Raw genomic sequence first — 230,686 nt, 5'->3', positions numbered from 1 at the left:
CAGGGTAATACCAATCTTTGCTGGTGCTATGCGCCCATTACCGCATCGGAGATCTCCATTCACCGCAGCGGGATCGATCCCACGGTGAACAGCGATACCCTTCGCCTTTCTCCGGAGCTTTTGGGACGGGCCCGTCACAGCCGGGGGCCGGATCCGCTGGGGAATACTGCGGGAGAGGACACCGGGGTAGGCGACTACCTTCACGCCCCTGGCAATACCAGTTTGACACCTTCGCTGTTCTCCCAATGGTGCGCTCCCATCAAGGTGGCAGCGGGAAGCTCTGTGAATGCTTATGAGGCTTCCGCCTATCGGCTTTCCACCGCCGAGCAGATCTATACCTATGGCATGGAGCCCTCGGCCGCTATTCTGGAAACGAAGCGGGCCATTGCAAAATATGGAGCGGTAACAGCCTCTTACAATAATCTGCGGGAAACGAAATATTATAACCCCCGCAAAGAATCCGGCAGCGGCTCCAGCCCCCACGCCTGTACCATCATCGGCTGGGACGATACTATTCCGGCGGAGCTGTTCAGCCCTGGGGGCGCCTCGCAAAATGGCGGGTGGCTTGTCAAAAACAGCTACAGCTCTCTGTCATATTTCTGGCTTTCCTATGATAATGCCATCGATTCCAGCACCTGGGCTTTTTCCTATGAACCAAAGGAAAAATATGGATACAATTATTTCTATGATTCCTCGGCGGAGGACTTTGGCTTAGCAGCTTCCATGAACGTCGTCACCGGGGCCAATGTATTTCAGGCCAAAAAGGGAACAGAGGAACGGCCGGAATACCTGAAGGCCGTGCAGGCGGCTTTTCAAAACGGGACTCAGGCGGTTTTTGAAGTAAAGGTCTACACGGAGCTTACAGACCCAGCAGACCCGGAAAGCGGTACATTGGCCGGTGGAAAAGCGGTGATCTCCGAGGTTTTGGAGCGCCCAGGCTACTATACCGTAGAGCTTCCTCAGAAGGTAGAGCTGAAAAGCGGCAGCTATTTCGGCGTGGTGGTTACGGTACAGGGCAAGGGCTCTCCCGTGCTACGTCTCGCGCAGAACAGCTCGGCGGGAAGCTATCGTTATCGGGACGGCGCCTACAGTAAGCTCTTGCAGGCGATCCGTGTGAAGGCTTTTACAGCAGTGGGAGAAAAAGAAGAGCAGTCACCCACGCCAACACCAACCCTTACACCAGCTCCCACACCTATGCCCACACCCACACTTACGCCAACGCCATCTCCCGTACCGACTCCTACACCTACACCTACACCTACACCTACACCCACGCCTGTCCCCACACCGGAGCCAACGTCCGGGCCTACCCCACCGCAGGAGCCGTCCCCCTTGCCGGTTCCAGATCCCACGCCTGTTCCCTCTCCACAGTTTCAGGACGTGAAGGAGAGCGATTATTACTGCGAAGCCGTTTCCTGGGCGGCGGAACAGGGAATCGCGGCAGGCACGGGAAAAAATACCTTCAGTCCCAATGCGCCCTGCACCCGTGGACAAATGGCGGCGTTTCTGTGGCGGGCAGCAGGCAGCCCGGAGCCAAAGCTTACCGGCTGTAAATTTTCCGACCTGCGGGAAGAAGACTATTATTACAAGGCGGTTCTGTGGGCGGTAGAGCAGGGGATTACAGCCGGAACGAGCCAAAGCAGCTTTTCCCCGGAGGCCCCCTGTACCAGAGGCCAGATGGCCGCGTTCCTGCACCGGTGCTCCGGCTCGCCGAAGCCGTCAGGCTCCCTGCCGTTTTCCGATGTTCCAAGTGGCGCTTATTACTGCGAAGCCGTGAAGTGGGCGGTGCAAAATGGAATTACCAGCGGAACCTCCAAAACCACCTTCAGCCCGGATGCGCCCTGTACCAGAGGACAAATGGCGGCCTTCCTGTATCGGCTGCTGAAATAATAGAGTTAAGTACCGCAAAAAAGCCAGGCTGTCAAAAAGCTGACAGCCTGGCTTTTCCGTGTTTCATTTTGAAAATTCGGGATCCATAATATTGGCTAAGATCTGAAAGGAGAAGGTGACCTGTTCCGGCGTTTCCTTTGCGCGGTAATAGGAGCATACGAGATAGATTCTGTCCTCCGCTCCGTCCGTGCCGGGAAAGACAAATTTGAACTCCAATGGGCGGCCAATTACGGGCTCTTCGGAAAAAATGGTATCGAAGCCCTCCTGCTCGATTGCCGCTCCATTTTCGTCTTCCGTATAGGTCTCCCCAAAGACGGTATCCACATTGTTCCGGAGGAAAGCACAGGAATGAGGGGAACCCAGCTGCTCCTTAAACAGTTTCAGACATTCTTCCGCTAAAGCTCTGGTTTTCTCAGTATCGTCATATACCTTCTCGCCGGTCACGCAGTAGGCTTTTTCCTTCTTAAAGATGAATTCCGTATCCATTTTGATCCCGCACCAGGAAAGGGTTTTGTGGTAGAAATGGTTGCTCCCTTCCTCTTTCGCGGCGTCGCTAATTTCCAACAGATCCACAGCCTCTTCCTCCCGCAGCAGGAACGCCTGCAACACCTTATCGCTGACAGCCGGCCCTTTTTCCTGGGTACACCCGGAAAAAGGCAAAAGCAGAAGGATAGACAGAGCACAGCAAAGCACAGATTGTTTCATTCGTTTTCCCTCCTGTAGGAAGCGATTTTTTCACTGCACGCACGACTCTTTAAGATCAATAATAAACTTTTTCGGTGCCATAATATAATCTTCCACCCACAGTGATCTCCATATAAACCTCAAATCCTACATTGCCATAAGGGTCCGGTACGATTACACGGTTGGAAGCCAGAGCGTTATCCTTGCTGTAGATGGTATTAAAAGCCGGAGAATTCACCGTATAAGTATTGCTGTAAACGTAGTCGTTCTGTAAAAAGGTATAGGTGGAGCCGGATTTAGAATACAGCGTTCCTACTATATTGGTCTGGATCATCGTTTTTGACGGGTTTGCCGCACCGCCGTTATTTTTGTTTACGAAATACTCACCAAGGGGGCGGACATAGGTTTTGTTTCCCGAGGTATAAGATTCATAGGAAGTAGTCATTCTGGTTGTGATACTTGCATTGATGAATTCATGCACGGAACCGGCCCGGCTTTCTCTGAATAACTCATGAAAATCCAAATTTACAGGAGCATCTTCCGTATTATCGGAAAACGCTACCAAAATATCCTGCTGAACCTGGTTCCCTGTTTTTGTAACTACGCACAAGGAAGAGAGAGGAGTATCGCCTGTCCGGGAAATGTTATGGTCTGGTTCAGAAGAAACATAAATCAGGGAATCTTCCTGCATAGGGACATTATTATGCCTTAGAAATTCAAGAACGGCGCTTGGGGCTTCTGAAGCCTTCACAGAGAATTCGGCAGAGTCAATATCTTCAGCAAAGGAGTTCATGGAAAATGTGACCAGAAGAAGAAACGCAAGCAGGATAGAGTATGGTTTTTTAATTTTCATTCTGTAATGCCTCCTTGATAAAATCGTTTTCAAGTTTAGGTAATTGACTTTGCCATTGCAATGGAGAAAAGAGAAAAGCTAACATCAGAACATTCACACTTAATAAAATGTTTATGAGTCCTTTGTTTTCTGACTCTTTCCTTGATTAAATTATAATCTAAAAAATCAGTGATGTCAATACACAAGGCATAAAATATTTTTTTGCAATTTTACGATTTTGCTTAAGAAAAAATTTTTATGCCACAAATAAAAGCTTGAAAGCAGGCACTTAATAGCGTAAAGTGTTTCACTGCGCAAAAGAGCTCGCTTCCCGTTTGGGAAAGCGAGCTCTTTTCTAACGACTAACAACTAAGCACTAACAACTGCCTCAGCAAACTCCCTGAGCCAGCATGGCGTCGGCTACCTTGATGAATCCGGCGATGTTGGCGCCGGCCACATAGTTTTTCGGCATGCCGTATTTCTCCGCAGCCTCGTCAGCGCTCTTGAAAATGTTTTCCATAATGTTCTTGAGCTTCGCGTCTACCTCCTCGAAGGTCCAGGAAAGGCGCTGGCTGTTTTGGCTCATTTCCAGGGCGGAGGTGGCAACGCCACCGGCGTTGGCGGCCTTGCCGGGGGCAAAGAGCACATTTGCCTTTTGCAGCAGCTCGGTGGCCTCCAGGGTGGTGGGCATATTGGCGCCCTCCGCTACGGCCAGCACGCCGTTGGCGATCAGCATTTTAGCGTCCTCGGCGGTAAGCTCGTTCTGTGTGGCGCAGGGAAGAGCGATATCGCACTTTACGCTCCACACGCCCTTGCCCTCGTGATATTCGGAATCGGGGCGGTAGGCTTTGTAGGCGGTCAGGCGCTCCCGCTTTACCTCCTTGATCTCCTTGATGGCCGCAAGGTCGATCCCCTGGGCGTCGTAGATCCAGCCGGTGGAATCGGAAAGCGTAACGACCTTCGCGCCCAGCTCCGCGGCCTTTTGGGCGGCATAGATCGCCACATTGCCAGCGCCGGAAATGGCGATGGTCTTGCCGCTGATCTCAATGCCGTTTTTCTTCAGCATGGCGTTTGTGAAGTAAAGCAGTCCGTAGCCGGTGGCCTCGGTACGGGCCAGAGAGCCGCCGTAGGTCAGCCCCTTTCCGGTGAGCACGCCCTCGAAGGCGTTTTTCAGGCGCTTGTACTGGCCGAACATGTAGCCGATCTCCCTAGCGCCGGTGCCGATATCCCCGGCGGGTACGTCGGTGTCCGCGCCGATATGGCGGAACAGCTCGGTCATGAAGCTCTGGCAGAAGGCCATGATCTCCCGGTCGGATTTTCCCTTGGGGTCAAAATCGGAGCCCCCCTTGCCGCCGCCGATGGGCAGGCCGGTCAGGGAGTTCTTAAAGATCTGCTCGAAGCCAAGGAATTTGATAATGCCCAGGTTTACGGAAGGGTGGAGCCGCAGGCCGCCCTTATAGGGGCCGATAGCGGAATTGAACTGTACCCGGAAGCCCCGGTTTACCTGAACCTTTCCCTTATCGTCCACCCAGGGCACCCGGAACATGAGCTGGCGCTCCGGCTCGGTGATGCGCTCCAGAATGCCGTTTTCCTCATATTTAGGATTTGCCTGAATGACGGGCTCCAGAGAGGTGAGCACCTCGGTGGCAGCCTGAATGAATTCTGGTTCATTTTGGTTCTTCTGTTTCAAAAGTTCCAGCTGATTGGCAACATAAGACATAAATTTTCCCTCCAAATGCAAGTTTGAAACTTGAATCCTGCAAAATCACCTCCTTATCTTATCACAGAGACGGCTGTTTGACAAGAAAAAAATAAAAAACTTCCCATCTGCTGAAAAAATTGCTTTCAAAAGCCTCAGTTCTATGAAAACTGCGGAAAATCTGGCGGAAACGGGAATCTTTTTCCCGGGAAAACTTGACAGAAAGCGGCGGTTCAGGTACAATGATTCACTGTGGAAAGTGGCGGGAACCGTTCCTTTTTCGCCGCTTTTCCGGGAAAGAAAAGAAGCAGAGGCCTGCAAGTTTAGCGGACGGAGGTTTACTCAAATGCAGAAAATGGAAATGCTCTATGAGGGAAAGGCAAAAAAGGTATATGCAACGGACGACCCGGAAATTTGCATCGTTTCTTATAAGGACGATGCCACAGCCTTTAACGGCCTGAAGAAAGGTACCATTACCGGCAAGGGCGTTGTGAATAATCGCATGTCTAATTTCATGTTCCGTTTGCTGGAAAAGCAGGGGATCCCCACCCATTATGTAGAGGAACTCAGCGACCGGGAAACTGCGGTGAAAAAGGTAGTTATCGTGCCGTTGGAAGTCATTGTGCGCAATACCGCCGCCGGAAGCCTGTCAAAGCGTTTGGGTCTGCCTGAGGGTACTCCCATGAAGACCCCGGTACTGGAATACAGCTATAAAAACGATGAACTGGGCGACCCCATGGTAAACGATTATCACATTTTTGCCATGGAGCTGGCGACCAGGGAGGAACTGGCGCAGATCGCTTCCATGAGCTTCCGGATCAATGAGATCATGGTGGAGTTTTTTAAGAGCGTCGGCGTGGATCTGATCGATTTCAAGATCGAGTTCGGCAAAACCGGTGACGGCAAGATCCTTCTTGCCGATGAGATCTCTCCCGATACCTGCCGCTTCTGGGACGTGAACACCCATGAGAAGCTGGATAAGGACCGCTTCCGCCGGGATATGGGCGGCGTGGAAGATGCCTATGCCGAGATGATGCGGCGTATTGGGCTGGGGGAATAGTTGTTAGCTATTCGTTGTTAGAAAGGGAGTAAAGCGTTCTTTTTGTTAATTTTACAGAGAATTCGGAAGGGTTGATCCTGTGGCAAGAAATAGTTATGAATCCCCTTTGTCCGCTCGGTACGCCAGCAGGGAAATGAAATATCTCTTTTCGCCCGATATGAAGTTCCGCACCTGGAGAAAGCTTTGGATCGCGCTGGCGGAGACAGAGCTGGAGCTGGGCCTGCCCGTGACAAAAGAGCAGGTAGAGGAGCTGAAGGCCCATGCGGAGGATATCAATTACGAGGTGGCAGAGGCAAGGGAAAAGGTAGTGCGCCACGATGTGATGAGCCATGTGTACGCCTATGGGCAGCAATGCCCGAAGGCGGCAGGGATTATCCACCTGGGGGCCACCTCCTGCTATGTGGGAGATAATACCGATGTGATCGTGATGACCGAGGCCATGAAGCTGCTTCGGGATAAGCTCATTGGCGTGCTCCGGGTCCTTCGGAAATTTGCGGAGGACTATAAGAACCTTCCCACCCTGGCTTTTACCCATTTCCAGCCGGCCCAGCCCACCACGGTGGGAAAGCGGGCTACCCTGTGGATGCAGGACTTGCTGATGGATCTGGAGGACGTGGAGTATCAGCTTTCGAAGGCAAAGCTTTTGGGCTGTAAAGGCACTACCGGCACCCAGGCAAGCTTTTTGGAGCTGTTTGAGGGCGACCATGAAAAGTGCCGGGAGCTGGACCGGCGCATTGCGGAGAAAATGGGTTATGAGGCCTGTTTTCCCGTGTCCGGGCAAACCTATTCGCGAAAGCTTGACAGCCAAATGCTTTCCGTGCTTTCCGGCATTGCCCAGAGCGCGGCGAAATTCTCCAATGATATTCGGCTTTTGCAGCACCTGAAGGAGGTAGAAGAGCCCTTCGAGAAAAACCAGATCGGCTCCAGCGCCATGGCCTATAAGCGCAATCCCATGCGCAGCGAGCGCATCGCCTCCCTCAGCCGGTACGTCATAGCCGACGCGGTGAATCCCGCCATGACCGAGGCGGCCCAGTGGTTTGAAAGAACCCTGGACGATTCCGCCAACAAGCGGCTGAGCGTTCCGGAGGCCTTCCTGGCGGTGGACGGCATTTTGAACCTCTATGCCAATGTGGCGGACGGCCTGGTGGTGTACCCCAAGGTCATCGAGCAGCACATGCTCAGAGAGCTGCCCTTTATGGCCACGGAAAACATTATGATGGACGCGGCCAAGCGGGGCGCGGACCGTCAGGAGCTGCACGAGCGCATTCGGGTCCATTCCATGGCGGCGGCCAGGGTGGTAAAGGAAGAGGGCGGAGAAAACGACCTGCTCAAGAGAATCGCGGGTGACCCAATTTTCGGCGTGACCCTTTCCGAGCTTTCCGAGCTTGTAAAGCCGGAAAAATACGTGGGAAGAGCCCCCCGGCAGACGGAAGAATTTCTGGCGGAGGTCATAAAGCCGGTGCTGGAAAAATACAGCTTTGTGAAGGAAGAAACACCGGAGATCAAGGTGTAATAAGTTGTTAGCTATAGTTGTTAGTTGAGTTAGAAAGGGCTGTTCTTATGATAGAACTGTATGTTCCTGAGAAAACGGAGTTGTGGTTTCGTGAGGAACTGCTCAGTGACCCGGTGACCATGGCGTACAATAAGGGATATGATCTGGGATTCCCGGAATATCACAACGATACCGGCTGCATTGATTTTCCGAAGGAGAATTGGGACAGCTGGTACCGGAGATGGGTCAATGCCCAGCCGGAGCGGTTTTACGCGTATCTGCGCAGGAAATCGGACGGCGCTTTTCTGGGGGAAGTGAATCTCTACCGGAAAGGCCCGGAGGGCTGGTATGAAATGGGGGTCGTCCTGCACGGGAAATACCGGGGACAGGGCTATTCCGCGCAGGGGCTGAAGCTGCTGCTGCGGTATGGCTTTGAGGAAATGAATGCTGCCGGGATCAGCAACGAGTTTGAGCTGTCCCGAAAAGCGGCAAGCGAGCTTCACCGGGCTGTCGGGTTCCGGCAGATCAAAACAGAAAATGGTTTAACCTTTTGGACAATCAGTCGGGAAGACTATGAGAATCTGCACAAAATTTTATAACAGAGAGGCTTGAAGGTAATCATGGTAAAAGCTATAGTTGGCGCGTGTTGGGGCGATGAAGGCAAAGGGAAGATCACGGACGTGCTGGCGGAGGATTCCGATATTGTCGTGCGTTTTCAGGGCGGCTCCAACGCGGGGCACACCATTATAAACGACTATGGAAAGTTTGCCCTGCACCAGCTTCCTTCCGGTGTGTTCCGGCAGAATATTGTGAATATTATCGGCAACGGCGTGGCGCTTTCGGTGGAAAATTTCCTCAGTGAGCTTCAGTCCGTGGTGGAGCGGGGCGTGCCCGCCCCCCAGCTGTTGGTTTCCGACCGCTGCCAGGTGGTAATGCCCTATCACAAGGAGCTGGACGGCCTGGAGGAGGCAAGGCTCGCGGCAAAATCCTTCGGTTCTACCAAATCCGGCATTGCGCCCTTCTATTCCGACAAATACGCGAAGATTGGTTTCCAGATCAGCGATCTGTTTGATGAAAGGGACGCTCTTTATGAGCGTATCGACCATGTGCTGGGCCTGAAAAATGTGCTGTATACTGAGCTGTATCACCAGAAGCCGCTGGACCGGGACGAGGTTTACGCGAAGCTCATGGAGTATAAAGAGGCCCTTGCCCCTTATGTGGCGGATACCACTACCCTGCTGTACCGTGCGGTAAAGGAAGGCAAGACGATCCTGTTGGAGGGCCAGCTGGGCTCTCTGAAGGACCCGGACCTGGGCATTTATCCCATGGTGACCTCCTCCTCTCCGTTGGCGGGCTTTGGCGCGGTAGGCGCGGGCGGCATTCCGCCCTATGCCATTCAGCAGATCGTCACGGTGGTGAAGGCCTATTCCAGCGCGGTAGGCGCGGGGGAATTTGTTTCTGAGATCTTCGGGGAAGAGGCCGAGGAGCTGCGCAGGCGCGGCGGAGACGGCGGCGAATACGGCGCTACTACCGGGCGCCCCAGGAGAATGGGCTGGCTGGATCTGGTGGCCGCCCGGTACGGCTGCATGGTGCAGGGGGCCACAGACATTGCCTTTACCGTGCTGGACGCTTTGGGCTATCTGGACGAGATCCCCGTGTGTGTGGCTTATGAGCTTGACGGAAAAAGGATCGACTATTTCCCGCCCACCGCTCAGCTGAAGCGCTGCAAGCCTGTTTTGGAGGTTTTGCCCGGCTGGAAATGCGATATCAGCGGGATCAAGCGGTATGAGGAGCTGCCGGAGAACGCCAGGCGCTATGTGGAATTTGCGGAGCGCCACATCGGCGTGCCGATCACCATGGTTTCCAACGGCCCGGCCCGGGAAGATATTATGAGACGATAGCTTCGTTTGACCTTGTCAAGCGAAGTGCGGTGCTGGAAAGTACAAGTGCTTTACAGGACGTTAAAATCTTGATTTTAGCGTCCTTTTTCTTCTTTTTGAAAAGCGTAATGTAAAAAATAAAAAGCATCAAGGAGGCGCATGGATATGTGCGGGATCGTAGGCTATATCGGCGGGGAGCAGGCCGCTCCCTTTCTGCTGAACGGGTTGACAAAGCTGGAATACCGGGGGTACGATTCGGCAGGCGTGGCCGTTTATCACGACGGCGGCCTGCGGGTGGTAAAATCCAAGGGGCGCTTAAGCGTACTGGACGGTATTTTGCAGGGCGGGAAAAATCTACCCGGCACGGTGGGCATCGGCCATACCAGGTGGGCCACCCACGGCGCGCCCTCCGATGTGAATTCCCATCCCCAGGAAAGCGCCGGCGGAAAATTCGCCGTGGTACACAACGGGATCATTGAAAATTATCTGGAGCTGAAAAACCACCTGATCCGCCGGGGTGTGGAGTTCGTTTCCGACACGGACACCGAGGTGGTGGCCCAGCTTTTAGAGTATTATTATCGGGGCGATGTGCTGGACGCTGTGCAGAAGGTGATCGGCCGGGTAGAGGGCAGCTATGCCCTGGGCATCATCTGCGCCGACTGCCCGGAAAAAATCTTTGCCGTGCGCAAGGACAGCCCGCTGATCATCGGCGTGGGGCAGGGGGAAAACTTCATTGCCTCCGATATTCCTGCCATTCTTTCCAAAACCCGGGATATCTATCGCCTGCAGGATAAAGAGATCGCCGTGCTGGAGCGGGAAAGCATTTCCTTCTATAATGCGGAGAAGGAGCCTCTCACCAAGGAGATCGAGCGGATCGAATGGGACGTTGCCGCCGCGGAAAAGGGCGGCTATGAGCATTTCATGATGAAGGAGATCTGCGAGCAGCCCGAGGCCCTGCGCAAAACCATTTTCCCCCGCCTGCGGGACGGCAGGGTGGTTTTGGACGAGATCAAGCTGACCGCCGAGGAGATCCGAAACATCAATAAGGTTTTTATCGTGGCCTGCGGTACCTCTTACCATGTGGGCGTTGTGGCAAAATATGCCTTTGAAAAGCTTCTGAAGCTTCCCATGGAGGTGGACGTGGCCTCGGAATTCCGTTACCGTGACCCCATTCTGGACGAGAAAACGCTGGTCATCATTATCAGCCAGTCCGGGGAAACGGCAGATACACTGGCCGCGCTGCGCATGGCGAAGCGCAGCGGCGCCAGGGTGCTTTCCATTGTAAACGTGGTGGGCAGCACCATCGCCAATGAGTCCGACGACGTGCTGTATACCTGGGCCGGGCCGGAAATCGCCGTGGCGTCCACCAAGGCCTACAGCACCCAGCTGGCGGTGATCTATCTCATTGTGCTGTATCTGGCCCAGGAGTTGGGCGTTTTGCCGGAGGAGGAGAGGAAGGAGTATCTGGCGGATCTTCAGCGCCTGCCCGACCTGGCGGCGGCCTGCCTTGCGGACAAAGAGACGATCCAGTATTTCGCCTCCCAGTATTTCAATGCCCGGGATATGTATTTTATCGGCAGAAACGTGGACTATGCCGCCTCTCTGGAGGCTTCCCTGAAATTAAAGGAGATCTCCTATATCCATTCCGAGGCCTACACCGGCGGTGAATTGAAGCATGGCCCCATTTCCCTCATCGAGGATGGCACCCTGGTGATCTCCATCTGCACCTATGACCGCCTGTTTGAAAAAATGATGAGCAATGTCAAGGAGGTCAAGGCCAGAGGCGCGGTGGTGCTGGGTATCACCACCCGGGACAGGGAAAAGGCCTTGCGCCAGGAAACGGACTACCAGTTCTGTATTCCGAAAATTACCGATTTTATGCTGCCCTCTTTGTCGATCATTCCCCTGCAGCTGTTTGCCTATTACGTGGCCTCCATGAAGGGCTGTGATATCGATAAGCCCCGGAACCTGGCAAAATCCGTTACGGTGGAGTAAAAGAGGCTGTCGATTTTCTGGAGAGGCTTCGAGGCGTCTCCCGGTAAAAAGGAATTTTCAATCGGAAAAAAGGCGGTTTTGTTTTGCAGAACCGCCTTTTCAATTTTCTTGAAAAACCCACTCGAATGTGGTAGAATAAAAGCATCGGGCAGCCGCTTTGAGCCGCATTGTCCGGCAAGCTAAGAAAAAGGATGGGGATCCCAATGGAAAACGCCCGGCGCCAGCTTGTGCTGGTTTTGGATTTCGGCGGACAGTATAATCAGCTCATTGCCCGGCGGGTCAGGGAATGTCATGTGTACTGCGAAGTGAAGCCCTATACCACTTCTGTGGAAGAGATCAAGGCCATGGAGCCCATCGGCATCATCTTTACCGGCGGGCCCAATTCCGTTTACCTGCCGGATTCCCCCAAGGCGGATCCGGCGCTTTTTAAGCTGGGAATCCCCATTTTGGGAATTTGCTATGGCTGTCAGCTTTTGGCCCATCATTTAGGCGGAAGGGTCACCGACGCCCAGGAGGACCCCGAAGGCGCGTCCGCCAGGGAATACGGAAAAACAAAGACCTTTTACGATACCTCCTGCAAGCTGTTTTCCGGCTTGCCGGAGGAGGGTGTTTCCTGGATGAGCCATGGCGATTATATGGCAAAGGTGCCGGAGGGCTTTTCCTTGACGGCCCATTCCGCCGCCTGCCCCAATGTGGCTATTGCCGATGAGGGCCGGGGTTTTTACGGAGTGCAGTTTCACCCGGAGGTCAACCATACGGAGAATGGCACGAAAATGCTGCACAATTTCCTGTATCAGGTCTGCGGCGCCAAAGGCGATTGGACCATGGAGGACTACTGCAAAACAGCCGTTCGGGAGCTCAGAGAGAAGATCGGCGGAGGCAGGGTGCTGCTGGCCCTTTCCGGCGGTGTGGATTCCTCTGTGGCGGCGGCGCTGCTGGCGGAGGCGGTGGGAGACCAGTTGACCTGTGTATTTGTGGATCACGGCCTTATGCGGAAAAACGAAGGCGACGAGGTGGAGGCCGCCTTTGCCAAATGGAAGCTGAATTTTGTCCGGGTAGACGCGGAGCGGCGGTTTTTAGAGAAGCTGGCCGGCGTTGTGGAGCCGGAGGATAAGCGGAAAATCATCGGCGAGGAATTTATCCGCGTGTTTGAGGAGGAATCCCGGAAAATCGGCGCGGTGGAATACCTTGCCCAGGGCACCATTTACCCAGACGTGATCGAATCCGGCCTGGGAGACGCCGCCGTGATCAAAAGCCACCACAATGTGGGCGGCTTGCCGGACTATGTGGAATTCAAGGAGATCTTAGAGCCCCTGCGCCTGCTCTTTAAGGACGAGGTGCGTGAGCTGGGCCGGGAGCTGGGCCTCCCCGAATATCTCGTGATGCGTCAGCCCTTTCCCGGGCCAGGCCTCGCCATTCGCATCATCGGCGAGATCACTAAGGAAAAAGCGGATACCCTGCGGGACGCCGACGCCATCTTCCGGGAGGGGATCGCCGCCGCCGGGCTGGATAAAGCCATAAACCAGTATTTCGCCGTGCTCACCAATACCCGCTCCGTAGGCGTCATGGGCGACAGCAGAACCTACGACTATACCCTGGCCCTCCGCGCCGTGACCACCACCGATTTCATGACAGCCGACTGGGCCCGGATCCCTTACGAAACCCTGGATCAAATCTCCACCCGCCTCGTAAACGAGGTCAAAGGCGTCAACCGCGTGGTCTACGACATCACCAGCAAGCCCCCGGCGACGATTGAGTTCGAGTGATGAAAAATTTTACATAGATTATTTTATATGCTAGATACTATTTGGTTAGTTTATTTTTGTTACATTATTTACTCCATATGTAATGTAAGAAAAATTCTTGCCAAATTAACAGAATAAGAATTACTATATTTGAAGAAGAGGGAAAATATGGACAAAGTATGTTTTATGATAACGCCTATTGGTAAAGATGGAACGGAAGTGCGTAAAAACGCAGATGAGGTAATGGAGTATATTATTAGTCCAGTGTGTAAAGATTTTGGGTACTCTGTTGTGAGAGCTGATAAAATGGCAAATAGTGGATTGATTACAAAAGCTATTATTGAACAAATTATTTCTGCAGATTTAGTTATTGCTGATTTAACAGGAAATAATCCTAATGTATTTTATGAATTGGCGATTAGACATTCCTATCGTAAACCAGCTATTCAAATTATAAAAGGGGGTATTGAAATACCGTTTGACGTATCTAACATGAGAACTATTTCGTATGATACGACTTTGAGTGGTGCAAATTTGGCAAAAAAAGAAATAGAAGCTATGCTGAAGGCTATTGAGAATGGAGAAATTGTTCATAATCCGGTTAGTGAGGTAAGCACTTTATTAAATCTCTCTGAAAATAGTACAGAAGAAAATGCGGAAATTTTATCAACATTATTGTTGGAAGTGCAACAAATTCCTGATAATTTGAAAGCATTAGAAAATAATATTGAAACAAGATTTTCGCAGATGCTTTCTGCCTTTATAGAAACTATAAAGAATGAACAGGTTGGAAGTTCGATTAAGCCAGAGGACAGAGTGTTAGAAATTTTTATGAATAATTTGATTGAGAATCCTCAAAAAGGAATGCAAAGTTTTGATGCCTTGATGAAATTGCAAGAAAAAATGGATAAATCCTCTAATAAACAAAAGTAGTGTTAGATATGGTTGACAACATTTTGGCAATAGAAAATCAGCAAGTCATAAGGAATTATGTAATTGATGTAGAAATGGGCGCGTATTTGCATAAACTTAAACAAATAAAGTTAAAAACAGCAAAGATCACGCCGAGTGGGAATAATGAAATGGAATTTGAAAGGACGGAAACAGAAGCTTGAAAAGTCGTTGGAACGATAAGAAATGTGGGGCGTGGCGGTTGCTATGCCCTGTATTTTATAGTGGCAGATACAGAGAGAAAGTGCTATAATCGAAAGCATGATTTAAGATATGGGAGATGAAACGGCATGGAAATAAATATTGAAGGTAATTTTTCGCTATTATTTGATAAGAATAATAATACGGCATACAAAGCATTACAGATGTTGCAAAAAGAATGTGAGAAATCAGACAAGGTATATTGCTATATGGATAAGTTAGCCGATATGATTGACAATGATAATTCTTACATTCGGACAAGAGGGCTTACGCTGATTGCCTATAATGCTAAATGGGATAAAGATAATAAAATTGATGAAATTATAGACGAATATTTGAAGCATATAGAAGATGTTAAGCCGATAACAGCAAGACAATGTATAAAATTGCTACCTATGATAGCAAAAAATAAGCCGGAATTAAAAGAAGATATTGTTACGGCATTACAAAAAGCGGATATATCTATTTATGCAGAAAGTATGCAGTCATTGGTCTATAAGGATATTCAAAATTCTTTGGCAGAGATAGAAAAACTATAAATTCATTAGGATTTTAAGGAGCGTGGAGTAATGGATAACTGGTTTACAATAGATAAAATTGATGCAAATACATATATTATCAGTGAATACCGCCATTGGGAGGAAACGCATTGCTATCTGTTGAATGGAAATACCCGAAGTCTGCTTATTGATACGGGGCTTGGCGTTTCCAATATCTATGAGGAAGTGCTGAAGCTTACCGATAAGCCAATTACGGCAGTAGCCACGCACATTCACTGGGATCATATTGGTGGGCATAAGTATTTCCCGGATTTTTATGCTCACCCTGATGAATTGGATTGGCTGAATGGTAAATTCCCTTTATCAATCGAAACGATAAGAGAGATGGTCATAGATTGCTGTGATTTGCCCGAAGGGTTTTGCGTGAGTGATTATAAATTGTTTCAGGGCATGCCAACAAAAGTGCTGACAGACCATGACATCATTGATATTGGCAGCAGGGAAATTGAGGTGCTGCATACTCCCGGACACTCTCCGGGGCATTTGTGCTTTTGGGAAAAAAGCAGGGGATATTTATTTACTGGCGATTTGGTTTATAAAGATATTTTGTTTGCTTATTATCCGTCTACTGACCCGGAGGCATACCTCGATTCTTTGGAAAAAGTTGCGGCATTGCCTGTAAAGAAAGTATTTCCGGCGCACCATTCACTGGATATAGAACCGGAAATCTTAATCCGTATGCGGGAAGCCTTTAGAAATCTCAAGGCGGACGGAAAACTTCATCATGGCAGTGGAACATTTGATTATGGAGATTGGGGAGTATGGTTATAGGAAATAGGCTGTGACAAAGGAAATGCTCCTTTTGTTGATGATTGCTACATGGTGCTAGCACCATGTAAGTCAGAGTAGACAAGGGAAATGATAATATGGCAGTTTGCAGTTATAGGCGGATTGCCATATTTTTGTGGAAAAATGGGCGTTTATGTGGTAATATATAGGGGCAAAGATAAAATACACAACGCAAGACAATCTTGCAGAACTGGTAGGTAGTCCAGTCGCACCATTTGGGTGTAAGTAGCCCTCCCTCCTTAGGGTCGTCCGTTCTTTGTTCATTACAATTATTTTAAGGAGGAATTGTCATGGACAAAGTTTCGGGAAAGCTGACAGTGTTTTTTGAAGAACCCTTTTGGGTGGGAGTGTTTGAACGTGTATCAGAGGGAAAGTTATCCGTGTGTAAGGTTACGTTTGGGGCAGAACCAAAAGACTATGAAATATATGATTTCGTTCTGAAAAATTACTATCGGCTGCGATTTAGTTCAGCTGTGTCAACTGATGTAAAAGAAGTTGGTCACAATCCTAAACGGGTACAGCGTGAAGTACGGAAGCAGATACAAAATACCGGAATAGGTACAAAATCGCAACAGGTTTTGAAATTACAGCAGGAGCAATTGAAAACTGAACGTAAGGCGGTGAATCGGGAGCAACGAGAAGCGGAGAAACAGCGGCAGTTTGAACTGAAACAGCGGAAAAGGAAAGAGAAGCACAGGGGTAGATAGTGCATATTGTGGAGGAACTAACAGATGATTAATGTATTTATAAGCCATAACTATAAGGATAAGCCTATGGCAAGAAAAATTGCTAAAGAATTGGATAAATATGGAATAAAAGTATGGATTGATGAGTCAGAAATAAGATTGGGTGATTCACTAATTGAAAAAATAAGAGATGGTTTAGATCACATGGATTTTTTGATAGCATTGATTTCAGAAAATTCAGTGCATTCAGAATGGGTAAAAAAGGAACTGGATATTGCAATGAACAAGGAAATAGATGGTAAGAAAGTTATAGCAATTCCTATTCTTGTTGGGAAATGCGAATTGCCTGGATTTTTAAAAGGCAAATTGTATGCTGATATGTCTACTTCTAGGAAATATAATGAAAATATACCAGCTTTGATTAGACGTTTTGACATTAATGAAATAGTAGATGATAAGAATGAATTTACAGAATATAAGTTGAGTGCTGCGCAGGTAATAGAAAAGATAGAAAAGATAGAAAATATAAAAAATGAAAATGAAACTATTGAATTTATCGAAAGCTTTGGATATTCTGAGAGAACCTTGTTTTATAGAGATACATTTATTCAAGCAATTAATAAATTATTAGAAGATGAAAAAGTATCTACAGATTTATTGGCTTCTTTAATAGAAATGTGTAGATATTGCCCTAATGATGCAGTAATCAAGCTAAGTTTAACCCAATTATTGAATAGGTCGGATGAGCAGATACTTCAAAGTACGATTAATGTTTTAAGAGAAACGAAAAGTTTAAAAATACAACAGAAGAAAATATTGAAAATATTGAAAGAGTGTGAGGATAATGACTTAGAAAGTTGTATTTGGGATTATTTTATATCTGTTCAGTTAGATTTTGATGTGGCAAAAAAATTATGGGAATTTATACAAGAGAATTTAAAGGATAACCATAGTAATAAAATTATTATGTGTATGTGTAAATTATCCAATCAATTAGGTGATGATAGTATTTTTGAAGAATGGTATACTCTTTGGTTAGGGGGAGATGACAAGGAAAAAAGAGATATTGTGAATTGTATGTGCCGATATGGGTTTGAGTCAGAGGGAATATATTTGGTAAGTCCAAAACTTAGGGATAATGTTAGAGATGTTTTATTTGGCTCATTTGGTGAAAATGATGCAGATAATGCTAATTTAATGATTGCGCTTTTAACTGGTGCAGGAAATTTGGTTGAGAGCAATGGCGAAATATGGGATAAACTGAAAGGATTAGATGAATATTCCATATTGCTTACATTAGAAATTTTAAGAGATGAATATAACATTGCATATATTTTCAACTCTATTGAAGACATAGAAGCATTGAAGGATTTTGTGAAATCACCCAATAGAAATATCAAAAAAGTAGCTTTAGAAGTTATCGCAGAAATCAGTTTAAAAGAATCGTTAGAGGTTATTAAAGCAGAAAGTGATTTTAGTATTCAACATTATAATGCCGGGTCGCTTTTGTATACATTATTAAAAGAGTCAAGTGTAAAGGAATATAAAGAATTATTTGAAAAGGTAAAAGAAAAAATAGAAAATGGGTATTATAGTCAAGTAGATAGAAATTTAATCTGTTATGGTGATTATTTATTGGGTAATATAGATTTAGATAATATGCTTGTGAACCTACAGATAAAAGAAGAAAGTATAGGACGACAATATGATATAGAAAGGAAAAGCAAACTGTTAATTGAAAAATTAGAAGATTTACTGGAACAGGGTGATGCAACTACAAAAAAGAAGATTTGCGAATTAATAAAAGTAGCAAAAGCGTAAGTTTAGTGCATTGATTTTGATATAATTGATTGAGTATATGTGGCTCTATTTTGGCTCTAAAAATTTTGACTGGCACAAAAACGAGAGCAATTTTTGAATAATACGGATAATAAATGCTTGAAAAATGAGGAAAAAACAGTCAGTTCAAGCTATCCGCCGAGGAGTGGGAGTAATAAGAACTATAGGGCCCAGCGGTTGCTGTGTCCTATAGTTTGTGGAAAATTGGAAATGAAAGTGGTATAGTCGGGCATATTGTTGCAGGGCTTCAGATGATGATTGAGAGGAATACGGATGTCAAAACAAAAATTGATTATTATAGCAGGCTCTCCCTGTGTGGGGAAAACGACGGTGACGCAGAAGCTTTTTACCTCTTATGAAAACAGCGCTTATTTCGATGGGGATTGGGCATGGTGTGTCAATCCGTTTTCGGTTGAGGATCCGAGATTGAGAAATGGTGATAAAACAATGTCCTTTGCGTTGTCTACCTATCTGAACTCCGGTTTTGATTATGTCTTTTTTTCATCGGTGGTTGTTGTGGATAAAGCAATTCGTAAAGCGATATTAAAAGATATCACAGCAAAAGACTATTCTGTGATTGGCATTACCTTGACCTGTTCCGAGGAAACTTTACGGGAACGTCATAAAAAGCGTGGAGATGAAACTGAATGCTCTTTTTTCTGGCTGCATTTAAAGCCATACGAAGGTGATTATGTGATCAATACAGATAACAAAAGCGTTCAGCAAATAGCTGATGAAATAAAGGCGATTGTAGATAGCGGGGCAAATGAATAGTGGAAATCAGAACAACTGATTTAATATTGCGCACTGTGACTGAAAACGACATTCAGGAGATCGCAAGAATGTGGGAGTATCCACAGGAAACAACGATAGAGAAGGCATACGAAGCATTAAAGTACATGGAAGATACCCCCATAGCAGGAATCGCAAGAAAGCAATCTGTCATTTATGTTTAGGCGTTTTTTAAAAGCAGGAACCCAATATGATAATAAGCTGGTGCGGACTGGACGGAGAAGCCGGGCCGGGGAACACAGTTCTTTTTTACATGATTGATGAGAAATACCGCAATCGAGGTTATGCTGCGCAATGCGCTGTGGAATTAATAAATTACGCATTTGAGAAGATGGAATATGACATCATTTATGGAGGGTGCGTAAAGGACAATATAGAATCATATAAAGTAATGCAAAAAGCTGGAATGACTCAAAATTCCTTTTATGAAAATGGGGATTACATTTTTTCGATGGATAAAGAAACATTTTGCGTAAAAAAGTTAAACGGGCAGCAAATTCTAAAATGCAGTCTGTCTCCTATTTCTTTAAGCGATAGGAAATGCAATGGTGTTAGCACCATGTAACCAACGGCAATAAGGAGAAAATATGTGTTAGATTTGTTACGAATCAGCATTTTAGAATATCTCATTTTACAAGGCAATTTATCCTCGTTATGAAGTGGAAAAATCACCATCTGAGCGTAGTATGATTTCCCGGGTGAGCGCCAGTCAAGTATATCACTTTTGCAAGTAGCTTTCAGCTATCCATACTTGCGCCGGGGACTTCTTTGGTGTTATAATACGGTCAAAATTCGGATGAAAAAAGAGGAGAACAAAACTATGGAAAACAACAAGCGCCCTGAAAGCATGAAACGAATCGAGACGCCGGAGCTGGCACAGGCGTTTATAGAAGAGCAGGTGGCCGCGCTGCGCGCTCAGATCGGGGGCAAAAAGGTGCTGCTGGCCCTTTCCGGCGGGGTGGACAGTTCTGTTGTGGCGGCGCTGCTTATCAAGGCCATTGGCAAGCAGCTTGTGTGCGTACACGTCAATCACGGGCTGCTGCGCAAGGGAGAGCCGGAGCAGGTGGTCAAGGTGTTCCGGGACGAAATGGACGCAAACCTTGTCTATGTGGACGCGGTAGACCGGTTCCTGGACAAGCTGGCGGGAGTGGTCGAGCCGGAGAAGAAGCGGAAGATCATCGGCGCGGAATTCATTCGTGTGTTTGAAGAAGAGGCCCGCAAGCAGGAGGGCATTGAATTTCTGGCCCAGGGCACCATTTACCCGGATATCATTGAAAGCGACGGCGTAAAGGCCCACCACAATGTAGGCGGTCTGCCGGAGGATATGAAATTTGAGCTGGTGGAGCCGCTGAAGTTCTTGTATAAAGACGAGGTGCGCGTAGTAGGCAAGGCGCTGGGCTTGCCGGACGGCATGGTGTTCCGCCAGCCGTTCCCCGGCCCCGGCCTCGGCGTGCGCTGCCTGGGGGCCATCACCCGGGACCGGCTGGAGGCCGTGCGTGAGTCGGACGCTATTCTGCGGGAGGAATTCGCGAAAAACGGTTTAGAAGGCAAGGTGTGGCAGTATTTTACCGCGATCCCCGATTTCCGTTCCGTGGGCGTGGAAAACGGCGCGCGCACCTTCGCTTACCCGGTGATCATTCGCGCGGTGAACACCACAGATGCCATGACCGCAACGGTGGAGGACGTGCCCTTTGCCCTGTTGCAGCACATCACAGACCGGATCACCAAGGAGGTAAAGGGCGTCAACCGTGTGCTCTACGACCTGACGCCGAAGCCCAGCGGCACCATCGAATGGGAGTAAAGAGTTAGATAATCCAAAACTTCCCCGCTGAACAAAGTTCAGCGGGGAAGTTTTGGATTCAGAAGAAGAACAGAAGAAAGCGGCAAAAACAGGGGCAAAGCGCTGCGGGTGGAGAAAGGAAAAATCGGGAGGGCGCTCTATGGAACGCCCTCCTGATTTATACTTTTTAGCAGATGTTTTTACTGTAATGATTTTCCCTTCTGTCCTGTGTTTTTTGCGGTTTGAAACAGCCTGTCAGGAAGAAAAGAACCGAGTGGATCACACATTTTTTACCTTGTGGATCCATTTGTTTCCCTGCATACGGAAGGACATCCAAACCGCCTTGATCACATAGTCGATCCGCAGGGCGAGCATGACCCAGAAGGGGGGCAGCTGCAGCACAAGGCCAGCCAGATACCCCAGAGGAATGGAAGCGCACCACTGGAAGATCACATCGGCAAACATCAGGAACTTTGTATCCCCGCCGCCTCGCAGCACGCCCTTTGTGGTGGTGGTGGCGGTGGACTGGAACAGAACGATCAAGGCGCTGGCCTGCATCATGGAAACAGTGATGGCGTAGGTCGATTCGGTGATCTCATACAGGCTGATGGACCAGGTGCCGATCAGCAGAACAAGGGCCGCGCTGATCATACCCATGACAATGCTCAGAACAAGGAAGGATTTCCCTTCCTTGTGAGCTCGCTCGAAGTCGCCTTTTCCCACAGTTTGGCCCACCATAACGCCCGCGGCGCTGGCAACGCCCATGGTGGCCACGGTGCAGGTCCTGTCCACTACCATGACAATGGCGTAAGAGCTTACGATCTCCTTACCCATATGGCCCAGAATAATGGAAAGAATACTGCTGGAGAAGCCCAGCAGCGTATCGCTGATCACCGCCGGAAGGCCCAGCCGCTGGAACTCTTTTATCAGACTTTTCTGAGGAAGCCGTAAGAGACCTCCAAAACGGTATTTCAGAGCTTTCTCAATTTTCAGCATATAAACGACACATACCACAAATTCCACCACACGGGCGCACAGGGTCCCTACAGCCGCGCCGGTCACACCCATGGCGGGAGCTCCCAGCTTGCCGAAAATGAAAATGTAGTTGCACCCGATATTGACCAGGAAAGAGATGCTGGAAACGATTAGCCCCAGCTTTGTATTTCCGATAGATCGCACTAAGTTGGCGATGATCAGGCCCAATCCGTGGGGCAGATAGACAAAGGCGGTCACCCTGAGATATCCGGCGCCTTCCCGAATCACGTCCGCGTCATTGGTATAAACGGACATGATCTGCGTGGGGAAGAGAAAAGAAACTACCGCAAATACGGCGCCCAGCACGAAAACCAGCTGCAGCACCAGGTCGCATACCCGCTTTACCGTGTCCTTTTTTCCCGCGCCCCAGTACTGAGAGGCCAGCACCAGGCCTGCCGCGCTGAATCCCATACAGAGAAACGAATAGATCTGATAAAACTGGTTGGCCAGCGATGAGGCGGAGATCGAAACTTCTCCCAGCTTTCCCACCATAATGGTGTCCATCATGTTGACGCCCTGGTTTATGATGCTCTGCAAAACCACAGGAAGTGTAAGGACCAGCATTTGCTTATAAAAGCTTTTGTCCGTCACTATGTATTTGCTGAGCCACCCTTTCTTTTGTTGTTCCATACCCTCTTTTCTCCTTTGCTTAATTTTTATTGATTTTTGCATTTTTCACCGGTTGGAAGGGAAAACAGGAATCGGAAATACCGTGGATCTCCGATTTTTGCTTTGTACAGCTTTTATTATAGATCAGAAATGCTTCGTTCGGTATGGGGAGAAGGGAACACCTCAGAAAAGCGTCATTACAAGTCAGGTTTTCTGAATCCCGCCTTCCGCCTTTCCTGCTATACTGAAACCAGAGCGTAACTTCCGCAAACAGCGGCATGCGGCTTTTGGCAAGGCCTTGCGGGGAGCCTGCATTTCCCTGCCTGCGGGAATACGCCATTGTAAAAATTCGGGACAGCATCGCCGGACAGACGGCAGTCGTCCCAGCAAACAGGAGGTTTTGTATGAGCGAAATGAAAACGAACAACTTTACCGTTACCGATTTCGAGCACGCAAAGGTAAAGGTGAAGCAGGGCTGGATCCAGGGCTATACGGAGGAAGCGCCCAACGGTACGCTGAAGATCTACAAGGGGATCCCTTACGCCGCGCCTCCGGTGGGAGACCTGCGGTTCAGGCACCCTCAGGATCCCGGCTGCTGGAGAGGCATTCGCCGGGTGACCCAGTACAGCGCCGCCGCCGTACAGCAGGTGCAGGAGCTGGGAGACGCGAAAGCCAATGTTCACGGCGTCCCGCAGATGCTGGCTCCCTCTCAATATGAGGAAGACTGCCTGTACCTGAACGTGTGGACGCCGGCGAAGACTCAGGAGGACAAGCTGCCGGTATTTATTTGGGTACATGGCGGCGGCATGGTGGCCGGGTCCGGTGTGGAAGTGGTTTGTGCCGGGGAAGGTCTGGCAGGGCGGAAGGATATGATCGTTGTCACCATCAACTACCGCCTGGGCCTGTTTGGATTTTTTGCGCACCCGGAGCTTACGAAGGAAGGGAACGGTACTTCCGGAAACTATGGCCTATATGACGTGAGAAAGGCCTGCCAGTGGGTCAAGGAAAACATTGCGGTGTTTGGCGGCGACCCCAATAACATCACAGTGGCCGGTCAGTCCGGAGGCGCGAGAGCCACCTGCTCTCTGCTGGTTTCTCCGCTGATGAACGGGCTTGTGCAGCATATCTCCGTGGAAAGCGGCTTCATGGTATTCGGCTCCGGCGGTCCCTGCCCCCGGGAAGAGGTGGAAAAGGCCTCTCAGGAGTTTATGGATTCCATCGGTGTGTCTACCATAGAAGAGCTGCGCCAAAAGGACGCCTGGGAGCTGTTTGACGCCTACCAGGAATATACCAGGGGACAGCCCTTCTCCGGCGGCATTCGGTTCTGTGTGGACGGCGAGTTCCTGCCAGGAAATTATTATGAGCTGCTCACAGCCGGAAAGATCAATGATTTCGATGTGATGATCGGCAGCTGTGCTCAGGAATCTCCGGTACGGGCGTGCAAGGGCCTGCCGGTAGAAGAATTTGACCAGCACCTGAAAAAAGAATTTGCCGCGGATTATGAGCAGATGAAGGCCTGGTATCCAGCCGCCAATGAGGTGGAAGCGGAAAAGGCGTGTACCACTCTGGCCTCCCGTATTATGGCAGTCAATGGTTTTTATGTGGCGAAAATGTGCCACAAGTATGGAAAAAGAGCGTTCCTTTGGGTGATGAATAAAGAGAACGAGACGAAGAGAGGCCATGAGCTGGGCTGCCCCCACTGCGCGGAGATGCCCTATGTGTTCGGCAGAGTGGATACCGGCGAGCGGGATCCCTTCTTCCCCTACCACTGGGTGGGCGCGGACTATGACTTTATGGAGCTGATCCAGGATTACTGGTATCACTTCGCCAAAAAAGGAGACCCCAACAGCGAAGGTCGCCCCGTATGGAAAAAGTATGAGAATGATTTTGACGCCTGCGTTCTCGGCAATGAGACCCATATGCTGCCAGAAGAAGAACAGCCCCCTTACCGCTATGTCTTTGACAAGGTAGTAGCAAAGGGAAAGGATTCGCTTTCCGTGGGAACCTACGGTATGCCCCACATCGATTAAGCGCAAGGGCAATTAGTAATTAAGAATGCGGCAGAGTTCGATAAATTGGAGTTTGGCTGCCCTTTGCCTCCCCTTATTTATAGAGGGGAAACAGACTGCTTCGCAGTCTGCGGGGACCACCGTAAGGTGGTGGAGGGGATAGTCACACGCAGAAAGTGGGATAAAACCGCTAGTTCTAATCCCCTCAGTCACGGCTTCGCCGTGACAGCTTTCTACGCTTCGCTCCGGTTGCTGTGCCCCACCGGGGCACAGCAACCCTTGCTCGCGCAAGGGGAGCCTAAGGACGTTAAACTTATAATTTAGCAGTTATCTGCCTGCCTTTCTCCTGTCATTCTGAACGAAGTGAAGAATCTCGTCCCTTGACCTTTTTAGGAAATTCAAGGGCGAGATTCTTCGCCCGCGGCTCAGAATGACAGAAAGGGGGAGCTACCCTCCATTGCTCATTCCTCATTTTATATACGCCCTTCTTTCAGGCGCTGCTGCGCAGCGCCACCACCGTCTAGCGTCTAGAATCCAGAATCTAAAAAAGAGACTGCCGCGAAAGGAACATTTCGCGGCAGTCTCTTTTTAATAAAATCCGTGAGCTCGTCAGGAGATGGAGCGCAGGAAGGAAACCAGTTCGTCCGCCATTTTTCGGTGAGTCTTGGCGGAGGGGTGGTCACAGGCCCCAAAGCCGTCGAAAAACAGCATTTGGCGGAATTTCATGCAGTAAACCTCTGTGTCGCCGGTTTCTTTTTTGTATTCCTCCACAATGCGGAGAATGTCATCGTAAAAATAGTAGCTCATGCTTCCCAGACAGCAGATGATTTTTGTTTGGGATCCGTTTAAGCTCCGCAAGGTTTTCAGGAAGCGCAGATATCCTTCATGGAACAGCCTGTCAGGATCCTTGTGGCCGCCGTAGGTAACGGCGTGAGAATCGTTGGTGCCCAGGTTCACCACAACATAATCCTTCGGGTGGCGGGAAAAGTCCCATTCCTCGATCTCGGAGCAGCCCAGCTTGTCGCTGAGTACGCGGTCTGTATAGGGATACAGCTCGTCCATGGCATAGGAGACCAGTTCTCCGCCGTATTTTGTGGTGGCAATGCCGGAGAAACAAATGGCGCTGTAGTCCATTTCCAGTTCTTTTGCCGCCAGCATTCCATAGGTTTTCAGGGCGTCTTCCGTATAGGAAAAGAAGCCTTGGGAACGGTCGTCTGAAAGATTGCCGAAGCCGCAGGTAATGGAATCGCCGATGAATTCGATCTCCGGGCGCTTCTGTCCGTCCGGTTCTAAAAGCTTTCCCTCGAAGGAAAGGGCATGAAGGGCGGTATAGGATTTGAAATTTTCTGTCAGCTTAATGATGCGGATTGTATGGGCCGTTGCATCGCTGCCGTGATACAGGATGATACGGTTTTCCTGCTCGGTAAGCTCATATTTCTTTACTTTTTCTTCATTGCCATCGATTACCACACCCACCACGGGCCAGGTCTGCCGTGTGGCAGGCTCTTTGTTCCACATGCTGAATACGGGTTCTTCGCCGTTTAGAGCGCTGAGATCCGCCATGAGAAGGGTGCCGCAAAATTTGAGCTCAATGGAGGCCCCGGTCCAGTTAAAATACAGCCGTTCATGTTTGGCGTCATCATAACAGCGGCCGCAGGTTTTCAGCAGAGAGTTCATTTCCTGGGCATACAGAGTTTTCATCATAGACCACTTTCCTTTCTTTTTCCGGCGAAAGGCATTTTGTCCTGAAAAGGATCGCTTTGCTTTCCTGCCGTGGTTTTTCAGGGATTTCCTTCATTATATCCGGAGGTGGTAAGCGCGGGATATCAAAAAGCAGAGCAGAAATGTGGGAAATATGATTTTTTTCGAAAAAAATTTGAGCTTACCGCTCAAAGATCCACGTCAAGGAATGAATAATTATGGTCAGAGTAACGATAGAAGAGAGGAAAAGAAGGAATTATACTGGAAACAGCAACAGGGCAGCGCCGCACAATTCTAAACGGTGTTGCCATAGATTTTGATTGATGAGGAGGAATCAGATGAACAGGAAATGGACCCTTCGGGCAGGCACGCCGGACGATGACAACCGCAGTTATCTTCCTTTTTCCATTATCGGCTCGGATATTGTGGTAAATGAGAACGGCAACAATTCTCAGCCTTACCCGGCACGCTTACAGAAATTTCAGGAGGTCATTGCGGACGGGAAGGAGAATATCTGGTATGAATACGTACCGGCCTCCTATGACCCGGAAAAGAAAGCTCCGCTGATCGTAAGCCTGCACGGCGGTTTAATGACAGGCTGGGGCCAGTGTGTTTACAGCAGCTGGTCCATGCTGGCGGAGCGGGAAGGACTTCTCTGCGTGTTTCCCGACGCCAGTGAAATGATGTTCTGGTGCACGGAGGGAATTTACGAATCCGGCGGTCCCACCGAGCTTGACGGAAAAACAGTGGCCCGCGCGCCGGCGGATTACCGGGAAAACCACGATCTGAACTTTGTGCGGGGGCTCATTGAGCGCATGAAGCAAAAATACAATGTGGACGAGTCACGAATCTTTATGCAGGGCATGTCCATGGGGAATATGATGACCCATCAGTTTGCCCGCTATTATGGCGATCTTTTGGCAGGCGCCGCGGGAGCGGGAGGCTCTACCTTCCCTTACTGCCTGTTTGACCAAAGCGGAAAGATCAAAAATATTGCCGGGCCGGTTCCCGTGTGGCAGTCTCGGCCGGAGCACAATTCTCACGGCTCAGATTATCGGGAGGCGGCCAGGAAAAACGACTATAACCGGTATTACTGGTTGAAGCTCAATGAATGCGATCCCCTGCCGGAGATCCGGATCCATGGAGAAAACAACTTTGCGTTCTATCGGGGAAAAAAGGCAGATCTGGTCTACCTGGATATCAAAAACAGGGATCACGGTCAATCTCTGGACGAAGCGTATTTGTACTGGGATTATTTCTTTTCCGGTCTTCGCCGGGAAGCGGATGGAAGTATCACCATGGGAGAAACCAATCTGCCCAGAAAGGGAGATGAACACGCGGCGGCCTTTGCCCCCGGCGTTTCCAGGGTATGGTGGCACAACCGGGTGGTGGAGCTGAAAGCGGCGCCGGTGCGCTGGCAGAAGCTGAAATACCATGGCCTGAACGGCGGCCAGCTGGTGAGAGGGGAATACACCTGTGTTCCCGTAAGCTTCCTGGCGGAAATGACGGGAGGAACGCTTTCTGTTTCCGAGGATACGCTGACGGCGGCATTGACCCTGCCCGACGGAAGAGAGCTGCAATTTGCCCGGGGCAGCATTGGGTGTATGATAGACGACAAGCTGCGCAGCATGTACTGCGAGGCCCTGCACCGGGAAGGGGAGCTTCTGATCAGTGTGGAGTGGTTCGCAAGATACATTCTGGGCTGGACGGCCACGGAATGCGACGGCGTCACTTACGTCACAGATCATTTTGCCGAGCTTTCCTACTATATGGCCGGTGTGATTCGGGACATTCTGGAAGGAAACCATACCTTTGAAAGCTACGAAAAAATCATGCGGGAAGCGATCCCGTTTTTAAGAACATCAGAAAGGAATACGGAGGGGAACTGATATGAGCAGAAAAATACAGCTTCGCGCAGGTATGCCGGATGATGATAACCGCGATTATTTACCGGAGCGGATCAAGGGCTCGGATATCGTGGTGAACGAGAACGGCAACAACTCCCAGCCCTATCCGAAGCGGCTGAAGGAGTTCCACGCCATTCTGGACGAGGAAGGGAGGATCGTGGAGAAGCCGGAGGACGGTATCGAAGGGGTGTGGTATGAATATGTGCCGGAAAGCTATGACCCATCGAAAAAGAATCCCCTGGTGCTGAGCATGCACGGAGGTCTGATGACGGGGTGGGGCCAGTGTATTTACAGCAGCTGGTCCATACTGGCAGAGCGGGAGGGTTTCCTCTGTGTGTTTCCCAACGGGCATACCAACCGTTTTTGGCAGATGCAGATGTTCCCGCACAAAAAATTTAAGCTGAAGGCCATAGACGGCATGGAATTTCCGGAGCCGGCGCGTACCATAGAGGAAAACATCGACTGCAATTTTGTGCTGCGGCTCATCAAGCACATTCAGGCAAAATACCCGGTAGATGAAAAGCGGATCTACATGCAGGGCATGTCCAATGGCTGCGGCATGACACAGCAGTTTTCCCGGCGTTACGGCTACCTTCTGGCCGGCGCCGCCTGCTCCGCCGGTCCCGGGCGGATCCATGGGCTGATCGATGAAAACCACCGGCTGAAAAACCAGGGAGGTCCGCTGGCCATATGGGAATCTCACCCGGAAAATAACGGCCATGGGAATGCCGATATGGAAGCGGAAGCTCGCTCAGTGAGAGAAAGCAGGTATTACTGGCTTACGATCAATCAATGCGACCCCATACCCAAAATCAGTATTATGGGGGAAGACAATATGGCATTCTATACCGGACAAAAAGCGCCGTATGTCTTTAACGATATCAAGATCCGGGATCACGGACAGGCGTTGGACGAGGCCTTTTTGTATTGGGATTACCTGCTGGCCGGGACCCGCAGGGGAGAAAACGGGGAGATCGTGCAAAGCGAAACGCCCCTTTCCACAGCGGGAGATGAACGCGCGGCGGCCTTTGCCCCCGGCGTTTCCAGGGTATGGTGGCACAACCGGGTGGTGGAGCTGAAAACGGCGCCGGTGCGCTGGCAGAAGCTGAAATACCATGGCCTGAACGGCGGCCAGCTGGTGAGAGGGGAATACACCTGTGTTCCCGTAAGCTTCCTGGCGGAAATGACGGGAGGAACGCTTTCTGTTTCCGAGGATACGCTGACGGCGGCATTGACCCTGCCCGACGGAAGAGAGCTGCAATTTGCCCGGGGCAGCATTGGGTGTATGATAGACGACAAGCTGCGCAGCATGTACTGCGAGGCCCTGCACCGGGAAGGGGAGCTTCTGATCAGTGTGGAGTGGTTCGCAAGATACATTCTGGGCTGGACGGCCACGGAATGCAACGGTGTCACTTACATCACAGATCATTTTGCCGAGCTTTCCTATTTCATGGCGGATCTGATCCACGATCTTCTCACAGGCCGTGCCCTTCCCGCCGACTTTATCGAAGAGGCTCTGAAGGACTAAGAACTTGTACCAAATAGAATAAAGCGTACAGCTTTCCGGCAGAGTTTGCCGGAAACAGCGTTTTGTTCCCGGTAAACTCCGCTTGGAGATCTGCACTGGTATCCTGTCGGTACAAGCTTACAAAAATCAGTTTTCTGGATTCTCCTTTTTCGTGACCCTCAGCCTGTATTCGCTGGGGGTCATATTTTCTATCTTTTTGAAAATCTGGGTAAAGTGGGAGAAATTGGTGTATCCCACCTCCAGCGCCACCATGCTCACCGGAAGGTTGCTGGTGGCGAGCAGATCCTTTGCCAAGGTCATTTTGCAGTCTACAATGTAATTTTTGATGTTTTTTCCGGTTTCCTTTTTGAACAGCCGGGTGAAATATTCCGGGTTCAGATGAACGTGCTCGGCAACCTCCTTTACGGAAAGCAGCTGACTGTAATTTTCACTGATATAGGCCTTTGCCTTTTCCACGTAGTCCAGCTCCTGGGGAACGGAGGAAGCGGTGGTCACCGCGTTTAAGAGAAAATCCACCGTGCGCTTTACCTCCTCTACGCTGGAAAAGCTGTCCATGCAGTCCCGGTAAGTGAAATCCTCCGTAAACAGGGAATTGATATCCACGCCGTTTTCATAAAAGTACTTGAAAAACAACTGGATCAGCTGCTGGTGCACATCGCAGAGGCTTTGAAACCGGTTTGGCATGGTGGCGATTTTTTCGTCCAGGCAAAAATCGATATCCTTTTTCAAAAGGCTTTTCTGCCCGGAATATAAAAGCCTGCTCCAATGATTTTGGTAATCGGGCAGGGAAATGTTCAAATTATCCAGAAGGGCTCCCGGAATGATATGGGAAAGCACAGGCTCCTTTGCCACGTTGTTTTTGATATGCTCGTTGGCCACCTTGATGGCAAGCTGAATATCGGAAAAGGGAAAGCTGTCTCCATAGTAGCAGGCCATGGGGCGGCCGGGAAGCGCCTCGCGCAGGGCCTTGAAAAACTGAGATACGGGCTCTTCGCCTGCCGGAAGGCGTTCGGCCTCCTCGCTGATCAAAAGAACGGAAAACTGGCGGTAGGGATTTAAGGAAACCAGCAGGTCCAGCCCGTCAAAAAACGGGACGCTTTTCAGGGCGCTGCTGATGGCGTTCAGGATCTGGTGCTGGGAAGGATACCCCGGCTCACGGTGCGTATAGGAAAAGATATCCGCGAAGATCAGCTGAGCGGTGCTTTTGGGTGTAACAGGATGGCCGGATTGATTCAAAAGGCGAATACAGCCGCTGACGTCCTCAGGGTCATTGGAATACAGCTTCTGGATAATGGAATTCAAAAACTCACTTTCGTGGTTTTTGAATAGATGGCCGTACCGGGTAATGCGCCGGTTGTTATAATTTACGTTGACCGCGTCGATGGCCCTTTTCAGAGCGGCTTCAATATCCTCAAAGGGCGCGGGCTGCACGATATAGTCGAAGCAGCCCAGCTTGATGCTGGTTTGAGCATAGGAAAACACCGCGTGAGAGGTAAGCACGATCCGCAGCACGTCGGGATACTTTTCTTTGACAATAGAATTCAGCTCCAGTCCGTTTCTCCCCGGCATCTCCACATCGGTCAGCAAAATGTGAATAGGCTTTTTTTCCAGAATTTTCAAAGCCTCGCCGGTGCTCATGGCGGTGTCTACAGAGGTAAAGCCCAGCTCCTGAAAATGAATGCCGTTCAGCAGCCCCTTCAGCACGCTGATCTGATCGTCCACAATGAGAATATTCATAGCGGCTCCTTTCCTGTTATGATGGGCACGAAAATGACGGAGCAGGCCCCGCCTGTGGGAAGATTGTAAAAAGCGGTGTGAAAATTATTTTTGTACACGATGGACATGCGGCGCCGAAGGTTATTGATACCCACGTTATACTGGTCAAAGGTGCCGCTCAGCTCTCCGTTGAGTTTTTCCAGGACCTCCGGGCTGTAGCCGCAGCCGTTATCGGAGCAGTGGATCTGAAGGTATTCTCTGTCATTGTAATGGACACGGCTTACTTGGATATGAAAGGAAAGAGGAGCGCCGGTTTTATCGTTGTATTTGTAGGTGTTTTCCAGAAAAGTTTGAATAATAAGAGGCGGTACCGTATAGGAAAGCAGGTCTGTAGGCACCTCCTGACGCAGCAGAAGGATCCGGGAGGAATCCATCAGGATCAGCCGATGGTAGTCGTTTACCTCCTTCAGCTCAGATTCCAGCGTAACTACGGTCATCGTGTCGTGAAAGATATAACGGAGGTGGTTGGAAAAGCCCAAAATCATATTTTTCATACGTCCGTATTCTCCGTTTTCCAGCATGCTGTACAGGCTTTTCAGACAGTTCAAAAAGAAATGAGAGCGGGTCTGTAATTGGAAATATTGTAAATGGGCATGTTCCTTTTCCGACTCTTTTTCCCGTTTTTCAAGCTCCAGAGCCACAATGTTGTCCCGCAGGTCTGTCAGCGCGTTTTTGATATCGGTAAATTCCTGATAGTGTCTGCCGGGGAGAGCGCTGCTTCCCTCTGTGTCCTCTTCGTTTTCCAGCTGCTGCGACATGATGGCGATCTCCTGCAGGGGGAGCACCAAAACCCGCCTTAAAACACGGTATACCGCGATGATGATCGCGGTCACCAGCAGAATGATAAGAAACAAAAAAGCGATTTGGGGAAGTACGTGGGAAAGCAGTGCGGAAACAGGGGTGATCACACAGATGCCCACTGAATATTCTTCCAGAAAAACCGTGTGAAAGAAATAGCCGGACCGCAAAACATCTCCGGTGCGCTGAGAGGATCCCATCAGCATGGAAAGCCCGATCCCGTGTTCCTCTGTAAACTCTTTTCCAATCAGGACTTCCTCCTCAGCAAAGATCACGATGGTGCTCTCTTCGGAATAATCGGGTACCGGGTTGCGCTCAAGATAGGCGCGGATATTGAAACAGGAAAACAGCGTGGAGCGGCGATGGTTGTTTGCAATGATCAGATAGGGGTCATAGTCATCGGAGGAGATAAACCAGGTATTGTAGTCGGAAAAGCCGTATTCCTCCGGCTCCTGCCCCAGCATGTGCAGAAAATGGTATAGATCGGGGGAACGTTTTTGATCCACAAGAATGCGGTTTCCATGCACAAAATACGCGGCATTCTGAATACTGTCGTAAAGCATGGTGACGCCATAGGAGGGTGTATGGGACAGCATGACCTGGCGAAGATTATACTGTTCCACCACCCGCTTGGAATCCGCGTAGCTGTTTAGGGAAAGCAGCTGAAAGCTGGGATTGGAGTAGACCAGGGTGCGGTTAAAATCCCGCAGCGTGTCCAGATCTTCAGAAAAAGTTTTGGTATATTTTTCCAGGGAGGAGGCATTATGGCCCAAAATCTGCCGGGCATAGGTTTGTACGGAATACACGCCATAGGCAAAGGTGGCTACAAGGAGCAGCAGTATCGTGATCCAAAAGGACAGCTTAAACAGCTTTTTCACGGAAGGTTGTTTTTCCATAAGGCACCTCCTGCTGAAATTTTGCCTTCATTCTATCATTGGCCCTGAGGAAAAGCAAGAGCGTGAACCCCCGGTTCCGGCAACCATCTCAGAAAAATAGTAATGCTAGACAGATTTTTGGTAGTTCTACCAAGAGACTCCTTGGTATAATGACGATACTGAACGATAGGGAGGGGCTTACCATGACAGAAAAAGCAGTTCGAAGGAAAAAGCCTTTTTGGGCAAAGCTGAAACAATATTGGCCGCTTTACGCGATGCTGATCCCCGGTCTTATCTATTTGATCATCAATAACTACCTTCCCATGGCGGGACTGACCATCGCGTTTAAGAAAGTCAATTACGCGGTAGGGATTTTCAACAGCCCCTGGACAGGCCTTGATAATTTCACCTTTATTTTCGCCACAAAAGACGCGTTTATCATGTTCCGCAATACAATCCTTTACAACCTGGCATTCATTGTGCTGGGAAATGTGTTCGGGCTGCTGGTGGCGATCGCTCTGGATACGGTGAAGAACCGCTTTTTCAAAAATATGTCCCAGGTGATCATCCTGGTGCCCTACCTTCTTTCCATTGTGATCGTAACCTATATCGTATTTGCCTTTCTGAGTCCCAGCAATGGCTTTATCAACAACTCCATTCTGGCTCCGCTGGGAATGGGAAAGGTGGAATGGTATAACGACCCGAAGCCATGGCCCATTATTCTGACCATTGTGTACATCTGGATGTCCTTCGGATATACCTCGATCCTGTACTATTCCACCCTGATCGGGATCGATAAAACCATGTACGAGGCCGCCGTGATCGATGGGGCCGGTATTTGGAAGCAGATCCTGTACGTCACGCTTCCCTGCATGAAAAAGACCATTATTATTCTGATGATCCTGGCCATTGGGCGGATCTGCTACTCAGATTTCGGCCTGTTTTACCAGGTGCCCATGCACAGCGGTATGCTCTACAGCACCACCCAGACCATTGATACCTTCGTGTACCGGGCCCTTCTGGAGCAAAACAGCATCGGCAGAAGCGCGGCGGCGGGATTCTTCCAGTCGGTCCTGGGCTTTGTGCTGGTGATGACCGCCAACGGGATCGTCAGTAAGCTGGATAAAGAAAGCGCGCTCATTTAAGAAAGGGGGAGCCCGGCATGATCGTAAAAAATAAAGCCTTCAGCGCGGCCGCCTATCTTTTTATCGGTGTGCTGATCCTGATGTGCATCATTCCCTTTTGGCTGCTCATCGTCAGCTCGCTGACGCCGGAATCAGAGCTTTTGCTTCACGGTTATTCTCTGGTTCCCAGGGAATTTACGCTGGATACCTATCGCTATCTGTGGTCCTCCAAGGACGGGGTATTGCACGCTTACCTGATGAGCGTGATCATCGCGGTGATCGGCGTCAGCACTAATGTGATACTGACCACGCTGTTTGCCTATCCTCTTTCCCGCAGGGACCTGCCCGGGCGGCAGATCATTTCGGTCGTTCTGTTTATCACTATGCTGTTTAACGGCGGCCTGGTTCCCACGTATCTGATCTATACGCAGCTTTTCCATTTGAAGGATACGCTGGCGGGTATGATCGTTCCCGGGCTTTTGATGAACGCGTTCCATATTATCATGATGAGGACCTATATCAATTCCAACATTTCCGATGAGATCCTGGAAGCGGCAAAGATCGACGGCGCCAGCGAATTCCGGTGCCTGTGGTCTGTTGTTCTTCCGCTGAGTAAGCCGATCTTGGGAACACTGGCGCTGATGACCTTTATCGCCTATTGGAACAACTGGACCAACGGCATTTATTATGTGCAGCAGCGGATCGACCTGCACGGTATTCAAAATTACCTGAAGCGGGTCATGGACAGCGCCACCGTCATGCAGCAGCAGATCGCCCGGGGAATGAATGTGGACGCCAGCCAGGTGCCTACCACCGGTATTCGTATGGCGCTGGCGGTAGTGGCGGTGATCCCGGTGATTTTGGTTTATCCCTTCTTCCAGAAATCCTTTGTAAAGGGGATCACGCTGGGTTCCGTGAAGGGATAAACATGGAGTTGTCCGCCAGCTTGCGGCGGAGGGAATGAAAGGGGCTTTAATGATACAAACTCTGTATCATTGAAATATTACAAAGCAACAGGAGGAAATAAAGCTATGAAAAAGGTACTTGCAATGCTGTTGGTGCTGGCTCTGGTCCTGGCCTGCGCGGGCTGCGGCGGCGATAAGCCCGGCACAGGCTCCAGCAAAGTGGAGAGCACGCCCAAAAGCAGCGCTCCCGAAAGCAGCAAAACATCTGTAGAGGACGAGGAGTACCCCGTGCTGCGCTTCAATATGAACAGCATGAACGGTGATCCCCGCTCCAAGGAAAAGGAAGTCATGGACGCGATCAACGCTATCCTTCGGGAAAAAGCTCATGCGGAGATCGAACCGGTTTGGGTCACCTTCGGCACCATGCAGGAGCAGTTGAACCTGCTGCTGACAGGCGGCGATGATTCCCTGGATTTCTTCTCTTCTTTCTGGTATCAGCCTCTGGGCAATCTGGTCACAAACGGCCAGGTAGCTCCCCTGGATGATCTGCTGGAGGAGTACGGCCAGGAGACCAAGGCTCTTTTCGGCGACGGAAATGAAGCGATCCTGGACTGCGGCAGAGTAGGCAGCCAGCTCTATGGTATTCCCACCATCACAGCATGGACGGCTCCCAATATCTATTTCTGCCAGAAAGCCGATTCCGACGCCGCCAATATTGATTGGAGCACTGTGACAGATCTGGATTCTCTGACCACAGCCATGATCGCCATGAAGAAGGCGAACCCGGATCACTACTATATCCCCGGTTCCACAGAGCCCTACTGGATCCCCAAGGGGATCGACTACCTGGGAGACCAGAACTATCTGGGCGTTCTGACCGATCCGGAGAACAGCTCCACGGTAGAGAACTACTATGAATCCGAGTATTTCCTGAATATCATGGAGAATGTAAAGCTCTGGCAGCAGAACGACATCATTTCTCCCGATCCCATGAGCAACTCCAGCGCTACACTGCAGAGCATGCAGACTGGTCTGACTTCCGGCACCACCGGCTACAACTGGAGCGCCGCGGAATTCCTGTATGAGGCCAATGTGGCTCAGACCTACGGCGGCGAAGTGGTCGGTACGGAAATCAGCCCCAGCTATATCACTACCGGAAACGTGACCACCTATCTGTGGCACATCACTCCCTTCTGCAAAAATCCCGACGCCGCCATGCGCGTTCTCAATTTGCTGTATACCGATCCCGAGGTAGCCGCTTTGTTCCAATATGGCGTGGAGGGCGTTACCTATCAGCTGAACGACGGCGTAGCCTCCTATTTGGACGGAGAGAACGGCGCCACCGCCGGTTGGACCGGTGAAAAGAGCTATGTGGTCCCCAACGGCACCATCGTTCCCGTGTGGGATAACCAGTCTGTAGACGTAAACGAGCAGGTGGCGGAGAGCAACAAGAACGCCGCGAAATCCATCGCCCTTGGCTTTACCTGCAACATGGAGCCCGTGGCAGATCAGGTTGCAGCCTGCGCCAATGTGATCGCACAGTATTACACTCCCCTAATGAACGGCGTGGTGGATATCGACGAAGTGCTGCCTGTGTTCCAGCAGGCGCTGCACGACGCGGGCATCGATGACATCATCAAGTGCAAGCAGGAGCAGCTGGACGAGTGGCTCCAGAACAAAAACGGTTGAGTTCGTATCAAATTTTGCCATATCAGAGTTAGGGACAAAGCCCGGGAGCGAAAGCCCCCGGGCTTTGCCTCAAAAAAGGGAAAAAGCCGGCGCGAAAGTTGACACTCCCGGGCCGGAAAGCTATACTGAAAGCAATGCCATGCCGGATCAAAAAGCAGGGCGGCTTTTCAGGAACACATTGTATCAAAGGAGGAGCTTCTATGGTCACTACAGCAGTTGAGGCGATCGAAGCGGCTGAAAAAAGCTGGCAGCCGCCGGAGGTGCCTGAGGATATCCCTCAGGGCGATATGCCCGGAGATAAGGTGTGGATCGGGCCGCAGTCTATGGAAAAGGCAAAGGTGGCCTTCCGGGCGCTGCTGCCGCTTTTGAAGGAGATCATGCTTCCCAGAGAGTGCCAAAGGGCGGTGATCGCGGTGAGCGGGGGCAGCGGCGTGGGGAAAACCTGTGTGTCCGCGTTACTTACCTATTATTTCAACCAGATCGGTGTAAAGTCATATACCTTGTCAGGAGATAATTACCCCTGCAGGATCCCGGAGCAGAACGACGCGGAGCGGCTGCGCATTTTTCGGGAAGCCGGGGTGCGGGGCATGCTGGAGGCGCGGGCGTATTCTCCTGAAACAGCGGCGCTTTTGAAAAAGCTGCAGGAAGAGGGGTTGGATCCCGATCCCGATCAGGCGGAGCGTTATCCCTTTTTGAAAAGCTATCAGGCTGCCGGGAGAAAGGCGCTTTCCGGATATCTCGGAACGGAGCTGGAGCAGGAGTATGGGCAGCTGGAGTCAGTGCTTACCGCGTTTCAAAACGGCGCCGGCCGCCTTTGGCTTCGCCGCCTGGGCCGGGACGATACCGCCCTGTGGTACGAGGAAAAGGATATGAGCGATACCTCCGTGCTTATTTTGGAATGGACGCACGGCAACAGTGGAAAATTTCAGGGGGTGGATATTCCGGTGCTGCTGAACAGCACGCCGGCGGAAACCAGGGAATACAGGCTTTCCCGGGGACGGGATGCCAACGCTGACACGCCCTTTATCACCATGGTGCTGGAGCTGGAGCAGGAAAAGCTGGAGAAGAGAGCGGGTTTTGCAAAACTGATCCTTTCCAAATCCTGCGAGATATTGAGCTATGAGCAGTTCAAAGCACAGATGGACGGGAACAGGTGAGGTGGCTGAAATGAAAAACAAAGTGAATTGGGGGCCGATGCTGAACGCCTACCCGGACAGCCTGGGCGGCACTCTCAGCGGTTCGGCGGATTTTTTGCGACGGCCTGAGGTGCGGGGCGCTTTTTCCACCTTCTATATTTTGCCCAGCCTGTTCCACACCGACCTGGATCGGGGTTTTTCCGTGATCGATTACGGGATAAACGGCGTGATCGCCAGGGAAGAAGACCTGGAAGCACTGCGGGCCATGGGGATCAGCTTGAAGCTGGACTTCATTTTGAATCACCTTTCCGTGCAGTCGCCGCAGTTTCAGGACCTTTTGCGGTACGGGGAACGCTCCCGGTACCGGGATTTTTTCCTTGACTGGAACGCCTTTTGGCAAGGGCACGGAACCATGACGGAGGAGGGCTATCTTCAGCCGGACGGCAAGCTTCTGGAAAACATGTTTTTCCGCAAGCCCGGTCTGCCCATTCTGATGGTGGAATTCGCGGACGGCGTGAAAAAGCCCTATTGGAATACCTTTTACCAGCAGGTCGATGTGGATGAAGCGGGGAAAAAGCATTACCTGGGGCAAATGGACCTGAATATCAAATCCCCCTTAGTGCGGGACTTTTACAGGCAGACCTTGAAAACGCTGGCCTCCTACGGCGCCGATATTGTCCGGCTGGACGCTTTTGCCTATGCACCGAAGGAGGTTGGCTCCCGGAATTTTCTGAACGACCCCGGAACCTGGGAGCTTCTGGAGGAGATCACAAAGATGGCGGAACCTCATGGGGTGTCTCTGCTGCCGGAGATCCACGCGAGCTATGAAGAGGGGATCTACCGCACCATCGCCCAAAAGGGCTATCTGGTGTACGATTTCTTTCTGCCGGGGCTGGTTCTGGACGCCTTTGAGGAGAAATCCGCTGAAATGCTGGTGAAATGGGCCTGTGAAGTGATCGACAGCGGAATGCGTACCGTAAATATGCTGGGCTGTCACGATGGCATTCCGCTTTTGGATCTGAAGGGGCTTCTGCCGGAGGAGCGGATCCAGGCATTGATCCAAACACTGGTGGCAAGAGGCGGCTTTGTGAAGGATCTCCATGGGGCGAAAAATGTGTATTACCAGGTGAACGCCACCTATTACAGCGCCCTGGGTGAGGAGGATCGGAAGCTGGCGCTTGCAAGGGCGATCCAGCTCTTTATGCCCGGGAAGCCTCAGGTATGGTATCTGGACCTGTTTGCGGGGAAAAACGACTGTGAAGCTATGAAACGCGCTGGAGCCGGCGGGCATAAGGAAATCAACCGTACCAATCTGACAGAGCGGGACGTGCGGGAGGGCCTTCAAAAGCCGGTGGTGCAAAAGCAGCTTCAGCTCCTGCGGCTGCGGGCAAATTGCCCGGCTTTCCACCCGGAAGCGGAAATTTCAGCAAAAGCGGCGGGAAGCGGCCTTACCCTTTGCTGGCGTTACGCCGGACAGGAGGCGCTGCTGGAGGCCGATTTGGAAAGCTGCTCTTTCCGTGCGGTCACACGGAATTCCGCGGGACAAGAGGAGCTCTGCGTTGTCAGCGAATGTTAGCAGTCAGCTAGCAGTTAGTTGTTAGTTACTAGTTGTTAGAGAAGGGAAAATCTCCTTCTCTATCATTCTTATACCCTTTCTAACAACTAATATCTAACAACTCTAAAGCGTGAACCCGTCACGCTTTGCGGCAGCTTTGCCGCCTGGCCGCAAAATCGACTATCTCTTTCGTGGCGAGGCAGGATTTTTTGTTGTTTTGACGAAATGCGTATTTTCCCCTTGCGCGACCTTCTCAAATAAGTTATGATAAGCTATTGAGAAGAAAAGAGATCCTTTGATGGAAAAAGGAGTGAAAGCGCATGGCGAAAACAGGCTATCTTGTACTGGAAAACGGAAAGGTATTCCGTGGAGAACGCTTCGGCGCGCCGGGAGAGGTGACTGCTGAGGTGGTTTTCACCACCGGCATGACAGGGTATTTGGAAACGCTGACGGATCCCAGCTATTGGGGACAGATGGTGGTGCAGACGTTTCCGCTCATCGGCAATTACGGGGTCATTCCCGCCGATTTTGAAAGCGGCAGCATCGGCCCCAGGGCCTATATTGTAAAGCATTGGTGCCAAGAGCCTTCCAATTTCCGTTCGGAGGGCGATCTTGACACCTTTTTTCTGGAAAAAAACGTGACGGGTCTTTCCGGCATCGACACCCGTTCCCTGACAAAGATCCTGCGGGAGCGGGGCGTGATGAACGGTGTGATCACAGATCACCCGGAGCAGGTGGATCTGGAAGCCCTGAAGGCCTACCGCGTCACCGGTGCAGTGCGGGCGGCTTCCACCGGGGAGCGGTACGTGGAAATGCCGGAGGGCCAGGTGAAAAAGCGGATCGCCCTGCTGGACTTCGGCCTGAAAAAGAATATCTGGCGGGAGCTTGTAAAACGGGGAGCGGAGGTGACCGTTTGCCCCTGCGATACCACGGCGGCGGAGCTGAAGGAGCTGAGGTTGGACGGGATTATGTTAAGTAATGGACCCGGCGACCCCGCTGAAAATAAAGAAATTATAGAAAACTTAAAAGAAATATGTAAACTTAAGATCCCCATTTTCGGTATCTGCCTGGGTCATCAGCTTCTGGCGTTGGCCCACGGCTTTCAAACGGAAAAGCTGAAATACGGCCATCGGGGGGCGAATCAGCCGGTCAAAAATCTGGAAAAGGACCGTGTCTACATCACCAGCCAAAACCACGGCTACGCAGTGATTTCCGAAAGCATTGATCCGGCGGTGGCCCGGGAACTCTTTGTGAACGTCAACGACAACACCTGCGAGGGGATCCGTTATTTGGACTGCCCCGCCTTTACCACCCAGTTCCACCCGGAGGCCTGCGCGGGCCCCCTGGATACCGCTCTGTTGTTCGATGAGTTTTTCGCCATGATGGAAGCAGGAAAAGGAGAATAAAGTATGCCGCTGAATAAGGACATCAAAAAAGTATTGGTGATCGGCTCCGGGCCTATTGTGATCGGCCAGGCCGCTGAGTTTGACTATGCGGGTACCCAGGCCTGCCGGGCGCTTAGGGACGACGGCATCGAGATCGTGCTGGTGAATTCCAACCCAGCCACCATTATGACGGACAAGGCCATGGCGGACAAGATCTATATTGAGCCTCTGACCCTCACCACCGTCAAGCGGATCATAGAAAAGGAGCGCCCCGACAGCATTCTTTCCGGCTTTGGCGGGCAGACCGGCCTTACCCTTTCCATGCAGCTGGCAAAGGAAGGCTTTCTCGCAAGGCACGGCGTGCGTCTGCTGGGAGCTTCTCCGGAAACCATCGATAAGGCGGAGGACCGCCAGATCTTTAAGGACACCATGGAAAAGATCGGGCAGCCCTGCATTCCCTCCAAGGTGGTCACCACTGTGGAGGACGCCGCGAGCTTTGCCCTTGAGATCGGCTATCCCGTCATTATTCGCCCGGCCTTTACTCTGGGCGGCTCCGGCGGCGGCATTGTCAATGATCTCACGGAGCTTCGGGAGGTGGCGGCCAACGGTCTGGCGCTGTCTCCCATCACCCAGATTTTGGTGGAAAAGAGCATTGCCGGCTGGAAGGAGATCGAGTTTGAGGTGATGCGGGACAGAAAGGGCAACACCATTACGGTCTGCTCTATGGAAAACCTGGACCCCGTAGGCGTGCACACCGGAGATTCCATCGTCATCGCTCCCACCGTGACCCTTTCCGATAAGGAATACCAGATGCTCCGCTCCGCCGCTCTGAAGATCATCGATGAGTTGGGGGTAGAGGGGGGCTGTAACTGCCAGTTTGCCCTGCACCCCACCTCCTTTGAATACGCCGTGATCGAGGTGAACCCCAGGGTTTCCCGTTCCTCGGCCCTGGCCTCCAAGGCCACGGGTTATCCCATTGCCAAGGTGGCGACGAAGATCGCCATCGGCTATACCCTGGACGAGATCAAAAACGCCGTGACCGGGAAAACCTATGCCGCCTTTGAGCCAGCTCTCGATTATGTGGCGGTAAAGTTCCCCAAATGGCCCTTTGATAAATTTGTGTACGCCAAGCGGGAGTTGGGGACCCAGATGAAGGCCACCGGCGAGGTGATGAGCATTGCCGATACCTTTGAAATGGCCCTGATGAAAGCGGTGCGGGGCGCTGAGATCGGGCTGGATACGCTGAACCTGCCTAAATTTGAAGGAGAATCGGAGGAAGCCCTGTGGCAGATCGCGGCCCATGCCACAGACGAGCGGATCTTTGCCGTATACGCCCTTTTGAAGCGAGGCGTTTCCATGGAGGAGATGCACGAAAGAACCATGATCGACTGCTGGTTCCTTTCCAAGCTCATTCATTTGATCTCCTATGAAAAGGAGCTTGCCGCGGGTGTGCTGACGGAAGATCTTTACACCAAGGGAAAGCAGCTGGGCTATCCGGATTCTACCATCGCGAGGCTTTCCGGCTGTAAGGTGACCTTCCGGCGGAAGCCCACCTTCAAAATGGTGGATACCTGCGCCGGAGAATTTGCCGCTCACACGCCCTATTTCTATGCCGCCTACAATACCGCAGAATCCGGCGGCGAGGACGAGGCCCTGGAATTTATTCGGGACAAGGGAGAAAAGCCCACTGTGGTAGTGCTGGGCTCCGGCCCCATCCGGATCGGCCAGGGAATTGAATTCGACTATGCCAGCGTTCACTGCGTCATGTCCTTGCAGCAGCTGGGCTATCAGGTGGTCATTATCAACAATAACCCCGAAACGGTCTCCACCGATTTCGATACCGGAGACAGGCTGTACTTTGAGCCCCTTTCCCCGGAGGACGTGATGGATATCATCGAAATCGAAAAGCCAATCGGCGTGGTGGTGGCCTTCGGCGGGCAGACCGCCATTAAGCTCACCAAGACCCTGGCGAAGAATCATATCCCCATTCTGGGCTCCTCCGCCGACACCATTGATATGGCCGAGGACAGAGAGCGGTTTGACGACCTGCTGGAGCGCTCCGGCATCAAGCGCCCCAGGGGTTTTACGGTAATGACCGCCGGGGAGGCGCTGGAAGCCGCCGGGAAGCTGGGCTATCCCGTGCTGATGCGCCCCTCCTATGTGCTGGGCGGCCAGAACATGATCATTGCCTACTGTGATGAGGATATTGAAGAGTACATGGGGATCATTCTTTCCCACAAGCAGGATAATCCCGTGCTGATCGATAAGTACCTTTCCGGTATGGAGATCGAGGTGGACGCCATCTGCGACGGGGAAAATATTCTGATCCCCGGCATCATGGAGCATGTGGAGCGCACGGGCATTCACTCCGGCGACAGCATCGCCGTATACCCCGCCTCCGATATCGACGACGATATGAGCGCGAAGATCGTTTCCACCACGGAAACCCTCTGCCGGGAGCTCCACGGCATTGGGCTGATCAATCTTCAGTATATCATCATGGACGGGGAGATTTATGTGATCGAGGTAAATCCCCGGGCCAGCCGTACCGTGCCCTATATCAGCAAGGTGACAGGCGTTCCCATGTGCGATTTGGCCACCCGGGCAAGCCTGGGCGAAAAGCTGCGGGACATGGGCTACGGCACGGGGTTGTATAAGCCTTCTCCCTATGTGGCGGTAAAGGTGCCGGTATTCTCCTTTGAAAAGCTCACCGACGTGGATACCCACCTGGGGCCGGAAATGAAATCCACCGGCGAGGTGCTGGGGATCGGCAACAACCTGGAGGAGGCTCTTTATAAGGGCCTGATCGCCTCCGGCCACAACATGAAGCGAAGCGGCGGCGTGTTTATTACCGTGCGGGATCAGGACAAGCCCGAGATTGGGGAGATCGCCAAGAAATTTGCCAGAATGGGCTTCGAGCTGTACGCCACCACCGGCACCGCCATGGTGCTTGCCAAGGTGGGGCTTTCTGTGAAGATCGTGGATAAGATCCACGAAAGCTCCGTCAATACCATTACCCTTTTGGAAAGCAAAAAGGTAAATTACGTCATTTCCACCTCCGCCAAGGGCAGAAACCCCGCCCGGGACAGCGTGAAGATCCGCCGGAAGGCAAGCCTTTTGGGCATTCCCTGCCTGACGGCCCTGGATACCGCCAACGCTCTGGCGGATTCCCTGATGAGCCGCTATACGCCGGAAAACACGGAGATCATCGATATCAATAACCTGAAAGAGCAGAAGCAGAAAATGTGCTTCACCAAAATGTCCGCCTGCCGGAACGACTATATTTATATCAACTGCTTCGAGCCGGAAAACATGGTGGCTTCTCCCGAATTTCTTTCTATCTACCTGTCCGACCGGCACAACGGCGTGGGCGGCGACGGCGTGATCCTCATCTGTCCCTCGGACAAGGCGGACGCCCAGATGCGCATGTTCAACCTGGACGGCAGCGAAGGTCTGATGTGCGGCAACGGCATTCGCTGTGTGGCAAAATACCTGTTTGATAACGGGATCCGCAAAGGAGAGAGGATCGGAGAAGGCAGATATGTTCTGCATATCGATACGAAAAGCGGCGTAAAGGAATGTACGGTCACCACCAAAAACGGCCTTGTTTCCAAGGTGGCTGTGGATATGGGCAGAGTAGAGCTTGCCCCGGAAAAGATCCCGGTGCGCCTGGAGGGGGAAAGCGTGATCAATAAGCCCGTTTCCATTGACGGCGAGGTGTACCGCGTTACCTGCTGCTCCATGGGAAATCCCCACTGCACGGTGTTCGTCCCCTCTGTGGATAAGCTGGATCTGGAGCAGCTGGGGCCGAAATTTGAAAACGACCCCATGTTCCCCGACCGGGTCAACGCGGAGTTTGTGGAGGTCATCGACGAGCATACCCTGAAGGCCAGAATTTGGGAACGGGGCAGCGGCGAGACCATGGCCTGCGGCACCGGCACCTGCGCCGCCGTGGTGGCGGCCACCTTAAACGGCTATTGCGAAAAGGGCCGGGATATCCGCGTGATCTTAAAGGGCGGAGAGCTCACCGTAAACTACACCGACGCCCGGGTGATCATGACCGGCAAAGCGGAAAAGGTGTACGATGGAGTCGTGGAGGTTTAAGGGAATTAGGAATGGGCAATGCACGGTGAAAGGCGATTCTCCTTTGTCATTCTGAGCCGTAGGCGAAGAATCAAAGGACGAGATTCTTCACTTCGTTCAGAATGACAAGAGGAAGCTATCCGATAAGTCATCATTCATTGCTTCTTTCCCATGTAGTAACTGCGCCGCCGTCCGGCATCAAAGGTTCTTTTCTTCATAAGTCTGAGTGAATTCAGCGGGAGCGTTGTATAAAGGGTATATCCCGGCTTTGCCGAGTAAAGCCGATAGAGGGGAAATACCATGAAAAAGAATTTGTTTTTATGCCTTGCCGCCGCGCTTCTGCTGACTGCCGCCGGATGCGGTGATGATGAGCCTTTTAGCGCTGGCCCAGCCGCTTCCGGATCGAAGCTCAGCGCGGGCGTTTCAGAAGTCTCTGCCGCGCCCAGCGAACCGCCTGTTGCTCATGAAGCGGAGCCCGTGCCGGACCCCACGCCCCGGCCTGAGGCGGTGGCCGGAGACGGGGGAGAGCTCGATCTGCTGTCCTCCAGTCCCTACTATTCCGGGCAAGAGGCGCTGCTGCGGGATATTTGCCATGTGTCTACCCGCAAGCCTCCGGAAAGCTTTTACTGGCTGAATGAGGAAGCTGTCCGCGCGGCCTGGGGGATCGACGGCTATATTTCCGCATGCTGTCAGGATTTTGTGGCCGGCTTTGATTTTGACCGCCCGGGTGAAAACGGACAGCAGGAACGCTTTTTTGTGTTTATCGCCATGTTCCCCGAAGTGGAGATCCCGGAAACCGACCGTGACGGCAGAGTCTGTTATACCCCAGCTGAAGAATGGGCCGCCGTAGAGGGCCGCCCGGGCTTTGAAGCAAGGAAAGTGGAAGCGGCCCTGCTGCCGCCTTCTCAGAAGGATCCCCAAGCGGAGTGGTTGACCGCTGCGGAAACAGCGTCTTCCGGCTCCTCCCCGTTGGAACCCGCTCCGGCGCCGCTGCCTGCGGTGGTTCGGGTGCGGTTTCAGCTCGATGACTTTTGGGTAATGCTTCAGCTGCCGGAAAGCGCCCTGGAAGGCTTTTGGGAAAACACGGGATCGCTTTTTCAGCAGGTGGACGCTCAAAATATAGAGAAGCCAATTTATATGAGCTCCAATGCCGCCGCCTTTGCGGCCTCTTCCGAAGGGGAGTAAAAAACAAATGGGAGGAACCTCTTATGAAGCTTTTGTTTAAGCAAAGATTCTTTTCCTGGTTTGACAGCTATGATATTTACGATGAGGCCGGCAACACGGTTTATACGGTCAAGGGCCAGCTTTCCTGGGGCCATTGCCTGAAAATCTTTGACGCTTACGGCAATGAGATGGGAACTGTAAAGGAAAAGGTCTTTACATTTATGCCCAAGTTTGAGCTGTATCTGGGGGAGCGGTACATAGGCTGTATCTCCAAGGAATTTACCTTTTTTAAACCCCGGTACCATATCGACTGCAACGGCTGGCAGATCGAGGGGAACTGGCTGGAATGGGACTATACCATTCAGGGACCCTCGGGCGCTCCGGTGGCGGTGATCGCCAAGGAGGTCTGGAACTGGACAGATACCTATGTGATCGATGTGGCGGAGCCCCGGGACGCCCTGTGCGCCCTGATGTTCGTGCTGGCCATCGACGCGGAGAAATGCTCCAGAAGCTGAGAAGCTCATTACGGGGAAGCAATTCCCCTGAATGAAATAAGAGCCTGTATGCGTAACCGATGAATGCCATCTGGCTGTGAATACGGGTTCAAAAATCGGGCAAACGCCTGAGAAGGGGGGCCGTTTTTTATGAGCGGCGGAATGCTTACGTTTACAAAAATGCACGGCTGCGGCAACGACTATATTTATTTTAACTGCTTTGAAGATCCCGTAGAGGCCCCCGAACAGCTGGCTGTGCGCCTTTCCGACCGGCACAAGGGCGTTGGCGGCGACGGCGTGATCCTCATTTGCCCCTCGGAAATTGCCGACGCGAAAATGCGCATGTTCAATCTGGACGGCAGCGAGGGGAAAATGTGCGGCAACGGCATTCGCTGTGTGGCAAAATACGTGTTTGACCACGGTATCGTCCGAAAGAAAGAGCTGAAAATCGAAACCCTCAGCGGCATAAAAACCTGTACGGTACACGAGAGGAACGGCAAGGCTGAAGCCATTACGGTGGATATGGGAAAAGCCATTCTCACACCGGGGAAGATCCCCGTGAACCTGACAGGAGAGGCCGTGATTGGCCGAAAGGTTCTTCTGGCAGGGGAAGAGCGGGAGATTACCTGCGTTTCCATGGGGAACCCCCATTGCGTGATCTTCGGCGGCGACCCGGATCAGCTGGAGCTGGAAAGGATCGGCCCCGGCTTTGAGCGTGACCCGCTGTTCCCGGAGCAGGTGAACACGGAATTCATTCAGGTGCTGGACGATCATACCCTGAAAATGCGGGTATGGGAGCGGGGCAGCGGCGAAACCATGGCCTGCGGCACCGGCGCCTGTGCCTCCGCCGTGGCGGCGGTTCTAAACGGGTATTGCCCCAAGGGGGAGGATATTCTGGTCCATCTCCGGGGCGGAGACCTTACCATCAATTACACCGAGGAACGGGTCCTTATGACCGGCGAGGCGGTAGAGGTGTTTACAGGGCAAATTCTGGACGCTGGCTGCTAGATGCTGGATAAGAGCGGGAGATTGGAAGCGGCGAGCCGCCGCTGGCACTCGTGAAGCTGCTCGGTGCAGGGAAATGGTTTCTGACCCGACCGCAGCTAAGCAGATAAATTGGAATTTAGAGGTTACTCGCTCGCTTCCCTCTGTCATCCTGAGCGAAGCGAAGGATCTCGTCCTTTGCCCTTTTACTCAGGAAGTAAGGACGAGATGCTTCGTCGCTATGCTCCTCAGAATGACAGGAGAGAACTAGTCGCCAAATTGGAATTTAGCGAGTTAACCAATAGCAGAAACTCTTGCCTCCCCTGAAAGGGGAGAGGGCGCGGCGAAGCCGTGACGGAGGGGTTTCAGCTTAGTGAAAGCCCATATAGGACCTGCGTTTTACCAACTTCCCGACAGGAACCCCTCAGTCATGCCAGCGCATGACAGCTCCCCTTTCAGGGGTGAGCGCGTCCCGGTGGGACGCTGGCGCGAACCGACCGAGCCGACAGGCGAGAAAGCCAAGGGTGTGTACATCTATCCTTTATCTTACACAAAATCCCTCCTGCGGCACTTGAATCAAGAAAGAAGGAAAAGAAAATGGCAAAATATATTTTTGTAACAGGCGGCGTGGTGTCCGGCCTGGGAAAGGGGATCACCGCCGCTTCGTTAGGCCGCCTGTTAAAGGCCAGGGGCCTGAAGGTGGCGGCCCAGAAGCTGGACCCCTATATCAATGTGGACCCCGGCACCATGAGCCCCTATCAGCACGGCGAGGTGTACGTTACCGAGGACGGCCTGGAAACAGACCTGGACTTGGGCCACTACGAGCGGTTTATCGACGAGGATCTGAACAAGTTCTCCAACCTGACCACCGGCAAGGTGTACTGGAATGTGCTCAATAAGGAGCGCAGGGGAGAATACCTGGGCGAGACCGTGCAGGCCATTCCGCACATTACCAGCGAGATCAAGAGCTTTATCTACAACGTGGGCAGCCATTCCAACGCGGACGTGGTCATCACCGAGATCGGCGGCACGGTGGGCGATATCGAGAGCCAGCCGTTTTTGGAGGCGATCCGCCAGGTGGGCCAGGAGGTGGGCCAGGAGAATTCCCTGTTTCTTCATGTGACCCTGGTGCCTTACCTGAAGGGCTCCGGCGAGCACAAGTCAAAGCCCACCCAGCATTCCGTCAAGGAGCTGCAATCCATGGGCATCAAGCCCGACATCATCGTGCTGCGAACGGACGAGCCCATTGCAGATAAGAGCATTTTCAAAAAAATCGCCCTGTTCTGCAACGTGTGGCCGGATTGCGTCATTGAGAACCTGACGATCCCCGTGCTGTACGAGGCTCCCATTATGCTGGAAAAGAGCCATCTTTCCGATATCGTCTGCCGGAAGCTGAAGCTGGCCTCGCCCGACCCGGATCTCAGCGAGTGGATCGCTATGGTGGAGAAGATCAGAAACCGGAAAAAGACGGTTCGGATCGCCCTGGTGGGAAAATATGTGAAGCTTCACGATGCCTATCTTTCCGTGATGGAGGCCCTGCGCCACGCGGGCTACGACCACAGCGCCAAGGTGGAGATCGACTGGGTGGATTCCGAAACGCTCACCGAAGAAAATATCGCGTCCCGCTTGGGAGACTGCCACGGCATTCTCATTCCCGGAGGCTTCGGCAGCCGGGGCATTGAGGGTATGGTGCTGGCCGCGAAATTCGCCAGAGAAAATAAGATCCCCTATTTGGGCATTTGCCTGGGCATGCAGATCGCCGTGATCGAGTTCTGCCGGAATGTCTGTGGCATCGCGGACGCCAATTCCGGCGAGTTTGATGAATTCGGCCTCCATAAGGTGATCGATTTCATGCCCGATCAGAATAACGAGATCAATAAGGGCGGCACCCTGCGGCTGGGTAGCTATCCCTGCCGGATCAAGCCCGGCACCAAAATGATGGAATGCTACGGAAAAGAGCTGATCCACGAGCGCCACCGCCACCGGTATGAATTCAACAATGATTACCGGGAGACCGTGGAGCAGGCCGGCATGGTGATTTCCGGCGCCTCCCCGGACGGGCACATTGTGGAAACCGTGGAGCTTCCCGGCCACCCCTTCTTTGTGGCGGGCCAGTTTCACCCGGAATTCAAATCCCGCCCCAACCGCTCTCACCCGCTGTTTAAGGGCTTCATCGGCGCTGCGGTGAACTATATGGAAAAGAGTGAAGCGAAAAAATAGAAATCCCCCCTTGACACTTTGGAAACTGCCTGCTATACTTGTCCGATTTAGCAAATCGTTTTCAAGGAGGGTTCGTATATGACAGGACTGAAACGGGGAACGGTGCACCTGAGCGCCCATGACCCTGCATGGGCGGACCAGGCCCGAGAGACCATTCGCATTCTGTGGGAGGTTTTTGGGGACCTGGCCAAGGACATTCAACACATTGGCAGCACGGCGATTCCGGGAATCGAGGCGAAGCCCATCATAGACATTGCCGTGGGCGTTGGCAGCTTTGAAGGGCTGCCGCTGAAAGCGCTGGAGGCGGCGGGTTTTCAGGAGCGGCACAACCGTTTTTCCAGCAACCTTCTCTATGTGCTGGAGACGGAGGACCGGGTGCGCACCCACCAGGTGCATATTCTCCTCTTTGACAGTCTGCAATGGCACAACTACGTGGATTTCCGGGATTACATGAACGTGTTTCCTGAAAAAGCCGCGGAATATGAAGCCCTGAAGCGGAGGCTGGTTTCAGAATGCGGCAATGTACAGATGGCTTATACAGACGGCAAGCACGATTATATGGAAAAAACGCTGGCGGAAGCTCGAGCATATGCCTCTCAAAAGAGCAAACAAAACTATGTGATTCACCCTTGAAAGGAAGATATCTATGAAGCTAAACGGTAATTTTCAGAATTTGGGGCAAAGTTATCTCTTTGTCACCATTGCGAAAAAGGTGGCGGCCTATACAGAGGCCCACCCCGATCACAAGATCATTCGCATGGGCATCGGCGATGTGACCCTGCCCCTGGCTCCCGTGGTAGTGGAGGCTATGCACAAGGCCTCAGAGGAAATGGGAAAGAAGGAAACCTTCCGGGGCTATTCTCCGGACAGCAACGGCTATCCGTTTTTGCGGGAGGCCATTGCCGGGTACTACAAAAGCTTCGGCGTAGAGCTGAACGCCTCCGAGGTATTTGTAGGGGACGGTGCGAAAAGCGATGTGGGCAATATTGTGGATCTTTTCGATGTGGATAATACCGTGCTGGTCCCCGACCCGGTCTACCCGGTCTATGTGGATACCAACACCATTTCCGGGCGCAGGATCGTCTATCTGGACGGCACGGAGGAGAACGGCTTTTTGCCCATGCCGAAGGAGGATCACCCCCCTGTGGACCTTATCTATCTCTGCTCCCCCAACAATCCCACCGGGGCGGTATACACCAGGGAACAGCTGAAGGTGTGGGTGGACTATGCCTTAAAGTGTAAAGCTATTATCCTTTACGATGCTGCCTATGAAAGCTTTGTCACAGAGCCGGGCCTGCCCCGCAGCATTTTTGAGATCCCCGGCGCGGAGCGATGCGCTATCGAATTCTGTTCCCTTTCCAAAACAGCCGGTTTTACCGGAATGCGCTGCGGCTATACCGTGATCCGCAAGGAGCTTGTGGTGGACGGCGTACAGGTTTCAAAGCTTTGGGAGCGCAGGCAGGGCTGTAAATTCAACGGCGTAAGCTATATCACCCAGCGGGCGGCGGAGGCCGTGTTTACCCCGGAGGGTCAAAAGCAGATCACGGAAAGCCTGGAATATTACCGGAATAACGCCAAGGTCATGGCCCAGGCGCTGGAAGCCATGGGGATCAAATTCACCGGCGGGAAAAACTCCCCCTATCTGTGGTTCAAATGCCCGGAGGGCATGGGCAGCTGGGACTATTTCGACCATCTCTTAAACGACCTGGAGATCGTAGGCACCCCCGGCGAAGGCTTCGGCAAAAACGGCGAAGGCTGGTTCCGCCTTACCGCCTTTGGCGACGCGGAAAAAACCAAGGAAGCCATGGAAAGAATGCGGAAGGGTAATTAGTTGTTAGTTGTGAGTAGTTAGTTGTTAGAAAGGGCGGCGAGCCGCCGCAGCACTCGTGAAGCTAGCCGGTGTGTAAAGGCAGTTCCCAGCCCGAACATAAGTAATTGGAATTTGGCGTGCTAACGAACCGCAATAACTCTTGCCTCCCCTTGCTTGCAAGGGGAGGGGGACCACCGTCAGGTGGTGGAGAGGTTCCAGCTCGCTGGAAATCCGTATAAAACCAGTACTTTTCTGCGAACCCCTCAGTCAGCCTATCGGCTGACAGCTTTCTCCGCTTCGCTCCGGTTGCTGTGCCCCAGTGGGGCACGACTAGCAATGTCTGAGCCGACAGGCGAGTTCGGTGCTGGACGTGCCCCACCGGGGCACAGCACCCCTTTCAGGGGTGAGCGCGTCCCGGTGGGGGGAAGGTCTCCAGTGGAGAACTCGGCTGTCGCTTCAGACATTGCTGAACGTGCCCCACTGGCACACAGCAACCGAGCCGGCAGGCGAGACCGCTGGTGCGAACCGTTCTCAGCTGTCGCTTCGGGTGCAAAGCGCAGAAAGCCATGGCTTTCTTGGCGCATTGTTCTGCACCGACCGAACCGACAGGTGAGACCGTTGCTGGGCGTGCCCCACCGGGGCACAGCAACCGAGCCGACAGGCGAGAAAGCCAAGAGGTGTGTGCTTAAATGCCCTTAGCCTCCCCTTGCTTGCAAGGGAAGGGGGACCGCCGATAGGCGGTGGAAGGGATAGTCACACGCAGAAAGTGAGATAAAGCTGCTAGTTTCAATCCCCTCAGTCACGGCGAAGCCGTGACAGCTCCCCTTGCCGCAAGGGGAGCCTTAGGGCATTGCACCACCATTTTACTTTACAGCCGGAAGGAAACGCATATGCTGGAACAATTAAAGGAACAGGTCTATAAAGCCAATTTGCTGCTGCCGAGTTATCAGCTTGTCACCTTTACCTGGGGGAATGTAAGCGGGTATGATCGGGAAAGCGGTTTAATGGCCATCAAGCCCAGCGGGGTGGAGTATGAAAGGCTTACCCCGGAGGATATGGTGCTGGTAGACGTAAAAACTGGAAAAAAGGTGGAGGGAAGGTGGAACCCCTCTTCCGATACCGCCACCCACTGCGAGCTGTACCGCAGCTTTGAGGGGATCGGCGGTATCGTGCACACCCACAGCCGGTGGGCCACCACCTTCAGCCAGGCGGGCCGGAGCGTGCCGCCTCTGGGTACCACTCACGGAGACTATTTTTACGGAGAGATCCCCTGTACCCGGAAGATGACGCCGGAGGAGATCGCCGGAGAATACGAGCTGGAAACCGGACGGGTCATTGTGGAGACCTTCCGGGGCAAAAACCCGCTGGAGATCCCGGCGGCGCTGGTGCACAGCCATGGTCCCTTTGCCTGGGGCACAGACGCGGAAAACGCCGTTCACAACGCCGTGGTGCTGGAGGAGCTTTGCTTTATGGCCTGGCACGCTATGCTGCTGGAGCCGGGTCTTCCTCCCATGCAGCAGGAGCTTCTGGACAGGCACTATCTGCGCAAGCACGGGGAAAACGCTTACTATGGGCAGTAAAAGCCCGGTGTGCTGTATCAGCAAACATTACTTATCAGGGCAACACCGCATAATCTTTGTGCGGTGCTGCCTTAGGAAAAACGAGGTTGTTACAATGCAAAGCGATAAAAAAAGAAATTGGCTGGCCCTTTTTCTGGCCGCCGCCGTGCTGGGCGCGGCTTTTACAGGCTGCTCCAAAAAGGAGGAAAAGCCGTCCTCAGCTGTTTCTTCTCAAACGGGAAGCAGCGGCGCCGCTTCTTCCCAAACAAATATCAGTGACAGCTCCTACAGCGCCGGGCTTACGGCGGAGGGCTATTTTGAGGGCGTAACCGCTCTCAGCTACGTGACCCTGCCGGATTATAAAACCATGGCGGTTCCGGAAGAGATCTCCACGGTGGCCCCGGTAGATGTGGAAAGCCAGCTGAACGGCATGCTGGAAAAATACGGCACGATAGAGCAGATCACAGACCGGGCGGTAGAAAGCAACGATACCGTGAATATCGACTATGTGGGCACTATTGACGGCGTGGAATTCCAGGGCGGTAACACCATGGGAAACGGCGCCACCGTCACCATCGGCGTGACGAATTATATCGATGATTTTCTGGAGCAGCTGGTGGGCCATATGCCCGGCGAAACCTTTGATGTAAATGTGACCTTCCCGGAGGATTACGGCGAGGAGAACGTGAACGGCAAAGACGCGGTGTTCTCCACCACCATCAATTATATCCAGGTCACAAAAACGCCGGAACTTACCGATGCTTTTGTGGCGGAGAACTGGAAGGAAAGCGACGGCTGGTCCACTGTGGCGGAAGCGAAGCAGGGCGTGGAAGAGGATTTGCGTGTGGAGGCGGTTTCCGAGTATCTCTGGCAGGAGATCCAGGCCCAGGCGAAGATCAGTGAGGTTCCGGCGGCCATTCAGAATTTTTACACGGAATATATGAAATCGTACTATGCGGAACAGGCCGCGCAGTACGGCGTGGATCTGGACACGCTTTTAAGCCAGTATCTTCAGGTGGAAAGCATGGACGAGCTGCTGGAAAAGAACCAAAGCCAGCTGGAAGCTAACGCCAGGGGAAGCCTGGTTCTTCAGGCCTTGTCCGAGGATATGGACGTAAGGCCCACAGATGCGGATCTGACGGAATATTTTGGGGAAAGCGGCTATGCGGAGATCGAGGCGCATTTCGGCAAGCCCTATCTTTGCCTGATCGTCAGAGAAGCGCTTACCAAGGAAATTCTGGGAAAATGATCGGCCCTGTGCCGTTTCGGAAAGGAGGTGGTACAAATGGTTCTGGAAAAACAGGGTAGATTCTATTTCAGAGTCGGTTCCGATGTGCTCCGTACAAACCTGATGGATGCGGATTAAATTTGCAGGCTGATCCATTGTACGGAGCGATTTTCGGATCGCCTACTCCTATTCCGCATGGTCAGGTTTATGAAAACAGGTTATTTTTCATAAACGAAAGGAGCAAAGACCATGATAGAAATAGGAATGAATCGAATCGTTAAAAATTTCGGATTTAAGAAAATACTGAACGGAGCCTGTCTGGAGGTGCTGACCGGGGAGCGGGCCGCTATTGTAGGGCGCAACGGCACGGGGAAATCCACGATCCTGAAGCTGATTTCCGGCGAGGAGGTTCCCGATTCCGGCGAGGTCAGTATCCGCCGGGGCGCCCGAGTGGGCTTTTTAGAGCAGATCCCCCGGCTTCGGGAGCCCGGAAAAACCGTGGGGGAGGTATTGCTGGAGCCTTTTTCTGAGGCACTGGAAATGGAAAAAGAGCTTCGGGCGCTGGAAGCCCGCATGGCCTCTCCCGCTGAGGAGTACGAGGCTCTTTTGGAGCGGTACGCCAAGGTGCAGGAGCGGTATACCGCCCTGGGCGGCTATGAGATCGAGGAACGCACCGCGAAGATCATTCAGGGCTTTCGTTTGCAGGAATTGCTCGGCCGGGAGTACAATGTGCTCAGCGGCGGGCAGAAAACGGTGGTAAATCTGGCGGCCGCCGTGCTGCCGGAGCCCGATATCCTGCTGCTGGACGAGCCCACCAATCACCTGGACGTGAAAACGCTGGAATGGTTCGAGGGCTTTCTCGCGAAATACCGGGGCACGGTGCTCATGGTTTCTCACGACCGCTGGTTTCTGGACCGGGTGGCTACCCGCACCTTTATTTTGGAAGCGGGACAGTGCACGAGCTTTGCCGGAAACTATTCCTTCAGCGTGAAGGAGCAGGAGCGGCTGATGCTGCTGGAATTTGAGCAGTATAAGAACCAGCAGAAAAAGATAGAGGCCATGAAAGCGGCTATCAAGCGTTTTCATGAGTGGGGCGTTCGAAGCGATAACCCAAAATTCTTCCGCAAACAGCATGAGCTGGAAAAGCGGCTGGAAAAAATGGAGGTGCTGGAGCGTCCCCAGCTTACGAAGCCCAAGGTGCCCATCAGCTTCGGCGGAGAGCGCACCGGCTCAGAGGTGCTGCGGCTGGAGGATCTTTCTCTGAGCTTCGGGCAGGACACGGTTCTGCTGGAGCACGCCTCTCTGCTGCTGCGGGAAAAGGAAAAGGTATGTCTCATGGGAGATAACGGCACGGGAAAAACCTCCTTGATCCGCGCCGTGCTGGGGGAGCTTTCCGGCTTTTCCGGAGAGATTTTTCTGAACCCCAGCGTGCAGCTGGGCTATATCCCCCAGGAGATCCGTTTTCCGGTGGAAACAGATACCGTGCTGGAGGCCTTTCGCCGGGAATGCGTTTCCGGAGAGGGCCAGGCCAGAAGCCTTCTGGCAAGGTATTTCTTTGTGGGGGAAAACGTGTTCAAACGGGTGACCGCCCTTTCCGGCGGGGAAAAGGTGCTTTTGAAGCTGGCGATCCTTTTGCAGCGGCAGGTGAACCTTCTCATTCTGGACGAACCCACCAACCACATTGATATCGAAACCAGAGAAATGCTGGAGGAAGCTCTGCTGGATTACACCGGCACCCTGCTGTTTATCTCCCACGACAGATATTTTGTGGAGAAAACCGCTTCCCGGGTCGTCGCGCTGCAAAACCGGCGGTTGGAAAGCTTTCCCGGCGGCTACGAGGCCTACCGCGCCTCCCGGCAGTCTAAAGAGCTCACGTAAAAGAAAACAATATTTCGCCCGGCAAAGCCAAATTCTCTTGTGCTTTGCCGGGCGCTCTGCTATACTGAAGAAAATACAGCGTTACAGTCTTTTGAGGGCTGTCATGCAAAGGAGTTTATGGTATGAATCTCATTCCAAAATGCAACGGGCCTGTTTCTGTCACGAAGGATTTCTGTAAGGTAGTGCTGCCGCTGGCTTACAGCGGGGAATGCGCCTGTGCGGGGCTCTTTCCTCTGAAGGCGGAGGAGCCCGCCCTGCTGCGCTTTGAGAAGGAAACTTCCCTTCCCGCCGAGGGCTATGCTCTCCGCGTGGAGCCGGAAGAGATCGTGCTTTCCCACGCCGATGAGCACGGCGCTTTTTACGGCCTGCAAACCCTGTTCCAGCTTTTAGAGGAGGGGGAGAACACCCTGCCCTGCGGTACGTATCAGGACGCGCCCCGCTATGGCTACCGGGGCTTTATGCTGGACGTGTGCCGCCATTTCTTCCCGGTGGAGGAGCTGAAAAAGGTGTTGGACCAAATGGCCCGGCTGAAGCTCAATACCTTCCATTGGCATTTGAGCGAGGACCAGGGCTTCCGCTTTGAAAGCAAAAAGTTCCCGAAGCTCAATGAGGTGGGCTCCTGGAGAATGGAAAACGGCAAACAGTACGGCGGTTATTATACCCAGGAGGAGATCCGGGAGATCGTCAGCTATGCCGGCGAACGCCAGATCCAGGTGATCCCGGAGATCGATCTGCCCGGCCACACCACGGCCATCATTGCGGCGTATCCCGAATTGAGCTGCTCCGGGGAGCCTGCCGAGGTGGTATGTACCGCCGGGATCTTCCCCCAGATCCTCTGCGGGGGAAACGAAAAGGTCTATGAATTTCTCTATGAGCTGTTGGACGAGGTGTGCGCCTTGTTCCCCGCCCCGTATTTCCATATTGGCGGCGACGAGGCCCCCAAGAGCGAATGGGAAAAGTGCCCCCGCTGCCAGGCGGAAATGAAACAGCACGGCCTGCAAAACGAAGAAGAGCTTCAGGCGCTGTTTACCGTAAGACTGGCGGATCATCTTGCCAAAAGGGGCAAGGCCGTGATCGGCTGGAATGAAATTTTGAATTCCGGCACCATGCGTTCCGACGCTATTGCTCAGTTCTGGACGCCCCAGGGTGCGGAGGCCTCCGCCAGGGAGGTGCCGAAAGGGAGGAAATTCATTTTCTCCAACGTGAGCTCCTTCTATTTTGATTACGATCCCGCCCTGGTGACCCTGCGCGCTACCTATGGCTATGAGCCCTCCATCGTTCCCGGGCAGGAGATCCCGGCGGCACAGGTGCTGGGGCTGGAGGCCCCCCTGTGGACGGAATACGTGGAAACGCCCCAGCGCCTGGAGGAAATGATCTTCCCCCGCATGGCGGCCCTGGCGGAAAACGCCTGGACGAGGGAAAAGGACTTTGAGAATTTCAAGGCCCGCCTTCATGCCTGGGAGCCTTACTGGAAATCTCAGGGCATCAACGCCATGCCGCCGGAAGAGGCGGACTGCCACAGCGGAGACGGTGCCCGGCGTGTGGCCGACGCGGTGGAAGCCCAGCTGAAGCGCTGGGGAACAGATCTGTCCGGTGATACCGGCGCGCTTTTGGAAGGAAAAGATCCCAAAGAGCTGCTTCGCGGCTTTGTGATGGGAATGGTGTCCGATACCTACACCGCGGAGGAAAAGGAGAAGGTGGTAGAACTGTTGGCGGGGCGGCTGCAATGAAGCGGATTTTGCTGATCGCCACCGGCGGCACCATCGCCTCCCGCAATACGGAAAGCGGCCTGGCGCCCGGCCTTTCTCCGGAAGAGCTGCTGCGCCATGTGCCGGACGCCGCCTCCTTCTGCCGGGTGGAAACCACGCAGCCCTTGAATCTGGACAGCACCAACATCGCCCCGGAGCACTGGCTGCTGCTGACAGGGATCATTGAGAAAAATTATGCGGGATACGACGGCTTTGTGATCTGCCACGGCACAGATACCCTGGCCTATACCGCTGCGGCCCTTTCCTATTTGATCCGCCATACCAGAAAGCCCATTGTGCTCACCGGAGCCCAGAAGCCCATTGACCGGGAGGATACCGATGCCCGGCAGAATCTTTTAGACAGCCTGCGGGTGGCCTGTGACCGGGACAGCGGCGTGTGCATCGTGTTTGGCGGCCATGTGATCGCGGGAACCAGGGCAAGAAAGACCCGCACCAAAAGCTACAACGCCTTTTCCAGCATCAATTTTCCTGATCTGGCAGAGGTCCGGGATCAGCGGGTGGTCAGGTTCATTCCCTGTGAGGAAGAGGGAAAGCCGGTGTTTACCCACAGCCTCAATACCAATGTGGTGCTCTTAAAGCTGATTCCCGGCCTGCCTTCAGGCGTTCTTTCCGCCGCGGGAAAACTCTGTGACGGGCTGATCATTGAAAGCTACGGCGTTGGCGGAATTCCAGATTGCTATCTCGCGGAGCTGGATTCTCTGGTGCAAACCGGAAAAACCGTGGTCATGGCCACCCAGGTGCCCCAGGAGGGCAGCGACCTTTCCGTGTACCAGGTAGGCCACCGCTTAAAAGAGCGCTACCGCCTGCTGGAAACCTACGATATGACTCTGGAATCCACCGTCACAAAGCTGATGTGGGTTTTGGGACAGACCGGGGAGCCTCGGGAAATTCAGCGTCTGTTTTATACGCCTGTCAATTACGATCTGCTGTTTTAGTTGTTAGCTGTTAGTAGTTAGTCGTTAGAAAAGACCAAGCCTCCACCTTTTTGTCATTCTGAGAAATGAAGTGACGAAGAATCTTGCCCTTAATTCCAGGGGAAAGGGGCAAAAGACGAGATTCTTCACCGAGAAAGCAAGGTTTCCTTTCTTTCTGTTCAGTAATGACAGACGGAAAGTGAGCGGATAACCGCTAAATGATAGTTTAGCAGTTACTCTTGGCTCCCCTTATTTATAAGGGGAGCTGTCAGCCGAAGGCTGACTGAGGGGATCGGAAGCCAGCGATTTGATGCCGCTTTCCGCGCAAGCCCGATCCCTTCCGTCATGCTTACGCATGCCACCTCCCCTTGCTTGCAAGGGGAGGCAAAGGGCTGCTAAATTCCAATTTAGCAGATAGCCCCTATCTGTCATTACTGAGGAAAAGAAGCTTCGCTTCTTTACGAAGAATCTCGCCCTGAAAGCCTTTCAAAAAGGCCCATAGGACATTTATTGAGAAAAGAAAACGCTCTCCGTGAACGTGCGGAGAGCGTTTTCAGTGTCGCTTCTGTTCGGAAAGGCCTGTAAGATAATCTAGAGAAACGTGATAAAACTGTGCAAGCTTTATCAGAATCTCTATGGGAACCGTGATCTTCCCAGTCTCATAGTCGGAATAAGTGGCTTGCCCCACATGGAGGTAAGCAGCCAGATCGACCTGTTTCAGATCGTGATCTTCTCTTAAATCCCGAATTCTTGGAAACTGCACAAAATCACCTCAGGGCGATTATAAAATATCGGCGATTCCGATATTGACATATATCGGTAATACCGATATAGTAAAATAGAAAATGCCAAACATAAGGAATTTTTTTGAAAAGCGGTGGCAATATGAAACGAAAAACAGTAACAGATCCCGCGCTTCCCTGCTGCAAAAAATGCAAATTCTTTCAGCAGCATTATGTGCGAATGGGGCCCGCAATATACCAACCATGCGCCTGGGGCCATTGCCTGCTTCATCATTACCGGCAAGCGCTGCGAACCTACTGGGAGCCCTGCACAGAGTTCCAGGCAGGCTCCCTTCCCAAACGATTTCGCATAAAGCGTGATCCGTTTTAGCAGCAAAAACCCTCTGCCGGGTATCCGGCAGAGGGTTTGCTCCTTTAGATGTTAGTTGTTAGTCGTTAGAGAAGAACAAGCCCTCTCCTTTGTCATTCTGAGTAACACAGAAAGCTATAGCTTTCTTGACGAAGAATCTCGCCCTGAAAGCCTTTCAAAAAGAGCCGAAGAACGAGATCTTTCACCGAGAAAGCAAGGCTCTCCTTGATTTTTGCTCAGTAATGACAGAAGGAAAGCAGGTGGGTAACCGCTAAATTATAGTTTAGCAGCTAGTTCTCTCTTGTCATTCTGAGGAGCATAGCGACGAAGAATCTCGTCCTTACTTCCTGAGTAAAAGGGCAAAGGACGAGATCCTTCGCTTCGCTCAGGATGACAGAGGGAAGCGAGCGAGCAACCTCTAAATTCCAATTTATCTGCTTACTTTTGGTCGGGGCGAAAACTTCCCTCCCGCACCAAGCAGCTTCACGAGTGCCATCGGTGCAACCGCCTTCAAAAAAGTATTGACAAAAGGAAAAACCAGGCATATAATGTTCGTGACCTAACAGTACGGTTATGAACAGTACGTGAACAAACAGTACAAAGGCGAACATTTTGAGGGAAAGGAGAAATAAGGCATGAGCCAAACGGAAGAGATCGGTTTTCAGATCCGCACTTTGTCAAAGCTGATCAAGCGGCAGACGGACCGGTTGGCGTTCCAGGGGGCGGAAAGCCCGGAAAACGGAGAAAAGCCGGGAAGCGGCTTTCACGGCTGGATCATCGGCTATTTGTACCACCATCGGGAGCAGGATATTTTTCAAAGGGATCTGCAAGAGGCGTTTTCCATTCGCCGTTCCACGGTAACGGGGCTGCTGCAGCTGATGGAGAAGAAGGGGCTGGTGACCCGCAGCTCGGTGGAAAGCGATGCCCGGCTGAAAAAAATTACCCTGACTCCCAAAGCCGTTGCCCTGCACGAAAGCATTATGAACGGAATTCAGAAAACGGAAGAAAGCATTTCCAGGGGTCTTTCTGAAGAAGAGAAACGAACCTTTCTGGAGATCTGTGGGAAGATTAGGGCTAATTTAGAATCTGAGCTTCCGGAAAAGCTGGGAAAAGGAGGATCCTGCGATGATTAAAAAACTGGCCGGAGCGATCCGGCAATACAAGAAAGATGCCATTCTATCACCGCTTTTTGTCACACTGGAGGTGGTGATGGAGGTGGTGATCCCGCTGCTGATGGCGAATTTGATCGATCTGGGCATCGAGGCGGGGGACATGGGCTATATCGTAAAAATGGGCGCGGCCCTGGCCCTTTGCGCCGTGATCTCCCTTGCCTTCGGCGTGCTTTCCGGGCGAAGCGCTGCAAAGGCCTCTGCCGGGTATGCCTCTAATCTGCGGAAGGATATGTACTATAATGTACAGCGCTTTTCCTTTTCCAATATCGATAAATTTTCCACCGGCAGCATCGTTACCCGCTTGACAACAGACGTGACCAATGTGCAGAACGCCTTTCAAATGGTGATCCGCATTGCGGTGCGGGCCCCTATGATGCTGGTGTTCGCCCTGGTGATGGCGTTCAGCCTGAACCCCACTCTTTCCTGGATCTTCCTTGCCGCGATTCCCATTCTGGGCGGCGGTATGCTGCTGTTTTCCAGCAAGGCCTATCCGGTATTTGAAAGAATGTTCAAGCGCTATGATAAGCTCAATACCGTGGTGCAGGAAAATCTGCGGGGCATTCGGGTGGTGAAGGCCTTTGTCCGGGAGGAGCACGAGAAGGAAAAGTTCTGTACCGCTTCTGAGGATATCCGGAAGGATTCCACCCTGGCGGAAAAGATTCTGGCCTTTACCTCTCCTTTGATGCAGTTCTGTATGTACGGCTGTATTCTGCTGATCTCCTGGTTCGGCGCGAAGCTGATCGTGGGGAACAGCATGACCACCGGCCAACTGATGAGCATGATCTCCTACGCCTCTCAGATCCTGATGAGCCTGATGATGCTTTCCATGATCTTTGTGATGACCATCATGTCTCAGGCTTCCGCCAGGCGTATTGTGGAAATTCTGGACGAACAGCCCGATATCACCGACGGGAAAAAGAACCTGACCGAGGTGAAGGACGGCTCCGTGGTGTTTGAAAACGTGGGCTTCCGCTATAAGAAAAGCGGGGAGCTTTGCCTTTCCGATATCAATTTGAACATACCCTCCGGGCAGACGGTGGGTATTTTGGGCGGCACCGGCTCCGGTAAAAGCAGCCTGGTGCAGCTGATCCCCCGTTTGTACGATGCTGCCGAGGGCCATGTGCTGGTAGGCGGCGAGGACGTGCGGGATTATAACCTGGAAGCCCTGCGAGAAGAGGTGGCCATGGTGCTGCAAAAGAACGAGCTGTTCTCCGGCACCATCAAGGAAAACCTGCGCTGGGGCAACGAAAACGCCACTGACGAGGAGCTGGAGCATGTCTGTAAGCTCAGCCAGGCCGATTCCTTTATCCGGGAATTCCCGGAGGGGTACGATACCCATATCGAGCAGGGAGGCGCCAATGTTTCCGGCGGCCAGAAGCAGCGGCTCTGTATTGCCAGGGCGCTGCTGAAAAAGCCCAAGGTGTTGATTCTGGACGATTCCACCAGCGCGGTGGATACCCACACCGACGCTTTGATCCGCCAGGCCTTCCGGGAGGAGATTCCCGGCACCACAAAGATCATTATCGCCCAGCGGGTCTCCTCCGTGCAGGATGCGGATCAGATCATCGTGCTGGACGGTGGTAAGATCATGGATATCGGCACCCATGAGGAGCTGATGGAGAAGAGCCCGATCTATCGGGAAGTATATGAATCTCAGCAGAAAGGGGAGGAATAAGTATGCCAGGACCCAGACACCCCGGGGGAGCGGCCTTTGCCAAGGGAAAAAGGGCCAAGAACCCCACGAAGACCATTGGACGAATTTTAGGATATATCAGGGGCATGAACCGCCTTCGGTTTCTTATCGTGCTGGTTTGCATTCTGATCAGCTCTATCGTAAGCGTGATAGGCTCCATGTTTCTGCAAACGCTTATCGATGATTACATCACGCCGCTGCTGGGCATGGAAAACCCGGTGTTTACCGGGCTTTTCAAGGCTATCGGCATTATGGGTCTGATCTATCTTTCCGGTATTCTTTCGGCGTTTTTGCAAAGCTGGCTGATGGCCACTGTTTCTCAGGGCGTACTGAAGGACATTCGGGACGATATGTTCTCCCATATGCAGGCCCTGCCCATTCGGTATTTTGACACGCATACCCACGGCGACACCATGAGCTGCTACACCAACGATACTGATACCATGCGGCAGCTGATCTCTCAAAGCATTCCCCAGCTTTTTTCCTCGCTGATCACCATTATTTCCGTGTTCGTGGCGATGGTCACCACCAGTATCGCGCTGACAGCATTGGTGCTGGCTTTTGTAGCGGTGATGCTGGTTCTGACCAGGATCATCGGCAGCCGCAGCGGAAAATATTTTGTGCGGCAGCAGAAGTCTTTGGGTGTGGTAAACGGCTACATTGAAGAGATGGTATCGGGGCAGAAGGTGGTAAAGGTGTTCTGCCACGAGGAAAAGGCCAAGGAAGAATTTGATAAGCTCAATACCACCCTGCGGGACGAGGCCACCGCCGCCAATATCTATTCCAATATCATGGGGCCCGTGATGGGCAACCTGGGCCATTTGCAGTATGTGCTTATCGCCGTGGCAGGCGGCGCCCTGGCCCTTTCCGGCATTGGCGGCCTGACACTGGGCGGCATCGCGGCATTTTTACAGCTGAGCCGCAGCTTCACCATGCCAATCAGCCAGGTTTCCCAGCAGTTTAACATGATCGTGATGGCCTTAGCCGGCGCGGAAAGAGTGTTTGCCCTCATGGACGAGGAACCGGAGCAGGACGAGGGCTATGTGACTCTGGTAAACGCCAGGGAGGAAAACGGGGAACTGGTGGAAAGCGAAAAGCGCACCGGCCTGTGGGCCTGGAAGCACCCCCATGGCGATGGCACCGTTACCTATACCCGACTTACCGGCAGAGTGGAGCTTCATGGTGTGGACTTCGGGTACGATCCGGAAAAGCTGGTGCTGCACGATATCTCCATCGATGCCGAGCCCGGTAAGAAGATCGCCTTTGTGGGCGCTACCGGCGCGGGAAAAACCACCATCACAAACCTCATCAACCGGTTTTACGATATCGCCGACGGCAAGATCCGGTACGATGGCATCAATATCAACAAGATCAAAAAGCCGGATCTGCGCCGGTCTCTCGGCATTGTATTGCAGGACGTGAATCTGTTTACCGGCACGGTGCGGGAGAATATCCGCTATGGCAAGCTGGATGCTACAGAGGAAGAAGTAATAGCGGCGGCAAAGCTTGCCAATGCCGACAGCTTTATCCGGCGTCTGCCCGAGGGTTATGATACGGTGCTTACAGGAGACGGCAGTGGACTTTCCCAGGGCCAGCGGCAACTTTTGAGCATTGCCAGAGCTGCGGTGGCCGACCCGCCGGTCATGATTTTGGACGAAGCCACCTCCTCCATTGATACCCGCACGGAGCGGTTGGTACAGCAGGGTATGGACGGCCTGATGCAGGGTCGCACGGTATTTGTGATCGCCCATCGGCTTTCCACCGTGCAGAATTCCGACAGCATTCTGGTGCTGGAGCTGGGCCGCATTATCGAGCGCGGCAACCACAGCGAGCTGATCGCCCAGAAGGGAAAATACTATCAGCTTTACACCGGCGCTTTCGAGCTGGAATAGGTGAAACAACAATGGGAAGCAGGGAAGGATCCCTGCTGATGTAAAGCAAAGAAGGAAACTCTTGGAAAGTTATATAGGTTTCTCAAGCAGTTCCCCCTATCATCCTGAGGAGTATAATGACGAAGGATCTCGTCCTTAATTTTCCGAATAAAAGGCTAAAGGACGAGATCCTTCACTTCGTTCAGGATGACAGAAAGTAGGTCTTTTCCCTTTCTAACAACTAACCACTAAAAAACGAGATTCTTCCCTCCGCTCAGAATGACAGGAGAGAAGTGAGCGAGTAACCGCTAAATTATAGGTTACATATTAGCCGTTAGTCGATAGAGAAAGGCGGCTCCCTCATTGTCATCCTGAGGAACAAAATGACGAAGGATCTCGCCCTTAATTTTCCGAATAAAAGGCTAAAGGACGAGATCCTTCACTTCGTTCAGGATGACAGAAAGTAGGGTCTTTTCCTTTTCTAACAACTAACCACTCGCAACTAACATGCCAAATTCCAATTTAGCGGACTAATGAATAGTAGTAACTCCTTGCCTTTCTCGCCTGTCGGCTCGGTCGGTTCGCACCAGCGTCCCATCGGCACACGTCCAGCAACGACCGAGTTGACAAACGAGAACGGGTCAGAGCGGTTGCTGTGCCCCAGTGGGGCACGTCCAGCAATGTCTGAAGCGACAGCTGAGTTCTCCACTGGAGACCTTCCCCCCACTGAGGCACATCAACCGGAGCGAAGCGTAGAAAGCAGTCACGGCAAAGCCGTGACTGAGGGGTTCTGACAGAAGAGTAGAAAATACTGGTTTTATGCGGATTTCCAGCGAGCTGGAACCTCTCCACCACCTGACGGTGGTCCCAGAAGGCTGCAAAGCAACCTTCTTCCCCTATTCAGGGGTGAGCGCGTCCCGATGGCACACAGCAACCGAGCCGACAGGCGAGAAAGCCAAGGGCTAGCGTTAAACTGCAATTTGCCATCTTATCTTCCGGTCGAGTCAGAAACCAAACTTCTGTACCAAGCGGGGACACGAGTGGCCACGGCGCCTCGCCGTAAACTACAATTTGGCGTATTCTGTACTTTTCTCTTCATTGCTAATTTCCCATTGTCTCCCTTTTTAGCATAGCTATTTACAGCGAACCACAGAAAAGCAAAACAGCCTTGGAGCAATAAGCTCCAAGGCTGTTTTGCTTTTTGCGTTAATTTTTTACAAAGAACTGCTCGTACCACACAATAAAAGTGTAGAAGGACCAGATCTTCTGCATATTCAGGGCTTTTCCTTCCTTGTGGTCGTCCAAAAGCTTCATCAGCTCTTTTGTAACGAAGAACTTTTCGGCGATCTCGCTTTGGAAGGCTTCCTTTACCTTGTTGTAATATTTCTCCTCCCGCAGCCAGTCGGAAAGGGGAACCGGGAAGCCCAGCTTCTTTTTGTTGGCCGTGCGTTCCGGCAGCTGCTTGATAGCGGCGCTTCGCAATGCCTTTTTGGTGGTTTCCGTTTTGCAGTCCGCCCGGAAGCGGGTGGGAATGCGGGTGGAAAGCTCCAGCATTTTTTTATCCAGGAAGGGCACTCGCAGCTCCAGAGAATTGGCCATGCTCATGCGGTCTGCCTTCAAAAGGATATCATAGATCATCCAGGTGTGCATATCCACGTATTGCAGCTGGGTGGGCTCGTCCAGGTCCCGCACCTCGTCGAAATAGCGCTTGCTGTATTCCTCCGGCAGCTTGGAGGTGATAGGGCGCTTCAGGTATTTCTGGCGCTCCCGGCTATCGGTAAACACATAGTTTGCCCGCATAAACCGCTGCCAGGGCTCCATGGCCCCCCGCACCAGGAAATGCTTGCCCTTGAATTCCGGCAGCTTTCCCGCCACGGCGCCCGCCATTTTCCGCAGAGGACGGGGCACCTTCCTGGTGTATTCGGCGAAATGGCCGCCCTGCAGGTACATGGGGTAGCCGCCGAACAGCTCGTCCGCGCCCTCGCCGGAAAGCACCACCTTCACATATTTCCTGGCGTTCTTTGCCAGAAAATACAGGGGGATCTCCGAAGGGTTGGGCAGGGGCTCGTCCATAAAATACTGAATTTCCGGCATAGCGTCGAAGAATTCATCGGCAGAAACCTTATTGCTGATATTGGGTACGCCCACCACGCTGGAAAAATCCTGGGCATAGGGCAGCTCGCTGTATTTTTCCTCCTCATAGCCTACGGAGAAGGTTTTTACTTTTTTGGTTCCCTTGGAAATTTCCTTCACCACGTAGCTGGAATCCACGCCGGAGGAAAGGAAGCAGCCCACCTCCACATCGCTGATCTGGTGCATGGCCACCGATTCTGTGAATTCCCTTGTGATCTCCTGCTCCCAGTATTCCAGGGATCTGTCCTCTTCCGCCCGGTACTGGATACGGTAGTACCGCTCGATCTGCATTTCCCCGTTTTGATAAGTGAAGCAATGGGCGCCGGGCAGCTTATACACGTTCTTGAAGATCGTTTCCTCATCGGGAAGGTATTCGTAAGAAAGATACTCCGGGATCTTTTCCTCCCGCAGCTCCTTTTGAAAGCCGGGGTGGGAGAGGAAGCTCTTGATCTCAGAGCCGAAAAGAAATTCCTTGCCATCTTTGTAGTAGTAGAAGGGCTTGATGCCGAAAATATCCCGGGCGCCGAAAAGTTTTTTCTCCGCCTTGTCCCAAATGACAAAGGCGAACATGCCCCGAAGCTTTTGCAGAATTTCTTTTCCGTATTCCTCATAGCCGTGAAGAATCACTTCAGAATCAGCTTTTGTTGTAAAGCTGTGCCCCTTGTCGATCAAATCCTCCCGAAGAGCCTGATAGTTATAGATCTCTCCGTTAAACAGCAGGGCCTTGGTGCCGTTTTCATTGAGAATGGGCTGTCTGCCGCCCGCGAGATCGATAATGGAAAGCCGCCGGAAGCCCAGGGAAATATCTTCGTCCACATAGTAGTGAGCGTCGTCCGGCCCCCGGTGAACGATCCTGTCCGCCATGGCGTGGATCACCGCCTCCCGGTTTGAAACCGCCGAGGTATTGAAAAAACCTGCAAAACCGCACATAGTATGCTACACTCCGATCTTCTGAAATTTTAGAGCACCTTTTACTGGGGCTTGTTTGAAAATAGAGAAAATGATGGATTTTTGACCAGAAGCGGTCAATTTCAAGGAAGAAACCGCAAGTCAATCTCGTGCGATTGAAGTCAATCACGAGATTGACTGGGATTTCTAACGCGGAAAATGGCCGTTTATAGGCAAAAAGACGGCATTTTCGATTTTTCAAAGAAGCCCTAAGGCTGAATGACAAGCTTCAGTTCAATATCTTCACAATCATATCCCACAAGCTTGAATCGGTTTTGCCCCTTTGGCATCGGCAGTACGATCCTGGTAGTTTCCTCAGCAGAAGCTTCCGACGAACGTTCGATCACAGTGGTAACCTTGTCATTGGGGTCGATATGCACGATTTTAGCCTGTCCCCCGGAAAGAGTGAAGGTAAATTCGATCGTAAGCTCCTGTGCTTCCGGCAGATGATTTTCCCATATGGTTTCACGCCCGTCAAATTTTCCTATGGAGAAAGAGAGCTCGTTGTCCTTTTGAGAGCTGGCGGAAAAGGATTTTGCGAAATGATCCGCCTGTACGAGCATCTCCTCGGAATTGTATTCCAGTTTCGCAAATTCGTTGCCGCACGCAGCCAGAAGCAGGCACAGAAAAGTAAGCAGCAGGATTTTTACCAGGTTTTTCATGGCATTTTCCTTTCTGAAGGGAGTAAAGTAATGCGCCCCTTCTCAGCAAAGCAAGGTTTTATATTCCGGCTTTAATGTTCCGCCGCATTCCTCTACACAGCGTTTGGCAAGCACTTCTAAGGCGTCCAAATAGCGGCTATCCAATCCGGCGCTCTTTTTAATGAGGGAGAGCTCTGTGCAGCCCAGCACAATGCAGTCGCAGCCCGCACCGTACAGGGCCTCCGACAGCCTGTGAAATTTTTCCGGGCTGGCGGGCTTTCCCGCCTTGATCTCGTCATAGATCAGGCTCATCACCAGTGCCTGCTCCGGCTCTTTCGGGATCGCCGCCTCCAGCCCCAGGCCGGAAAAGGCGCTCTGAAACAGGCCGGTGCTCACCGTGCCGGTGGTGGCCAAAATGCCGGGGCGCTTTTTTCCGGCAGCCTTCAGCTCCCGGGCGGTTTCCTCCACCATGTTGAGAAAGGGAATGGAAACGCTTCCGGCAAGCTCCTTGTAGAAATAATGGGAGGTAACGCAGGGGGCGCACAGGCACCCTGCCCCCAGCCCCTCCAGGGTTTTGGCGGTGGCCGTCATAGAGGGCAGGGGAGAAGGCTTTTCAGGATCCAGAATATGGGCGGTGCGGTCCGGCACCTGAGGCCGGTCAAATACGATCACGTCCAGATGCTCCTGGTCGGTTTTCGCGTCTGTCATTTCGATAATGAGCTGCAAGAGATAAGCGGTGGCCATAGGCCCCAGCCCGCCGATAATGCCCAGTGTTTTCATGGAGTTCACCTCTCTTTTCCATTTAATGGAAGATAAGATAAATTGGAATTTGCAGGACTGACAAATAGCAGTAACCCCTTGCCTTCCCTGACAGGGGAGGTGGCGGCCATAAGGCCGTCGGAGGGGTTCCAGCTCAGCTGAAACTTCGATAAATCCTACATTTCACCAACTGTTCTGGTAGAACCCCTCAGTCACGACTTCGCCGTGACAGCTCCCCTTTCAGGGGAGCCAAGGGTTATGTGCAAAACTATCATTTAGCCTTCCTTTACAACGCCTCTCAATCCCGCAGTCCCTTATTCCCAAAATACCGCTTATACTTTTCAAAATAGTGGTATTGGTTTTTCACAAAATGGACCCAGCGCTTCAGGGAACGGTCGCCCTTGTAGTAGTAGGACCGGCAGTATTTGCCCTGGCGGATCAGCTCCTTTGCTTCTGCCTTCAGGGCCTCGTCCTTGACATACCGGAAGATGATCTTTTTTGGAATGATCGTCCACAGCACCTTGTTGGTGGCCGCGGTGCAGGGCAGGTCCTTGTGATAGATCACATCGTCCACCAGCCATTTTGCCAGGTTGTATCCGGCGGCGGTGACAAAAAAGCTGCTTCTGCCCTGCCGGAGGTTCATTTCAAACAGCTTATAAGTGCCGTCCCGCCGGTCATATTTCATATCGAAATTGGCAAAGCCCACATAGCCGATGCCTTCCAGAAAATTTTTCATCATCTCGTTGAGCTTTTCATCATAGCCGTTTATGATGGCGGCATAGCTGCCGATACCCTCGGGGGAATGCTCTTCCAAAAGGGCGTTGCCCAGGGCGATAAGCTTTACCTTCTTATCCCTGCCGCAGTAGCAGTTCATCACCCGCATGTTGCTGTCGTCGCCGGGAATGTACTCCTGCAAAATCAGGTGATCCTTGTAGGAGGAAGAATAGATGGCGGTGAGGATCGCATCGAATTCCTCCCGGGTTTCCGCCACAAACACCTTTTTCTTGTGGGGAAATTTACAGTTCCAATAGGCAACGGAATTGGAGGGCTTGATGATAACGGGAAAGTCAAAGGGCAGCTCCAGGTTTTCATGGTTTTCATAGGTGCAGGTAGTGGTTTTCGGAAAGGAAAACCCGTGCTCGGTGCAAACCTCATAAAAGCTTTCCTTGATGGAAAGCCGCATGAGAAGCTCTTCCTCAATGCATTCAAATTCGTACACGCCCCGAAGCTGCTCCTGATTTCTCACCAGCAGCTTGATATAGTTATCCCCACAGGGGACAAGCAGCAGCTTTTTGCCCGTGCCCTCATAGCGCTTTGCGAAATTCAGAAGCGTGGAAACGAACACCTCGTCGTCTTCCAGCTTCGGCTCCACTACCTCTACCGTGACGATTTTGCTGGCGGTGCAGGGGCCTAAGATCCCCTTTCCGATGGCAACGGAGGAAACGCCGTATTCCTCGTGAAAGGAGCGGGCCATACCGTACACGTTGATATCGCTGCCCAGCAGTACCGGGATAAACTCAATTTTCTCCGCCATGGGGCTCTACCTCCGAAAAGAATTGCTTGTACCAGATCAGGAAGGTGTACACCGTCCAAACCCGGCGGCTGTTGTCGACTTTGCCGTTTTTATGGTCGTCCAAAAGCTTTAAGAGAAGCTCGGTGTGGAAGAATTTCTCCGCGTTTTCACTTTGGAATTCCGCTTTTACAAGCTCATAATATTTTTCTTCCTTCAGCCACACCCTGGTGGGTACGGGGAAGCCCAGCTTCTTTTTCCCGGCCCATTTTTCCGGCATGCGCCGAAGGGCCGCCTTCCGCATGGCGAATTTGGTGTTTTCCCTGTTGACCCGATACCTGAGAGGGATCCGCCCCGCCAGGGCCATGATCTTTTTATCCAGGAAGGGAACCCGCAGCTCCAGGGAATTTGCCATACTCATTTTATCGGCCTTTAAGAGGATATCTCCCACCATCCACATGTTGAGATCCACAAACTGCATTTTTGTCACAGCGTCCTTGTCCTGTACCATGTCGTAATAGGGCTTCACCATAGCGGCAGGGGACAGGGCGTCTGTGGGGTGCTTCAGAAGCGCTTTGCGCTCCTTCTCCGTAAACATATAGGCGTTGCCAATGAAGCGATCCTCCAGTTTTTTGCCCCGGCGTACCAGGAAATTCAACCCCCGGTGGGCGGGCAGCAGCCCGGCAATGGAACCGATGAGCTTTCGCAGGGGGAAGGGGATCTTATCATACCAGGCGCATTCCAGCGGCTCCTTATAGATATTGTAGCCGCCGAAGATCTCGTCGGCGCCCTCGCCGGAAAGTACCACCTTCAGATGCTTCGCGGCGGTATTGCACACGAAATACAGAGCCACGGCGGAGGGATCCGCCAGGGGCTCGTCCATATGATACTGAATTTTGGGGAAGGTACCCCAGAATTCCTCCGGGGTGATGACCTTGCTGATATTTTTCACCGGGATCTGCCGGGAAAGCTCCTCCGCATAGCTGATCTCATTGTATTTTGTGCCGTTGTCAAAGCCCACGGTAAAGGTTTTATCCACATGGGCGGAGCAGGCCACATAGCTGGAATCCACCCCGGAAGAAAGGAAAGAGCCCACCTCCACATCGCTGACCTTGTGCGCTTCGATGGAATCGTCAAAGGTCTTTTCGATCTCATCTACCCAATCGTCGAGGGACTTGTCCTCTTCGGCGTGAAACTCCGGCAGCCAGTACCGGGTGAATTCCATTTTGCCATCGGCATATTTGAAATAGTGAGCCGGGGGCATTTTATACACGTTTTTGAAAAAGGTTTCCGGCCCGGGGGAATACTGGAAGGAAAGGTAGTGCTCCAGCGCCCGTTCGTTGAGCTCTTTTTTGAATCCGGGGTGGAACAGGAAGCTTTTGATCTCCGAGCCGAAAAGCAGGAGCTCTCCCATTTTCGCATAGTACAGGGGCTTGATGCCGAAGAAATCCCGTGCACCAAACAGCTCTTTTTTCTCTTTGTCCCAAATCACAAAGGCAAACATACCTCTGAGCTTTTGCAGCAGCTGGGGGCCGTATTCCTCATAGCCGTGAAGGATCACTTCGGAATCAGCTTTTGTTGTAAAGGTGTGCCCCTTGTCAATCAAATCCTCCCGGAGGTCCTGATAATTATAGATCTCTCCGTTAAACAACAGGGCCTTGGTGCCGTCCTCATTGAGAATGGGCTGTCTGCCGCCTGCAAGGTCGATGATGGAAAGCCGCCGGAAGCCCAGAGAAATATCACCGTCCATATAGTAATCGGCGTCGTCCGGTCCCCGGTGCCGAATGGCGTCTGTCATGGCGTGCAGTACGCCTTCATCCCGCTGGGTGTTACTGTCGCCGAGAAAGCCAACAAATCCACACATAGCTTTTTTGACCGTCCTTTCTGTTCCGTTCTCTTTTTTGCAAAAGAAAAGCAAAGCGCCGCCGCTCTCCCGAAAACCGGCCGAAACCGCGCCCTGCTTTCTAGTATATCCCAAAAACAGCCTCACAGAGGCAGAGAATGACGGCTTTACCCGTCATTATTTTATCACGTCAGGAAGAAAATGACAAATTTTTTTCAAAACACCACGGAAGCTTCGTCTTCTGTGATGTTTTACACCACGGAAGTCTCGTTTTCCGTAGTGCTTTGACTTCGCGAAAGCCTTTCTTCAGTGTTCCGATTTAGATGATTTTTCCACATTTTTGATAAGCTCCATTAAGGCGGGGGCGTGTTGAGGAAATTCCTTTGCCAGGCTTTCCGGCGTCAGGGCAGGGATCGTTTCCCGTTTTACCCCAACGCAATCGCCAATGCTTTCCCCGCTGAGTACATAGCGGCTTTTCGCCTCCGCCATGGCCATGGCGGAATTCATGCTGGCGCCGAACAGCCGGGTATCCAGAGAAAAAATATCCTGAGAATTTTTAGGGTTAGAGGAATACAGCAGCCGGAAGATCTTGTATACCGCCGCGAAAAGATAGGTGGAAACCTCTCTGGTAAGGCTTTCGCTATTGATTTTTTTCAAAAGACCGAATACAATACTAAGGGAATTGATCAAAACCCGCCGGTTATATTCTGCGGAAGGCGCGTCCTCCTTTTTTCCACGGGGCATATCGCCGACGGAAATATCCTGAATAGCCAGCACCGCACCGCTTCGGTGCAGGGTGCGGCCCAGCAGATAATCGCAGGAAACATCGTAATAATCTGCGGCCCGGATCACAAAATCCAGACCGCACTCCCGAATTCCCTTTTCGTAATGGGAGAGCAGCGCCTGGGAAATACCCAGATCGGCGGCAACCTTTTTTTGGCTGTAGCCCCGCTCTTTTCGCAGCAGGGTCAAAAGCCTGGGAAAATCTTCATTCAATTCAAATCTGCCTCTCCGCTTTCCGTTTTCGGTCGTCATGAAAATACTCCTTGCCTTTTGTGCTTCACCTGTTTCTGTGAACTGTGGTTTAGAGGGTCTGCTTTTTCTGAGATTATACAATAAGTAAATAGGAAAGTAAAGGAAAAAACGGGGAAAAGAGCGGGATTTTCAAAAAATTTGTCTTTTATAGAGAAAAAGGATTCCAAAGAATTTTTTCGGGGGAATTTTTTAACTCCCAGCTTTTGTGAGAAAGGAAGGCTGTCTGTGAAATCTTATGTGATCTATTTGCTCCGCAATATGCCCTGTGAGGGAAATCTGGAGGGGCGCTATATCGGAAGAACGGAATCTCCTTTGGCGGAAAGCTCGGTAAAGGAACTTTTGGAACTGAAGCGGACCTTTCAATACCCTAAGGCGGAAGCGTTTTATGCCAGTCCCTCCGTCCGGTGTGTGGATACCTTAAAGCTGCTGTATCCTCAGGCGGAGCCGGAGGTCATTTTGGAAATGGCGGAATGTGATTTTGGGGACTGGGAAAATAAAACCGCGGAAGAGCTGAAAAATGAGCCTGGCTTTTCTCAGTGGCTGGAAAGCGGCGGACAGACCGCGCCGCCTCACGGAGAAAGCAGCCCGGTATTTGTACAGCGGGTATGCATGGGCTTTGAGATGCTGGTGCAAAACCTGATGGCCGCGGGAAAAACCACAGCGGTGCTTGCGACCCATGCCGGGGTACTTACCACCCTTCTTGCCGCCTATGGCCTCCCCAGGGCCAAGCCCTTGGATTGGATGTGCTCTCCCGGCTGCGGGTACGCCGTGCGGATCACGCCCAGCCTGTGGATGCGTTCCATGGTCATGGAGGTCATCAGCCAGCTGCCCCAGGGCGAAGAAAACCAGCGCCCGGATCACCTGGTCATCGACCTTGCGAGAGAAGCAGCGGAAAAGGCTTACGGGGATTAGAGGCTGGATACGGGATTCTAGATGTTGGACGAATGAAAGACGAGCGTACATTAGTAATTATCAATTAGTAATTAGTAATGAAGGGAAAAGTCCGGGCGATAATATAGTTTTATACACAGTTCCTTCCTGCCATTCTGAGGAACGAAGTGACGAAGAATCTTGTCCTTCATTGTCTGAGTAAGGAGATGAAGAACGAGATTCTTCACTTCGTTCAGAATGACAAGAGGCAAGAGAGAAGCTTGCTGCTAAATTGTAGTTTAGCAGTTACCCTTGGCCCCCCTGAAAGGGGTGCTGTGCCCCGGTGGGGCACGTCCAGCACTGACCGAAGCGAAGCGTAGAAAGCAGTCAGCCGATAGGCTGACTGAGGGGTTCCGACCGTATAGCAGAAAAGGCAGGTTTTATGCTGGATTCCAGCGAGCTGGGACCTCTCCACCACCTGACGGTGGTCCCAGAAGATTGCAAAACAACCTTCTTCCTCTATTCAGGGGTGAGCGCGTCCCGGTGGGGAGGTCTCCAGTGGAGACCTCCCTGACCCGTTCTCAGCTGTCGCTTCGGTTGCTGTGTCCCGGTGGGGCACGTCCAGCAATGTCTGAGCCTACAGGCGAGAAAGGCAAGGGGTTGCTGCTATTCGTTAGCCCTACAAATCCCAATTTATCGTACTAACCGCCCTCTTGTCATTCTGAGGAACAACGTGACGAAGGATCTTGTCCTTAATCCCAGGACGAAAGGACAAAGAACGAGATTCTTCACAAAGAAAGCAAAGCTTGCTTTGCTTTTTGTTCAGTAATGACAGGAGGAAGGTGAGTGGATAACCGCCAATTCCAATTTGCCAAACGCTTCCCCCGTCCTTCATTGCTTATTCCTCATTTCTAATTTAAAAAACCGTGTGGAAAAGATAAGTCCTTTTCCACACGGTTTTTAGCAGTATTTTATCAACAAGCTCAAATCCGGAACATGAGATCCGCATAGGTGGGATAGGGCCAGTGATCGGAGGAAACATTCAACTCCATTTCATCTACTGTGGCCCGCAGGGCCTCCATGGCGGGGATCATGGTATCCCGGTAATAGGAGGCAACGGTCAATACGTTTTCACTGGTAGTTCTGGGATCCGCCAAAGCGGCTTCCAAGCCCTCCGCCTGCTCGTAAGCGGTATCCAGCAGGGCGGAAAGCTTTGTGAGCAGGGCGGTTTCCGCCCTGCAGGGGAGATCCTTCTGAATGCTTCGCTTCGCGTTGATGGCTCCCGCCAGCTCGGCAAGGTAGGAGCTGACCGAAGGGATCACCTCATGGCGCACCATTCTGCCCATGGTGAGGGCCTCGATATGCAGAGTTTTACTGTATTCTTCCATGATGGTCTCGTAGCGGGCCTCCATTTCGGCCTCTGTGTAGATCTTATGGCTGGTGAAAAGTGCCACATTTTTCTGATCCAGATACCGGGGCAGGGCGTCCACCGTGGTGCGCAGGTTCAAAAGCCCGCGGCTCTCCGCTTCCTTGACCCACTCCTCCGAGTAGCCATCGCCGTTAAAGATGATGCGCTTGTGCTCGGAAACCACCCGCTTTACCAGAGAAAGCACGGCGGCCTTCAGATCCTTCGCACCTTCCAGCTCATCGGCAAACTGCCGCAGCTCCTCCGCCGCAATGGTGTTCAGCATGATGTTGGGGCAGGCAATGGAAAGGGCGGAGCCCAGGGAGCGGAACTCAAATTTATTTCCGGTAAAGGCAAAGGGAGAGGTACGGTTCCGGTCTGTGGTGTCTTTATTAAAATCGGGCAGAACGTGAACGCCCGTTTCCAGCTTTTTGTGCTCTATGCCGCCATAGACCGCGCCGGACTCAATGGCGTCCAGAATTCCGGTGAGCTCGTCGCCCAGGAACATGGAAATAATGGCGGGCGGCGCCTCGTTGGCGCCCAGGCGGTGGTCGTTGCCCGCGGAGGCAACGGAAATGCGCAGCAGATCCTGATATTCGTCCACACCCTTGATGATCGCGGCCAGAAACAGCAGGAACTGGGCGTTTTCCGCCGGGTTTTTTCCGGGATCCAGCAGGTTTTTGCCGCCATCGGTGGAAAGGGACCAGTTGTTGTGCTTGCCGCTGCCGTTGACGCCGGCAAAGGGCTTTTCGTGAAGCAGGCAAACCAGACCGTGGCGCAGGGCCACGTTCTTCATGGTTTCCATGGTGAGCTGGTTATGGTCGGTGGCGATATTGGTGGTGGTAAAGATCGGGGCCAGCTCGTGCTGGGCGGGAGCCACCTCATTGTGCTTGGTTTTCGCCAGAATGCCCAGCTTCCAAAGCTCGCTGTCCAGCTCCTTCATGTAAGCGGCGATCCGGGGCTTGATGGCGCCGAAGTAGTGATCCTCCAGCTCCTGTCCCTTAGGGGCCTTTGCCCCAAACAGGGTGCGCCCGCAGAAGATCAGATCCTCCCTCCGGTCATAAAGCTCCTTATCCACCAGAAAATATTCCTGCTCCGGGCCCACTGTGGTGATGATCCGCTTGGTGGCGGTGTCTCCGAACAGCCGCAAAATGCGAAGGGCCTGACGGTTCAGATCCTCCATGGAGCGGAGCAGGGGGGTCTTTTTATCCAATACCTCGCCGCTGTAGGAGCAGAAGGCGGTGGGAATATACAGGGAATCCCCCTTGACAAAGGCGTAAGAGGTGGGGTCCCAGGCGGTGTATCCCCGGGCCTCAAAGGTGGCCCGCAGGCCGCCGGAGGGGAAGGAGGAGGCGTCCGGCTCGCCCTTGATGAGCTCTTTGCCGGAAAACTGCATGATCACCCGTCCGTCAGAGGTGGGGGAAATAAAGCTGTCGTGCTTTTCAGCGGTGATGCCGTTTAAAGGCTGGAACCAGTGGGTAAAATGGGTGGCGCCCTTTTCCACCGCCCAATCCTTCATGGCGCTGGCCACGGCGTTGGCCACTGTGAGATCCAGATCCTTCCCCTCGTCGATGGTTCTGCGCAGAGAGCGGTAAACGTCTCGGGGCAGCCGTTCCTGCATCACATCATCGTTAAATACCGCGCTGCCAAACAGCTCCGGTACTGTCCTGCGGTTTTCTGAACAGGTTCCCATCACAGATCACTCTTTTCTCAATATAGATTCAGATATGCTTTGGAATACACGTCCTAGCACGAAAGGCGCCGAGGGAAGACCCTTCAGCGCCTTTGCTGCTATGGGCATTATTGTAGACCAGGCAGCCGGTTTTGTCAATCGTTTTTTCACGATTTTTCCCGATTCTGCAAGCTGCATAGATTGATGCTGCAAATCGGCAAAGAATTCGGTGGAAAATTGCGATAGCCAAGTGGCCCGGAAGGCTTTCCGAAAAACGGTACGGGATCAGATCACGGGCAGCTTTCCAAATATATGGCGCTTCCTGCTTGACCTATTCCGGATTTCGGGCGATTTTGAAAAATCTGTAAGTAAGATACGCCCCAGGCTGCCCGGCGTGATGGGAACAGCCTTTCCTCGCGTTCCGGCAAAAGAATGGAAAAGCTTGTCGCTGCGCCAGGTTGCTATAGGCTTCTTCCCAGCTCTGCATGGCGTCAAGGATCGGCTTCAGGCTTTCTCCGAGCTCGGTAAGAGAATATTCCGCCCGGGGCGGCACCTTCGCGCATACCTGGCGAAGCGGTACAGAGCCTTTCTGCATCGGGTTCAGGGAAAGCATGTTCTTTTTCTGGAGTTGGCGCAGGGGCAAATACCCCCCGGAATCATCAAATATCCCTTCTGGCAGATGACGGCGGAAAGCCCCAGGGCGGTGTACGCCTGCATAAATTTAGGGGAAATGGTCTGTCCGGAGGAGATCAAAAAGCAATCCCTGTATATCGACAGGGATATTGCCGAGGTGCTGGATGTGATCAGGCAATAGAAAACGGGAAGAAAGCTTCCAGTGAAAACTTAATAGAAGCGGGAAAATGCTGTTGTTTTTCAAAACGGCAGGCTTTCCCGTTTCTGTTTTCATTTCAGGTCATAAAATGAACCGGGCTATATTGGGCGCCATATATCTGAAAAATTTGAAAGAATTTTCTTCTTAAGGGTTGACAAACAGAAAAGTTTTGCATATCATATGAACAATAGCTCATATGAAAGGACGTTGGTGTATGGCGAAAGCAAAAGGGGTCCCCAGGTGCGAGTATCTTTGCGTGCATCAGGAGGTCGTAGACCGGGTGAACCGGGAAATGCCGGAGGAAGAGCTGCTCTTTGACCTGGCGGAGCTGTTTAAGATCTTCGGGGATTCCACCCGGGTGAAAATTTTGTTTGTACTGTTTGAAGCGGAAATGTGCGTGTGCGATATCGCGCAGCTTTTGGGCATGACCCAGTCGGCCATTTCCCACCAGCTTCAGGTTTTGAAAAAAAGCAAGCTGGTAAAATACCGCAGGGAAGGAAAGACCGTGTTTTACACACTGGCGGACAGCCACGTGCGGACGATCCTGGACCAGGGCATGGAGCATATCACGGAGTAAGGCCTTCGGTTTTAGGCAACACCGCACAAAGACCGGACAGAGGCCTTGTACACAATTTGCTCGCATAGTTTCCGTCATAGCGCACAGCTTTCGTTTGCCGAAATCGCAAGACCATAAATGGTCTGATTGGCTGTGCTCGATCTGTGCACTCTGACGAAAAATCTGAAGAGTTAATCGGAGATTAACTCTTGTGCAGCTTCTTGCGCACAATCTCTGTGTGGTGTCGCCTTTACAAAAAAATTTGAAATAAGGGAGTGTCGGTACATGAAAAAGAAATTTGACCTGTTGGATCTGGATTGCGCGAACTGCGCGGCAAAAATGGAGGCAGCCATCAAAAAGATAGACGGCGTGAACGACGCCTCGGTAAGCTTTATGACACAGAAGCTCATGGTAGACGCCGAGGACAGTCGCTTTGAGGAAATTTTGAAGCAGATCGTAAAGGCCTGCAAAAAGGTGGAGCCGGACTGCACGATCATGCTGTAAAAACCCGGAAATTATGCAAACTTATAGAATTAAGTAAAGCTAATTTACTTTACATGGGAATGGGGCGAATTCTATTATGTCAGGAAAACAAAAGAAAATGCTGCTTCGCATTCTTATCAGCGCGGTGCTGCTGGTGGCGGCGGTGCTGATCCCCTATCGGAGCGGGTGGAGATTTCTGCTGTTTTTTCCGGCCTACTTTGTGATCGGCTGGGACGTGTTGTGGAAGGCGGTAAAAAATATTGCCCACGGGCAGATCTTCGATGAGAATTTTCTGATGGCCTTGGCTACGGTGGGCGCCTTTTGCACGGGCTTTTTCGGGGAAGGCGAATATCCCGAAGCGGTGTTTGTCATGTTGTTTTATCAGGTGGGAGAGCTGTTTCAAAGCTATGCCGTGGGAAGATCCCGGCGCTCCATTGCCGAGCTGATGAATATCCGGCCGGACTATGCCAATATCCGGCAAAACGGCGAATTGGTTCGGGTAGACCCGGAAGAGGTAGCGGTGGGAGAGCTCATCGTTGTCAAAGCCGGAGAGCGGATCCCCTTAGACGGCGTGGTGGTGGACGGAAGCTCTTCCTTAAACACCTCCGCTTTAACGGGAGAATCCCTGCCCAGAGAGGTGGAGCCGGGAGATGCTGTGATCAGCGGCTGCGTTAACCAGACCGGGCTTTTAGAGGTACGGGTCACAAAGCCCTTTGGGGAATCCACCGTGTCGAAAATATTGGAGCTGGTGGAAAATTCCAGCAGCAAAAAGGCGAAGGCGGAGAATTTTATCACAAAATTCGCCCGTTATTATACGCCTGTAGTGGTGATCGGCGCCGCGCTGCTGGCGGCGCTGCCTCCCCTTGTCACGGGGGAGAGCTGGTCTGTTTGGCTGAACCGGGCTCTTGTTTTTCTGGTGGTCTCCTGTCCCTGCGCGCTGGTGGTTTCCGTGCCGCTGAGCTTTTTCGGCGGGATTGGCGGCGCTTCCCGCAGCGGTGTGCTCATCAAGGGCGCGAATTATCTGGAAGCGCTTTCCCAAACTGAGATCGTTGTGTTCGATAAAACAGGAACGCTGACCCAGGGCGTGTTTCGGGTGACGGATATCCAGCCCGAGGGCTGTACGGAGCAGGAGCTTTTGGAAACGGCGGCTTTGGCGGAAAGCTATTCCGATCACCCCATTTCCCGTTCGTTGAAGGAAGCCTTCGGCAAGGAGGCGGACGCTTCCCGAGTAACTGACGCTCAGGAGCTTTCCGGAAGAGGGGTGCGGGCGGTGGTGGACGGCAAAACCGTCTATGCCGGAAACGAAAAACTGATGGCAGAGCAGGGGATCCGGTGCCGTCCCTCCGGGAAAACGGGAACAGTGGTGCATGTGGCGATGGACGGCCGCTATTTAGGCCATCTTATCATTTCCGACGCCTGTAAGCCGGACGCGAAGGAGACCGTTTCCGCCCTGAAGGCTCAGGGGGTAAAAAAGCTTGTTATGCTCACCGGGGACGCGAAAGAGGCGGGCGAAGCGGTGGCGGCGGAGCTGGGGCTGGATCAGGTCTATACCCAGCTGCTGCCTGCCGATAAGGTGGAGCGGGTGGAAGGCCTGCTTCAGGAAAAATCCCCGAAAGGAAAGCTTGCCTTTGTGGGGGACGGCATCAACGACGCGCCGGTGCTGTCCCGTGCGGATATCGGAATTGCCATGGGAGCCCTGGGCTCCGACGCGGCCATCGAGGCGGCGGATATCGTGCTCATGGACGATAAGCCCTCCAAGATCGCGGCGGCTATGAAAATTTCCAAGGGGACCCTGCGGATCGTACGGCAGAATATCTGGTTTGCCCTGGGCGTAAAGCTTTTGGTGCTGGTTCTCAGCGCCTTCGGCGTATCCGCCATGTGGGAAGCGGTTTTCGCCGATGTAGGTGTGCTGATCCTGGCAGTGCTGAATGCTTCCCGGGCGTTGAGGCTGGGGCGTTAGTTGTTAGCTGTTAGTTGTTAGTCGTTAGAGAAGGGCACGTTTTTCTTCTGTCATTTCTGGGCACAAAGCAAGGAGAACCTTGCCCTTGTATTCCTGAAAAAGGGCAAAGGGAGAGATTCTTCACCGGGAAAGTGCCAAGAAAGCTATAGCTTTCTGCACTTTTTGTTCAGCAATGACAGACGGAAAATGAGCAAGTAACCGCTAAATTATAGTTTAGCGGCGAAGCGCCGCGGCCACTGGTGCCCCTGCTTAGTGCAGGAAAATGATTTCTGACCCGACCGCAGGGACACCGTTAAATTATAGTTTAGCGAACTAGTCGTTAGAAAAGGGAAAGTTCTCTCTTTTGTCATTCTGAGGAACGAAGTGACGAAGAATCTCGTCCTTAATTCCAGGGCAAAAAGGAAAAGAACGAGATTCTTCACTTCGTTCAGAATGACAGGAGGGAGGTGAGTAGATAACCTCTAAATTCCAATTTAGCATACAAACCGCTTTGCCCTGTTTGGAAAGGCAGGAGAAAAATGGAAAACGGTCAATAGATCATCATTTGTCAAAAAAGCAAGGTCGCTTTACTCAATTAGAAGAAAGGAAGAATTTGAAATGCTGGAGGTAAGGCATGTTTCCTGGGCCGCGCCTGACGGAGAACAGATCCTGCGGGACGTGAGCCTCACTGTGCCGGACGGTGGGCTTACGGTGATCACGGGGCCAAACGGTGGCGGAAAAACCACGTTGGCAAAGGTGATCGCCGGGTTGGAGACCCCAAGCAGCGGTGAAATTTTCCTGAATGGGAAAGATATTACCGCCCTGGACGCCACAGAGCGGGCCAGGGCCGGGATCAGCTTTGCCTTTCAGCAGCCGGTGCGGTTTCAGGGCTTCACGGTAAAGCGTTTGCTGGAGCTGGCAGCGGGAAAAGAACTGACCGAAAAACAGGTCTGCCGTTTGCTGAGCCGCGTGGGTCTGTGCGGAAAGGAATACGCGAGCCGCCGGATGGACGCTTCTCTTTCCGGAGGAGAGAGTAAAAGGATCGAGATCGCAGGCGTTCTGGCAAGGCAGTCGAAGCTGTCTGTCTTCGATGAACCGGAGGCCGGGATCGACCTTTGGAGCTTTCAAAACCTGATCCGCGTGTTTGAAGGGGAGCGGGAAAAGCGCAAGGGAGCTTTGCTGATCATTTCCCACCAGGAGCGGATCCTGCGGATCGCGGACGAGATCGTGGTCATTGCCCAGGGGAGGGTACAGCGGCAGGGGAAGGCGGCAAGGCTGCTGCCGGAGCTTGCGCGAAACGGCGCCTCCTGTCCTGGCTGCCGAAGGAAGGAGGTCGATTTCAGATGAACAGTATCACAGAGCGGCTTCTGAATCTGGTTGCCGGTTGGAAGGGAAATTTTACCGGTGCTTATAGTGTACGGGAAAACGGACAGTGCAGCGAACTGCATTCCACCGAGCAGATTCGGCTTGTTCCGAAGAAAGAGCAGCCTGGTCTGGAGATCCACATTCTTCCCGGCACAAGAGGAGAAATGGTCTCCATTCCGGCCTGTGTGACCCATGGTGATGTAGACGACTTGGTCTACAACGATTTCTTTGTAGGGGAAGGGGCAGAAGTCACCATTATTGCGGGCTGCGGCGTGCATCTGGAAACGGGCGAGCTCGCCCGCCACAGCGGCGTTCACCGTTTTTTTCTGGAAGAAAACGCCCATGTGGTCTATGAGGAAAAGCATGTGGGCACCGGCGAGGGAGAGGGGCTTCGTTCCATCGATCCGGTCACGGAGATCCATTTGAAGCGCGGCGCGGTGCTGCAAATGGAAAGCGTGCAGCTGGGCGGCGTAGACAGAGCCCTTCGGAAAACCGAGGCCCGGCTGGAGGCCGGAGCGAAGCTGCTGATCCGGGAACGAATTTTGACAGAGGGCAATGAGGAAGCGAAAACGGAATTTGAGGTGTGCATGGAGGGGCAGGGGGCCTCGGCCGATCTGGTTTCCCGCTCTGTGGCAAGAGAGAATTCACACCAGGCCTACCATTCCCGCATCATTGGAAACGCGCCTTGTACGGGCCACTCGGAATGCGACGCGATTTTAGCAGGCCACGGCAGAGTAGACGCCGCTCCAGAGCTTTCCGCCAACCATGAGGAAGCCGCTCTGATCCATGAAGCGGCCATTGGAAAAATCGCGGGAGAGCAGATCATGAAGCTGCGTACCTTCGGCCTTACGGAGGAGGAAGCGGAAGCAAGGATCATAGAGGGCTTTTTGGAATAGGAAGCCGCGGCCGCGGCAGGAGAGATGCCGGAAAATTCCGCCGCCCGCAAATTTCCCCTTGAAAAATCAGGAAAATTCAGGCATAATAATATTCAGAAAGGACTGCGGCTGTCCTTTTTGATATCAAAAAAAGAGGGGGAACTGACATGGGCCGTTATATGGTAGACCTGCAGGTGAACCGCCCCGACGACCAGATCCGTCAGATCGTTACGGATTATATGGCGCGGGAGGGCTTTACCTATACCACCTACAAGGGGGAGGAGCTGTGGAAGAAGGGCGTCGGCATGATGACCGCTCCGCAGTTTATGAAGGTGAATTTCGCCAACGGGCAGGTACATATGGAGGCGTGGCTGAAATATGTGCTTCTGCCCGGCGTGTACTTCGGTGAAATGGGCGTTACAGGCTTTTATGCCATCGCCGTGAAGAAGCCTTTGAAAAAGAGAGTGGATACTCTGGCGGCGATCCTGACTCAGCAGGCGCAGGCTTGACGGGAAAAATACCGTAAAAAAAGCCGGGCAGACGGTTCAAAACCGTTTGCCCGGCTTTTTTACAGGTCTTTTCCGGAAAGGCGCGAGAGAAGCGCCTTGGCACTTTGTGTCAAAAATTCAAGAAAAATATTTCTGTATTTGCTAAAAAAACAATAGCAAAATTCTGCTGATTATGCTATACTGTACAAATGAAGCTGTTGGGAGGGCAATTTGGTTTACATAAAATAAATCCGCTTCTGTTTATCACAGCTGCGGAAAGTGACAAAAGCAATGTATCAGTACGTCAGACCGGCGATACAACGGAAAGGGGTCAGGACTTATGAAAACTGGAAAACTCGTTCGGGTGGCAGTGTGCGGCGGCGGCGCAGTGGCGCAGGCCAGGCATCTGCCGGAATATGCGGCCAATCCCAATGCCGGGATCACGGGGATTCTAGATTTTAACCGGGAGCGGGCGGAGGAGCTTTGTGAGCGCTACGGAGGCCGTGCCTACGCTTCCCTGGAGGAGGTGCTGGAGGACGAAACGGTGGACGCTGTCAGCGTCTGCACCCCTAATGTCACCCACGCCGACTACACCATTCGGGCTCTGAAGGCCGGAAAGCATGTTCTGGTGGAAAAACCCATGGCACTGGACCTCGCGGAAACAAGGGCCATGATAGAAGCGCAGAAGGAGACCGGAAAAATTCTAATGCTGGGCCACAACCAGCGGCTGGTAAAGGCCCATGTAAAGGCGAAAGAGCTGCTGCGGGAGGGGGCTATCGGCGAGCTGCTGTTTTTCCAGTGCAATTTTAAGCATGCAGGGCCGGAGACCTGGAGCGCCGACCCCGGAGCAGCCACCTGGTTTTTCCGCAAGGACAAGGCAAATTTCGGCGTTATGGGCGATCTGGGAGCCCATAAAATAGACCTGATCCGCTACCTGACAGATTCTGAGATCAAAAGCGTGTTCGCCAATATGATGACCTTGGATAAAAAGCTGCCGGACGGCACGCCGATCGAACTGGAGGATAACGCCGTGTGCATGTTCCATATGGAAAACGGTCTGCCGGGCATCATGAATTTCAGCTGGACCAATTACGGCGGGGAGGATAACGGCAGCACCATTTACGGAACCAAGGGTGTTATGAAGATTTTCGGGGATTATGTGGACGATATCGTTCTGGAAATGCGGGACGGCGTACAGGTAAAGTACAGCGTGGGCGCGATCCAAACCAACCAGAACCAGACAAAAAGCGGGGTGATCGATGAGTTTATCGCCTCTATTCTGGAGGGCAGGGAGCCCATTGTCACCGCTATAGACGGCCACAACACCCTGGCAGTGATCGAAACCGCCATGCGCTCCGCCCGGGAGAAGCGCTGGCTGGAGATCGAATATTGAACGAGTTTATTGGTTGCTTAGACTAATGTTTAATGAGCAATTAGCAATGAGGAATGAGCAATTTAAGGGCTTAATTCGGTAAATTGGAAGTTGGCATGTTAGTTGTTAGTCGTGAGTAGTTAGTTGTTAGGAAAGGAAAAAGCCCCCTCGTTGTTATCCTGAGTCACCAAAGGCGGCGAAGGATCTCGTCCTTTGCCCTTTATACGGGGATTAAGGACGAGATTCTTCGTCACTTCGTTCCTCAGAATGACAAGAGAGAGGGGACTCTCCTCTAACAACTAATTACCTTACGACTAACAACTAGTTCGCCAAACTATAACTTACCGTACAATTATCAAGCGTTGCTCGCAACGCCTGTGCCCTTATCTTTCGTCTAGCATCCAGCATCTAGAATCTAATTTGCTGTTTCACCGCAAAAGCTTTTTCAAGAAAAAATCTCTTGCTTCCTTTAGACTGGAAAACGGCGGAAGCTCGTCCCGTTGGGCCGCGGACAGCAGCAGGCCCGCTCCGAAATCGTGAATGCTGATGCTGTCCAGCAGCCGATCGACAAATTGTTCTCGCTGTGCTCCGGCAAATTCTTGCAGCAGAAAGGGATCGCACCGAAATAACTCTACGGCGATAGGCCCCAGCTCGTACCAGGTGGGCGCCAGGCAGGCGTCGGCGCAATCGATAACCAGCACCTTTTCTTTCCCGGTGACCAGCAGGTTTTCTCCGGTCAGGTCTCCGTGCACCAAAACCTTTTGGGAAAGGTCAAGTCTCCCTGCTCTTTCCCGCAGCTCCTCCGCCAGGGTGGGAGGCAGCTCGGAAAGGCGGGGATTTTGTAGAGCCCGTTCCAATAAGTCTATGGAAGGGAGCAGACTGTTTGCCGGGCGGTTTAGTTTACATAATATTTCCTTCGACCGCCGGACAAACCTGCGCTTCTGCGCGGGGGAAGCGCAGGCCAGCCAATCGCCCGCTTCCTGCCCTTCGGCGTATTCCATGATGAGATAAAAGAAATCGTATTTGTCCCGAATTTGCCCCCGGGCAAGTAAGCGGGGCGTGGGGATCCCCTGTTCCATCAGCCAGCCGCAGACAGCCGCCTCATTGTGAAAATCCGGCGCGGGGTCAAGTCCGCTTTCTTTGGGAAAGAACACCTTTGCCACGGTGTTTCCCGCCCGGAACACGGCGTTTGTGCCGGGGGTAAGCTTCTGCAAGGGCGCGAAGGGCAGCCTCTCCCGGCAATAGATTTCCTGAACCAGCGGGGTAAAGGCGGGAATAGACTGGTACACCCGCCCCCAGTCGTCCCAATTTGCAATGGTTTCATGAAAAAACTGTTCTGCGCTCATGCTTCCTCCAGGCGGCAGTCGAAATTGTCTTCCATGACTTGAAATCCAATTTTTTCATAGACCCGGTTGGAGATAGGATTTGCCTTATCCACAAACAGGGTGCAGTAATCAAACCTTTCTCCCAGCTTTTCCCGGCAGATGGCGGCCACTGTGTTTTGGCAGTAGCCCTTGCCCCTGTACTCCGGCGGCGTATAGACCCAGTTGATCCCCACCCCGTGGGGCAGAGAACGCCCCACCACTGCGGCCATGGAAACCGGGGCCTTTTCTTTTGTTTCCATCAGGTACAATCGGCCGTCCTGAATGATACTTTGGAACCTTTCCCGCATTTCCTCCGGCACGGATTCTTCCCGCAGGGCTTCTTTGGTAAACGCGCATGCCCAGTCCGTCACGATGCCCAGCTCGGACAGTTCCGCCTTGCGAACGGTGGCCGATACCACCGGCGGCTCGCACAGCTCCTTGAGAACCATGATATCCATGGCGGCCCGCACCCGGTAGGGCTTGCCGTAGGCGGAAAAGAATGCGTTGCACAGCGTCTTCGAGGCGTTCACGCCGGTGATCTTGATTTCTTCCCTTCGTAAATATTCCGCCAGCAGCACAGCGGCGGAAAGGGCGGCGGGGTCTCCGGGAATAGCGTTCAGGCAAAGATTGTAGGGCAGAGTGTTGCCGAACAGCAGCACGCTTCTCCCATCCTCTTTACAGCAGCCGAACAGCAGATCGGGGCGGCAGGGCTCGTCTCGGTAAGCTGCGGCGTTCCCTAGATTCAGCTGGCAGACCGCTTCAAACTGCTGTAAAAAGGCCTGGTTCTCTGTCAAAAATTCTCCGGGAGTTCCATAAATTTTTACGTTCAAGGCTACTTCCCCTTTCGCTTGGATTAGTATATTTGGCCTATTATAGCGAAAAAGCCCGGGAAAAGTCAAGGGAAGGCTTGTGTATTGCGGAAGTCTCCTGTATAATAGTTGCATACGCAACTTTTCAAAGGAGGGACCGCCTGTGACCCTGAAGGAAAAGCTTTGCCCCTATTTGGGGGACAGAGGCTTTTATAAAAATGTGGCGGCTATTGCCTTGCCGATTTCCCTGCAAAGCCTGATCACGATCGGCGTAAACATGATGGATACCATTATGCTGGGAAATTTGGGGGATACCGCTATTTCCGCTTCCGCCCTGGCCAACCAGTTTATCAATATTTTTCATATCTGCTGTATGGGCATGGGAATGGGCGCGTCGGTGCTGACCTCCCGGTTTTGGGGAATGCAGGATAAGGCCTCCCTGCGCAAAGCGGTTACGATCATGCTGCGGCTTTGCTTTTCCATAGGCATGCTTTTTACGCTGATCACGGTAATTACCCCGGATGGCATCATGCGCGTCTATACGGAGGACGCGGCCATCATTCAGGCGGGAGCCGGTTATTTCCGCTGGTCGATCCCCTGCTATCTTCTGCTGGGCTTTTCCCTGACCTGTACGATCGTGCTGCGCAGCGTAGGGCAGGTGCGGCTGCCGCTGATCAGCTCTATCGCGGCGTTTTTTATCAATGTCTTTTTCAATTATGTGTTTATTTTCGGAAAATTCGGCGCGCCCCGTATGGAGGTGGAGGGTGCGGCTCTCGGAACCCTGATTTCCCGCGCTTTTGAATTTGCCTTTATCTGCGGCTACTTTTTCTTCCGGGACCGGCGGATCGGCTACCGGGTGAAGCATCTTTTCCTGAAATGCGGAGATCTGGTAAAGGATTATCTGCGCATCAGCATTCCAGTGCTGGTCAGCGACGCGCTGCTGGCGTTTGGCAACAGCGCCGTGGCAATGGTCATGGGCCGGATCGGCGCCGCCTTTGTTTCCGCCAACGCCATTACCACGGTAGTGCAGCAGCTGAGTACCGTGTTCATTCAGGGAATCAGCAATGCCAGCGGCATTATTACCGGGCACACCCTGGGCGAGGGAGACGCGGAAAAGGCGCAGCGGCAAGGCGTTACCTTTCTGGGGCTGGGCGTTGTCATCGGTGTTCTGGCAGGCGGGGCGATCATGCTTCTCAGCACGCCGGTCATCAGCTGCTACCAAAATGTATCGGAGGAGGCCCGGCAGATCGCGGAGCAGCTTATGATGGCGGTGGGGCTGATCGTCATTTTCCAGGCCGCCAATTCTATTCTTACCAAGGGTGTGCTGCGGGGTGGAGGAGATACGAAATTTTTAATGGCGGCGGATATCCTGTTCCTGTGGGTAGCGTCTATCCCGCTGGGCTATCTGGCCGGCTTGGTCTGGAAGCTGCCTGCCTTCTGGATCTACATTTTTCTGAAGATCGATCAGTTTATCAAAGCCATCTGGTGTGTGTTCCGCCTGAAAAGCCGGAAATGGATCAAGAAAATATAAAAAAAGGAAGCGGTGCGGCACAGGCCGAAAACCGCTTCCTTTTTTTGGTTAGACTGGTAAGGGCTCCCATACCGGCACGGGCTTTCATTTCCGATGACCTTCACATTCCTCCCGGATCAGCTCCACATACCGCCTTACCTTTTCATAGGTGTTGTGGATCTGATAGACGTCCCGCTGGACGATCTCCAGGGTACAGCCCTCCGCGGCCCCCACCGTTTTCCGGAAATGGGCCCGTACCGCGTCCTCGTCCAGAACGCTTCCCACGCCGATCAGGGTGGGGTCCGGCTTGCGCAGGTAGGTGATCTCCTTTCCCCGCAGCCTTTGCCCCATAAATGCCTCATTGCACCAGGGGGAAATGGAAACCTTGCCCAAATGGGGAAGGGTGCTGAGGTAATCGTCCCAAATGGCGTGCACCGCTTCGCAGCAGCCATAGGAGACCCGCCCGTAGCAGTCCAGCACTTTTTTGTAATAGGGAAAAATGAATTCCCCGTACATGGCGGGGGAAAGCCCCGCGCTTTCCTGGCAGTCCATATAGCCCCAGATATCGGTGGTGTGGTAATGATCCTGGTTCGAGGGCAGCTTGTCGGTAAAGCAGTAAGAGCCCTGAGCTACCCGCTCGCTGCCGGTGGTGGAAAGCAGCCAGCCGTCCTGTTCCTCCGCCCGGAACAGGGAAACATAGTCGTCTGTGAGCTGATCCATCATGCTATGGAACTGTTCCGGATAGTCATACATGGCGAAAAACATGTTTTCCATGCTCATCAGATGAATGATATCCTGCACCGGGCAGGCATACAGGGAATGACCCACGAGCCTTGCCGGAAGGATTTTTCCGAACAGCTCGTTGTATTCGTCCATTTCCCTGTCTGTTTCCTCCTTCGGAGGTAAAATAAGCTGGGACTTTTGCAGCTTGTGGAAGTCCTGCTCCAAATCGGTGAGCTGCTCCACAAAATGGTGCCCCAGCCCGCCTTCCTTTTCCGAGTGCTCCACCCGCGCCGGCAGGCCGAAGGGAATCAGATAGCCGCCGCAGGAAAAGGGCATGTAGTCTGTCACGATGGTAGCAACGCTTAACAAGGGCACACAGGCCGTTGTATAAGGCGCAGATTATAAAAGGTGCTCAGATTTTCCACTCAAAGGAAACACGGTCGCTGGTGGCCTGAACCTGGGACAAAATAATGTCAGTCACTCGCCGCCGGTCGTCAAAGTCGATGTTGTTCCAGTTATGCAGATGGGCGGACAGAAATTCAATCTTTTGCGGGGAGATCGTTTCAGCGTTCAGCGCCGCAATCTCCTTGATAAGCCGTTGCCTGTTGGCGTCCAGCTCCTCGATTTTACCGTTGGCATAGGACAGCAGAACCGCATTAGCCCCGGTCAGTGTATTCAGCAGTTTTTCAATTTCGTCCTCCACCTGAGCCAGTTCCACATTCAAAACGGTCAGCTTAGGGTTGACAGTCGTTGCCTTGGCGGTCAGGGTTTGAAATTCGGAGAGCTTCTTTACCATTTCTCCATAGACGAATTGTTCAAACTCCGCCGTCCGAAGCGTCCCGCAGCCCTCACAGCTTTTGTTGTCGGCACGCTTGGAGCAGCGAAGATACTGCGTTCCTGTCGGATTGCCTACGCTCATAAGGGCATACCCGCACCGCCCACACTTGATTTTTCCGGCCAGCCAGGTATTCCGAGCCTTGCGCCCGCCCTGGAACGTGATATTTGCTAACAGCTTTTTCCTGCACCGCAGCCAGGTATCAGCAGGGACAATGCCCTCGCTGGGGGCCAGCACAAGGATTTGTCCCCGCAGGTCCTTGTTTTTTCGTTCCTGCACGTCCCGGCCCTGGTAGAGATAGCAGCCATTTGTTCCGGCGAAGTCCGCCGCGTCATTGACTACCACCGCACCCTGGCCCTTGAAAAACTCGTACAGTTCCAAGTCAGCCTGGGCGTAAATCGGATTGCGGAGCAGTTGGGAGATAAAGCCCCGTTTCAACTCCTTGCCGTAAATCAGGATATTGTTTTCAGCAAAGTACCGGGCAATATCTCCGAATGACATGGACGGTTCGGCGTACATCTCGAACATCAACCGGGCGATGTTTGCTGTGGCAGGGTCCGGGATCATCATTTTCGTCCGTATGCCTTGGATGGTGGTGGGCTCCAGCTTAAAGCCGAACGGGGCCGCGCCACTCATGTGGAAGCCCCTTTGACACCGGGAATAGTAAGCGTCGGTCACCCGCTTCTGGATTGTCTCGCGCTCCAGTTGGGCAAACACAATGCAGATATTCAGCATGGCCCGGCCCATTGGTGTGGAGGTATCAAACTTTTCCGTGGAGGAAACGAACTCCACGTTGTATTCCTGGAACAACTCCATCATGGTGGCGAAGTCCAGAATAGAGCGGCTGATACGGTCCAACTTGTAAACCACAACCCGGCGAATTAAGCCTTGCCTGATGTCAGCTAAAAGCTCCTGGAATTTTGGCCTGTCCGTATTCTTCCCGGAGTAGCCCTTATCTTGATAATCCTTGTGGTTCCCACCCCTTAACTCGTATTTGCAGAACTCGATTTGACTTTCAATGCTGATACTGTCCTTGCGGTCTACGGACTGTCTGGCGTAGATAGCGTCGATACGGTTTTCCATGATAGCTCCTTTCCTGTCGGGAAATGGAGCTGTCACCCTTTACAAATATATTATACCAAAGACAGCCCCAAGGCACAAGGATGTGGGAAAACGCAGAAAGACAGCACCCGGAAAAGTGCTGTCTTTCAACCTTGCCCCACCTCTGGTCATGGTGACCAGAAGCCCAGCGAGGATAATTCCATTTCGATCTATAATTGCGCCGTATTTGCCACGCACCCCGGCACAGGGGAGCACCCCAGGCCGCCGGCGGCTCCGGCTGTCATAGCTCCGCAATACTGCGAAGCTCCCCCGCAAGTCCATGGGAGGGCGTGAGCAAGTTTCATTATCCCCCGCGCTGTCGTCGCGCCCGGCTTGCCAGGGCCAGGTCAAAGGTTCGCGCTGATCGCTCGGCCCACTTCTCTCACCTCCTTGAGCGGGCTGTCCTGGCGGCGCGCCTTTCGTCGCTATTCACACAGGTTTTGTGCCTGGAATACTGTGTATTCAGTTGTCCTCAGTGTATAAGCCTCCTTACCTATCAGGCGGGAAAAGGGCCGTTTGTTGCTCCCTACCTGTAAAAATTTTTCAAAATTTCACAGAGATTTTTCAAGCCCCGGCGAATACTGCTGCAAATAGAGCTTTCCACCACATTTTCAGCCCTGGCAATCTCGGACTTTTTCTTGCCCAGAATGTAGTGGGCATACACTCTCCGGGCCTGGATGGGCGGGAGACGGTCAAGGGCGGCGTAGAGGACGGAACGGTTTTCCTCGTCCAGAATGATTTCCTCCGGGGTCAGGGGAGGGAACATCACATCCGGCTCAAAGCCGGGGTCAACGTCCAGGGAACACTCGTTATGCTCCCGCTTGCGGCGCTTGTAGCTGTCACACTGGCAGCCCCCGGTGGAGAGAACGACGGCGATTTCGTCGGAAACTTCCAGGGTGATATTTTCGGTCAGGTGGGGATAGTAGCGGTTTAATTTGATGGTTGTCATAAGTAACCTCCATTTCGATGTTGGCGGAAAGGGACAGATCGAAATGGAGGGGCGGGGAGCGGCAGCGAGCCTCTGGACACGGTGACCAGAAGCGCCGGGATAAAAAAACGCCCGCACAGCGCAAGGCTATACGGACGTGTCTGGGCGACGGGATATTACAATTTTCGCGGTTGCGGCCAGGGCTGCCCTTTAGGGGGAAAGGGCTTTTTTTGACAAGTCAGGTGGGGGAATAAAATAGAAAGGCACAGCATTAACCTCCTAACGGCTGCCGTACCTTTCGATAGAAAAGCCGATAACCGCATTTTTCATCTGCGTGTTATCGGCCCTGCGTCTATGCGTCTGGCTCTTTGATAACTGTTATTTTCAAATTCTTTGCGTCAATTATAGTTTCCTTTTTGCATTTTGGACAGAAAAGAGGATAATTTCTTAAGACAGTATCTTCTCGTATTCTGTCGCGGGTCTTATTCCCGCATATAGGGCAAAGTATCCATTCCATTAACATTTACCACCTTAACTTTTCGCTAATTGTTCTTAAGGGCGTTTTCAACTGCCTTTTTCAAAACTGTACTGGAATTGGTTGCGCCTGTTACGGCATCAACATCTATCCTCTGTTCTGAAATAATTTTCTCAACAACTGCTTCCGCAGCTTGGCCCCGCTCATTTTTGTGTTCTAAAATACGGATGTTTGTAATTACTCCTCCATGTACTGTAACTTCTACTTTAGCATGGATGAAATTAACATCGCATTCGCCAATATAGACCCCATTCGGAATATCCGAAAGGCAGATTTCTTCAATAGAAATTTCACTTACAGCGTGCTTATAATCGGCCACTTGCTTCAAATAGATTGCAAGAAAAATGCCTCCTACCAAAATAGCTAAAGCAATAATGGTTACGGTTGCTTTTTTTATAGAGCATTTCATCTCCAACACCTCTCTATTTTTCGCCATATCTGTTCAGGTACTTTCTTTGCTTTACCAGTATTTGCACAGACTACTTTCCCCATTGACTTCATCCCAGCGGTTTTGAAAAATTCGTCCATGTTTCGTATTGCTCCCCTGCTCTGTCCAAATAACCACGAAAATGGGGCTGGCGTATTGCAGGCGGTCAAGAGCATATATTTTTTCCCGGACAATCGAGGTTCTGGAAATGTTGCAGTTTCTTTCATAGCCGTTCCCAGCAAACGGTCAAATAGATTTTTTACCGGGGCGGGGACATTAGCCCAATATGTAGGTGCCGCAAGAAGTACAATTTGACTTTCGTGCAACAATAGAACGATTTCTTGCATATCGTCTTTTTGAATACACATTCCAGAGTCCAGACACCTTCTGCATCCAGTGCAAAAGGATATTTGCTTTTCGTACAAATTGATTTTGCTCACGATATATCCAGCTTTTTCTGCTTCGCGGATTGAATAGTCTAACATGGTGGCAGTTACTCCATCCGCACGAGGACTGCCTAAAATAGCAAGTACCTTTTTTGAATTCACTGTGTTTCCTCCGTATTTGCAATAGATTGATAAATCATGTTAAAGCCGTGTTGAAGAAATTCGTTTGGGGACAAGCCCATTTCCTTTTGGATGTAGTCCTTTTTATTCGCTGCCAAAAGAATAAGTCCCGATAGCATCCCCCAACATGAAAATGATGTTGGTATAAGTTCCATATCACGGCGCAGATCACCGCTTTCAATACCGGACAGCAAAAGTCCTTTTATCATTTTGTTTATTTCTTCTCCTACCTGATAACTTTCTTTTTCTTCCGGGAAGAAATCCTGGTTTTCAAAATTGATATTGATTTTTTCAAGCGTCATCTTAAAATAAAAAGGATATTCTTCCTGATACCGTACTAACTCTTTGCAAATCAAGTCGTACTTTGCCCTTGTTGACTTTTGATGTTGTAAAGCAGAAGAAATATAGGAACAAAGTTTTTTCATGCTGTCTAACACTAATATGCTTACAATTTCTTCCTTGTTTTCAAAGTACACATAGAGAGTTGCTTTGCTATATCCTGCCGCCTTAGCTATGTCATCCATAGACGTTGAGGAAATACCCCTTTCAGCAAATAATTGAGAGGCCACAGATGCAATGTTTTCCCGATGTACACTTCTTGGCTCCTTTTTTCGTCGGCCCATAGTATCTCCCCCTATAATTAAACTCTTAGTTTAATTATAGGGGGAGATAGGTGTTTTGTCAATAGCCACATACATAATTTTGCGGGAGTTTCCAAGGGAGCACGTAAGTGGCAAGCAGGGCAAGTGTATAACACTTGCGATTTTCGCCTTGCGAAAATGCTTGTTGGGGTGCCCCCAAACCCGCCGGGAGCTTCTGGTCACCGTGACCAGAAGCTCCCCTGTCTGCGGCCCCGTCGCTGACGCTCCTGGGCCTTATGCGCTTACAGCGCCACTATCTCCGAAAGTCTCTCCAGCAGTTCAGAGAGCGGTTCCCATAAATCCGCATAATCTTTTTGCAGAGCCTTGATTTCATTGGGGTAAACTCCTCCTTGGGTATTTGCCCGGACAGCAATCTGATTGAGATTATTTGCGCACCGCCTTTGCAGAGAGACGATTTCTTTGACAGGAGCGAGGTCAACATGAAGTACATAGCCGTTAAGAGCCATTTTCCGCATATAGGCCGAAAGGTTGCGGATGCCCACATCTGCCATACGTTCCCGGATTTTTGCCTGTTCATCCTGGGACAGCCAGACACAAACCGATGTACTCCGAATACGTTTCTTTCCTGCAACTACTGTTGACCACGGAAATCAATTTTTGCAAAAGGGATAAAAAGGAGCTATACTAGAGGGATGGGAAAGCAGCAAATAGTCGAATATTTCGAGGAAGTAGAAGCGAGCCGGGAATACAGCGGATATTTTTGCAGTATTCCGGAAGCGATTAGTATAGTGGTTCTGGGAAGTATGTGCGGACTGCGGAATATAAGCCAAATACACCAGTGGGCGGAGAGTGACAAAGTCAGCGAATTTTTGAAGGAAGAATTCGGAATTGAGCACATTCCGTGCTATTATTGGCTGCTTAGTCTGTTAAAACTGATAAAACCGGAATCGCTGAACAAGTGCCTGATGAAATGGGCGGAAAGCATACTGCCAAAGGAGCGAAAGGGACTCACCATATCTTTAGATGGGAAAACGGTACGCTCAACCTGCAAAATGGAGAGCTATGACAGCCCTCTGCACATCATCAGCGCCCAGATATCAGAATTGGGAATCACTTTTGCATCCAAAAGCGTGGAAGGGAAAAGCAATGAGATCCCAGCGGTCCAGCAGCTGATCGGTGAATTGGACATTCAGGAATGCATGGTGGTGGCGGATGCGCTGAACTGCCAAAGAGAAACGGCAGAAACAATCGTCCGGGGCAAGGGCGATTATCTGCTGGACGCAAAAGGGAACCAGCCTGTTTTGGAAAGGGAGATCAGGGAATATGTTCAGGATGAGAGCCTGAGAAAAACGATGGATCGCAAATCCGTCACAGAAAAGAGCCGGGATCGGATTGAAAGGCGGACTGCATATACCACAACAGATGTGGGCTGGCTTTTGGGGAAAGAAAAGTGGAAGAATCTATGCTGTATCGGCGCAATCAAGACAGAATTCGAGAGAAAAGGGGCTAAAACCGAAGAATGGCATTACTATATCTCCAGCCGCGATCTTACCGCCCTGGAGCTGCTTCATCATGCCCGGATGGAATGGGCCGTGGAATCCATGCACTGGATTCTTGATGTCCATTTTTCGGAAGACTTCTGTCGTATCGTAAATCGTACCATCCAACAGAACCTGAATATGCTCAGAAAGTTTGCTTTGAGCTTGATTAAGCAATTCAAAACCGCTTCTAATTCTAAACGTCCCCTTTCCCAAATTATGTTTAACTGCCTGCTTGATCCCTCGGTTATTTCTCATATCCTTGAAAATTGATTTCCCTGACTGTTGACTGACTTTCGGAGCCGTAAGCCACTGATTTTTTGCTACTCATAGATACCTCCCATAAATTCAAATGTTGACAGTATTCCGATAAATCGGGCCTGGGGAATGATACTATACCAGCTCCTATGAAACCAGGGCCGGAAACCCTTGCGGGGCAAAGCTTTGAAATTGCTAATTGTCCACATATCAGCCGTGGAAAGACAGCGGTTTGAGGGGGAAGCGGTTCGACTCTATCCCCCCGCCCTTTCCCTATCCAGGGAAAGGGGGCGGCTCTGGAGGATATATCCCCCGTCGCGCCTTGGGAGGTAGCACAACTGGGGCAGCCTGTCAAGGGTGCGGAGCACCGCCGCGTAGCGGCGGCTTTGCCCTTGACAGGCTGCCCCGGCTGTGCTATGGGTGGCGCGGCGACGGGGGATAATCCAGCAGAGCCTCCGTGGACGGAACGGGGAAAATAGGCGGGGTGCTTCTGGTCACGGTGACCAGAAGCCATACAAAAACACCGCTCCGTTTTTTAGCGGAAGCGGTGTTTTGTGTAAGGTTGACAGCCCATTTAGTTTGTTGTGCTTATGTATGCTCTTGTTAAGGGAAGATATCGTCGTCAAATAAGGTGTGGTTGACGATATTCATCAGGAAGCGCTCTTCCCATTTTCGGGCTTCTTCCCCGGTACATTCCAGCAGCGGGGGAAGGATATCCTCCCGGAAGGTCCATAGCTCCATGGTGACCATGGGGCGGCTGTCCGGGTCAAAGCGCCCGTGCTTTTCCCAGGCCTTCAGAAGCTTTTGCATTTTCTTACTGTGAGCAATTTCCACCTGCTGGTGGGCCAAATAGTCCAGTCTTTGCCGGTCTGCGTTGGAAAACATGACGGCGCACCTCTCTCTTTATAAGCTGTAAGTGCATTCTATGCTTTTTCCGTGTTTTTTTCAAGACCCGGCTCTCGAAAACCGGGAATTTCGGAAATTCCCGCGCTGTGTCCTGTGATTTTTCGATGAAGCGTGCTATGCTGAGCAAAACGAAAGGAGATGAAAAGCTGTGGACCAGCAAAAAATCGGCGGCTTCTTAAAGGAGCTGCGCAAGGAGCGGGGCGTGACCCAGGAGCAGCTGGCGCAGATCCTGGGCGTGTCCAACCGAAGCGTTTCCCGGTGGGAAAACGGGAACAATCTGCCGGACCTGGATCTGTTGATCCAGATCTCAGAGTATTTTGAAACCGATCTGGAAGAGCTTTTAACCGGAGAAAGGAGAACAGAAGAAATGGATAAAAAAACAAAGGAAACCGTATTGCAGGTGGCAGACTACAGCAACGAGGAAAAGCTTGCCCTGTTCAGAAGGCTGAAATGGCTGCTGCTGGCGGCCCTTGCCGCTTTTTTGGTCTACATGGTGCTGGACCTGTGGGAGCTGACGGCAACCCCCTTTTACGCCGATCTATCCGATGCCATGCTGGGCCTTGTATTTGGCGGGCTGCTGGTGGGCGTTCTCTACACCACCCGGTATGGAGAAAAATTCCGTGCCTTCAAAAAGCGACTGATCGGCAGAAAGTAAGCGTAGCATAAAATAACAGGCCCCCGAGCGGATGCTCGGGGGTCTGCCGGGCTGTCGATAAACTCTCTAACCGTAAGAAACGGAAGGGGGAAGAGTGTGAGAGGGGACCATCAGGGTCCCTCTCTCGCGTTTCAATCAGAACTTCTTGAGGGAATCTTTAATTTCCTCAAGAAGTTTGAGCGTGGCGAAAAGTTTTTTCGACACGCTCACAGGCCCCCAAGCGTTCGCTTGGGGGCCTGCCTGTCAATTCAGCGAAAAATTCTGCCGGCGCAAATGCACCGCGGATCGGTCAAGGCCCCGGAGAAGCGGCAGCTGTTTCACCGCCATAGGGATTGATAAGCCGCGTGCCATCAGGAAACATCATCATTACCAGGTAACCGTTTGGAGCTTCAAAATGGGGAGGAATGATTTCTTCAAAAGAATACTGCTTGGTTCCATCCGGCAGAAAAACGCCGTTTTTGCCTGCTATTCTGCCGTCGGGAAGTTGCAGGGCGTTTTCGTCCTTTTCAGACCGGTGGATCAGAACGCTTTCCTCCTCATAAGGCCCGCCATAATAGTATTCCTTCGCTATGATCCGCGTGCCGTCCGGAAGGGTCATTGCCGCCTCCGGTTCCGGATAGTTTACATAATTGAAGTAAAATGGAGCATAAGGCTGATAGACCGTAGCACCGTCAGGCAGCAGCACGCCCCGGCCGGTTATGCGCCTTCCATCGGGAAGCAAAATGTCGTAAAAGGTGCCAGTGGTGAGGATCGGATCTTCACCTTTCACCATCTTCGCCACAGGGCAGTCGCAGAGATCGTTGTTGAAATAATAGGTAGTCGCCACGATCCTGGTGCCGTCGGGAAGGGTCTGCACTGTTTCCGGAACCGTTCGATTCTCCTGAACATACGGGAACGGCGCCTGCTCCGCGTAAAACACTTTCCCGTCGGGCGTCACGACCCCCTCAGAGGTAATTAACCGTCCGTCAGGCAGCAGAGTTCCTTCCTCCGTGATCTTTGCCAAAAGGCTTTCCCCGTGAGCTTCATCAAAATAATAGGTAGGAGCTTCAGTTAGAGCGGAAGCCTCCGATGAGTTCTCCGGTTCGCTGGCAAAAGAGCTTGCGGGAGCAGAGAAAGCCGCCGGGCCGGAAGAAGCGTTTAAGGGAGAGCTTTCCTCACCGGCAGTACACCCGACGCAGAACAGCAGGTAAAGCCATAATGGAAAAAAGAAAAATTTCTTTATTTGGTTCATGAAATCACTCCACTTTAGCAGAGTTGTTCAAATCTTTACAGGCATCGGAAGGAAAGACTCTACAAATTCGGATCGGAAGAGGACGGGGGCGAGGTCGGGACAGGAGGATATGCTTGTTCGCCGCCGAAATTATCAATGATTTGGGTACCGTCTGAAAGTGTGAGAACAGTTGCCTGTTTGTTTGGGCCGTAACGGTAAAATGTGAGATCCTCATCGGAAAGCAGAGTGCCGTCAGGAAGCAAAACTCCCTCTTTGGTTACCAGCCGTCCATCGGGAAGCAAAATCCCTTTCTCTGTGTTTTGTACCAGCTGATCATCTGCTACAAGGAATCCACCGCCCTGATATAAGTAGTAGGTAGGAGCTTCAAAATCGTCGAAGGATCCAGATAAGCTTTCCATGGAGCTTTTTCCATTATCTGAGGAAGGATTTTCCATATCGGAATAGGGCGCGGCAGAAAATGCCATTGATTTTGAAGAAGCGTTCGTATCAGAAGAAATACTGCATCCCCCACACAAAAACAAAAAAATCAGCAATGAAAATAGGGAAAAAGATTTTTTTATACAATTCATCAAAATTACTCCTGAAATTTTTATTGGGAGTCTCTAAAAACTCAGAAAAATGCACTTGTAAAGCCTGTAAAAGGCCGATTTTTCTAAATCATTTCATCGGAACAATGAGTTTTTAGAGGTTACCTATTATTCATATGCTTTTAGAGCTTTGTATAGATCGCTGTCAAAGGCAACAGCTAAAAATGCTCTTGGGTTGTCAGTTGTGTAGGCAATGTGAATCCCTGTCACATATCCGTTGCTGTCTACCACCGGGCCACCACTTATTCCTGTAAATTCAGGAACACTGTCTCCGGCGGTTCCGGTAGAAAACAAAACGCGGTATGTGCCAAATTGGCTGCGAGGAGCAATTGTTTTTCCCTTCGTGGCAAACATAGGATGCTCAACCAAATCCTCCATCAATGGATATCCATAGGTTGTAATCGCTTTTCCGGTATAAGTCTTTGCACTGATTTGTTTTTTGGGAAGATAAGAATAACTTCCTTGCATTGCTTTTTTGACTACAAATACACCCCAGTCATCATCGTTGCGGTAATTACCTTTCCAAGAAGCACCTACACGCATTTGGGTATTATCAGCATAAACACGCGCATAGGGAGTATTGTTTCCAGGGATATAGGCTTGGTAAATATAGACCTCATCGGCCCAACCGCTATCACCCAAATCCCACTTATTTCTATAAAGCGCATGTGCTGCGGTCGCCACTACAATACTGCTCACAAAAAAACCAGAACTGTGTAAAATAAATCTCCCACGTTTAGAAATTACCTTGCAAACTGTGCTAGTCAGCCGATTGTTCTGTGGATTTGTAACAAGGTTATAATCGGCAACACTGTAAGGTTCTATTCCTTCAGTATCTTCCTTCGAGGGCTCCTCCGGAAGAGTTTCCTCCTGCGGTGGAGAATCGTTATAAATATAATATCCTCCATCACCGTCACGGACATATACCCCGTGGCGATGAGGTTCCTCTGAGGTAAGCGCGTAATTTGCGGGCGGCGCCTCCTCTATCTCGGCAGGATAAGCGACAGCCTCGATGTGCTGATAGACTCTTTCCACAAGCTCGGGATCAATTTCCGCCAATGCGCCGCAGAATTCTTCCAGACAGAGCTCCTCCGGAAATTCCCCGTTTTCACACTGTAAAAGCTCCTCCGCCTGAGCAATTAACGCTTCTTTTTCCGGAGGTGTTTCCGGCGCGATATGATCTCCTGCAGCAAAAACAGAAGGCGGTGAAATCAAAAGCAGCAGAGCAGCCAGCAGAAAAGAAACGAACCGTTTAGACTTTTTCATTTTCTCCCTTCCTCCCTTCCTTCCTTCATGAATAGGTGGCCTTTTCAGCTTGTTAAGCGTAAAGCCAAGTACTTAATTATATTACATTATAAATTAAATATTGAATATAGTCAATAAAAAGCTTCTCATTAAGGGATATGTTAAAGAAAAACAAACAGGCATTTTAAGCTGTATTACAACTCAAAATACCTGTTTGCTTTTTTGAAACGCTTGCAGCCTTGGTAAAACAAGAACTTTCTATGAAACTGTAAGATAAACGGCTTTTCTAAAGCAGCTTGGTTTTACAATAGCTCAAAGGTCAACACCGTGTTTACCCCGGTTTCTTCTTCCACAGCCGAGAGCCGTACCCGGTCGCCGGGCTCTGTCAACACTACGGTTTCAAAGGCGGCGCAGTCTATCTTATAAATCTCGTCCCTGCTTGTGATCAGGTAGGCGAAAGAATTGCCGTCCTGCACCAGGTATTTGATATCCTTTACCGTTACGGTAACAGCGTCCGGGTTTTCCGCCGGGGTGGACACGCCGGAGATCATACCGTTTTCCAGCAGGGCGTTTTTGTATTTTGCCATGACCTCCCGCTGGGTGGTGGCGGTCACCACAATGTTATAGCGCTCCACATGGATCAGGGCGTACTGCTTTACCAGACTGCCCTTGTCCTTCAGCACCATGATATAGGTGGGCTGACCCTCCACATTGATCACCGAGGGGAAGGAGGCGGTATAACCCAGGTTCTGCACCTCGCCCTCGGCGGAGCGCATCACGGAGTATTCCTCCGCGCCGGGAATGGGGTAGTAGCGGATCTCCGCCGTGCGGGAATTCATCAGGACAAAGCCGATGTTGGACTGGTCGGAGGCAACGCTGGTCACGCCGGTGAACACCCACACATCGTCGTCAAACATTTTGTAGCCGTAATCGTCGGTCACGTGCTTGCAGTCCTTTTTGGCGAAGAGAGAGTTGAAATAGCCGCCGGAAAGCTCGCCGTACCAGTCGTACCGCTGGGCAAGCATATCGCCGTCGTACACGATATCCACCCAGGAGGGGATATCGGCCACATCGTAATACTGGGTCTCGCCGGTGCAGGCGTTCAAAATCACAGCGCCCTTGACGTCGGTGCCGCCGAAGAGAAAAACATCTTTTTTCAGTACGGCTGTCACGTAGTAGGGGGCGCCGTCCTCGCCGATCTCAAAATAGGAATTTCCGAAAATGGCGGTGCGGTAAGAAAAACGCAGATGACGGCGGAGATCCTTGTCAAAATAGGCGGATTCCGCATACCGCATGGGCTCCTTCAGCTTCACATACTCGCTGGTGTTTTTTACGGGATCTACAGCGATGTAGCCGGGAATTCCCGAAGAGCGGTTATTCCACCAGCGGAAGAAATCGGCGTACTCCAGGGGAGAGACCTTCATGGGCCTGCCGTTCAGGTTGATTTGGGTGTACTGGGAATTGATCTCGAACTGGCTGACCAGCTCGTTTAGGGAACCCAGGGCCCTGGCGCCGATGATCTGGGCGCTGCCTGAATCCATCAGGGCGATATCCGAAATGGTTTCAGAGGCGGGGGTATCGGCAATGAAATCCCGGCTTTCAATGGGTCCCGCAATGGCCGCATAGCTCTTGGCATGAAACACGGTAGAGGAGGCAAAGGAGCAAAGCAGTCCCACGGCGGCGATGGCCACGGCCGCAAATACACAGTATTTTCCCAAAGTCCTTTTGGGGCCTGTGTGTTTCAGGGTGAAGCCGCCCTGGGAAGAGCCGAAAATCATTTTACTGGGCTCGTTTGTTGCCTCCAGCCGCAGGCCGGAATGGAAAATCAGCTCCAGCACGCCGAACAGGGCAAGCACCCCGCACACCGTAAACCAGGTTTCCCCGGACTGAATATTATAGGCGGGCAGCTCTACATAGTCATATACGGCAAAGGCAAGAAGCGTCAGCAGTACGGCCCATAGATGGCCCTTCCAGCCGCCCTTCTTTGCGGGCCTTTTTTGAGTGTTCTTCTTTTCTGTCTGTTCCATTTTCATGGTTCTCCTTTTTCCCCCGCGGGGCTTTGCGGGACGGTTCCCGCAGGTTCGAATTCCCCGTCCACAGGTGGTTTACGCATTCATCATACAGGAACCGCCCCCGGAAAGCAATAGATGGGCCTTCGGTGTAAGAGAAATATAAGAATTGGAAAAGCTGTGGCTTGCTTTGACTTTTTGACAGTGCCAGCCTATAATATATAAAGAAGACAAATTGCGAAAAAGCTTTCAGCAGAAAGGGAGTGCTTCTGTGACGCTGTTGGAATTGCTGCGTGCGGAACGGGAAGCGAAATACAAGGGCGGACTGTATCACCTGACGCAGATTCAATTTGCCTATAACAGTAATCATATGGAGGGAACCCGCCTCACAGAAGAGCAAACCCGTTACATTTATGAGACGAGTTCTTTTTTCCCGGAAGGGGAACAGCCTATTCGTGCTGATGACGTGGTGGAAACTCTCAACCATTTTCGCTTGTTTGACAGAATGCTGGATCATGCGGAAGAACCGCTGACAGAAGAATTAATCAAGGAATATCATCGCGTGTTAAAAACCGGCACCACAGATTCCGCCTTGCCCTGGTTTCAAGTGGGAGACTATAAGACTGTGGCCAACGCCGTGGGGGAAATCAAAACCGCCACACCGAAGCAGACGCCCATACGTATGAAGGCGCTGCTGGGGCGGTATCACCGAAAAGCGGCGCATACGCTGGAGGAGCTGGCGGAGTTCCACTATCAATTTGAAGCGATCCATCCCTTTCAGGACGGCAACGGCAGGGTGGGAAGAATGATCCTGTTTCGGGAATGCTTGAAAAATGACCTGATACCTTTTGTAATCCTTGATCGTGATAAGCTGTTTTACTATCGCGGGCTGCGGGAATATCCTCATCAACCCGGGTATTTGATCGGCACCTTCCAAATGGCGCAGGATATCTATCGGGAGCAAATCGGGAAATTTATGCCGCCAAAGTCTGAGCAGAGTTCGGCAGTTTTCCACTGTTAAGGCAGGCCCCAAAAAAAGATTGAGGTGATCCTGCTTCGGAAAGCATGCATATGCGGAGCTTGAGAACTGCCGCGGCCGCTATCACTTTATGGCAGTTCTTTTTTTACTGTCCTGTTTTTCGTGCTTTAAAAAACGTCCTTTTTTCTTCTTGAAAACTCCTTCCTTTTTTTGAAAATATCCATTGAACTTTGTATGGGTTCTATGGTAATATAATTTTGTCTAAAAACAGAGAAGAAACGGAAAGAATTTTGAAAAGGGCGGCTTGCTTCGGCGGCTGCTCAAACTCAGGAGACAAATCGGTATGGATATCTTTTCCCTTTTTACGCTGTTAGGCGGGCTGGCGTTCTTTTTGTATGGTATGAACGTCATGTCCACGGGCCTGGAAAAAATGGTGGGCGGCAAGCTGGAGCATGTGCTGAAATCCATGACCTCCAATAAGTTCAAAAGCCTTGCTCTGGGGGCGGTGATCACCATTGCCATTCAGTCCTCCTCCGCCATGACGGTCATGCTGGTGGGCTTAGTGAACTCCGGCATCATGGAGCTTAGCCAAACGGTGGGCGTGATCATGGGCTCCAGCATCGGCACCACACTGACGGCATGGATCTTAAGCGCCACCGGCATTCAAAGCGAAAGCTTCCTGCTGCGCATGCTGAAGCCGGAATCCTTTTCTCCTCTGGTTGCCTTACTCGGTATTTTCCTGGTGATGGCTCACAAGGAAGGGAAGAAGCGGGATATCGGTACGATCCTGCTGGGCTTTTCCGTTTTGATGACGGGCATGACCTTTATGAGCGCGTCGGTCAGTCCGCTGGCGGATATGCCCTTTTTCCAGGATATCCTCATTATGTTCAAGAACCCTCTGATGGGAATTCTGCTTGGTACCATTGTCACCGGTGTGATCCAAAGCTCCGCCGCTTCCGTGGGTATTTTGCAGTCCCTTTCCATGACGGGGAGCATCACCTACGGCATGGCGATCCCCATCATTACGGGCCTGAATATCGGCACCTGTGTGACCGGGCTGCTTTCCAGCATTGGGGCCAACAAAAACGCCAAGCGTGTGGTGGCGGTCAGCATTTACTTCAAGGTGCTTGGCACGGCGATCTGCCTTTCCGTGTTTTATCTGCTGAACGCAGTGTTCCGTTTTGAATTTGTAGATTCTCCCATCGGCACGCTGGGGATCGCCGTGGTACATACGCTGTTCAATGTGATCAATACCTTTATCCTGCTGCCCTTCTCCAAGCAGCTGGAAAAGCTGGCAAAGCTCACCATTCGGGAAAAGAGCACGAAAGAAGAGCTTTTGGACGAGCGCCTGCTGCTTTCCCCGGCCTTTGCCATTGTGGAGTGCCGGAACCTGGCGGTGCGTATGGCAAAAACCGCCAGAGATTCCATGCTGGCGGCCATTGGCCTGGTAGACGCCTTTGACGCGAAGATCGCGGAATCCGTTACGGAAATGGAAAATGAGATCGACCTGTACGAGGACAAGCTGGGCACCTACCTGGTAAAGCTCAGCAGCAAAAACCTTTCCCGCTCAGACAGCAACGAGGTGGCGGAGCTTCTGCACGCCATCGGTGATTTTGAACGCATCGGCGACCATGCCGTGAATATTCTCCGGGTGGCTCAGGAGATCGATGATAAAAAGCTGCGGTTCTCCGAAACGGCTCAGCAGGAGCTGGTAGTGATCACCAGGGCAATCGTGGATATCCTCAGCCTTACGGTAGAGGCCTTTGAAAAGGAGGATAACGCTTTAGCAGGCAAGGTGGAGCCCCTGGAGCAGGTAATAGACGATCTGAAGCTGGAGCTGAAAAGCAGGCATATCCGGCGGCTGCAGGAAGGCCGCTGTACCATTGAGCTGGGCTTTGTCCTTACCGACCTGCTGACGAATTACGAACGTGTTTCCGACCACTGCTCCAATATTGCCGTAACAGTGATCCAGATCAAGGATTCCGTCATGGATACCCACGGCTATCTGAATGAAGTCAAAACCGGAGGCGGGCAGGAATTCACCCAGGCCTTCGATGCCTACAGAGAGGCTTACAAGCTGCCGGAACCCAGCCAGCCTAAGGAAGAAGGCGGCGAAGAGTGGGACAGCCGCCAGGAGAGCCTTTTCCCTGCGTCCTAATAAAAAATGGTCTGCTGCAAAACGAACCGTTTTGCAGCAGACCATTTTTCAGTAGTTAGCTGTGAGTGGTCAGTTGTTAGAAAGGGCTTAGATACAATGAGCAATTAGCAGTGAGCAATGAAGGGCAAGGGCCCAAGCGTTGCAAGCAGCGTCCGGTAAATTGTAGTTTAACACACAGTTTCCAACTGTCATTCTGAGGAACAAAGTGACAAAGAATCTCGCCTTTCATTCCTGAGTAAAGAGCCGAAAGACGAGATTCTTCACTTCGTTCAGAATGACAGGAGGGAGGTGAGTGGATAACCTGAAGCGCCTGTGTCCTTGCCCTTCATTGCTCATTTTTCATTGCGCTTCCGCCCTTCTCAACAACTGCCGCCCGCAGCTGACACCTGTCCGGCAGCCGATCACGTTTTGCAAAATTTATTTGTTCGGGAAGCAGGTAAGCGTGTCGTTTTGATCCACTGTGGCGAGAAATACTTCCTTCGGGCTGTCAAAATTCTGCCGCTTCAGCTGTTCCCGCAGCCATTGGGGGTCCTTGCCTGCCATGGTGAGCTCCCGTTCCATCACGTTGCCGTCCACGATCACATTCAGCAGCAGCTCCTCCGCCTGCACGGGCAGCTTCATGTCGTTGGGGTTGGCCGGGCGGTACTGCGCCTTCGGCAGAAAGCTGACGTTGCCGTTCTGCTCAAATACCGCGGTCTGTACCTGACTCAGGTCAAAGAAGCCCGCCAGCCGGGCCATGGTCAGAAATTCGTTGATATCCAGCTTTGCTTTTTTCAGCTTTTTCCTGTCCAGAACACCGTTTTGCAGCAGGATAATGGGTTTTCCGCCTAAAAAGCCCCGCAGGCGGTTGGATTTGGAGGAGCAAAAGGAAATCAGCACCGCCGTCAGGCCGTAAATGATCATGGCTTCTGTAGGCCGAACGGGGTTTTCCAGCTCTGTGGCAAGCTCCGCCGCGATTGAGCCGATGGTGATGCCGGTAATGTAATCGAACATGGTCAGTTGTGAGATCTGCTTGTTGCCCATGAGCTTCGTCAAAATAAACAGGATCACCAGGGAAAGCAGGGTGGTGCCCAGTATTTGCAGGAATTCCATAAAAAGCCTCCTTTTTTGATAGCCTGTCCGGAGGATCTTTAAGTTATTCTGTATGCAAAAACTTTTGTTTTGTACTTGACTTGCATGAAAACTTGTTGTATTCTTAATAAAATATTTATTTTGAAAAATACTAAAATTGTTTCGATTTATTTATCTGTTCGTCAGGAACTTCGGCGGCAAAGATCATTTCAAAAAGGGGGCTTTCCTGTGGGCGATTTTTTCACAGCGGCGTGGCCTTGGATTTTGGGTGGAATCAAATTTATTCTGCTCATAGGGGGTGCGGGTTTTCTTTTGTGGCTGGTTTTAGGCCGCGGGAAAAACGGGGAAAGCCGTATGATAGGGCTCAGTCGGTTGATGGCTGTCTTTAAAGGCAGTGTTCCGCCGGGGAGGAGATAGCTTCCATGTTTTCTCAAGCTGAAATAATGCGCATTGCCTGCTTTTGAAGGTTGAAGCTCATACAGCCGGAATTTCTTTGTGTTTTCCCGGCAAGCTGAGAAGGATAGGGCCTGTTGTGAAATGTGATATTTCGCAGCAGGCCTTTTTTGTGCTGTCCTGTGATTTCTTAGAGCCTGTCTCGAAATAAGACATGCGCAGATAGCGCCGTCAGATTTTCAGCCAGACAAGGCGGTTTTTGCAGGCGGGCTGTACTTGGCAAGGACTCAAACGCCGCCAGCGCGCCCTTTGAGTCCCCATGAGGTGTGTTTACCCTTGTCAAGTGAAGCTATCGATTATTTTGGGATAGGCTCTTAAAAGCGGCTATGGAAAAAAGGGGAGAATCGTGCTAAAATAATCGCAAATATTTTTGTAAAAGGAGAGCGTGAAGCATGGAAAAGCAATTCGGCGCGGTGATCGTGGCGGCGGGAAGCTCCAGTCGCATGGGGGGAGAACGCTCCAAGGTGCTGCTGGAACTGGGCGGAATGCCTGTGCTGCGCTGGTCGCTTCGCGCTCTTTCCGCCTGTGAGGACATCGGGCAGCTGGTGGTGGTGTGCAGGCCTGAGGATCTTCCGGCTATGGAGCAGGCGGCAGAAGGGCTCCCTTTGCCGGTCACCTTTGTGGAGGGAGGAAAAGACCGGCAGGAATCGGTTCGCCGGGGTGTGGAAGCTTTGGGGCCCCAATGGGAGTACCTGTTGATTCACGATGGCGCCCGGCCCCTGGTAACGCCGGAGCTGGCTCACCGGGTCTGTGCGGACGCGTTGGAGCACGGGGCCGCCACGGCGGCGGTGCGTTCCAAGGACACCTGTAAGTTGGGGGAAGTTTTTGTAGAGGAAACGCCGCCACGGGAAAAGCTTTTTGTCATACAGACCCCTCAGGCTTTTCAGAAGGAGCTGTATCTGTATGCCCTGAGCCGGGCTGAGGAGCAGGGGAAAAGCTATACGGACGATTGCCAGCTCATTGAGGCCGCCGGAGGAAGGGTGAAGCTGACCGAGGGAGACTACCGGAATATCAAGCTCACCACCCCGGAGGATCTGCCGGTTCTCCGGGCGCTTGCGGGAGAAAACGGAATGGGGAGGAATACCATGCGGATCGGATACGGTTATGATGTGCATCGTCTGACAGAGGGCAGAAAACTGATTTTGGGCGGGGTGGAAATTCCCTTTGAAAAAGGTCTTTTGGGCCATTCGGACGCCGATGTGCTGACCCATGCGGCGGCGGACGCCCTGCTGGGCGCGGCGGCTTTGGGAGATATCGGCAAGCTGTTCCCCGATACCGACCCGCGCTATGAGGGCGCGGACAGCCTGAAGCTTTTAAGCGAGGTGTGTAAGCTCCTCTCTGAAAAAGGATATGCCATCGGAAATCTGGACTGCACCCTGATCGCCCAGCGCCCGAAAATAGCCCCTTATATTGAAAAAATGCGGGAAAACCTGGCCAGGGCCTGCGGTGTGGAGGTAGATCAAATCAGTGTAAAGGCCACCACGGAGGAAGGCCTGGGCTTTACCGGAGCCGGAGAAGGCATGGCCGCCTCCGCCACAGCCCTGTTGAACACTCGGCCTTAAAGCCCTTAATCCCTTATCCAGTATCTAGCATCTAGCGTCTAGAATCACCTAACCTTGTCTTGCGCATAAAATGGGATAAGCCATACCCCTTTTGGGGAAGGCCTTGTGAAATTTTTCGCAGATAAGATAACGAGGTGATTTTTATGGGCAAGCCCTTGATCATGGTGAGTTCTGTGACCTATGCCATGAAGGCCAGGGAGCTTTTGACCCGGCACGGAATACGGGGGTATGTAGAGCGGATCCCCCGAACAGCGGAAACAGGCTGCGGCTACGGTGTATACGTCCCCCAGGGGGCGGACGCCGCGGAGCGGATCCTGCGGGAAAACAAAATCAGAATACTGGGCAGGCTGGAACAGGATGATGCGGAATGATCTACCTGGATAACAGCGCTACCACCTATCCAAAACCAGTTGGCGTGCGGGAGGCCATGCTGAGATCCTTTCGCGAGCTGGGGGCTAACCCCGGGCGAAGCGGTTATGAAATGAGCATGCGGACAACGCGGGCCATTTACGAATGCCGCCAGTGCGCGGCTCAGCTCTTCGGAGCGGCGGGCCCGGAATGCGTGGTATTTCAACCCAGCTGCACCCAGGCGCTCAATCAGGTGCTGAAGGGGTTTCTCAAAAGCGGCGACCATGTGGTGGTTTCCGATCTGGAGCACAATGCCGTCATGCGCCCGCTTTCCGAATTGACAAAGCGGGGCGTGACCTATACCGTGGCTAAAGTGACTCCCGCCGACAGCGATGCCACCATGGAAGCCTTCCGGCAGGCCATGGGGCCCAATACGAAGCTGGTGGTGTGTACTCAGGCCTCCAATGTATTTGGCATTCGGGTCCCGGTGGAGCGCATCGCCGCCCTGTGTCATCAGTATGGCGCAAAGATCTGTGTAGACTGCGCTCAAAGCGCGGGCCTGGTTCCCATTAACCTGACGGACAGCGGCATCGACTATTTGTGCTGCGCGGGCCATAAGGGGCTGTACGGCCCCATGGGTACCGGTATGCTGATCTTCCGGGATCCTCAGGATCAGCTTGCCACGCTGATCGAGGGAGGGACCGGTACTCAGTCCCGCAGTATGCTCCAGCCGGACGATCCGCCGGAGCGGTATGAAAGCGGCACTTTGAACGTACCGGGGATCCTGGGCCTGCGGGCCGGTATGGAATTTGTGAAAAAGAAGGGGCCAAAACGGATCTGGCAGGAGGAAATGCAGAAGATCCGCCTGCTTTACGGCAGACTTTCCAGGATTTCCAGGGTAAAGCTGTATACAGAGGCGCCAAGCCTGCCCTGGTATCTGCCTGTGCTTTCCTTTACCGTAGAGGGAATGCCCAGCGAGGCTGTAGGCGGGGCGCTGGCAGGGGCCGGGATCGCCGTGCGCTGCGGGCTGCACTGCGCGCCCCTTGCCCATGACAAAATGGGAACGGAAACAGGCACGGTTCGGGTGTCTCCCTCCATATTCACCCGCAGGGAGGAAATGGAGATGCTGGCTTCCAGAGTAAGGCAGATCTGCCAAAAATAAGAACCTGTATTCACAACCTGCAAACGCCGTCTGAGCGGACTTTTTCGCGCTGCTCGTCGTTAAATTTGCTTGCCATACGGACAGTATGCCTGCCCAAATTTGCCCAGGGGTTGTTTGAAATAGAGAAAATGCCGGATTTTTGTACAAGGCGAGACGGTTTCAAGGCGGAGGACCACAAGACGGGCTGATGCCCGTCTGGGATTTCCAACGCAGAAATCCGTCCGCTTTGGGCAAAAGACGGCGTTTGCGTTTTTTCAAACAAGCCCTAAAGCAACACGAAAAATTCTCGTTCATCCGGCATTTTCGGTTATGAATACAGGTTCCAAGAAACGGGAAAACTTTCAGAGAAATCGCAAAACCCCTTTTATTTGCGCTTTTTTTGTGTTAGAATAAATAAAAACAACACCGCACAAAGACCGGCTTGAGGCCTTTGCACACAATTTGCTTGCAGATTTTCCGCCATAGCGCACAGCGTTCGCTTGTCAATCACGAGATTGACTGCGCTCAATCTATGCACTCTGACGAAAAATCTGACTGCACAACTTGCGCACAATCTTTGTGCGGTGTTGCCTAAAAAGCGGGTGCCCCCTTCCCTGAATGGCGGACGCCGTTATGGAATTTGAAAAGAAAGGAAGGATCGCGATGGACGCATTGATGAACTCCCTGTCTCGAACAGGCCAGACGATCCTGAATGTGGCCCGGCAGTTCACGCTGAAGGACGCGGTCGATGTTCTGATCGTCACAGTCCTGTTGTATGGCGTGATCAAGCTGGTACGGGAAACCAGGGCGGGGCAGCTGGTAAAAGGGATCCTTCTGCTGGTAGTCCTGTTTTGGGTGTCTTCCAGCAATGTGCTGAATTTGATGATGCTGAACGCGATCCTGCATTCATTTTTCCAGTCTGCCTTTATTGTGGCGGTCATTCTGTTTCAGCCGGAGATTCGTCAGGCATTGGAGCAGGTGGGCCGCAGCAAGGTGGGGCAGTCTCTGGCAAGCGCGGTGGGCATGAAGGAAAAGGAGCACGGCAAGGCGGAGATCCACCGGGCGATCGACGGCGTGGTGGAGGCCACCGCGTTGCTCCAACAGATGCGCATGGGTGCGCTCATTGTGTTTGAACGCCATACGAAGCTGGGGGAGATCGCCGCTACAGGCACCATTGTAGAGGCCGATCCCTCTGCCCAGCTGATCGCCAACATATTTTTTAACAAAGCGCCTCTGCACGATGGGGCCATGATCCTCCGAAATGGCAAGGTGCATGCCGCGGGCTGTATTTTGCCTCTTACCGCCAGCGACAGTGTCAGCGCTGATCTGGGCACCCGCCACAGGGCCGCCCTGGGTATGAGCGAGAATTCCGACGCGGTGGTGGTGGTGGTTTCGGAAGAGACCGGGCAGATCTCTATTGCCATGAACGGAAGATTGACCAGAAATTATAACCGGGTCAGTCTGGGAGAAATGCTGGAGCGCACCTTACTGGGCGTTTCCGGGAAACCCTCCTCCGGCGGCAGGCGGATTTTGGGGAAGCTGGGGTTTGGCTCCGGTTCCTCCAAGAAAGGGGGCTAAAGCGTGGACGAAGAAAAAAAGGCCTCTCAGGAAGAGCCTGAAAAGAAAAAGAAAAAACTGAGCTTGAATGGGATCTTTTATCACAACACCTTTGTTTTGATTTTCTCCTTTTGTGTGGCGTTGATTTCCTGGTTTGTATTGGCCGCCGGAAACGGAGACAGCAATCGTGTGATCACGGATGTGCCGATTTCCGTAAAGCTGTCTTCCGCCGCAGAGGAGGACGGCTTTCGGGTATTCAATATGTCCTATAATACGGCGGATCTGGAAATTTCTGGCAGCAGCCTGATCACCAATAAGCTGTCCGCCGCGGATTTTGAGGTATCCGTGAATTTGAACCTCACCTCTACAAAGCTGACCGGGAACACGCTGCAGAAAGCCACTGCCCGGGTCCGCACAGAAAAGAAAACGTCGATTTCTGACTACAATATTGTTTCCGTCAACCCCGAGGAGATCACCGTGGAGTATGACCGCTATAAGGAGGTCACCTTTCCCATAGAGCACGAGGAGATCAAATATAGCGCGGACGCCAGCTTCTATCCCGGCGCTCCTGTGTTTTCAGCGGAATCGGTGACCATTGCCGGGCCGGAATCCTCCGTGAACAAGATCAGCCGGGCGGCGGTAAGCTATACGCTGGACAGCCCCTTAAAGGCAGACGCTTCCTTTACCTGCCCTGTGCGGCTGTACGATCAGAATAACCAGGAGATCAGCGATGTGTCCGCCATGTATTTGGAAATGGATGTGGATACGGTCGATGTGGTCATTCCGATCTTAGCGAAAAAGACGGTAACGCTTGTGGCCTCTACCGTGCATCAGCCTAAGGGCTTTTCCGACAGCCGGATCACAGTAAGCCCCGCTACGATCGACATTGCCGGTTCGGCGGAAGTGCTTGCGGGCATCAAGGAGATCCAACTGAATACGCCCATTGATTTCGCAGAGCTGGATCTTCAGCAGAAAAACACGTTTACCATGGATATCCCCCTGCCCACCGGTATCAGAAATATCAGCGCGGTGGGAGAAAACGCGGTGAGCCAGGCAACGGTAACGGTGAATTTGAACGGCTTCCGGGACGCGGCTGTCACGGTGTACTCGGATAATTTCCAGATCTCCAACAAGCCGGTGGGGAAAGAAGTGACAATCAACACCCAGTCTTTGGAGGTGGCCTTGGTGGGCTCTGAAGCCCAGGTTTCCAAGCTGACAGGAGATTCTCTCTCTGTGCAGCTGAATCTGACAAATTTTGCTTCTCACACAGGCAGTGTTGAGGTGCCCGCCACCATTTCCATTACCGGAAGCGGCTCTGACACCTGTTGGGTCTTGGGCAAATATACGGTGCTGGTTCAGATCACGGACAGAGCCTCTATGCAGGCCAATGCTCTGCCGGAGGACGTATCTTCTGAGGCGCCGCTTGTGGCAACGCCCCAGGAATAAATAGCCCGGAAGAGATCTTCCGCAAGCTGATGCGGGAACTGTCCTGGGATACAAGGTGTATTTATCAGGTAAGGGAGGCGGCGCGCTTCCCTTACCCGATTTTATGAAGGAGGAGCTTTATGGACGTTCGGGTAGGCGATATTCTTCGCATGAAAAAGCCGCACCCCTGCGGCAGCCTGGAGTTTTCCGTGCTGCGCTCCGGCATGGATTTTAAGATCAAATGCTGTAAGTGTGGGCGGGAGGTCATGCTCCCCCGGCTGAAATGCGAAAAGAATATCAAAAAAATCATTCGGGAAGAGCTGGAAGAGCCATAGAGTCTCATGTGTGACAAGTAGATGAACTTTACACAGAAAGAGGCTGAATTACCATGTTTGAAAATTTACAGGTGTTTGAAAATCGGCTGGAAGAGCTGAACCTGAAGCTGTATGATCCGCAAACGGCGGCAAACCGTGAGCTCTATGCCGAGCTGATGAAGGAATATAAGGAACTGGAGCCCATTGTGGAAGCGTATCGGGAATACCGGCGCTGCGTTCAGGCTCTTACCGGCGCAAAAGAGCTTTTAGAGGAATCCTCAGACCGGGAGCTGCGAGAGCTGGCCCAGGCGGAGCTGAAGGAAAGCGAGGAACAGCTTTCGGAATGGGAAGAGCGCCTGAAGCTGCTGCTTTTGCCGAAGGACCCCAACGATGAAAAAAATGTGATCGTGGAAATCCGGGGCGGCACCGGAGGCGAGGAAGCCGCGCTTTTTGCCTATGATCTCTATCGCATGTATACCGCTTACGCGGAAAACCGGGGCTGGAAAACGGAGATCGTGGGCTTAAGCGAAACAGAGCTGGGCGGTTTTAAGGAGGTCAGCTTTCTCATTGACGGTGCGGGGGCTTATTCCCGGCTGAAGTTTGAAAGCGGAGCCCATCGGGTGCAGCGAGTGCCGGAAACGGAGACCCAGGGCCGCATTCACACTTCCGCGGCCACTGTGGCGGTGCTGCCGGAAGCGGAGGAAGTAGAGGTGGAGATCGACCCCAAGGACTTACAGATCGATACCTTCCGCTCCAGCGGCGCAGGCGGCCAGCATATCAATAAAACCTCCTCCGCTATTCGCATTACCCACCTTCCCACCGGCATGGTGGTGGAGTGCCAGGACGAGAGAAGCCAGTATAAAAATAAGGACAAAGCCATGAAGGTGCTGCGTTCCCGGCTGCTTTCCCAGGAGCGGGAGAAGGCCAGCGCCCAGGTGGCGGAGGAGCGCAGAAGCCAGGTGGGAAGCGGAGACCGCTCCGAACGGATCCGCACCTATAATTTCCCTCAGTCCAGAGTGACTGATCACCGCATTGGCCTGACCCTTTACAAGCTGGAAGAGATCATGGCGGGAGAACTGGATCAGCTGATCGATCCCCTGATCGCCGCCGACCGAGCCGCACAGCTGGAGGCTGAGGGGAACGGTTAGACGATGAGGAAATTAGGAATGAGCAATGAGGAAGGGCACAAGCGTTGTACCCAACGCTCGATAAATTGGAATTTAGTGCGATAAGCGAAAGCCTTCCCTTGCTTGCAAGGGAAGGGGGACCGCCGATAGGCGGTGGAAAGGATAGTCACACGCAGAAAGCAGGATAGAATCGCCAGCTTCAATCCCCTCAGTCAGCCTTCGGCTGACAGCTCCCCTTACTCGCGCAAGTGGAGCCTAAGGGCGCTAAACTATAATTTAGCAATTATTTACCAGGTTTCCCCTATCATTGCTAATTGCTCATTCCTCATTGCTCATTATATCTGCCGTCCAGCATCCAGAATCCCGGAGCGTGCCTATGGATACATTACTTTTCAATGGAGAACATAAAAATGAGATAGCACGTGCCGGAGAGCTTCTTCGGGGCGGCGAGGTGGTGGGGATCCCTACCGAAACGGTTTACGGACTGGCTGCCGATGCCTTGGACCAGAAAGCGGTGAAAAAAATTTTTGCCGCCAAGGGAAGGCCGGTGGATAATCCACTGATCGTGCATATTGTGGAGCTTTCTCAATGGGCGCCTCTAGTCCGGAAAATCCCGGAAGCAGCTTTACGGCTGGCAGAGCGCTTTTGGCCCGGGCCGCTGACGATCATTTTGGAAAAATCCGACCTGATCCCCATGGAAACCAGCGGCGGGCTTTCCACCGTTGGGGTGCGGTTTCCCGCTCACCCGGTTGCCCAGGCGGTGATCCGGGCGGCTGGCGTCCCGCTGGCGGCGCCCTCCGCCAATCGCTCCGGTAGGCCCAGCCCCACCACCTTTCCTCATTTGCGGGAAGAGATGGAGGGCCGGGTGGCGGCGCTGGTGGACGGCGGAGATTGCCAGGTAGGGGTGGAATCCACCGTGATCACCCTTGCGGGGGAACGCCCGAAATTGCTGCGTCCGGGTGGTGTTACCCTCGCACAGCTGGAGAGCGTTTTAGGTAAGGTAGAGGTAGACCCCGCAGTGCTCCATCAGCTGCGGGAAGGGGCTGTGGCCGCCTCTCCTGGCATGAAATACAAGCACTATGCGCCCAGGGCGGAGGTCACGCTGGTAGATGCCTCCCCGGAAGAATACTCAAGTTATGTAAACCAGCAGACGGACTGCCATGCTCTTTGCCTGGAAGAGGATCTTCCCTTTTTACGGGGGCCTTCCCTTTGTTTCGGCAGCAGATATGACGGCAAGGAGCAGGCCAGGCTTCTGTTTTCCCGGCTTTCTCAGCTGGATGAGCTGGGCGTGAAGCATGTCTATGCGCACATGCCCTCTAAACGTGGGATCGGCCTGGCGGTGTATAACCGGTTGATCCGCGCGGCGGGGTTTTCCGTGATCAATCCGGAATCCCACTATGTGGTAGGACTTACCGGCCCCAGCGGCGCGGGAAAATCTACGGTAGGAGAGCTTTTGCGGCAGGCCGGCTGGGCCGTGATCGATTGCGACGCCCTTACCCGCAGCCCGGAGGTGTATGACAGGGAGTGCGTCGGCGCCCTTCAAGCGGCTTTTGGGGAGGACGTTGCTCCCCAGGGCGAGCTTGATCGCGGAAAACTTGCCGGGCGCGCCTTTGCCACCCCGGAAGGGAAGCGGAGCCTGGAAGAGATCACCTTCCCCAGGATCCTGGCCGCCGTGCGAAAGGCCATTGAGCAGGCCTTTGTCCAGGGAAAGCAGATCGTCGCTCTGGACGCTCCCACGCTGTTTGAGGCCGGGCTGGACGCGGCTTGTGCCCGAATTTTAACTGTCACCGCTCCGAAGGAGGAGCGGCTTCTTCGGATCCGGTGGCGGGACGGCATTTCCGAAGAGGAAGCCCTGCTGCGGCTTTCCGCCCAGCGGGAGGAAGCTTTTTATACAGATCGGGCGGATCATGTGATTGAAAACCGGGCGGAGGCGAACCTTGCGGAAGCCCTTGTCCCCGTTTTGCGGGAATTGCGGATCGAGAACGGAGGAGCTTGCTCATGAGAAAAGGAGGCCTTGCGCTTACCGCCGTCTTGCTGGTGGTGGCGCTTTTGGGAATTTTCGCCGGGCCGTCTCTGGTAAAAACCGGCTGGAGATTGCTGTACCCCCGGCCCTATGAAGAGCTGGTAGGGCGGGAAGCACGGGAGTTTTCTTTGAATCAGAGCCTGATCTACGCGGTGATGCGGACGGAAAGCGGCTTTGAATCAGACGCGGAATCCCACGCCGGGGCAAAGGGACTGATGCAGCTGACCCCCGCCACCTTTCAGTGGATTTCTTCCCTCTATCCCCCGGAAAACGGCGGAGAAGACGTGCTGGATCCGGAAGATAATATCCACTGCGGCTGTGCCCTGCTTCGGCTGCTTTTGGACCAGTACGGCAGTCTGGACGTGGCCCTGTGCGCCTACAACGCCGGCATGGGAAATGTGGCAAGCTGGCTGGAACAGGAAAAATATTCCAGCGACGGCGAAAGCCTGCACACCATTCCTTACCCGGAAACGGACAGCTATGTAAAAAAAGTAAAAAAGGCCATGGAAAACTATGAAAAACTGTACGGGGAATAGTTGTTAGTTGGGAGTTGTTAGTTGTTAGAGAAGGGCAAAGCGCAATTTGCGCTCCGGGCAATGAGCAATTTAAGGACAAAGTTTGCTAAATTGGAATTTGGCGGCGAACCGCTTACTTTCTATCTGTCATTCTGAACGAAGTGAAGAATCTCGTCCTTTGCCCTGGAATTAAGGGCGAGATTCTTCGTCAAGAAAGCTATCGCTTTCTGCGTTCCTCAGAATGATAAAAGAAAGGATTTGCCCTTTTCTAACGACTAACAGCTACCGACTAGTTCGCTAAACTATAATTTATTACTCTACCCTTGCCCTTCATTGCTCATTGCTAATTGCTAATTTCTCATTGCCCTTTCTAACAACTAACAACTAACAACTACAAAGGGGGGGATCTTCATGCGCCGCGGCGAACAGGCTGAGAAAAACGGCACGGCTTTTTTGAACCGGCCGGGCATTTTGCTGCCCAAGCCCACGTTTCTTTCCTCTTTCTTTTTTTATGCGGTGCTGCTGTTCGTGGCATGGCTCAGTGCCTTTGGGTGCTTTTATACGGCCTTTCAGATCCAGCTGGACTGGCCGCCGCTGGTGTTTGCCGCCGTTAGCTTTGGCCTGCTGTGCGGCGCGCAGTTTCTGATGGAACGCCACAGGTGGGTGTTTCCTCTTATCACGGCCGGGCTGGGCGGCTTTGCCCTGTGGCGGAATTTCGAGGAAGCCGCCCAGGGCTTTCGCCTGACTGTCAACGCCGTATCGGAGGCCTATTCCCTGAAGCTTCGGCTGGAGCCGCCTCTCCCCACTCTTTCCACGGTTCCTTCTACCTCTTTAGGACAGCTGGCAAGCCGCAATACCTTCGCCGTTTTTCTTTCCTTTCTTTTCCTCTGGCTTCTTTCCTGGCTGCTTGTTCGGCACAAAAGCGTCTTGGGTGCCTTCTGCCTGACCGGTCTTTTTCTGCTGCTTCCCCTTTCCTTTTCCATTGTGCCGGAGGAGTGGGCCTTCGGTTTGCTGCTGGTGTTCTGGGCGTTCCTGCTGCTGGCAGCCCCCTCTATGCGGCAGCGCCGTCAACTGATAGAAACGGGAGATTCCTTTCATTCCTCGGGGGATATGTTTTTTCGCCCCGCTTCTTTGGCACTGCTGCCTGTGCTGGCGCTCTGCTTGATTGTTCTCTATCGCCTCTTCCCACCGGAAACCTACAGCCGCCCGCAGTTTATCACCGATCTCCGCTCCGGACTGACAGAAAGCCTGGGAATCTCCTCCTCTTTCCACAGCGGTACGCAAAACACCGACCGGGTAGACTTTTCCGCCCTTGGCAGCAGACGCTATACCGGAAAAACCGCTTTGCAGGTTCAATACGAATGGCAAAACGGCGCGTCGAAGGCAGAGATTTCCCTGTCCTCTCCCACTGGGCAGAAGGATTACCTGAAAAGCTTTGTGGGCAGCGTATACACAGGCACAAGTTGGGAGCATCTTTCCCGGGAGGACACGGAGCTGGTCAATGAGATCTGGGAAGCGCAGCCGGCCCAAACGCTGTCGTCCTCCCTTCTGCTTGCCATGCCCATGGAAAGCGACCCCCGTTTTTCCTATCTGCTTTCTGTTCGCAAGCTGGAGGGAAACACACAGGCCGTTTACGCGCCCTATGGCCTGTACGCTCCGGACGGCCCGCCGAAGGACACCAAGTATCAGGACGATGGATTTTTGCAGTCCTCCCATATTCTAGGGGGCGTAAAAGAACACCGCTTTTCCGCTGTGGCGCTTCCCAGCTGGAAATACGCGGCAGGGTACGCAGAGCGATTTACGCAAAATTTCAGCACAGCCACAAACCGGCTGTTGGACGAAGAACGCGCTTCAGAGCTGCAAGCCGCTTTGGCTGAGGATTTTGAAGAGAAAAATCGCAGCGGACTTCCCTACCCGAACTGGGATCGGTGGAAAGCGCCGGAATGGGCGAAGAGGCTTTTGGAAACATATTCCGGCTCAGCTTTAAGCCCTTTGATAAATTCCAATCCTCCTTTTACCGGCGCAGAGCTGGTGGAGCCCTTGGAAAGCTACACAGAATTTGTATATCAAACTTACACCCGGCTTCCCGACAGCGCACGGGAATTTGCCGAGGCGTTTCTCACGGAAAATCGGCTTCCCTCCCTCAACGCAATTGGCCGCCAAGCCTATATCCAGCGGCTTCAGGCCCTTCTGGCGGAGCGGTGCACCTATACCCTCACCCCGCCTGCCCTGCCCCAGGGACAGGATTTTGTGGAATATTTTCTCACTGAAAGTCACAGCGGCTATTGCGTGCATTTTGCCACCGCGGCTGTGGTGTTGCTGCGCACGGCTGGAATCCCGGCGCGTTACGCCGAAGGCTACTGTGTGCCCTCCGGCACAGATGGCCGCTGGGTCAACGTACCGGATTATAATGCCCACGCCTGGGTGGAGGTATACTGGGGCGATATGGGCTGGCTGCCGGTAGAGATGACGCCTCCGGGGCCCATGGTTCCCGCTGCATATGCTAACGCTATTGGGCCCGGAGAAGATGAAATGATTTCTCCCTCTCCCACTCCGGACGGAACTCTTTCCTCCGCTGTTTCTTCTCAGCCGGAGTCCAGCGCCATTCCGGAAATGTCCCCTTCCCCGGCACCTTCCGCTTCTCCCACTCCCGCAGGATCTCAGGAAGAAACTGCTTCCTCCACCGGGCCAAATGCTTCCTCTTCACCGGGCATTGCCCTGGCTTCTTCAGGCCGTCTGACCCTTTGGGGGCTGCTTTTCATCGCCTTCTGCCTGGCTCTTCCCTTCCTGCTTCTCTGGGTATTTCGGCTATTCCGCCTGTTTCAAAGGAAAAAGCAATTCCGCCAGAGGAACCGCAACAAAGCGGCTCTTTGCGTTTACGCCCATCTCCTGCGGCTGTATCGGGCAAACACTGCCCTTCCCGGCGATGGCATCGATCCCCCGGAGGAACTGACCCAGCTTGCGCTGAAGGCCCGGTTCAGCGATCACACCCTCACCCGCCAGGAGCTTTCTCAGCTCACCGATCAGGCCGAGCTTCTGGAAAAGAAGCTTGCGGCGGATCTTCCCAAATGGGAGCGCCTGCGGTGCAAATATCTGCTGGCGCTGTTCTGAATCATAGTGGTTGTACCATAAGAACAAGGTCTCCTCCGTTGTCACGATTGAACCAAAAGCCAAGTACGTCTGGCTTGCCTGGAGGAGCTTTCTCTTAATTTCCTAAAGTAAATGGACAAAGAACGAGATCCTTTATTCAGTTCCCTTTTGTCATTCTGAGCCGTAGGTGAAGAATCTCGCCCTTAAGCCTCTGGGTAAAAAGCAAAGGGCAAGATCCTTCACCGAGAAAGCAAGGTTCTCCTTGCTTTTTGTTCAGTAATGACAGGTAGGAAATAAACGGATAAATGGCAAATTATAGTTTAGCGAACTAGTTGGTAGCTGTCAGCTGTTAGTCGTTAGAGAAGGGCAAGTCCTCTCTTTTGTCATTCTGAGGAACGCAGAAAGCTATAGCTTTCTTGACGAAGAATCTCGACCTTAATTCCAGAGCAAAAGGACAAAGGACGAGATTCTTCACTTCGTTCAGAATGACAGAATAGAAAGTAAGCGGTTCGCCGCCAAATTCCAATTTACCGAAGCTATGCCCTTGATCCTTAAATAATTGCTCATTGCTCAATTAGTATACGGCCCTTCCACTCTCCAGCATCCGGGATCTAAGCTTCTCACAGCTGGAATCCGTTCAGTGTTTCTGTGATCTGTCCGGGCCGCAGGGAGATTAGCTCGGTTCCGCCGGGCAGGTCGGCGTTTATGGCGGAGGGATCGGAAGCAGTTGTCAGAATGCTGAATCGGGCAAAAGGAGCCTGCTGCAGAACGCTTCTGACCGTTCCTTCCTCAGGCGTATGGCACAGGTATACAATATGGGAAACGCCGGAAAACAACTTTTGGGAAGAGACCGGCTGAAGTGTATCTGTTTTCCCCAGGGAAAGCAGAGCATTCAGGACGGGGCGGCGGGACTCCTCGTCGGTGATCTCTTTCATCGAAAAGCCGTCTCCACCTCGAAGAGCGGCGCGGTGGGGCGCCTCCTGCTGAGATAGAAAATGGGAAAGAGTGGCAAAGGCGTCCAGTAAAAGATCGGCCTCCTGTCCGGAACCGGGCTCTAACAGGAAAAGAAGGTGCTCGGCAATGGGATATCCGAATTCCTTTATCAGAAGCCCGCCCGTTTTTTGAGAGAGTTTCCAATGGACTCTGGAAAGCTTGTCCCCTTCCCGGTAGTTTCGAAGCCCAAAAAGCTCTGAGGGATCGTCCCCCGGCTTTGTCTGGGAATAGGCGTCGCTTTCGCTGTTCGGCTGCGGAACCTGATTGAGAGATAGGAGGGGAGAATGCACCGTGGGGTAAAAAACCACTGTTTGCCGCGGGCAGCGGGAAAGGCGCATGGGAAAGGCGAAAATCCCCATATAATCACACACCCGGCCCCGGCGAAGCTGGCAGACTACCTGTCCGCAAAGGGGGGAAGTGAGCTGGTGAACAATGGTAAGCGGGCTTTGGCTGGCGGTAAAGCCGAAATGCTCTTCCTGGATTTCCCCGGTCAGAATGTTTTGCGTGCGCAGAGTCACCCTGGCCCGTCCGCTGACAAAGGGGAGGGCGTTGGAAATGGTGAGCCGCAGAGGGACGCTTTGCCCCTTTTGGGCGGAAAGCTCTTCCGCCTGGAATTCCAGCCGGATCCCGAGAATGCCGGGCAGGGAAAGCAAAAGGGAGAGAAGGGGAAGCGCCAGCGCCACCAGCAGCACATAGTAGGAAATGTAGCCGTTATAGCAGACAAAAAACAGGAACACGCCCAGGAGGATCAGCAAATAAGAAATTCTGTTTTTCAGCATAGCGTTATTTCACCAGCTTGGGGGAGGGCGTGAATTTCAAGACCTCCGAGAGAACGGAGCGGGCAGTCAGGCCGTTTATCCCCGCCTGGGGAGAAAGAAGCATGCGGTGCTCCAAAACGCTTAAAAACAGCAGATGGATATCGTTGGGGATCAGGTAATCCCTGCCGGACATCCAGGCGGAGGCCCTGCCTGCCCGAATCAGTGCGGCGCCTGCTCTGGGGCTGGCTCCGATCCGAAGGGTAGAAAGCTCCCGAGTGGCGGCGCAAAGCCGCACCACATATTGATACAGCTCGTCCGACACATGAACGGCCGCCGCCTGCTCCTGCATTTCCAAAAGCTCATTCCCGCTGATCACAGGGTGCACGAGATCCACCGGGCGATCTCCCTCTGTCTGCTTTAAGATTTTGATCTCCTGCTCCGGCTCCGGGTAGCCGATGGAAAGCCGCATCATAAAACGGTCCAGCTGAGATTCCGGCAGCATTTGGGTGCCCGCGGAGCCTATGGGGTTTTGGGTGGCGATCACAATATAGGGCTGGGGCAGCTTGCGGCTCACGCCGTCTACCGTGACCTGCCGTTCCTCCATCAGCTCCAGCAGGGCGCTTTGGGTCTTGGCGCTGGTACGGTTGATCTCGTCCGCCAGAAACAGATTGCAGAAAGCCGCGCCGGGGCGGTATTCAAAATCTCCCTTTGTCTGGTTGTAAATGGAAAAGCCCACCACGTCCGCCGGTGTGATTTCCGGGGTGAACTGAAGCCGGTTGTATTCCAAGCCCATTGCTCTGGAGAAGGCCAGAGCCAGCGTGGTTTTTCCCATGCCGGGGTTGTCTTCTAAAAGAATGTGTCCCTGTGCCAGAATGGCCATCAGCGCCTTGCAGATCACCGTATCCTTGCCGAGAATAACCTTGCGTACCTCATTGATCACACGCAGTGCCTGGGGCTGTATCATAAAGAGATCACCTCATTCGAATATTTATAGAGAGCGCAAGCGATGCCGCATGATCTTTACGCGGCGTTGCCTATAGCGATTTTCATTGCTGATAGGGGTTGTTTAAAAAATCGTAAACGCCGTCTTTTTGCACAATGCGGACGGATTTCTGCGTCGGAAATCTTGCGGGTCTCCGCCTTGAAACCGTGTCGCCTTGTACAAAAATCCGGTATTTTCTCTATTTTTAAACAACCCCTATTTTAGCATAATTTTGGAGAAAAGACCAGACTTGACTGTAAATTTCACACCCCCTAATGAGAAAAGCGCTAAAACCCGCTTCCAGAATTTTCCGAAAAGAAATTTTTAGAAAAGTTGTTGACAACTCTCAAAGAACGTATTATAATAAACGCGTATTCTGATAGCACGAAGATGAACTCACAGTTTTTGTAAGTCATTGAACGTCTGATGATTTACACAAGCTGTGAGCTTTTTTTAACCGGGATTTCCCGGTGGGCTCGGAGCGCAGGGAGGGCTACCTCCCAGTGGCACGGCGCAGCTATGCCGGATACAATTTTTTATGGAGGTGCCGAACATGAACGGTACAGTCAAATGGTTCAACGCAGAAAAGGGCTATGGCTTCATCTCTAACGATGAAGGCGGCGAGGATGTTTTTGTACATTTCTCCGCGATCCAGTGCGAAGGCTTCAAGACTCTGGAAGAGGGCCAGAAGGTCACTTTTGAGACCGAGCCCGATCCCAAGAACAGCGAAAAGCTGCGGGCTGTGAACGTCCAGAAGATCTGATTTTCAGCATTTTGGACCATTCAGCCGGGCCTTCCTTTTTCGGGAAGGCCCGGCTTTTTTGTGCCTTTTCTTCCAAAAAATGAAAAAGTAAAAAAATATAGTTGACAACCGGGGAAACTTTCGCTATAATAAATAACGTTCCGATTTGCGGACGTAGCTCATCTGGTAGAGCGCCACCTTGCCAAGGTGGAGGTAGCGAGTTCGAGCCTCGTCGTCCGCTCCAAAAGAAAAAGCCGAGTGAAAGCTCGGCTTTTTCTTTTAGGACGACAGGCTCGAACTCGTATTTTGTTAGGAGAAATTCCGAAGGAATTTCAAGAAAGTCCGGCGTGCCGGACTTTCTGCCTCGCTCGTCCGCTCCAAAACAAAAAGCCGAGCAAAAGCTCGGCTTTTTGTTTTGGGAGGAGCAATTAGGAATGAGAAATTGGCAATTTAAAGGTCAGGGGCTTAGTCTTAAAGGTCAAGGGCTTAGTCCGCTAAATTGGAATTTAGCGGTTATCCACTCACCTCCTTCCTGTCATTCTGAACGAAGTGAAGAATCTCGTCCTTTGGGTCTTTTTAAGAGCTTTAAGGTCGAGATTCTTCGTCACTTCGTTCCTCAGAATGACAGGAGGGAACTGTGTGCTAAACTATAATTTACCGTTCTTGTCCTTCATTGCTAATTGCTCATTCCTCATTGCTCATTATTGCACCACCGTTCAACATCTAAAACATAAAACATTCCCCTTTTTAACACCTCCAATCACTGGCAAATCCGCAAAAAAGCCTTGACATTCTCTGGAAGGCGTTGTATACTCTTTTTCGGTAAAACAAAGCGGAAGTGAAAATCGGCTGTTTCTTAGTTCGGAATATGCCGGAAATTTGCTTCTCACCCGTGCGGTTTCTGTCCGTCACAGGTCAATAGCGCAGCAGGCGACAGGCATTTTTCTGTTTTTGGAGCTTTGGCTTTTGAAAACGGAAAGTGTAGTCGTGTTAGTGCGAATTGATCGCGGGCAGAAGCATCTGCCCGCTTTTTTGCGGTTTTTGCGGGTGCGCTTTGAAAATCAGTTTTGAGGAAATCTTGATGGAGGTGCTTACCGATTAGCAACAAAGAGCTGCAAATCAACGAACAGATTCGTGACAAGGAGCTCCGTGTGGTGGATTCTGACGGCTCTCAGCTGGGTATTATGCCCCTGAAGCAGGCGTTGGAGCTGGCGGAGCAGCGGAATCTTGACCTGGTGAAGATCGCGCCCCAGGCGAAGCCCCCGGTGTGTAAGATCATCGATTACGGCAAGTTCCGTTTCGAGCAGTCGAAGCGGGAGAAGGAGCAGCGAAAGAACCAGCGGGTCGTTGAGATCAAGGAAGTCCGGCTTTCTCTCAATATCGATACCCACGATTTTGAGACGAAGAAAAACCATGCCACCCGCTTTATTGCCGAAGGGAATAAAGTGAAGGCTTCCATCCGTTTCCGCGGAAGGGAAATGGGCCACCCCGAGCTGGGGCAGGAGATCATGCGCCGGTTTGCCGATGCTATGAGCGAGGTCGCCAATGTGGAAAAGGCCCCTAAGCTGGAGGGCCGTTCCATGCTGATGTTCCTTGCGCCCAAGCCCGTCAAGTAATGCAAAATTTAAGGAGGACTGCAAAATGCCGAAGCTCAAAACACACAGCGGCGCCAAGAAGCGCTTCAAATTATCCAAGAACGGAAAGGTGATCCGTGGACACGCCTTTACCAGCCATCTGCTGAACGGCCACGGCAAGACCCCGAAAACCAAGCGTCATGCCCGCGGCACAGTGGTGACAGATAAGACTAATACCGCCGCCGTCAAGAGAATGCTGCCCTATAAATAAGAAAAGGCGCTGGGACGTTTTCAAAAGCTTCTATTTTTGGATAACAAGAAAGGATTGAAGAGATATGGCTAGAGTAAAGGGCGCAATGATGACGCGCAAAAGAAGGAAAAAGGTACTAAAGCTCGCCAAGGGCTACTGGGGCTCCAAGAGCCGCCATTTTAAAATGGCGAAACAGGCCGTGATGAAATCCGGCAATTACGCCTATATTGGACGTAAGCAGCGCAAGCGGGATTTCCGCCGCCTGTGGATCACCAGAATTTCTGCGGCCTGCCATATGAACGATATCAATTATTCTACCTTTATGAATGGCTTGAAGAAGGCCGGCGTTACCTTGAACAGAAAGATGTTGTCCGAGATCGCCATTGCCGATCCTTCCGCTTTTACCGCTTTGGTGGAAAAGGCAAAGGCTGCTCTGTAAGGAAGAAATCCGCGCCTGAGGCACCCGCCTTGGGCGTTTCCGTTTTTCTATCCGCAGTCAGGCAGGGAAGGGTTCTGGGGTCCGGCTGTAAAAATTTCGCTTGGAAATCTTCCGGAAAGGAGGGCAGCAGAATGGAATTTGGTACCATCACCAGCAGACAAAATCAAACGGTTCGTCAGGCTGCCGCGCTGGCCCGCAGCGGGGAAAAGCGATGGGAAAAGCGGCAGTTTCTCTGCGAGGGGGCACGGCTGTGCCAGGACGCGGCGCTTTCCGGACTGCCGGTAGAGCTCTGCTTTGTCACAGAACAGGCCAGGGAGAAATACGGTGACTATCTGCGCCTTGTCCTCTCCGCCTGCCGGGAGGCTTACCTTGTGGAAGAGCATGTGGCTCAGCTGCTTTCCTCTACGAAGGCTTCGCAGGGCGTCTTCTGTGTCTGCGGCTGGCCCAAGGGGCTTTTGCCGGAAACAGCTTGGAAGCCGGAGCAGGCCCCGCTGCTGGTTCTGGAAAATTTGCAGGATCCCGGAAACCTGGGCACAGTGTTCCGCACAGCGGAGGCGCTGGGAGTCGGACAGGCTGTTCTGCTGGGTGAATGCTGCGACCCGCTGTCGCCCAAGGTGCTGCGCTCCTCCATGGGCGCGGTGTTTCGGATGAAGCTGCGAGCGGAAAGAGACTCTGGGAAATTATGTAAACTTATAAAAGAGCAGGGCTTTACTCTTCACGCCGCTGTGCCGGACGCTTCCGCCCGGCAGGTAACGGAGATCGATTTCCATGGCGGACAGCACGCTGTGGTGATCGGCAATGAGGGAAACGGTTTGACGGCTGAGACCATCGCCCTGTGTCACGACAGCGTTACAATTCCCATGACAGGCCGGGCAGAATCACTGAACGCCTCTGCGGCGGCCACGATCTTGCTATGGGAAATGCGGCGGGAAGCTGTGGAAAGGGAGGGGGAAGCCTATGGATAACCGCGCTTACTGGATCTGGATCCAGCAGGCCTTTCCTCCCGGAAGCAGAAAGCCGACGCTTCTTTCCGCACAATATGCCGGCGGCCTGCGGGAATTCTGCCAGGGAGGACCCCGGCTGTGGAACAGCCGTCGGGACCTGACTGACCGGGAAACCGCCGCCTTGCGGGATTTCAGCATTTCCCAGGCGGAGGCCAGGTTGGAGTACGCGGAAAGGCTGGGGTGGCAGGTGCTGACGCCGGAGTGTGAGAAATATCCCGAGCTGCTGAGGAATATTTCTGATCCTCCTGCGGTACTGTATCTAAAGGGAAGCCTGCCCGATGTGGATTCCATGGTCTCCATCGGCATTGCCGGGGCCAGAAAGGCGACCCAGAGTTCTCTTGACGCTGCCAGAAAATTCGGGTATCAGCTGGCGGCGGGCGGCGCCTGTGTGGTGTCCGGCGGTGCGAAGGGCGTGGACGCCGCCGCGCTTACCGGCGCTTTGGGCATTCCGGGTTCCCGTATGGTCAGCGTGCTGCCGGTTTCCCTGGACAGCACCTATGTTACGGAAAACGCCAAGCTGCGGAATATGATCTGCTCTCACGGCGGGGCGCTGGTCACGGAATATTTTTCTCTCAGCCACCCGGAATTCGGCACCTTTCAGGCGAGAAACCGATTGATCACAGGGCTGAGCCGCGGCACGCTGCTCATTCAGGCGGCCCGAAAAAGCGGCACCATGATCTACGCCACTCACGCGCTGGATCAAAACCGGGATCTGTTTGTCTATCCCGGTCCAGAGGGCACGGTGGAATTTGCCGGAAGCCGGGAGCTCATTGAGGACGGAGCCCGCGCAGTGGTCTGCGGCGAGGATATTTTAGCGGAATACGGCGGCGTGCTTCCGGAAAAGCCGCAGCCCCAGGTGTATGACCTTTTTGAAGATCTGGTGGTTCCCGCCCTGAAAACAAGAGAGGCGGTTCCCGCTTTAGCAGACGCGGCCGCACAGGTTTCTCCCCAGGCCCGCCAGGTTTTGGCGGTATTGGGCAGGGAACCGTTGGATATCGCGGCTCTGGAAGCAAAAACGGGACTTCCCGCTTCCTCTCTCTTGGGGCTGTTGACAGAGCTGGAGCTGGAGGGGCTGGCGGAATCCCTGCCCGGGAAACGCTATCTTCGGGGAATTTGAGAGTTCCCTAAGGAAACGCCAAATTGATCGCACCTGCCGGATTTATTCAGTGCTTCCTCGAAAATATTCCTTAAAAGAATTATATTTTTTGGGAAATATTATAAGATAATAGCGTTTCATTTTACGGGAGCGGCTTTTTCACACGGCACAGAAGGCTGCTCCCGCTATGCTCGAAAAGAAAGGAAGGAATATGGTATGTCGAAACTGGTGATCGTGGAGTCGCCCTCCAAGGCGAAAACCATTCAAAAATATTTGGGAAACGGCTATGAGGTCATCGCCTCCATGGGCCATGTGCGTGATCTGCCCAAGGCCCGGCTCAGTGTGGACGTAAAGGATAATTTTGCTCCCAAATACAGCATTATCAAAGGAAAAGAAAAGCTGGTAAAGGAGCTGAAGGAGGCCGCCGCCAATTCCGAGGGCGTGCTGCTTGCCACCGACCCGGATCGTGAGGGAGAAGCCATCTCCTGGCACCTGGCCTATATTCTGGGCCTCAGTGAGGATGCGCTGGACAGAGTGACCTTTAACGAGATCACCCGTACCGGTGTGGAAGAGGGCATGGCGCACCCCAGGGCCATCGACCTGGACCTGGTAAACGCCCAGCAGGCCAGAAGAATTCTGGACCGGCTGGTAGGCTACACCCTCAGCCCCTTCCTGGCGAAAACCATTCGCCGGGGATTGAGCGCCGGGCGGGTGCAGTCTGTGGCGGTGCGCATGGTGGTGGATCGGGAAGAGGAGATCAAAAGCTTCGTCCCGGAGGAATACTGGAGCATTGACGCCAAGCTGACCGCGCCGCCCTCCAAGGCGATGTTTGCCGCAGCGTTTTACGGAGACGAAACCGGAGAGATCAAAATTTCCTCCAAGGAGGAAGCAGACAGGATCTTTTCCGAGCTGGAGCAGGCGGAATTTCTGGTAGGAGCCGTGAAGAAGGGCAAGAAGAACCGTTCTCCCGCCCCGCCCTTTATCACCTCCACCCTGCAGCAGGAGGCTTCCCGTAAGCTGGGCTTCCAGGCCCGGCGCACCATGAAGGCCGCCCAGGAGCTGTATGAGGGTGTGGAAGTGAAGGGCCAGGGCTCCATGGGTCTTATCACCTATATGAGAACCGACTCTCTCCGTATTTCCGAGGACGCCATCAAGGATGCCTCCGACTATATCCGGGACCGCTGGGGAGAGAAATATCTGCCCCCGAAGGCCCGGCATTTCAAATCCCGGGCGAACGCACAGGACGGCCACGAGGCCATTCGTCCCGCTTCCATTGCCATTACGCCGGATCAGGTGAAGGATTCCCTGACCGGGGATCAGTATAAGCTCTATAAGCTGATCTGGGAGCGGTTTATCGCCTGCCAAATGGCGAACTGCGTGCTGAATACCACCCAGGCCACCATCACCGCCGGAAGGTATCTCTTTAAGGCCTCCGGTTTCAATGTGGCTTTTGAAGGTTTTACCGCCCTGTATGAGGAAAGCAAGGACGAGGAAGAGAAGGCGGGGAAGGATCTTCCCGCCCTGCAGGAAGGCATGAAGCTGAAGGTGAAGGACTTAAAGGGCAATCAGCACTTTACCCAGCCGCCGCCCCGGTATACGGAAGCTTCCCTGATCAAGACCCTGGAGGAAAATGGCATTGGCCGTCCTTCCACTTACGCGGCCACCATTTCCACCATCACAGGCAGAGAATATGTGGTGCGGGACGGCAAGGCCTTTAAGCCCACGGAGCTTGGAGAGGTGATCACCAAGCTGATGAAGGAGCGGTTCCCTGATATCGTCAACGTGAAGTTTACCGCCAAGGTAGAGGACGAGCTGGACGCCGTGCAGCGGGGTGAGGACCAGTGGGTGGATACCCTGCACCGCTTCTATGAGGGCTTTGATAAAAGCGTACAGAAAGCAAAAAAAGAAATGGACGGCGTGAAGATCCATCTCAAAGAGGACGAGACCGATGAGGTCTGCGAAAAATGCGGTAAGCCCATGGTCATCAAGGTGGGTCGTTACGGAAAGTTCATGGCCTGCTCCGGCTACCCGGAGTGCAAGAACGTGAAGAAGATCATAAACGATACCGGCGCGAAATGTCCGAAATGCGGCGGCAAGATCATTCAAAGAAAATCCAAGCGTGGCCGGGTGTTCTATGGCTGCAGTGAATATCCCAACTGCGATTTCGTCTCCTGGGATCCCCCCTCGAAGGAAACCTGCCCCGTGTGCGGCAAAACCCTGCTGCAAAAGAAGGGGAAGGATAAGCTGTTGTACTGCGTTACAGAGGGCTGCACCTTTCCCGGAAAACGGGCGGAGGAAGAGTGAAAGCGTACAATGAGCAATTAGGAATGAGCAATGAGGAATGAAGGGCAAGAGCAGAGTGTGGTAAATGATAGTTTTGCAGATAGTCCCCTCTTGTCATTACTGAGCAAAAAGCGGAGTAAACTCCGCTTTCCCGGCGAAGAATCTCTCCCTTAAATTTCTAAGAAGAAGCCAAAGGACGAGATTCTTCGCTTCGCTCAGAATGACAGGAGAGAAACCAGCGGCTTGCCGCAAACTATCGCTCCTCTTTCCTTTCAAATCACGAAATGACCGAATCAGGGGGTGAAGGCTATGGAGAAAATCACTGTTATCGGGGCGGGCCTGGCAGGCTGTGAGGCGGCTTGGCAGATCGCCTCTCAGGGCGTTCCAGTGGTATTGTATGAGATGAAACCTCTGAGATTTTCTCCCGCCCACAAAAGCGAGAGCTTTGCGGAGCTGATCTGCTCCAACTCCTTGAAGGCGGCCAGAATAGACAGCGCGGCCGGGCTTTTGAAGGAAGAAATGCGCAGGCTGGGCTCTTTGCTGACAACCTGTGCGGAGAAGGCGAAGGTCCCCGCCGGAGGCGCGCTGGCGGTGGACCGGGAGGAGTTTTCCCGGCTGGCCACGGAGGCCATTGAAAATCACCCGCTCATCGAGATCCGCCGGGAAGAGGTCACAGAGCTGCCAGGAGGTCTGGCCGTGGTGGCTACAGGCCCCTTGACAAGCGAGCTCCTTTCGGAAAAAATACAGGCGCTGTGCGGCGGGGCCTTGAGCTTTTTCGACGCCGCCGCTCCCATTGTCACAAAAGAAAGCCTGGAGCTGGAGAAATGCTTTTTTGCTTCCCGTTATGAAAAGGGGGACAGCGATTATATCAATTGTCCTATGAACCGGGAAGAATACGATCACTTTGTACAGGAGCTGACAGCCGCAGAGCGCGCTCCGGTGCACAGCTTTGATGCGGCAAGTCCCAAGGTGTACGAGGGCTGTATGCCTATCGAGGTGCTGGCTTCCCGGGGACACGACGCCATTCGCTTCGGCCCCATGAAGCCGGTGGGCCTTATCGATCCCCGCACCGGTCACCGCCCCTGGGCGGTATTGCAGCTGCGCACGGAAAATCGGGAAAATACTCTGTATAACCTGGTAGGCTTTCAGACAAACCTGAAATTCGGCGAGCAGAAGCGGGTGTTCGGCATGATACCGGGTCTTGGCCGTGCCGAGTTCGCGCGGTATGGCGTGATGCACCGGAACACCTTCCTGAATTCCCCGCAGGTGCTGGACGCGGATTTTTCCTTCCGAAAGCGGAACGATCTGTTCTTTGCCGGGCAGATCACCGGGGTGGAGGGCTATATGGAATCCGCGGCCTCCGGGATCCTGGCCGGAAAAAACGCGGTGCGCAGGCTGCGGGGAGAACCGCCTCTCATACTGCCGGATACCACGATGATGGGCGCTTTGAGCCACTATATCGCGGAGTATGCCGGGAAAGATTTTCAACCCATGGGGGCAAATTTCGGCGTATTGCCGCCCCTTTCGGAAAAAATACGGGACAAGCGGGAACGGTACGCCGCTTTGTCTCAAAGAGCCTTGGAAGCGCTGGACTGTACTGTAGCGGAAAGGAAGCTGAAGTGACATGAAAATTATTGTGGACGCCTTCGGCGGCGATCACGCCCCTGAGGAAATTCTGCTGGGCTGTTCCCAGGCCATGGAAGAGCTGGGGATCGAGGTGCTGCTGACCGGAGACCGGGCCAGGCTGGAAGCCGCCGCCAAGGAGCTGGGCCTTTCGGAACGCCTTGCCCGCATGGAAATTCTGGAATGCGGCGGGGTGCTTTCCATGGAGGACGACCCCATGAGCGTGATCCGGGAAAAAACGGACAGCTCCATGGCGGTGGGCCTGCGTGCCCTGGCGGAGGGCAAGGGAGACGCCTTCGCCAGCGCCGGGAACAGCGGTGCTCTGGTGGTGGGCGCCACCACCATTGTCAAGCGCATTCGGGGTGTAAAGCGTGTGGGCTTTGCACCGATCCTGCCCAAGCGGACAGGCTTTTTCATGCTGAACGACGGCGGGGCCAATGTGGACTGCCGCCCGGAAATGCTGCTGCAATTCGGCCTGATGGGTTCGGAATATATGAAAAAGGTCATGGGGGTGGAGAAGCCCCGGGTAGGCCTTGCCAATGTGGGCGAGGAGGCCCATAAGGGAGACGACCTTCGCCGGGAAGCGTATGCGTTGCTTTCCGCTTGCCGGGAGATCGATTTTGTAGGCAATGTAGAGCCCAGAGATATCCCGGACGACGCTTGCGATGTGGTGGTCACCGACGGCTTTACGGGCAATATGCTGTTAAAAATGTACGAGGGCGTGGCCCTGACCGTCATGGGGCTGGTCAAGGGTGTGTTTCAAAAAAGCCTGAAAAATAAGCTTGCCGCCGGCATGGTATACGGCGATATGAAGGCCCTGAAAAAGCAGATCGATTATAACGAATACGGCGGCGCGCCTATTATGGGCGCCGCAAAGCCGGTGTTTAAGATCCACGGCAGCGCTAAGGCCGCCACGGTGAAAAACGCTCTGCGCCTGACCAGGGACTACACCCAGTCCGGTTTTACCGAGGAGATCGGGCGTGTGCTGAAATAAAAAGAAAGAGAAAGGAGCTGTGGGTATGAGGCCTCTGGAAGAATATGAAGCCCTGATCGGCTACCGGTTTCGGGACAGAACGCTGCTGGAAACAGCGCTGACCCATTCCTCCTATGCCAATGAAAAAAAGTGCAGAAGCTACGAGCGCCTGGAATTTTTAGGAGATTCCGTGCTGGGCTTTTTGACGGCGGAATATCTGTTTTCCCATTTTCCCCAGCTGCCGGAGGGAGAGCTGACAAAAACCAGAGCTTCTCTGGTATGCGAGCGATCTCTATGCGGCTTTTCCAAGGAGCTGCAGATCGGAAGCTTCCTGCGGCTGAGCCATGGGGAAATGAATTCCGGCGGCAGGGAACGCCCCAGTATTCTGGCGGACGTGTTTGAATCCACCGTGGCCGCCATTTATCGGGACAGCGGCAGCCTGGAGGAGGCGAAGAAATTCGTTCTGCGCTTTATCGCCCCGGCGGCAAAATCTCAAAACACCAAGCCTTTTAAGGACTATAAAACCAATTTGCAGGAGATCATTCAGCAAAACCCGGAGGAGCATCTGGAATATGTGGTGACCGGGGAAAGCGGGCCGGATCACAACAAGCATTTTGTGGTGGAGGTCCACCTGAACAGCAATGTGATCGGCAAGGGCGGCGGGCGAAGCAAAAAGGAAGCGGAGCAGCAGGCCGCCCGGGAAGCATTGGAGCTGATGGGCTATTGAAGCATTCCAATCTGGCTTTTTTCGTGCCCCACCTGGGCTGTCCCCGGCGGTGCAGCTTCTGCGATCAGAACGCCATTACAGGCGGCGCGAAGCAGCCCGCGCCCCAGGAGGTGCTGGAAACCTCCCGGCGGGCGGCAAAAGAGCTTGGAGATAAGGTACAGGAAACACAGCTCGCCTTTTTCGGCGGCAGCTTTACCGCCATTCCCAGAGAAGTGATGGTGCCGCTGCTGGAAGCGGCACGGGAAGCGGTCAAGAACTATGGCTTTCAGGGGATCCGCTGTTCCACCAGGCCGGACGCTATCGACCGGGAAACCCTGGAGCTTCTTGCCCGGTACGATGTGAAGGCCGTGGAGTTGGGGGCCCAGTCCATGGACGACAGGGTGCTGCGGCTGAACCGCAGGGGCCATACCGCCGCTCAAACGGAGGAGGCGGCGGGGCTGATCCGGGAATTCGGCATGGAGCTTGGCCTGCAAATGATGATCGGGCTCTATGGCGATACGGAGGAAACCGCTTTGGCGACGGCCGAAAGCTTTATTGTCATGGGGGCGGATACCGCCCGGATCTATCCCACCGTGGTGCTGCCCGGCACCTGGCTTGCCCAGCTGTATCAAGCGGGGGAATACCGGCCCCAGACCCTGGAGGAAGCGGTAAGGCTTTGCGCCCGGCTGCTGCCCCTGCTGGAGGGCGCGGGCGTGCGGGTGATCCGTATGGGTCTTCACGCGGAGCGGGAAATGCAGGAAAAAATACTGGCGGGGCCTTACCACCCGGCTTTCCGGGAGCTTGTGCTCAGCAGAATGTTTTTGGAGCGGCTGATGGGGGAGCTTTCCGCAGTCCAGCCGGGAGAATATACGGTAAGGGTGCACCCCAAAAGCATTTCCGTGGCCTTGGGGGAGAAGAAAAGCAATGTGGAGCATTTGAAAAACAGGGGATATGGTGTTATCTTTTGTCAAGACGGCAGTGTAGAACGGAATGGGTTTCTCATAGAAAAGGGATCAAGTGAACAGAGAACGGGAGAGAGCATATGATACTGAAATCTTTGGAGCTGCAGGGGTTTAAGACCTTCCCGGATAAAACCACCCTGTCCTTTGAGCAGGGGGTCACCTCGGTGGTGGGGCCCAACGGCAGCGGAAAAAGCAATATCAGCGACGCCATTCGGTGGGTGCTGGGGGAACAGTCTGTCCGTTCCCTGCGATGCTCTAAAATGGAGGACGTGATCTTCGGCGGCACTCCCATGCGAAAGGCCATGGGCTACGCGGAGGTCACGCTGACCATCGATAACGGAGACAGGCGGCTGCCCTTTGACGATGATACGGTGGCGGTCACCCGGCGGTATTACCGCTCCGGGGAAAGCGAGTATCTCATCAACAAGGCCTCGGTGCGCCTGCGGGACGTAAACGAGCTGTTTATGGATACGGGCCTGGGACGAGACGGCTATTCCATCATAGGGCAGGGCAAGATCGACAGCATTGTAGCCGCCCGGTCCGAGGACCGCCGGGAGATTTTCGAGGAGGCGGCGGGCATTTCCCGCTACCGCTACCGCAAGGAGGAATCGGAGCGCAGGCTTCAGAAGGCCGAGGAAAACCTGGTGCGCCTCCGGGATATTCTGGGCGAGTTGGAGGAACGGGTAGAGCCCCTGCGCATTCAGGCGGAAAAGGCGGAAAAATTTATTGCCTACGATGAGGAAAAGAAGGGTCTGGAGATCGGCATTTGGCTGGAAACCCTGAACCGCTCCGGAAAAACCCTGCGGGAGCACGAGGAAAAAATCGCCCTGGCAAAAGCAAGGCACGAGGAGATCGAAGGGGAAGTGGAGAAGATCTCCGCCCGGATCGAAGAGAATTTCCGGGAAACGGGCGGCTGCACCGGAGAGATGGAGCAGGTGCGCGGGGAAGCGGCGGCGCTGGACGAACAGGCTGTGCGCACCGAGGGTGAGATCGACCTTTTGAAAAACGATATCGAGCACGACCGCCGGGATATGGAGCGGCTGGAGGAGCAGATCGGCGAAGCGAAGGAATCCGATGAGGCCATCGACCGGGAAATCGCCGGGAAGCGGCAGGAATTGGAGGAAAAGGCCCAAAGGATCGAAGAAAGCCGCGACAAGCTGGTTTCCTATACAGAGCGGCTGGAACAGCTGCGCCAGGGAGCGGACGAGGCTACCCGGCAAATCGAGCAGGCCGCTGTGGAGGCGGCCCAGCGAAACTCCACTCTTTCGGAAGAGCGCGTTCGGCTTTCCTCCACCCAGTCCTCCATGGCGGAGATCCGCCTGCGGAGCGGCGCGGTGGAGGAAGGCGTTCAAAAGGCCCGGGAGAAGGAAGCCGCCGCCCAAAAGGAAGCGGAGGAGCTGCGGCAGATGCTGGAAGATACCGAGGCCGCCATTGCCGCCGGGGAAAACACCGTAAAGGGGTACGAGCTCAGGCTGGAGACCCGGCGAAAAAAAGCCATGGAAGCCAAGGAGGGCTGGGATAAGCTGACCCTGGACGCCAATGAGCAGCTGCGCCGGGCCCGGCTTCTGGAGGATCTGGAGCGAAACCTGGAGGGCTTTGCCCAAAGCGTAAAGGCTGTAATGAAGGAGGCTGGCCGGGGGATCCTTTCCGGTATCTGCGGCCCGGTCTCCCGCATTTTGAAGGTGCCGGGGGAATACGCCGTGGCGCTGGAAACCGCCCTGGGCGGGGCCATGCAAAACATTGTGGTGGAAACGGAGCAGGACGCCAAAAGCGCCATTAACCTGTTAAAGCAGCGGGATCTGGGCCGGGCCACCTTTTTGCCCCTTACCACTATTCGGGGCAATGTGCTGGAAGAAAAGGAAATGGAGGAAATGCCGGGCTTTGTAGGCATTGCTTCCCGGCTGTGCGGCTGCGAGGCAAAGTATGACGGCATTCGGGATTCTCTGTTGGGCCGGGTAGCGGTGGCGGAGGATCTGGACAGCGCCGTCGCCATTGCCAAGCGGACGAAATACCGGTTCCGCATCGTCAGCCTGGACGGCCAGGTGGTAAACGCCGGCGGTTCCTTGACCGGCGGTTCCCGGGCCAAGAATTCCGGTCTTTTAAGCCGCGCCTCGGAGATTCAGCGGGTGCGGGAAAAGGCCGCCGCCCTGCAAAAAAAGGCCGAAGAGGCCCAGACGGCTTGGAAGGAGAGGCAAACAGAGCTTTCCTCCGGCGAAGCCGAGCTGGAGGCGGCAAAGGGCGAGCTGATCGGGCGGCAGGAGGAGCGCATCAAGATCGCGGCGGAATGCTCCAGAAACCAGCGGGAGCTGGAAGCTGTGCGGGAGGAAATTTCCGGCTTGGAGCGGGAAAAAACCGATTCCGCCGGGCGGCTCCGGGAGCTGGAAAGCCAGGAAAAAGCTGCCCTTGCGACCATACAGGAGCTGACCCGCCAGGCCGAGGAGGCCGAGGCGGAAAGCAGCAAGCTCACCGGAGACAGAGAAGAGCAAATGGCTCGGTGCGACGATATTTCCCGTACCATTCAGGAGATCCGCCTAAGCGAATTTTCCGCCCAAAAGGATAAAGAGGCCCTGGAGACCGCCATCGAAGGCCTGCGGGCCAGAAAGCTGGATTCCGTCGGAACAGCGGAAAAGCTCCGCCTGGAGATCGAGGCCTTGCAGCAGCGCACGGCGGAACTGGAGCGGCAGATCGGGGACTGTCAGGAAAAGGCCCAGGCTCTTCGCCGGGGGGCCGAAGAAAAGCGGCAGAGCATCACGGCCATTGCGGAAAAACGTGCCGCGCTGGAAAAAGAGGCCGGAGAACTGCGCACGAAGGAACGGGAGATCGGCCTGGAGCGGGAAAATATCGGCCACGAGCTTGCCAGGCTTCAGGAGCGCTCCGACAGCTTGCAAAAGGAATACGACACCATTCTGACCCGGCTGTGGGAGGAATACGAGCTGACCCGCCGGGAGGCCGAAGAGGTGGGCGCAAAGATTGAAGACCTGGCTTCTGCCCAGCGCACCCTGGCAGACCTGAAAAACAGGATCCGCGCGTTGGGCGTGGTGAACGTCGGAGCCGTGGTGGAATATAAGGAAGTGTCAGAGCGGTACGAGTTCTTGAAAACACAGATCGGCGATGTGGAAAAATCCAAAGCGGAGCTGCTTTCCCTCATCGATGACCTGACAAAGCATATGCGGGAGCAGTTTACCCTGCGGTTCGCGGAAATCAACTCCCATTTCGGCTCCATTTTCCGGGAGCTGTTCGGCGGCGGCGCGGCGGAGCTTTCCTTCACCGACGCGGAGGACGTACTGCGCTCCGGCATTGAGATCAAGGTGCACCCGCCCGGAAAGATCGTCACCCATATCGAATCCCTTTCCGGCGGAGAAAAGGCACTGGTGGCCATTTCCATCTACTTCGCCATCATGCGGGTCAATCCACCGCCCTTCTGCGTGCTGGACGAAATCGAAGCGGCGCTGGACGATGTGAATGTGAACCGCTTTGCCCAATACTTACGCAGAATGAGCGGAAACTCCCAATTTATTGCCATCACCCACCGCCGGGGCACCATGGAAGGCAGCGATATGCTCTACGGCGTGACCATGCAGGATGAGGGTATTTCCAAGCTCCTGGCTTTGAAAACCGAGGAAGCGGCGGAGTTTGGGACGTAAGTTGTGAGTCGTTACTTGTTAGAGAAGGGCAATTAGCAATGAGCAATTAGGAATGAGCAATTAGGAATGAGCAATTAGGAAGAGCAAGGGAAGAGTTCAGTAAATTGGAATTTGGCGGCGAACCGCATACTTTCTATCTGTCATTCTGAACGAAGTGAAGAATCTCGTCCTTGACCTTTTACCAAGAATTAAGGGCGAGATTCTTCGCCTACGGCTCAGAATGACAGTGGGGGGCGGGGGAACTATGTACTAAACTATAATTTTTTGAAGAACAAGTTGTTAGCTATTAGAGAAAAAACAAAGAATCCCCGAGCTGGGAAAGGAAAAATCATTATGGCGTTTGATTTTAAGAAGGAGCTAAAGGAATTTTATCAGCCGAAGGATCGTCCTGAGATCGTTACGGTTCCCAGGGCAAGCTATATCGCCGTGCGGGGGCAGGGAGATCCCAATGAAGAGGGGGGCGCTTATCAGCAGGCGATCAGCGTGTTATACGCGGTTGCCTATACGCTGAAAATGAGTCCGAAGTCCGGCTATTCCATGGAAGGTTTTTTCGACTACGTGGTTCCGCCGCTGGAGGGCTTTTGGCGGCAGGAAGACGGGAAGGACGTAGATTATCGCAAAAAAGATCAATTTCACTGGATCTCCGTGATCCGGCTGCCGGAGTTTGTCACAGAGAAGGACTTCCAGTGGGCGGTGGGAACGGCCGCAAAAAAGAAAAAGCTGGATTGTTCGGCGGCGGAATTTTTTACTGTGGAGGAAGGGCTTTGTGTACAAATGATGCACCTGGGGCCCTTTGACGAGGAGCCCGCCAGCGTTGCGAAGATGGACGCCTATTTGAAGGAGCATGGATACGAAAACGATCTCAGTGCCCTGCGGCTTCACCACGAGATATATCTGTCAGACGCGCGTAAGGTACCGCCTGAGAAGTGGAGAACTGTCATTCGTCACCCCATCAGGCAAGGCTAACGATATTACCTGTTCAAAATTAAGAAAGGCGGCAGAGTATGGGCTTTTTTGAAAAAATCCGGGACGGCCTGAAAAAAACAAGAGACAACATCAGCGGGCAGATCACCCAGATGGTGAATTCCTTCACCAAAATCGACGAGGAGCTGTTTGAAGAGCTGGAAGAGCTGCTGGTCATGGGAGACGTGGGGGTGGAGACCTCGGTCTTCATCACCGGGGAGCTGCGGAAAAAGATCAAGGAAAAGGGGATCACCGATCCTGCCCAGATCATGGCGGAGCTGCAGGAGACCGTGCAGGAGCTGCTCAGCGGAGACGATGCCCTGCACCTTTCCACAAGGCCTTCTGTGATCCTGGTCATAGGGGTCAACGGCGTGGGCAAAACCACCACCATCGGCAAGCTGGCCGCCCGGCTGAAGGCGGAAGGGAAATCCGTGATCCTGGGGGCTGCCGACACCTTCCGTGCCGCCGCCATCGAGCAGCTGGAGGTATGGGCCCAGCGGGCGGAGGTGCCCCTGATCAAGCACGGGGAAGGGGCCGACCCCGCCGCCGTGGTATTCGATACCATCTCCGCCGCCAAGGCAAGGGGCTGCGATGTGGTGATCTGCGATACTGCCGGGCGGCTGCACAATAAGAAAAACCTCATGGACGAGCTGGCGAAGATTTCCCGGATCATTGACCGGGAGCTGCCGGGGTGCGACCGGGAAACGCTTTTGGTGCTGGACGCCGCCACGGGCCAGAACGCGGTGAACCAGGCCAGAGAATTTCAAAGCGCCGCGGGGATCACCGGCATCGTGCTGACAAAGCTGGACGGCACGCCCAAGGGCGGTGTGGTGCTTCCCATCAAGAAGGATCTGGGCCTTTCTGTAAAATTCATCGGCGTAGGGGAGCAGGTGGACGACCTGCAGCCCTTTGACGCCGCCGCCTTTACAAGCGCCCTGTTCGATACCGGAGAGGTTTTGCCCCAGGAGGAAGCGGCAGCGGCTTCACAGCCGGAGGCTCTTCCCCAAGAAGCGCCCCCCGTGATTCCTGAAGAAGCGCCGGAAGAAAGCGAGGAAGAAAAGCACAAGCGGTTCCGGGCGTTTGCGGAGGAACTGATGGAGCGGCTGGACAAGGGAGAAAGCGTTCAGGAGCTGCTGCCGGAGCTTACCCACTGGCGGGACGACAGAGCGCTGGACCGGGATGACCAGCGTTTGGTGAGAAATCTTTTGCTTACGGTGGAAAATCGGTAAAGGGATCCCGGGAAGGAGAGAGGAAACATGAAATTTGTGATCGCAACGCACAATCCGGGCAAGGTGGTGGAATTCCGGCGGCTGCTGGAGCCCATGGGAATCGAGGTAGTTACGGCGGAGATTTCCGAGCCGGAGGAAACGGGAAAAACCTTCGGAGAAAACGCCTTTCTCAAGGCGGAGGCGGCCTGTAAGGAGACGGGGCTTCCCGCTGTGGCGGACGATTCCGGCCTGTGCGTGGATTTTCTGGACGGCGCGCCGGGCATTTATTCCGCCCGGTTTGCCGAACCCGGCAAGCGCCGGCTGACCTTGCTTCAAAAGCTGGAGGGGGTGCCCGTAGAACAGCGGGGCGCTCACTTTGTAAGCGCCGTGTGCGCGGTGTTTCCCAATGGAGACCGGATCGACGCGGAAGGGAAGTGCTTTGGTACCATTGCCTTTGGATCCCGGGGAGAAAACGGCTTTGGCTACGACTCCATTTTCGAGCAGGAGGGCCGTACCTTCGGGGAAATGAGCGATGAGGAAAAGGACGCCCGCAGTCACCGGGGCTTTGCCTTTTTGGAATTTGAGAAGAAGGTGCGGGAATATTTGAAGGACCATAGTGAAGTATGAAGGGAAGCGGGCAACATGGAGTTTATTGCGAAGGAAAGTATCCGCAGTATGTCAAATCCGGGAGTCGTGTCCAGGCAGCTGTTGAACCCGGATAATTCCTCCAGTACAAGAGTGACGGTCACAGAGGTACATGTGGAGCCGGGCGCAAGCCAGCCGAGGCATGCCCATGAGTCTTCAGAGCAGGCGTGGTACGCGCTGAAGGGCTGCGGCACGCTTTTTGCTTCGGGAAGGGGAGGAAAAGGATTTTCGGGCCGGTGATGTGGTGCGGTTTGCCGAGCGCGAGATCCATGGACTTTCCAACAACAGCGGGGAGGGGTTTGTCTATCTTTCCGTGACGGCGCCGCCGATCCATTTTGGAGCTGCCTACCAAAAGGAAGAATGAATCTAAAGTTATGTAAACTTAAAAAGCGGAGGAACCCATGAAAACCATTTGCGGATTAGATTGTAACGATTGCCCCGGAAAGGAGACCTGCCCGGGTTGTGAGGAAGTCGGCGGTCAGGGAAAATGCGTGATCTATGCCTGTGCCAGCTCCCATACTGGAAACGACTGTGAAAGCTGTCATTATTTTGACGGCGCCTGCCACAGAAAAGAGCGGCTCATTCAGGAATTCAACGACCTTGGGATCAAGGATATGCCAAGGGTGACAGATTTGACCGCCCTGCCCGGCCATTATATCAATTTGGAGTACACTCTGCCCGGCGGGCAGAAAGCAAAACTGTGGGACGATAAGCGGATCTATCTGGGCGCTCAGCTGGAAAAGCCGAATAGCGAACGCTGCTATGGCCTCACCGCCGATGAAAACTATCTGCTGGTCTGCGAATACGGCGAAAACGGCTCTGATCCTGAGATCGTCTGCTACCGGCGGAGAGATAAATGAATTATGTAAACTGAATACGCCCGCTCTCTGTATGGAGCGGGCTCAGAAGGAGAACAGGATGGAACTGAGAAAAGTAGACCTCAGCAATTTGTGGGAGCTTCTTGCCTTGAAGGTCTTGCCGGAGCAGGCGGAGTTTGTAGCGCCCAACGATGGGAGTATTTTGGAAGCTTACGCCACCATCGCTTCCGGATACGTAGCCCAGCCTTTTGGAATTTATGTAAACCAAAAACCGGTGGGCTTTGTCATGTTCGGTTATGGCTCGTTAGGCGATGAGGACGACCCTCCCGTTGCCGAGGGGAATTATTGCCTTTGGCGGTTTATGATCGATCAGGCTCATCAAGGACAGGGCCTGGGGAAACAGGCGCTGGCACTGTGCATTGATTATCTGCGGACGTTCCCCTGCGGCCCGGCGGAATATTGCTGGCTTTCCTACGAGCCGGAAAATCAGCGGGCGAAGGCTCTGTACGAAAAGGCCGGCTTCGCGGAAAACGGTGAGATGTGCGGGGAAGAGATTGTCAGCGTGTTAAAGCTGTGAAGAGAAAGGATTGCTGAATTATGTTAACCAGTAAACAACGGGCGTATTTGCGCTCCTTAGCGGTAAAGGAAGACACCATTTTGATGGTGGGAAAGTCCGGCATGGGGCCGGAGATCGTGAAGCAGGCGGATTCTGCTTTGGAAAAACGGGAGCTCATCAAGGGCCGGGTACTGCCGGACACCTCTCCTGTTTCTTCCAGAGAAGCGGCGGAGGAGCTGGCGGAAAAAACCGAAAGCCAGGTGGTACAGGTCATCGGTTCCCGGTTCGTGCTGTACCGCAGAAAGAAAAAGGACCCGAAAATCGTGCTGCCGAGGTAAAGGAAGACAAACGATGAAGATTATTACCATATGCGGCAGCCTGCGGTTTCAGCAGGAAATGCTGGAAGCCGCCGAAAAGCTGGAGCTGCGGGGAAATTGTGTGCTGGCGCCCATTTACCCTGTAAGGCGGGGAGAAAATGCCTACACGGAGGAAGAACTGTCCACGCTGAACGCCATGCACCGGGAAAAGATCAGGCTGTCCGACGCGGTGTTCGTCGTCAATGTAAACGGCTATATTGGCAGCTCCACGAAAAGCGAAATAGAATTTGCGGAATCTCTTGGAAAGGAGGTGCTTTACTATGCCGGGGGAGAAGAATAAACCGGGGAAAAAGCTGATCCTTCTCCGGGGAAATTCCGGAAGCGGAAAAACTGCCCTTTCAAAGCTCCTGCAGGAAAAATTCGGCCCCAATACCATGCGGATCTCCCACGACATGGTGCGTATGGAGATCCTGCACACTCGGGGGAAAGAGGGCGTGGAAAAATCGGAGCCCCTGATGATCGAGCTGTTGAAATACGGCAGCCTGCATTCGGAAATCACCATTCTGGAGGGAATTTTGCCCGCTGAAGCGTACAAGGGCCTATTCCGGGCCGCTGTGGAGCTGTATGGGAAAAGCAATATCTTCGCCTACTATTACGATCTGCCCTTCGAGGAAACCCTGCGCAGGCATGAAACCAAGCCGAACCGAAACGATTTCGGCGAAGCGGAAATGCGCCGCTGGTGGGTGGGAAGAGACCTGCTGCCCGATCTCACAGAAACGATTTTGACCCAGGAGCTGAGCCTGGAAGAAGCGGCGGAACAGATCGAACAATTAGTTGTTAGAAGTTAGTTGTTAGTCGTTAGAGAAGGGCAATTAGGAATGAGCAGTGAGCAATCAGGAAGGGCAAGGACAGAGCTCGATAAATTGGAATTTAGCGGGCGAGTGCACGGTGCGAAAGCCTCCCCTTGTTTACAAGGGGAGGGGGACCGCCGAACGGCGGTGGAAGGGATAGTCACACGCAGAAAGTGGGATAAAGCCGCTAGTTTCAATCCCCTCAGTCAGCCTTCGGCTGACAGCTCCCCTTACTCGCGTAAGTGGAGCCTAAGGGCGCTAAACTATAGGGAGTCTCTAAAAACTCAGAAAAATGCACTTGTAAATCCTGTAAAAGGCCGATTTTTCTAAATCGTTTTATCGGAACAATGAGTTTTTAGAGGTTACCTATAATTTATCGGAGATCCACGGCGAGAGTGTTCTTCTCTAACAACTAACAACTAACAACTAATAACTAATTACTAATTTCTGGAAGGAGTCCCAAACATGAAGCTTGGCATTTACGGCGGTACGTTTAACCCCATTCATTTGGGGCATCTTCATATCCTGCGGGAATTTATCCGGCGGCTTTCGCTTGACCGGGTGCTGCTGATCCCCGCCCATACGCCGCCGCACAAGCAAGCCCATGCCTTGGCCAGCGGTGAGGACCGGACTGCCATGTGCGCGCTGGCGGCAAGGGAGGTCACGGAGGCCCCTGTGGAGGTTTCTGAGCTGGAGCTGCGGCGGGAGGGCAAAAGCTACACGGCGGACACGCTGGAGGTCCTAAAAGCTCAGTTTCCGGCGGACGAGCTTTACCTGCTGATGGGGGAGGATATGTTTCTTACCATAGATCACTGGTACCGCCCGGAAGCGATTTTTTCCCTGGCGGTGGTGTGCGCCTCTCCCAGAAGCGAGGCGGGGTTTCAAAAGCTGGTGGAGAAAAAGCGGGAATTGGAGCGGCAGTTTGGCGCAAGCTGCCGTGTGGAGAACATTCCGTATTTCCCCGCCTCCTCCACGGAAATCCGGCGTCTGACCGCAGAAGGAAAAGATCTTTCCCGCCTTGTGCCGAAGGAGATCGAGCGATATATCGCGGAACACAGACTGTACAGGGAGGGAGAAGCTTGACCTACAAAGAGTATGAAGCGGAAGTAAAGAAGCATCTTACACCCCAAAGATATTTTCACAGCAAGTGCGTGGCCAAAGAGGCGGCACGGCTGGCGAAGCGGTATGGGGCAGAGGAGGAAAAGGCCCGCATCGCCGGGATCCTGCACGATATTATGAAGGATACGCCGAAGGAAGAGCAGTTGAAAATTCTGCGGGACTTTGGTATAATACTCAGCGAGTCTGAGCTTCAAAACCCAAAGCTGTGGCATTCTCTTTCCGGCGCCGCCTACTGCGAGCATGTGCTGGGCGTTTCCGACCGGGAGGTGCTTTCCGCCATCGCCTGCCATACCAGCGGAAAAAAGGACATGGCGCTGCTTGACAAGGTGCTTTTTGTGGCAGACTATATTTCCGAGGATCGGGACTATCCCGGCGTGAAGGAAATGCGAAAGCTGGCGAAATCCAGCCTGGAGGAAGCTATCATCGAGGGCATCGCCTTTACCGTACAGGAAAAAATGGAACAGCGGCTGCCCCTGGGAGGCGGCTCTATCGAAGCATATAACGACGCGGTGCTGGCACTGCGGGAAAAGGAAACAGGAAAGGAAGAATAACAAAGCTATGACCAGCTTGGAATTGGCAAAAAAGACAGCCGCGATCCTGGATAACAAGAAAGCGGAGCAGATCAATGTTATAAAAATTGAGGATATTTCCAGCCTGGCGGATTATTTCGTCATCGCCAGCGGCGGGAGCTCCACCCACGTGCGCTCCCTTTCGGACGAGCTGGAGGAAAAGCTGAAGGCCGAGGGCGCGGCCCCCGCCCGTGTGGAAGGCTACCGCTCCAATTCCTGGGTCCTGCTGGATTACGGCAGCGTGGTAGTACATGTGTTCACTCAGGAGGCCCGGGACTTTTACGATCTGGACCGCCTGTGGGTGGACGGTAGCAAGGTGGATTGGGAAGAAGAGACACTGGAGTAAACAGAAAGGAGCACTGCATGGAATACAGCCAGAGGGAATTCGTTCTGAAAAACGGAAAAATCTGTTTGATCCGCCGCCCGAAAGCAGAAGATGCGGAGCGCATTGTCCGCTACCAAAGGGAATCCAGCGGCGAAACGCCCTACCTGATTGTAGGGCCGGAGGATATCACCCAGACAATAGAGGAACAGGCGGAGCGGATTGAACGCTGGAACGCTTCCCCGTGTCAGCTTCGGCTGATGGCAGAGGTGGAGGGCGAACTTGCGGGTGTTGCCATTGTATATGGGAGCGGCTTCCAACGCCGCCTGCGCCATCGGTGTACCGTGGACATCACCCTGTATCAGAAATTTTGCGGAATCGGGATCGGCACGGTGCTGCTGGAGGAGCTTTTGAAGGCTGCTGCCGTTGCCGGATATGAGCAGGCGGAACTGGAAGTGGTTTCTGCCAATACCCCGGCCATTGCGCTGTATCAAAAGCTGGGATTCAAGGAAACCGGTGTCGTTCCCTGCGCGCTGAAATATGCAGACGGAAGCTTTGCGGATTTTTTGCTGATGGTTAAGCCCCTGAATTCTGGCACTGCCGGAGAAATACAGAGAAATAACCCCTGAGAGGCGTTTTGCTTTGTAAGGGAGAAAAAAGGAAGATGAAGCATGAAGTACGACCACAAAAGCGTTGAACCCAAATGGCAGAAAAGATGGGAGGAAGCAGGCGTTTTCCATGCGGAAAACGGCTCTGATAAGCCGAAATATTACGCGCTGATCGAGTTCCCCTATCCCTCCGGGCAGGGCCTGCATGTGGGCCACCCCAGGCCCTACACCGCATTGGACGTAGTGGCCAGAAAGCGGCGGATGCAGGGCTATAACGTGCTGTACCCCATCGGCTGGGACGCCTTCGGCCTGCCCGCTGAAAACTATGCCATCAAGAACCATGTGCACCCGGCGGAGATTACCGCGAAGAATATTGCTCATTTCAAGGAGCAGATCCAGTCTCTCGGCATTTCCTTCGACTGGAGCCGGGAGGTCGCCACCACCGACCCGGAGTATTACAAATGGACCCAGTGGATCTTTTTGCAGCTCTACAAGGCGGGGCTTGCCTATAAAAAGGAAATGAACGTGAACTGGTGCACCTCCTGCAAATGCGTGCTGGCCAACGAGGAAGTGGTAAACGGCGTGTGTGAGCGCTGCGGCAGCGAGGTGGTTCACAAGGTGAAAAGCCAGTGGATGCTGAAGATCACCGAATACGCCCAGCGGCTCATCGACGATCTGGAGCTGGTGGATTACCCCGAGCGGGTCAAAACCCAGCAGAAAAACTGGATCGGCCGCTCCACCGGCGCGGAGGTGGATTTTACCACCAGCGCCGGAGACACGCTGACCATCTATACCACCCGTCCCGATACCCTGTACGGCGCCACCTATATGGTCATTTCTCCGGAGCACCCCTATATTGAAAAATGGGCGGACAAGCTTCAGAACATAGACGCCGTGCGGGAATACCAGCAGGCGGCGGCAAAAAAATCCGATTTTGAGCGCACGGAAATGGCAAAGGAAAAAACCGGTGTAAAGCTCCAGGGCGTTACAGCCACAAACCCGGTAAACGGCCGGGAGATTCCCATTTTCATTTCCGATTATGTGCTGGTTTCCTATGGCACCGGGGCCATTATGGCGGTGCCCGCCCACGATACCAGAGACTGGGATTTTGCCAAGAAATTTGATCTGCCCATCATCGAGGTGGTGCAGGGCGGCAATGTGCAGGAGGCCGCCTTTACCGACTGCGAAACCGGAATCATGGTGAATTCCGGGATCCTCGACGGCCTTTCCGTAGAGGAAGCGAAAAAGCGGATCACGGAATTTTTGGAGGAAAAGAGCATCGGCCATGCCAAGGTCAATTATAAGCTTCGCGACTGGGTGTTCTCCCGCCAGCGGTATTGGGGCGAGCCTATTCCCATGGTCTACTGTGAGAAATGCGGCTGGCAGCCCTTGCCGGAAAGCGAGCTGCCCCTGACCCTGCCCCAGGTGGATTCCTACGAGCCCACAGATAACGGAGAATCTCCCCTTTCCAAAATGACGGACTGGGTGAACACCACCTGCCCCCACTGCGGCGGCCCCGCTCAGCGGGAAACGGACACCATGCCCCAGTGGGCCGGTTCCTCCTGGTATTTCCTGCGGTATATGGATCCCCATAACAGGGAAGCCTTTGCTTCCAAAGAGGCGCTGGAGTATTGGTCTCCCATCGATTGGTACAACGGCGGCATGGAGCACACCACCCTGCACCTGCTGTACAGCCGTTTCTGGCATAAATTCCTGTATGACCAGGGCTATGTGCCCACGCCGGAGCCCTATGCCAAGCGCACCAGCCACGGCATGATTCTGGGTGAGGATAACCAGAAAATGAGCAAGTCCCGGGGCAATGTGATAAACCCCGATGATATTGTCAACGAATACGGCGCAGACACCATGCGTCTTTACGAAATGTTTGTAGGCGATTTTGAAAAGGCCGCCCCCTGGAGCAGCGCCGGAGTCAAGGGCTGCCGCCGGTTTGTGGAGCGGTACTGGAATTTGCAGAGCTGCCTGTCTCAGGAAAAGGGCCTTCGCCCGGAGCTGGAAGCCATCTTCCACAAAACCATCAAGAAGGTGGGGGAGGATACCGAGACCCTGAAGTTCAACACCGCCATCGCGGCGCTTATGACCCTGCTGAACGCCATCTCGGAAAAGGGTGATATCACCAGGGAAGAGCTGAAGCTCTTTACTCTGCTGTTAAATCCCTTTGCGCCTCATGTCACAGAGGAAATGTGGCAGCTCTGCGGCCTGGGAGAGGACGGGGCTGCCTTGGTGGCCCAGCAGCCCTGGCCGAAGTATGACGAAGCCAAATGTAAGGAAGATACGGTGGAGATCGTGGTACAGGTCTGCGGTAAGGTTCGTTCCCGCTTGACGGTTTCCGCCGACAGCGGCAAGGAAGAACTCCTTGCCGCGGCAAAGGCCGATGGAAAAATTGCCGCCGAGATCGCTGGAAAGACGATCGTGAAGGAAATCTGCGTTCCCGGCAAACTGGTCAATTTGGTGGTAAAGTAATTACGCAAAGAGAAAAACAAAGGATCCGTCCTTCGGGAGATAGCTCTCCGAAGGGCGGATCTTTTGTTTCTATGAGAAGCTGTCAGGGGGTTCAGCAAACCTGATTTTTCACGGTACCGGAAAGCCAGCTCTTCAGGTTGTCAAAGACGATGGCCGCCCGGCGCTCCAAGGCTTCCCGGGTGGCAAAGGCCACATGGGGCGTCAGAATAGTATTGGGCGCGGCGGTCAGGGGGTGGTCCTTCGGAATCGGCGGTTCCATTTCAAATACATCGATCCCTGCGGCGGCGATCCTGCCCTCTTGCAACAGCTCCGCCAGGGCGGCATTGTCCACAATGGGCCCCCGGGCGGTGTTTATCAGCATGGCGGTGGGCTTCATGCGCTCCAGCTGCTCCCGGCTGATAAGGTTCAGGGTGCGGCTGTTCTGCGGCACATGAATGCTCACAATATCGCTTTGCTCCATCAGATTTTCCAGAGGGAGAAAGGTTACCCCCAGCTGCTCCAGCTCCAGCTTTGCCGTGCGGCTGTGGGCCAGCACCTTCATGCCGAAGGCCAACGCGATGCGGATCACCGCCGTGCCAATTTTTCCGGCGCCCACCACCCCCAGGGTCTTGCCGAAAAGCTCTGTGCCGATCAGGCCTTCCTTGGTGCCTTCCCGGCGGGCGGCACAGTCGCAGGGAAAAAGCCGCCGGGACAGGGCGAGCATCAGGCCGAAGGCAAGCTCGGCCACGGCAATATCGGAATAGCCGGAGGCATTGGAAACGGCGATCCCTTTTTCCTTACAGGCGTCCAGCTCCACATGGTCCACCCCGGTAAAGGCGATATCCAGATACCGAAGCCTCTTTCCAGCATGGATCGCCTCAGCGGGAAAGTGCATGTTTGCCAGCAGAACGGCGTCCGCGTCCTCTACCCGGCGGCAAAGCTCCGCGGTGCTTTCCGGCCTTGCGGAATAAGAAATGAACTCATGGCCCAGCGCACGGATGTCTCCTGCATACTGCTCCAGCAGCTTCGGACTGATGCCCAGAGGTTCCGCCAATACGATTTTCATGGAATGCTCTCCTTCTTTTTGGAAATGTGCAGTCTGTCTGCCACCTATTGTACACCTGACGATAAAAAAGCGCAAATAAAAAAGATAAATTTTGGTTGAATTTTACAGCTCGCCAGTGTATGATGGTAGGAAAGACTTGGGATCGAAAGAAGGCGTGCGGTGTTTTACGGACCGGGCGCACAGAAGGAAGGGAAGCCTGTGAAGCGTTATCTTGCTGTGGATATCGGCGCGTCCTCCGGGCGGCACATTTTGGGCTGGTGGGAAGACGGTGTGCTGAAAACAGAGGAGGTCTACCGTTTTAAAAACGGCGTCGACGAGAAAAACGGCCATTTGGTCTGGAATGTGGAGCGGCTGGAGCGGGAGGTTCGCGCGGGAATTGACGCCGCCCTTGAGAAATGCCCGGAAATCGAGAGCCTTTCCATCGATACCTGGGGAGTGGACTATGTGCTTTTCCGGGGAGACGAGCCGGTGTTTCCCTGCTATGCCTACCGGGACAGCCGCACCGAGGCTGTGATTGAAAAGGTGCACGAAAAAGTACCCTTTGAAGAGCTGTACGCCCGTACCGGCATTCAGTTCCAGCCCTTTAATACCGTCTATCAGCTTTATGCCGACAAGGAGGCGGGACGCTTGGAGGGGGCGGACGGATACCTGATGCTTCCCGAATATCTCATGTGGAGGCTGTGCGGAAAAAAAGCCCACGAGTACACCAACGCCACCACCACCGGCCTTGTCAACGCCGTTTCCGGCGCCTTTGACAAAGTGATCCTGGAAAAGCTGGGCCTGCCTTCGGCGCTTTTCGGAGAGCTTTCCCAGCCGGGGACTGTTTTGGGAGAATACCAGGGGATCGAGGTGATTTTGTGCCCTACTCATGATACCGCTAGCGCGGTAGAGGGAATTCCCATGGAGGAAGAGGGGCTTTTTCTTTCCTCCGGCACCTGGAGTCTTCTGGGGGCGAAGCTTCCCCGGCCCGTTACCACGCCGGAAAGCCTTGCCGCCAATTTCTCCAATGAGGGCGGCGTGGGCTACGTGCGGTATCTGAAAAACATCATGGGCATGTGGATGGCAAATACTCTTCGGGAGGAGCTGTGTCCGGGAAAGCCCTTTCCTGAGCTTCAGCGGGAGGCGGAGGAAAGCGGCTATGAAGGCCTTGTGGACGTGACAAGTCAGAGCTTCCTTGCCCCGAAAAGCATGGAAAGAGCGGTAAAAGCCGCCTTGCTGGAAAACGGCTTTCCGGCGCCCGAAACGGTGGGGGATTATTTCCGCTGCGCCTACCGCTCTCTGGCGATAGGCTATGGAAAGGCCGTGAGAGAGCTGGAAGAGCTTACCGGCAGGCGCTATGAAACGCTGTATATCGTAGGCGGCGGGGCGAAAAATCAGTTTCTGAACGCCCTTACCGAGCAGGAAACCGGAAAGAGGGTGGCGGCCCTTCCCATTGAGGCCACCGCTCTTGGAAATTTGCAATGCCAAATCAAGGCGGCCGACGCCGCCCGAAAATAAAGGAGAGGTTATCATGTCAAATCGTATTGTGTTAAACACCATTTCCCACCATGGAGCCGGGGCCATCGAAAATATCGTTCCCGAGCTGACCGCTCGGAATTATCAAAAGGCTTTTGTCTGTACCGATCCGGATCTTTTGAAATTCAAGGTCGCCCAGAAGGTCACGGAGCTTTTCGACAAGGCCGGCTTTGCCTATGAGGTCTACAGTGATGTAAAGGCCAACCCCACCATTGAAAATGTGCAAAACGGTGTAAAGGCCTATCATCAAAGCGGAGCAGACTGCATTGTGGCCATCGGCGGCGGGTCCGCTATGGATACCGCCAAAGCTATTGGCATCATTGTCAATAACCCGGAATTTGCCGATGTGCGCAGCCTTGAGGGGGTAGCTCCTACGAAGAACCACGCTGTGTTTACCATCGCTGTTCCCACCACAGCCGGTACTGCCGCTGAGGTCACCATCAATTACGTGATCACCGATGTGGAGAAGAAGCGGAAATTTGTCTGTGTAGACGTAAACGATATCCCTGGGGTCGCTGTGGTAGATCCCGATATGATGGCCTCCATGCCCAAGGGCCTTACCGCTGCCACCGGTATGGACGCCCTGACCCACGCCATTGAGGGCTATATCACCAAGGGTGCCTGTGCCATTTCCGATATGTTCCACCTGGAGGCGATCCGGTTGATTTCCCAAAGCCTGCGCGCTGCGGTAAACAACGAGCCCGCCGGGCGCGAGGGTATGGCGCTGGGTCAGTATATTGCGGGCATGGGCTTTTCCAATGTGGGCCTGGGCATCGTGCACAGCATGGCCCACGGCTTGTCCGCCCTGTATGATACTCCCCACGGCGTGGCCTGCGCGATCATTCTGCCCACCGGTCTGGAATACAACAAGAGCGTGGCCGGGTCCCGCTATCGCGCGATAGGCAGGGCCATGGGCGTTGATGGGATCGACGCCATGACGGAAGCGGAGGCCGCCGACGCCGCCATCGCCGCGGTAAAGCAGCTTTCCGCCGATGTGGGAATCCCCGCCGGCCTGCAAGGCATTTTGAAGGAGGAAGACGTTCAGTTCCTGTCCGAAAGCGCCTTTGCGGACGCCTGCTGCCCCGGCAACCCCAGAGATACCAGTGTGGAAGAGATCGCCGCCCTGTACCGCGGTCTGATGTAAAGGAGAAAAAGCATGAGCTTTGAGGAAGCAAAGAAAAAATATAAGGCGCTGGGCGTTGACGCGGAGGCCGCCATCAGGAAGCTGCAAACAGTGCCGGTGTCCCTCCACTGCTGGCAGGGGGACGATGTGCGGGGCTTCGATACCGACCCCACTAAGCCCCTGACCGGCGGCATTCAAACCACTGGCAATTATCCAGGCCGCGCCAGAAACCCGGAGGAGCTGATGGCCGATCTCGACAAGGTGATCTCTCTGGTCCCCGGCAAGGTAAAGCTGAATCTCCACGCCAGCTATGCTATTTTCGAAGAGGGGGAATGGGTGGATCGGGATCAGCTGGAGCCCAGGCATTTTCAAAAATGGGTGGACTTCTGCAAGGAGAGAAAGCTGGGCTGTGATTTTAACCCTACCTTTTTCAGTCACCCAAAGTGCGATCCTTTGACCCTGTCCTCTCCCAACGAGGAGACCAGGAAATTCTGGGTGGAGCACGGCAAGGCCTGCGTCCGCATTTCCCAGTACCTGGCGGAGGAGCTGGGGGAGCCCTGCGTGATGAATATCTGGACGGGCGACGGCTATAAGGATATCCCGGCGGATCGCATCGGACCCCGCCTGCGCTATAAGCAGTCCTTTGATGAGATCCTGTCCGAGCCCTTCGATAAGACTATGGTCTATCCCTGCGCGGAATCCAAGGTGTTCGGCATCGGCGTGGAAAGCTATACCGTTGGCAGCTCCGAGTGGTGCCTGAAGTATGCGTCCGGCCGGGATGACTGCATCTGCCTTTTGGATAACGGCCACTATCACCCCACAGAGCTGGTCAGCGATAAAATTTCCGCCATTCTCGCCTATGACGAGAAGCTGGCGCTGCATGTGACCCGTGGGGTACGTTGGGACAGCGACCATGTGGTATTGTTCGACGATGAAACAAAGGAGATTGCCAGGGAGGTCGTCCGCTGCGGCATTGACCGGGTGTTCCTGGCCCTGGATTATTTTGACGCCTCCGTAAACCGCGTTTCCGCCTGGGCCACGGGCTTCCGCAGCTTCCAAAAGGCGCTGCTGTTTGCCCTGCTGCAGCCGGTGGAGGAGCTGGAGGCCCTCCAGGACAGCGGAAACTTCAGCAAGCTGATGGTAATGCAGGAGGAGCTGAAAACCATGCCCTTCGGCGAGATCTGGGACGAATACTGCCGTGTGTGCGGAAAGCCGCTGGACGGCCAGTGGTATTCCCAGGCGGAGGAATATGAAAAAGAGGTGCTGCGGCATCGCGTTTGACGCGGTGTTTCACAAAGCGAAGAAAGGAATGGTATCGTGAAAAATATTCTGGAAGCGCCCTTTATTACAGAAATGCGGAATACCACCGCCAATATGTACCGCCTGGGCTGGGACGAGAGAAACGGCGGCAATATCAGCTGCCTGCTGGACGAAAAGGAGGCGGGGGAGTATCTGGAGCTGAACTGTGTGCTCCGGGAGATCCCCATCGGATTTGAGGCAAAGCCCTTAGTCGGCAAGCTCTTCCTTGTCACCGGTACGGGAAAATATTTTAAGAATATAAACGATGATCCGGAAAATAACCTGGGCATTATCCGGATCGGGGAAGACGGCAAAACCGCCCAGCTGCTCTGGGGTTATGGAGACGGCGGCAGGTTTACCAGCGAGTTGCCCGCCCACCTGATGAGCCACATGGCGCGCCTGAGCATCGATCCGGAAAACCGGGTGGTCATGCACTGCCACCCCACCTATACGCTGGCCATGAATTTTATTCACGAGCTGGACGAAAAGAAATTCACCCATACCCTGTGGGAAATGTGCACCGAATGCATCGTTGTTTTCCCGGATGGCGTCGGCGTGCTGCCCTGGATGCTTTGCGGCACCAACGCCATTGGGGAAGCCACCGCCGAAAAAATGAAGGAATTTCGCCTGGTGGTCTGGGGCATGCACGGCATTTACGGCGCGGGTAAAACCATGGACGAGACCTTCGGCCTGATCGAAACTGTGGAAAAGGCCGCCCAGATCTATATGCAGATCGCCCACCTTCCCCGAAAAAACACTATCAGGGACACGGAGCTGCAGGAGCTCGCGGAAGCCTTTGGCGTCTCCTACCGCAGAGATTTCCTGGAGCTTTAACTCAAAAGCAGCAGTCCAACGCAATGGCACTTCGGTTTTTTGCTTTTGCATACGTAAAAACGACAAGCCTCTAGTGAAGCTTGTCGTTTTTGTAGTTCCGATGCAAAAAGGATAGCGTATGAAGGACCGTAGTTAAAAATGCAGAAAAATCCTGTGAAGTGGATACGAAAAAGATATACCGGCGCGGAAAAAAGTTCGCGCGCCCAGCAAGCCTGAGTGCGCGAATTAAGTGCAGCGTCACGCTGCTGGCGGAAGCGGTGGGATTCGAACCCACGGTACCGTGAGGTACAACTGATTTCGAGTCAGTCCCGTTATGACCACTTCGATACGCTTCCGGATTATTTTGGAAAGCTTTTTTGCTTTCCTCTTTAACAGAGCTTTTGCCTCTTTTTTCGGAAGAGACAACGATGTTATTCTAGCCCGGAAGGGTGAAAAAGTCAAGTATTTTCCGCAAAAGGTTGACACATATGGGGGATTGAGGGTACAATATGACAGGTAAACGAAAAATTCGACAGGATTGTTTCGCCTTTTGGCGGAGCAATTCATTTTCACGGAAAGGGAGTTGATTTCCGATGAAGCGAAAAATCATTGCTGCAGTATTGTGCGTGCTGCTTATATGCGCCTTTGCCGGTTGTTCTCAGGTGAAGGATATGGTACAGGGGGGAACCGCCGTCGGTGAATACCCTGTGGAGGTAGGCGGCGTGACGATCTCCGGAAAGCCCCAGAAAGCGGTAGTGCTGTCTCCCAGCCTGGCTGATGTGCTGTTGGCTTTGGGGTATGAGACCCAGTTGGCGGCGGGCAGTGAGGAATGCACCCAGGAAAGTTTGCGCTCTTTGACAAAAATAGACGGCAGAGATCCTCAGGCGGTGATCGGCCTGTCCCCCGACCTGGTGCTGGCAGATTCCTTCAGCGACGATATGGCGAACGCGCTGCGTGACGCCAATATTCCCATGCTGGCCCTGACTCCCGCTACGGATCGGGAGGATTTTGAGCGGCTGTATGCTGAAGTCGCTTTGGCCTTTGCCGGCGGCGGTGCGGGAGAAGAGGCCGGAGTGCAGGGCGCTCAGGGCATTTTCACCACTCTGGACGATATCAACCGCATTGTTCCCAAGGAAAAAGTGGCTACCGCCTGCTATTTATACGACTTAAACGGCTCGGCCGTGACCGGGGACATGTTTGGCAGTGTCATTATGAGCTATGCCGGTGTGACCAACGTGTTCAAAAGCCTCAGCGGCGGTTCCTACGATTTCGAGAGCCTGCGAATTTCAAATCCCGATACGATTTTCTGTGTGCCGGGCCTTGCGGAGCAGATCCGGCAGGATCAGCGCTTTGAAAATTTTCAGGCGGTACAAAATAACAAGATCTTTGAGCTGGAGCCCAGCCTGATGGAGTGGCAGGGACGCACGATCGTGACCAGCGCTTATGAGATCAGTGCCGCCTGCTTCCCGGAGCTTTTGGAAAATAATTCCATGACAGTGACAGACCCTACCTCCGGGATCGAATCGGCGGTAAGCTCTGTGATGGCCAGCTCCGGGCTGGAGACAGATACCACCAATTATGAGACCCTTCAGCAGGGCGACCAAAACGAAGAGGTACTGAAATTACAGACCCGGCTGGATACGCTGGGGTATTTGGATACAGAATACGACGGACATTATGGGGAGTATACCGCCCAGTGTGTCAGTGAATTCCAGCAGGCAAACGGCCTGGAGGAAACGGGAATTGCCGATGCCGAAACCCAGCGCAAGCTTTATGCCAAGGATGCGAAGTCCAAGAACGCGGAATGACGTGATGGGCTTTTGTCTTCCCTAAAAAGCCGGATTTCAGCAGTATAGCCACAAAAGCAAAGAGCGGCCGCTGAGAGATTTCTCAGGGCCGTTTCCTTTTGTGAAATGCCGCTTTACTTTGCTTTTTGGGTAGTGTATAATGGCCTCACAGAGACTTTTGCTCTGTGGGGAAAAGGAGAAGGGTATGTCAGTTTTTACAAAGGATAAAACGTTTTATCGAAGCCTTATCACCTTGGCGATTCCGATCTCTTTGCAAAATTTGATCACCTTCGCGGTGAATTTCGCGGATAATCTGATGATCGGCTCTCTGGGGGATAACGCCATTTCCGGCGTATATGTGGGGAACCAGATGCAAACGGTGCTGCAAATGTTTGTAGCGGGCATTGAAGGCGCGATCCTGATTTTGGCGGCTCAGTATTGGGGAAAAAAAGATACGGGAAGCATTCGTAAGGTAGTATCCGTTGGAATGAAATTTGCCTTGGGCGTTGGGATCGTTACAACGCTTGCGGCGGCACTGTTTCCTGATTTTTTGATCCGGATCTTCACTTCCGAGCCCGGGGTGATCAAAGAGGGCGCGGCCTATTTGCAGATCGTGGGTTTTTCCTATTTGTTCTTTTGTGTGGCCCAGGTGATGATCGCCTCCATGCGCAGTGTAGAAACGGCGAAGATCGGCCTGTACATATCCCTGATGACCTTGGTAGTCAATATTTCCCTGAACTATCTGTTGATTTTTGGTAAGCTGGGCTTTCCGGCCATGGGAGTTCGGGGCGCTGCCATTGCCACGCTGATTTCCCGTATTTTGGAGATGCTGGTGAGCCTGATCTATGTATTCGCGGTAGATAAAAAGCTGCGCTTCGGTTTTCGCGATCTGCTTCATACAGACCGGCAGCTCTTAAAGGATTTTGTGCGCTATGGGCTGCCCATTATCGGCGGCCAGGTGGTGTGGTCCGTCAATATGCTGGCGAACACAAAGATCCTGGGCTCTTACAGCGCCGGAGTCATTGCCGCTACCAGTATTTCCGGTATGCTTCACAATTTGATCTATGTATGGGTCACCGGGCTTGCTTCCGCCGTAGGGATCATTACCGGCAAGACTGTGGGGGCCGGGAAGTATGACCTGATGAAAGAATATTCTAAAACAGTGCAAATGCTGTTTCTCATTGTGGGCCTGATCTCCGGCGGGGTAGTGTTCCTGTTCCGGGACGGCTTTATTGGGCTTTACAATGCCAGCCCGGAGGCACAGGCTTTCTCCCGGCAGTTTATCAACGTGATGTCTGTTACCGTGATCGGCTCCTGCTACCAGATGCCGTGCCTTTTCGGCTTGGTGAAATCCGGGGGCGATATTTCCTTTGTCTTTAAGATGGACACTGTGTTTGTGTTTTTGGTGGTGCTGCCCTCGGCGCTGCTCTGCCAATATTTGGGCGCGGCTCCCTGGGTGGTATTCGCCGCTTTGAAGTGCGACCAGATCTTGAAATGCTTTGTGGCCCTGGTAAAAATCAACCGCTATAACTGGATGAAAAATCTGACCAGAGACAGCGGAGAAGCCGGAAAGCCCTTGGAAGAAGGAGAGGGTCTGCCTGGATAAGCGTAAATTTCCCCTTGGCGGGATATTTCTGGGACTGGCGGCCTTTATTTGGGGCACCGCCTTTGTGGCCCAAAGCGTGGGAATGGAGCGTCTGGGGCCCTGTGCCTTTAACGCGGCCCGAAGTCTGATCGGTGGCATTGCTCTGCTGCCCGCCGCCCTGATTTCTCTTCGCCTGGAAAGAAAAGGGGAGAAAGAGGGATCTTCGGGAATAAAATACTCTCTTGGAAAGCGGTATGCGCCGCTGTGGAAAAACGGCCTCCTTTGCGGGAGTTTACTGGGAATAGCCAGTCTTTTCCAGCAGACAGGGCTGCAGACAGTCAGCTCTGGAAAAGCAGGTTTTCTGACAGCCCTTTATATCGTGCTGGTGCCGGTGCTGGGATGCCTGTCCGGCAAACGGCCTGATGGAAAGCTTTGGGTGGCAGTGCTTCTGGCGTTTTCCGGGATCTGGTTTTTAAGTGTTGGGGAAGAAAGCTTTTCCATTGCGCCCGGAGATCTGTTGGTCATGGTCAGTTCTCTGTTTTTCTCCTTTCATATTCTGGCGGTGGAACGTGCCACGCGGCACTGTAACGGAGTTGCGCTTTCCTGCATTCAATTTTTTGTGGCTGGTCTGCTTTCTTTTGTGCCGACCTTGCTTTTGGAAGAGCCCCGGTGGAGCGATCTGCTCAGCGCCTGGGGGCCGCTGCTGTATACCGGCGTGCTTTCCAGCGGTGTGGCTTATACCTTTCAGATCCTGGGGCAAAAGACCACGAAGGCCACGGTGGCTTCTCTGATCCTCAGCCTGGAATCTGTTTTCGCGGTGCTGGCAGGCTGGGTGGTGTTAGGGGACGTTTTGCTGCCAAGAGAGTTCTTGGGCTGTGTGCTGGTGTTCGGCGCTGTGATCCTGGCCCAGCTGCCGGGGAAAAAGCGGGTAGTAGGATCGAAGGCGAAGTCTTGCCTTAAAATAACAAAGCGAAAGGAATCGGGAAAATTATGAGAATCCTGGAAACAGAAAGCTATGAAAAAATGAGCGCCCTTGCCGCCGGTATCATCGGAGCGCAGATCCTCTTGAAGCCGGACTGCGTGCTGGGCCTTGCCACAGGTTCCTCTCCCATCGGAACCTATCAGGAGTTAGTGAAGAACTGTGAAAAGGGAATTTTGGATTTTTCCAAGGTGCGCACGGTAAATCTGGACGAATACTGCGGTTTGACCCCGGAGAATCCTCAAAGCTACCGCTATTTTATGAATACCCATTTGTTCGATCATGTGAATATCCATAAGGAGCATACTTATCTGCCCGATGGCTCCGCCCCGGATATAGAGAAGGAAGCGGAGCGCTATGAAAAATTGGTAGACAGCCTGGGCGGCGCTGATTTGCAGCTTTTGGGGATCGGCCACAATGGGCATATTGGCTTTAATGAGCCCACCGACAGCTTCCCCCGGTATGTGCACCAGGTGGATCTCACGGAAAGTACCATTCAGGCCAACTCCCGTTTGTTTGACCGTGTTGAAGATGTTCCCACCAAGGCCATTACCATGGGCATCGGCACCATTATGAAGGCCTCCCGCATTCTCCTGATCGCCGGAGCAGACAAGAAGGAGATCATTCAGAAGGCCATGTATGGTGAGATCACACCGCACGTTCCTGCCTCCGTGCTTCAGCTGCACAGAGATGTGACGGTCATTACTTGTAAAAACTGAGCTAACACGTGTGTTGACGTAGAGCGGAAAAAGATTTCACAAAGCAAACGCTTGACAGGCTCTGCTGCTATTTGCTAAAATATTGGTGCTCTGAAATCACGGTCAAAGGCCGCCAAGCGGCTGAAAGCTCCCCAGAAGGGGAAGCAGAGATCCGGTTCAGGCACTGGCACAGTCAAGAAAAGAAAAGCCACGAAGGCAAGCGGCGTCCCAGGGAAGGGGCCTTGTTTTCGCGGCTTTTTTGACTGCATATTTTTGGAAGAAAGGAAAGTGAATGTAGCTATGTCAAAAACAAGAAAGTATGTGTGGGAAATGGTGATCGCCGCCCTTTGTGTGGCGCTGGGGATCGTGCTGCCTGTGGCGGTGCACGGGATCCCCAATGCCGGAAGCGCCATTTTGCCGATGCATCTGCCGGTTTTGCTCTGCGGCCTGCTCTGCGGCCCAGCCTATGGACTTGCCTGCGGAATCCTGACGCCGCTGCTGTCCAGCCTGATCACCTCAATGCCCCCGGCGGCGGTTTTGCCCAGCATGATCTGCGAGCTGGCCGTATACGGCTTTGCGGCCGGACTGCTGATTCTGGTGATACGCACCGGTTCTCAAATTGCCAACGTGTATCTCTCTCTCATAGGCGCCATGCTCATCGGCAGAGTGGTCTATGGCGCGGTGAACGCCCTGATCTTCCGGGCTGGAGAGTATTCCCTGGAAATGTGGTTCACCGCCTCCTTCGTCACCGCGCTGCCGGGTATCATTATCCAGCTGGTTTTGCTGCCGGTAGTTGTATTGGCGTTGCGCAAAGCAAAGCTTGCGTTTCAGCCGTAAGGCCGGGAAGAAGGCTTTGAAGGTGGAATGAGCAATGAGAAATTTTAAGGGCTTAGTTCGGTAAATTGGAATTTGGCGTACTTACGAATAGCACTAACTCCTTGCCTTTCTCGCCTGTCAGCTCGGTTGCTGTGTGCCGGTGGCACACGTCCAGCAACGACCGAGTTGACAAACGAGAACGGGTCAGAGCGGTTGCTGTGCCCCAGTGGGGCACGTTCAGCAATGCCTGAAGCGACAGCTGAGTTCTCCACTGGAGACCTTCCCCCCACCGGGACGCGCTCACCCCTGAATAGGGGAAGAAGGTTGCTTTGCAACCTTCTGGGACCACCGTCAGGTGGTGGAGAGGTTCCAGCTCGCTGGAAACCCATATAAAACCTGGGCTTTCTCTGTTCTTCTGTCGGAACCCCTCAGTCACGGCTTCGCCGTGACAGCTTTCTCCGCTTCGCTCCGGTCGGTGCTGGTCTCCACCGGAGACCAGCACCCCTTTCAGGGGAGCCAAGGGTAAGTGCTAAACTACAATTTGCCATCTTATCTTCCGGTCGGGTCAGAAACCAAACTTCTGTACCAAGTGGGGACACGAGTGGCCGCAGTGCCTTGCCGCAAACTATAATTTACCGCATACATTTTCACCCATTCGTTGCAGGAACAGAAAAAGTACCGGCCCTAAAAGGGCCGGTACTTTTTCTCGCGGTAAGGAAAACTTCCTAAAAGAGCGCTTAATCCTTCAAAATCACGCCGTTGCCGTCATACATACGGGCGGGTGAGCTGGCGGAAAGGATCAGAATGCCCTCGATAAAGCCCCAGATGGCGATGCCGATGGTGGCAACGCCGCAGGTAAAGATACCGCCTACCAGAGACACGATCAGCTGAATGGTTGCCCGGGAATTAAAGCCCAGGTAGAAATTGTGTACGCCAAAGGTGCCAAGCAGCAGGGCAAGAAGGCCGGCGGCCAGCCTGCTTTTCTGGGCATACCCGGCCGGGGGTACATTGTAATAAGCCTGCTGTACCGGCTGCCCGTATTGAGGCATACCGTACTGAGTGGGCTGATACTGAGGCTGCTGCGCGGTATAGTTGGGCGGTGTCTGCTGCTGATAAGGCGTTTGCTGCCAGGTGGGTTCAGAACGAGGGGGCTCCGGCGCGCGGGGAGGCTCGGGCATATGGAAAGGCTCGGCGGCGGAGCCGGGAATATGAGGCTCTTCCGGTACGTGGATCTCCGGCGGAACCGGATCGGGCTCCAGCGTCAGGTGAGGCGTGGGAGAAGCAGCGGCAGGAGCGGGTTCCTGGGCCGGTTCCCGCACAGGCTCCGCGGGCTTGGCAGCAGAAGCCGCCTCCGGGGCGGAAGAAGCAGGAGCGTCGGGTGTAGAAGGAGCGGCTTCTACCGGAGCGGAAGAGGGAACCTTTTCCTGAGAGGAAGGGGCAACCCCTTCCTCTTGTCCCGTCAAATCCTTGGGTTCAAAATCAGTCATTCGTCATTCTCCTTTTTCGTAAAAATCGGTTGGCCTTTGTGCGGGAGTCAGTCCTTCAGAAATACGCCGTTGGCATCGGTATTGATCCTTCCGTCCAGCAGCTTGATGCCGTCCAGAATTCCCCAGATCATCACCACAATGGCGCCCACGCCGCAGGTGAGCAGGGAGATCAAAAGCTGCATGAGGCCCCGGGAGGTGTTCCCAAGATAAAAGCTGTGGATCCCGTAGGTTCCCATCAAAATGGCCAGAACTCCGGCGGCGATCCTGCTTTTCTGCGGGTAGCCGGGCGGAGGCTCCATACCGGCCTGGGGCTGATACTGGGGCGGGTTGTACATGGGCTGCTGATTGTTGTAATTGCGATAGTCTGCCATAAAGACACCATCTTCCCTTCGAGAATTAAGCGCTTCCCCAATCATATTGCGGGGCAAAGGTTTTCTATTACCGAAAGGCTTGCTTTCCCTTAATAAGCGCCTTTCCGCCTTTGATGAATCCATCATACACTATCGGAAGTCCGAAAGCAATACGGAAATCCGCAAAGTAAGAGAAATGTAATCAAAGGAAAGAAACTGCTCGGCTTTTCTTCAGAAACTGATCTTCCCTTGATAAACGGGCTGTTTTTCATAAATTTCACAAATTGGTGTTGCGGCAGAGGGTTTTATGATATACTAGATGTTAGATTCTGGATGCTGGATACTGGAGAAGGGCGTTTAGGGGCTATAACAATGAGAAATGAGGAATGAAAGGGCAAGGGATAGATAAATTGGAATTTGGCGGATTAATGAATAGCAGTAACCCTTGCCTCCCCTGAAAGGGGAGGTGGCACGGCGAAGTCGTGACGGAGGGGTTATAGGGCACTAGCTGACTGCATAAAGACTGTGTTTTCTGCTCTTCTGTCGGAACCCCTTAGTCAGCCTATCGGCTGACAGCTCCCCTTTCAGGGGAGCCAAGGGGTGCCATATAAACTTATAATTTAGCAGTTGCTCGCCAGCTTCCCTTATGTCATTCTTCATCGCCGAAGACGGTGAAGAATCTTGTCCTTTGGCTCTTGCTCCGCAGTGACAGAGGAGAACTCGCCTTTCTCTAACGACTAACAACTAACAGCTAACAACTACTGTGCCAAATCAAAAAATCGGGATCGGTGATATGATGTTTGAAAATGAGGAAAAACAGGAACGGGCTCTTTTGGTATCAGTGGATACCGGGGAGTATGACGCGGAGGCTTCCTTGCTGGAGCTGAAGGAGCTGGTGCGTACCGCCGGCGCGGAGCCTGCCTTCACCATTATGCAAAAGCGGCCCTCGCCTGATACGGCCACCTGTCTGGGCTCCGGTATGGCGGAGGAAGCGGCGGAGCTTGTGAAGCGGGAAGAACTGGAGCTTGTGGTGTTTGACCGGGAGCTTTCTCCCACACAGATCCGCAATCTGGAAAAGCTTTGCGATACCCGGGTGATCGACAGGACCATGCTGATCCTGGATATTTTTGCCCAGCGGGCTCAAAGCAGGGAGGGTAAGCTTCAGGTGGAACTTGCCCAGCTTCGCTATATGCTGCCAAGGCTCAGCGGGCAGGGAACGGCGCTGTCCCGGCTGGGCGGCGGCATCGGCACCAGAGGGCCCGGAGAAACCAAGCTGGAAATGGACCGGCGGCATATCCGGCGGCGCATCGGCAGTCTGAAGGAGCAGCTGGAAGATGTGGAAGCGGCTCGAAGCGTCATCGATAAGCGCAGAAAGAAAAACGGCACGGTCACAGTGGCGCTGGTGGGCTATACCAACGCTGGGAAAAGCACCCTGATGAACCGTCTGACCCAGGCGGGGGTGCTGGCGGAGAACAAACTTTTCGCCACCCTGGACCCCACTGCCAGGGCCTTAAAGCTGCCGGGCGGGAAAACCGTGATGCTCATCGATACGGTAGGGCTCATTCGCCGGCTGCCCCATCATTTGGTAGAGGCCTTTAAGTCCACGCTGGAGCAGGCGGCCACCGCCGATATTCTTTTGAACGTGTGCGATGCCTCCAGCCCGGAGGCGGGAGAACATCTCCGGGTGACGGAAGAGCTGCTGCAAAGCCTGCGGGGCAGGGAAGGCGCGGCGGAGGCGGACCGCCCTGTGATCCCCGTGCTGAACAAGTGGGACGCGGTAGAGGACCCTGAGCTTGCCCTTCGCCTGCCCGGCGCGGTGCGGGTCAGCGCCTTACAGGGAGAGGGGATAGAAGCGCTTTTGCAGGCGGTAGAGGACAACCTTCCGGAAAAAACCTTTGACACAGAACTGCTTCTCCCCTTTGCCAAAAGCGGCCTGGCCGCCCGGCTCCGGGAAGAGGGCTCGGTGCTTTCCGAAGAATACGTACCCGAGGGCCTGCGGCTTTCCGTGCGGCTTAGTGAACGATTGTACGGCTCAGTGAAGGAATTTGAGATCTGAAGTAAAGGGCAATGTGTAATTGGGAATTTTAAGGGCGAGAAAAGAATTTGCTAAATTGGAATTTATTTGCCCTTTGCCTCCCCTTGCTTCGCAAGGGGAGGGGGACCGCCGGACGGTGAGCGCGTCCCACCGGGACGCTGGTGCGAACTGACCGAGCCGACAGGCGAGAACGGTGGAAGGGATAGTCACACGCAGAAAGTGACATAGAATCGCTGGTTTTAATCCCCTCAGTCACGGCGCAGCCGTGACAGCTCCCCTTATAAATAAGTGGTGCCTAAGGGCGCTAAACTATTAGTTCATTACCCCTTAAAGCCTGACCTCCCGTCCAAAACGATTCCCCGCCATCAAAAAGCAGGCCCGCCCGGCAGGAACCTTTTTCCTGCCGGGCGGGTCGCTTACGAACCTATAACTCTACTTTATTCGATCTCCCAGTCCACTGCCCGGATCCCGTCTACACCGGTGGAATATCCGCCGGTGCCGCTGTCGGTCACTTTCCAGGCTCCATCGATCTTTTCCACCTCCACAAACCGGCCGGCTGTGTAGTACCCCTCATTTTCTCCGGTACCCTCCTTGGTGTTTCCAGCCCACCAGTAGGAAAGACTTTCCTCGGTTTCCGGCCGAAATACCATGCGCAGCGAAATGCGGAAATAGGGCTTTCCTTCGGAAACGGCGCACACCTTCAGGTTTTGATAGAAGCATTCGGCAAGGGGTGCTCCGTATCGGAAAGGCACTGGTTTACATAATCTTGCGCTGCGTCCTTTGCGGCAGTCCGGATCTCTTCCTCCGAGGCAGTTTGTGCCGTCTCCAAGATCTAATCGTCCTCAGCCTGCTTCGCTTTATTGGTGTGATCGGCGACCATATTGAGCCGCACGGCCTCCATCAATTCCGCTTCCGAAACAGGACGATAGCCGTCGCCGTCCCACAGCTGGTAGCCGGTCAGGTCGTTTTGGGACATATAGGCGAACAGAAGCTGCTGTGAAAGCGCCTCCAGCTTTGGCTTTCCCTCCTTGTTGACAGCACTTCGCTCTCTGTCCGCTTCTTCTACCAGAGCGGAAGCCTCCTCCTCGGTCAGCCCGGCAAATTCCGCAATTGAGGAAAGGTAAAGGCTGCCGTCACTGGGGTACCAGGCGGATTCTCTTTGCGGAGCAAATGCGGTGCCGGCGTCCTGAACGGCGACCACGCCTGCCAGGTCGCTGTAGCCGCCGATGGGCTTTATCACTTTTTCACCGTTCTTTTCAAAAAAGCCGTATTGTGTGCTGTACAACAGGCAAAGCAGGTGCGTGGTCTCTTCCTCCGCCGGGTATCTGCCGATCACGTAGTAGGGCAGGGAAATGTTCAAAACCATGGTGCAGGAATCATCGGCCGCTTCGGAAACGGCGTCATCATCTGCCTTTACGTTCCAGTTGTTTTCTTGAAAGGCAAAGTACAACTTTTGGTATTCCGCATCCGAAAAGGTGAGATCGCCGGTGCTGCTGATGGACACTGCCTCCTGTAGGAGGGGCTCAGAGCTTTGCGCTTCAGGAGCAGGCGTTTCCGATAGCTCTCCAAGCTCTACTATGCCCTGACCATCGGGCAGCTGTACCCGGGCGTACTCCAGCAAGTCGTTCTGTTCCAGATAGGAATAGAGCAGCTTGTAGATCAGGCTATCGCCGCCGTATCTTTCCCATTTTTCGTAAGGGCCTTCAAGATCCCGGGGGGATTCCGGCGCCAGACCGGAAGTATCCGTGGGAGCGCCTGTAGATTCGCCGGATACGCCCTGTGTGGTCCCACTTTCCGATCCCGCTCTCTGAAACTCCCGCAGGAGGTCTGCGTAGTTATCTTCTTCGGCGTACCGGGGCAGCTCCGCATGGTATGTGTGATCCTCGTCATAGTACCCGATCACCCCAGCCAGCCCGCCAAATCGGGAAACGGACTTCAGATAGGCGGGGGAGCCGTCCTCCGGCTTACAGAAATAGTAATCTGTTTCCAGGAGCTGGCAGAGCAGATTGGTGCGGTCCACCGCGGTGTATCGGTCCGCTACGAACAAAGGCAGCGTCAGTGTGAGAATGCGGTCTACAGAGCCGTCTTCCGTATCGGAAAGAAATGCTTGCATATCTTCACCGGTAACCACCGGCTCATGGCGCAGGAACACCCGCTGTATCTCCTGAAATTCAGGGTTCACAAAGGTCAGGCTGCCGTCCTTGTTCATTGTGACCGCGTTTTCGGAAAGTACTTCCATAACGCCGGGGGCACTGCTCGAGGAAGAGGTTCCCCCCGGCTGGGACTCTACCTGGGTCAAGGGCAGCAGCCCGCTGCGGCCCAAAAACCAAAGGCCGCCCAGGAGAACCAGACAAGCCGCCAGTCCCCCCGCCCAGCGCAGAGCCTGAAAAGCGGGGGAGAGCTTTTCGGCCTGCACAGGCCCGAAAATATCGGCTTCTTTGATATATTTCTCATCGATCTCATTCATGGAAAGCAAAAATTTTCTGGTATCCATCTCAAAGAACTCCTTTCCTTGCAAGATAAGTTTTCAGCTTCTTCCGAATGCGGGAGACCCGCACGGCGCAGTTGTTTTCCGAAAGTCCCAGCTGTAAGGCCAGCGTGTCGTAAGCCTCCCCAAACCAGTAACGCCCCAGAAACAGGGCGCGGTCTTTGTGGGAAAGCCCCCGAAGAAAGCCGTTTACGATTTGAGAAAGTTCCTTTGTATCCAGCGCCTCCTCCGGCGAGCCCGAAGAGGCAAGCACAGATTCCAGCTCCTCAAAGGCCGCGTCAAAGCCTGCGCCGCCCCGTTTTTGGGCGGTTTCCCGATGGTAGCGCTTCAGCGCCTGGTTTCGCACCACCCGGTAAAGATAGGGCAAAAGCGGATCCGGGCGGTTGGGGGGAATGGAATCCCATGCCCCCAGGCAGGCGTCGCTGACGCATTCCTCCGCGTCCTGAAAATTTCCCAGCAGGTTTTCCGCCAGGCGGCGCAGCTTTTCTCCGTATTGCCGCTGTGTTTCCTCAATGGCTCTGGGAGAGCGTTCCCAATACAGGGCCACAATTTCCCGATCCTCCATAAGCCGAACCCCTTTCTTCCCGTTCCTTTGTTCTCTTGCTTCGCACGATCGCGCTTCACTTACCTTCTACCCGTTTTTTCTTCTATATTACAATATTTCTGAAAAAAAGAAAATTTATTATGGAAAGAGTTCCGTAAGATTCCCTTGAAAAATTTTTGAGATTTGTGAGATAGGATAAAAATGTAGAAAAAAGAGCGTCAAGGAGGTGCGGCATGAAGCCGGAACGAAGGAAAAAGCTTTTTGCATGGGCGGTATTGGCCGCCGGGATCTTATTGACCGCGCTGGTCTGCTGGACTGTGGGAAAGCCCATGATAGAATTTGTTTCTCAGCCGGAACGGTTTCGGGCCTGGGTGGATTCCCACGGACTGTGGGGAAGAATCGCTTTTGTAGGCATGATGGCCCTTCAGATCATTGTAGCCTTCATTCCCGGCGAGCCTTTGGAAATCGGAGCAGGCTATGCCTTCGGAGTGGCAGAGGGTACGCTTTTGTGCCTTTTGGGAGCGCTTCTAGGCGGTACAGTGGTGTTTTTGCTGGTCAAAAAATGGGGAAGGCCCTTTGTAACACTGTTTCTTTCAGAGGAAAAGCTGGATTCTCTGAAATTTTTGCAGGACGAAAAAAGGCTGAACCTGATCGCCTATCTTCTGTTCTTGATCCCCGGCACGCCGAAGGACGTGATGACGTATCTTGTGGGGCTGACTCCCATAAAGCTGCCCTTCTGGATCTTTCTTACCTTTACCGCGCGGTTTCCCTCTGTCATTACCTCTACTGTGGGCGGAGACGCCTTGGGAACACAAAACTACAGCTTTGCCATTGTTGTATTTCTGGGAACCGCCCTGCTCAGCGGCTTGGGGCTTTTGGGATATCGGGCAATTTTGCGCCGGAAGGAACGAAAAAAGGAAGCGGAGCGCTTGCTCTCCGATCAGGAAAGTAAGCGGCCTGCTGCATAAAATTACGTGCTTGATCGCAGCGCCCGTTGTGATCCATAGAAAATAGAAAATGGCGAAACTATAGAGACAGACTGGAAGAAGAAAAATCATTCCGGACTGTCTTGCTTTTTTGTGGAAATGTATAAATATGCAAAAATGCCTTGATTTTTCGAAAAAAGGGTGTATAATAGCAAGTGTTCCTTCAAAATGAGCAGGAAAAAATTTATTTCTTTATAGAAAAGAGGAAAAAGCATGGCAAACGAAATCAAAAAGGTAGTGCTGGCATACTCCGGGGGCCTGGATACCTCCATCATTATCCCCTGGCTCAAGGAGAATTACAACAACTGCGAGGTTATTGCCGTTTCCGGAGACGTAGGGCAGGGCACAGAACTGGACGGCCTGGAGGAAAAGGCAAAAAAGACCGGGGCCTCCAAGCTGTATGTGCTGGACCTGAAGGAGGAGTTTATTCAGGACTATGTGTATCCCACGGTAAAGGCCGGGGCTGTGTATGAAAACAAATATCTTCTGGGCACCTCCTTTGCCCGGCCCATCATCGCCAAAGGCATTGTGGAAATTGCCAAGAAGGAGGGGGCCGACGCCATCTGCCATGGCTGCACCGGAAAAGGAAACGACCAGGTGCGCTTCGAGCTGGCCATCAAGGCCTTCGCGCCGGATATGAAGATCATCGCCCCCTGGCGGATCTGGGATATCAAGTCCCGGGAAGAGGAGATCGAATACGCCGAGGCCCATCAGATCCCGCTGAAAATTAACCGGGAGACAAACTATTCCAAGGATAAGAATCTGTGGCACCTTTCCCACGAGGGGCTGGATCTGGAAAACCCCGCCAATGAGCCCCAGTACGAAAAAACCGGCTTTCTGGAGATGGGGGTCTCTCCCATGCAGGCACCCGACCAGCCCGCGTATCTGACCCTGCATTTTGAAAAGGGTATCCCCACCGAGCTTGATGGAAAGAAGCTTTCCGGTGTGGAAATGGTGGAAGCCCTCAATAAGCTGGGCGGTGAAAATGGCATCGGCCTTGCGGATATTGTGGAAAACCGGCTGGTAGGCATGAAGTCCAGAGGCGTTTACGAGACTCCCGGCGGCGCGATCCTGTATCACGCCCACAACAAGCTGGAGGAGATCTGCCTGGATCGGGATACCTACCACTACAAGCAGCAGGCGGCTTTGAAATTTGCGGAGCTGGTGTATTTCGGCCAGTGGTTCACCCCTCTGCGCGAGGCTCTTTCCGCCTTTGTGGATTCCACCCAGGAAACGCTGACGGGCGATGTGAAGCTGAAGCTCTATAAGGGTAACATCATCGACGCCGGCGTGACCTCGCCCTATTCTCTCTACGACGAGGATATCGCCACCTTCGACGAGGATCAGGTCTACGACCAGAAGGATTCTGCCGGCTTTATCAACCTCTTCGGCCTGCCCATCAAGGTTCAGGCTAAAAAAGGGCTGACATATTAATGAGCAATGTGCAATGAGAAATGAGCAATTTAAAGGCGTAGTTCGATAAATTGGAATTTGGCGGCGAGGCGCCGCTGCCACTCGTGAAGCTGCTTGGTGCGGAAAATCGGTTTCTGACCCGACCATTAGTAGAGCGCTAAATTGGAATTTAGCAGTGATCCGCTCACTTTCCATCTGTCATTACTGAACAAAAAGCAAGGAAACCTTGCTTTCTCGGTGAAGAATCTCGTCCTTTGGTCTTTCGCTCGGGAATGAAGGACGAGATTCTTCGTCACTTCGTTCCTCAGAATGACAAAGAAGGGAACTTGTTCTTCTCTAACGGCAATGACTAACAACTAACGACTGATACGCTAAACTATAATTTACCTGTCCCTGCCCTTAATTGCTAATTACTAATTACTAACTGTTACTTATCCCAGAAAGGAAAAGACCCCATGAAGCTTTGGAAAGGGCGCTTTCAGAAGGAAGCGGATCCGAAAACGAACGATTTTAATTCCAGTATTTCCATAGACAGCCGCATGTTTCGGGAGGATATTGAGGGCAGCATCGCCCATGCTTCCATGCTGGGAAAGCAGGGGATCATTGAGAAGGGCGAAAGTGAAAAGATCTGCGCGGAGCTGAAAAAGCTTCGGGAAGATCTGGAAAGCGGCGCGCTGTTCATTGACCCGGACGCTGAGGATATCCACACCTTTGTAGAGCAGGAGCTTACCGCCCGGCTGGGAGATACGGGAAAGCGGCTGCATACCGCCCGCAGCAGGAACGATCAGGTGGCCCTGGACGTGCGGCTCACGCTGCGAAAGGACTGCAAAACCTTAAAGTCCCTTCTTTGTGAGCTGACCCGGACCCTCTGTGAAAAGGCGGAACGGTACGCCGGTACGGTCATGCCGGGCTACACCCATATGCAGCGGGCCCAGCCCATCACCTTCGGGCACCACCTTATGGCCTATTCGGAAATGCTGCTTCGGGATCTATCCCGACTTCAGGACGCTCTTTCCCGCATGGACGTGTTGCCCCTGGGGAGCGGCGCTCTCGCCGGGACCACCTATCCGTTGGACCGGGAATATGCGGCCGGGCTTCTGGGCTTTTCCCAGATCTCCCGCAACAGCCTGGACGCTGTGGCGGATCGGGATTTCTGTGCGGAGCTGGCCTTTGTGTGTTCCCTTGTGATGGTGCACCTTTCCCGGCTGTGTGAAGAGCTGGTGCTGTGGTGCACCTGGGAATTCAAGTTTATCGAGCTGGACGACGGCTTTGCCACCGGCTCCAGCATTATGCCCCAGAAGAAAAATCCGGATATCGCCGAGCTGATCCGGGGCAAAAGCGGCCGGGTGTTCGGCGATCTGATGGGGCTTCTCACCATGATGAAGGGTCTGCCTCTGGCTTATAACAAGGATATGCAGGAGGATAAAGATGCCGTGTTTGACGCGGTGGATACCCTGAAGTTGTGCCTTACCCCGCTGATCCCCATGCTGGAAACCATGACCGTTCGGGAGGAAAATATGCGCAAAGCCGCGGCGGGGGGCTTTATCAACGCCACCGACTGCGCAGACTATCTGGTGGCGGAAAAGGGAGTTCCCTTCCGGGACGCCTACAAACTTACCGGAGAGCTGGTGGCCTTGTGCATCGAGAAGGGCTTTACCTTGGAAACCCTGCCTTTAGAGGAATACCAAAAGCTGTTTCCTGATTTTGATGAAGGAGTGTATGACGCGGTGGCGCTGGAAAAATGCGTAAGCGGCAGAACGGTTCCCGGCGGCCCGGCTCCGGAAAACGTAAAACGGGAAGCCCGGAGAGTTTTGCAAAGCCTGGAGGGACTGAAAGATGAAGCTTAAGGTTGGAGTGGTGGGCGCTACCGGGTACGCCGGGGCGGAGATCTGCCGTTTGATTTTGGGGCACCCCCAGGCGAAGCTTGCCGCCATCAGCTCCGTGAGCTTTGAGGGCATGGCTTTTTCTCAGGTGTACCCGGCTTATCGGGCCGTTTGCGACTTGGTTTGCGGCACGGAGGACGAGGTTCTGGAAAAGAGCGACGTGATTTTTGCCGCCCTGCCACACGGGCTTTCCCAGGAGCTTGCCGCAAAATGTGACGGGGCGGGGAAGGCCTTCATCGACATGGGGGCGGATTTCCGGCTGGAAAAAGAAGAGGACTACAAGGCCTGGTACGGCGGCAGCTTTGCGGACAAGGCCCTGCACGAAAAAGCGGTGTACGGCCTGCCTGAATTTTTTCGGGAGCAGATCCGGGGAAAAAAGCTTATCGCAAACCCCGGCTGCTACACCACGGCGGTGCCGCTGGCGCTGGCTCCCGCCTTGGAAAACGGGCTCATCGAACCCAAAGGCATTATTGCCGACTGTAAATCCGGCGTGACCGGGGCGGGCAGAAAGCCCAGCCAGCAGAACCACTACCCGGAATTAAATGAAAGCTTCACGGCCTATAAGGTGGCAAGCCATCGCCATACCCCGGAAATGGAGCAGACTCTGTCGAAGCTTTCCGGGCAGGAGATCAGGCTCACCTTCGTGCCGCACCTGCTGCCCATCAACCGGGGGATCCTGGCTACCTGCTACGGCGTTTTGAAGCCCGGCGTCACAGGAGAACAGCTGCGAAAGGCTTATCTCGACCGATACGAAAAAGAGACCTTTGTGCGGCTGCTGCCTGAGGGAGAAGCCGCCAATGTAAAGCATGTGCGCTTTACGAACTTTTGCGATGTTTCCCTGTTTACCGATCCCCGCACCGGTACCTTTACGGCCATTTCCGCCATTGACAACATGGGGAAGGGAGCGGCGGGGCAGGCGGTGCAGAATATGAACCTGGTCTTCGGCCTTGAGGAAACAGCCGGCCTGCTGCTGGCGCCGCCGGCATTTTGATACCCGAAAAGGAGAATTGCCCATGATAGAAACGATTTCCGGCGGCGTTACCGCCGCCCAGGGTTTTTCCGCAGGAGGCGTTCACTGCGGGATCCGGAAAAACAAAACAAAGCCCGATCTTGCCATGATCTTTAGCGAGAAGCCTTGCTCCGCGGCCTCCATCTATACCACCAACCTGGTAAAGGGCGCGCCGATCCTGGTGACAAAGAAAAACCTTGTAAACGGCAGGGCCCAGGCGGTGTTCTGCAATTCGGGAAACGCCAATACCTGCAATGCTGACGGCGTGGAAAAAGCGGAAGCAATGTGCGCTCTTGCCGCCAAGGCCCTGCACATTGCCCCAGAAGACGTGATCGTCGCTTCCACCGGGGTGATCGGCCAGGTTTTGCCCCTGGAGCCCATTGAGGCCGCGGTGGGGGAGTTGGCGGCGTCTCTCAGCCCGGAGGGCTCGCCCGCGGCGGCAGCGGCCATTATGACCACCGATACCATTCCCAAGGAGGCGGCGGTCTCGGTGAAGATTGGCGGCAGGGAAGTGAAGATCGGCGGCATTTCCAAGGGTAGCGGTATGATCCATCCCAACATGGCCACCATGCTTTGCTTTGTCACCACCGACTGCGCCATTTCTCCTGTCATGCTGGAAAAGGCGGTGCGCCTGGCGGCGGACTGCTCCTTCCACGTGATCAGCATCGATGGAGATACCTCCACCAACGATACCTTTGCCGTGCTGGCAAACGGTCTGGCGGAAAACCCGGAGATCACTGAGGAGGGAGAGGACTTTACAGCCTTCACGGAAGGCCTTTCCCAGGTCTGTAAGACCCTGGCCCGGCTCATGGCCGGAGACGGGGAAGGGGCCACAAAGCTTCTGGTGTGTAAAACGGCGGGGGCCAAAGACGTGAAAACTGCCCGCACCGTGGCAAAGGCGGTGATCTGCTCCGATCTCTTAAAGGCCGCCATGTTCGGCGCGGACGCCAACTGGGGCCGGGTGCTGTGCGCCATCGGCTATTCCGGCGCGGAGGTGGATGTGAACAGGATCGATGTGTCCTTTGCTTCCGGAAAGGGCAGAGTCGATGTGTGCAAAAATGGCGCCGGGATCGAATTTTCCGAGGAAACGGCCGCGCAGGTTTTGGGAGAAAAGGAGATCGGGATCCTCATTGACCTGCACAGTGGCAGCTCTTCCGCGGAAGCTTATGGTTGCGACCTGACCTATGACTATGTTAAAATAAACGGAGACTATAGAACATAGGAGGCCCTCATGAGACAGAAAAGCAAAACGCCGCTGAACGAAAAAAGGCTCGGCCGGGGAGCGCTTTTAGCGCTTGTTCTCTCTATTGCCTTGTATTTGAATTTCCTGGTCACGCTGGGAATGGGGATCTTTGCCATGGGCCTTTTGCTGTTGGAGCCGGCTTTCGGCATCATCACCGGCGTTTTGCTGCTGCTGGGGCTGATCGGTATTCCGGTTTCCAAACACATGAACGCCGGAAAGCTTTGGCGGCGGCTTCTTATGGGCGCTGTGATCCTGAATTTTTTGAGTATTGCTTTGTACTGTCTTGTCTGCATTGCGATGATTCTGGCTTGGTGAAAATCAGAAAGCGGGGAACTTAAGTGAACATTTCCAATAATGAACGGGCCCAGGTGCTGGTGCAGGCCCTGCCCTATATCAAAAAGTATACCGGGCAGACCGTGGTGGTCAAATACGGCGGAAACGCCATGCTGGACGAGGCACTGAAAAGCGCCGTCATGAGCGATATCGTGCTGATGCGGCTGGTGGGAATCAACGTGGTGCTGGTGCACGGCGGCGGGCCGGAGATCAACGCCATGCTGGAGAAGATCGGCAAGGAAAGCAAGTTCATCGGCGGCATGCGCTGTACCGATGGGGAAACCATAGAGATCGTGCAGCAGGTACTGGCCGGAAAGGTCAATAAGGATCTGGTGCAGCTTTTGGAAAACGCCGGCGGCAAAGCCCTGGGCCTCTGCGGCCTGGACGGTTCTCTTCTGAAGGCGGATATGCTGAAGGAGGAGCTGGGCTTCGTGGGGGAAATTCGGGAGGTCAACGCCGAAATACTCCACAATGCCGCAAAAAACGGCTATGTGCCCATTGTCTCCACCGTGGCGGCAGGGTATCACGGCGAGGTGTTCAATGTAAACGCGGATATCGCCGCCGCCCGCATCGCCGCGGAGATCGGAGCCATGAAGCTGATCCTGATGACCGACGTGCGGGGCCTTCTGCGGGATAAGGACGATGAGGCCACCATTATCCCGGTGGTCAATGTCAGCGACGTCAACCGCCTGAAAAAGGAAGGCATCATCTCCGGCGGCATGATCCCCAAAATAGACTGCTGTGTAGACGCCGTGCGCCGTGGCGTGGGCAGGGCTCATATCATAGACGGTAGAATTCCCCATTCCATTCTGGTGGAGCTTTTCACCGATGAAGGCATCGGAACCATGCTGTACTGAGCTGGATTCTAGGGCGCGTAAGGGCAATGAGCAATTATTAAGATCAAGGACATAGTTTCGGTAAATTGGAATTTGGCGGCGAACCGCTTGCTTTCTATCTGTCATTCTGAACGAAGTAAAGAATCTCGTCCTTGACCTTTTACCAAGAATTAAGGGCGAGATTCTTCGCCTACGGCTCAGAATGACAGTGGGGGGGAACTATGTACTAAACTATAATTTACCAAGCGTTGCTTACAACGCTTGTGCCTTTGCCCTTAATTGCGAATTACTAATTGCTCATTCCTCATTGTATACGGTCTTTTCTAACGACTAACTTCTAACAACTAACAAGCGAAGTGATTCAACCATGAATTTTCAGGAGATCAAGGAACAGGATGGCACGTATATTCTGCACACCTACGGCCGGGTAGACGTGGCTCTGGTGAAGGGAAAAAACGCCCGGGCCTGGGACGCGGAAGGGAAGGAGTATCTGGATTTCACCTCCGGGATCGGCGTAAACGCCCTGGGCTACAGCGATCCCCTTTGGGCGGCAGCTGTGGCAAAGCAGGCCGGGGAGATCCAGCATCTGTGCAACTACTATTATTCCCCGCAGAATACGGCACTGGCCCAGGAGCTTTCCAAAGCCTCCGGCATGGCCCAGGCCTTTTTCTGCAATTCCGGGGCCGAGTCCAATGAATGCGCGGTGAAGGTGGCCAGGAAATACGGCGAAAAGCGGAACGCCAAAAATATCGTCACCCTGAAAAATTCTTTTCACGGGCGCACGCTGACCACTTTAGCGGCTACCGGGCAGGAGGTTTTTCACAGGGATTTTCTGCCCCTGACCGAGGGCTTTCTGTACGCCGAAGCCAACGACCTTTCCGGCGTGGGAAGCCTGCTCACCGGCTCTGTCTGCGCCGTACTGATCGAAACGGTGCAGGGCGAGGGCGGTGTGGTTCCTCTGGAAGAAAGCTTTGTACAGGGCCTTTCGGCACTGTGCAGGGAAAAAGACGTGCTGCTGATGATCGACGAGGTGCAGACCGGCGTGGGCCGCACCGGGGCTTTTTACAGCTATCAGGGCTATGGAATACAGCCAGATGTGGTCACCACCGCCAAAGGCCTGGCCGGGGGACTTCCTATCGGGGCCTGCCTGGTCAGCGAAAAGCTTCGGAATATTCTGAAGCCCGGCCAGCAGGGCTCTACCTTTGGAGGAAACCCTGTGGTATGCGCCGGGGCCAGAGAGGTGGTCAGGCGGATTTCCGACCCTGCTTTTCTCCAGGCAGTCACGGAAAAAGGCGAGTATCTGCGGGAAAAGCTTCTCACCATGCCCCAGGTAGAGCTGGTGCGGGGAAAGGGCCTGATGCTGGGGATAAAGCTCCGGAACATGGACGCCCACGAGGTACTTGTAAAGTGCGCGGAGCAGGGGCTTTTGATCCTTACCGCCAAGGAGCTGGTGCGCTTTTTGCCGCCCCTTACCATTACAAAGGAAGAGATCGACGCAGGACTGGCGATTTTTGCCGCTGTTTTACAGGCGGGCTGAGAAAACAAACCGGAAAGGAAAGAAAACCATGAAGCATTTACTGAAGCTCTTAGATCTGACCGGGGAGGAGATCACAGATCTTCTGAACCTTGCCGATCAGCTGAAATACGAAACAAAGCACGGCATTGAGCACCCCCATTTGAAGGGAAAATGCCTGGGCATGATTTTTGAGAAATCCTCCACCCGCACCCGGGTTTCCTTTGAGGTGGGCATTCAGCAGCTGGGAGGCTATGCAGTAGTGCTTTCTTCCGAGGGCTCACAGATCGGCCGGGGAGAGCCGGTGCAGGATACCGCCCGGGTGCTCTCCCGGTATGTGGACGGCATCATGATCCGCACCTTCGGCCAGGACGAGGTGGAGGCCCTGGCGGAACATGGCAGTGTGCCGGTCATAAACGGCCTTACTGATTTCTGCCACCCCTGCCAGGTGCTGGCGGATCTGATGACGATCCGGGAATACAAGGGCTCTTTGGAGGGCTTGAAGCTCTGCTTTATCGGGGACGGCAACAACATGATGAATTCCCTGATCGTCGGGGCGCTGAAGGTGGGTATGAGCGTTTCCGTGGCCTGCCCGGAGGGGTACCGCCCGCCCCTTGAGATTTTGGAATTCGCCGCCGGGTACGACAGCTTTGAGCTGACAGATTCTCCCCTGCAGGCGGCAAAAAACGCCGATGTGGTCATTACCGATGTGTGGACCTCCATGGGCCAGGAGGAGGAGCGCGCAAAGCGGGAGGCTGCTTTTGCCGGCTACTGTATTGATGAAGCCCTGATGGCGGCGGCAAAACCGGACGCCATGGTGCAGCACTGCCTGCCCGCCCACCGGGGCGAGGAAATTACGGCGGAGGTCTTTGAAGCCCACGCCGGTGAGATCTTCGAAGAAGCGGAAAACCGCCTCCACGCCCAAAAGGCCGTGCTGGTAAAGACAATGGGGCGATAAATGCTCTTGGAAAATTAGCAATGAGCAATGAGAAACGAGCAATGATTGAGGGCAAAAGCAGAATACGCTGAATTGGAATTTGGCAGTGAGAGAAAGCCTCCCGTTGTGTTATAAAAGCCCTATAGACAAAAGGCGAAATTCTTCAGAAAGGAGCAAGGCTCCTTCTTCTCAGAGATGACGGAAAAAAGGTGTCATTCTGAGCGGAGTGAAGAATCTCGTCCTTTGGCCTTTTCCCAGGGACTGAAGGGCGAGATTCTTTGCCGGGAAAGCGGAGTTTACTTCGCTTTTTGCTTAGTAATGACAAGAGAGTGGTCAGTTCGATAAATTGGGATTTATTTGTGGATTAATTCTGTTTCGTCGTAGGGGAGGGGCAAGCCTCCTCCGAAGCTTTTTTATCCCGTGCGAAAAAGCGGTTTCACACAGGGGAGTATATGAAAAAAGCAAGGCGAATTCTCCAGAAAAAACAGTTGACAGAAAAGCTTTCTCTATGCTAAAATAAGTTTTCTTTCCCTTGAGAAGGAAGAAAAAAGAAAAACTTACCGTTTCCGGCCTGTGCCCGGCAGACGGCAAGTTTTTTTGTTCACAAAAAGGGCCAAAACCGTGTTTTGACCACATGTAATATATAACATACCATACCGCAAAGAAAAAGTCTAGTCTTTTTTTCTTTTTCCTGCTATACTTTTGAAGTCTCAGGCCTGTAAACTTTTTTAAGGAGGAATGGTCATGGAAACAAAACGAGAAACCGGGGCGTCGGAAGCACAGGAGATCGCCGCCTTGTTCCCGGAGGAGACGGCTCATCTGCGGGAGATTGAGGCCCAGGTGGTTTTGGAACTTCAGGACGCCCAGGATCGGGTGGACCGCATGGAAGAGGAGCAGCGGGAGCTGCAGCAGTACATGGTGGAACACCACGGCGAGGGCGACGCCAAGGAAATGTTCCAAACCGAGCGCATCATGCGGGATGTGAACAATTCCGGCGCTTCGGCGGTGCAGTATCTGAACCGCCTGAAAAAGGTACAGGATTCGCCCTACTTTGCCCGGATCGATTTCCGCGCGGCGGGGGAGGAAACGCCCTATTATATCGGGCTTTACGCCTTTCGCCGGGAGAAGCGGCTTTTGATCATCGACTGGCGCTCTCCCGTGGCCAGCATGTTTTACGATTTTGAAACGGGCCCCGCCTTTTACACCACGCCCGCCACGCTGACCTCCCCGGCGGAAAAGATAGAGGGAGACCTGTTTCTGAAGCGGCAGTTCAAAATCAAAAATGGAGAAATGGAATTTGCCTTTGACAGCTCCCAGAACATTCAGGACGATATTTTGCAGAAGGAGCTGGCCCATACCTCCGATGAAAAAATGAAGTCCATCATTTCCACCATTCAGAAGGAGCAAAACCAGATCATTCGGGACGAAACCGCCGACGTCATGATCATTCAGGGGGTGGCGGGCTCCGGAAAAACCAGCATTGCCCTGCATCGGGTGGCCTTCCTGCTCTATCGCTTCCGGGATACGATCAAAGCCCAGAATGTGACCATCATTTCTCCCAACAAGGTATTCGGAGATTATATTTCCAGCGTGCTGCCGGAACTGGGGGAGGAACCCATCTTTGAGGCAAGCCTGGAGGATCTGGCCCTGATCCAAATCGAAGAGGGCGTGGATTTTGTGGGAGAAAAAAATCCCCTGGAAACAGACGACCCCGCCTGGACCCGACGGGTCCGATTCAAGGGAACGGCGGATTTTGTGCGGCAGATGGACGAGTACATTGAAAAGCTGCCGGAGCTGGCCTTTGAAGCTCAGGACTACGTGTTCGGCGAGTTTTCCGTTCCGGCGGACTGGATCCGGGAACGGGTGGCGATCTACCGGCGCTTTCCGCTTCTGAAGCGGCTGGAGCAGGTGGCGGACGATATCCACAGCCGGCTGGAAAACGAATTCCTCCGGGAGGAAAAGCCCCCTCACCGGAATACGATCCTTCAGGGCCTCCGGAAAATGCTGAAGTATAAAACCACCCTCCAGGCCTACAAGGCCTTTTACAGCTGGCTGGTAGAGCCCAAAATGTACAAGCCCGTACAGAAGGGCGTTCTGGAGTGGAACGATGTGTTCCCCTATCTCTATTTGCAGTCCTATTTCACGGGGCTGCAGGAAAGCAGGCTCATCAAGCACCTGGTCATCGATGAAATGCAGGATTACACGCCGGTCCAGTATGCCGTGCTGAATCGGCTGTTCCAGTGCCCGAAAACGATCCTGGGGGACTTCGGGCAGTCCATCAACCCCAACTGCCAGTATACGCTGGAGGACCTTCACGAGCTCTATGAGGGGTCTAAGCTGATGCGGCTGGAAAAAAGCTACCGCTCCACCTATGAGATCATTCACTTTGCGAAAAAAATCGCCGGGGCCCAGGATTTCCAGGCGGTAGAGCGTCACGGGGAGCCGCCTTTGGTGCTGGCCTTTGACGAGGAGGAGCAGGAGCTCCAAAAGCTTCTCGAGCTGATCCGGGAATTCCACCAAAGCGACTATAACGCCTTCGGCATTTTGACTCGAACCAACCCGGAGGCCCAGGCGCTGTATGAAAAGCTTCAGGAGCTGGGGGCGGAGGTGAATTTGATCCTGCCGGAAAGCAAAGCCTTCCAAAATGGGGCCACCGTGCTGTCCGTTCAAATGTCCAAGGGCCTGGAGTTTGACCAGGTGGCGGTTCCCTTCGCAAATGAGGGTGTCTATCACACGGAATTTGACCGGAACCTGCTGTACGTTGCCTGCACTCGCGCCATGCACCGGCTGTTCCTCACCTGCACGGGCACGTTAACGCCGCTTTTGCCAATCAGTAATTAGCAATTAGTAATTAGCAATGAAAGGTCAAGGACACAGGCGTTGTGACCAACACAGGCGTTGTGACCAACGCCGGGTAAATTGGAATTTGCGGATGCACTGCTTACTTCTTGCCTGTCATTCTGAACGAAGTGAAGAATCTCGCCCTTTGGGTCTTTTTCGAAGGGCTTTAAGGGCGAGATTCTTTGCCTGCGGCTCAGAATGACAAGAGAAAACTATCTGCTAAATTGCAATTTACCGTTTTGACCATGTCCTTCATTGTTAATTGCTCATTCCTCATTGCTCATTGTAGATGCCCTTTTCTAAAATTGCGCTGCTCTGCAGCGTCACCACCGTCCAGCATCTGGAATCTAAACGGGCGTGTTGCAGCTTTCCATTCTGCAACGCGCCCGATTCCTGTCTCTTTTTGGAAAGATTTCTCCCGAAAAATTTTCTCAGGCACTTGAATCGAAAGCCGTTTCCGATTATAATGAAAGCAGATTGGTATTTCGGGCGGCCTTTGCCCCGAAAACATTATAAAACCGAAAGGAGTACCAATATGAACTATTCCCATGAAGTGGAAAATATGTGCACGGTGAAGAAGGGCCCGCATCATGGCCCCGCCCCGATTCCCGAAGAGGGAAAATGGGTCAAGTCCTATGAGATCAAGGATATTTCCGGCCTGTCTCACGGTATCGGCTGGTGCGCTCCCCAGCAGGGCGCCTGCAAGCTGACCCTGAACGTGAAGGAGGGCATTGTGCAGGAGGCTCTGGTGGAAACTCTGGGCTGCTCCGGCATGACCCACTCCGCAGCTATGGCGGCGGAGATCCTGCCTGGCAAAACTCTCCTGGAATGCCTGAACACCGACCTGGTGTGCGACGCCATCAACGTCGCCATGCGCGAGATCTTTAAGCAGCTGGCCTATGGCCGCAGCCAGACCGCTTTCTCTGAGGACGGTCTGCCCATCGGCGCCGGCCTGGAGGATCTGGGCAAAGGCCTGCGTTCTCAGGTGGGAACCATGTTCTCCACCAAGCTTAAGGGCGTCCGCTATATGGAAATGGCCGAGGGCTATGTTATCAAAATGGCTCTTGATGAGGAAGGCGAGGTCATCGGTTATCAGTTTGTAAAGCTGGGCAAGATGCTGGAGGATATCCGCCACGGCGTTTCCCCCGATGAGGCTTATAAAAACAATATCGGTCAGTACGGCCGCTTCGATGGCGCAGCCAAATATATTGACCCCAGAGAAGAATAAGCACGGACCATACATAGATTAGGAGGACAACACAATGGCAAATGACGTCATGTTTGAAGGCAAAGAGAGAAGAATGCCCAAAATTGAGAAGTGTCTCGCCGAGTATGGCCTGGGCAGTCTGGAAGAGGCCAGAGAGCTTTGCAATTCCAAGGGCTTTGATCCTTATGAGATCGTAAAGGGCGTACAGCCCATCGCTTTTGAAAACGCCGGCTGGGCTTATACCCTGGGCTGCGCAGTAGCGATCAAGAAGGGAGTAAAGACCGCCGCCGACGCTGCTGAAGCCATCGGCATCGGTCTGGAGGCTTTCTGTATTCCCGGCTCTGTGGCCGAGCAGCGCAGTGTGGGCCGCGGTCATGGCAACTTGGGCGCAATGCTGCTTCGGGACGAAACCAAGTGCTTCGCGTTCCTGGCCGGCCACGAATCCTTTGCCGCCGCCGAGGGCGCTATCGGTATCGCAAAAACCGCCAACCGTGCTCGTAAGGAGCCCCTGCGTATCATTTTGAACGGCCTGGGCAAGGACGCCGCTTACATTATTTCCAGAATCAACGGCTTTACCTATGTGAAGACCGATTATGATTTCTTCACCGGCGAGCTGAAGATCGAAGAGGAGAGGCCCTTCTCCGATGGCGAGCGCGCCGCGGTAAAGTGCTATGGCGCCAACGATGTATTGGAAGGCGTGGCCATCATGAAGCATGAGGGCGTAGACGTATCCATCACCGGCAACTCCACCAACCCCACCCGGTTCCAGCATCTGGTGGCGGGCACCTATAAGAAGTGGGCTCTGGAAAACGGCAAGAAGTATTTCTCCGTGGCTTCCGGCGGCGGCACAGGGCGCACCCTGCACCCCGACAATATGGCGGCCGGCCCCGCTTCCTACGGCCTGACCGACTCCATGGGCCGCATGCACGGCGACGCCCAGTTCGCGGGTTCCTCTTCCGTGCCTGCCCATGTGGAGATGATGGGCCTGATGGGCATGGGCAACAACCCCATGGTAGGCGCTACCGTGGCCTGCGCCGTGGCAGTTTACGAGGGCACGAAGTAAGGCTTTCAGAAATTGAATAAGGAAAGGCTTCCGGTTAGTGATCGGGAGCCTTTTTTGCGTCTCTGAAAAGAAGAATTCCAAAAGTGCTCTATCATGCGTTTTCGGTCGGCCTTGATTAGGAAAATAGCGATTCTAAAGGCTTTGACAGAACTTATGTTTCGTGGTATACTCCATGGTAATATGGGGAAAACGAGGGAAGTTCATGGAATTGATTCGGGAAAAGGCTTGTTGCTTTACCGGGCACAGGTTCCTTTCTGAGGAGGAAAAGGCCGCGCTGCGGGGAAGGCTTTCTGAAGAGGTCTACCGGCTTTGGGAGCAGGGCATGACCACCTTCCTGGCAGGAGGCGCTTTGGGCTTTGATACGCTGGCGGCCCAGGCGGTGCTCTCCCTTCGGGCGGAGGGTCTGCCGGGGCTTCGGCTGGTGCTGGTGCTGCCCTGCCTGGGACAGGAAAGCCATTGGAGCAGACGGGACGCCCAACTGTATCAAAGCCTGATAAAGCAGGCGGACGAGGTGATCTATACCGGCGATGCTTACACGGAGGGTTGTATGTTTCTGCGGAACCGTTATCTGGTAGACCACAGCAGCCAGTGCCTGTGTTATTTGACAAAAAGCGGCAGAAGCGGCACCTCCTATACCGTGCGGTACGCGAAAAAGCAGGGGCTGAAGATCGTGAATCTGGCGGAGCAGGCAAGCTCCCAGCTTTCTTTGCTGTAAACGGAAGGGAGGGAACTGCCATGGGAAGGCAGCAGACAAAATGCCACGGCTCGGAAGAGCGCTTTGAAGTGGTGGCCCGGTTTATCTATGAGCGCTTCGGGCGGGAGATCACCTATATCGCCGATGTGGCGGGAGGACAGGGCATGCTCACAAAGCTGCTGAATAAAAAATATAATTACCGCAGCGAGGTCATCGACCCCAGGGGCTATGTGCTGAAGGGTGTGGAAAACAGGGAATGCGAATACACCGCGGACATGGCGGGCTATTATGACCTGGTGGTAGGCCTTCACCCCGACCAGGCCACCCGCCCGGTGGTGGAAAGCGCCTTTACCACCCCAATGCTGGTGGTGCCTTGCTGCAATTACTGGGACAGAACCCGAAAGCTGGGTACAAAAGCCCTGGTGGAAGAGATCTGCCTGTATCTCAAGGAACACAAAATCCCCTTCGAGCTTGTGACCTTCGATTTCAAAGGCCCCAAGAACGTGGGGATTTTGGCAGGAGGAAAAAGATGAGATGTATTGTGTAAAGGGTGGTTTCACCAAGCCACTACATTACATTGACTGAGGTTCATTTGTGGCAGAATGGTACAGGTTGGGGGGCGGTGATCGACCAGCAGGAAGGAACCGAAGCGGGAGCGTCCAGGGATGACCTGGACGCTCCGTTCTCTTTGCCGGCCCTCTACTAAGAGCGCACTTACTCACCACCAGCCAAGGGCCGATGGTGGTACTGCCTGACGGCAGCTGTGCGCTCTCCGGGGGCGGCTCCGCAGGGGGTGGACACCCCCTGCCGGTATATACCGGCAGACGCTAACGGCGGCTTGTGCATCGGGCGGAGTTGCGCCGATGCACTGAGGGCTTGGGGGCCGTCGGCCACCAACAAGCTGCGCCGGGTATATACCGGTGCATTGCTTGCTACTACTATTAGTGCCTATAAACGAAAGTTGAATGTCATTCGCTTTTGTGGTATACTGAACTCGTAATAAATCGACAAATCGGAATTTGAATGTTTGGAAAGGAAAAAGAAGGAGAATGAATGTTTCGTTATTCTCAAACCAATATCTTGTTCGAAAGATGTGTGCCAATGATGTAGCGGAAGTATACGCATTATGCTGTAAAAACAGTTTATACTATCAATACTGTCCACCGTTTGTATCAGAACAGAGCATTATGAATGATATGAATGCGCTCCCACCCAACAAGGAAATGTGCGATAAGTATTATCTGGGATTTTATGATGGGGAAAAACTGATTGCTGTGATGGATTTTATCATGGCCTACCCGGATGAATTAACAGCCTTTATTGGATTTTTTATGACGGATGTGTCCATACAGAATACTGGAACAGGGAGCAAGATTATTAATGACCTGTGTGCTTATCTGTTCCGTATTGGGATGGCGAATGTCCGCCTTGGTTGGGTAAAAGGGAATCCTCAAGCAGAACATTTTTGGCACAAAAATGGTTTTAGAGAAACAGGAGTTACATATGATACCGAAAACTATACCGTAATTGTTGCCCAACGAGGTTTATAAATTCCAATTTATCGAACCATCTTCCCCACTGTCATCCTGAGGAACAAAGTGACGAAGAATCTTGCCCTTCATTACCTGAGTAAAGAGCTGAAGAACGAGATTCTTCACCGGGAAAGTACGGAGCACTTTTTGTTCAGTAATGACAGAAGGAAAGCAGGTGGGTAACCGCTAAATTATAGTTTAGCTCCCTGATTCCGCTATCACTATTGTCATTCTGAGGAACGCAGAAAGCTATAGCTTTCTTGACGAAGAATCTCGTCCTTAAATCCCTTCAAAAAGACCCAAGGACGAGATTCTTCACCGAGAAAGCGCTCGGCGCTTTTTGTTCAGTAATGACAGGTAGAAAGTGAACGGATAACCGCTAAATTATAGTTTATATGACACCCCTTGGCTTTCTCGCCTGTCGGCTCGGTTGCTGTGCCCCGGTGGGGCACGCCCAGCAACGACCGAAGCGACAGCTGAGAACGGTTCGCATCAGCGGTCTCGCCTGTCGGCTCGGTCGGGTCAGAGCGGTCTCCACTGGAGACCTTCCCCCCACCGGGACGCGCTCACCCCTGAAAGGGGTGCTGGTCTCCGGTGGAGACCGTCCAGCACCGACCGAAGCGACAGCGTAGAAAGCAGTCACGGCAAAGCCGTGACTGAGGGGTTCAAAAAAGTAGGTTTTGTGTTAGTTTCCAGCGAACTGGAACCTCTCCACCACCTGACGGTGGTCCCAGAAGGTTGCAAAGCAACCTTCTTCCCCTATTCAGGAGAGGCAAGGGTTGCCGCCATTTATTAGTATACTAAATTCCAATTTATCGAAAAGCTCCCCACTGTCATTCTGAGGAACGAAGTGACGAAGAATCTCGTCCTGAATCCTTTAGCTAAGAGTCAAAGGACGAGATCCTTCGCCACCTTTGGTGACTCAGGATGACAATTCTGAGAGACATTTTCTCTTTCTAACAACTAACATGGTAAATTCCAATTTATCAGTTTAATTACGGTCGGGCCGGAAACTGTCCTCCCGTACCTGGCAGCTTCACGAGTGCCTGCGGCGGTTCGCCGCTGCCCTTAAATTTCTCATTCCTCATTCACCATTTCTTATCCCGCTTTTTCCAGATCCTTTCTCAGGCGGTGAATGATCCGTTTTTCCAGCCGGGATATGTAGGATTGGGAAATTCCCAGTTCGTCTGCCACTTCTTTTTGGGTGTGTTCCTTGGTGGATTCCAGCCCGAAGCGGAGGGTCATGATCTTTTTTTCTCTAGGAGAAAGCCGGTCTACTGCTTCCAGGAGCATGGTCTTTTCTGCCTCCTGCTCGATGTTCCGGTTTACCGCGTCCGGGTCGCTTCCCAATAGATCGGAAAGCAGCAGTTCGTTGCCGTCCCAGTCTACATTCAGGGGATCGTCAATGAACACCTCATTGCGCAGCTGAGAGCTTTTTCGCAGGTACATCAGGATCTCGTTTTCGATGCAGCGGGAGGCATAGGTGGCCAGCTTGATGTTTCGTTCGATCCGGAAGGTGTTTACCGCCTTGATGAGCCCGATGGTGCCAATGGAGATCAGGTCCTCCACGTTGGCGCCCGGGCTTTCAAACTTTTTGGCGATATATACCACCAGCCGGAGATTGTGGGTGATCAGCGGTTCCCTGGCGTTGGGGACCTCGTTTCGGATATTTTCTATGACTTGGGCCTCTTCCTCCTTGGTCAGCGGCGGGGGAAGAGTTTCGGGGCCGTTGATATAGTGGCATGGCTCCGCAAACCACCGGGAAAGAAGGGCTTGGAAGGAGCGGCGAAGAGAGGAAAAAAATTGTTTCAGGGTTTTCATGGAAAAGCACCTCATTTTGAGTTTTCAGCAATGCTCCCGAAGCTCCGGGAACAGGTCGGGATTGTACAGCGCATCAAATTGTCCGGCGGAAAGCTTCTGGCCGGAAACCGCTATGTAGCAGGAAAGCTCCTGCTCTGTTTTTACCACGGTAACACGTTCGGGACGAAAGGCGGGCAGGATCCCTGCACCACCCACGCTTTCAAAGGGGATCAGCCGCAGGGCTCCGGGGGATTCAGAAAGCGCGGGTGCTTTGTCTGTAAAAAAAGCCGAAAGCTCCGGCGGCACGGCTTTTCCCAGGCTTTCCGCCTGGCATACCAGCACGGGCAAGCCGGAAAAAGGCTCCCGCAGGGCATTTCCCGTGTCTGCTTTCACATAGAGCTTTACCGTTTCACCGTTGTTTTTCACAGCGATCCATTGGCAGCGCAGGCCGTTGGAGCCGGAGGAAAGCAGCCTTTGCGTGAGAGAAAAAAGAAAATAAGCGCCGCAGGTAAAGAAAAACAGCAGTGGGAGGGAAAGGTCAAAATAAATCACGTTTCCCAGCACCGCCACATGCCCCGGCGCAAAAAAGCGCAGCAAAAACAGAAAAAAGCCCGCCAGCAAAAGGGTGAAGGCCCAAAAGCACAGGGCGGCCCGAAAAAACATTCCGGGAGAGATCGGGGCAAGGGCCGCGCCCGTTACGGCAAGGGCACAGCAAACTCCCGACAGCAGAGAGACCCAGCCCGGCAGGCCGGGCAGCAAAGCGGAAAGGGAACAAAACGCTCCGGTAAGAGCTCCCAGCGCCAGCCTTCGGTTTTTGACCCGAAGACGCAGGAATTTTTTGACGCACCACAGCAAAAAGAAATCGATGTACAGGTTTACGATCACCAGAATATCGGCATAAATCGTCAACGGCATTCCCCCATTCTCGCAGGCGCTGCCCGCTGCCTGTATTATAGGCCGAAGCCCCCTTTTGATTCTGTCGGTTTATGGACACGGAAAAATTTTTTAACTTTGCCGATTTTTTGCCCGATTCCTTGCTTTTTATAAGGAAGCAGGTTACAATAAAGGGCAGCTCTGCTCGAAAAAGAAATGCTGAAACAGTGTTTTCCAAATTTTCTTGATGAAGGGGTTGACCACATGGAGAGAAAACAGAAACGGGGTACCTTTTTTGTGCTGCTGGCCTCTCTGCTGTTCAGCATCGGGGGGCTTTGCGTAAAGCTGATCCCATGGTCGGCGCTTTCCATCAACGGGGCCAGAAATTTGATCGGCGTTTTGGTGATCGGTTTGTACCTGCTGGTTTCCCGCCACCGGCTGAAGTGGAATCTGCCCGTGCTTTTAGGGGCCTTATCCACTTTTGGGACTACCACGCTGTATACGGTGGCAAACAAGCTGACGACTGCGGCCAACGCCATTGTGCTTCAGTTTACCGCGCCGGTTTTCGTGATTCTGTTTATGATCTTTTTGTTTCATGTAAAGCCCCAGAAGCTTGATGTGCTCACCTGCGGCGTAGTGCTGTTTGGTGTGCTGCTGTTTTTTATCGACGGTCTGAGGGCGGGAAATATGCTGGGAAATCTGGTGGCGGTGTTGTCCGGCGTGTGTTACGCGGGTGTTTTCCTGATGAACGCTTCCGAAAAAGCGGACGCCTTGTCCTCGGTGTTTTTCGGCCAGCTTGCCGCAGCGGTGATCTTTACGCCCTTCTGTCTGGGAGAAACCGATTTTTCTCCGGCGCCCATGCTGGCGCTCTTCGCTCTGGGCGCTTTACAGGTGGGACTTGCCTATATTTTCCTTTCCCTGGGCATTCGAACCACCCCGCCGGTAACGGCTTCCCTCATTACGGGGCTGGAGCCGGTGCTGAATCCCGTTTGGGTGGCGTTGTTTTACGGAGAGTGTATTTCTCCCACGGCCCTTGCGGGAGCGGTGATCGTAATAGGCGCTATTGTGGGTTACAATGTGCTGAAAAGCAAACGCTCCAAGGCCTCTGTATAGAAAGCACCTTTTCCGGCATACTAGGAAAGAGGCAATGAAACAAAAGCAGGGACGGGCCATTGCCCGTCCCTGCTTCTTTGCGGAAAGGAAGCTGAAGATGAATCAGAACAAAAAGAAGGTCGTACTGGTAGGCACGGGCATGGTGGGCATGAGCTTTGCCTATTCCGCCTTGAACCAGGCGGTGTGTGATGAACTGGTGCTCATCGACATCGATAAAAAAAGGGCGGAGGGAGAAGCTATGGACTTAAACCATGGCGTGGCTTTTGCCAGCTCCAGCATGAAGATCTACGCGGGAGAGTACAGCGACTGCGCGGACGCCGATATCGCGGTGCTGTGCGCCGGGGTAAACCAGAAACCCGGGGAATCCCGGCTGGAGCTGTTAAAGCGGAATGAAGCCGTATTCCGTTCCATTGTAGAGCCCATACTGCAATCCGGTTTTGGGGGGATCTTCCTGGTGGCCACCAACCCCGTGGATGTGATGACCAGGATCACCTACGAGCTTTCCGGCTTTAATTCCAACCGGGTATTCGGCAGCGGCACAACGCTGGATACCGCCAGACTTCGGTATCTCTTGGGAGAATATTTTTCCGTGGATCCCCGGAACGTGCACGCCTATGTGATTGGCGAGCACGGAGACAGTGAATTTGTGCCCTGGAGCCAGGCCATGCTTGCCACAAAGTCTGTTGCGGATATCTGCCGCCAGTCAGAGGGAAAATTCCGTCTTGAGGAGATGCAGAAGATCAGTACGGAGGTGCGGGACGCCGCCCAAAGGATCATCGAGGCGAAAAAGGCCACCTATTACGGCATCGGCATGGCCCTGGTACGGATCGTGCGTGCGGTACTGTCCGATGAAAACAGCGTTCTCACTGTATCCGCGCGCTTGTGGGGAGAATACGGCGAACGGGATCTTTATGCCGGAATGCCCTGCATCGTCAATCGCAACGGAGTGGACCGGGTGCTGGAATTAAACCTGACAGAGGAAGAGCTGGGGCGCTTCCGCCAGTCCTGCGCGATCCTGCGGGAAAGCTATGAGGCACTCTAGGCCAATCCCCTATTTATCTCCGATCCACGGGTACTCCAGAAGCTTAGCGGAGCAAACAGCCTTCGGGGCCTCGTAAAAAACCAGGCAGCCATCGGTGCTTTTCCAGCCCTCCGAAGCAGGGCGGGGAAGCGGTATCAGCGTGAGAACAGCAGCTTCTTCGGAGCAGGAAAGGGATTCCTCCAAAAATGCGGAGGAGGAATAGGCAGGGGCGCATAACACAAGAATGTTATGATCCGTAAAGGGGTCCTCCGTGATTTCCAAGCCGGGAAGCTGCGGCTCTTCCTCTGTATAGCCCCGCGCCTTTTTTACCGTGCTTTGATAATCGGCGAGATCGGTAAGAAACCCATACCCGCCGCCGAAATGAGAATCGGAAAAATAGTTCACATTCTCCAGGGAAAGCAGAAGCTCCATGGCGTTTGAAAAGGAAAACGGAGCGGAAGAAACAGAATCAGAGCACAGGGAAAACCGAAGACGCGGCGTTGTACCGTCCAGAGGACAGCTCAGCTTTTGATACAAACGCACAAAAAGCCTGGCGGCTTCGCCGCGTGTTACGGTTTTTTTCGGAGAAAAGCAGCTGCCAATATAGCTTGTACTGGAAAAAGCCTGATATTTTTCCAGTTCCCGCACAGGCTCCAATGCCCAGTTGGATATCTCATTCCAGTCTTCATAGTCTGGGTCGTCAAAAGGAAACTCCTGCCCGATGCCGGAAAACTCGATCATACGGGAAAAGCATACCGCCAGCTCTTCCCGGGAAATAGGCCGCTCCGGCTGAAAAATGTGAGAGCTTCCGTAAAACAGAACGTTTCTTTTGGCCCAAACAGCATACCGGCTGTAAAACCTGCCGGGTGTGATCTCTGAAAAACCGCCCTGATTTTCCGGAATTGTCACGCCAGCGACCTTTTCATAAAGCCGTCCCAACAGAGTAAGAGCTTCTGCTAACGTAAGATTTTGCTCCGGTTGAGTAGTTGTAATAAAGCGATTGGATAGTAACATCGCGAAAGCCGGAGGAGGCGGCATACAAAGGCAGGGAAAAGCACCCCAATATGAAAACGCAGAAAAGCAGACACAGCGAAAGAAAACGAGCAGCGAAGGATTTCATTGACCGGACAGCTGTTAGTTGTTAGAAAAGGCAGCGTACAGAAGGGCAGTGAGCAATTAGGAATGAGCAATTTAAGGGCAAGGGCTTAGTTCGCTAAATTGGAATTTAGAGGTTACTCGCTCGCTTCCCTCTGTCATCCTGAGCGAAGCGAAGGATCTCGTCCTTTGCCCTTTTACTCAGGAAGTAAGGACGAGATTCTTCGTAAAGAAGCGAAGCTTCTTTTCCTCAGTAATGACAAAAGAGGGGGGCTTGTTCTTCTCTAACAACTAGCAGTTAACGACTAGTTCGTTAAACTACAATTTGCCATCTTATCTTCCGGTCGGGTCAGAAACCAAACTTCTGTACCAAGTGGGGCAATACCATTAAGTTTAGCCTAGCAAATATAATCCGTTCTGCATCCACAGCACCGTAATCATAATTGATTTTTACTATAGCACAAATGGCTCATAAATTCAAACAAGCCGGCTGCCTTTCCCATTTCTTTAGAAACTCTTTAGAACTCCCCTCCCACCCCGTAAAAAAGCCGAAACAATTCCTTGCTATAATAGTCACAAAGGAGGAATGACTTATGTACCATATCCTCGTGGTAGAGGATGACCAGGAAATCAATCGTCTGCTATGCCGCTTACTGGAACAAAACAATTATTGCCCTATCCCAGCCCTCAACGGTTTGGAGGCACTTCAAACCTTAGAGCAAGAGACTGTTGACCTGATACTATTGGACTTGATGCTCCCCGGCCTCCATGGTGAGCAGCTTCTGGCAGAAATCCGCAGAGCGGGCACCGTACCTGTCATCATCGTTTCCGCCAAGACCAACATGGAGGGTAAGGTGGAACTGCTCCGGCAGGGTGCGGATGACTACATCACCAAGCCCTTTCACACAGGAGAGGTACTGGCCCGTATCCAGGCCTGTCTGCGCCGGGCGCTTAGGGATAATGCCCCGCCTGCCGTTCTGCATACCCATGGTCTAACTTTAGACACCTGTGCTAAAGCGGCCAGCGTGGAGGGCCATACCGTCCCCCTCACTGCCAAAGAGTATAAGCTGTTGGAAACCTTGGCGCTAAATCCCCATATGACTTTTTCCAAGCGCCAGCTTTTTGAAGCCGCTTGGCACGAGCCGTACTTAAATGGGAACGCACTCAATACGCACATTAGCAACCTGAGAAAAAAGCTGAAAGCCAAAGGGGCTGACTGCATCGAGACGATATTCGGTATCGGCTACAAGCTACGGGAGGAGGAACACCATGGCAACGGTATTTGAGGCCCAGGCCCTCACCAAATGTTACCGGCGGCGTACAGTGCTGGATAACCTGCATCTTTCCATCCCCCAGGGGAGCGTCTATGGCCTGGTGGGGGAAAATGGTGCGGGGAAAACCACCCTTATCCGCTTGATGGCCGGGCTGGATTTCCCTACCTCCGGTGACTTTTCCCTTTTCGAGAAAGCGGAAAATCAAGTGGAACAACGCCGGCGTATGGGCTTTCTCATCGAAAGCCCGGCCTTATACCCGGATATGACCGCCCGGCAAAACTTGGAGCTGGTGCGTATCCAAAGGGGCATACCAGAAAAGAACCAGGTGGATGAACTGTTAGAGCGTCTGTTCCTGCAGGACACGGGCCGCCAGCGAGTAAAAAACTTCTCTTTGGGGATGCGCCAGCGGCTGGGCATTGCTGTGGCGCTGTTAAATGAGCCGGAATTCCTGGTACTGGACGAGCCCATCAACGGCCTGGATCCCACGGGCATTTTGGAGATACGCAGGCTGCTGCAGGAGTTGAACCAGCAAAAGGGCACCACTATTCTGATTTCCAGCCACATCCTGCCGGAACTGGAGAGTTTGGCCACCCGGTATGGGTTCCTGCATCATGGGCGGCTGGTTCAGGACATCTCCGCCGGGGAACTGGGAGAACGCTGCTGTCAGTACCTCCTTCTTCGCGTATCTGACCCGGAGCGGGCGGCGGCCCTACTGGAATCGGAACTACATACGGCGAAATTTGCTGTGTATCCTGACCGTTCCTTGCACATTTACGACCTTATGGGGCGCACCATGGAGATCAGCGCCTGCTTGGCCCATCATCAAATCCCCGTCCAGGAATTGACCACCAAAGGCGATGACCTGGAAACCTATTTCCAACGGTTGATAGGAGGTGGAGCAGAGTGAAAGCGATATGCTACCGGTTTTTCCATAGCCCTGGGGTGGGCGTATTCTTTCTGCTTTATGGGGTGGTAAGCTGCCTTTCCCTCATCAGCGGCTTTTCCTCTCCGGGGGAGCTGTTTGTCCAGAATTTGGGGGATATGGGCCCGCCCGGTTTGGGGCTGTCCGTGTTTTCAGCGGTATGCATGGGGGCGGCATTTAGCCGGCGCACTTTCCAAAGCCAAATTGCCCATGGAGCGTCCCGGATAATGCTGCTGAGAAATCACTTTCTGCTGTTAACACTGGTGTTCCTGTTCCTGGCCTATCTTAACGCTGGGCTGCCTGCCCTGCTTTGGGCTATCTGGCGGGGCGGTATGGGCGGTGCATATCCAATGGAATATTTGCTGCGCCTGTGCGTGCCCGCTGCCCTGCTTACAACAGCCAGGGGCGTGGGGCTGCTGATATTCCCTTTCCTGTTCCGGGACTCGGTCAAGACCCTGATGATATCACTTGTGTACACCCTGCTGATATCCGCGCTGACCCAAAGCGACCGGCATACCTTCCCATACAGCTTCTACGGTCCGGCACCTTTCCCACTGTGGGCAGATATTGCCGTAGCTATTTTGTCCCTGGGCATACTGGCCCTAACCTTCGGCCTGCTGGCACTATACTTCCGCCAGACGGCTTTGAGGTGACGCTATGCGGATACTTCTTACAGAATTGCGCCGGGTACTTTCTCAGCGTTTTACACTGCTGTGCATTTTGGGAGGGGCGGCCCTTGGCGCGCTTTTCCCTTGCACAAACCTACGAAACCCAGACCGCACGATAGAACAGCTTTTTGGCACTCCGGGGATTATATACGGCCTGTTCCTTGTCATGGCAATGATGGTAGTCCCCTTAGGCAGAGATTTTACTCAGAGGACTTTCCAGCAAAAGATCGCCCAGGGCGGCAGGCGTGTCCCTTTGGTGCTGGCTGCCTTTTCTGTTTCCTTGTTGGGTGCTGCAGGCGGAGCGCTGGTTTTCCCTGTCAGCGCCGTCCTGTTCACCCGGATTTACAGCGGGTGGCAGACTGTACATGGCCAAAACTTAGGTTATCTGCTGGCAGACAATCGCTTCCACACCTGTCTGCTGGCCTATGGTGCGGGTTTGCTGGCAGCAGGGACAGTGTGTTTTCTCATTACGGTCTTATGCCGGGACTTGGTAAAATCATTGGGCATCTCCACAGGATATGTGGTTTTGCTGGTAATGCTTTCCCAAAAAGCCTTGGACGGGGAAAGCCTGGCCGTTTTTCGCAACTTTTTCAAGTGGACACCCGTGTACCAACTGCTTGCGGGCATCCGGCAAGTGCTTATCACCTCGGCGGATATGCAGTTTTTGCTGGTTATCTCCGGACTGACCTTACTGCTGACAGGAGCAGCATCTTGTGTGGCGCTGTTCCATGCTAAGCTGAAATAGGAGGGCGGAATGATACTCTTTTTGTGCATTTCTTTGCTGGCAGTGTGCCTTGTCTTTTTGTCCTACTGCTGGGAGATAAACAGCCTGTGCCGCCAGCTTCATGCGTATAATCAGGGCCAGCGTCGCGCCAAGCTGTCCAACCGCGGGCTGTTCCCTGGTATGGGAAAGCTGGCAGGGGAAATCAATCAGGGACTCAGAGCAAGTGAAAAACTGCGGGAGGATGCCGCCTGCCAGGAAAAACGATTGCGGGAGTCCATAGGTAGCTTGGGCCATGACCTGCGCACTCCCCTGACTGTCCTTCAAGGCTATAGCGAACTGCTGGAGAGCAATCCGGAGCACCAACAGGAATATCTTTTCGCCATGCGGCAAAAGTGCGCGCAGTTAACCGAAACCATCGACCAGTTTACCCAATGGCACAAGGCTGAAAACCCGGAGACTCCTCTCCATATAGAGAGACTTGATTTGGCCGAGCTGCTGGCTGTCTGCTTGATGGAGCAAGCACGCCTGTTCTGTAACGCTGGGGTGGAGCCGGAGGTGGAACTGCCGGAGCAGCCAGTATATATATATTCTGATAAAGGAGCCTGTCGGAGAATATTGGAAAATCTGTTGACCAACGCCTACCGCCACACCACGGGGCAGATATATATCAAGCTGGACCCTCCGGGAGAACCCGTACACCTTGTAGTTGCTAATCAAGCAGAGGGATTGGAGCCGGAGGAAGTGCCCCTGCTTTTCCAGCGCTTTTATCAGTATGATTCTGCCAGGAGCAAAGGCGGCAGTGGACTGGGGTTGGCGATTGTTAAGGCATTGACGGAAAGGCTGGGGGCCGGGCTTGATGCTGGGGTGGAGCGAGGATGGTTTTGGGTACAGATAAGGTTATAGGCGGCGGACGTTTAGGGATTTTCCTCAAAGCGGTATAAGTAAACTCTTGTACAAAGAATAACTTTTATGCGATTGGGTACCTTTATACAAAAAGATTTCGTGAAAGTGGCTAATCCACAAAAGCAACCATTCTAATCAAGGAGCCCCAAAGCGTATCAAAGAGTATGCTTTGGGGCTTTTCTTTATAGAAATGAAATTGTTTTCAAATACAGCCTAAGAGATTATTTATTTTCGCCGATATCCCTAAGTTCAAGCGCGATAGCCCTCGCTGAAGCGAGGATAGCCCGCTGGCCTTCTTCAGATGAATTTCGATAAAGCACTGCAATTTCTTGAATGTTCGATTCCACCGTTAGGTTTGCGCAGGAAAACAAAGAGTCAAAGGATATTCCTAAAAACCGCACCAATATAGAAAGAATTTCATAAGACGGATTCATCTTTCCTCTTTCAATGTTTAGATATCGTTCTTACGGCAATCCCAGAGATATCTGAAAGAGCTTGTTGGGTCATATTGCGGTTTTCCCGCGATATCTTTATATGGCGGCCTAACTTGACCAAAATATTCTCTGGCACTATTGTTCACCTCAACCATATTCTATCGGTCAGGCCGTGTATTATACAGAACCTAATCGTGCTAGATAACTAGAATTATAATTCTATACAACTCAGAGAATCCAAAACTTGTCAAAAAAACGGCAGCTTTTTGGATCGCTCACCCGTATTCAAAAGACATAACTGCCATTTGAGGAGGCAATTATGTCTTTTTCTTCTAACTGGCTAAGACTAACAGGATATCGTTTCACAAAAAATATGTAAAATTTCTCGGAACACTATTGTTTCAATTATAGTATTATCGTTCCATAATTCATGCACTAATAAGCGTATACACAGCAAAAAGGCAGGGTTTCCTATAGAGGCACCCCAATGCCATTAAGTTAACCATACATCAAAACAGCCATCAAGGTGCTATTCATCGAGAGGAGAGATAAAAGCAAGAAATACGATTGCCAGATGAGGAACGTCTGGGAAAAACTCTGCCAGGGCGAACCGGAAGGCGTTTTCTGCGAAGGAGAGCCTCCAAATTCTTCACAGAACGGCGCAGGAAACGGTAGCAGGCAAAGACAGCGTCGGAGAAGTTGAGGCGCTGTCTTTTTTTCTGCGAATCCTGCGATATTTTCACACCCCAGGATACGGCTTGCGTAAAGTTGAAAATCAGGAAAGCGGCGAAAACCTCTTGCAAAACCAGCATCGGGATTTTCGAGTGGAGGTGGATCAGGCCCACCGTGTATTTCAGGCTGCGGAAGGAGGTTTCAATACCCCAGCGCCTGGCGTAAAGCGCCTTCAATTTTTCAGGAGGGAACTCCTCCGAATCCAGATTTGTGATCAGGGTTTCTGTGTTCCCGTCACTGATTTCTATGCGGACAACCCGAAAGTGAAGTGCATAAAACTCTGTTCTCCCAACAGGCAGAAAATCGAATGTTATTTGGGCAGTGAGATGATAGTAATTTTCTGGAATGGACGCATTTGTCTTCTCTAATTGGCCCTTGGAAAACCGGCCCAGAGCGAGGGTTACGGGTTCGTCAAACATCGGGGAATCCGGCAGCCGCACGCCAAAAACGGAGTTCCGTTCTTTCAGGCGGATCACATAGTTCCAGCCCCGGTTTTCCAGGTGGGCCAGGTGATTCAGAGAGCCGTAATTCCGGTCGGCCAGGACAATTACAGGCTCTGAAACGGAGGAACGGTCTGCCATTTCGCACAGGGCCTTGTTTTCGTTTTTTTCGTGCTCTTTTTGCACGATCAGATCCGTGTAGATCCCATTTTCCAGGTCAAAAAGCGCGTTTATGTGATGCTTGTTCCACCCATGCTGGCGGTCTGTTCCGGGGAGGTAGGAGAGTGGATCCTGGGGATAAGCGGCAGACTTCAAGGACGAGCCGTCCACAGCGAACAGGCGGTATCCACGGTATTTCTTTTCCGGATGGAGCTGATTTGTAAACCCGTGGAATAAGGCTTCCAGCGCTTCGGGCAGCAGCTTTTTCCGCTGCTGCACAAACGCGGGGGCGGAGGGTGCTTTTTCCTGAAAATGGAAGGATTCCATCAGACTCTTACCCACGCTTTCACTGCCCATAGTGAGCAGAAGGAGTATGATTTTTCAAAATCCAACGCCCTGTGGTGGGTAAAATCTTTTCCGGGCCGGTTGGCGTATGCTTCCGGGTTTTTCCCCAGCTTTTTGACCAACGAAAGCAGCTTTTTGCGCAATCCTTTTGCAGTGTGTTCCATCCTTTTTGCCCCCTGAAAATCTTTTTTCAAGGGGCTTCGCCGCATATTTTTTCTCTTTTGTCAAGGGTTTTTGTCTTTTCTTTATGCTTTTTTAGAGCTTCCTTAACTTAATGGCATTGACCAAGTGGGGACACGAGTGGCCGCGGCGCCTCGCCGCAAACTACAATTTAGCGGTTTCTTTGCCCTTCCTTCAAGAAAGCTATAGCTTTCTGTGCTGCATAGCGGCGCCACCGCCGTCCAGCGTCTAGAATCCAGCCTCCAGCATCTAAAAAGGTGCGTTGCAGTTTTTCCTTCTGCAACGCACCTTTCCACAGCGCGAAAAACTCAAAACATCGTCTTTTTCCCGGTGCGGTGAGCCTCGTAGGCTTTTTCCATCAGCTCGGTGAGGGCGATGGCATCCTCGATGCCGTTTGGCGCTTTGCCGCCTTCGGTAACGGCGTCGATCCAGGCGTCTATGGGCATGGGATCGGGCTGCGGCAGATCGGTTTTCTGAACCAGCTTATTCTCCGTTTCCTCACAGGAATATTCCAGAATATTATTGTGGATCATCAGGGAGCCCTTTGTGCCGCTCATTTCCAGCACATAGGGCATTCCGTTTGTGACAAAACCGGTTTCGGAAACGCCGATGGCTCCGTTTTCAAATTCCAGAACGGAGACGGCGTTGTCCTCCACGCCCTTATGGGTGACCTCTGTAAACAGGGAAACAATGGACTTCGGCTTTCCCATGAACCAGCGCAGGGTGTACATGGGGTGAGCGCCCAGATCGATCATAGCGCCGCCGCCGGTTTGCGCGGCGTCATAGAAATGGGGCGGAAGCCAGCCGGCGGTGCTGCCGTTGTGGGCGTCCCGCACACGGGCGTAGGTGATCTGCCCCAGCTTGCCGCTGTCTACCAGTTCCTTGGCGGCCTTCAGCGTGGGCCAGGTTTTATGAGGATAGGAAATGGTAAAGGTAACGCCGCTTTCCCGAACAGCCCGGGCGATCTCCTCCGCGTCCTTTTTGGTGAAAGCCAGCACTTTTTCCGTGAAAATATGCTTTCCGGCCTTGGCGGCGGCAAGCAATACCTCCTTGTGCTGGCAGGTGGCTGTGGTGATTTGAACGCCATCGATCGAAGGATCTGCCCAAATAGCGGAAGACTCCGGCTGAAAGGGGATCCCCAGCTTTTCAGCGGTCTCCTTTCCTCTTGCCTCGTTATCGTCCCACAAGCAGGCAAGCTCCGCCTTGGGGTTGTGTGAAATGGCCTCGCCGTATTCCATCGTGTGAACATGCCAGGCGCCGATGATCGCAATCTTCATAAAATTTTCTCCTAGGCCGCGGGTGATCCGCAGATGATTTTTGTTCAAAATGAATTTTCCACTATCATTTCTTCTTTCGATTTTGCAGATAAACCCTGGCCAGCGTGGAAATTCCCATGGCAATCAGGCCCAGAGAAAGGTAGCAGCCGGCAAAGGTCAATGATGTGCTGAAATTCAGCAGAAAGCTGTAGGTGACAAGGGCCAGCAGGGCTGGTAGCACGGAAAAGCACCACAGCCGGGAAACGTTCTTTCCTGCCAGAACGCCCAGTACAATGGAGCAGAGCGGGCAAAACAGGTAAATCAAAAGCAGAAAAGCGGTAAAGGGAACCACATGCTTCAGCGTTACAAACAAAACGGGTAAAGCCAGCATGAAAAGAACCGCGGCGGCGGACATACCGATCAGTTGTTTCTTCATAACAGAATCCTCCGAAGGAAAAGCTTCCCGGACAATGGCAGAATGTGAACTGTAATGGTGAATTAGCGCCGTGAAGCGTATTTCTGAACGATAGCGTTCATTTCCTGTTGCTTCTGTTCCATTTCCTCCACCAGCTTGAACTGGTTTCTGGCCCGATCCAGATTGTGGGTGGGGTAGGCGGTGCGAAAATACACATCGCCGTTCAGAAAATCCGCCAGGAAGCGGATCCCCACTTCAAAGGTCATCAGAATAGCGCCCTTGGAAAGGCTGGCAAGCTCTGTTTCCGAAAGCGCCGTTCCGGCGGCTGCAAGGAACCCGTCGGTATAGGCTTCAAACAGGGAAAGATCGAAATGGACCTTGGAAAGATCGGTCTCGTCCTCCTTGGCGGTAGCGGCCCCGGCCCGAATGGAATCGCCGAAATCAAAGGCGGTCAGCCCCGGCATTACCGTATCCAGGTCGATAACGCAGATGGCCTTTCCAGTGGTATCGTCAAGGAGCACATTGCTCATTTTTGTATCGTTGTGGGTGACCCGCAGGGGGATCTTTCCCTGGGCCAAAAGCTCCATCAGGCAGCCGCAGTCCTTTTCCCGCTGTAAAGCAAAGGCAATCTCCTGTTCCGCGTCCTGCTTTCGTCCGGCGGAATCCTTTTCCATGGCTTCCCGCAGCTGGCGAAAGCGATCTGGCGTGTCGTGAAAATGGGGAATGATCTCGTGCAGCGTGTCCGCGGGATAATCGGAAAGCATGCTCTGAAAGTTTCCGAAGGCAGAGCCCGCTTCCCGCAGCATTTCCGTTCCGGTGGCCGTTTCATGGGCGGAAGCCCCGGTGATCAAAATAGTGCAGCGCCAGTATTCTCCGGCTTCGTCCCGGAAAAAACTGCCGCCCTCCGTGGTTTTGCGAAGAGTCAGGGTTTCCCGCCGGGGATCGCCTCCGCGCGCTTCAATTTTTTTTCGCAGAAAATTCGTAACAGCGGAAATGTTTTCCATAATGTTCTCCGGGGAAGGGAACACAAACCGGTTGATCCGCTGCAAAATAAACTGCCCCTCCGGGGTTTCCATGGAAAAGGTATCGTTGATATGCCCACCGTGAACAGGTTCGGCCCGCAGCTGGGCAGGCAGGCCAAAGGCCGTGAGAATCTGTGGGGTTACGGTACACTGCTGTTTCATAAAAAGGATCCTTTCTCTATGTTACTATAAGGCGGCACTGAATAAATCACACCTGCCGGCTTGGCGCGAAATCTGCGTGCCAGATCGGTTCAGCATTTTCTTAAAAGTGCAGGCAAACCTGCAAAATGGTCTCGTTCGGCGCGCCGGAAACGGTGAGCTTGCCGCTGTACCGGCCAAGGATCTCCTCGGTGTTTTCCAGCCCCTGCGGGCTGCCCATTTCCTGAGAGGGCTCTTCAAAAAGCCAGCGGGCAATATCGGCGGCTTTTTTGCCTTGCAGCGTGAATTTTTCCGGCTCCGGCAACAGGGAGGAATAGACGACCTCCAGGGTCAAAGCGTCCCTTGCGGGAAAGGCGGTGAAACGAAGCTTTCTTTCTCCCTCAAAGCATGCCGCTTCCCGGCAGGCCTTTGAGAGCAGTTCGTTTATGAGAATACAGAGCTCGGCAGTTTTCAAAGGAGCTTCATCGGTTACGGCGTTGCATTCAAAGGTAATGCCGTTCTGAGCCGCAAAAGCAGCCTTCACGGCGATCACCGCGTTGAGGTAGGGATTTTCATGGTATTTTTCCAGCACAGGTGTGTGCAGGGAATTTTGCTTGACAGAAGCTATGTAGGCGGGAATTTTTTCGCTGACGCCGTCAGACAAAAGCACCGCAATGGTATCCAGCGCGTATTCTCCGGCCTTTTGAGCAGACTGTGCCTCCCGCACGCCGGCGAGAAGGTCTGTCAGCGCTTCCGTTTCCATAGCCAAAATACTGTTTCTCGCCGCAGCCGCGGCAGTCTTTTCCCGGAATCTGCCTGCCTGATAGATAGAGCGGAAGGCAAAGATCATAGCGCCGTACAGCAGGGCGGCTGTCAGCAGCCTGGCGGCGGGGATATTTGTGCGGAACAGGAAATCGAAAAGGCCCAGAGAAAGAAGGTACAGGCAGAGAAGCAAAAGGCACATTCCCACCAGGAAGCCGGAGGCCCCTCTGTCGCTGTAATGGCGAATAGGACGATACAGGCAGAGCCCCAGAAGAAGGGTGAAAAGAACAGTGACCACAGCGGAAAAAACTCCGGCAAAGGCCCCGGCTGTGGAAAAGGGCATCAGCCCCAGCAGCAGGGGAATGAAAAAGCTGAGGAAGGTGAAATTGCACAGGGAAAGCAAAGCGAGAAACAGCTTCTGCAAAATATTGTTGGTAAAGAAAAACAGGGAAAGACCGAAAAACACCGCCGCGCCGGCAAAGCAGGGCAGCTGCTGGGCCAACACAGGCTGATCCGTAAGGCGGCGCAGCAGGAAGGCCAGGATCAGAGAGAGCACATAGCCTCCGCCTACAGCGCCTATGGTGGTCCATACCCGAAAGCGATCCTCCAGAAGAGTCAGGAAGAGCCCGGCCATGCAGAAAAAAACAATGGAAAAATAGATCATAGGGATACCCTCTTTTAGATACTGGATGCTGAATCATAGATACTGGATCAGAGAAAGGAAAATGGCATTCTCAAGAGCTCATTCAAAAGACAGCGCCGAGCATGCCGCCCTTATCCAGCGTCTAGTATATCATATTACTTTTACTTGTACAAATCCTTTTTCCAAAAAAGCGGTGGAAAGAGGGATATGAAATTTATTTCAGAATATACCTTGACAGGCGAGGTATATAATGCTATGCTGTATCTACTGAAAGCAAAGGAGGAATTGAATGTCTATCGCGTCGGACGTGATCCGGGGGCATACAGATACTATCATTCTGGCACAACTGATGCAGGGAGACAGCTACGGCTATAAAATAAACCGCGCGATCGAGCTGCGAACCGGCGGGGAATACGAGTTGAAGGAGGCTACTCTGTATACGGCCTTCCGCAGGCTGGAGCAGATGGGCTGTATCACCTCCTACTGGGGAGATGAAAGCACCGGAGCCCGCCGAAGGTACTATTCCATCACTCCGGCTGGAGAGCAGGCCTATTACGCCATGCTGGCGGAATGGGACACCGCGAAGCAACTGCTGGAAACCCTCATTCGCCCCAATTAGGGCGTTTTGCCCGAAAAAACCTGATCCGGTCATGAGGCCGGAATTCTGCTGAAAAGGAAAGTGGTCGTATTTATGGAATACAATATCAGAAGCTATGTAGACGAATTGTTTCAAAACGCGCCCAGAACACAGAAGGCTTATGAGCTGAAGGTGGAGCTCACGCAGAATCTGTTGGATAAGTACCATGCGCTGCTTGCCGAGGGCAAAAGCCCGGAGGACGCTTATAGTCTGACTGTGGTGAGCATCGGCGATGTGCGGGAGCTGTTTGAGGGCCTGGAGGACAGCCCCGTGGGGACAGAGCCGGTTTATATCCCCGTCACCAGCCCGGAAAAGCGGTCCGCCGCCATTACCTCTATCGCGGTGATGCTCTATATTCTCAGCGTGGTGCCGGTGATTGTTTTGGGAAGTATCCCGGTCGTGGGGCTGGAGACCCTGGGCGTTGTTCTGATGTTTTTGATGATCGCCCTTGCCACAGGGCTTTTGATCTATAATCATGCGGCGAAGCCCAAAAAGCAGGCTTCCGCCAATACGGTGGTATCCGATTTTAAGCAGTGGCAAACCCAGACCAATTCCCGCAAACAGCTCTTGAAGGCGATCCGTTCCGCTTACTGGCCATTGGTACTGGCCCTCTATTTCCTGCTCAGCTTCGGTACGGGAAGATGGCACATCACCTGGATCATTTTCCTCATTGCCCCGGCGGTAGACGGCATTATCAAAGCGGTGCTGACACTGAACGATTCCAATGGCAAATAAGGCTCTGTCCTCTGCTGTGTACAGCGTTTCAGAGCTTTTCGAGAAAGGAACTTAATTTATGAAAAAGAAAGCGGTCTTTACTCTGATTACCTGCTCCGTAGCGGCGCTGTTTCTGATTTGCGTGCTGGCGGTGGGACTTTCGGAAAACGGCTTCGGGATCGGAACGCTGTTTCACGAGTCCAAGGAGGGCTGGTCAAAGTCGGAAGGTCAAAGTAGGGAATATACCTGGGATCCTGCGGAAACAGAGGTGACTGGCCTGAAGATCGACTGGGTCAACGGAAAAATCGATGTGAAGGTAGGCTCTGGAGATGTGATCCGCATTACGGAGCAGTCAGCCTACGGGGAACTGAAGGAAGATCATCAACTGAAGCTTTCCAGCTCTGACGGCATACTGCGGATCAAGTGGGGAAGAGATTTTCTCTTTTTCAATATTTTTGAAAACCGCAGAAAAGACCTGACCGTAGAGGTGCCGCAGGCGGTGGCGGAGGCCATGGAGGAACTTTCCTGCTCCAATACCTCCGGACAGATCACGGTTTCCGGCTTTACAGCCGAAGAAATGAACGCCTCTTCCACCTCCGGTGATATCAAGCTGGGAAGCCTGAAGCTTTCCGGCGGCCTGAACGTCTCTTCCACCTCCGGTAAGATCGAGGTGGAGGACGCGAGCATTTCCGAAGAGCTCAGCGCCAGCACCACCTCCGGAGCGATCCTGCTTTCCAATGTACAGGCGGAAAAAGCGGATCTGGATACAGTATCGGGCGATGTTTCCTGCGGCGGAAGCCTTCAGGAGCTTAGCGCCAACACGGTTTCCGCTTCCGTGCGGGCCGAGCTTACAGCCTGCCCGGAGGAAGTGGACCTGGATTCCGTTTCCGGGTGCCTGACCTTGGTGATTCCGGAGAATTCCGGATTTGAAGTGGATTACAGCAGTGTTTCCGGAAGCTTCTCTTCTGATTTTCCCGTGACCACAGGCTCCGGAAAATCCGGAAGAGCCAAATATTCTTCCGGAAGCGCCAGCTTCCAATTTTCCACCACCTCCGGCGACATGCGGGTGCTGCGAAAATAGGAAATCGGCAATTCATAGAAAAACGGCTCGCCGCGTTTCTTCGCGGCGAGCCGTTTTAGGTGCTGGACGGTAGATATAATGAGCAATTAGGAATGAGCAATGAAGGGCAAGAATAGAGAGGTAAATTATAGTTTATATGGCACCCCTTGGCTCCCCTGAAAGGGGTGCTGGTCTCCGGTGGAGACCGTTCAGCACCGACCGGAGCGAAGCGGAGAAAGCTGTCACGGCAAAGCCGTGACTGAGGGGTTCCGTGGTGACAAGGTAGAAACGCTGGTTTTATGCGGATTTTCAGTGCTCTATAACCCCTCCGTCACGGCTTCGCCGCGCTGCCGAAATCTGCTCGAAGAGCAGATTTTCCCCTTCTCAGGGGTGAGCGCGTCCCGGTGGGGGGAAGGTCTCCAGTGGAGAACTCAGCTGTCGCTTCAGACATTGCTGAACGTGCCCCACTGGGGCACAGCAACCGCTCTGACCCGTTCTCGTTTGTCAACTCGGTCGTTGCTGGACGTGTGCCACCGGCACACAGCAACCGAGCCGACAGGCGAGACCGCTGCTGGGCGTGCCCCACCGGGGCACAGCAACCGAGCCGACAGGCGAGAAAGGCAAGGGGTTAGTGCTATTTGTCAGTCTCACAAATTCCAATTTATAGAACAGTTCCCTACTGTCATTCTGAGGAACGAAGTGACGAAGAATCTCGCCCTTGATTCCGGGGAAAGGGCAAAGGACAAGATTCTTCACTTCGTTCAGAATGACAGGTAGAAAGTAAGCGGTGCACCCGTAAATTCCAATTTGTCAAGCGTTGCAAGCAACGCTCGTGCCCTTGCCCTTCATAATTGCTTATTATATCTACCGCCCAGCAATCCAATTTCGCGGCGCTTCCTGTTTTCAGCCCTGAGGATTCTTTTGCTCATAATTTTGTGGCATTTTTTGAAAAAACATGATACACTGATAAAAAGAAGTTTTCCGAAAGCCGGTTATTCCACCGGTGAAATGAGAATTCGGGGGGTGAAGGTTCTGTACGGCGCAATTTTGGGGGATATTGTGGGATCCCGCTTTGAATTCAGCAAGCCTCAGGGCTTTGATTGGCGTACCGAGGAGCTTTTCGGCGGCATGAGCACCTATACTGACGATACGGTGCTTACCCTGGCAACGAAATATGCCGTGCTGCAAAAGGTTCCCTATGCCAAGGCATATGGACTGTTTGGCAGGAAATACAGTAAAGTAGGCTATGGCAATATGTTCTTAAACTGGCTGGCCGCCCATTCGGAGCGGGGATATGGCAGCTTCGGAAACGGCTCCGCCATGCGAGTCAGCTTTATCGGGCAGTATTTTAACACGCTGGAGGAAGCAGAGCGGGAGGCGGAGGAAAGTTCTTTGTGCACCCATAACCATCCTGAGGGGGTAAAGGCGGCGAAGGCCACCGCGGCTGCTGTGTTTCTGGCGCGTACCGGGGCTTCTAAAAAGGAGCTTGCCGCTTACCTCCATAAAACCTACGGGTATCCGGTACACAAGCCCCTGCCGCTGTACCGCCCCTTCGGGAAATTCGATGTGACCGCCATGGGAACAATGCCGCTGGCGATCCGCTGTTTTTTGGAATCGGAAAGCTGGGAAAGCTGTATTCGCAATGTGCTCAGCGTGACCTGTGATACGGACACAGTGGGCTGCATTGCCGGGGGGATCGCGGATGCCTTTTATGGCGGCACCGGGCTTCCGGAGGACGACCTTTTGCGGCGCTTTCTCATCAAGCCCAATGAACAGGGCGTGTTCGATACCTTTTTATACGATTGGGCCAAAAAAGAATGGTAAGGAAAAGCAGCTCTGCTTTTCGGCGCCCGAACATCTATCAAGCATCTAACCATAAAGGAGGCTGGTTTTTATGATCGTACAGACATATCAATCCAACCTGGTACTGAAGATATTGAAATCCGGCGAAATTTACCGCGCCAAGCCGAATCTTTCCCTGAAGGGAGAATATCAGGCGATGATCGACCTGCTGGGGCTGCGGTGCGAGTGCCCCATTTTCGCCGTGGTAAAGGGAAAAAGGCAGAATACCGGCGGCAAGGTGTCCGGCTCTGTTCGGCTGACCCTGGACGTGCCGGAAAAGCTGGTACATTTGACAGAATATGAGGAATGGGCCGATTTTCTCTATGCCTTCAAATATACGAAACCGGGGAATTACCGTTCTCTTCGGCCGGACTGCGAGGAGCTGACCGTACGCAGATACAACGAGATCTTAAATAATCTGAAAACACAGAAGCCCGTTTCCGAGTACAAATGCCCACAGGTCGTGCTGGAAAAGATCCACCCGGCCTGGCTGAAAAGTGTAAAGGTTATGGGAAACGGCGGTTTGCTGTCAGTTTTGTTCGGAAAAAAGTAACACGTTTTCGCGTAAGAAAAAGGGGAATGGCATATGATGATCGGAAAATATATCCTGTCCATTGACCAGGGGACCACCAGTTCCCGGGCGGTGCTGTTCGATTCCTTCGGCGGCGTGGCCGGTATGGGGCAGCGGGAATTTAAGCAGATTTATCCCCAGCCGGGCTATGTGGAGCACAACGCGGTGGAAATTTTGCAGACCACGCTTTTCGCCATGCGGCAGGCGGTAGAGCAGGCCGGGATCAAGGCTTCTGACATTGCCGCCGTCAGCATTACCAACCAGCGGGAAACCACCGTGGCGTGGGATTCCGTTTCCGGCATTCCGGTGTGCAACGCCATTGTGTGGCAGTGCAGGCGCACCGCGCCGGAATGCGAGCGGCTGCGGTCTGCCGGAATGGAGCAGTATATCAAGGATACCACCGGCCTTTTGATCGACCCCTATTTTTCCGGCACCAAAATGAAATGGATCTTAGAGCATGTTCCCGCCGCCAAAGAGCTGGCGGAAAAGGACCGCCTGCGGTTCGGCACCATCGATACTTGGCTGGTGTATTCCCTGACCGACGGCGCCTCCTATGTAACGGACGTCTCCAATGCTTCCCGTACCATGCTGTTTGATATATATAAGCTCCAATGGGACGATACCCTGCTGCGGGAGCTGGGGATTCCCCGCAGCGCCCTGCCCCGGGTAGCGGAATCCGGCGAGATCGTTGGTATGTGCAAGGACGCGGTGCTGGGAGAGGAAATTCCCATCGCGGGTATGGCGGGAGACCAGCAGGCCGCCCTGTTCGGGCAGTGCTGCTTTGAAAAGGGCATGGCGAAAAATACATACGGCACGGGCTGTTTTGTTCTGATGAATACCGGGGAAAAGCCGGTACGTTCGGAAAACGGACTACTTACCACCATTGCCTGGAAATTAAACGGAAAAACCACCTATGCCTTGGAAGGCAGCGCCTTTAACGCGGGCTCCGCCATTCAATGGCTCCGGGACGAGCTGGAGCTGATCAAAACGCCCCAGGAGGCCGACCAGCTGGCGGAAACCGTGGAGGACAGCGGCGGGGTCTCCTTCGTGCCTGCCTTTACCGGCCTGGGCGCGCCCTATTGGGATATGTATGCCAGAGGCGCCCTGCTGGGTGTGACAAGGGGAACCAGGCGGGCCCACCTCTGCCGGGCCGTGCTGGAAAGCATCGCTCTGGAGAGCTATGACCTGGTGAAAACCATGGAGCGGGAATCCGGCGTGTGCATGCCGGAGCTTCGGGTAGACGGCGGCGCTTCCCGCAGCCGGTTCTTAATGCAGTATCAGGCGGATATTCTAAACGCCAGGGTCTGCCGCCCCCAGTGCCTGGAAACCACCGCTCTGGGCTCCGCCATGCTGGCGGGGCTGACGGTGGGCGTGTGGGACAGCCTGGAAGAGCTTTCCTCCATCTGGAAGGAAAACACCCGCTTTACCCCCGATTATCCTTCCCAAAGGCGGGAAGCGGAAATCGCCCGTTGGCATGAGGCTGTCCGCCGCAGCATGGGTTGGGTGGATAGAAGTTAGTTGTTAGTAGTTAGTTGTTAGAAAGGGCGGCGGACAAGGGCGATTAATAATTAGCAATTAGGAAGAGTTTGGCAAATTGGAATTTATCAAACTAACGAATAGCAAAAGCCCTTGGCTTTCTCGCCTGTCGGCTCGGTTGCTGTGTGCCGGTGGCACACGTCCAGCAACGACCGAGTTGACAAACGAGAACGGGTCAGAGCGGTTGCTGTGCCCCAGTGGGACACGTTCAGCAATGTCTGAAGCGACAGCTGAGTTCTCCACTGGAGACCTTCCCCCCACCGGGACGCGCTCACCCCTGAGAAGGGGAAAATCTGCTCTTCGAGCAGATTTCGGCAGCGCGGCGAAGCCGTGACGGAGGGGTTATAGAGCACTGGAAATCCACATAAAACCTACCTTTTCTACCATGCAGTCGGAACCCCTCAGTCACGGCTTTGCCGTGACAGCTTTCTCCGCTTCGCTCCGGTCGGTGCTGAACGGTCTCCACCGGAGACCAGCACCCCTTTCAGGGGAGCCAGGGGTGTGTGCTAAACTATAATTTAAGCGTTGGTTACAACACTTGTGCCCTTGCCCTTTCATTGATCATTGCATCCGCACTCCCCAATCGGCAGCGAAAGGAGAGCCTCCCGTTATGGCAAAGTCAAAGCGTTTATATGATCTCCTGGCTCCTTGCCGGGAGGAGGAAGAGGTCAAGGCGGCGTTCGCAAATTATTTTCAAATCGCGTACCCTACCAGATACCGTATTGATCTGATCACGCCTCAGGTTTTGTTTGAATTTAAGCTGGAGCAGAATTTTTCCCGGAGCTCTGTGCGGGCGCGGGCGATCGCTCAAACGCTGTATTATGTGAGGAAGCTGAAATACGGCCCCTTCCCTGACCCGGTGCCGCCTGTTCTCTGTATTGTGGATAGAAAATCAGGCTTTTTTGTACATACAAATGATCTCGCTTCTTTTTATACCGCCCACAGGAAATATGATTGGGATCGGGCGGCCAGTCAGCCCTGCCCTGTATTGATAGAGGCCCTGCGGCAGTGTCCGACTGTGAAAAAGATTCATATATATTCCTTTGAAAATCCGGCGGAGGAGCAAGTCTTTGCCGAGACGGTAAGCCTTTACCACCAGGAACAGCTGGCGGGAGCGGACAAAAAGAGCATTCACGAGGAAAACTTCCTGGCGGTTTACGAGCACTGGGCTTCCTTTTTTGAAAAATATGTGGCGGACGAAGGGCACAAGCCCTCTGAATATTTTGTTACAGATCTTGAATCGGGGCGTTCCGAGCAGCTGGGAGATTCCGGAGAGGTGTTGTTTCGCCTCAGCGACGGAGACTCCCGAAAAAGCCTTCCGCTGGAGGATTACCGGCATTTCTGGAGCGTCTATGAGAAATTGAGCCGCCCGGAGGAGCTTCGGGCGATCCGCCAGAAGATGGATCGCCTTTCCGAGGATTACCGGCGGCGGTTTACCGGGGAATTTTACACGCCTCTGGAATTTGCCGGCAAGGCCTTTGATTATATTTTACGAACGGTAGGGCCAGAGCGCTATCAAAACGGCAAGTGGCGTATTTGGGATATGGCGGCGGGCACGGGAAACCTGGAATTTATGCTGCCCAGCTCCGTGCTGCCCCACTGCTATATTTCCACGCTTCTGGAGGATGACGCCGCGTACTGCAAGCGGATATTTCCCGCCGCCACAGTATTTCAGTACGATTATCTGAACGACGACGCTTACCTTGTCAAGGAAAAAGGAAAAGTACCCTTCGGCGTGCCCCCCAAGCTGCCGCAAAAGCTTCTGGACGACCTGCACGATCCGGAAATCAACTGGATCATCTTTCTCAATCCGCCCTTTGCCACAAGCAACAAAAGCGGAAACCGGCAGGGGAAGCGCTCTAAGGACGGCGTTTCCATGACCTATCTCCGGGAGCTGATGACGGAGCAGGGGCTGGGGGAGACCAGCCGGGAACTGATCGTGCAGTTTTTGTACCGGATCTTTGCGGAATTTAAGGGAAAAAACGCCTACCTGGGCCTTTTCTCCAAGCTGGGGATCCTAACGTCCAACAATGACCAGGTCTTTCGGGACAAGGTGTTCCACTGTAAATTGGAACGGGGCTTTCTTTTTTCCTCAGAAAATTTCCAGGGCTGCAAGGGCAAATTTCCCATTGGCTTTTTTGTGTGGAACCTGGGAAAGCCGATGCCTGTTGAGGAGCAGCAGATCGTGTTGGACGTATATGATTCCTATTGTGAGAAGGTGGGAACAAAGGAGATCGCCGTTCGGGAGAGAGGGCAGTTTTTGAATAAATGGCCCCGGCGGGTGAAAAATACAAGGATTTTTCCGCCTTTGAGCAGCGCTGTTACCGTAAGCGGGCGTACCGGGGACGTGCGGGATCGCATTGCTGAGGGCTTTCTTTGCTCTCTGATGTGCTGCGGGAACGATATGCAGCATTACAATCAGGTGGCGATCCTTTCCGGGCCCCAGGCCAGCGCGGGCGCTTATTCCGTGGTGCCGGAAAATTTTGAGCGCTCCATGGTGCTGCATGCTGTGCGGAAGCTGCCGAAGCCCTCCTGGGAAAACGACCGGGATCAATTTTACCAGCCCAATACAGATCCGCTTCCGGAGGAATTTGTTTCAGACTGCGTGGTGTGGAGCGCCTTCGCACCCTCCAACAACACAGCCTCCCTGAGAGATGTGATCTATCGGGGCAAGCGGTATCAGATCGATAATCAAATGTTTCCCTTCCTGCTTTCCGAGGTGAGAAGTTGGAGTTGCGGGTTGCCGGACCTGAAGGTTCAGCTTACCGCCGCCAACGAAGAACGTTTTTTGGCCCTATGGCTAAAGGAGCACACCCTTTCCCGGGAAGCGAAAGCGGTGCTGGAAAGCGCGGAAGCTCTTTACCGGCAGGTTTACGGTGGACTGGGAAAGGTTCATTGGCTGGATTATAAGATCGGCCTTTGGGATATGGGTTGGTGGCAGGTAAAGGCTGCCGCCGGCGAACTGCCGAAAGCGGCGGAGCCGGAAAAAGCCTTGAGAAATGCCATGGCGATTCTGCGGGAAAAGCTTTTACCGGCCCTACCCGCCTTCGGTTTCCTCCCGCCCGGCGTGAAGCCGCTGGAGCAGGAAAGTGAAATGGCGGAGGCTCATTAAGGACAGAAGAAAGAAGGAGATCCCGTGAGAAAAGCGGGGTCTCCTTTTTTGAAATGTAGGGCATTTATCGTAAATTGTGCGGCAGGAAAAGAGCATCGCCACGGCAGGTTCAACAGCGCTTCTTCTTTTAGGTGCTTTCCGGCTTTGCTTCCTCCACCTGGCAGCGCTCCAAGGCATATTCGATAAACATGCCGATCAGCTCGTTTCGACTGCGGCCTGTTTGCGCTACCAAAAGATCCAACTGTTCGGCAAGCCCCTCTTTGATCCTGATGGAAAAGACCTTATATCCGTCCTCTCCCTTTGGGCGCTTGGGCTTAATGATCAAAGGCTTTTGTTTCATAACGCACCTCCTTATAACATAGTTTATGCTTGTAAAGAGGTGGTTAGTATGTTATTATTTATGTTATAAAACGGCGGTATAGGGGTCCTGCGGCCGGCGTAAGGCAAGCGGGCCGAATTCTGCGGCCGTTTCGCTTTAAGAATGGAAAAGGGAGATGCCAAAATGAAAAAAGAAAGAGAAGAATTTCGAAAGCTGCTGCGCCAGATACGGCTGGCCTGCGGCTACAGCCAGGGCGCTGTAGCCGCAGGCGCTGGGTGTGAACCGATCGACCTACACCTGCTATGAATTGGGAAAAACGGAACCTTCTCTGGAAACCTTGAAAAAGCTGTCCCGGATCTTTGCCGTACCCATAGAGGCTTTCCTTTTTCCGGAAACTTTTCAGGGGCTGGAAACCGCCCGGCAGCGTTCTCCCCGTAGAGTGCAGACGAGCCCGGAACGGATCGGCGAGCTTTCCGAAGAAGAGAAAAAACTGATCGCCCGTTTCAGGGCAGAGGGGGAGCAGTAATTAGCAGTTAGCAATTAGTAATTAGTAGTGAAGAACAGAGGCGAGTAATTTGGTAAATTGGAATTTAGCGGTAAGCGAAAGCCTTCCCTTGCTTGCAGAGGGAAAACAGACTGCTACGCAGTCTGCGGGGACCGCCGATAGGGTGAGCGCGTCCCGGTGGGACGCTGGTGCGAACCGACCGAGCCGACAGGCGAGACTGGTGGAAGGGATAGTCACACGCAGAAAGTGGGATAGAATCGCTAGTTAGAATCCCCTCAGTCACGGCGCAGCCGTGACAGCTCCCCTTATAAATAAGTGGAGCCGAAGGGCGTTAAACTGCAATTTGCCATCTTATCTTCCGGTCGGGTCAGAAACCAAATTTCTGTACCAAGTGGGGACACGAGTGGCCGCGGCGCCTCGCCGTAAAGTACAATTTACCGTGCCATAAATTATCTAGCGTTGCAAGCAGCGCCTATTTAGAAATTTTCTTGCACTGTGAGGGGCGGTATGCTATAATTGCTTTATTATAGCAGTGAGGTAAAGCGAAAATGATAGCGATCATCGATTATGGCGCGGGAAATTTGCTCAGTGTGGAAAAAGCTTTGCGGTATCTTGGCTGTGAGTGCGTGGTTACGGCAAAGGCGGCGGAGCTCGGAGCGGCGGATATGGCGATCCTGCCCGGTGTGGGTGCTTTCGGCGATGCCATGTGCCAGCTGCGGGAGAGAAGGCTGGAACAGCCCATCCGGGAATTCATCGCCTCCGGGAGGCCTTTTTTGGGGATCTGCCTGGGGCTTCAGATCTTATTTGAAAGCAGCGAGGAATCTCCCGGCGTAGAGGGCTTGGGCGTTTTGAAGGGGAAAATTTGCCGGTTACCGGACAATTTCGGGTTAAAGGTACCCCATATGGGCTGGAATTCCCTGCAAATCAAAAAGCCGGGCGGGCTGTTTGCGGGAATTCAGCCGGAGCCCTATGTATATTTCGTACATTCCTATTATCTGCGGGCGGAGGAAGATATTGTAACGGCCAGCGCTCAGTACGGTGTGGAGCTCCATGCGGCGGTACAGAAGGAAAATCTTTTCGCCTGCCAGTTTCACCCGGAAAAAAGCGGGGAGCTGGGTCTTGCCCTGCTGCGGAATTTTGTCGGACTGGAGGGATAAGCGATGTATGCGAAGCGTTTGATCCCCTGCCTGGATCTGAAAAACGGCAGGGTCGTCAAGGGGGAAAATTTTGTGGGTCTGCGGGATGCCGGGGACCCGGTGGAGGCCGCCATGGAATATGATCGCCAGGGAGCGGACGAGCTGGTGCTGTTGGATATCACAGCGTCTTCGGACGACCGAAATATCATGGTGGAACTGGTGCGCCGGGTGGCGGAGCGTATTTTTATCCCCTTCACCGTCGGCGGGGGGATCCGCAGCGTGGAGGATTTTACCGCCATTCTGCGGGCGGGGGCGGATAAGGTGTCTGTCAATTCGGCGGCGCTGAAAAATCCCGGGCTGATTCGGGAGGCAGCGGAAAAATTCGGCAGCCAGTGTGTGGTGGTGGCAATGGACGCCAAACGCCGGGATTCCGGCGGCTGGACCCTTTACCTGAACGGCGGCCGGATCGATACCGGAAAGGACGCTGTGGAATGGGCAAAAGAAGTACAGCAGCTGGGCGCGGGAGAAATTTTGCTCACCAGTATGGATCGGGACGGTACCAAGCGCGGCTATGACCTGGAGCTGACCCGGGCAATTTCTCAGGCGGTCTCCATTCCGGTGATCGCCTCCGGCGGGGCGGGCCAGCTGGAACATTTTTACGACGCCTTCACCGAAGGCCGCGCCGACGCCGTGCTGGCGGCATCTCTTTTTCATTTCAAGGAAACCTCCGTTCCGGAGGTGAAAGCCTATCTTGCCGGACGGGGTATTCCGGTGCGGCGCTGAAATAGAATGGCAGCTCTGCAAAATACGATCGTTTGCAGAGCTGCCATTAGTTGTCAGAAATGGGCAATAAGAAATGAGGAATGAGAAATTAGCAATGAGCAATTCAGGGCAAGGGCTCAGGCGTTGTGACCAACGCCTGCTAAATTGGAATTTATCTGCCCTTTGCCTCCTCTTATTTAATAGAGGGGAAACAGACTGCTTCGCAGTCTGCGGGGACCGCCGATAGGCGGTGGAAGGGATAGTCACACGCAGAAAGTGGGACAAAACTGCCAGTTTTAATCCCCTCAGTCAGCCTTCGGCTGACAGCTCCCCTTACTCGCGCAAGTGGAGCCTACAGGCGTTAAACTACAATTTGCCATCTTATCTTCCGGTCGGGTCAGAAACCAAATTTCTGTACCAAGTGGGGACACGAGTGGCCGCGGCGCCTCGCCGCAAGCTATAATTTACTGTCCTACCCCTGCTCTTTCTTTACAATGCGCTATTCAATAGTCACCGTCCAGCCTTTACTTTTTCATAGCGGCTTCCACGTCCTCCAGCTTCCGGGGAATGGCCCCGGTCAGGTTTTCACAGCCGGTTTCCGTTACATGGCAGTTATCCTCCAGACGGAATCCGATGCCGCTTTCCTCATCGTAAATGCCGATATCCACGCAGAAAACCATGCCGGCGGAAACGGGGCGGGTCATATCCACCTCGTCATGCACGTCATAGCCGATATGGTGGGCGCCGCCGTGCCACATGTATTTGCCGATCTCGTCGAAGGAAGAGAGCTTTCCGAGCTTTTTCAGCTGCTCATAGCAGAATTCCCGGGCGGTTTGATCTACCGAAGCCATGGGCATGCCGGGTTTGATGATGGAGAACATGTACTCCGAAGTGTTGTAAGCGCATTCATAAAGCGCCGCCTGCTCCTTTGTGAATTTTCCGTTGCAGGGCCAGGCCCGGGAAACATCGTTCACCTCATTATCCCACCAGGCACCCACATCGTTCAGGATCAGGTCGCCGTCCTGAGCCTGGCCCATATAGCTGTCGTAATGAATGCAGAAGTTGTTTTGCCCGGCGGAAATAATGGAATGGAAGGCAGGGGTCAGCACGCCGCACTTTGCCAGAGCATAGTCAAATTCCGCCTTGTATTCGTATTCGTACATGCCGGGCCGGGAAGCCTTCATCATCGCCAAAATCCCTTCACCGGTAATGACGGCGGCCTTTTTCATGGCCTCGATCTCACAGGGCTTTTTGATGGTGCGGATCCTCCGCATCAAAGGCATTACGTCTTTTATCTGCACCCCAGGGTATTTAGAGGCCGCATCCCGCGCGAAGCGGTGGGAAAGAGTAAGGGGCTCATCGGCCGTGTTCAGGAACAGATCCAGCCAAAGCGTTTCATAAGCGCCCGAGGTGGCGGCCCGGCGGAGATCCTCTTCAAAATTCTCCACCATGCGAACGGTTTCCAGGCCGGACTGTAATTTTACCTCCTCCACTGTAGGGCGGCGCCCCGTCCAGCGTTCTTTCAGTAGATCATGGGGCAGAATGTACAGGGATTCCCGCACCGTGCCGTTCTGCTTTTGCAGCAGGAGAACAAGCCCGTGAAAATTCACGCCGGTCAGATAAAGAAAATTCCGGCTGCAAAAAAAGGGATAGTAGGCGTCGGCAGACTGCCGTGGCGCTTCCCCGGAGAAAAGCACAGTCAGGGAATTTTCCGGCAGAGCATTCAAAAGCGCCCTGCGGTTTTCCATATGAAATGAAGCATTCATAAAAAGGCTCCTTTCTGCGGCATAAAGCCGTTTTCAGTGATTTTTCTCTTTCATTATAGGCCCGCTGTGTTGCCGATGCAAGGCTCGATCTGAAGAAAAAAGGAAAATTTTCATTTTTTCCTTGACAACCGCCACTTTTTGGATATAATATATATTGCTGTTCAAACAGCGGCATAAAGCGGTATTGTGTAATGGTAGCACAGCAGACTCTGACTCTGTTTGTCTGGGTTCAAATCCTGGTACCGCTGCCAAAACAGCCTCGGCAGCAAATTTGTTCCGAGGCTGTTTTTTACGAGGTGTAGCGCAGTTGGTAGCGCGCCACGTTCGGGACGTGGAGGCCGCGAGTTCGAGTCTCGCCACTTCGACCAAGTAGAAGAGCCGGCCCATAAGGGTCGGTTCTTCTGCTTTTCTAAACGAGACTCGAACTCGGGAGAGTCCGAGCGTAAAGGAAAATATGCCGGTGGCATATTTCCAGCGAGGAGCGGCGCAGGGCGGTACCCCAGGGCGTAAGCACTGGGGTGTCCAAGCCATCAGGCGCAGACTGCGCCTGGTCGAGTCTCGCCACTTCGACCACACCTGCGGTGAGTAAGTCGCAAACCGCAGGTGTTTTCTATGTTTTCAGCGAGCGACCCGCGCCGAAATATCTGTTTTGCGGTAGTGTCACATCTGAGAAACCGCAGTATCTAGCCAAAACGGCTTGGTACTGCGGCTTTTTCATTTTCTTTCCGGACTGGAGCGGACTGTTTTTCCCGATTCAGGTGTTTTTATGTGGACTAAATGAGGACTAAAAGCACAGTATGGCTTAAGGAAAAGGTGAAGGCCAATTTTGGACTGCCTGCGTTTTTTTCCTCGGTATTTCGGCGGGCGGCCGGTTTTTCGCTTTACAGTCCCGTGCCGTCTACGCCATATACGGCTTGTTCGTGTGTAAAGCCTTCATATTCCAGCTGATCGATCAAGCCTTCATAGGAAAAAGCGGTATAGTTCAGATAAGATTTTGCTGTTCGAAGGGCATTGCTTTGACCGGCGGTTACTTTCGGCGTGGGTTCCGGTATGGGGGTAGGAACCGGGGCAGGCGTGGGCTCGGGGGTAGGGGTAGGAGTGGCAAACAGCTTCTCTTCCGCGTCTTTCAGTTAAGGTCCCAAGCTGGAAATTTCTTTCTGCAGGGAAGATACCTTGGATTCCAGTTCAAGCTTTTCATCCAGAACCTTTTGGCGCGTTGCTTCTGAGATACCGGAAGAACAGGCAGACATGTTAGTACAAATGGCCGCTGTCAAAAGAACAGCCGCAATTCCTTTTTTTATTTTTCACAGTCCTTTCTTGCTTTTTTACCGTCAAATACCAGCATTCCTCATTTGCTGCCGCTTGAGCTTATATGAGTATTTTTCGTTGCGATTTTCAGCAATAGAATTTGACAGCTTCTGCTTTTGGTCATATATCTGATAATAAAGTAGCTCAATAAAAATGATTTAAAAATATCCAAGCAGATTGATCAGGCATACTTTTGAGCGCCGTCGCGCTTGCGTGATGAAGGTCTAATGCGTTAGGCGTTCTTTGGAGGCGCCGGCAGGAAAAATTTGACGCTCCGGTGCGATATGGCGCGGCTTTGCTTGACAAGGATGGACACGGTTTTGCGGGCCGTCCGGTGAGAAAAACCGTCAGTACATCCTTTGTGACCCTTCGAGGCGCATCCGAACAGGCTTCGCAAAGCTGCTGCCATCGAAATAGAGTAAAGCAAAAAAGGAACTGCCGGCAAGATTTACGGCAGCTCCTTGGATTAGGTTCAAAGGATCTTTTTAGAGATACACCCTTCGGTGAATGAAATGGAATCGTTCTTGGAGAGAGCATTTTGCGGATAACCGCTGAATCAGCCGATCACTTTCGGCTCGCCGTCTTCCCAGGTCATATCGATCAGGGACTTCATGAAGATGCCGTATTTGGTCTCCATTTCAGCCTGAGCCTTGTCAAACTGGGTGTAGGGGTAGATCTTGGTTTTTACGTTCCGGTATTTCCAGGAGCCATTTGAGAGCATTTCCGTGGCGGCCGCCGCGCCCTTGCGGTTGAGGTGATCCTCTCTGGGGTGGGTGCTCAGACAGTCGATGGCCTTTACATTCAGCTGCTGGATATCCACCAGGCGCTTTCCGCCGGTATGATATGCTCCAATGCAAAGCTGGCCGCACTGCTGCGTGATATTGATGGCCAGATCCAGCGATTCATTGGTTTCGCCCCATTCCATGACCGCCTCAAAACCGGGGAAGCCGTTGGAGGTAGAGAATTTTTCCTTTGCCTCATCGTAGAGATACAGCTCGTCCGCACCGTAGGCTTTCGCATTTTCCAGGGATTCCGGGCGAATATCGATAGCCACCACGTAAGCGCCGCAGGCCTTCAGCAGACTGATGGCGCCACAGCCCATATAGCCGCAGCCCACTACCGCCACATGGGTACCGGGAACCGTTGTTCTCACCTTGCTGACAGCACTCATAATGCAGGCCAGAGGCTCCAATACAGCTTCCTCGTCCGTCAGATTATCCGGAAGCTTTATTACAATATCTTTACGGGGGTCCGCCACATTGTACTCGACCATGCCGCCGGAGCCCGGCAGGGAACCGCCCCACAGACCGCTAATCCGGTCTCCTTTTTGAAAGCCGGTAACATTTTTACCGACTTCCTCCACATATCCCATGGGTTCATGGCCGAAAGCGGCGCCGGGGTTTGCCACGCTCCAGTCATAGTGCTCGGACATGCACACGCCCACATATTTTGTTTTGATCAGGATTTGATCGTCGTTGATGACCGGCAGAGCGACCTCCCGGACTTCGCTGGTTTTCGGGCCGGTGGAAATGATCGATTTCATAAAGGATCCCTCCCTGAAACATATTTTTTCTGAGTTTTATTGTACAGGCCAGAGAACAAAGAAGTTAGGAATTTTCCGACACGCCAGGTGGATTATTCCGAACTTTTTGATATTGCAGGGGGGAAAGGCCCGTCAGCTTTTTGAATACGCGACTGAAGTAGTGGGCGTCGTAAAAGCCGCAGGACAGCGCCACCTGTGAAATGGGGGATCCGGCATTTGCTCCCAGCAGGCTTTTTGCGGCTTCAATTCTTTGCTTTACCAAATAATCGTGAGGTGTGATGTGGAATTCTTTTTGGAAAAGCTTCCGGGAATAATCTTCACAGACCGGCAGCTTTTCCAAAATGCTCGCCATGGTAAATTCCGGATCTGTAAAATTCTCGATGATCCCCCGCTGGAGCTCCAGGGCATAAGGGTGGATATTCCGTGTTTGAAACCGGGCGGACAACAGCTGTACCAGCGCCTGAAACAGGCTTTCCGTGGCGGGGCTGATGGTTTGAGAATCGCGGTAATAATAGTAGTAAATCAACCGGAAAATATTTTCCAGACTTTTGAATTCATCGTCCTGTGCCGTCAGGGCCTTTTTTCCGTAAAAGCATTGAGCGTCTGTGGTCGTAATATAGATGTCCTCAAATTTCTGAGCGGCCTGCTTTTCATGAAAGACCCCGGGCGGAACGCAGAGGATCGATCCAGGAGAAAAAAGGTGCGTTTCATCGCCTACACGGTCATAGCCTTCTCCTGAAATATTGAGAATGATCTCCCAGCCCTCGTGGGTGTGCTTGTGAAAATCGGCAAGGGGCGCAAGCGTTTTTCCTAATACCAAGTGTTTCAACAAACTGCCCTCTTTCTGCTACAAAGCGCTGATGGTCCCGGTCTCTTCGATCTCTGTGATCTCATCGATCCGAACCTGATGTCTGCCACCTTCGTACTCTCCCTCCAGCCAGCTTTTTACGATCATCAGGCCCAGGTCTCTTCCCACCACCCGGGAACCCATGGAAAGCATGTTGGTGTTGTTGTGCTGCCTGGAAAGCAGGGCAGAGTAGCAATCGGAGCACACGACACAGCGGATGCCCTTCACCTTGTTGGCCGCAATGGAGATCCCGATCCCTGTTCCACAGCACAAAATGCCCATTTTACATTCGCCTCCGGCCACGGCATTGGCGGCTTTTAAGGCATACTCCGGGTAATTGCAGCGCTCTGTGGTATAGGTGCCGTAATCCCGATATTCCAGCTTCTGTTCTTCCAAATATTCGATAATAGCTTTCTTCAGCTCAATTCCAATATGGTCACTGGCAAGTGCGATCATACATTTCTCTCCGTTTCTGAGTTTAGGCAGCACCGCACAAAGATTGTGCGCAAGAAGTTGCACATCAGATTTTTCATCAGAGTGCATAGATTGAGTGCGGTCAATCAGACCATTTATGGTCTTGCGATTCGACAAGTGAAAGCTGTGTTCTATGACGGAAAATCTGCAAGCAAATTGTGTACAAAGGCCTCTGGCCGGTTTTTGTGCGGGGTTGCCTATAGTCTTTCTCGGGCATACAGAGCGCTGCCGTAGATCCCGTTTTCACCCTGGTTGTCGGAATAGACAATGTGCAGGTTATCTGCGGGGAGGGGCTTACGGCTGTGCTTATAGATGTATTTTTCCAAACGCTCCTTGGGGAAATCCGCCATGGACAGTACACCGCCGCCCAGCAGGATCACCGCGGGGTTCAGAATATTGATCTCTGTGGCGATGGGCAGGGACAGGTGCTCTAAATACCGGTCGATTTCCGGCGTGCTGCCCTTTTTCGAGAACAGCTGGCTGATTTCCACGTCGGAAAAGGTGGATTTTTGCAGCTCTACCAAATATTTTCCACCTACATGGCTTTCCATGCAGCCTTCGTTTCCGCAGCCGCAAAGATCAGTCTTGTCCCATACCGGGATATGCCCCAGCTCGCCTGCCGCTCCGTCATTTCCCACCAGGAGGCTTCCGTTTACTGAAATCACATTTCCAAGTCCTGTTCCGATATAGCAGCCTATAAGAATGTCCCGGTGAGGAATCTGAAAGCGGTACAGGTCATAATAAAACAGCATGGTAACGTCCCGTTCCAGGAAAATGGGGAAGGGGAAATGTGGCTTTAGGGCTTCCAGCACGTTTTTACCGCTGAAGCCCCTGATATTCGGGGCGTTCCACACAGTGGAGCGGTCCCGGCTCATGGCCGCCGGAATTCCCGCCGCTATCGCTACCACTTCTTTTCCTTCCGCGCGGTCCTTCAAATACTGCTTCAAATACTCCGCAAGGCTTTTTAAGGTGTCTTCCCCCTGTAAGATCTCTTCCTGGGGTATTTTTCGATAACCGGAAAGCTGGTTTTTCTCGTCTACCAGCCCCAGACGGATATTGGTCCCGCCAATGTCGACGCCCAGCACATAAGTGTGTTTTTCCATAATGCCCTCCTTTAGCCCTGTTTCAAGCGGGGCAGGATCGCTTCGTATCCCTCCGGCTTGCCGAACAGAGCGGAGGTACCCAGCACAAATGCGTCAACGCCTATTTCGGAAAGCTCCTGGATCTTTTGGGGAGAAATAGCGCCGTCCACCATCAGCCGGAACCCATACTCCTCTTTCAGGGCTGCCAAGCTCTGAAGCTTTCTGTCGGTAAATTCCAAATATTTCTGCCCGGCAAAGCCTGGGTTTACCGTCATGGCCAAAACATAATTGGCCAGGGGCAAAAGCTCCCGCACAGTTTCCACGCTGGTGCCGGGGTTCAGGGCGATTCCCGCCTTTTTCCCCAGCTTGCGGATCTTATCCAGCGTTCTGGCAGGATGAAGGTCCGCTTCCTGGTGAAAGGTGATAACGTCCGCGCCCAATTCCGCAAACAGCTCCACGTAATTTCCTGGATCGTCGATCATCAGGTGAACGTCCAGAGGTTTTTTGGTCAGTTCACGAATACATGCCACGTCCTGAAGCCCCATGCCGAAATTCGGCACAAACCTGCCGTCCATGATATCAATATGAAACAGATCGGCGCCTGCCCGATCCAGCGCTTCCACCTCCTGCCGCAAGCATTTGTAATCCGCGCACATCATGGAGGGGCAGAGAAGTTTTTCCCGCATACAGCTGCACTCCTTTCCATAATATTTCCTTTGAGTAAACGTTTTCTCTAAAGCGCATTATGACAGGTTTCCTTCCGCTTGTCAATTTCCACTTCAAAAATAGGCGTTTCGCACAAGAAACACAACAAATTCTTGTTGCCATTACCATTTTAATTTTGAAAAGGAAAAGATTTACAAAGCATGAAAGCCGTGCTATAATGGGTAACAAATGGGTAACGATTGGTTTGAAACGGGGTGAAGCTTTGCGAAGCCAAAAGAAGGTTTCCATTAAGGACATTGCCCGGCTCAGCGGCGTGTCGGTGGCCACGGTTTCCCGGGTGATCAACCGCAACGGACGGTTTTCAGAGGAGACCCGGAAGCGGGTAGAGGCTGTTATTCAAGAATATCACTATACTACCGATATGACGGGAAAAAGCCTGCGGGAGAACAGAACCCATACTATTGGGGTGATCGTTCCGGATATTACCAACGAGCTCTTCGCGACAATCGTTTTGGAGCTGGAAAAATATTTTTTCGACCAGGGCTATTCTGTGCTCATCTGCAATACCAATGAAGAGGATAAAAAGGAAGCCGCCTATTTCAAGATACTGGAATCCAAGTCTGTCGATGGGATCATCTGTATTTCCGGCAGCGAGGATCTGCCGGAGCACATCGTTTCCAGCGGCATCCCCATCGTCTGTATCGACCGCAAGCCCAAGGGGAAAAGCGATGCTGTCTATGTGGAGTCTGACCATTATCTGGGTGGTTATATCGCTACAGAAACGCTGATCAGGAAGGGCTGTAAAAACATTTTGATCCTCTCTAGGCAACGAGCCTTGTCAGTGAACACCCAGCGGCTCAGCGGCTATTTGGACGCCTTGAAGGATTACGGCATGCCGACCCTTCCGGAGCAGATCGTGGGCTTAAGCGACGACGCCCCCAATTTCCAGGGAGCAAAGGATCGAGTTTTTTACATGGCGAAAAAAGGCCTTTCCTTCGATGGGATCTTTGCCACAAACGACTGGCGGGCCTATGGCGCGCTGGTGGCTTTGCAGCAAAATCACATTGCCGTTCCCGAACAGGTGAAAATCGTGGGCTTTGACGGCAGCTCTGTTTCCGAATACTGCTATCCGGCAATCACCACCATTCAGCAGAACAAAAGGGAACTGGCCCTGCGGGCGTCCCAGGCGCTGTTGGATCAAATGGAGGGAAAGCCCGCAGCGGAGAGTCGGATCGTTTTACCGGTGGCGCTGATTGAGCGGGGAACCACCTGAATAATAGGGAGCAAGACTGCTGAAAGGGAGTTTTCCGTATACGAAACCATACCCTTTTTGGCAGAAAGATTCCTGCTGCGAGCAGAGCTTTTCTCTTTTCTGTTCCCCTGTATTGCAGCGCCGTGAAATTACTCCGGAGAAACAAATCACAGACCTCTTGATTTTAGGAAAAAGGTATGTTAACATAATACTGCTTTTTTTGCCTTTATTTTACAAATTGCAAAGGAGAGTAAGGATTCATGAAGAGGCTCTTAAGTATCTTGCTTGTTTGTTGCATGGCAGTCAGTGTGTTTTCAACCACCGCTGCCGCCGCGTCTAATGAGCTGGACGCGCCGGGATTTTTTGATGGGATCGAGGAGGAAGCTCCTCGCGCCGATCTCTCAGAACCAGATTTGGGAAATGAGCTTGTGCTGAACATGTATCGGTCCTGGAACACCGAGACCGTATATGAAGTGGAAGTACGGGCGGAAGATGGTTCTGTGGTCACAGGTTCTCTGGACGCGTTTGCCGGCGCACGGTCGCTTGATGATGAGACGAGTCAGGCTTCTCTGACGCTGACCGGAATTCCTGACGGCGTAAATACCGTTACAGTAACAGCGCCGTACCATATTCCCTATGTACAGGAAGTAGAATTTGACCACTCCAATGTCATTCTCAATCTGAGCAACAACCACGCTCTGAATGAGGATAACGGCAAGTTTGGCATCATACCTGCCGGCGATATCAACAATGATGGCCGGATCGATGATACCGATGCGGAAACGGTGTTGGATTCATCGATCGATTTGACAGGCGATGGCAAGGTCGACCTGAAGGATCTGGCCGTGGTAGTCAGAAATGAGGACGTGATTGTTCCTGCGCCTGTTGTTACCTATACAACGCCTGAAATTGAGCTGGGGGAGAATACCATTGTGGAGCAGGCCCCCACAGAGAAAAGCTTTACGATCTATCGTGAAGATTCGGCGGTGATTACAGAGGAAAATCCTGTTGTAGTGGATCTGGTTCCTCCGAAAAACAGTGATACCGGTGTTGCCGGTATTGTGATCGGTGCGCCCGCAGAGGCTGGAAACACTATTACAGAGGGTGTTATTGAGGTTACCGGAGAGGACGGCGCAATATATACCTATCCTATTCCGGGCAGTGTTTCTGCGCGGCAGTCGACTCGTGCGTCTGTTTCCCGTACGGTGGGCCTTCACGCAGTGAATTCTCTGGACACAGGTGTTCGGGAGGCTGCTCCTGAGGAGATCACTCGGGAGGAAGATGGTACCATTGTCATCGATTTCGGAAACCGTGTCGTGATCAAAAAGGTGACGATCCGCGCTACCGGAACAGAGTCCGGCGGTGCTCTGGCCGAAATCGCCAAGGTTGAATTTTTCCAAAACTTTGAAGATCGTATTCCCGAACCGAAGCTGGATATTCCGGAGGTCGTTTCTGTTTCCAACACAGAAGCCGATGGCCAGGGATACAGGGCTCTGACCATCAGCTGGACTCCCCAGCAGAATGTTACCGGATATGAAGTATCTGTTTCCGGCGAAGGGTACAATAAGACCGCTGTCACCGCCAATACCAGACACACCTTCCAGGGAGATTCCTTCAACGGCACTGTCAAGGCGTTTAAGACCTATGCCGTGCGGGTCCGCTCTGTGAATGGAGACTGGAAAAGCGGCTGGTCTGAGGTTTGGAACCATGAGGTCACCTGTACAAAGGTCCCTCCCGCGCCGGAGTATGTAAATGTGGTAGCCGGTGTGAAGCAGCTAAAGGTTTCCTGGAGATGTAAGTTTGACGCGGAGACCTTCTCTGTGTTCTATAAGAAAACCTCTGAATCATCTTTTACCGAGGTGCCGAATATCACAGGCCAGAGCTATACCCTGACAGGCCTTGAGGGCGGCGTGGAGTACACGGTCTATGTTGTGGCCCATAACCGCAACGGCAGCAGCGGCAAATCTAAAAATGCCGTCGGCTTGCCCATGACGCCGGAGGGGGTCGATTTTCCGCAGTATAAGCTTTTTGGGCAAGATGTGATCAAAAGCGTGTCCGGCAACGCGAATAAGAGCTATACAATTTACAGAGCTGACGGCAGCACGGTATCAAACGGTTCCGCTACGGCGGAAGACTGGAAGGTGCTGCTGGACGACGACCCGAATACTTATGTTTTGATCCCCGACTGGGACAGCGGCGTTGATTATGAAAACTTCCGCGGCCCCATTGTGGAATTAAACGAGCGGCGCACGCTGGATACGATCCGCATTTCTCCCAGCCAGACCGCCAGTGTTCATATGAATACTGTTCGCATTCGGTATCGGGACGAAAACGGCGAGATGAAAACCATCGGCACTAAGTTCTTTAACAGAACCGATAAGCAGAACAGACGGTATTACGAGGCTGTTTTTGAATCGCCAATCACAACGGACTATCTGGAGGTTCGCACCTCTACCAGATACGGCGCCAGCCAAAATTACACGTTGTGCGAGCTCAAGCTTTATGATTACGATGATCTGGAAGCGAAGGTGGAAGCGCTGTTCGCCGATGTATCCCATTCCAGATTGAACGAGGACGTAACAGAGGAAAGTATTCAAGCGCTGATCGACCGGGTGAACACGCTGGATCCGGAAAGCGGCGAGTATCACCCGCATAGGGAAACCATTCTGAACGATCTGAATTACGCCATGCAGATCCTGAAGGACGGCCAGGCCAGCGATCCGATTTTGGTGGATAATCAGATCACCGCCGCGAAGGGCCCGGCCTCCGGCTTTGCCCAGGCCTTGTCCGATTACCAGCCTCTCGGTTATACCGCCAAGGCCGGCAGCACGGTGATTTTGTATGTGGAAGACCTGAAGGGCGCAGCGGCCCAGGGCAGCAATGTGAACCTTCAGCTGGTGGCCACACAGGTTCACCCCGAGGTGGCGGCCTGGCAGTCAAGCGCCGTGCAGCTGAAGGCCGGGCGGAATGAGGTCACGGTACCGAGAATCGGCTCTTATGCGAAGGAAGCCGGAGGTTCCCTGTATTTGCGCTATACGGGGGAGAAGGGGGCAAAGGAGTATGCCGTTCGTGTGATCGGCGGCACCAGGATCCCCGTTTTGAATTTGGACGGCGTGACCGGCAGCGAGCGTACCGCCCGGATCGAGGCATATGTGGAAGAACTGGGAGCCTATGCGGGCTCAGTGAGCGCACTGCATGAAAGCACCCATTCTGATATTGGCTATGCGTATCAGGCCAATGAGTGCTTCCTGAACGTGACCGAGATCACCATGGAAAACATGATGTTCAGCGTGCCTGCCACCCAGGTGTGGGCCGCCATTTCCGCCAACCCCACCGCGAAGCTTGCGAATTCCATCGCGGCGATGGAGCAGGAGATCGATTACTTCTATCAGTTCAAGGGTTTGAATAAGGCGGCGACAGATGCGGATGCCTATCCGAATACACGCTTGAATATTCGGTATCACCAGATGTTCACCGGCGCGTTTATGTATGCCGGCGGCAAGCATATCGGCATCGAATGGGGCAGCGTCGGCGGACTGTTCCAAACAAATCCCATTACCACGGACGAAAACGGGAAGAAGACCGGCGGCAATTATTCCGGCTGGGGCGTTGCCCATGAGATCGGCCACTGCATCAACGCCGCTTCTTATCAGCGGGTGGAAGTTACAAACAATATATTCGCGCAGCTGGCCCAGACCGATGAAACAAACGCCACCGCCCGCCCGCAGCCAAACAATATCTATAAGGCTGTTGTGACCGGCACGACCGGGCATACCGGAAACCTCGCCACACAGCTGGGCATGTATTGGCAGCTGCACCTTGCCTATGATAACGACTATTCCTTTAAGGTGTACGACAGCATTGAGGCCCAGCAGGCCGGCCTGTTCTATGCTCGTGCGGAATCCTATCTGCGCACGCCCGGCAAGGCAAAATATCCTCTGACCACCACCTCCGGCGACCAGGGCTTTATGCAGGCCGTTTGCGCGGCAGCCGAGCGGGACGTTCTGGACTTCTTCCGCGCCTGGGGCATCATTCCCAATCAGGCCACGGAGGCCTATGCGGCCCAGTATGCGAAGGAGACCCGTAAGATCCAGTATCTGGACGATAACAGCCGCCTCTACAGGCTGGAAAACAAGCCCGGCATGTCAAGCGGCACTACTGTAACAGCCGCGATCACAACACCGATCTTGAATTCTCAAATCAACAGCAGCAGGGTCACGATTTCCCTGAGCAACAGCAATACCAATGAGAATGCCATGCTCGGTTATGAGATTTCCCGCAACGGGAAAACGGTTGCGTTTGTTCCCGCTGGTGAAGCAAGCTATACGGATGTTGTAACCACCGAAAACAACCGTTCCTTCGTCTATACCGTGACCGGGATCGACCGGCTGCTGAATGAAACGGAGACCGTTGTTCTCGATGAAGTGAAGATTTCCCATGACGGGGCTATCGATAAGACCGGCTGGTCAGTAACAACGAACATGACTTCCGCCGACGATGAAGTTCTGGAGTATGATCCTGAGAATAGCATGGGGCATGAGGCTGAGTCCGTGTCCGCCATCGCCCGCGCCATCGACAATGATGTAAGCACTGTGTATTACGGCACAAAGCCTGCGGATTCCGGCAGCGCGGTTCGCCCCCAGATCATTCTCGACCTGGGTGGCGTCAAGCAGGTCACCGCTTTGAAATTCACACCGGATCAGGGTGAGCATTCCAATTATCGCCTGTTTGGTTATAAAGTTGAAATCAGTACGGACAACGCCACCTGGACGACCGTGAAAGAAGGCGATTGCTATACCGGCAGCGCCAGCAGGCCTGAAAGCTGGGTAAAGCAGGAAGATATCATCTACAACGCAGATGGCTCCTATACCTTGTATTTCAACAAAAAGGCCGAAGACGGCTCCATGGATCCCTACATGTACACCTATGACGCGGCGTTTGTGCGGCTCACCGCCACCAATATGTCGTCTCTCGGCGTTGCGGAGCTGGATATTCTCGGGCCCACCAATGACAATGTTGATTTGAAGCCCGAAGGCTATGGCAGGCTGAAGGAAGATTTTGTAACGGACGGTCAGGTTGCTTTGACGAAGGGTTCCATCATTTTCTATGGCGATTATAAGGGCGATCCGTCTTACAGCGTTGTGCTCCTGAAGGATCAGAACGGCCGTATTATCAACGGTGAGCAGCTTATTCTTGCCAGCGTGACAGAGACCGGATACCTTGGCGAAACCAGCGACGGCCGCTGGGTCTACAGCGTGCAGGAAGCGGATCTGACCGGCGTTACCGATGTGATCGCCGAGCTGTACCGCGTGCAGGACGCCCTTACGATGGTGGGCCAGCGACTGACCAGTACCTCTCTGCATATGACCCTGCCCGATACCTGCCCCGATGTGATCCTCGACAGCAACACAGAGCATGTTGCCGCTCGTGTGGCCGATGCGGGTCGTGCGGTGGTACTCGATGATATTGCCGCTGAGATCACCGCCGGTGAAGCGCAGACTACTGCCCTGGCCTATGGCGACACAGGCAGCACTGAAGGGGAGATCATTGGCCGCGTGAAGCTGACCGCAGGCGAAGGCACAGTGGATTTCGAAGCCATGCGCCAGGGAACCTCCATCGCCATGCAGGTGGAGTTTACCGGGATCCCGAAAAATATGCTGATCGAGGGCTTTGCGGGAGATGAGAAGGTGTTCAGAACCTCCCGCTATGATTCCGAAACCGGCGTCCTTCGGCTGTACGGCGTAAAGCGCTCCGGCACTTACAACGGAGGCCTCTTTGCCGGGCGGATCGCCGGGCTGGCGGAAGGCACCACGGTAACGGCTGTGGCTTCCGATCTGTTTGCCACTTCTTCGCCTCTTCAGGTGGATAACGATATCAAATGTGAGATTACCCTTACGGCCGGCAGCAAGCCCGGCACAGGTGAAGAGACCCCCGGAACGGACGAAGAGCTTCCAGGCGAGGAAGGGAAGCTTCCCGCGTTTACCGATGTACCGGCAAACGCCTGGTATCTGGAGGATCTGAAGTGGGCTTATGCCAACGGCGTGATGTACGGCACCTCTGAGACAAGGTTCAGCCCAAATGCGGCCATGACCAGAGGTATGCTGGTGGCCACACTGTACCGTATGGAAAAATCCCCCGAGGTTCCGTCCTACAATCCCTTTACCGATGTGAACAGCAAAGAGTACTATGCCAACGCAGTAAAGTGGGCGTATGGAAATAAGATCGTGGCAGGCTACTCCTCTACAAAATTTGCTCCCGAGAAGCCGGTCACCAGGGAAGAGACGGTAGCGATCCTGTATCGGTACGCTCAGTACAAGAAGCGCGATACCAGCGCCTCCGCCGACCTTTCCGGTTATAAAGACGTAAACCGGGTGCAGGCATACGCTCTGCCCGCTATGAAGTGGGCCTGTGCCGCTGAGATTGTTCACGGCACGACCGCCACAACGCTTTCCCCCCAGGGAAAAGCCACCCGGGCAGAGGTAGTCGCTCTGCTGCACAGGTTCTAAAAAAAGCGCGGGGCCGCAATAGCCCTTGCGAGAAGAGTAAAAAGCCGCTGCAAAGTCAAGTGCTTTGCAGTGGCTTTTTCGCTTTTTAGATACCATAATACAATGAGCAATGAGGAAGGAGCTAGCGGCGAGGCGCCGCGTCCACTCGTGCCCCTGCTCGGTGCAGGAAAATGATTTCTGACCCGACCGCAGGGAAACCGCTAAATTCCAATTTATTGTACTAACTGCCCTCTTTGTCATCCTGAGCGGAGCGAAGGATCTCGTCCTTGTTTTCTGGGAAAAGAGCCAAAGGGCGAGATTCTTCACTTCGTTCAGAATGACAGGAGGGAGGTGAGTGGATAACCTCTAAATTCCAATTTATCTGCTTACTAACAGTCGGGTCAGGGATTAACTTCCCGCACCAAGCTGCTTCACGAGTTGGTGCAGCGGCACG

At 53.1% G+C, this 230,686-nt stretch carries 192 protein-coding genes, 4 tRNA genes and 1 pseudogene (1 of these 197 running past the window's edge); 138 read left to right on the top strand and 59 right to left on the bottom strand.

Features of this window, described 5'->3' with window-relative positions; genetic code table 11:
* Positions 1-1,890, top strand: partial view of an S-layer homology domain-containing protein gene (locus U8T64_RS04435; protein ID WP_322182025.1) — the 3' portion only. It extends 585 nt beyond the left edge of the window; 1,890 of the gene's 2,475 nt are visible here — the last part of the coding sequence; its start codon lies beyond the left edge, outside the window; its stop codon occupies positions 1,888-1,890.
* 63 nt (positions 1,891-1,953) lie between these two features.
* Here the strand turns inward: U8T64_RS04435 and U8T64_RS04430 are convergent, their stop codons facing one another.
* The 3 genes from U8T64_RS04430 to gdhA form a co-directional block, all read right to left on the bottom strand.
* Positions 1,954-2,595: a hypothetical protein gene (locus tag U8T64_RS04430; RefSeq protein WP_322181335.1), complete on the bottom strand. Its 642-nt coding sequence runs from the start codon at positions 2,593-2,595 to the stop codon at positions 1,954-1,956.
* A gap of 55 nt (positions 2,596-2,650) precedes the next feature.
* Positions 2,651-3,427: a hypothetical protein gene (locus U8T64_RS04425; RefSeq protein WP_322181333.1), complete on the bottom strand. Its 777-nt coding sequence runs from the start codon at positions 3,425-3,427 to the stop codon at positions 2,651-2,653.
* A 367-nt stretch (positions 3,428-3,794) separates the two neighbouring features.
* Positions 3,795-5,126: an NADP-specific glutamate dehydrogenase gene (gene gdhA, locus U8T64_RS04420; RefSeq protein ID WP_322181331.1), complete on the bottom strand. Its 1,332-nt coding sequence runs from the start codon at positions 5,124-5,126 to the stop codon at positions 3,795-3,797.
* Between the two features lie 325 nt (positions 5,127-5,451).
* On the opposite strand from gdhA, the gene purC reads away from it, so the two are divergent.
* From purC to guaA (U8T64_RS04345), 15 genes are all read left to right on the top strand, one after another.
* A complete protein-coding gene (purC, locus tag U8T64_RS04415; RefSeq protein ID WP_322181329.1) occupies positions 5,452-6,165 on the top strand; it encodes a phosphoribosylaminoimidazolesuccinocarboxamide synthase in 714 nt (237 codons plus the stop codon).
* A 133-nt stretch (positions 6,166-6,298) separates the two neighbouring features.
* Positions 6,299-7,678, top strand: coding sequence for an adenylosuccinate lyase (gene purB / locus U8T64_RS04410; protein WP_437125995.1), 1,380 nt, complete (start codon positions 6,299-6,301; stop codon positions 7,676-7,678).
* Positions 7,679-7,725: 47 nt separating this feature from the next.
* The gene (locus tag U8T64_RS04405; RefSeq protein WP_322181325.1) at positions 7,726-8,256 is read left to right on the top strand and encodes a GNAT family N-acetyltransferase; all 531 of its coding nucleotides are present in this window, start codon (positions 7,726-7,728) and stop codon (positions 8,254-8,256) included.
* Positions 8,257-8,277: 21 nt separating this feature from the next.
* The gene (locus tag U8T64_RS04400; RefSeq protein ID WP_322181323.1) at positions 8,278-9,558 is read left to right on the top strand and encodes an adenylosuccinate synthase; all 1,281 of its coding nucleotides are present in this window, start codon (positions 8,278-8,280) and stop codon (positions 9,556-9,558) included.
* Between the two features lie 144 nt (positions 9,559-9,702).
* Positions 9,703-11,532: a glutamine--fructose-6-phosphate transaminase (isomerizing) gene (glmS, locus tag U8T64_RS04395; protein WP_322181321.1), complete on the top strand. Its 1,830-nt coding sequence runs from the start codon at positions 9,703-9,705 to the stop codon at positions 11,530-11,532.
* A gap of 203 nt (positions 11,533-11,735) precedes the next feature.
* A complete protein-coding gene (guaA, locus tag U8T64_RS04390) occupies positions 11,736-13,298 on the top strand; it encodes a glutamine-hydrolyzing GMP synthase (RefSeq protein ID WP_322181319.1) in 1,563 nt (520 codons plus the stop codon).
* A gap of 147 nt (positions 13,299-13,445) precedes the next feature.
* Positions 13,446-14,210 (top strand): hypothetical protein, encoded by a 765-nt coding sequence (locus U8T64_RS04385; protein ID WP_322181317.1) that lies wholly within the window; start codon positions 13,446-13,448, stop codon positions 14,208-14,210.
* A gap of 8 nt (positions 14,211-14,218) precedes the next feature.
* A complete protein-coding gene (locus tag U8T64_RS04380; RefSeq protein ID WP_322181316.1) occupies positions 14,219-14,392 on the top strand; it encodes a hypothetical protein in 174 nt (57 codons plus the stop codon).
* Positions 14,393-14,518: 126 nt separating this feature from the next.
* Positions 14,519-14,968, top strand: coding sequence for a HEAT-like fold family protein (locus tag U8T64_RS04375; RefSeq protein WP_322181313.1), 450 nt, complete (start codon positions 14,519-14,521; stop codon positions 14,966-14,968).
* A 30-nt stretch (positions 14,969-14,998) separates the two neighbouring features.
* Positions 14,999-15,760: an MBL fold metallo-hydrolase gene (locus tag U8T64_RS04370; protein WP_322181311.1), complete on the top strand. Its 762-nt coding sequence runs from the start codon at positions 14,999-15,001 to the stop codon at positions 15,758-15,760.
* Between the two features lie 308 nt (positions 15,761-16,068).
* The gene (locus U8T64_RS04365) at positions 16,069-16,485 is read left to right on the top strand and encodes a YjdF family protein (protein WP_322181309.1); all 417 of its coding nucleotides are present in this window, start codon (positions 16,069-16,071) and stop codon (positions 16,483-16,485) included.
* A gap of 24 nt (positions 16,486-16,509) precedes the next feature.
* Entirely contained in the window at positions 16,510-18,285 is a 1,776-nt protein-coding gene (locus tag U8T64_RS04360; RefSeq protein ID WP_322181307.1) for a toll/interleukin-1 receptor domain-containing protein, read from the top strand.
* Between the two features lie 291 nt (positions 18,286-18,576).
* Positions 18,577-19,077 carry an AAA family ATPase gene (locus U8T64_RS04355; protein WP_322181305.1) on the top strand — a complete coding sequence of 167 codons (501 nt, stop codon included), beginning with the start codon at positions 18,577-18,579 and terminating at the stop codon, positions 19,075-19,077.
* A gap of 208 nt (positions 19,078-19,285) precedes the next feature.
* Positions 19,286-19,660 carry a GNAT family N-acetyltransferase gene (locus U8T64_RS04350; protein ID WP_322181303.1) on the top strand — a complete coding sequence of 125 codons (375 nt, stop codon included), beginning with the start codon at positions 19,286-19,288 and terminating at the stop codon, positions 19,658-19,660.
* A gap of 282 nt (positions 19,661-19,942) precedes the next feature.
* Positions 19,943-20,896 carry a glutamine-hydrolyzing GMP synthase gene (guaA, locus tag U8T64_RS04345; protein ID WP_322182023.1) on the top strand — a complete coding sequence of 318 codons (954 nt, stop codon included), beginning with the start codon at positions 19,943-19,945 and terminating at the stop codon, positions 20,894-20,896.
* Between the two features lie 258 nt (positions 20,897-21,154).
* On the opposite strand, the gene U8T64_RS04340 is transcribed toward guaA (U8T64_RS04345), so the two are convergent.
* Entirely contained in the window at positions 21,155-22,540 is a 1,386-nt protein-coding gene (locus tag U8T64_RS04340; RefSeq protein ID WP_322181302.1) for an MATE family efflux transporter, read from the bottom strand.
* Between the two features lie 383 nt (positions 22,541-22,923).
* Here U8T64_RS04340 and U8T64_RS04335 point away from each other — a divergent pair, with 383 nt between their 5' ends.
* Entirely contained in the window at positions 22,924-24,549 is a 1,626-nt protein-coding gene (locus U8T64_RS04335) for a carboxylesterase/lipase family protein (RefSeq protein ID WP_322181300.1), read from the top strand.
* A gap of 588 nt (positions 24,550-25,137) precedes the next feature.
* On the opposite strand, the gene U8T64_RS04330 is transcribed toward U8T64_RS04335, so the two are convergent.
* On the bottom strand, positions 25,138-26,232 hold the full coding sequence (locus U8T64_RS04330) for an SGNH/GDSL hydrolase family protein (RefSeq protein WP_322181298.1): 1,095 nt from the start codon (positions 26,230-26,232) through the stop codon (positions 25,138-25,140).
* A gap of 335 nt (positions 26,233-26,567) precedes the next feature.
* Here U8T64_RS04330 and U8T64_RS04325 point away from each other — a divergent pair, with 335 nt between their 5' ends.
* Both U8T64_RS04325 and U8T64_RS04320 read left to right on the top strand, forming a co-directional pair.
* Positions 26,568-28,118 carry a CE1 family esterase gene (locus tag U8T64_RS04325; protein ID WP_322181296.1) on the top strand — a complete coding sequence of 517 codons (1,551 nt, stop codon included), beginning with the start codon at positions 26,568-26,570 and terminating at the stop codon, positions 28,116-28,118.
* Position 28,119: 1 nt separating this feature from the next.
* Entirely contained in the window at positions 28,120-29,664 is a 1,545-nt protein-coding gene (locus U8T64_RS04320) for a CE1 family esterase (RefSeq protein ID WP_322181294.1), read from the top strand.
* A gap of 126 nt (positions 29,665-29,790) precedes the next feature.
* Here the strand turns inward: U8T64_RS04320 and U8T64_RS04315 are convergent, their stop codons facing one another.
* Positions 29,791-31,401 (bottom strand): response regulator transcription factor, encoded by a 1,611-nt coding sequence (locus U8T64_RS04315; RefSeq protein ID WP_322181292.1) that lies wholly within the window; start codon positions 31,399-31,401, stop codon positions 29,791-29,793.
* Positions 31,398-33,134: a sensor histidine kinase gene (locus U8T64_RS04310; RefSeq protein WP_322181290.1), complete on the bottom strand. Its 1,737-nt coding sequence runs from the start codon at positions 33,132-33,134 to the stop codon at positions 31,398-31,400. Before U8T64_RS04310 ends, U8T64_RS04315 begins: the two co-directional genes overlap by 4 nt.
* Before the next feature lie 182 nt (positions 33,135-33,316).
* On the opposite strand from U8T64_RS04310, the gene U8T64_RS04305 reads away from it, so the two are divergent.
* The 18 genes from U8T64_RS04305 (at position 33,317) to U8T64_RS04220 (ending at position 59,031) form a co-directional block, all read left to right on the top strand.
* Positions 33,317-34,258, top strand: coding sequence for an ABC transporter permease (locus U8T64_RS04305; protein WP_322181289.1), 942 nt, complete (start codon positions 33,317-33,319; stop codon positions 34,256-34,258).
* Between the two features lie 17 nt (positions 34,259-34,275).
* The gene (locus tag U8T64_RS04300) at positions 34,276-35,163 is read left to right on the top strand and encodes a carbohydrate ABC transporter permease (protein WP_322181287.1); all 888 of its coding nucleotides are present in this window, start codon (positions 34,276-34,278) and stop codon (positions 35,161-35,163) included.
* A gap of 105 nt (positions 35,164-35,268) precedes the next feature.
* Positions 35,269-36,831, top strand: coding sequence for an ABC transporter substrate-binding protein (locus tag U8T64_RS04295; RefSeq protein WP_322181285.1), 1,563 nt, complete (start codon positions 35,269-35,271; stop codon positions 36,829-36,831).
* Between the two features lie 200 nt (positions 36,832-37,031).
* The gene (locus tag U8T64_RS04290) at positions 37,032-37,988 is read left to right on the top strand and encodes an adenylylsulfate kinase (RefSeq protein WP_322181283.1); all 957 of its coding nucleotides are present in this window, start codon (positions 37,032-37,034) and stop codon (positions 37,986-37,988) included.
* A gap of 10 nt (positions 37,989-37,998) precedes the next feature.
* Entirely contained in the window at positions 37,999-39,543 is a 1,545-nt protein-coding gene (locus U8T64_RS04285; RefSeq protein WP_322181281.1) for an alpha-amylase family glycosyl hydrolase, read from the top strand.
* Between the two features lie 299 nt (positions 39,544-39,842).
* On the top strand, positions 39,843-40,928 hold the full coding sequence (locus U8T64_RS04280; protein ID WP_322181279.1) for a carbamoyl phosphate synthase small subunit: 1,086 nt from the start codon (positions 39,843-39,845) through the stop codon (positions 40,926-40,928).
* A gap of 3 nt (positions 40,929-40,931) precedes the next feature.
* On the top strand, positions 40,932-45,011 hold the full coding sequence (gene carB / locus U8T64_RS04275; RefSeq protein ID WP_322181277.1) for a carbamoyl-phosphate synthase large subunit: 4,080 nt from the start codon (positions 40,932-40,934) through the stop codon (positions 45,009-45,011).
* A gap of 279 nt (positions 45,012-45,290) precedes the next feature.
* Positions 45,291-46,175 carry a hypothetical protein gene (locus tag U8T64_RS04270; RefSeq protein WP_322181275.1) on the top strand — a complete coding sequence of 295 codons (885 nt, stop codon included), beginning with the start codon at positions 45,291-45,293 and terminating at the stop codon, positions 46,173-46,175.
* Positions 46,176-46,198: 23 nt separating this feature from the next.
* Entirely contained in the window at positions 46,199-46,669 is a 471-nt protein-coding gene (locus U8T64_RS04265; protein WP_322181273.1) for an LURP-one-related/scramblase family protein, read from the top strand.
* Between the two features lie 129 nt (positions 46,670-46,798).
* Positions 46,799-47,656 carry a diaminopimelate epimerase gene (dapF, locus tag U8T64_RS04260; protein ID WP_322181271.1) on the top strand — a complete coding sequence of 286 codons (858 nt, stop codon included), beginning with the start codon at positions 46,799-46,801 and terminating at the stop codon, positions 47,654-47,656.
* A gap of 573 nt (positions 47,657-48,229) precedes the next feature.
* A complete protein-coding gene (gene pyrG / locus U8T64_RS04255) occupies positions 48,230-49,852 on the top strand; it encodes a CTP synthase (RefSeq protein WP_322181269.1) in 1,623 nt (540 codons plus the stop codon).
* A 78-nt stretch (positions 49,853-49,930) separates the two neighbouring features.
* Positions 49,931-50,485, top strand: a complete 555-nt coding sequence (locus U8T64_RS04250) for a GrpB family protein (protein ID WP_322181267.1) — start codon at positions 49,931-49,933, stop codon at positions 50,483-50,485.
* Between the two features lie 13 nt (positions 50,486-50,498).
* A complete protein-coding gene (locus tag U8T64_RS04245) occupies positions 50,499-51,683 on the top strand; it encodes an LL-diaminopimelate aminotransferase (protein ID WP_322181265.1) in 1,185 nt (394 codons plus the stop codon).
* Positions 51,684-52,552: 869 nt separating this feature from the next.
* A complete protein-coding gene (locus U8T64_RS04240; protein WP_322181263.1) occupies positions 52,553-53,242 on the top strand; it encodes an L-ribulose-5-phosphate 4-epimerase in 690 nt (229 codons plus the stop codon).
* A 94-nt stretch (positions 53,243-53,336) separates the two neighbouring features.
* On the top strand, positions 53,337-54,470 hold the full coding sequence (locus U8T64_RS04235) for an FKBP-type peptidyl-prolyl cis-trans isomerase (protein ID WP_322181261.1): 1,134 nt from the start codon (positions 53,337-53,339) through the stop codon (positions 54,468-54,470).
* A gap of 228 nt (positions 54,471-54,698) precedes the next feature.
* Positions 54,699-56,327, top strand: a complete 1,629-nt coding sequence (gene abc-f / locus U8T64_RS04230) for a ribosomal protection-like ABC-F family protein (RefSeq protein ID WP_322181259.1) — start codon at positions 54,699-54,701, stop codon at positions 56,325-56,327.
* Positions 56,328-56,449: 122 nt separating this feature from the next.
* On the top strand, positions 56,450-58,057 hold the full coding sequence (locus U8T64_RS04225) for a beta-N-acetylhexosaminidase (protein ID WP_322181258.1): 1,608 nt from the start codon (positions 56,450-56,452) through the stop codon (positions 58,055-58,057).
* Positions 58,054-59,031 carry an asparaginase gene (locus U8T64_RS04220; RefSeq protein ID WP_322181256.1) on the top strand — a complete coding sequence of 326 codons (978 nt, stop codon included), beginning with the start codon at positions 58,054-58,056 and terminating at the stop codon, positions 59,029-59,031. Before U8T64_RS04225 ends, U8T64_RS04220 begins: the two co-directional genes overlap by 4 nt.
* Positions 59,032-59,563: 532 nt before the next feature.
* Here the strand turns inward: U8T64_RS04220 and U8T64_RS04215 are convergent.
* Positions 59,564-59,773 carry a helix-turn-helix domain-containing protein gene (locus tag U8T64_RS04215; RefSeq protein ID WP_322181254.1) on the bottom strand — a complete coding sequence of 70 codons (210 nt, stop codon included), beginning with the start codon at positions 59,771-59,773 and terminating at the stop codon, positions 59,564-59,566.
* 964 nt (positions 59,774-60,737) lie between these two features.
* On the opposite strand from U8T64_RS04215, the gene U8T64_RS04210 reads away from it, so the two are divergent.
* From U8T64_RS04210 to U8T64_RS04200, 3 genes are read left to right on the top strand one after another with little or no spacing between them, the layout of a single operon-like run.
* Positions 60,738-61,235, top strand: coding sequence for a MarR family winged helix-turn-helix transcriptional regulator (locus tag U8T64_RS04210; protein WP_322181252.1), 498 nt, complete (start codon positions 60,738-60,740; stop codon positions 61,233-61,235).
* Positions 61,228-62,949 (top strand): ABC transporter ATP-binding protein, encoded by a 1,722-nt coding sequence (locus U8T64_RS04205; RefSeq protein ID WP_322181250.1) that lies wholly within the window; start codon positions 61,228-61,230, stop codon positions 62,947-62,949. Before U8T64_RS04210 ends, U8T64_RS04205 begins: the two co-directional genes overlap by 8 nt.
* 2 nt (positions 62,950-62,951) lie before the next feature.
* Positions 62,952-64,859: an ABC transporter ATP-binding protein gene (locus tag U8T64_RS04200; RefSeq protein WP_322181248.1), complete on the top strand. Its 1,908-nt coding sequence runs from the start codon at positions 62,952-62,954 to the stop codon at positions 64,857-64,859.
* A gap of 1,185 nt (positions 64,860-66,044) precedes the next feature.
* On the opposite strand, the gene asnB (U8T64_RS04195) is transcribed toward U8T64_RS04200, so the two are convergent.
* From asnB (U8T64_RS04195) to U8T64_RS04170, 6 genes are all read right to left on the bottom strand, one after another.
* Positions 66,045-67,901, bottom strand: coding sequence for an asparagine synthase (glutamine-hydrolyzing) (asnB, locus tag U8T64_RS04195; RefSeq protein ID WP_322181246.1), 1,857 nt, complete (start codon positions 67,899-67,901; stop codon positions 66,045-66,047).
* A gap of 227 nt (positions 67,902-68,128) precedes the next feature.
* Positions 68,129-68,581 (bottom strand): hypothetical protein, encoded by a 453-nt coding sequence (locus U8T64_RS04190; RefSeq protein ID WP_322181243.1) that lies wholly within the window; start codon positions 68,579-68,581, stop codon positions 68,129-68,131.
* 42 nt (positions 68,582-68,623) lie between these two features.
* Positions 68,624-69,340 carry a cysteate racemase gene (cuyB, locus tag U8T64_RS04185; protein ID WP_322181241.1) on the bottom strand — a complete coding sequence of 239 codons (717 nt, stop codon included), beginning with the start codon at positions 69,338-69,340 and terminating at the stop codon, positions 68,624-68,626.
* 277 nt (positions 69,341-69,617) lie between these two features.
* Positions 69,618-70,853: a carboxylate--amine ligase gene (locus U8T64_RS04180; protein WP_322181239.1), complete on the bottom strand. Its 1,236-nt coding sequence runs from the start codon at positions 70,851-70,853 to the stop codon at positions 69,618-69,620.
* The gene (gene asnB, locus U8T64_RS04175; RefSeq protein ID WP_322181237.1) at positions 70,837-72,693 is read right to left on the bottom strand and encodes an asparagine synthase (glutamine-hydrolyzing); all 1,857 of its coding nucleotides are present in this window, start codon (positions 72,691-72,693) and stop codon (positions 70,837-70,839) included. Before asnB (U8T64_RS04175) ends, U8T64_RS04180 begins: the two co-directional genes overlap by 17 nt.
* A gap of 285 nt (positions 72,694-72,978) precedes the next feature.
* Positions 72,979-73,668: a helix-turn-helix domain-containing protein gene (locus U8T64_RS04170; protein WP_322181236.1), complete on the bottom strand. Its 690-nt coding sequence runs from the start codon at positions 73,666-73,668 to the stop codon at positions 72,979-72,981.
* 264 nt (positions 73,669-73,932) lie between these two features.
* Here U8T64_RS04170 and U8T64_RS04165 point away from each other — a divergent pair, with 264 nt between their 5' ends.
* Positions 73,933-74,619 carry a histidine phosphatase family protein gene (locus U8T64_RS04165; RefSeq protein ID WP_322181234.1) on the top strand — a complete coding sequence of 229 codons (687 nt, stop codon included), beginning with the start codon at positions 73,933-73,935 and terminating at the stop codon, positions 74,617-74,619.
* 941 nt (positions 74,620-75,560) lie between these two features.
* Here U8T64_RS04165 and U8T64_RS04160 read toward each other — a convergent pair.
* Positions 75,561-77,675, bottom strand: coding sequence for a glutamine synthetase III family protein (locus U8T64_RS04160; protein ID WP_322181232.1), 2,115 nt, complete (start codon positions 77,673-77,675; stop codon positions 75,561-75,563).
* A 310-nt stretch (positions 77,676-77,985) separates the two neighbouring features.
* Entirely contained in the window at positions 77,986-78,207 is a 222-nt protein-coding gene (locus tag U8T64_RS13855) for a winged helix-turn-helix transcriptional regulator (RefSeq protein ID WP_367575395.1), read from the bottom strand.
* Between U8T64_RS13855 and U8T64_RS04150 the strand changes: the two genes are divergently transcribed.
* The 8 genes from U8T64_RS04150 to U8T64_RS04115 all read left to right on the top strand — a co-directional run bounded on the left by U8T64_RS04150 (position 78,097) and on the right by U8T64_RS04115 (position 85,585).
* Complete coding sequence (locus U8T64_RS04150) at positions 78,097-78,468, top strand: hypothetical protein (protein WP_437125996.1); 372 nt, start codon at positions 78,097-78,099, stop codon at positions 78,466-78,468. The genes U8T64_RS13855 and U8T64_RS04150 overlap by 111 nt on opposite strands.
* Before the next feature lie 232 nt (positions 78,469-78,700).
* Entirely contained in the window at positions 78,701-79,063 is a 363-nt protein-coding gene (locus tag U8T64_RS04145) for an ArsR/SmtB family transcription factor (RefSeq protein WP_322181230.1), read from the top strand.
* A gap of 264 nt (positions 79,064-79,327) precedes the next feature.
* Entirely contained in the window at positions 79,328-79,546 is a 219-nt protein-coding gene (locus tag U8T64_RS04140) for a cation transporter (RefSeq protein ID WP_322181228.1), read from the top strand.
* Positions 79,547-79,622: 76 nt separating this feature from the next.
* Positions 79,623-81,485, top strand: coding sequence for a heavy metal translocating P-type ATPase (locus U8T64_RS04135; protein WP_322181226.1), 1,863 nt, complete (start codon positions 79,623-79,625; stop codon positions 81,483-81,485).
* 597 nt (positions 81,486-82,082) lie between these two features.
* Positions 82,083-82,811, top strand: coding sequence for an ABC transporter ATP-binding protein (locus U8T64_RS04130; RefSeq protein WP_322181224.1), 729 nt, complete (start codon positions 82,083-82,085; stop codon positions 82,809-82,811).
* Complete coding sequence (locus U8T64_RS04125) at positions 82,808-83,725, top strand: SufB/SufD family protein (RefSeq protein WP_322181222.1); 918 nt, start codon at positions 82,808-82,810, stop codon at positions 83,723-83,725. The genes U8T64_RS04130 and U8T64_RS04125 overlap by 4 nt, the downstream gene beginning before the upstream one ends.
* 146 nt (positions 83,726-83,871) lie before the next feature.
* Positions 83,872-84,213 (top strand): hypothetical protein, encoded by a 342-nt coding sequence (locus U8T64_RS04120; protein ID WP_322181220.1) that lies wholly within the window; start codon positions 83,872-83,874, stop codon positions 84,211-84,213.
* A 319-nt stretch (positions 84,214-84,532) separates the two neighbouring features.
* A complete protein-coding gene (locus tag U8T64_RS04115) occupies positions 84,533-85,585 on the top strand; it encodes a Gfo/Idh/MocA family protein (protein WP_322181218.1) in 1,053 nt (350 codons plus the stop codon).
* Positions 85,586-85,992: 407 nt separating this feature from the next.
* On the opposite strand, the gene U8T64_RS04110 is transcribed toward U8T64_RS04115, so the two are convergent.
* On the bottom strand, positions 85,993-86,910 hold the full coding sequence (locus tag U8T64_RS04110) for a phosphotransferase family protein (RefSeq protein WP_322181216.1): 918 nt from the start codon (positions 86,908-86,910) through the stop codon (positions 85,993-85,995).
* Positions 86,907-87,758, bottom strand: a complete 852-nt coding sequence (locus U8T64_RS04105; protein WP_322181214.1) for a GNAT family N-acetyltransferase — start codon at positions 87,756-87,758, stop codon at positions 86,907-86,909. Before U8T64_RS04105 ends, U8T64_RS04110 begins: the two co-directional genes overlap by 4 nt.
* A gap of 142 nt (positions 87,759-87,900) precedes the next feature.
* On the opposite strand from U8T64_RS04105, the gene U8T64_RS04100 reads away from it, so the two are divergent.
* Positions 87,901-89,268 carry an MATE family efflux transporter gene (locus U8T64_RS04100; protein ID WP_322181212.1) on the top strand — a complete coding sequence of 456 codons (1,368 nt, stop codon included), beginning with the start codon at positions 87,901-87,903 and terminating at the stop codon, positions 89,266-89,268.
* A gap of 84 nt (positions 89,269-89,352) precedes the next feature.
* Here U8T64_RS04100 and U8T64_RS04095 read toward each other — a convergent pair whose 3' ends face one another.
* The 8 genes from U8T64_RS04095 to U8T64_RS04060 all read right to left on the bottom strand — a co-directional run bounded on the left by U8T64_RS04095 (position 89,353) and on the right by U8T64_RS04060 (position 95,578).
* Positions 89,353-90,339: a uroporphyrinogen decarboxylase/cobalamine-independent methonine synthase family protein gene (locus U8T64_RS04095; RefSeq protein WP_322181210.1), complete on the bottom strand. Its 987-nt coding sequence runs from the start codon at positions 90,337-90,339 to the stop codon at positions 89,353-89,355.
* Between the two features lie 43 nt (positions 90,340-90,382).
* The gene (locus U8T64_RS04090; RefSeq protein WP_322181208.1) at positions 90,383-91,888 is read right to left on the bottom strand and encodes a recombinase family protein; all 1,506 of its coding nucleotides are present in this window, start codon (positions 91,886-91,888) and stop codon (positions 90,383-90,385) included.
* 544 nt (positions 91,889-92,432) lie between these two features.
* The gene (locus U8T64_RS04085; RefSeq protein WP_251318753.1) at positions 92,433-92,855 is read right to left on the bottom strand and encodes an RNA polymerase sigma factor; all 423 of its coding nucleotides are present in this window, start codon (positions 92,853-92,855) and stop codon (positions 92,433-92,435) included.
* 331 nt (positions 92,856-93,186) lie between these two features.
* The gene (locus U8T64_RS04080) at positions 93,187-93,357 is read right to left on the bottom strand and encodes a cysteine-rich KTR domain-containing protein (protein ID WP_251318752.1); all 171 of its coding nucleotides are present in this window, start codon (positions 93,355-93,357) and stop codon (positions 93,187-93,189) included.
* Between the two features lie 19 nt (positions 93,358-93,376).
* Positions 93,377-93,778, bottom strand: a complete 402-nt coding sequence (locus U8T64_RS04075; RefSeq protein WP_322181205.1) for an FMN-binding protein — start codon at positions 93,776-93,778, stop codon at positions 93,377-93,379.
* The gene (locus tag U8T64_RS04070; RefSeq protein ID WP_322181203.1) at positions 93,775-94,344 is read right to left on the bottom strand and encodes a flavodoxin family protein; all 570 of its coding nucleotides are present in this window, start codon (positions 94,342-94,344) and stop codon (positions 93,775-93,777) included. Before U8T64_RS04070 ends, U8T64_RS04075 begins: the two co-directional genes overlap by 4 nt.
* A complete protein-coding gene (locus U8T64_RS04065) occupies positions 94,341-94,985 on the bottom strand; it encodes a TetR/AcrR family transcriptional regulator (protein ID WP_251318750.1) in 645 nt (214 codons plus the stop codon). The genes U8T64_RS04070 and U8T64_RS04065 overlap by 4 nt, the downstream gene beginning before the upstream one ends.
* 260 nt (positions 94,986-95,245) lie before the next feature.
* Positions 95,246-95,578 carry a plasmid mobilization protein gene (locus U8T64_RS04060; protein ID WP_322182020.1) on the bottom strand — a complete coding sequence of 111 codons (333 nt, stop codon included), beginning with the start codon at positions 95,576-95,578 and terminating at the stop codon, positions 95,246-95,248.
* Between the two features lie 78 nt (positions 95,579-95,656).
* Between U8T64_RS04060 and U8T64_RS04055 the strand changes: the two genes are divergently transcribed.
* Positions 95,657-96,775, top strand: a complete 1,119-nt coding sequence (locus tag U8T64_RS04055; RefSeq protein WP_322181201.1) for an ISAs1 family transposase — start codon at positions 95,657-95,659, stop codon at positions 96,773-96,775.
* A gap of 588 nt (positions 96,776-97,363) precedes the next feature.
* On the opposite strand, the gene U8T64_RS04050 is transcribed toward U8T64_RS04055, so the two are convergent.
* Entirely contained in the window at positions 97,364-97,645 is a 282-nt protein-coding gene (locus tag U8T64_RS04050; protein WP_322181199.1) for a hypothetical protein, read from the bottom strand.
* Positions 97,646-97,814: 169 nt separating this feature from the next.
* Between U8T64_RS04050 and U8T64_RS04045 the strand changes: the two genes are divergently transcribed.
* A complete protein-coding gene (locus U8T64_RS04045) occupies positions 97,815-98,321 on the top strand; it encodes a helix-turn-helix domain-containing protein (protein WP_322181197.1) in 507 nt (168 codons plus the stop codon).
* A 289-nt stretch (positions 98,322-98,610) separates the two neighbouring features.
* Here U8T64_RS04045 and U8T64_RS04040 read toward each other — a convergent pair whose 3' ends face one another.
* The 4 genes from U8T64_RS04040 to U8T64_RS04025 form a co-directional block, all read right to left on the bottom strand.
* Entirely contained in the window at positions 98,611-99,552 is a 942-nt protein-coding gene (locus U8T64_RS04040) for a hypothetical protein (protein ID WP_322181195.1), read from the bottom strand.
* A gap of 59 nt (positions 99,553-99,611) precedes the next feature.
* Positions 99,612-100,121 (bottom strand): hypothetical protein, encoded by a 510-nt coding sequence (locus U8T64_RS04035; protein WP_322181193.1) that lies wholly within the window; start codon positions 100,119-100,121, stop codon positions 99,612-99,614.
* 126 nt (positions 100,122-100,247) lie between these two features.
* On the bottom strand, positions 100,248-101,405 hold the full coding sequence (locus tag U8T64_RS04030) for a trypsin-like serine peptidase (protein ID WP_322181191.1): 1,158 nt from the start codon (positions 101,403-101,405) through the stop codon (positions 100,248-100,250).
* A gap of 281 nt (positions 101,406-101,686) precedes the next feature.
* Complete coding sequence (locus U8T64_RS04025) at positions 101,687-103,411, bottom strand: hypothetical protein (protein ID WP_322181190.1); 1,725 nt, start codon at positions 103,409-103,411, stop codon at positions 101,687-101,689.
* Positions 103,412-103,664: 253 nt separating this feature from the next.
* Here U8T64_RS04025 and U8T64_RS04020 point away from each other — a divergent pair, with 253 nt between their 5' ends.
* Both U8T64_RS04020 and U8T64_RS04015 read left to right on the top strand, forming a co-directional pair.
* Positions 103,665-104,414, top strand: a complete 750-nt coding sequence (locus tag U8T64_RS04020) for a Fic family protein (protein WP_322181188.1) — start codon at positions 103,665-103,667, stop codon at positions 104,412-104,414.
* A gap of 301 nt (positions 104,415-104,715) precedes the next feature.
* Entirely contained in the window at positions 104,716-106,530 is a 1,815-nt protein-coding gene (locus tag U8T64_RS04015) for a Na/Pi cotransporter family protein (protein WP_322181186.1), read from the top strand.
* Between the two features lie 417 nt (positions 106,531-106,947).
* On the opposite strand, the gene U8T64_RS04010 is transcribed toward U8T64_RS04015, so the two are convergent.
* Entirely contained in the window at positions 106,948-107,622 is a 675-nt protein-coding gene (locus U8T64_RS04010) for a DUF421 domain-containing protein (protein WP_322181184.1), read from the bottom strand.
* Positions 107,623-108,446: 824 nt separating this feature from the next.
* Between U8T64_RS04010 and ispF the strand changes: the two genes are divergently transcribed.
* The 10 genes from ispF to U8T64_RS03960 all read left to right on the top strand — a co-directional run bounded on the left by ispF (position 108,447) and on the right by U8T64_RS03960 (position 121,177).
* The gene (gene ispF, locus U8T64_RS04005; RefSeq protein WP_322181182.1) at positions 108,447-109,616 is read left to right on the top strand and encodes a 2-C-methyl-D-erythritol 2,4-cyclodiphosphate synthase; all 1,170 of its coding nucleotides are present in this window, start codon (positions 108,447-108,449) and stop codon (positions 109,614-109,616) included.
* Between the two features lie 143 nt (positions 109,617-109,759).
* Positions 109,760-109,987: a putative Se/S carrier protein gene (locus U8T64_RS04000; RefSeq protein ID WP_322181180.1), complete on the top strand. Its 228-nt coding sequence runs from the start codon at positions 109,760-109,762 to the stop codon at positions 109,985-109,987.
* Positions 109,984-111,126: an aminotransferase class V-fold PLP-dependent enzyme gene (locus U8T64_RS03995; protein WP_322181178.1), complete on the top strand. Its 1,143-nt coding sequence runs from the start codon at positions 109,984-109,986 to the stop codon at positions 111,124-111,126. Before U8T64_RS04000 ends, U8T64_RS03995 begins: the two co-directional genes overlap by 4 nt.
* Before the next feature lie 612 nt (positions 111,127-111,738).
* Complete coding sequence (gene cdaA / locus U8T64_RS03990) at positions 111,739-112,683, top strand: diadenylate cyclase CdaA (RefSeq protein WP_322181177.1); 945 nt, start codon at positions 111,739-111,741, stop codon at positions 112,681-112,683.
* A 3-nt stretch (positions 112,684-112,686) separates the two neighbouring features.
* The gene (locus U8T64_RS03985; protein WP_322181175.1) at positions 112,687-114,108 is read left to right on the top strand and encodes a CdaR family protein; all 1,422 of its coding nucleotides are present in this window, start codon (positions 112,687-112,689) and stop codon (positions 114,106-114,108) included.
* A gap of 119 nt (positions 114,109-114,227) precedes the next feature.
* The gene (locus U8T64_RS03980; protein WP_322181173.1) at positions 114,228-114,422 is read left to right on the top strand and encodes a DUF951 domain-containing protein; all 195 of its coding nucleotides are present in this window, start codon (positions 114,228-114,230) and stop codon (positions 114,420-114,422) included.
* A 53-nt stretch (positions 114,423-114,475) separates the two neighbouring features.
* On the top strand, positions 114,476-115,549 hold the full coding sequence (prfA, locus tag U8T64_RS03975) for a peptide chain release factor 1 (protein WP_322181171.1): 1,074 nt from the start codon (positions 114,476-114,478) through the stop codon (positions 115,547-115,549).
* 355 nt (positions 115,550-115,904) lie between these two features.
* Positions 115,905-117,530 (top strand): L-threonylcarbamoyladenylate synthase, encoded by a 1,626-nt coding sequence (locus U8T64_RS03970; protein WP_322181169.1) that lies wholly within the window; start codon positions 115,905-115,907, stop codon positions 117,528-117,530.
* Entirely contained in the window at positions 117,527-118,087 is a 561-nt protein-coding gene (locus tag U8T64_RS03965; RefSeq protein ID WP_322181167.1) for a lytic transglycosylase domain-containing protein, read from the top strand. Before U8T64_RS03970 ends, U8T64_RS03965 begins: the two co-directional genes overlap by 4 nt.
* Before the next feature lie 390 nt (positions 118,088-118,477).
* Positions 118,478-121,177 carry a transglutaminase-like domain-containing protein gene (locus U8T64_RS03960; RefSeq protein ID WP_322181165.1) on the top strand — a complete coding sequence of 900 codons (2,700 nt, stop codon included), beginning with the start codon at positions 118,478-118,480 and terminating at the stop codon, positions 121,175-121,177.
* Positions 121,178-121,776: 599 nt separating this feature from the next.
* Here U8T64_RS03960 and U8T64_RS03955 read toward each other — a convergent pair.
* On the bottom strand, positions 121,777-122,928 hold the full coding sequence (locus U8T64_RS03955) for a DUF58 domain-containing protein (protein WP_322181163.1): 1,152 nt from the start codon (positions 122,926-122,928) through the stop codon (positions 121,777-121,779).
* Positions 122,929-122,932: 4 nt separating this feature from the next.
* Entirely contained in the window at positions 122,933-123,871 is a 939-nt protein-coding gene (locus U8T64_RS03950; RefSeq protein ID WP_322181161.1) for an AAA family ATPase, read from the bottom strand.
* 571 nt (positions 123,872-124,442) lie between these two features.
* Between U8T64_RS03950 and U8T64_RS03945 the strand changes: the two genes are divergently transcribed.
* The 27 genes and pseudogenes from U8T64_RS03945 (at position 124,443) to leuS (ending at position 149,642) form a co-directional block, all read left to right on the top strand.
* On the top strand, positions 124,443-124,652 hold the full coding sequence (locus U8T64_RS03945) for a cold-shock protein (RefSeq protein ID WP_322181159.1): 210 nt from the start codon (positions 124,443-124,445) through the stop codon (positions 124,650-124,652).
* 147 nt (positions 124,653-124,799) lie between these two features.
* Positions 124,800-124,875, top strand: a tRNA-Gly gene (locus tag U8T64_RS03940).
* An 853-nt stretch (positions 124,876-125,728) separates the two neighbouring features.
* Positions 125,729-126,247 (top strand): translation initiation factor IF-3, encoded by a 519-nt coding sequence (infC, locus tag U8T64_RS03935; RefSeq protein WP_322182019.1) that lies wholly within the window; start codon positions 125,729-125,731, stop codon positions 126,245-126,247.
* Positions 126,248-126,272: 25 nt separating this feature from the next.
* A complete protein-coding gene (gene rpmI, locus U8T64_RS03930) occupies positions 126,273-126,476 on the top strand; it encodes a 50S ribosomal protein L35 (RefSeq protein WP_322181156.1) in 204 nt (67 codons plus the stop codon).
* A 64-nt stretch (positions 126,477-126,540) separates the two neighbouring features.
* Positions 126,541-126,894 carry a 50S ribosomal protein L20 gene (gene rplT / locus U8T64_RS03925; RefSeq protein ID WP_322181154.1) on the top strand — a complete coding sequence of 118 codons (354 nt, stop codon included), beginning with the start codon at positions 126,541-126,543 and terminating at the stop codon, positions 126,892-126,894.
* A gap of 131 nt (positions 126,895-127,025) precedes the next feature.
* A complete protein-coding gene (locus U8T64_RS03920) occupies positions 127,026-127,859 on the top strand; it encodes a TrmH family RNA methyltransferase (protein WP_322181152.1) in 834 nt (277 codons plus the stop codon).
* Positions 127,852-129,015, top strand: a complete 1,164-nt coding sequence (dprA, locus tag U8T64_RS03915; protein WP_322181150.1) for a DNA-processing protein DprA — start codon at positions 127,852-127,854, stop codon at positions 129,013-129,015. Before U8T64_RS03920 ends, dprA begins: the two co-directional genes overlap by 8 nt.
* 195 nt (positions 129,016-129,210) lie before the next feature.
* Positions 129,211-131,298 (top strand): type I DNA topoisomerase, encoded by a 2,088-nt coding sequence (gene topA / locus U8T64_RS03910; protein WP_322181147.1) that lies wholly within the window; start codon positions 129,211-129,213, stop codon positions 131,296-131,298.
* Between the two features lie 288 nt (positions 131,299-131,586).
* Complete coding sequence (gene trmFO / locus U8T64_RS03905) at positions 131,587-132,900, top strand: methylenetetrahydrofolate--tRNA-(uracil(54)-C(5))-methyltransferase (FADH(2)-oxidizing) TrmFO (protein ID WP_322181145.1); 1,314 nt, start codon at positions 131,587-131,589, stop codon at positions 132,898-132,900.
* Position 132,901: 1 nt separating this feature from the next.
* Positions 132,902-133,894, top strand: a complete 993-nt coding sequence (gene plsX / locus U8T64_RS03900) for a phosphate acyltransferase PlsX (RefSeq protein ID WP_322181143.1) — start codon at positions 132,902-132,904, stop codon at positions 133,892-133,894.
* 25 nt (positions 133,895-133,919) lie between these two features.
* On the top strand, positions 133,920-134,600 hold the full coding sequence (gene rnc, locus U8T64_RS03895; protein ID WP_322181141.1) for a ribonuclease III: 681 nt from the start codon (positions 133,920-133,922) through the stop codon (positions 134,598-134,600).
* A complete protein-coding gene (locus tag U8T64_RS03890) occupies positions 134,597-135,625 on the top strand; it encodes an elongator complex protein 3 (protein WP_322181139.1) in 1,029 nt (342 codons plus the stop codon). Before rnc ends, U8T64_RS03890 begins: the two co-directional genes overlap by 4 nt.
* On the top strand, positions 135,622-139,185 hold the full coding sequence (gene smc, locus U8T64_RS03885) for a chromosome segregation protein SMC (protein ID WP_322181138.1): 3,564 nt from the start codon (positions 135,622-135,624) through the stop codon (positions 139,183-139,185). The genes U8T64_RS03890 and smc overlap by 4 nt, the downstream gene beginning before the upstream one ends.
* Before the next feature lie 333 nt (positions 139,186-139,518).
* Entirely contained in the window at positions 139,519-140,151 is a 633-nt protein-coding gene (locus U8T64_RS03880; protein WP_322181136.1) for a GyrI-like domain-containing protein, read from the top strand.
* 38 nt (positions 140,152-140,189) lie between these two features.
* Positions 140,190-141,092: pseudogene (gene ftsY / locus U8T64_RS03875) on the top strand (signal recognition particle-docking protein FtsY); the annotation flags it as partial.
* 312 nt (positions 141,093-141,404) lie between these two features.
* Positions 141,405-141,983, top strand: coding sequence for an RdgB/HAM1 family non-canonical purine NTP pyrophosphatase (rdgB, locus tag U8T64_RS03870; RefSeq protein ID WP_322181134.1), 579 nt, complete (start codon positions 141,405-141,407; stop codon positions 141,981-141,983).
* A gap of 217 nt (positions 141,984-142,200) precedes the next feature.
* A complete protein-coding gene (locus U8T64_RS03865; protein ID WP_322181132.1) occupies positions 142,201-142,365 on the top strand; it encodes a cupin domain-containing protein in 165 nt (54 codons plus the stop codon).
* A gap of 37 nt (positions 142,366-142,402) precedes the next feature.
* Entirely contained in the window at positions 142,403-142,861 is a 459-nt protein-coding gene (locus U8T64_RS03860) for a DUF3795 domain-containing protein (RefSeq protein ID WP_322181130.1), read from the top strand.
* A gap of 58 nt (positions 142,862-142,919) precedes the next feature.
* Positions 142,920-143,396 (top strand): GNAT family N-acetyltransferase, encoded by a 477-nt coding sequence (locus U8T64_RS03855; RefSeq protein WP_322181128.1) that lies wholly within the window; start codon positions 142,920-142,922, stop codon positions 143,394-143,396.
* Positions 143,397-143,416: 20 nt separating this feature from the next.
* A complete protein-coding gene (locus U8T64_RS03850) occupies positions 143,417-143,713 on the top strand; it encodes a YhbY family RNA-binding protein (RefSeq protein WP_322181126.1) in 297 nt (98 codons plus the stop codon).
* Between the two features lie 13 nt (positions 143,714-143,726).
* Positions 143,727-144,032 carry a hypothetical protein gene (locus tag U8T64_RS03845; protein ID WP_322181125.1) on the top strand — a complete coding sequence of 102 codons (306 nt, stop codon included), beginning with the start codon at positions 143,727-143,729 and terminating at the stop codon, positions 144,030-144,032.
* The gene (locus U8T64_RS03840) at positions 144,013-144,540 is read left to right on the top strand and encodes a zeta toxin family protein (protein WP_322181123.1); all 528 of its coding nucleotides are present in this window, start codon (positions 144,013-144,015) and stop codon (positions 144,538-144,540) included. The genes U8T64_RS03845 and U8T64_RS03840 overlap by 20 nt, the downstream gene beginning before the upstream one ends.
* A 468-nt stretch (positions 144,541-145,008) precedes the next feature.
* Entirely contained in the window at positions 145,009-145,626 is a 618-nt protein-coding gene (gene nadD / locus U8T64_RS03835; RefSeq protein ID WP_322181121.1) for a nicotinate (nicotinamide) nucleotide adenylyltransferase, read from the top strand.
* Positions 145,623-146,213, top strand: coding sequence for a bis(5'-nucleosyl)-tetraphosphatase (symmetrical) YqeK (gene yqeK, locus U8T64_RS03830; protein WP_322181119.1), 591 nt, complete (start codon positions 145,623-145,625; stop codon positions 146,211-146,213). Before nadD ends, yqeK begins: the two co-directional genes overlap by 4 nt.
* Before the next feature lie 7 nt (positions 146,214-146,220).
* Positions 146,221-146,577: a ribosome silencing factor gene (gene rsfS / locus U8T64_RS03825; RefSeq protein WP_322181117.1), complete on the top strand. Its 357-nt coding sequence runs from the start codon at positions 146,221-146,223 to the stop codon at positions 146,575-146,577.
* Between the two features lie 17 nt (positions 146,578-146,594).
* Positions 146,595-147,182, top strand: a complete 588-nt coding sequence (locus U8T64_RS03820) for a GNAT family N-acetyltransferase (RefSeq protein ID WP_322181115.1) — start codon at positions 146,595-146,597, stop codon at positions 147,180-147,182.
* A 42-nt stretch (positions 147,183-147,224) separates the two neighbouring features.
* Positions 147,225-149,642 (top strand): leucine--tRNA ligase, encoded by a 2,418-nt coding sequence (gene leuS, locus U8T64_RS03815; protein ID WP_322181113.1) that lies wholly within the window; start codon positions 147,225-147,227, stop codon positions 149,640-149,642.
* A 91-nt stretch (positions 149,643-149,733) separates the two neighbouring features.
* On the opposite strand, the gene U8T64_RS03810 is transcribed toward leuS, so the two are convergent.
* Positions 149,734-150,687 (bottom strand): NAD(P)-dependent oxidoreductase, encoded by a 954-nt coding sequence (locus U8T64_RS03810; RefSeq protein WP_322181111.1) that lies wholly within the window; start codon positions 150,685-150,687, stop codon positions 149,734-149,736.
* A 198-nt stretch (positions 150,688-150,885) separates the two neighbouring features.
* Between U8T64_RS03810 and U8T64_RS03805 the strand changes: the two genes are divergently transcribed.
* The 4 genes from U8T64_RS03805 to rhaD are packed head-to-tail and all read left to right on the top strand — an operon-like array spanning position 150,886 to position 155,458.
* A complete protein-coding gene (locus U8T64_RS03805; RefSeq protein ID WP_322181109.1) occupies positions 150,886-152,184 on the top strand; it encodes a rhamnulokinase in 1,299 nt (432 codons plus the stop codon).
* Between the two features lie 13 nt (positions 152,185-152,197).
* Positions 152,198-153,346 (top strand): lactaldehyde reductase, encoded by a 1,149-nt coding sequence (fucO, locus tag U8T64_RS03800; RefSeq protein WP_322181107.1) that lies wholly within the window; start codon positions 152,198-152,200, stop codon positions 153,344-153,346.
* Between the two features lie 12 nt (positions 153,347-153,358).
* Positions 153,359-154,606 (top strand): L-rhamnose isomerase, encoded by a 1,248-nt coding sequence (locus U8T64_RS03795; RefSeq protein WP_322181105.1) that lies wholly within the window; start codon positions 153,359-153,361, stop codon positions 154,604-154,606.
* A 36-nt stretch (positions 154,607-154,642) separates the two neighbouring features.
* Complete coding sequence (rhaD, locus tag U8T64_RS03790; RefSeq protein WP_322181103.1) at positions 154,643-155,458, top strand: rhamnulose-1-phosphate aldolase; 816 nt, start codon at positions 154,643-154,645, stop codon at positions 155,456-155,458.
* Positions 155,459-155,704: 246 nt separating this feature from the next.
* Here the strand turns inward: rhaD and U8T64_RS03785 are convergent.
* Positions 155,705-155,793, bottom strand: a tRNA-Ser gene (locus U8T64_RS03785).
* 237 nt (positions 155,794-156,030) lie between these two features.
* Here U8T64_RS03785 and U8T64_RS03780 point away from each other — a divergent pair.
* The 5 genes from U8T64_RS03780 to U8T64_RS03760 all read left to right on the top strand — a co-directional run bounded on the left by U8T64_RS03780 (position 156,031) and on the right by U8T64_RS03760 (position 161,323).
* A complete protein-coding gene (locus tag U8T64_RS03780; RefSeq protein WP_322181101.1) occupies positions 156,031-157,245 on the top strand; it encodes a peptidoglycan-binding protein in 1,215 nt (404 codons plus the stop codon).
* 184 nt (positions 157,246-157,429) lie between these two features.
* Complete coding sequence (locus U8T64_RS03775; protein ID WP_322181099.1) at positions 157,430-158,830, top strand: MATE family efflux transporter; 1,401 nt, start codon at positions 157,430-157,432, stop codon at positions 158,828-158,830.
* Positions 158,823-159,803 carry a DMT family transporter gene (locus U8T64_RS03770; protein WP_322182017.1) on the top strand — a complete coding sequence of 327 codons (981 nt, stop codon included), beginning with the start codon at positions 158,823-158,825 and terminating at the stop codon, positions 159,801-159,803. Before U8T64_RS03775 ends, U8T64_RS03770 begins: the two co-directional genes overlap by 8 nt.
* Positions 159,800-160,507: a glucosamine-6-phosphate deaminase gene (gene nagB / locus U8T64_RS03765; RefSeq protein ID WP_322181097.1), complete on the top strand. Its 708-nt coding sequence runs from the start codon at positions 159,800-159,802 to the stop codon at positions 160,505-160,507. Before U8T64_RS03770 ends, nagB begins: the two co-directional genes overlap by 4 nt.
* A gap of 279 nt (positions 160,508-160,786) precedes the next feature.
* Positions 160,787-161,323 (top strand): ECF transporter S component, encoded by a 537-nt coding sequence (locus U8T64_RS03760; protein ID WP_322181095.1) that lies wholly within the window; start codon positions 160,787-160,789, stop codon positions 161,321-161,323.
* 716 nt (positions 161,324-162,039) lie between these two features.
* Here U8T64_RS03760 and U8T64_RS03755 read toward each other — a convergent pair.
* The gene (locus U8T64_RS03755) at positions 162,040-162,789 is read right to left on the bottom strand and encodes a TM2 domain-containing protein (protein ID WP_322181093.1); all 750 of its coding nucleotides are present in this window, start codon (positions 162,787-162,789) and stop codon (positions 162,040-162,042) included.
* 47 nt (positions 162,790-162,836) lie between these two features.
* Positions 162,837-163,160, bottom strand: coding sequence for a TM2 domain-containing protein (locus tag U8T64_RS03750; protein ID WP_322181092.1), 324 nt, complete (start codon positions 163,158-163,160; stop codon positions 162,837-162,839).
* Positions 163,161-163,935: 775 nt separating this feature from the next.
* On the opposite strand from U8T64_RS03750, the gene hflX reads away from it, so the two are divergent.
* The gene (gene hflX, locus U8T64_RS03745) at positions 163,936-165,195 is read left to right on the top strand and encodes a GTPase HflX (protein ID WP_437125994.1); all 1,260 of its coding nucleotides are present in this window, start codon (positions 163,936-163,938) and stop codon (positions 165,193-165,195) included.
* A gap of 416 nt (positions 165,196-165,611) precedes the next feature.
* Here the strand turns inward: hflX and U8T64_RS03740 are convergent, their stop codons facing one another.
* The 3 genes from U8T64_RS03740 to U8T64_RS03730 all read right to left on the bottom strand — a co-directional run bounded on the left by U8T64_RS03740 (position 165,612) and on the right by U8T64_RS03730 (position 168,227).
* Positions 165,612-165,926 carry a hypothetical protein gene (locus U8T64_RS03740; protein ID WP_322181088.1) on the bottom strand — a complete coding sequence of 105 codons (315 nt, stop codon included), beginning with the start codon at positions 165,924-165,926 and terminating at the stop codon, positions 165,612-165,614.
* An 80-nt stretch (positions 165,927-166,006) separates the two neighbouring features.
* Positions 166,007-167,668 carry a hypothetical protein gene (locus U8T64_RS03735; protein WP_322181085.1) on the bottom strand — a complete coding sequence of 554 codons (1,662 nt, stop codon included), beginning with the start codon at positions 167,666-167,668 and terminating at the stop codon, positions 166,007-166,009.
* Position 167,669: 1 nt separating this feature from the next.
* Entirely contained in the window at positions 167,670-168,227 is a 558-nt protein-coding gene (locus tag U8T64_RS03730; RefSeq protein ID WP_322181083.1) for an RNA polymerase sigma factor, read from the bottom strand.
* A 212-nt stretch (positions 168,228-168,439) separates the two neighbouring features.
* On the opposite strand from U8T64_RS03730, the gene U8T64_RS03725 reads away from it, so the two are divergent.
* From U8T64_RS03725 to U8T64_RS03655, 15 genes are all read left to right on the top strand, one after another.
* On the top strand, positions 168,440-169,174 hold the full coding sequence (locus tag U8T64_RS03725; protein WP_322181081.1) for a TVP38/TMEM64 family protein: 735 nt from the start codon (positions 168,440-168,442) through the stop codon (positions 169,172-169,174).
* 231 nt (positions 169,175-169,405) lie between these two features.
* Entirely contained in the window at positions 169,406-170,626 is a 1,221-nt protein-coding gene (locus U8T64_RS03720; RefSeq protein WP_322181079.1) for an argininosuccinate synthase, read from the top strand.
* 434 nt (positions 170,627-171,060) lie between these two features.
* On the top strand, positions 171,061-172,452 hold the full coding sequence (gene argH, locus U8T64_RS03715) for an argininosuccinate lyase (RefSeq protein WP_322181077.1): 1,392 nt from the start codon (positions 171,061-171,063) through the stop codon (positions 172,450-172,452).
* The gene (gene argC, locus U8T64_RS03710; RefSeq protein ID WP_322181075.1) at positions 172,442-173,479 is read left to right on the top strand and encodes an N-acetyl-gamma-glutamyl-phosphate reductase; all 1,038 of its coding nucleotides are present in this window, start codon (positions 172,442-172,444) and stop codon (positions 173,477-173,479) included. The genes argH and argC overlap by 11 nt, the downstream gene beginning before the upstream one ends.
* 22 nt (positions 173,480-173,501) lie before the next feature.
* Positions 173,502-174,719, top strand: coding sequence for a bifunctional glutamate N-acetyltransferase/amino-acid acetyltransferase ArgJ (argJ, locus tag U8T64_RS03705; RefSeq protein ID WP_322181073.1), 1,218 nt, complete (start codon positions 173,502-173,504; stop codon positions 174,717-174,719).
* 9 nt (positions 174,720-174,728) lie between these two features.
* Positions 174,729-175,055 carry a hypothetical protein gene (locus U8T64_RS03700; RefSeq protein ID WP_322181071.1) on the top strand — a complete coding sequence of 109 codons (327 nt, stop codon included), beginning with the start codon at positions 174,729-174,731 and terminating at the stop codon, positions 175,053-175,055.
* Positions 175,056-175,078: 23 nt separating this feature from the next.
* Positions 175,079-175,930, top strand: a complete 852-nt coding sequence (argB, locus tag U8T64_RS03695; RefSeq protein ID WP_322181069.1) for an acetylglutamate kinase — start codon at positions 175,079-175,081, stop codon at positions 175,928-175,930.
* Between the two features lie 346 nt (positions 175,931-176,276).
* Positions 176,277-177,446: an aspartate aminotransferase family protein gene (locus U8T64_RS03690; RefSeq protein ID WP_322181067.1), complete on the top strand. Its 1,170-nt coding sequence runs from the start codon at positions 176,277-176,279 to the stop codon at positions 177,444-177,446.
* A gap of 28 nt (positions 177,447-177,474) precedes the next feature.
* A complete protein-coding gene (argF, locus tag U8T64_RS03685) occupies positions 177,475-178,380 on the top strand; it encodes an ornithine carbamoyltransferase (protein ID WP_322181065.1) in 906 nt (301 codons plus the stop codon).
* A 723-nt stretch (positions 178,381-179,103) separates the two neighbouring features.
* A complete protein-coding gene (locus U8T64_RS03680) occupies positions 179,104-181,200 on the top strand; it encodes a HelD family protein (RefSeq protein WP_322181064.1) in 2,097 nt (698 codons plus the stop codon).
* 535 nt (positions 181,201-181,735) lie between these two features.
* Entirely contained in the window at positions 181,736-182,428 is a 693-nt protein-coding gene (locus tag U8T64_RS03675) for an iron-sulfur cluster assembly scaffold protein (RefSeq protein ID WP_322181062.1), read from the top strand.
* Positions 182,429-182,462: 34 nt separating this feature from the next.
* Positions 182,463-183,470 (top strand): GGGtGRT protein, encoded by a 1,008-nt coding sequence (locus U8T64_RS03670; RefSeq protein ID WP_322181060.1) that lies wholly within the window; start codon positions 182,463-182,465, stop codon positions 183,468-183,470.
* Positions 183,471-183,672: 202 nt separating this feature from the next.
* On the top strand, positions 183,673-184,185 hold the full coding sequence (locus tag U8T64_RS03665) for an SLOG family protein (protein WP_322181058.1): 513 nt from the start codon (positions 183,673-183,675) through the stop codon (positions 184,183-184,185).
* A gap of 20 nt (positions 184,186-184,205) precedes the next feature.
* On the top strand, positions 184,206-184,697 hold the full coding sequence (locus U8T64_RS03660) for a hypothetical protein (RefSeq protein ID WP_322181056.1): 492 nt from the start codon (positions 184,206-184,208) through the stop codon (positions 184,695-184,697).
* Positions 184,698-185,213: 516 nt separating this feature from the next.
* Positions 185,214-185,714: a GNAT family N-acetyltransferase gene (locus U8T64_RS03655; protein WP_322181054.1), complete on the top strand. Its 501-nt coding sequence runs from the start codon at positions 185,214-185,216 to the stop codon at positions 185,712-185,714.
* Positions 185,715-186,794: 1,080 nt separating this feature from the next.
* Here the strand turns inward: U8T64_RS03655 and sigE are convergent.
* Complete coding sequence (sigE, locus tag U8T64_RS03650) at positions 186,795-187,517, bottom strand: RNA polymerase sporulation sigma factor SigE (protein ID WP_322181052.1); 723 nt, start codon at positions 187,515-187,517, stop codon at positions 186,795-186,797.
* Between the two features lie 24 nt (positions 187,518-187,541).
* On the bottom strand, positions 187,542-188,411 hold the full coding sequence (locus U8T64_RS03645; RefSeq protein ID WP_322181050.1) for a sigma-E processing peptidase SpoIIGA: 870 nt from the start codon (positions 188,409-188,411) through the stop codon (positions 187,542-187,544).
* A 222-nt stretch (positions 188,412-188,633) separates the two neighbouring features.
* Between U8T64_RS03645 and U8T64_RS03640 the strand changes: the two genes are divergently transcribed.
* A complete protein-coding gene (locus tag U8T64_RS03640; protein ID WP_322181049.1) occupies positions 188,634-189,482 on the top strand; it encodes a DMT family transporter in 849 nt (282 codons plus the stop codon).
* Positions 189,483-189,579: 97 nt separating this feature from the next.
* The gene (locus tag U8T64_RS03635; RefSeq protein ID WP_322182015.1) at positions 189,580-190,524 is read left to right on the top strand and encodes an L-lactate dehydrogenase; all 945 of its coding nucleotides are present in this window, start codon (positions 189,580-189,582) and stop codon (positions 190,522-190,524) included.
* A 9-nt stretch (positions 190,525-190,533) separates the two neighbouring features.
* On the opposite strand, the gene U8T64_RS03630 is transcribed toward U8T64_RS03635, so the two are convergent.
* Positions 190,534-191,412: an S-layer homology domain-containing protein gene (locus tag U8T64_RS03630; protein ID WP_322181048.1), complete on the bottom strand. Its 879-nt coding sequence runs from the start codon at positions 191,410-191,412 to the stop codon at positions 190,534-190,536.
* A gap of 779 nt (positions 191,413-192,191) precedes the next feature.
* Between U8T64_RS03630 and U8T64_RS03625 the strand changes: the two genes are divergently transcribed.
* The 5 genes from U8T64_RS03625 to U8T64_RS03605 all read left to right on the top strand — a co-directional run bounded on the left by U8T64_RS03625 (position 192,192) and on the right by U8T64_RS03605 (position 196,089).
* Positions 192,192-192,884, top strand: coding sequence for a response regulator transcription factor (locus U8T64_RS03625; protein ID WP_322181046.1), 693 nt, complete (start codon positions 192,192-192,194; stop codon positions 192,882-192,884).
* Positions 192,868-193,779 (top strand): ABC transporter ATP-binding protein, encoded by a 912-nt coding sequence (locus tag U8T64_RS03620; RefSeq protein ID WP_322181044.1) that lies wholly within the window; start codon positions 192,868-192,870, stop codon positions 193,777-193,779. The genes U8T64_RS03625 and U8T64_RS03620 overlap by 17 nt, the downstream gene beginning before the upstream one ends.
* Entirely contained in the window at positions 193,776-194,447 is a 672-nt protein-coding gene (locus U8T64_RS03615; protein ID WP_322181043.1) for a hypothetical protein, read from the top strand. Before U8T64_RS03620 ends, U8T64_RS03615 begins: the two co-directional genes overlap by 4 nt.
* Before the next feature lie 268 nt (positions 194,448-194,715).
* Entirely contained in the window at positions 194,716-195,207 is a 492-nt protein-coding gene (locus U8T64_RS03610) for a hypothetical protein (protein ID WP_322181041.1), read from the top strand.
* Between the two features lie 9 nt (positions 195,208-195,216).
* On the top strand, positions 195,217-196,089 hold the full coding sequence (locus U8T64_RS03605) for a sensor histidine kinase (RefSeq protein WP_322181039.1): 873 nt from the start codon (positions 195,217-195,219) through the stop codon (positions 196,087-196,089).
* Between the two features lie 221 nt (positions 196,090-196,310).
* On the opposite strand, the gene U8T64_RS03600 is transcribed toward U8T64_RS03605, so the two are convergent.
* The 7 genes from U8T64_RS03600 to U8T64_RS03570 form a co-directional block, all read right to left on the bottom strand.
* A complete protein-coding gene (locus U8T64_RS03600; protein ID WP_322181037.1) occupies positions 196,311-196,523 on the bottom strand; it encodes a hypothetical protein in 213 nt (70 codons plus the stop codon).
* 533 nt (positions 196,524-197,056) lie between these two features.
* On the bottom strand, positions 197,057-198,196 hold the full coding sequence (locus tag U8T64_RS03595; protein ID WP_322181035.1) for an IS4 family transposase: 1,140 nt from the start codon (positions 198,194-198,196) through the stop codon (positions 197,057-197,059).
* A gap of 39 nt (positions 198,197-198,235) precedes the next feature.
* Positions 198,236-198,427: a hypothetical protein gene (locus U8T64_RS03590; protein WP_322181033.1), complete on the bottom strand. Its 192-nt coding sequence runs from the start codon at positions 198,425-198,427 to the stop codon at positions 198,236-198,238.
* A gap of 260 nt (positions 198,428-198,687) precedes the next feature.
* Positions 198,688-199,656, bottom strand: coding sequence for a Gfo/Idh/MocA family protein (locus U8T64_RS03585; RefSeq protein WP_322181031.1), 969 nt, complete (start codon positions 199,654-199,656; stop codon positions 198,688-198,690).
* A 64-nt stretch (positions 199,657-199,720) separates the two neighbouring features.
* Complete coding sequence (locus tag U8T64_RS03580; RefSeq protein ID WP_322181029.1) at positions 199,721-200,071, bottom strand: hypothetical protein; 351 nt, start codon at positions 200,069-200,071, stop codon at positions 199,721-199,723.
* Between the two features lie 62 nt (positions 200,072-200,133).
* Positions 200,134-201,234 (bottom strand): phosphotransferase enzyme family protein, encoded by a 1,101-nt coding sequence (locus U8T64_RS03575; RefSeq protein WP_322181028.1) that lies wholly within the window; start codon positions 201,232-201,234, stop codon positions 200,134-200,136.
* Positions 201,235-201,334: 100 nt separating this feature from the next.
* Entirely contained in the window at positions 201,335-202,636 is a 1,302-nt protein-coding gene (locus U8T64_RS03570; protein ID WP_322181026.1) for a hypothetical protein, read from the bottom strand.
* Between the two features lie 268 nt (positions 202,637-202,904).
* Here U8T64_RS03570 and U8T64_RS03565 point away from each other — a divergent pair, with 268 nt between their 5' ends.
* The 7 genes from U8T64_RS03565 (at position 202,905) to U8T64_RS03535 (ending at position 212,087) form a co-directional block, all read left to right on the top strand.
* Entirely contained in the window at positions 202,905-203,234 is a 330-nt protein-coding gene (locus tag U8T64_RS03565) for a PadR family transcriptional regulator (protein WP_322181024.1), read from the top strand.
* 72 nt (positions 203,235-203,306) lie between these two features.
* Positions 203,307-203,987 carry a permease prefix domain 1-containing protein gene (locus U8T64_RS03560; RefSeq protein ID WP_322181022.1) on the top strand — a complete coding sequence of 227 codons (681 nt, stop codon included), beginning with the start codon at positions 203,307-203,309 and terminating at the stop codon, positions 203,985-203,987.
* 58 nt (positions 203,988-204,045) lie between these two features.
* Complete coding sequence (locus tag U8T64_RS03555; RefSeq protein WP_322181020.1) at positions 204,046-205,047, top strand: DUF4097 family beta strand repeat-containing protein; 1,002 nt, start codon at positions 204,046-204,048, stop codon at positions 205,045-205,047.
* A 1,002-nt stretch (positions 205,048-206,049) separates the two neighbouring features.
* Entirely contained in the window at positions 206,050-206,850 is an 801-nt protein-coding gene (locus tag U8T64_RS03550) for an ADP-ribosylglycohydrolase family protein (RefSeq protein WP_322181018.1), read from the top strand.
* Positions 206,851-206,920: 70 nt separating this feature from the next.
* The gene (locus U8T64_RS03545) at positions 206,921-207,421 is read left to right on the top strand and encodes a hypothetical protein (RefSeq protein WP_322181016.1); all 501 of its coding nucleotides are present in this window, start codon (positions 206,921-206,923) and stop codon (positions 207,419-207,421) included.
* A gap of 36 nt (positions 207,422-207,457) precedes the next feature.
* Complete coding sequence (gene glpK / locus U8T64_RS03540; RefSeq protein WP_437125993.1) at positions 207,458-208,957, top strand: glycerol kinase GlpK; 1,500 nt, start codon at positions 207,458-207,460, stop codon at positions 208,955-208,957.
* Positions 208,958-209,585: 628 nt separating this feature from the next.
* Complete coding sequence (locus tag U8T64_RS03535) at positions 209,586-212,087, top strand: hypothetical protein (RefSeq protein ID WP_322181014.1); 2,502 nt, start codon at positions 209,586-209,588, stop codon at positions 212,085-212,087.
* A 127-nt stretch (positions 212,088-212,214) separates the two neighbouring features.
* Here the strand turns inward: U8T64_RS03535 and U8T64_RS03530 are convergent, their stop codons facing one another.
* On the bottom strand, positions 212,215-212,427 hold the full coding sequence (locus tag U8T64_RS03530) for a ribbon-helix-helix protein, CopG family (RefSeq protein WP_322181012.1): 213 nt from the start codon (positions 212,425-212,427) through the stop codon (positions 212,215-212,217).
* 162 nt (positions 212,428-212,589) lie between these two features.
* Here U8T64_RS03530 and U8T64_RS03525 point away from each other — a divergent pair, with 162 nt between their 5' ends.
* From U8T64_RS03525 to hisF, 4 genes are all read left to right on the top strand, one after another.
* A complete protein-coding gene (locus U8T64_RS03525) occupies positions 212,590-212,712 on the top strand; it encodes a hypothetical protein (RefSeq protein WP_322181010.1) in 123 nt (40 codons plus the stop codon).
* The gene (locus U8T64_RS03520) at positions 212,684-212,932 is read left to right on the top strand and encodes a helix-turn-helix transcriptional regulator (RefSeq protein WP_322181008.1); all 249 of its coding nucleotides are present in this window, start codon (positions 212,684-212,686) and stop codon (positions 212,930-212,932) included. The genes U8T64_RS03525 and U8T64_RS03520 overlap by 29 nt, the downstream gene beginning before the upstream one ends.
* 527 nt (positions 212,933-213,459) lie before the next feature.
* Positions 213,460-214,068, top strand: a complete 609-nt coding sequence (hisH, locus tag U8T64_RS03515) for an imidazole glycerol phosphate synthase subunit HisH (protein ID WP_322181006.1) — start codon at positions 213,460-213,462, stop codon at positions 214,066-214,068.
* Between the two features lie 3 nt (positions 214,069-214,071).
* Positions 214,072-214,830 (top strand): imidazole glycerol phosphate synthase subunit HisF, encoded by a 759-nt coding sequence (gene hisF, locus U8T64_RS03510; protein WP_322181004.1) that lies wholly within the window; start codon positions 214,072-214,074, stop codon positions 214,828-214,830.
* A gap of 503 nt (positions 214,831-215,333) precedes the next feature.
* Here hisF and U8T64_RS03505 read toward each other — a convergent pair.
* A complete protein-coding gene (locus tag U8T64_RS03505) occupies positions 215,334-216,575 on the bottom strand; it encodes an aminopeptidase P N-terminal domain-containing protein (protein ID WP_322181002.1) in 1,242 nt (413 codons plus the stop codon).
* A gap of 177 nt (positions 216,576-216,752) precedes the next feature.
* Between U8T64_RS03505 and U8T64_RS03500 the strand changes: the two genes are divergently transcribed.
* Both U8T64_RS03500 and U8T64_RS03495 read left to right on the top strand, forming a co-directional pair.
* A tRNA-Gln gene (locus U8T64_RS03500) sits at positions 216,753-216,826 on the top strand.
* Between the two features lie 41 nt (positions 216,827-216,867).
* Positions 216,868-216,943 (top strand) — tRNA-Pro (locus U8T64_RS03495).
* 513 nt (positions 216,944-217,456) lie between these two features.
* Here the strand turns inward: U8T64_RS03495 and U8T64_RS03490 are convergent.
* From U8T64_RS03490 to rpe, 6 genes are all read right to left on the bottom strand, one after another.
* Positions 217,457-217,627, bottom strand: coding sequence for an Ltp family lipoprotein (locus U8T64_RS03490; protein ID WP_322182011.1), 171 nt, complete (start codon positions 217,625-217,627; stop codon positions 217,457-217,459).
* Between the two features lie 812 nt (positions 217,628-218,439).
* Entirely contained in the window at positions 218,440-219,426 is a 987-nt protein-coding gene (locus tag U8T64_RS03485; RefSeq protein WP_322181000.1) for an alcohol dehydrogenase catalytic domain-containing protein, read from the bottom strand.
* 64 nt (positions 219,427-219,490) lie between these two features.
* The gene (locus U8T64_RS03480) at positions 219,491-220,255 is read right to left on the bottom strand and encodes a helix-turn-helix transcriptional regulator (RefSeq protein WP_322180998.1); all 765 of its coding nucleotides are present in this window, start codon (positions 220,253-220,255) and stop codon (positions 219,491-219,493) included.
* An 18-nt stretch (positions 220,256-220,273) separates the two neighbouring features.
* Positions 220,274-220,729, bottom strand: coding sequence for a ribose 5-phosphate isomerase B (rpiB, locus tag U8T64_RS03475; protein ID WP_322180996.1), 456 nt, complete (start codon positions 220,727-220,729; stop codon positions 220,274-220,276).
* Between the two features lie 215 nt (positions 220,730-220,944).
* On the bottom strand, positions 220,945-221,850 hold the full coding sequence (gene alsK, locus U8T64_RS03470) for an allose kinase (protein ID WP_322180994.1): 906 nt from the start codon (positions 221,848-221,850) through the stop codon (positions 220,945-220,947).
* 11 nt (positions 221,851-221,861) lie between these two features.
* Positions 221,862-222,515, bottom strand: a complete 654-nt coding sequence (gene rpe, locus U8T64_RS03465; RefSeq protein WP_322180992.1) for a ribulose-phosphate 3-epimerase — start codon at positions 222,513-222,515, stop codon at positions 221,862-221,864.
* Positions 222,516-222,712: 197 nt separating this feature from the next.
* On the opposite strand from rpe, the gene U8T64_RS03460 reads away from it, so the two are divergent.
* On the top strand, positions 222,713-223,768 hold the full coding sequence (locus tag U8T64_RS03460; protein ID WP_322180990.1) for a LacI family DNA-binding transcriptional regulator: 1,056 nt from the start codon (positions 222,713-222,715) through the stop codon (positions 223,766-223,768).
* A 260-nt stretch (positions 223,769-224,028) separates the two neighbouring features.
* Positions 224,029-230,253: an S-layer homology domain-containing protein gene (locus U8T64_RS03455; protein WP_322180989.1), complete on the top strand. Its 6,225-nt coding sequence runs from the start codon at positions 224,029-224,031 to the stop codon at positions 230,251-230,253.
* The last annotated feature ends 433 nt before the right edge of the window (positions 230,254-230,686 follow it).

This window comes from Neglectibacter caecimuris, assembly GCF_034335015.1.
GTDB classification, from domain to species: Bacteria; Bacillota; Clostridia; order Oscillospirales; family Acutalibacteraceae; genus Acutalibacter; species Acutalibacter caecimuris_A.
Note: the sequence above shows the minus strand (reverse complement) of the source record. Positions and strands in the feature narration are given on the sequence as shown.

Excerpts from the sequence above, each read along its gene's own strand:
- U8T64_RS04430 (WP_322181335.1), bottom strand. The coding sequence starts at position 2,595 with ATGAAACAATCTGTGCTTTGCTGTGCTCTGTCTATCCTTCTGCTTTTG.
- U8T64_RS04425 (WP_322181333.1), bottom strand. The coding sequence starts at position 3,427 with ATGAAAATTAAAAAACCATACTCTATCCTGCTTGCGTTTCTTCTTCTG.
- gdhA (WP_322181331.1), bottom strand. The coding sequence starts at position 5,126 with ATGTCTTATGTTGCCAATCAGCTGGAACTTTTGAAACAGAAGAACCAA.
- purC (WP_322181329.1), top strand. The coding sequence starts at position 5,452 with ATGCAGAAAATGGAAATGCTCTATGAGGGAAAGGCAAAAAAGGTATAT.
- purB (WP_437125995.1), top strand. The coding sequence starts at position 6,299 with ATGAAATATCTCTTTTCGCCCGATATGAAGTTCCGCACCTGGAGAAAG.
- U8T64_RS04405 (WP_322181325.1), top strand. The coding sequence starts at position 7,726 with ATGATAGAACTGTATGTTCCTGAGAAAACGGAGTTGTGGTTTCGTGAG.
- U8T64_RS04400 (WP_322181323.1), top strand. The coding sequence starts at position 8,278 with ATGGTAAAAGCTATAGTTGGCGCGTGTTGGGGCGATGAAGGCAAAGGG.
- glmS (WP_322181321.1), top strand. The coding sequence starts at position 9,703 with ATGTGCGGGATCGTAGGCTATATCGGCGGGGAGCAGGCCGCTCCCTTT.
- guaA (WP_322181319.1), top strand. The coding sequence starts at position 11,736 with ATGGAAAACGCCCGGCGCCAGCTTGTGCTGGTTTTGGATTTCGGCGGA.
- U8T64_RS04385 (WP_322181317.1), top strand. The coding sequence starts at position 13,446 with ATGGACAAAGTATGTTTTATGATAACGCCTATTGGTAAAGATGGAACG.
- U8T64_RS04380 (WP_322181316.1), top strand. The coding sequence starts at position 14,219 with ATGGTTGACAACATTTTGGCAATAGAAAATCAGCAAGTCATAAGGAAT.
- U8T64_RS04375 (WP_322181313.1), top strand. The coding sequence starts at position 14,519 with ATGGAAATAAATATTGAAGGTAATTTTTCGCTATTATTTGATAAGAAT.
- U8T64_RS04370 (WP_322181311.1), top strand. The coding sequence starts at position 14,999 with ATGGATAACTGGTTTACAATAGATAAAATTGATGCAAATACATATATT.
- U8T64_RS04365 (WP_322181309.1), top strand. The coding sequence starts at position 16,069 with ATGGACAAAGTTTCGGGAAAGCTGACAGTGTTTTTTGAAGAACCCTTT.
- U8T64_RS04360 (WP_322181307.1), top strand. The coding sequence starts at position 16,510 with ATGATTAATGTATTTATAAGCCATAACTATAAGGATAAGCCTATGGCA.
- U8T64_RS04355 (WP_322181305.1), top strand. The coding sequence starts at position 18,577 with ATGTCAAAACAAAAATTGATTATTATAGCAGGCTCTCCCTGTGTGGGG.
- U8T64_RS04350 (WP_322181303.1), top strand. The coding sequence starts at position 19,286 with ATGATAATAAGCTGGTGCGGACTGGACGGAGAAGCCGGGCCGGGGAAC.
- guaA (WP_322182023.1), top strand. The coding sequence starts at position 19,943 with ATGAAACGAATCGAGACGCCGGAGCTGGCACAGGCGTTTATAGAAGAG.
- U8T64_RS04340 (WP_322181302.1), bottom strand. The coding sequence starts at position 22,540 with ATGGAACAACAAAAGAAAGGGTGGCTCAGCAAATACATAGTGACGGAC.
- U8T64_RS04335 (WP_322181300.1), top strand. The coding sequence starts at position 22,924 with ATGAGCGAAATGAAAACGAACAACTTTACCGTTACCGATTTCGAGCAC.
- U8T64_RS04330 (WP_322181298.1), bottom strand. The coding sequence starts at position 26,232 with ATGATGAAAACTCTGTATGCCCAGGAAATGAACTCTCTGCTGAAAACC.
- U8T64_RS04325 (WP_322181296.1), top strand. The coding sequence starts at position 26,568 with ATGAACAGGAAATGGACCCTTCGGGCAGGCACGCCGGACGATGACAAC.
- U8T64_RS04320 (WP_322181294.1), top strand. The coding sequence starts at position 28,120 with ATGAGCAGAAAAATACAGCTTCGCGCAGGTATGCCGGATGATGATAAC.
- U8T64_RS04315 (WP_322181292.1), bottom strand. The coding sequence starts at position 31,401 with ATGAATATTCTCATTGTGGACGATCAGATCAGCGTGCTGAAGGGGCTG.
- U8T64_RS04310 (WP_322181290.1), bottom strand. The coding sequence starts at position 33,134 with ATGGAAAAACAACCTTCCGTGAAAAAGCTGTTTAAGCTGTCCTTTTGG.
- U8T64_RS04305 (WP_322181289.1), top strand. The coding sequence starts at position 33,317 with ATGACAGAAAAAGCAGTTCGAAGGAAAAAGCCTTTTTGGGCAAAGCTG.
- U8T64_RS04300 (WP_322181287.1), top strand. The coding sequence starts at position 34,276 with ATGATCGTAAAAAATAAAGCCTTCAGCGCGGCCGCCTATCTTTTTATC.
- U8T64_RS04295 (WP_322181285.1), top strand. The coding sequence starts at position 35,269 with ATGAAAAAGGTACTTGCAATGCTGTTGGTGCTGGCTCTGGTCCTGGCC.
- U8T64_RS04290 (WP_322181283.1), top strand. The coding sequence starts at position 37,032 with ATGGTCACTACAGCAGTTGAGGCGATCGAAGCGGCTGAAAAAAGCTGG.
- U8T64_RS04285 (WP_322181281.1), top strand. The coding sequence starts at position 37,999 with ATGAAAAACAAAGTGAATTGGGGGCCGATGCTGAACGCCTACCCGGAC.
- U8T64_RS04280 (WP_322181279.1), top strand. The coding sequence starts at position 39,843 with ATGGCGAAAACAGGCTATCTTGTACTGGAAAACGGAAAGGTATTCCGT.
- carB (WP_322181277.1), top strand. The coding sequence starts at position 40,932 with ATGCCGCTGAATAAGGACATCAAAAAAGTATTGGTGATCGGCTCCGGG.
- U8T64_RS04270 (WP_322181275.1), top strand. The coding sequence starts at position 45,291 with ATGAAAAAGAATTTGTTTTTATGCCTTGCCGCCGCGCTTCTGCTGACT.
- U8T64_RS04265 (WP_322181273.1), top strand. The coding sequence starts at position 46,199 with ATGAAGCTTTTGTTTAAGCAAAGATTCTTTTCCTGGTTTGACAGCTAT.
- dapF (WP_322181271.1), top strand. The coding sequence starts at position 46,799 with ATGAGCGGCGGAATGCTTACGTTTACAAAAATGCACGGCTGCGGCAAC.
- pyrG (WP_322181269.1), top strand. The coding sequence starts at position 48,230 with ATGGCAAAATATATTTTTGTAACAGGCGGCGTGGTGTCCGGCCTGGGA.
- U8T64_RS04250 (WP_322181267.1), top strand. The coding sequence starts at position 49,931 with ATGACAGGACTGAAACGGGGAACGGTGCACCTGAGCGCCCATGACCCT.
- U8T64_RS04245 (WP_322181265.1), top strand. The coding sequence starts at position 50,499 with ATGAAGCTAAACGGTAATTTTCAGAATTTGGGGCAAAGTTATCTCTTT.
- U8T64_RS04240 (WP_322181263.1), top strand. The coding sequence starts at position 52,553 with ATGCTGGAACAATTAAAGGAACAGGTCTATAAAGCCAATTTGCTGCTG.
- U8T64_RS04235 (WP_322181261.1), top strand. The coding sequence starts at position 53,337 with ATGCAAAGCGATAAAAAAAGAAATTGGCTGGCCCTTTTTCTGGCCGCC.
- abc-f (WP_322181259.1), top strand. The coding sequence starts at position 54,699 with ATGATAGAAATAGGAATGAATCGAATCGTTAAAAATTTCGGATTTAAG.
- U8T64_RS04225 (WP_322181258.1), top strand. The coding sequence starts at position 56,450 with ATGAATCTCATTCCAAAATGCAACGGGCCTGTTTCTGTCACGAAGGAT.
- U8T64_RS04220 (WP_322181256.1), top strand. The coding sequence starts at position 58,054 with ATGAAGCGGATTTTGCTGATCGCCACCGGCGGCACCATCGCCTCCCGC.
- U8T64_RS04210 (WP_322181252.1), top strand. The coding sequence starts at position 60,738 with ATGAGCCAAACGGAAGAGATCGGTTTTCAGATCCGCACTTTGTCAAAG.
- U8T64_RS04205 (WP_322181250.1), top strand. The coding sequence starts at position 61,228 with ATGATTAAAAAACTGGCCGGAGCGATCCGGCAATACAAGAAAGATGCC.
- U8T64_RS04200 (WP_322181248.1), top strand. The coding sequence starts at position 62,952 with ATGCCAGGACCCAGACACCCCGGGGGAGCGGCCTTTGCCAAGGGAAAA.
- asnB (WP_322181246.1), bottom strand. The coding sequence starts at position 67,901 with ATGTGCGGTTTTGCAGGTTTTTTCAATACCTCGGCGGTTTCAAACCGG.
- U8T64_RS04190 (WP_322181243.1), bottom strand. The coding sequence starts at position 68,581 with ATGAAAAACCTGGTAAAAATCCTGCTGCTTACTTTTCTGTGCCTGCTT.
- cuyB (WP_322181241.1), bottom strand. The coding sequence starts at position 69,340 with ATGAAAACACTGGGCATTATCGGCGGGCTGGGGCCTATGGCCACCGCT.
- U8T64_RS04180 (WP_322181239.1), bottom strand. The coding sequence starts at position 70,853 with ATGGCGGAGAAAATTGAGTTTATCCCGGTACTGCTGGGCAGCGATATC.
- asnB (WP_322181237.1), bottom strand. The coding sequence starts at position 72,693 with ATGTGTGGATTTGTTGGCTTTCTCGGCGACAGTAACACCCAGCGGGAT.
- U8T64_RS04160 (WP_322181232.1), bottom strand. The coding sequence starts at position 77,675 with ATGGGAACCTGTTCAGAAAACCGCAGGACAGTACCGGAGCTGTTTGGC.
- U8T64_RS04145 (WP_322181230.1), top strand. The coding sequence starts at position 78,701 with ATGGCGAAAGCAAAAGGGGTCCCCAGGTGCGAGTATCTTTGCGTGCAT.
- U8T64_RS04140 (WP_322181228.1), top strand. The coding sequence starts at position 79,328 with ATGAAAAAGAAATTTGACCTGTTGGATCTGGATTGCGCGAACTGCGCG.
- U8T64_RS04135 (WP_322181226.1), top strand. The coding sequence starts at position 79,623 with ATGTCAGGAAAACAAAAGAAAATGCTGCTTCGCATTCTTATCAGCGCG.
- U8T64_RS04130 (WP_322181224.1), top strand. The coding sequence starts at position 82,083 with ATGCTGGAGGTAAGGCATGTTTCCTGGGCCGCGCCTGACGGAGAACAG.
- U8T64_RS04125 (WP_322181222.1), top strand. The coding sequence starts at position 82,808 with ATGAACAGTATCACAGAGCGGCTTCTGAATCTGGTTGCCGGTTGGAAG.
- U8T64_RS04120 (WP_322181220.1), top strand. The coding sequence starts at position 83,872 with ATGGGCCGTTATATGGTAGACCTGCAGGTGAACCGCCCCGACGACCAG.
- U8T64_RS04115 (WP_322181218.1), top strand. The coding sequence starts at position 84,533 with ATGAAAACTGGAAAACTCGTTCGGGTGGCAGTGTGCGGCGGCGGCGCA.
- U8T64_RS04110 (WP_322181216.1), bottom strand. The coding sequence starts at position 86,910 with ATGAGCGCAGAACAGTTTTTTCATGAAACCATTGCAAATTGGGACGAC.
- U8T64_RS04090 (WP_322181208.1), bottom strand. The coding sequence starts at position 91,888 with ATGGAAAACCGTATCGACGCTATCTACGCCAGACAGTCCGTAGACCGC.
- U8T64_RS04085 (WP_251318753.1), bottom strand. The coding sequence starts at position 92,855 with ATGACAACCATCAAATTAAACCGCTACTATCCCCACCTGACCGAAAAT.
- U8T64_RS04080 (WP_251318752.1), bottom strand. The coding sequence starts at position 93,357 with ATGTTAATGGAATGGATACTTTGCCCTATATGCGGGAATAAGACCCGC.
- U8T64_RS04075 (WP_322181205.1), bottom strand. The coding sequence starts at position 93,778 with ATGAAATGCTCTATAAAAAAAGCAACCGTAACCATTATTGCTTTAGCT.
- U8T64_RS04065 (WP_251318750.1), bottom strand. The coding sequence starts at position 94,985 with ATGGGCCGACGAAAAAAGGAGCCAAGAAGTGTACATCGGGAAAACATT.
- U8T64_RS04055 (WP_322181201.1), top strand. The coding sequence starts at position 95,657 with ATGGGAAAGCAGCAAATAGTCGAATATTTCGAGGAAGTAGAAGCGAGC.
- U8T64_RS04050 (WP_322181199.1), bottom strand. The coding sequence starts at position 97,645 with ATGTTTTCCAACGCAGACCGGCAAAGACTGGACTATTTGGCCCACCAG.
- U8T64_RS04040 (WP_322181195.1), bottom strand. The coding sequence starts at position 99,552 with ATGAACCAAATAAAGAAATTTTTCTTTTTTCCATTATGGCTTTACCTG.
- U8T64_RS04035 (WP_322181193.1), bottom strand. The coding sequence starts at position 100,121 with ATGAATTGTATAAAAAAATCTTTTTCCCTATTTTCATTGCTGATTTTT.
- U8T64_RS04030 (WP_322181191.1), bottom strand. The coding sequence starts at position 101,405 with ATGAAAAAGTCTAAACGGTTCGTTTCTTTTCTGCTGGCTGCTCTGCTG.
- U8T64_RS04025 (WP_322181190.1), bottom strand. The coding sequence starts at position 103,411 with ATGGAACAGACAGAAAAGAAGAACACTCAAAAAAGGCCCGCAAAGAAG.
- U8T64_RS04015 (WP_322181186.1), top strand. The coding sequence starts at position 104,716 with ATGGATATCTTTTCCCTTTTTACGCTGTTAGGCGGGCTGGCGTTCTTT.
- U8T64_RS04010 (WP_322181184.1), bottom strand. The coding sequence starts at position 107,622 with ATGGAATTCCTGCAAATACTGGGCACCACCCTGCTTTCCCTGGTGATC.
- ispF (WP_322181182.1), top strand. The coding sequence starts at position 108,447 with ATGGAAAAGCAATTCGGCGCGGTGATCGTGGCGGCGGGAAGCTCCAGT.
- U8T64_RS04000 (WP_322181180.1), top strand. The coding sequence starts at position 109,760 with ATGGGCAAGCCCTTGATCATGGTGAGTTCTGTGACCTATGCCATGAAG.
- U8T64_RS03995 (WP_322181178.1), top strand. The coding sequence starts at position 109,984 with ATGATCTACCTGGATAACAGCGCTACCACCTATCCAAAACCAGTTGGC.
- cdaA (WP_322181177.1), top strand. The coding sequence starts at position 111,739 with ATGGAATTTGAAAAGAAAGGAAGGATCGCGATGGACGCATTGATGAAC.
- U8T64_RS03980 (WP_322181173.1), top strand. The coding sequence starts at position 114,228 with ATGGACGTTCGGGTAGGCGATATTCTTCGCATGAAAAAGCCGCACCCC.
- prfA (WP_322181171.1), top strand. The coding sequence starts at position 114,476 with ATGTTTGAAAATTTACAGGTGTTTGAAAATCGGCTGGAAGAGCTGAAC.
- U8T64_RS03970 (WP_322181169.1), top strand. The coding sequence starts at position 115,905 with ATGGATACATTACTTTTCAATGGAGAACATAAAAATGAGATAGCACGT.
- U8T64_RS03965 (WP_322181167.1), top strand. The coding sequence starts at position 117,527 with ATGAGAAAAGGAGGCCTTGCGCTTACCGCCGTCTTGCTGGTGGTGGCG.
- U8T64_RS03960 (WP_322181165.1), top strand. The coding sequence starts at position 118,478 with ATGCGCCGCGGCGAACAGGCTGAGAAAAACGGCACGGCTTTTTTGAAC.
- U8T64_RS03955 (WP_322181163.1), bottom strand. The coding sequence starts at position 122,928 with ATGCTGAAAAACAGAATTTCTTATTTGCTGATCCTCCTGGGCGTGTTC.
- U8T64_RS03950 (WP_322181161.1), bottom strand. The coding sequence starts at position 123,871 with ATGATACAGCCCCAGGCACTGCGTGTGATCAATGAGGTACGCAAGGTT.
- U8T64_RS03945 (WP_322181159.1), top strand. The coding sequence starts at position 124,443 with ATGAACGGTACAGTCAAATGGTTCAACGCAGAAAAGGGCTATGGCTTC.
- rpmI (WP_322181156.1), top strand. The coding sequence starts at position 126,273 with ATGCCGAAGCTCAAAACACACAGCGGCGCCAAGAAGCGCTTCAAATTA.
- rplT (WP_322181154.1), top strand. The coding sequence starts at position 126,541 with ATGGCTAGAGTAAAGGGCGCAATGATGACGCGCAAAAGAAGGAAAAAG.
- U8T64_RS03920 (WP_322181152.1), top strand. The coding sequence starts at position 127,026 with ATGGAATTTGGTACCATCACCAGCAGACAAAATCAAACGGTTCGTCAG.
- dprA (WP_322181150.1), top strand. The coding sequence starts at position 127,852 with ATGGATAACCGCGCTTACTGGATCTGGATCCAGCAGGCCTTTCCTCCC.
- topA (WP_322181147.1), top strand. The coding sequence starts at position 129,211 with ATGTCGAAACTGGTGATCGTGGAGTCGCCCTCCAAGGCGAAAACCATT.
- trmFO (WP_322181145.1), top strand. The coding sequence starts at position 131,587 with ATGGAGAAAATCACTGTTATCGGGGCGGGCCTGGCAGGCTGTGAGGCG.
- plsX (WP_322181143.1), top strand. The coding sequence starts at position 132,902 with ATGAAAATTATTGTGGACGCCTTCGGCGGCGATCACGCCCCTGAGGAA.
- rnc (WP_322181141.1), top strand. The coding sequence starts at position 133,920 with ATGAGGCCTCTGGAAGAATATGAAGCCCTGATCGGCTACCGGTTTCGG.
- smc (WP_322181138.1), top strand. The coding sequence starts at position 135,622 with ATGATACTGAAATCTTTGGAGCTGCAGGGGTTTAAGACCTTCCCGGAT.
- U8T64_RS03880 (WP_322181136.1), top strand. The coding sequence starts at position 139,519 with ATGGCGTTTGATTTTAAGAAGGAGCTAAAGGAATTTTATCAGCCGAAG.
- rdgB (WP_322181134.1), top strand. The coding sequence starts at position 141,405 with ATGAAATTTGTGATCGCAACGCACAATCCGGGCAAGGTGGTGGAATTC.
- U8T64_RS03860 (WP_322181130.1), top strand. The coding sequence starts at position 142,403 with ATGAAAACCATTTGCGGATTAGATTGTAACGATTGCCCCGGAAAGGAG.
- U8T64_RS03855 (WP_322181128.1), top strand. The coding sequence starts at position 142,920 with ATGGAACTGAGAAAAGTAGACCTCAGCAATTTGTGGGAGCTTCTTGCC.
- U8T64_RS03850 (WP_322181126.1), top strand. The coding sequence starts at position 143,417 with ATGTTAACCAGTAAACAACGGGCGTATTTGCGCTCCTTAGCGGTAAAG.
- U8T64_RS03845 (WP_322181125.1), top strand. The coding sequence starts at position 143,727 with ATGAAGATTATTACCATATGCGGCAGCCTGCGGTTTCAGCAGGAAATG.
- U8T64_RS03840 (WP_322181123.1), top strand. The coding sequence starts at position 144,013 with ATGCCGGGGGAGAAGAATAAACCGGGGAAAAAGCTGATCCTTCTCCGG.
- nadD (WP_322181121.1), top strand. The coding sequence starts at position 145,009 with ATGAAGCTTGGCATTTACGGCGGTACGTTTAACCCCATTCATTTGGGG.
- rsfS (WP_322181117.1), top strand. The coding sequence starts at position 146,221 with ATGACCAGCTTGGAATTGGCAAAAAAGACAGCCGCGATCCTGGATAAC.
- U8T64_RS03820 (WP_322181115.1), top strand. The coding sequence starts at position 146,595 with ATGGAATACAGCCAGAGGGAATTCGTTCTGAAAAACGGAAAAATCTGT.
- leuS (WP_322181113.1), top strand. The coding sequence starts at position 147,225 with ATGAAGTACGACCACAAAAGCGTTGAACCCAAATGGCAGAAAAGATGG.
- U8T64_RS03810 (WP_322181111.1), bottom strand. The coding sequence starts at position 150,687 with ATGAAAATCGTATTGGCGGAACCTCTGGGCATCAGTCCGAAGCTGCTG.
- fucO (WP_322181107.1), top strand. The coding sequence starts at position 152,198 with ATGTCAAATCGTATTGTGTTAAACACCATTTCCCACCATGGAGCCGGG.
- U8T64_RS03795 (WP_322181105.1), top strand. The coding sequence starts at position 153,359 with ATGAGCTTTGAGGAAGCAAAGAAAAAATATAAGGCGCTGGGCGTTGAC.
- U8T64_RS03780 (WP_322181101.1), top strand. The coding sequence starts at position 156,031 with ATGAAGCGAAAAATCATTGCTGCAGTATTGTGCGTGCTGCTTATATGC.
- U8T64_RS03775 (WP_322181099.1), top strand. The coding sequence starts at position 157,430 with ATGTCAGTTTTTACAAAGGATAAAACGTTTTATCGAAGCCTTATCACC.
- nagB (WP_322181097.1), top strand. The coding sequence starts at position 159,800 with ATGAGAATCCTGGAAACAGAAAGCTATGAAAAAATGAGCGCCCTTGCC.
- U8T64_RS03760 (WP_322181095.1), top strand. The coding sequence starts at position 160,787 with ATGTCAAAAACAAGAAAGTATGTGTGGGAAATGGTGATCGCCGCCCTT.
- U8T64_RS03755 (WP_322181093.1), bottom strand. The coding sequence starts at position 162,789 with ATGACTGATTTTGAACCCAAGGATTTGACGGGACAAGAGGAAGGGGTT.
- U8T64_RS03750 (WP_322181092.1), bottom strand. The coding sequence starts at position 163,160 with ATGGCAGACTATCGCAATTACAACAATCAGCAGCCCATGTACAACCCG.
- hflX (WP_437125994.1), top strand. The coding sequence starts at position 163,936 with ATGTTTGAAAATGAGGAAAAACAGGAACGGGCTCTTTTGGTATCAGTG.
- U8T64_RS03735 (WP_322181085.1), bottom strand. The coding sequence starts at position 167,668 with ATGGATACCAGAAAATTTTTGCTTTCCATGAATGAGATCGATGAGAAA.
- U8T64_RS03730 (WP_322181083.1), bottom strand. The coding sequence starts at position 168,227 with ATGGAGGATCGGGAAATTGTGGCCCTGTATTGGGAACGCTCTCCCAGA.
- U8T64_RS03725 (WP_322181081.1), top strand. The coding sequence starts at position 168,440 with ATGAAGCCGGAACGAAGGAAAAAGCTTTTTGCATGGGCGGTATTGGCC.
- U8T64_RS03720 (WP_322181079.1), top strand. The coding sequence starts at position 169,406 with ATGGCAAACGAAATCAAAAAGGTAGTGCTGGCATACTCCGGGGGCCTG.
- argH (WP_322181077.1), top strand. The coding sequence starts at position 171,061 with ATGAAGCTTTGGAAAGGGCGCTTTCAGAAGGAAGCGGATCCGAAAACG.
- argC (WP_322181075.1), top strand. The coding sequence starts at position 172,442 with ATGAAGCTTAAGGTTGGAGTGGTGGGCGCTACCGGGTACGCCGGGGCG.
- argJ (WP_322181073.1), top strand. The coding sequence starts at position 173,502 with ATGATAGAAACGATTTCCGGCGGCGTTACCGCCGCCCAGGGTTTTTCC.
- U8T64_RS03700 (WP_322181071.1), top strand. The coding sequence starts at position 174,729 with ATGAGACAGAAAAGCAAAACGCCGCTGAACGAAAAAAGGCTCGGCCGG.
- U8T64_RS03690 (WP_322181067.1), top strand. The coding sequence starts at position 176,277 with ATGAATTTTCAGGAGATCAAGGAACAGGATGGCACGTATATTCTGCAC.
- argF (WP_322181065.1), top strand. The coding sequence starts at position 177,475 with ATGAAGCATTTACTGAAGCTCTTAGATCTGACCGGGGAGGAGATCACA.
- U8T64_RS03680 (WP_322181064.1), top strand. The coding sequence starts at position 179,104 with ATGGAAACAAAACGAGAAACCGGGGCGTCGGAAGCACAGGAGATCGCC.
- U8T64_RS03675 (WP_322181062.1), top strand. The coding sequence starts at position 181,736 with ATGAACTATTCCCATGAAGTGGAAAATATGTGCACGGTGAAGAAGGGC.
- U8T64_RS03670 (WP_322181060.1), top strand. The coding sequence starts at position 182,463 with ATGGCAAATGACGTCATGTTTGAAGGCAAAGAGAGAAGAATGCCCAAA.
- U8T64_RS03665 (WP_322181058.1), top strand. The coding sequence starts at position 183,673 with ATGGAATTGATTCGGGAAAAGGCTTGTTGCTTTACCGGGCACAGGTTC.
- U8T64_RS03660 (WP_322181056.1), top strand. The coding sequence starts at position 184,206 with ATGGGAAGGCAGCAGACAAAATGCCACGGCTCGGAAGAGCGCTTTGAA.
- U8T64_RS03655 (WP_322181054.1), top strand. The coding sequence starts at position 185,214 with ATGAATGTTTCGTTATTCTCAAACCAATATCTTGTTCGAAAGATGTGT.
- sigE (WP_322181052.1), bottom strand. The coding sequence starts at position 187,517 with ATGAAAACCCTGAAACAATTTTTTTCCTCTCTTCGCCGCTCCTTCCAA.
- U8T64_RS03645 (WP_322181050.1), bottom strand. The coding sequence starts at position 188,411 with ATGCCGTTGACGATTTATGCCGATATTCTGGTGATCGTAAACCTGTAC.
- U8T64_RS03640 (WP_322181049.1), top strand. The coding sequence starts at position 188,634 with ATGGAGAGAAAACAGAAACGGGGTACCTTTTTTGTGCTGCTGGCCTCT.
- U8T64_RS03635 (WP_322182015.1), top strand. The coding sequence starts at position 189,580 with ATGAATCAGAACAAAAAGAAGGTCGTACTGGTAGGCACGGGCATGGTG.
- U8T64_RS03625 (WP_322181046.1), top strand. The coding sequence starts at position 192,192 with ATGTACCATATCCTCGTGGTAGAGGATGACCAGGAAATCAATCGTCTG.
- U8T64_RS03620 (WP_322181044.1), top strand. The coding sequence starts at position 192,868 with ATGGCAACGGTATTTGAGGCCCAGGCCCTCACCAAATGTTACCGGCGG.
- U8T64_RS03605 (WP_322181039.1), top strand. The coding sequence starts at position 195,217 with ATGATACTCTTTTTGTGCATTTCTTTGCTGGCAGTGTGCCTTGTCTTT.
- U8T64_RS03600 (WP_322181037.1), bottom strand. The coding sequence starts at position 196,523 with ATGAATCCGTCTTATGAAATTCTTTCTATATTGGTGCGGTTTTTAGGA.
- U8T64_RS03585 (WP_322181031.1), bottom strand. The coding sequence starts at position 199,656 with ATGAAGATTGCGATCATCGGCGCCTGGCATGTTCACACGATGGAATAC.
- U8T64_RS03580 (WP_322181029.1), bottom strand. The coding sequence starts at position 200,071 with ATGAAGAAACAACTGATCGGTATGTCCGCCGCCGCGGTTCTTTTCATG.
- U8T64_RS03575 (WP_322181028.1), bottom strand. The coding sequence starts at position 201,234 with ATGAAACAGCAGTGTACCGTAACCCCACAGATTCTCACGGCCTTTGGC.
- U8T64_RS03570 (WP_322181026.1), bottom strand. The coding sequence starts at position 202,636 with ATGATCTATTTTTCCATTGTTTTTTTCTGCATGGCCGGGCTCTTCCTG.
- U8T64_RS03565 (WP_322181024.1), top strand. The coding sequence starts at position 202,905 with ATGTCTATCGCGTCGGACGTGATCCGGGGGCATACAGATACTATCATT.
- U8T64_RS03560 (WP_322181022.1), top strand. The coding sequence starts at position 203,307 with ATGGAATACAATATCAGAAGCTATGTAGACGAATTGTTTCAAAACGCG.
- U8T64_RS03555 (WP_322181020.1), top strand. The coding sequence starts at position 204,046 with ATGAAAAAGAAAGCGGTCTTTACTCTGATTACCTGCTCCGTAGCGGCG.
- U8T64_RS03545 (WP_322181016.1), top strand. The coding sequence starts at position 206,921 with ATGATCGTACAGACATATCAATCCAACCTGGTACTGAAGATATTGAAA.
- glpK (WP_437125993.1), top strand. The coding sequence starts at position 207,458 with ATGATCGGAAAATATATCCTGTCCATTGACCAGGGGACCACCAGTTCC.
- U8T64_RS03535 (WP_322181014.1), top strand. The coding sequence starts at position 209,586 with ATGGCAAAGTCAAAGCGTTTATATGATCTCCTGGCTCCTTGCCGGGAG.
- U8T64_RS03530 (WP_322181012.1), bottom strand. The coding sequence starts at position 212,427 with ATGAAACAAAAGCCTTTGATCATTAAGCCCAAGCGCCCAAAGGGAGAG.
- U8T64_RS03525 (WP_322181010.1), top strand. The coding sequence starts at position 212,590 with ATGAAAAAAGAAAGAGAAGAATTTCGAAAGCTGCTGCGCCAGATACGG.
- hisH (WP_322181006.1), top strand. The coding sequence starts at position 213,460 with ATGATAGCGATCATCGATTATGGCGCGGGAAATTTGCTCAGTGTGGAA.
- hisF (WP_322181004.1), top strand. The coding sequence starts at position 214,072 with ATGTATGCGAAGCGTTTGATCCCCTGCCTGGATCTGAAAAACGGCAGG.
- U8T64_RS03505 (WP_322181002.1), bottom strand. The coding sequence starts at position 216,575 with ATGAATGCTTCATTTCATATGGAAAACCGCAGGGCGCTTTTGAATGCT.
- U8T64_RS03485 (WP_322181000.1), bottom strand. The coding sequence starts at position 219,426 with ATGAAATCGATCATTTCCACCGGCCCGAAAACCAGCGAAGTCCGGGAG.
- rpiB (WP_322180996.1), bottom strand. The coding sequence starts at position 220,729 with ATGATCGCACTTGCCAGTGACCATATTGGAATTGAGCTGAAGAAAGCT.
- alsK (WP_322180994.1), bottom strand. The coding sequence starts at position 221,850 with ATGGAAAAACACACTTATGTGCTGGGCGTCGACATTGGCGGGACCAAT.
- rpe (WP_322180992.1), bottom strand. The coding sequence starts at position 222,515 with ATGCGGGAAAAACTTCTCTGCCCCTCCATGATGTGCGCGGATTACAAA.
- U8T64_RS03460 (WP_322180990.1), top strand. The coding sequence starts at position 222,713 with ATGGGTAACAAATGGGTAACGATTGGTTTGAAACGGGGTGAAGCTTTG.